172 protein-coding genes, 2 tRNA genes and 3 pseudogenes are annotated in these 188,948 nt (G+C 70.6%); 76 read left to right on the top strand and 101 right to left on the bottom strand.

The window, feature by feature from the left end; translation table 11 throughout:
• Positions 1–341: pseudogene (locus ABZS58_RS15805) on the top strand (hypothetical protein); the annotation flags it as partial.
• Between the two features lie 48 nt (positions 342–389).
• On the opposite strand, the gene ABZS58_RS15800 reads toward ABZS58_RS15805, so the two are convergent.
• Positions 390–971 (bottom strand): 50S ribosomal protein L11 methyltransferase, encoded by a 582-nt coding sequence (locus tag ABZS58_RS15800; protein ID WP_354781862.1) that lies wholly within the window; start codon positions 969–971, stop codon positions 390–392.
• The gene (locus ABZS58_RS15795) at positions 968–1,303 is read right to left on the bottom strand and encodes a helix-turn-helix domain-containing protein (protein WP_354781860.1); all 336 of its coding nucleotides are present in this window, start codon (positions 1,301–1,303) and stop codon (positions 968–970) included. The genes ABZS58_RS15800 and ABZS58_RS15795 overlap by 4 nt, the downstream gene beginning before the upstream one ends.
• 72 nt (positions 1,304–1,375) lie before the next feature.
• Between ABZS58_RS15795 and ABZS58_RS15790 the strand changes: the two genes are divergently transcribed.
• Together ABZS58_RS15790 and ABZS58_RS15785 are read left to right on the top strand one after the other, a co-directional pair.
• On the top strand, positions 1,376–2,338 hold the full coding sequence (locus ABZS58_RS15790; protein WP_354781858.1) for a zinc-binding alcohol dehydrogenase family protein: 963 nt from the start codon (positions 1,376–1,378) through the stop codon (positions 2,336–2,338).
• A gap of 39 nt (positions 2,339–2,377) precedes the next feature.
• Positions 2,378–3,247: a hypothetical protein gene (locus ABZS58_RS15785; protein ID WP_354781856.1), complete on the top strand. Its 870-nt coding sequence runs from the start codon at positions 2,378–2,380 to the stop codon at positions 3,245–3,247.
• A 367-nt stretch (positions 3,248–3,614) separates the two neighbouring features.
• Here ABZS58_RS15785 and rho read toward each other — a convergent pair whose 3' ends face one another.
• A complete protein-coding gene (rho, locus tag ABZS58_RS15780; protein ID WP_354781854.1) occupies positions 3,615–4,835 on the bottom strand; it encodes a transcription termination factor Rho in 1,221 nt (406 codons plus the stop codon).
• A 299-nt stretch (positions 4,836–5,134) separates the two neighbouring features.
• Here rho and ABZS58_RS15775 point away from each other — a divergent pair, with 299 nt between their 5' ends.
• The 4 genes from ABZS58_RS15775 (at position 5,135) to ABZS58_RS15760 (ending at position 6,467) form a co-directional block, all read left to right on the top strand.
• On the top strand, positions 5,135–5,398 hold the full coding sequence (locus tag ABZS58_RS15775; RefSeq protein ID WP_354781852.1) for a hypothetical protein: 264 nt from the start codon (positions 5,135–5,137) through the stop codon (positions 5,396–5,398).
• Between the two features lie 45 nt (positions 5,399–5,443).
• Positions 5,444–5,800, top strand: a complete 357-nt coding sequence (locus ABZS58_RS15770) for an ATP-binding protein (RefSeq protein WP_354781850.1) — start codon at positions 5,444–5,446, stop codon at positions 5,798–5,800.
• Complete coding sequence (locus ABZS58_RS15765) at positions 5,797–6,111, top strand: STAS domain-containing protein (protein WP_354781848.1); 315 nt, start codon at positions 5,797–5,799, stop codon at positions 6,109–6,111. The genes ABZS58_RS15770 and ABZS58_RS15765 overlap by 4 nt, the downstream gene beginning before the upstream one ends.
• Before the next feature lie 80 nt (positions 6,112–6,191).
• Positions 6,192–6,467 carry a hypothetical protein gene (locus ABZS58_RS15760; RefSeq protein WP_354781846.1) on the top strand — a complete coding sequence of 92 codons (276 nt, stop codon included), beginning with the start codon at positions 6,192–6,194 and terminating at the stop codon, positions 6,465–6,467.
• Between the two features lie 125 nt (positions 6,468–6,592).
• Here the strand turns inward: ABZS58_RS15760 and ABZS58_RS15755 are convergent, their stop codons facing one another.
• The gene (locus ABZS58_RS15755; RefSeq protein WP_033363591.1) at positions 6,593–6,796 is read right to left on the bottom strand and encodes a cold-shock protein; all 204 of its coding nucleotides are present in this window, start codon (positions 6,794–6,796) and stop codon (positions 6,593–6,595) included.
• A 522-nt stretch (positions 6,797–7,318) separates the two neighbouring features.
• Here ABZS58_RS15755 and ABZS58_RS15750 point away from each other — a divergent pair.
• Complete coding sequence (locus tag ABZS58_RS15750) at positions 7,319–8,179, top strand: RNA polymerase sigma factor SigF (protein WP_354781844.1); 861 nt, start codon at positions 7,319–7,321, stop codon at positions 8,177–8,179.
• A gap of 272 nt (positions 8,180–8,451) precedes the next feature.
• Here the strand turns inward: ABZS58_RS15750 and ABZS58_RS15745 are convergent, their stop codons facing one another.
• Entirely contained in the window at positions 8,452–9,546 is a 1,095-nt protein-coding gene (locus tag ABZS58_RS15745) for an LCP family protein (RefSeq protein WP_354781842.1), read from the bottom strand.
• Positions 9,547–9,758: 212 nt separating this feature from the next.
• Here ABZS58_RS15745 and ABZS58_RS15740 point away from each other — a divergent pair, with 212 nt between their 5' ends.
• Genes ABZS58_RS15740 through ABZS58_RS15730 form a run of 3 tightly spaced genes read left to right on the top strand, consistent with a single transcriptional unit; the run spans position 9,759 to position 14,216 of the window.
• A complete protein-coding gene (locus ABZS58_RS15740; RefSeq protein ID WP_354781840.1) occupies positions 9,759–11,687 on the top strand; it encodes a hypothetical protein in 1,929 nt (642 codons plus the stop codon).
• Between the two features lie 25 nt (positions 11,688–11,712).
• Positions 11,713–12,681, top strand: a complete 969-nt coding sequence (locus tag ABZS58_RS15735) for a glycosyltransferase family 2 protein (protein ID WP_354781838.1) — start codon at positions 11,713–11,715, stop codon at positions 12,679–12,681.
• Positions 12,678–14,216, top strand: a complete 1,539-nt coding sequence (locus ABZS58_RS15730; RefSeq protein WP_354781836.1) for a hypothetical protein — start codon at positions 12,678–12,680, stop codon at positions 14,214–14,216. The genes ABZS58_RS15735 and ABZS58_RS15730 overlap by 4 nt, the downstream gene beginning before the upstream one ends.
• Positions 14,217–14,254: 38 nt before the next feature.
• Here the strand turns inward: ABZS58_RS15730 and ABZS58_RS15725 are convergent, their stop codons facing one another.
• From ABZS58_RS15725 to ABZS58_RS15675, 11 genes are all read right to left on the bottom strand, one after another.
• Entirely contained in the window at positions 14,255–16,120 is a 1,866-nt protein-coding gene (locus ABZS58_RS15725; RefSeq protein WP_354781834.1) for a hypothetical protein, read from the bottom strand.
• Positions 16,121–16,168: 48 nt separating this feature from the next.
• A complete protein-coding gene (locus tag ABZS58_RS15720) occupies positions 16,169–17,431 on the bottom strand; it encodes a nucleotide sugar dehydrogenase (RefSeq protein ID WP_354781832.1) in 1,263 nt (420 codons plus the stop codon).
• 92 nt (positions 17,432–17,523) lie between these two features.
• Entirely contained in the window at positions 17,524–18,276 is a 753-nt protein-coding gene (locus tag ABZS58_RS15715) for a hypothetical protein (RefSeq protein WP_354781830.1), read from the bottom strand.
• A 46-nt stretch (positions 18,277–18,322) separates the two neighbouring features.
• A complete protein-coding gene (locus ABZS58_RS15710; protein WP_354781828.1) occupies positions 18,323–20,125 on the bottom strand; it encodes a DUF4012 domain-containing protein in 1,803 nt (600 codons plus the stop codon).
• Positions 20,106–21,326 (bottom strand): glycosyltransferase, encoded by a 1,221-nt coding sequence (locus ABZS58_RS15705; RefSeq protein ID WP_354781826.1) that lies wholly within the window; start codon positions 21,324–21,326, stop codon positions 20,106–20,108. The genes ABZS58_RS15710 and ABZS58_RS15705 overlap by 20 nt, the downstream gene beginning before the upstream one ends.
• A complete protein-coding gene (wzy, locus tag ABZS58_RS15700; RefSeq protein ID WP_354781824.1) occupies positions 21,311–22,534 on the bottom strand; it encodes an O-antigen polysaccharide polymerase Wzy in 1,224 nt (407 codons plus the stop codon). The genes ABZS58_RS15705 and wzy overlap by 16 nt, the downstream gene beginning before the upstream one ends.
• Positions 22,524–23,804, bottom strand: a complete 1,281-nt coding sequence (locus ABZS58_RS15695; RefSeq protein ID WP_354781822.1) for a lipopolysaccharide biosynthesis protein — start codon at positions 23,802–23,804, stop codon at positions 22,524–22,526. The genes wzy and ABZS58_RS15695 overlap by 11 nt, the downstream gene beginning before the upstream one ends.
• On the bottom strand, positions 23,801–25,048 hold the full coding sequence (locus ABZS58_RS15690; RefSeq protein ID WP_354781820.1) for a glycosyltransferase: 1,248 nt from the start codon (positions 25,046–25,048) through the stop codon (positions 23,801–23,803). Before ABZS58_RS15690 ends, ABZS58_RS15695 begins: the two co-directional genes overlap by 4 nt.
• On the bottom strand, positions 25,045–25,668 hold the full coding sequence (locus ABZS58_RS15685) for an acetyltransferase (protein ID WP_354781818.1): 624 nt from the start codon (positions 25,666–25,668) through the stop codon (positions 25,045–25,047). The genes ABZS58_RS15690 and ABZS58_RS15685 overlap by 4 nt, the downstream gene beginning before the upstream one ends.
• Positions 25,665–26,333 (bottom strand): sugar transferase, encoded by a 669-nt coding sequence (locus tag ABZS58_RS15680; protein WP_354781816.1) that lies wholly within the window; start codon positions 26,331–26,333, stop codon positions 25,665–25,667. Before ABZS58_RS15680 ends, ABZS58_RS15685 begins: the two co-directional genes overlap by 4 nt.
• A complete protein-coding gene (locus ABZS58_RS15675; protein WP_354781814.1) occupies positions 26,330–27,451 on the bottom strand; it encodes an aminotransferase class I/II-fold pyridoxal phosphate-dependent enzyme in 1,122 nt (373 codons plus the stop codon). The genes ABZS58_RS15680 and ABZS58_RS15675 overlap by 4 nt, the downstream gene beginning before the upstream one ends.
• A gap of 12 nt (positions 27,452–27,463) precedes the next feature.
• On the opposite strand from ABZS58_RS15675, the gene ABZS58_RS15670 reads away from it, so the two are divergent.
• Positions 27,464–27,973: a low molecular weight phosphatase family protein gene (locus ABZS58_RS15670; protein ID WP_354781812.1), complete on the top strand. Its 510-nt coding sequence runs from the start codon at positions 27,464–27,466 to the stop codon at positions 27,971–27,973.
• Here ABZS58_RS15670 and ABZS58_RS15665 read toward each other — a convergent pair.
• The gene (locus ABZS58_RS15665) at positions 27,933–29,354 is read right to left on the bottom strand and encodes a polysaccharide biosynthesis tyrosine autokinase (RefSeq protein ID WP_354781810.1); all 1,422 of its coding nucleotides are present in this window, start codon (positions 29,352–29,354) and stop codon (positions 27,933–27,935) included. The genes ABZS58_RS15670 and ABZS58_RS15665 overlap by 41 nt on opposite strands.
• Positions 29,355–29,502: 148 nt before the next feature.
• Here ABZS58_RS15665 and ABZS58_RS15660 point away from each other — a divergent pair, with 148 nt between their 5' ends.
• Positions 29,503–31,371, top strand: coding sequence for a polysaccharide biosynthesis protein (locus ABZS58_RS15660; protein WP_354781808.1), 1,869 nt, complete (start codon positions 29,503–29,505; stop codon positions 31,369–31,371).
• Here ABZS58_RS15660 and ABZS58_RS15655 read toward each other — a convergent pair.
• The gene (locus ABZS58_RS15655) at positions 31,331–32,275 is read right to left on the bottom strand and encodes an NAD-dependent epimerase/dehydratase family protein (RefSeq protein ID WP_354781806.1); all 945 of its coding nucleotides are present in this window, start codon (positions 32,273–32,275) and stop codon (positions 31,331–31,333) included. The genes ABZS58_RS15660 and ABZS58_RS15655 overlap by 41 nt on opposite strands.
• A gap of 103 nt (positions 32,276–32,378) precedes the next feature.
• Here ABZS58_RS15655 and ABZS58_RS15650 point away from each other — a divergent pair, with 103 nt between their 5' ends.
• Positions 32,379–33,104 carry an aminoglycoside phosphotransferase family protein gene (locus tag ABZS58_RS15650; RefSeq protein WP_354781804.1) on the top strand — a complete coding sequence of 242 codons (726 nt, stop codon included), beginning with the start codon at positions 32,379–32,381 and terminating at the stop codon, positions 33,102–33,104.
• On the opposite strand, the gene ABZS58_RS15645 is transcribed toward ABZS58_RS15650, so the two are convergent.
• Both ABZS58_RS15645 and ABZS58_RS15640 read right to left on the bottom strand, forming a co-directional pair.
• Positions 33,097–33,966: an LLM class F420-dependent oxidoreductase gene (locus ABZS58_RS15645; RefSeq protein WP_354781802.1), complete on the bottom strand. Its 870-nt coding sequence runs from the start codon at positions 33,964–33,966 to the stop codon at positions 33,097–33,099. The two genes, ABZS58_RS15650 and ABZS58_RS15645, sit on opposite strands and share 8 nt — an antisense overlap.
• A 20-nt stretch (positions 33,967–33,986) precedes the next feature.
• Positions 33,987–35,165, bottom strand: coding sequence for a GGDEF domain-containing protein (locus ABZS58_RS15640; RefSeq protein ID WP_354781800.1), 1,179 nt, complete (start codon positions 35,163–35,165; stop codon positions 33,987–33,989).
• Positions 35,166–35,274: 109 nt separating this feature from the next.
• Between ABZS58_RS15640 and ABZS58_RS15635 the strand changes: the two genes are divergently transcribed.
• From ABZS58_RS15635 to ABZS58_RS15615, 5 genes are all read left to right on the top strand, one after another.
• Positions 35,275–36,648 carry an extracellular solute-binding protein gene (locus ABZS58_RS15635; protein WP_354781798.1) on the top strand — a complete coding sequence of 458 codons (1,374 nt, stop codon included), beginning with the start codon at positions 35,275–35,277 and terminating at the stop codon, positions 36,646–36,648.
• 47 nt (positions 36,649–36,695) lie between these two features.
• Entirely contained in the window at positions 36,696–37,256 is a 561-nt protein-coding gene (locus ABZS58_RS15630) for a sugar O-acetyltransferase (RefSeq protein ID WP_354781796.1), read from the top strand.
• A 1-nt stretch (position 37,257) separates the two neighbouring features.
• Positions 37,258–37,812 (top strand): TetR family transcriptional regulator, encoded by a 555-nt coding sequence (locus ABZS58_RS15625; RefSeq protein ID WP_354781794.1) that lies wholly within the window; start codon positions 37,258–37,260, stop codon positions 37,810–37,812.
• Positions 37,809–39,026, top strand: coding sequence for an MFS transporter (locus ABZS58_RS15620; RefSeq protein ID WP_354781792.1), 1,218 nt, complete (start codon positions 37,809–37,811; stop codon positions 39,024–39,026). Before ABZS58_RS15625 ends, ABZS58_RS15620 begins: the two co-directional genes overlap by 4 nt.
• 87 nt (positions 39,027–39,113) lie before the next feature.
• Positions 39,114–39,392 carry a GlsB/YeaQ/YmgE family stress response membrane protein gene (locus tag ABZS58_RS15615; RefSeq protein WP_354781790.1) on the top strand — a complete coding sequence of 93 codons (279 nt, stop codon included), beginning with the start codon at positions 39,114–39,116 and terminating at the stop codon, positions 39,390–39,392.
• 147 nt (positions 39,393–39,539) lie between these two features.
• Here the strand turns inward: ABZS58_RS15615 and ABZS58_RS15610 are convergent, their stop codons facing one another.
• The 4 genes from ABZS58_RS15610 to ABZS58_RS15595 form a co-directional block, all read right to left on the bottom strand.
• Positions 39,540–40,946 (bottom strand): hypothetical protein, encoded by a 1,407-nt coding sequence (locus ABZS58_RS15610; protein ID WP_354781788.1) that lies wholly within the window; start codon positions 40,944–40,946, stop codon positions 39,540–39,542.
• Positions 40,947–40,962: 16 nt separating this feature from the next.
• On the bottom strand, positions 40,963–42,495 hold the full coding sequence (locus tag ABZS58_RS15605; protein ID WP_354781786.1) for an NAD(P)/FAD-dependent oxidoreductase: 1,533 nt from the start codon (positions 42,493–42,495) through the stop codon (positions 40,963–40,965).
• 192 nt (positions 42,496–42,687) lie between these two features.
• Complete coding sequence (locus ABZS58_RS15600; RefSeq protein ID WP_354781784.1) at positions 42,688–43,164, bottom strand: GtrA family protein; 477 nt, start codon at positions 43,162–43,164, stop codon at positions 42,688–42,690.
• 34 nt (positions 43,165–43,198) lie between these two features.
• Entirely contained in the window at positions 43,199–45,460 is a 2,262-nt protein-coding gene (locus ABZS58_RS15595) for a hypothetical protein (protein ID WP_354781782.1), read from the bottom strand.
• 175 nt (positions 45,461–45,635) lie between these two features.
• On the opposite strand from ABZS58_RS15595, the gene ABZS58_RS15590 reads away from it, so the two are divergent.
• Together ABZS58_RS15590 and ABZS58_RS15585 are read left to right on the top strand one after the other, a co-directional pair.
• Positions 45,636–46,646 (top strand): glycosyltransferase family 2 protein, encoded by a 1,011-nt coding sequence (locus ABZS58_RS15590; RefSeq protein ID WP_354781780.1) that lies wholly within the window; start codon positions 45,636–45,638, stop codon positions 46,644–46,646.
• On the top strand, positions 46,580–49,312 hold the full coding sequence (locus tag ABZS58_RS15585) for a TIM-barrel domain-containing protein (RefSeq protein WP_354781778.1): 2,733 nt from the start codon (positions 46,580–46,582) through the stop codon (positions 49,310–49,312). The genes ABZS58_RS15590 and ABZS58_RS15585 overlap by 67 nt, the downstream gene beginning before the upstream one ends.
• Here ABZS58_RS15585 and ABZS58_RS15580 read toward each other — a convergent pair.
• The 5 genes from ABZS58_RS15580 to ABZS58_RS15560 all read right to left on the bottom strand — a co-directional run bounded on the left by ABZS58_RS15580 (position 49,299) and on the right by ABZS58_RS15560 (position 58,551).
• Positions 49,299–51,197 (bottom strand): cell wall-binding repeat-containing protein, encoded by a 1,899-nt coding sequence (locus ABZS58_RS15580; RefSeq protein WP_354781776.1) that lies wholly within the window; start codon positions 51,195–51,197, stop codon positions 49,299–49,301. The two genes, ABZS58_RS15585 and ABZS58_RS15580, sit on opposite strands and share 14 nt — an antisense overlap.
• Positions 51,198–51,405: 208 nt before the next feature.
• Complete coding sequence (locus ABZS58_RS15575) at positions 51,406–53,310, bottom strand: cell wall-binding repeat-containing protein (protein ID WP_354781774.1); 1,905 nt, start codon at positions 53,308–53,310, stop codon at positions 51,406–51,408.
• 68 nt (positions 53,311–53,378) lie between these two features.
• Positions 53,379–55,310, bottom strand: coding sequence for a cell wall-binding repeat-containing protein (locus tag ABZS58_RS15570; RefSeq protein ID WP_354781772.1), 1,932 nt, complete (start codon positions 55,308–55,310; stop codon positions 53,379–53,381).
• A gap of 614 nt (positions 55,311–55,924) precedes the next feature.
• The gene (locus ABZS58_RS15565; RefSeq protein WP_354781770.1) at positions 55,925–57,547 is read right to left on the bottom strand and encodes a beta-1,3-glucanase family protein; all 1,623 of its coding nucleotides are present in this window, start codon (positions 57,545–57,547) and stop codon (positions 55,925–55,927) included.
• 149 nt (positions 57,548–57,696) lie between these two features.
• On the bottom strand, positions 57,697–58,551 hold the full coding sequence (locus ABZS58_RS15560) for a flagellin (RefSeq protein WP_354781768.1): 855 nt from the start codon (positions 58,549–58,551) through the stop codon (positions 57,697–57,699).
• 131 nt (positions 58,552–58,682) lie between these two features.
• Here ABZS58_RS15560 and ABZS58_RS15555 point away from each other — a divergent pair, with 131 nt between their 5' ends.
• The gene (locus ABZS58_RS15555) at positions 58,683–59,414 is read left to right on the top strand and encodes a DUF6086 family protein (RefSeq protein WP_354781766.1); all 732 of its coding nucleotides are present in this window, start codon (positions 58,683–58,685) and stop codon (positions 59,412–59,414) included.
• Between the two features lie 73 nt (positions 59,415–59,487).
• On the top strand, positions 59,488–60,609 hold the full coding sequence (locus ABZS58_RS15550) for an aromatic ring-hydroxylating dioxygenase subunit alpha (RefSeq protein WP_354781764.1): 1,122 nt from the start codon (positions 59,488–59,490) through the stop codon (positions 60,607–60,609).
• On the opposite strand, the gene ABZS58_RS15545 is transcribed toward ABZS58_RS15550, so the two are convergent.
• Positions 60,593–61,102 carry an N-acetyltransferase gene (locus ABZS58_RS15545; RefSeq protein WP_354781762.1) on the bottom strand — a complete coding sequence of 170 codons (510 nt, stop codon included), beginning with the start codon at positions 61,100–61,102 and terminating at the stop codon, positions 60,593–60,595. The genes ABZS58_RS15550 and ABZS58_RS15545 overlap by 17 nt on opposite strands.
• Before the next feature lie 76 nt (positions 61,103–61,178).
• On the opposite strand from ABZS58_RS15545, the gene ABZS58_RS15540 reads away from it, so the two are divergent.
• The 8 genes and pseudogenes from ABZS58_RS15540 (at position 61,179) to ABZS58_RS15505 (ending at position 66,906) form a co-directional block, all read left to right on the top strand.
• Positions 61,179–61,592: a helix-turn-helix domain-containing protein gene (locus ABZS58_RS15540; protein ID WP_354781760.1), complete on the top strand. Its 414-nt coding sequence runs from the start codon at positions 61,179–61,181 to the stop codon at positions 61,590–61,592.
• 5 nt (positions 61,593–61,597) lie between these two features.
• Positions 61,598–61,954 carry a hypothetical protein gene (locus tag ABZS58_RS15535; protein ID WP_354781758.1) on the top strand — a complete coding sequence of 119 codons (357 nt, stop codon included), beginning with the start codon at positions 61,598–61,600 and terminating at the stop codon, positions 61,952–61,954.
• A 1,251-nt stretch (positions 61,955–63,205) separates the two neighbouring features.
• Positions 63,206–63,583, top strand: coding sequence for a cyclic-phosphate processing receiver domain-containing protein (locus tag ABZS58_RS15530; protein ID WP_354781756.1), 378 nt, complete (start codon positions 63,206–63,208; stop codon positions 63,581–63,583).
• A 66-nt stretch (positions 63,584–63,649) separates the two neighbouring features.
• Positions 63,650–63,811: a hypothetical protein gene (locus ABZS58_RS15525; protein ID WP_354781754.1), complete on the top strand. Its 162-nt coding sequence runs from the start codon at positions 63,650–63,652 to the stop codon at positions 63,809–63,811.
• Positions 63,812–63,839: 28 nt separating this feature from the next.
• Complete coding sequence (locus ABZS58_RS15520) at positions 63,840–64,949, top strand: hypothetical protein (RefSeq protein WP_354781752.1); 1,110 nt, start codon at positions 63,840–63,842, stop codon at positions 64,947–64,949.
• Between the two features lie 109 nt (positions 64,950–65,058).
• A tRNA-Met gene (locus ABZS58_RS15515) sits at positions 65,059–65,132 on the top strand.
• A gap of 40 nt (positions 65,133–65,172) precedes the next feature.
• Positions 65,173–65,412 (top strand): annotated as a pseudogene (locus ABZS58_RS15510) (hypothetical protein); the annotation flags it as partial.
• A gap of 513 nt (positions 65,413–65,925) precedes the next feature.
• Positions 65,926–66,906, top strand: coding sequence for an ankyrin repeat domain-containing protein (locus ABZS58_RS15505; RefSeq protein WP_354781870.1), 981 nt, complete (start codon positions 65,926–65,928; stop codon positions 66,904–66,906).
• On the opposite strand, the gene ABZS58_RS15500 is transcribed toward ABZS58_RS15505, so the two are convergent.
• Complete coding sequence (locus ABZS58_RS15500; protein ID WP_354781750.1) at positions 66,897–67,535, bottom strand: response regulator transcription factor; 639 nt, start codon at positions 67,533–67,535, stop codon at positions 66,897–66,899. The genes ABZS58_RS15505 and ABZS58_RS15500 overlap by 10 nt on opposite strands.
• Positions 67,523–68,743 (bottom strand): sensor domain-containing protein, encoded by a 1,221-nt coding sequence (locus ABZS58_RS15495; protein ID WP_354781748.1) that lies wholly within the window; start codon positions 68,741–68,743, stop codon positions 67,523–67,525. Before ABZS58_RS15495 ends, ABZS58_RS15500 begins: the two co-directional genes overlap by 13 nt.
• A gap of 112 nt (positions 68,744–68,855) precedes the next feature.
• Between ABZS58_RS15495 and ABZS58_RS15490 the strand changes: the two genes are divergently transcribed.
• The 8 genes from ABZS58_RS15490 (at position 68,856) to ABZS58_RS15455 (ending at position 80,323) form a co-directional block, all read left to right on the top strand.
• Positions 68,856–70,133 (top strand): hypothetical protein, encoded by a 1,278-nt coding sequence (locus tag ABZS58_RS15490; RefSeq protein WP_354781746.1) that lies wholly within the window; start codon positions 68,856–68,858, stop codon positions 70,131–70,133.
• Positions 70,134–70,244: 111 nt separating this feature from the next.
• Complete coding sequence (locus ABZS58_RS15485; RefSeq protein ID WP_354781744.1) at positions 70,245–73,661, top strand: glycoside hydrolase family 2 TIM barrel-domain containing protein; 3,417 nt, start codon at positions 70,245–70,247, stop codon at positions 73,659–73,661.
• Positions 73,662–73,703: 42 nt separating this feature from the next.
• A complete protein-coding gene (locus ABZS58_RS15480) occupies positions 73,704–74,267 on the top strand; it encodes a GNAT family protein (RefSeq protein ID WP_354781742.1) in 564 nt (187 codons plus the stop codon).
• Positions 74,268–74,529: 262 nt separating this feature from the next.
• Positions 74,530–75,009 (top strand): ankyrin repeat domain-containing protein, encoded by a 480-nt coding sequence (locus ABZS58_RS15475; protein ID WP_354781740.1) that lies wholly within the window; start codon positions 74,530–74,532, stop codon positions 75,007–75,009.
• Positions 75,010–75,088: 79 nt separating this feature from the next.
• Complete coding sequence (locus ABZS58_RS15470; RefSeq protein WP_354781738.1) at positions 75,089–77,158, top strand: cellulose binding domain-containing protein; 2,070 nt, start codon at positions 75,089–75,091, stop codon at positions 77,156–77,158.
• Between the two features lie 223 nt (positions 77,159–77,381).
• Positions 77,382–78,983 carry a prolyl oligopeptidase family serine peptidase gene (locus ABZS58_RS15465; RefSeq protein ID WP_354781736.1) on the top strand — a complete coding sequence of 534 codons (1,602 nt, stop codon included), beginning with the start codon at positions 77,382–77,384 and terminating at the stop codon, positions 78,981–78,983.
• A 170-nt stretch (positions 78,984–79,153) separates the two neighbouring features.
• Complete coding sequence (locus tag ABZS58_RS15460) at positions 79,154–79,585, top strand: hypothetical protein (RefSeq protein WP_354781734.1); 432 nt, start codon at positions 79,154–79,156, stop codon at positions 79,583–79,585.
• Between the two features lie 69 nt (positions 79,586–79,654).
• Positions 79,655–80,323 carry an NAD(P)-binding domain-containing protein gene (locus ABZS58_RS15455; protein WP_354781732.1) on the top strand — a complete coding sequence of 223 codons (669 nt, stop codon included), beginning with the start codon at positions 79,655–79,657 and terminating at the stop codon, positions 80,321–80,323.
• Between the two features lie 218 nt (positions 80,324–80,541).
• Here the strand turns inward: ABZS58_RS15455 and ABZS58_RS15450 are convergent, their stop codons facing one another.
• Positions 80,542–81,336: a hypothetical protein gene (locus ABZS58_RS15450; protein WP_354781730.1), complete on the bottom strand. Its 795-nt coding sequence runs from the start codon at positions 81,334–81,336 to the stop codon at positions 80,542–80,544.
• A 327-nt stretch (positions 81,337–81,663) separates the two neighbouring features.
• On the opposite strand from ABZS58_RS15450, the gene ABZS58_RS15445 reads away from it, so the two are divergent.
• Together ABZS58_RS15445 and ABZS58_RS15440 are read left to right on the top strand one after the other, a co-directional pair.
• Entirely contained in the window at positions 81,664–83,265 is a 1,602-nt protein-coding gene (locus tag ABZS58_RS15445) for a DUF885 domain-containing protein (protein ID WP_354781728.1), read from the top strand.
• Between the two features lie 158 nt (positions 83,266–83,423).
• A complete protein-coding gene (locus ABZS58_RS15440) occupies positions 83,424–84,692 on the top strand; it encodes a cellulose-binding protein (protein WP_354781726.1) in 1,269 nt (422 codons plus the stop codon).
• Positions 84,693–84,833: 141 nt separating this feature from the next.
• Here ABZS58_RS15440 and ABZS58_RS15435 read toward each other — a convergent pair whose 3' ends face one another.
• Together ABZS58_RS15435 and ABZS58_RS15430 are read right to left on the bottom strand one after the other, a co-directional pair.
• On the bottom strand, positions 84,834–85,685 hold the full coding sequence (locus tag ABZS58_RS15435; protein ID WP_354781724.1) for an RNA polymerase sigma-70 factor: 852 nt from the start codon (positions 85,683–85,685) through the stop codon (positions 84,834–84,836).
• Between the two features lie 5 nt (positions 85,686–85,690).
• On the bottom strand, positions 85,691–86,017 hold the full coding sequence (locus tag ABZS58_RS15430; protein ID WP_354781722.1) for a DoxX family protein: 327 nt from the start codon (positions 86,015–86,017) through the stop codon (positions 85,691–85,693).
• A gap of 110 nt (positions 86,018–86,127) precedes the next feature.
• On the opposite strand from ABZS58_RS15430, the gene argG reads away from it, so the two are divergent.
• Positions 86,128–87,579 (top strand): argininosuccinate synthase, encoded by a 1,452-nt coding sequence (gene argG / locus ABZS58_RS15425; protein WP_354781720.1) that lies wholly within the window; start codon positions 86,128–86,130, stop codon positions 87,577–87,579.
• A 79-nt stretch (positions 87,580–87,658) separates the two neighbouring features.
• Here the strand turns inward: argG and ABZS58_RS15420 are convergent, their stop codons facing one another.
• From ABZS58_RS15420 to ABZS58_RS15405, 4 genes are all read right to left on the bottom strand, one after another.
• Entirely contained in the window at positions 87,659–88,276 is a 618-nt protein-coding gene (locus tag ABZS58_RS15420; protein ID WP_354781719.1) for a hypothetical protein, read from the bottom strand.
• A gap of 126 nt (positions 88,277–88,402) precedes the next feature.
• Positions 88,403–89,182 (bottom strand): hypothetical protein, encoded by a 780-nt coding sequence (locus tag ABZS58_RS15415; RefSeq protein WP_354781717.1) that lies wholly within the window; start codon positions 89,180–89,182, stop codon positions 88,403–88,405.
• On the bottom strand, positions 89,172–91,310 hold the full coding sequence (locus ABZS58_RS15410; protein ID WP_354781715.1) for a hypothetical protein: 2,139 nt from the start codon (positions 91,308–91,310) through the stop codon (positions 89,172–89,174). The genes ABZS58_RS15415 and ABZS58_RS15410 overlap by 11 nt, the downstream gene beginning before the upstream one ends.
• A complete protein-coding gene (locus ABZS58_RS15405; protein ID WP_354781713.1) occupies positions 91,307–92,080 on the bottom strand; it encodes a hypothetical protein in 774 nt (257 codons plus the stop codon). The genes ABZS58_RS15410 and ABZS58_RS15405 overlap by 4 nt, the downstream gene beginning before the upstream one ends.
• Positions 92,081–92,229: 149 nt before the next feature.
• Between ABZS58_RS15405 and ABZS58_RS15400 the strand changes: the two genes are divergently transcribed.
• Positions 92,230–92,760, top strand: a complete 531-nt coding sequence (locus ABZS58_RS15400; protein ID WP_354781711.1) for a hypothetical protein — start codon at positions 92,230–92,232, stop codon at positions 92,758–92,760.
• A 29-nt stretch (positions 92,761–92,789) separates the two neighbouring features.
• Positions 92,790–93,485 carry a Crp/Fnr family transcriptional regulator gene (locus tag ABZS58_RS15395; RefSeq protein WP_354781709.1) on the top strand — a complete coding sequence of 232 codons (696 nt, stop codon included), beginning with the start codon at positions 92,790–92,792 and terminating at the stop codon, positions 93,483–93,485.
• 72 nt (positions 93,486–93,557) lie between these two features.
• Here ABZS58_RS15395 and ABZS58_RS15390 read toward each other — a convergent pair whose 3' ends face one another.
• From ABZS58_RS15390 to ABZS58_RS15370, 5 genes are all read right to left on the bottom strand, one after another.
• Positions 93,558–95,270, bottom strand: coding sequence for a hypothetical protein (locus tag ABZS58_RS15390; protein WP_354781707.1), 1,713 nt, complete (start codon positions 95,268–95,270; stop codon positions 93,558–93,560).
• The gene (locus tag ABZS58_RS15385) at positions 95,255–96,010 is read right to left on the bottom strand and encodes an ABC transporter ATP-binding protein (protein WP_354781705.1); all 756 of its coding nucleotides are present in this window, start codon (positions 96,008–96,010) and stop codon (positions 95,255–95,257) included. Before ABZS58_RS15385 ends, ABZS58_RS15390 begins: the two co-directional genes overlap by 16 nt.
• Before the next feature lie 123 nt (positions 96,011–96,133).
• Entirely contained in the window at positions 96,134–96,625 is a 492-nt protein-coding gene (locus ABZS58_RS15380) for a hypothetical protein (RefSeq protein WP_354781703.1), read from the bottom strand.
• Between the two features lie 144 nt (positions 96,626–96,769).
• Positions 96,770–98,149 (bottom strand): hypothetical protein, encoded by a 1,380-nt coding sequence (locus tag ABZS58_RS15375; protein ID WP_354781701.1) that lies wholly within the window; start codon positions 98,147–98,149, stop codon positions 96,770–96,772.
• Positions 98,146–98,655, bottom strand: coding sequence for a SigE family RNA polymerase sigma factor (locus ABZS58_RS15370; protein ID WP_354781699.1), 510 nt, complete (start codon positions 98,653–98,655; stop codon positions 98,146–98,148). Before ABZS58_RS15370 ends, ABZS58_RS15375 begins: the two co-directional genes overlap by 4 nt.
• Positions 98,656–98,971: 316 nt before the next feature.
• Between ABZS58_RS15370 and ABZS58_RS15365 the strand changes: the two genes are divergently transcribed.
• Positions 98,972–99,478, top strand: a complete 507-nt coding sequence (locus ABZS58_RS15365) for a SigE family RNA polymerase sigma factor (RefSeq protein WP_354781697.1) — start codon at positions 98,972–98,974, stop codon at positions 99,476–99,478.
• A 3-nt stretch (positions 99,479–99,481) separates the two neighbouring features.
• Entirely contained in the window at positions 99,482–100,237 is a 756-nt protein-coding gene (locus tag ABZS58_RS15360; RefSeq protein ID WP_354781695.1) for a hypothetical protein, read from the top strand.
• 2 nt (positions 100,238–100,239) lie between these two features.
• On the opposite strand, the gene ABZS58_RS15355 is transcribed toward ABZS58_RS15360, so the two are convergent.
• Complete coding sequence (locus ABZS58_RS15355; protein WP_354781693.1) at positions 100,240–100,476, bottom strand: hypothetical protein; 237 nt, start codon at positions 100,474–100,476, stop codon at positions 100,240–100,242.
• Positions 100,473–100,943: an HNH endonuclease gene (locus ABZS58_RS15350; protein WP_354781691.1), complete on the bottom strand. Its 471-nt coding sequence runs from the start codon at positions 100,941–100,943 to the stop codon at positions 100,473–100,475. Before ABZS58_RS15350 ends, ABZS58_RS15355 begins: the two co-directional genes overlap by 4 nt.
• Before the next feature lie 384 nt (positions 100,944–101,327).
• On the opposite strand from ABZS58_RS15350, the gene ABZS58_RS15345 reads away from it, so the two are divergent.
• A complete protein-coding gene (locus tag ABZS58_RS15345) occupies positions 101,328–102,329 on the top strand; it encodes a hypothetical protein (RefSeq protein WP_354781689.1) in 1,002 nt (333 codons plus the stop codon).
• Positions 102,320–103,111 (top strand): hypothetical protein, encoded by a 792-nt coding sequence (locus tag ABZS58_RS15340; protein WP_354781687.1) that lies wholly within the window; start codon positions 102,320–102,322, stop codon positions 103,109–103,111. The genes ABZS58_RS15345 and ABZS58_RS15340 overlap by 10 nt, the downstream gene beginning before the upstream one ends.
• 24 nt (positions 103,112–103,135) lie before the next feature.
• Here ABZS58_RS15340 and ABZS58_RS15335 read toward each other — a convergent pair whose 3' ends face one another.
• The 4 genes from ABZS58_RS15335 to ABZS58_RS15320 form a co-directional block, all read right to left on the bottom strand.
• Positions 103,136–103,294 (bottom strand): hypothetical protein, encoded by a 159-nt coding sequence (locus tag ABZS58_RS15335; RefSeq protein WP_354781685.1) that lies wholly within the window; start codon positions 103,292–103,294, stop codon positions 103,136–103,138.
• A gap of 99 nt (positions 103,295–103,393) precedes the next feature.
• A complete protein-coding gene (locus tag ABZS58_RS15330) occupies positions 103,394–103,966 on the bottom strand; it encodes a hypothetical protein (RefSeq protein WP_354781683.1) in 573 nt (190 codons plus the stop codon).
• 81 nt (positions 103,967–104,047) lie between these two features.
• Positions 104,048–104,233 (bottom strand): hypothetical protein, encoded by a 186-nt coding sequence (locus ABZS58_RS15325; protein WP_354781681.1) that lies wholly within the window; start codon positions 104,231–104,233, stop codon positions 104,048–104,050.
• A 74-nt stretch (positions 104,234–104,307) separates the two neighbouring features.
• Entirely contained in the window at positions 104,308–105,816 is a 1,509-nt protein-coding gene (locus ABZS58_RS15320; protein ID WP_354781679.1) for a plasmid pRiA4b ORF-3 family protein, read from the bottom strand.
• Between the two features lie 142 nt (positions 105,817–105,958).
• Between ABZS58_RS15320 and ABZS58_RS15315 the strand changes: the two genes are divergently transcribed.
• Positions 105,959–109,054: a DUF3427 domain-containing protein gene (locus ABZS58_RS15315; protein WP_354781677.1), complete on the top strand. Its 3,096-nt coding sequence runs from the start codon at positions 105,959–105,961 to the stop codon at positions 109,052–109,054.
• 39 nt (positions 109,055–109,093) lie between these two features.
• Here ABZS58_RS15315 and ABZS58_RS15310 read toward each other — a convergent pair.
• Positions 109,094–109,166: transfer RNA gene (locus ABZS58_RS15310), tRNA-Thr, on the bottom strand.
• A 213-nt stretch (positions 109,167–109,379) separates the two neighbouring features.
• Here ABZS58_RS15310 and ugpC point away from each other — a divergent pair.
• Positions 109,380–110,471 (top strand): sn-glycerol-3-phosphate ABC transporter ATP-binding protein UgpC, encoded by a 1,092-nt coding sequence (ugpC, locus tag ABZS58_RS15305; RefSeq protein WP_354781675.1) that lies wholly within the window; start codon positions 109,380–109,382, stop codon positions 110,469–110,471.
• Between the two features lie 63 nt (positions 110,472–110,534).
• On the opposite strand, the gene ABZS58_RS15300 is transcribed toward ugpC, so the two are convergent.
• Together ABZS58_RS15300 and ABZS58_RS15295 are read right to left on the bottom strand one after the other, a co-directional pair.
• Positions 110,535–113,264, bottom strand: a complete 2,730-nt coding sequence (locus ABZS58_RS15300; protein WP_354781673.1) for an Hsp70 family protein — start codon at positions 113,262–113,264, stop codon at positions 110,535–110,537.
• A gap of 77 nt (positions 113,265–113,341) precedes the next feature.
• A complete protein-coding gene (locus ABZS58_RS15295) occupies positions 113,342–113,905 on the bottom strand; it encodes a helix-turn-helix domain-containing protein (RefSeq protein WP_354781671.1) in 564 nt (187 codons plus the stop codon).
• A gap of 87 nt (positions 113,906–113,992) precedes the next feature.
• Here ABZS58_RS15295 and ABZS58_RS15290 point away from each other — a divergent pair, with 87 nt between their 5' ends.
• On the top strand, positions 113,993–114,874 hold the full coding sequence (locus ABZS58_RS15290) for an SDR family oxidoreductase (protein WP_354781669.1): 882 nt from the start codon (positions 113,993–113,995) through the stop codon (positions 114,872–114,874).
• Between the two features lie 163 nt (positions 114,875–115,037).
• Positions 115,038–115,664: a hypothetical protein gene (locus ABZS58_RS15285; RefSeq protein ID WP_354781667.1), complete on the top strand. Its 627-nt coding sequence runs from the start codon at positions 115,038–115,040 to the stop codon at positions 115,662–115,664.
• A gap of 93 nt (positions 115,665–115,757) precedes the next feature.
• Here ABZS58_RS15285 and ABZS58_RS15280 read toward each other — a convergent pair whose 3' ends face one another.
• On the bottom strand, positions 115,758–116,360 hold the full coding sequence (locus ABZS58_RS15280) for a response regulator transcription factor (protein ID WP_354781664.1): 603 nt from the start codon (positions 116,358–116,360) through the stop codon (positions 115,758–115,760).
• 131 nt (positions 116,361–116,491) lie between these two features.
• On the opposite strand from ABZS58_RS15280, the gene ABZS58_RS15275 reads away from it, so the two are divergent.
• On the top strand, positions 116,492–117,103 hold the full coding sequence (locus tag ABZS58_RS15275) for a hypothetical protein (protein WP_354781662.1): 612 nt from the start codon (positions 116,492–116,494) through the stop codon (positions 117,101–117,103).
• A gap of 51 nt (positions 117,104–117,154) precedes the next feature.
• Here ABZS58_RS15275 and rlmB read toward each other — a convergent pair whose 3' ends face one another.
• Together rlmB and cysS are read right to left on the bottom strand one after the other, a co-directional pair.
• Positions 117,155–118,243 (bottom strand): 23S rRNA (guanosine(2251)-2'-O)-methyltransferase RlmB, encoded by a 1,089-nt coding sequence (rlmB, locus tag ABZS58_RS15270; protein ID WP_354781660.1) that lies wholly within the window; start codon positions 118,241–118,243, stop codon positions 117,155–117,157.
• Positions 118,244–118,249: 6 nt separating this feature from the next.
• Entirely contained in the window at positions 118,250–119,656 is a 1,407-nt protein-coding gene (cysS, locus tag ABZS58_RS15265; protein ID WP_354781658.1) for a cysteine--tRNA ligase, read from the bottom strand.
• Positions 119,657–119,696: 40 nt separating this feature from the next.
• On the opposite strand from cysS, the gene ABZS58_RS15260 reads away from it, so the two are divergent.
• Positions 119,697–120,329, top strand: a complete 633-nt coding sequence (locus ABZS58_RS15260) for a helix-turn-helix domain-containing protein (RefSeq protein ID WP_354781656.1) — start codon at positions 119,697–119,699, stop codon at positions 120,327–120,329.
• Between the two features lie 15 nt (positions 120,330–120,344).
• Here ABZS58_RS15260 and ABZS58_RS15255 read toward each other — a convergent pair whose 3' ends face one another.
• The 8 genes from ABZS58_RS15255 to ABZS58_RS15220 form a co-directional block, all read right to left on the bottom strand.
• A complete protein-coding gene (locus tag ABZS58_RS15255) occupies positions 120,345–120,989 on the bottom strand; it encodes a nucleotidyl transferase AbiEii/AbiGii toxin family protein (protein WP_354781654.1) in 645 nt (214 codons plus the stop codon).
• A gap of 2 nt (positions 120,990–120,991) precedes the next feature.
• Entirely contained in the window at positions 120,992–121,561 is a 570-nt protein-coding gene (locus tag ABZS58_RS15250) for a hypothetical protein (protein WP_354781652.1), read from the bottom strand.
• A gap of 71 nt (positions 121,562–121,632) precedes the next feature.
• Positions 121,633–122,157 carry a GNAT family protein gene (locus tag ABZS58_RS15245; RefSeq protein WP_354781650.1) on the bottom strand — a complete coding sequence of 175 codons (525 nt, stop codon included), beginning with the start codon at positions 122,155–122,157 and terminating at the stop codon, positions 121,633–121,635.
• Positions 122,154–123,155 carry a hypothetical protein gene (locus ABZS58_RS15240; protein ID WP_354781648.1) on the bottom strand — a complete coding sequence of 334 codons (1,002 nt, stop codon included), beginning with the start codon at positions 123,153–123,155 and terminating at the stop codon, positions 122,154–122,156. Before ABZS58_RS15240 ends, ABZS58_RS15245 begins: the two co-directional genes overlap by 4 nt.
• A 16-nt stretch (positions 123,156–123,171) precedes the next feature.
• A complete protein-coding gene (locus ABZS58_RS15235) occupies positions 123,172–124,077 on the bottom strand; it encodes a hypothetical protein (RefSeq protein WP_354781646.1) in 906 nt (301 codons plus the stop codon).
• Between the two features lie 55 nt (positions 124,078–124,132).
• Positions 124,133–125,515, bottom strand: a complete 1,383-nt coding sequence (locus tag ABZS58_RS15230) for a class II fumarate hydratase (protein WP_354781644.1) — start codon at positions 125,513–125,515, stop codon at positions 124,133–124,135.
• Positions 125,516–125,545: 30 nt separating this feature from the next.
• Positions 125,546–128,422 carry a BTAD domain-containing putative transcriptional regulator gene (locus ABZS58_RS15225; protein WP_354781642.1) on the bottom strand — a complete coding sequence of 959 codons (2,877 nt, stop codon included), beginning with the start codon at positions 128,420–128,422 and terminating at the stop codon, positions 125,546–125,548.
• A gap of 360 nt (positions 128,423–128,782) precedes the next feature.
• Positions 128,783–128,968: a hypothetical protein gene (locus ABZS58_RS15220; protein WP_354781640.1), complete on the bottom strand. Its 186-nt coding sequence runs from the start codon at positions 128,966–128,968 to the stop codon at positions 128,783–128,785.
• A gap of 216 nt (positions 128,969–129,184) precedes the next feature.
• Between ABZS58_RS15220 and ABZS58_RS15215 the strand changes: the two genes are divergently transcribed.
• A complete protein-coding gene (locus ABZS58_RS15215; protein ID WP_354781638.1) occupies positions 129,185–130,516 on the top strand; it encodes a PQQ-binding-like beta-propeller repeat protein in 1,332 nt (443 codons plus the stop codon).
• Here ABZS58_RS15215 and ABZS58_RS15210 read toward each other — a convergent pair.
• Positions 130,513–131,064 carry a helix-turn-helix domain-containing protein gene (locus ABZS58_RS15210; RefSeq protein WP_354781636.1) on the bottom strand — a complete coding sequence of 184 codons (552 nt, stop codon included), beginning with the start codon at positions 131,062–131,064 and terminating at the stop codon, positions 130,513–130,515. The genes ABZS58_RS15215 and ABZS58_RS15210 overlap by 4 nt on opposite strands.
• Before the next feature lie 87 nt (positions 131,065–131,151).
• Here ABZS58_RS15210 and ABZS58_RS15205 point away from each other — a divergent pair, with 87 nt between their 5' ends.
• From ABZS58_RS15205 to ABZS58_RS15195, 3 genes are read left to right on the top strand one after another with little or no spacing between them, the layout of a single operon-like run.
• Positions 131,152–131,850 carry an AzlC family ABC transporter permease gene (locus ABZS58_RS15205; protein WP_354781634.1) on the top strand — a complete coding sequence of 233 codons (699 nt, stop codon included), beginning with the start codon at positions 131,152–131,154 and terminating at the stop codon, positions 131,848–131,850.
• Positions 131,847–132,155, top strand: a complete 309-nt coding sequence (locus ABZS58_RS15200) for an AzlD domain-containing protein (RefSeq protein ID WP_354781632.1) — start codon at positions 131,847–131,849, stop codon at positions 132,153–132,155. The genes ABZS58_RS15205 and ABZS58_RS15200 overlap by 4 nt, the downstream gene beginning before the upstream one ends.
• Positions 132,156–132,169: 14 nt before the next feature.
• Positions 132,170–133,798 carry a fumarate hydratase gene (locus tag ABZS58_RS15195; RefSeq protein WP_354781630.1) on the top strand — a complete coding sequence of 543 codons (1,629 nt, stop codon included), beginning with the start codon at positions 132,170–132,172 and terminating at the stop codon, positions 133,796–133,798.
• A 73-nt stretch (positions 133,799–133,871) separates the two neighbouring features.
• On the opposite strand, the gene ABZS58_RS15190 is transcribed toward ABZS58_RS15195, so the two are convergent.
• A complete protein-coding gene (locus ABZS58_RS15190; protein ID WP_354781628.1) occupies positions 133,872–134,360 on the bottom strand; it encodes an Lrp/AsnC family transcriptional regulator in 489 nt (162 codons plus the stop codon).
• Positions 134,361–134,453: 93 nt separating this feature from the next.
• On the opposite strand from ABZS58_RS15190, the gene hppD reads away from it, so the two are divergent.
• From hppD to hisC, 4 genes are read left to right on the top strand one after another with little or no spacing between them, the layout of a single operon-like run.
• Positions 134,454–135,611 carry a 4-hydroxyphenylpyruvate dioxygenase gene (gene hppD, locus ABZS58_RS15185; protein ID WP_354781626.1) on the top strand — a complete coding sequence of 386 codons (1,158 nt, stop codon included), beginning with the start codon at positions 134,454–134,456 and terminating at the stop codon, positions 135,609–135,611.
• 10 nt (positions 135,612–135,621) lie between these two features.
• Positions 135,622–136,263, top strand: coding sequence for an RDD family protein (locus tag ABZS58_RS15180; RefSeq protein WP_354781624.1), 642 nt, complete (start codon positions 135,622–135,624; stop codon positions 136,261–136,263).
• Complete coding sequence (locus tag ABZS58_RS15175; RefSeq protein ID WP_354781623.1) at positions 136,260–137,210, top strand: RDD family protein; 951 nt, start codon at positions 136,260–136,262, stop codon at positions 137,208–137,210. The genes ABZS58_RS15180 and ABZS58_RS15175 overlap by 4 nt, the downstream gene beginning before the upstream one ends.
• Positions 137,207–138,244: a histidinol-phosphate transaminase gene (gene hisC / locus ABZS58_RS15170; RefSeq protein ID WP_354781621.1), complete on the top strand. Its 1,038-nt coding sequence runs from the start codon at positions 137,207–137,209 to the stop codon at positions 138,242–138,244. The genes ABZS58_RS15175 and hisC overlap by 4 nt, the downstream gene beginning before the upstream one ends.
• On the opposite strand, the gene ABZS58_RS15165 is transcribed toward hisC, so the two are convergent.
• The 4 genes from ABZS58_RS15165 to ABZS58_RS15150 form a co-directional block, all read right to left on the bottom strand.
• Positions 138,241–138,444 (bottom strand): DUF305 domain-containing protein, encoded by a 204-nt coding sequence (locus ABZS58_RS15165; protein ID WP_354781619.1) that lies wholly within the window; start codon positions 138,442–138,444, stop codon positions 138,241–138,243. The two genes, hisC and ABZS58_RS15165, sit on opposite strands and share 4 nt — an antisense overlap.
• The gene (locus tag ABZS58_RS15160) at positions 138,444–139,793 is read right to left on the bottom strand and encodes a PQQ-binding-like beta-propeller repeat protein (protein WP_354781617.1); all 1,350 of its coding nucleotides are present in this window, start codon (positions 139,791–139,793) and stop codon (positions 138,444–138,446) included. The genes ABZS58_RS15165 and ABZS58_RS15160 overlap by 1 nt, the downstream gene beginning before the upstream one ends.
• A gap of 106 nt (positions 139,794–139,899) precedes the next feature.
• The gene (gene fahA, locus ABZS58_RS15155; protein ID WP_354781615.1) at positions 139,900–141,090 is read right to left on the bottom strand and encodes a fumarylacetoacetase; all 1,191 of its coding nucleotides are present in this window, start codon (positions 141,088–141,090) and stop codon (positions 139,900–139,902) included.
• Positions 141,087–141,926, bottom strand: coding sequence for a hypothetical protein (locus ABZS58_RS15150; protein ID WP_354781613.1), 840 nt, complete (start codon positions 141,924–141,926; stop codon positions 141,087–141,089). Before ABZS58_RS15150 ends, fahA begins: the two co-directional genes overlap by 4 nt.
• Before the next feature lie 83 nt (positions 141,927–142,009).
• On the opposite strand from ABZS58_RS15150, the gene ABZS58_RS15145 reads away from it, so the two are divergent.
• Positions 142,010–143,176: a homogentisate 1,2-dioxygenase domain-containing protein gene (locus ABZS58_RS15145; RefSeq protein WP_354781611.1), complete on the top strand. Its 1,167-nt coding sequence runs from the start codon at positions 142,010–142,012 to the stop codon at positions 143,174–143,176.
• Here the strand turns inward: ABZS58_RS15145 and ABZS58_RS15140 are convergent.
• Together ABZS58_RS15140 and ispF are read right to left on the bottom strand one after the other, a co-directional pair.
• Positions 143,173–143,541 (bottom strand): PPOX class F420-dependent oxidoreductase, encoded by a 369-nt coding sequence (locus ABZS58_RS15140; RefSeq protein ID WP_354781868.1) that lies wholly within the window; start codon positions 143,539–143,541, stop codon positions 143,173–143,175. The genes ABZS58_RS15145 and ABZS58_RS15140 overlap by 4 nt on opposite strands.
• 11 nt (positions 143,542–143,552) lie before the next feature.
• Positions 143,553–144,029, bottom strand: coding sequence for a 2-C-methyl-D-erythritol 2,4-cyclodiphosphate synthase (ispF, locus tag ABZS58_RS15135; protein WP_354781610.1), 477 nt, complete (start codon positions 144,027–144,029; stop codon positions 143,553–143,555).
• A 110-nt stretch (positions 144,030–144,139) separates the two neighbouring features.
• Here ispF and ABZS58_RS15130 point away from each other — a divergent pair, with 110 nt between their 5' ends.
• Positions 144,140–144,871, top strand: coding sequence for a TVP38/TMEM64 family protein (locus ABZS58_RS15130; RefSeq protein ID WP_354781608.1), 732 nt, complete (start codon positions 144,140–144,142; stop codon positions 144,869–144,871).
• A gap of 123 nt (positions 144,872–144,994) precedes the next feature.
• On the opposite strand, the gene ABZS58_RS15125 is transcribed toward ABZS58_RS15130, so the two are convergent.
• The 3 genes from ABZS58_RS15125 to ABZS58_RS15115 are packed head-to-tail and all read right to left on the bottom strand — an operon-like array spanning position 144,995 to position 146,754.
• Positions 144,995–145,414, bottom strand: a complete 420-nt coding sequence (locus tag ABZS58_RS15125; protein ID WP_354781606.1) for a hypothetical protein — start codon at positions 145,412–145,414, stop codon at positions 144,995–144,997.
• Positions 145,415–145,467: 53 nt separating this feature from the next.
• Positions 145,468–146,229 (bottom strand): 2-C-methyl-D-erythritol 4-phosphate cytidylyltransferase, encoded by a 762-nt coding sequence (ispD, locus tag ABZS58_RS15120; protein WP_354781604.1) that lies wholly within the window; start codon positions 146,227–146,229, stop codon positions 145,468–145,470.
• Between the two features lie 39 nt (positions 146,230–146,268).
• Positions 146,269–146,754: a CarD family transcriptional regulator gene (locus tag ABZS58_RS15115; RefSeq protein WP_033363204.1), complete on the bottom strand. Its 486-nt coding sequence runs from the start codon at positions 146,752–146,754 to the stop codon at positions 146,269–146,271.
• Between the two features lie 365 nt (positions 146,755–147,119).
• Between ABZS58_RS15115 and ABZS58_RS15110 the strand changes: the two genes are divergently transcribed.
• The gene (locus tag ABZS58_RS15110) at positions 147,120–147,890 is read left to right on the top strand and encodes a hypothetical protein (protein ID WP_354781602.1); all 771 of its coding nucleotides are present in this window, start codon (positions 147,120–147,122) and stop codon (positions 147,888–147,890) included.
• On the opposite strand, the gene ABZS58_RS15105 is transcribed toward ABZS58_RS15110, so the two are convergent.
• Positions 147,887–148,915, bottom strand: a complete 1,029-nt coding sequence (locus ABZS58_RS15105; RefSeq protein ID WP_354781600.1) for a type III polyketide synthase — start codon at positions 148,913–148,915, stop codon at positions 147,887–147,889. The two genes, ABZS58_RS15110 and ABZS58_RS15105, sit on opposite strands and share 4 nt — an antisense overlap.
• A 20-nt stretch (positions 148,916–148,935) precedes the next feature.
• Positions 148,936–149,646, bottom strand: a complete 711-nt coding sequence (locus tag ABZS58_RS15100) for a class I SAM-dependent methyltransferase (protein ID WP_354781598.1) — start codon at positions 149,644–149,646, stop codon at positions 148,936–148,938.
• 45 nt (positions 149,647–149,691) lie between these two features.
• Between ABZS58_RS15100 and ABZS58_RS15095 the strand changes: the two genes are divergently transcribed.
• The 3 genes from ABZS58_RS15095 to radA all read left to right on the top strand — a co-directional run bounded on the left by ABZS58_RS15095 (position 149,692) and on the right by radA (position 152,742).
• Positions 149,692–150,513, top strand: coding sequence for a UbiA family prenyltransferase (locus ABZS58_RS15095; RefSeq protein ID WP_354781596.1), 822 nt, complete (start codon positions 149,692–149,694; stop codon positions 150,511–150,513).
• Between the two features lie 86 nt (positions 150,514–150,599).
• Positions 150,600–151,301, top strand: coding sequence for a hypothetical protein (locus ABZS58_RS15090; protein ID WP_354781594.1), 702 nt, complete (start codon positions 150,600–150,602; stop codon positions 151,299–151,301).
• Between the two features lie 31 nt (positions 151,302–151,332).
• Entirely contained in the window at positions 151,333–152,742 is a 1,410-nt protein-coding gene (gene radA / locus ABZS58_RS15085; protein WP_354781592.1) for a DNA repair protein RadA, read from the top strand.
• An 833-nt stretch (positions 152,743–153,575) separates the two neighbouring features.
• On the opposite strand, the gene ABZS58_RS15080 is transcribed toward radA, so the two are convergent.
• Positions 153,576–154,160 (bottom strand): hypothetical protein, encoded by a 585-nt coding sequence (locus ABZS58_RS15080; protein ID WP_354781590.1) that lies wholly within the window; start codon positions 154,158–154,160, stop codon positions 153,576–153,578.
• Between the two features lie 127 nt (positions 154,161–154,287).
• Between ABZS58_RS15080 and disA the strand changes: the two genes are divergently transcribed.
• Positions 154,288–155,406, top strand: a complete 1,119-nt coding sequence (disA, locus tag ABZS58_RS15075; RefSeq protein WP_354781588.1) for a DNA integrity scanning diadenylate cyclase DisA — start codon at positions 154,288–154,290, stop codon at positions 155,404–155,406.
• A 7-nt stretch (positions 155,407–155,413) separates the two neighbouring features.
• Here the strand turns inward: disA and ABZS58_RS15070 are convergent, their stop codons facing one another.
• From ABZS58_RS15070 to ABZS58_RS15060, 3 genes are read right to left on the bottom strand one after another with little or no spacing between them, the layout of a single operon-like run.
• Entirely contained in the window at positions 155,414–156,067 is a 654-nt protein-coding gene (locus ABZS58_RS15070) for an adhesin (protein ID WP_354781586.1), read from the bottom strand.
• A 60-nt stretch (positions 156,068–156,127) separates the two neighbouring features.
• On the bottom strand, positions 156,128–156,631 hold the full coding sequence (locus ABZS58_RS15065; RefSeq protein WP_354781584.1) for a peptide deformylase: 504 nt from the start codon (positions 156,629–156,631) through the stop codon (positions 156,128–156,130).
• The gene (locus tag ABZS58_RS15060) at positions 156,628–157,140 is read right to left on the bottom strand and encodes an ACT domain-containing protein (RefSeq protein WP_354781582.1); all 513 of its coding nucleotides are present in this window, start codon (positions 157,138–157,140) and stop codon (positions 156,628–156,630) included. Before ABZS58_RS15060 ends, ABZS58_RS15065 begins: the two co-directional genes overlap by 4 nt.
• Positions 157,141–157,253: 113 nt before the next feature.
• Here ABZS58_RS15060 and ABZS58_RS15055 point away from each other — a divergent pair, with 113 nt between their 5' ends.
• Both ABZS58_RS15055 and ABZS58_RS15050 read left to right on the top strand, forming a co-directional pair.
• Complete coding sequence (locus ABZS58_RS15055; protein WP_354781580.1) at positions 157,254–158,030, top strand: A/G-specific adenine glycosylase; 777 nt, start codon at positions 157,254–157,256, stop codon at positions 158,028–158,030.
• A gap of 84 nt (positions 158,031–158,114) precedes the next feature.
• Positions 158,115–159,014, top strand: coding sequence for a polysaccharide deacetylase family protein (locus ABZS58_RS15050; RefSeq protein WP_354781578.1), 900 nt, complete (start codon positions 158,115–158,117; stop codon positions 159,012–159,014).
• Here ABZS58_RS15050 and ABZS58_RS15045 read toward each other — a convergent pair.
• Positions 159,002–159,613 (bottom strand): hypothetical protein, encoded by a 612-nt coding sequence (locus tag ABZS58_RS15045; protein ID WP_354781576.1) that lies wholly within the window; start codon positions 159,611–159,613, stop codon positions 159,002–159,004. The two genes, ABZS58_RS15050 and ABZS58_RS15045, sit on opposite strands and share 13 nt — an antisense overlap.
• A 103-nt stretch (positions 159,614–159,716) precedes the next feature.
• On the opposite strand from ABZS58_RS15045, the gene ABZS58_RS15040 reads away from it, so the two are divergent.
• Positions 159,717–159,902, top strand: coding sequence for a hypothetical protein (locus tag ABZS58_RS15040; protein ID WP_354781574.1), 186 nt, complete (start codon positions 159,717–159,719; stop codon positions 159,900–159,902).
• A 1,208-nt stretch (positions 159,903–161,110) separates the two neighbouring features.
• Here the strand turns inward: ABZS58_RS15040 and ABZS58_RS15035 are convergent.
• Together ABZS58_RS15035 and ABZS58_RS15030 are read right to left on the bottom strand one after the other, a co-directional pair.
• Complete coding sequence (locus ABZS58_RS15035; protein WP_354781572.1) at positions 161,111–163,648, bottom strand: ATP-dependent Clp protease ATP-binding subunit; 2,538 nt, start codon at positions 163,646–163,648, stop codon at positions 161,111–161,113.
• Positions 163,649–164,046: 398 nt separating this feature from the next.
• Positions 164,047–164,403, bottom strand: a complete 357-nt coding sequence (locus tag ABZS58_RS15030; protein WP_354781570.1) for an Lsr2 family protein — start codon at positions 164,401–164,403, stop codon at positions 164,047–164,049.
• A gap of 424 nt (positions 164,404–164,827) precedes the next feature.
• On the opposite strand from ABZS58_RS15030, the gene ABZS58_RS15025 reads away from it, so the two are divergent.
• Positions 164,828–165,529, top strand: a complete 702-nt coding sequence (locus tag ABZS58_RS15025) for a class I SAM-dependent methyltransferase (RefSeq protein WP_354781568.1) — start codon at positions 164,828–164,830, stop codon at positions 165,527–165,529.
• On the opposite strand, the gene ABZS58_RS15020 is transcribed toward ABZS58_RS15025, so the two are convergent.
• Positions 165,526–166,290 carry a type III pantothenate kinase gene (locus ABZS58_RS15020; RefSeq protein ID WP_354781566.1) on the bottom strand — a complete coding sequence of 255 codons (765 nt, stop codon included), beginning with the start codon at positions 166,288–166,290 and terminating at the stop codon, positions 165,526–165,528. The genes ABZS58_RS15025 and ABZS58_RS15020 overlap by 4 nt on opposite strands.
• Before the next feature lie 65 nt (positions 166,291–166,355).
• On the opposite strand from ABZS58_RS15020, the gene ABZS58_RS15015 reads away from it, so the two are divergent.
• Complete coding sequence (locus ABZS58_RS15015) at positions 166,356–168,302, top strand: hypothetical protein (RefSeq protein ID WP_354781564.1); 1,947 nt, start codon at positions 166,356–166,358, stop codon at positions 168,300–168,302.
• A 5-nt stretch (positions 168,303–168,307) separates the two neighbouring features.
• On the opposite strand, the gene nadC is transcribed toward ABZS58_RS15015, so the two are convergent.
• From nadC to ABZS58_RS14965, 10 genes and pseudogenes are all read right to left on the bottom strand, one after another.
• Positions 168,308–169,186, bottom strand: coding sequence for a carboxylating nicotinate-nucleotide diphosphorylase (gene nadC / locus ABZS58_RS15010; protein ID WP_354781562.1), 879 nt, complete (start codon positions 169,184–169,186; stop codon positions 168,308–168,310).
• 284 nt (positions 169,187–169,470) lie between these two features.
• Positions 169,471–171,096 carry an L-aspartate oxidase gene (locus ABZS58_RS15005; protein WP_354781560.1) on the bottom strand — a complete coding sequence of 542 codons (1,626 nt, stop codon included), beginning with the start codon at positions 171,094–171,096 and terminating at the stop codon, positions 169,471–169,473.
• Positions 171,097–171,142: 46 nt separating this feature from the next.
• The gene (locus ABZS58_RS15000; protein ID WP_354781558.1) at positions 171,143–171,988 is read right to left on the bottom strand and encodes a septum formation family protein; all 846 of its coding nucleotides are present in this window, start codon (positions 171,986–171,988) and stop codon (positions 171,143–171,145) included.
• Between the two features lie 41 nt (positions 171,989–172,029).
• Positions 172,030–172,920 carry a septum formation family protein gene (locus tag ABZS58_RS14995; RefSeq protein WP_354781556.1) on the bottom strand — a complete coding sequence of 297 codons (891 nt, stop codon included), beginning with the start codon at positions 172,918–172,920 and terminating at the stop codon, positions 172,030–172,032.
• A gap of 50 nt (positions 172,921–172,970) precedes the next feature.
• Entirely contained in the window at positions 172,971–173,882 is a 912-nt protein-coding gene (locus tag ABZS58_RS14990) for a septum formation family protein (protein WP_354781554.1), read from the bottom strand.
• 97 nt (positions 173,883–173,979) lie between these two features.
• On the bottom strand, positions 173,980–174,897 hold the full coding sequence (locus ABZS58_RS14985; protein WP_354781552.1) for a septum formation family protein: 918 nt from the start codon (positions 174,895–174,897) through the stop codon (positions 173,980–173,982).
• Between the two features lie 18 nt (positions 174,898–174,915).
• On the bottom strand, positions 174,916–175,338 hold the full coding sequence (gene panD / locus ABZS58_RS14980; RefSeq protein ID WP_354781550.1) for an aspartate 1-decarboxylase: 423 nt from the start codon (positions 175,336–175,338) through the stop codon (positions 174,916–174,918).
• Positions 175,335–176,147 (bottom strand): pantoate--beta-alanine ligase, encoded by an 813-nt coding sequence (gene panC, locus ABZS58_RS14975; RefSeq protein WP_354781548.1) that lies wholly within the window; start codon positions 176,145–176,147, stop codon positions 175,335–175,337. Before panC ends, panD begins: the two co-directional genes overlap by 4 nt.
• A gap of 92 nt (positions 176,148–176,239) precedes the next feature.
• Positions 176,240–177,097, bottom strand: a pseudogene (locus ABZS58_RS14970) (DUF2520 domain-containing protein); the annotation flags it as partial.
• A 164-nt stretch (positions 177,098–177,261) separates the two neighbouring features.
• Entirely contained in the window at positions 177,262–177,807 is a 546-nt protein-coding gene (locus tag ABZS58_RS14965; RefSeq protein ID WP_354781546.1) for a TetR/AcrR family transcriptional regulator, read from the bottom strand.
• Between the two features lie 224 nt (positions 177,808–178,031).
• Here ABZS58_RS14965 and ABZS58_RS14960 point away from each other — a divergent pair, with 224 nt between their 5' ends.
• Positions 178,032–179,324 carry a D-arabinono-1,4-lactone oxidase gene (locus tag ABZS58_RS14960; RefSeq protein ID WP_354781544.1) on the top strand — a complete coding sequence of 431 codons (1,293 nt, stop codon included), beginning with the start codon at positions 178,032–178,034 and terminating at the stop codon, positions 179,322–179,324.
• Between the two features lie 45 nt (positions 179,325–179,369).
• Here the strand turns inward: ABZS58_RS14960 and topA are convergent, their stop codons facing one another.
• The 6 genes from topA to ABZS58_RS14930 form a co-directional block, all read right to left on the bottom strand.
• Positions 179,370–182,162, bottom strand: coding sequence for a type I DNA topoisomerase (gene topA / locus ABZS58_RS14955; RefSeq protein ID WP_354781542.1), 2,793 nt, complete (start codon positions 182,160–182,162; stop codon positions 179,370–179,372).
• A gap of 253 nt (positions 182,163–182,415) precedes the next feature.
• Positions 182,416–183,483, bottom strand: a complete 1,068-nt coding sequence (locus ABZS58_RS14950) for a hypothetical protein (protein ID WP_354781872.1) — start codon at positions 183,481–183,483, stop codon at positions 182,416–182,418.
• On the bottom strand, positions 183,474–184,016 hold the full coding sequence (locus ABZS58_RS14945; protein WP_354781540.1) for a hypothetical protein: 543 nt from the start codon (positions 184,014–184,016) through the stop codon (positions 183,474–183,476). The genes ABZS58_RS14950 and ABZS58_RS14945 overlap by 10 nt, the downstream gene beginning before the upstream one ends.
• Before the next feature lie 86 nt (positions 184,017–184,102).
• Positions 184,103–186,460 carry a sodium-translocating pyrophosphatase gene (locus tag ABZS58_RS14940; RefSeq protein WP_354781538.1) on the bottom strand — a complete coding sequence of 786 codons (2,358 nt, stop codon included), beginning with the start codon at positions 186,458–186,460 and terminating at the stop codon, positions 184,103–184,105.
• Positions 186,461–186,712: 252 nt separating this feature from the next.
• A complete protein-coding gene (locus tag ABZS58_RS14935) occupies positions 186,713–187,195 on the bottom strand; it encodes an ATP-binding protein (protein WP_354781536.1) in 483 nt (160 codons plus the stop codon).
• 4 nt (positions 187,196–187,199) lie between these two features.
• Positions 187,200–187,562: an STAS domain-containing protein gene (locus ABZS58_RS14930; RefSeq protein WP_354781534.1), complete on the bottom strand. Its 363-nt coding sequence runs from the start codon at positions 187,560–187,562 to the stop codon at positions 187,200–187,202.
• 180 nt (positions 187,563–187,742) lie between these two features.
• On the opposite strand from ABZS58_RS14930, the gene ABZS58_RS14925 reads away from it, so the two are divergent.
• Positions 187,743–188,948, top strand: a 1,206-nt coding sequence (locus ABZS58_RS14925) for a DEAD/DEAH box helicase (RefSeq protein ID WP_354781532.1), incomplete at its 3' end; no start/stop codon positions are given.

Here is a 188,948-nt window from a genome sequence, read left to right as displayed (position 1 = left end):
GCACCGTCCTACGCTCCCACCACCCCGACACCATCACCCAAGAAATCTGGGCCTACCTCTGCATCTACCAAACCCTCTGCCGCCTCGCCGCCACCACCGCCCACCACGCCGGCATCGACCCCGACCGGATCTCCTTCACCGTCACCCTCCGCGAATACCGCCGAACCCTCACCAACCCCACCGACCACCCACCCCACCAACTCCACACCCGCATCCTCGAACAAACCCTCCCCAACCGCCGCAACCGCATCAGCGACCGCACCACCAAACAACCCGGCCGCAAACAACGAAACTGGACAGCAACCTTCACAGTCACCATCCAGCCCCATCCATCACCCTGAACGCTTAACTCACCGGCATTGCGCCCTGGCGGCAAGAAGTCTTCCGGATCATGACTTTCCGCGGAGGCGCCAGATCGTGGTGCGCATCGTGCACTGGTCCTCGAGCTTGACGCGGACCGGGACCTCGTATGTGGCGAGCGCCTCGAACAGTCGCGTGGGCAGGTAGCCGCGGCCCGGGTCGCCGACGAGGACCTCGGCGCCGCTGCGGCGCAGGAAGCCCAGCACGCGCTCGGCGACCGGCCCGCTGTAGAAGATGTCGCCGGCGACGATGACCTCGGCGTCGACCGGGACCGACGAGGTCACGATGTCCACGCCGTTGGCCCGGGCGTTGCGGGCGCACGCGGCGAGGGCTTCGGGGTCGGTGTCCACGGCGGTGACGGTGCAGGCGCCCGCACGGGCAGCGGCGATCCCGACCAGCCCCGACCCCGCGCCCAGGTCCATGACGCTGCGGCCGGCCACGTACAGCGGCTGATCCAGCAGAAAACGACCCAGGGCCATGCCGCCCGGCCACGCGAAGGACCAGAACGGCGGTGGGACGTCGCTGCGATAGTCGCCACCGGTGGCGTCGAACAGGCCGGCGTCCTCGTCGGCCAGGTCCAGCGTGAGCTCGGGCAGCAGCGGCAGCGTCATGCGGACACCGGGAACCGGTGGATGTTGGACTCGACCCAGGTCCGCAGGTGGGCCAGGGGCGCGCAGGCATCCCGGCCGAGCGGGGTCAGCGCATACTCCACCCGCAGCGGCACCTCGGCGAACACCTTGCGGGTGATCAACCCGTGCTCCTCCAACTTGCGCAGGGTGACGGTCAGGACCTTCGGACTGATGCCCTGCAGCCGGGTCCGTAGGCTACCGAAACGCTGCGGCCCGTCCTCCAGGGCACCGAGGGCGAGCGCGCTCCACTTGTTGGCGAGCAGGTCAAGCATGTCACGGCACGGGCAGCACGCGGCGTAGACGTCGTCGGGCACGGCGCCAACAGTACCCAATGGAAACTCATCACCCTTGCGGGTAACTAGGGCGTCCTGAGTAGCGTCGCCCGTATGAGCTCTTCGGACAGCATGCCGGCCGTGATCAGCACGTCGCACGGCCTGAAGGACACCGAACTGCCGGTGCCGACTCCGGGTGCGCGGGATCTGCTGGTACGAGTGAAGGCCGTGTCCATCAATCCGGTGGATCACAAGGTCCGCCGCGGCGGCGGGGACAAGGTGCTCGGCTGGGACGCGGCCGGAGTGGTCGTGGCGACCGGCGACGAGGTGACCCTGTTCGCGCCGGGTGACGAGGTGTACTACGCGGGCAGCATCGACCGCCCCGGCACCAACTCCCGGCTGCACCTGGTCGACGAGCGGATCGTGGGCCGCAAACCGGCGACGCTGGACTTCGCCGCCGCGGCGGCCCTGCCGCTGACGACGATCACCGCCTGGGAGACGCTGTTCGACCGGTTCCGGCTTTCCTCGCAGTCCAGGGGCACGTTGCTGGTGCTCGGCGCCGCCGGCGGGGTCGGCTCGATGGTGATCCAGCTGGCGAGGGCACTGACAGGCCTGACGGTGATCGGCTCGGCGTCACGTGACGAGTCCCGCAAGTGGGCCCTGGACCTCGGCGCGCACGACGTCGTGGACCACCACGACCTTCCTTCAGGCGTTGACTACATCTTCTCGCCGAGCACGGCGGGGCGGATCGAACGGTTCGCGGAGATCCTCCGCCCGGGCGGCGCGATCACCGCGATCGACGAGCCGGAGGGGCTCGACCTGCTGCCGCTCAAGGCGAAGAGCATCACCTTCCACTGGGAGCTGATGTTCACCCGGCCGCTGTTCCAGACCCCGGACATGATCGCCCAGCACGAGCTGCTCGACCGGGTCTCCTCACTGATCGACGAGGGCACGGTCCGCTCCACACTGACCACCCGCCTGTCCCCCATCGATGCGGCAACGCTCACACGCGCTCACGAAATGGTTGAATCCGGACATATGGTTGGCAAGGTGGTGGTTGAGGAGCGGCTAGAGTGATTGCTCGAAGTCTCCCCATCCCCCGTGGGAAGGACCGCCGTGGACTGGCCTCCGTTCCTTGAGTTCAGCGTGCCCACCGCGCTGGCCGTCTGGGTCGCCGTGGTGGCGGTGAGCCTGTGGCGCTCCCGCCCCCGCCTGCCCGAGCCCGGGCCGACGCGCACCGACCTGCCTGGGCAGGAGCCGCCGGCGGTGGTCAGCCTCATGGTCAACCGGTGGCGCTCCGACGAGGACGCGATCGACAGCACCCTGCTCGACCTGGCCGCGCGCGGCTTCCTGGAGCTTCGCGAGACCGGCGACGAGCCGGCCCAGACGACCGCCCGCCTGCGTAAGGGCGACGGTCGCAGCCTGACGCCGTACGAGCAGCAGATCCTGGACCGCGTGCACCGCCTGTCGGTCAACGGCGAGACCTCGCTGACCCGTCTGGCGTTCGACAGCTGGACCGAGGCCCGCCGGTGGCGGCGCACCTTCTACCGTGCCGTCGTGGACGAGGCGCGCGCCCGCGGCCTCTCCCGGCCGCGGGTGGCCTCGAAGATGCGGCGCGGCCTGCTGCTGGGCGCGATCGTGCCGGCCCTGCTGATGTTCGTGACCTGGTGGTGGGTCGACGGCGAGCTCAGCGCCAAGGTCCCCGACCAGGTCACCGGCGCCATCATCGGCGCCGCCGCGGTCTACCTGGCGCAGTATTTCGTGGTCGACTTCGGCTGGGCCGACCAGACCACGCCCGAGGGCATGGCCGCGACGGAGAGCTGGCTCGGCCTGCGCGAGCACCTCATGACCATCGAGGGCGTCGCCGACCTCGCTCCGGCCGACATCGCCTCATGGGGGCGTGAGATGGCATACGCCTCAGCGCTGGGCGTCCTCTCGGCGGACGAGGCCCTGGTCCGCTTAGCCCCTAGGACCCGCTCCCGCTGACGTTCCTTGCCGAGTCCCCTGACCGCCGAGTCCCCTGACGCGCCGGAGTCCCCCGACGTTTTCCTTGCCGCGTCCTGAGTCCCCCGACGTTCCTTGCCGCGTCCTGTTGGACCCGGACTTGCTGAGTCCTCCTGGACCCGGACTTGCTGCGTCCTGTTGGACCCGGCGCGGTCCCGCTCCTGGTGAGCGTTCGTTGCTGAAGACCTGCTGGCGCCGCCCCGTGACGGCCACCTGCTCATTGGCACGGTAGCAAACGCGAAAAAATTGATCTCTTAGTCGTGTTTTCGGCATCACCTTCCGTGGCAGCGTTCCGCGAGTCGTCGTGCCGCGCCGTTTGGCGATGGCGCGGCAGGTCGCGGGGGCGAAGTCAGCCGGTGTTGCCTCGCAGGAGCATGGTCAGGAACTCGGCGTTCGACTGGGTCTTCGACAGCCGGTCCAGCAGCTGCTCGGTCGCCCCGCCGTTGCTGGCCGACAGTGCCTTGCGCAGGCGCGACACGGCGAGCAGCTCGTCGGGGTGCAGGATGACGTCGTCGCGGCGGGTGCTGGAGGCGTCGACGTCGATCGCCGGGAAGACCCGCCGGTCGGCGAGCCTGCGGTCCAGCTTGAGCTCGGCATTGCCGGTGCCCTTGAACTCCTCGAAGATGACCGTGTCACCGGTCGAGCCGGTCTCCACCAGCGCGGAGGCGATGATGGTGAGCGAGCCGCCGTTCTCGATGTTGCGGGCGGCGCCGAGCAGGCGCTTCGGCGGGTAGAGCGCGTTGGCGTCGATGCCACCGGTCAGGATGCGGCCGGAGGCGGGGGCCGAGTTGTTGTACGCGCGGCCGAGCCGAGTGATCGAGTCGAGCAGCAGGACCACGTCGTGGCCCAGTTCGACGAGGCGCTTGGCGCGCTCGGTGGCGAGCTCCGCGATGCCGGTGTGCTCCGACGGCGGCCGGTCGAACGTCGAGGCGATGACCTCGCCCTGCACGGACCGCTGCATCTCGGTGACCTCTTCGGGCCGCTCGTCGATGAGCAGGACCATGAGGTGGACCTCGGGGTTGTTCTGCGCGATCGCGTTGGCGATCGACTGCAGGACCATCGTCTTGCCGGCCTTCGGCGGCGACACGATGAGCGCCCGCTGGCCCTTGCCGATCGGCATGACCAGGTCGATGAGCCGGTTGGTGAGCTGCTTCGGGCCGGTCTCCAGGCGGAGCCGCTCCTGTGGGAACAGGGCGGTCAGCTTGCTGAACTCCGGCCGGTTGCGGGCCCACTCGGGGTCGTTGCCGTGCACGGTGTCGAGACGGGTGAGGGTCGACCCGTTCGCGCTGCCGGTGATCGCGTCGCCCTGGCGCAGCCCGTACCGCCGGACCATCGCGGCAGGGATGGCGACGTCCTCGGGGCTCGGGCTGTAGCTCTCGACCCTGAGGATCATCTTGTCGCGGAAGACGTCGGCGATGCCGGAGACGTCCCGCGCCTCGCCCGACTCCGGGGGCTGAGGCTGGTTGCCGGGGCGACTGTGGTCCCGGTTGCGCTGCGCGGATCTGGTGCGGCGAGGCTTCGCCGGGTGATTCTGCTTGGCGTTTCGATCCAACACTTCGGTTGGGGCCATGGGCGTCCTCCTCGGGACTGGCGTTTGAGGTGGCTTGTGTCCCTGAGAACACTGGCCGAAACGCGTGTGACCTTGGCTTCCTACGTGAGGGCGTGACACGCGTTTGAGAAAGGTGGTCCCCGGGCGACAGACTGCCGACTTCCGCGGGACTGGCTTGACCGTAGCTCGTCAAGCCCGCCAGGGCAAGTATCTGTCCGTAGTCGACACGCTACCTTCCGGCAACCGGGCGGCGGACCGGGCCGCACCATCCCGGCGGAACTCTGGTTCGTGTCAGGAAGCACACGAGCTCGGGGGTTGACATGAACAGCACGTTCGACACAGTCCGCGCCGAAGCGCTCTTCGCTTCCGCCCTACAGGCCTCGCAGGAGCCGTCGGCCGTGCAGGTCCGCTCCGCGGTGACCTCGACGCTGCGCCGTTTCGGAGTCAAGGGCTGCGCCGCCCGGGTCGCCGGCGAGTTCGGTGAGTACCCGGAGACGTCCGCCGCGCGCATGAACTGGGCCCTGAACATGATCGACTCCGCCTACCAGGAGCTTGCCGCCCGCGAGTTCGCCTACGCGGGCTGACCTGCGACGCGTTTCCGATCTCCAGTTTGCGGTAAGACACCGGGTGTGGACCTGCGCCTGACCGTCGACCTGCCGCGAGATCTCGATCGCATGAACACCCTCCGGCACGTCCTGGACGGCGCGCTCGCCGGCTTGGGTGTCGACGAGCGGAAACGCACCGACATCGGCCTGATCGTCTCGGAGACGTGGGCCAACGTGATCACCCACGTTCGGGTGGGCGTCGCCTTTCAAGTCCGCGCTACGGTCGATGAGAAGGCTTGCGTGATCGAAGTCACGTCCCCGCCGGACGCTCCGGACGCGCAGCTGCCGTCGGAGCCCTCCCTCCAGGTCGTCTCGACCCTCGCCGACACCGTCGACGTCGGTGGCGATGGCCTCCTGCTGAGGGTGGTGAAGCATCTGTGACCGCATTCGCCGCTCTGGCCTCCCCCGGACCTGATGACGGCACGGTGACCGTGACCGCCACCGGTGAGCTCGACATGACGAGCGCCCCGACCCTTATCGAGTCCCTGCGCGACGCCATCCACGCGTACGCGCCCTCCCGGGTCGATCTCGACCTCTCCGGCGTGCCCTTCATGGACTCGACCGGCATCCAGGTGCTCGTCGCCGCGCAGTCCGACGTGGGTGGCGACCTGCGCATCACCGGCACCAGCCCTGCGGTGCACCGGCTGCTGCAGCTCACCGGGCTGCTCGAGACGTTCGGGCTAACCGTTTAGCAACCGAACCGGGAACATCTCGGCACCCGGCCAGGGGTTAGCTGGTCCACAGCAGGGAGCAACGAGCAGGAGGTCACATCATGGAGTCGACGTTCGAAGCGGTCCGCGCTGAAGCACTCTTCGCCTCCACGTTGCAGATGTCGCAAGGCCCCGAGGATGCCGAGGTGCGCGCCGCGGTGACGGTCACGCTGCGGCGGATCGGGGTGCAGGGTTGCGTCGCGCGGCTCGCCACCGAGTTCGGCGACCACCCGGAGACGGCAACGAAGCGGATGAGCTGGGCGCTGCGGACGATCCGGCACGCCTACGCGCAGTCGTGCACGCCCGAGGTCTTCGCCCGTCCCGCCGCGCTTGCGTGAAACCCGTCCCGCCGCTTGCGTGAAACTTGCTCGTTCAACCGCAAAGCCCCCGCCGGAAACTCCGGACGGGGGCTTGCATACTCCTTCGGCCGTGAAGCGGGTCTCGGCCTACGACTAAGGGTGTGTCAGACCGGACGGATGTTGTCGGCCTGCGGACCCTTCTGGCCCTGAGTGATCTCGAACTCGACCTTCTGACCCTCGGTCAGCTCGCGGTAGCCGGTGGCCTGGATCGCCGAGTAGTGCGCGAACACATCGGGTCCACCGTTGTCCTGCGAGATGAAGCCGTAGCCCTTCTCCGAGTTGAACCACTTCACCGTGCCTGATGCCACGTGTAACTCCTTAGCGACGACACCCCGACCCGCACCTCACGGATCAATGTTGAATCAGGTGCACGCCACGGGTGAGACGGTAGCTTGCGCGCTGCAAAAACGCAGCCCCGGTATCGGCATGCGGACCCGATCGACTACCGAATTGAAATGCACAACCATTCCTTTCATGCACAGAGCGTATTGATGGACTCCACAGTCAGTGATGGATGGCTCCGCTGCAACCTCGTAGGGAGCGCTCATCTCGCATTTGGCGCATCGCTCTAGTACAGTCGGCCTCGGTCACCTCGTCCGAACGGACGATTTAGGGCTCCCGTCCAGCAGCGGCGGGCAGGTCCTCCGGTTGACCTCGCAGGTCTTGCACCGGCACTCAAACAACGGGTGTCGAGAGCGATTCCCGACCGGCGCCGGCTTCAGTGCGCTCTGCGCCAGGCCAGGCACGGTGACGTAAACCCTTCCAGCACGGCTCTTATGACCGTGCCGTCACCGCCGTTCCGGTCAAACGCACCAGAAGGGTCATTCCCGATGACGATCACTGTCTCCACCCCCGCTCCGGCCTCCCAGGACATCAGCCGCGCGATCGCCAGGAGCCACGAGACCCCGACCGAGAGCAGCAGCACGCGGGCCAACGACGCCCAGGCCAAGGCGTTGCTGTCCCTGCTCGGCGACCTTCCCGCGGGCGCTGACCGCGACCGCGTCCGGGCCCGCCTTATCGAGCTGTACATCCCCCTGGCCGAATACCTGGCCCGCCGCTTCCGCAACCGCGGCGAGCAGTTCGACGACCTCGTGCAGGTCGCGAACCTCGGCCTCATCAAGTCCGTCGACGGCTACGACCCGACCCGCGGCGCCGCGTTCACCAGCTACGCGATCCCGATGATCGTCGGCGAGCTCAAGCGGCACTTCCGCGACAAGGGCTGGGACGTCCGCGTCCCGCGCCGCCTGCAGGAGCTCCGCCTGGAGATCTCCAAGGTCTCCGGCGACCTCGCCCAGGACCTGGGCCGCTCACCGACCGTCGCCGACCTCGCCGCCCGCCTGGGCGTCAGCGAGGAGGAGATCATCGAGGGTCTGGACTGCGGCCAGGCATACCGGGCGCTCTCCCTGGACGCCCCCGCCGGCGACAGCGCCGAGCCGGGCGCCACCGGCCTGGGCGACCTGCTCGGCGGCGAGGACCCCGACATGGCCAACGTGGAGAACCGCGAGGCGCTCCGCCCGATCCTGGCCAAGCTGCCCGAGCGCGAGCAGAAGATCATCGCCATGCGCTTCCACGGCAACCTGACCCAGTCGCAGATCGCCGCGGCGCTCGGCATCTCCCAGATGCACGTGTCCCGGCTCCTCGCGGGCGCATTGCGCACCCTGCGTTCGGAGCTCTCCGCCATCGCCGAGTAGTCGTCACCGTACGCATTGCGCGACAGCCCGAAGAATGGCGCCGCCGTTCTCTCGGGTTGTCGCGCATCCCCCTCCTGTCAGCACCGATTGACACAGACCGCCGTCAATGCCCCGTGTTGCCCGATTCGCCGGATCGACGTCATGTGTCCCGCCATGACTGACGTAACGCACGGCCGCCCCACTGATACGCATTGCGGAAGCGCCCCACCCAGCATGACCCGACCTCGGGCATCGGGAACCGGCCGGGAGTGCGACCGCTGGAGATCCGCGGGTCAGCCGCTGGAGCTGACGATGCTCGGGTTGGAAGCGACGAACGTCGGCACGCTCTTCGTGCGCACGGCGCTCAGCAGGTCCAGCGTCGTCTGGTCCAGGGCCTCGGCGCCCGGGTTCTCAGGGGAGGCGTGGAAGCCGCCGTCGTTCGTCTTCAGGGTCAGCATGCGGTCGCCGTCGATGCCGCGCATCGCGAAGATCCAGTCGTCCAGGCCGATCTTGCCGGAGTCGATGGTCATGGCACGGCCGATGACTTCGAGGACCTTGCTGAGGGTGGCGGGGTTGCCGATGACCTCTTTGCTGGCGATCTTCTTGAGCAGGGCCTTGATGAACTGCTGCTGGTGGCGCTGGCGGTCGTAGTCGCTCTTGGGCAGGGTCTCGCGCTGGCGGACGAAGTCGAGGGCTTCCCAGGCGGCCAGGTGCTGGTGGCCGACCTCATACACCTTGGGTGTGACGCCCTTGATGGGGATGAGGATGGTGCCGCCGTTGGGGCCGTCCTTCTGCTCGAAGGGGACCTTCGTGTTGCCCTTCGAGTCATGGCCGATGTGGACCGAGATGGTGCGCTGGTCGACGTACATGTCGACGCCGCCCAGGACCCGCACGACGTCCTGGAACCCGACGAAGTCGACGATCGCCGCCGCGTCGAACGTGATGCCCCAGTTCTGCTTGATCGTGGCGGCCAGCAGGGTGGTGCCGTGCTTGCGCTGGTCCTTGCCGGTCAGGCCGTAGCCGCCCTCGGCGAACGCGCCGTTGATCTTGCCTTTGCCGCCGTTGTAGGTGCGCTTGCCGTTGCTGTACCTCGGGATCGCCACCCACGTGTCCCGGGGGATCGAGATGAGGAACGCCATGTCGTGGCTGGCGGGGATGTGCAGGATCAGGATCGAGTCGGAGCGGATCGCCTCGGTCGGGTCCTGGTTGGGGCGGGGGTCGATGCCGATCAGCAGGATGTTCTTCGCACCGCTGACCGTGGTGTGCTTCTCGCCCTGTCCGCCGAGCAGGTCCTCTTTGTTGACGCTGCGGGTCGCATAGCCGAAGACGGCGTCCTTGAGCACGAACGTCGTGCCGGACACGATCATCAGCAGTGCGCCCCCGATCACCAGGAGCCTCGCCCACAGTGGATCCCGCCGGCCGCGACCCTTTCGTCGCGCCACGCCCTTCGCCAACGCCCGCCACTCCCCGTATTCGGCAATCACCTTCCGTTATGAAGGCCGGCCCCGGAAGCCTTCTGCACCGTACCCGGACAACACGATATCGTCACGTCCCGGCGGCAACGTTGCATCGCCGGTGGCCCCGATCGATACGGAGCGTGATGGTGATCCGCAAAACGGCGGTGACGGTGGCGGCGCTGGCGCTGGCCTGGCTCGTGCCGCTGGCGACCCATCCGCTGCACCTCGACGCCGTCCTGCCGCTGCTGGTCCTCGCCGGCGCGGCGGCGATCCAGCGGGGCGCGACGAGCCTGGTGGACCGGATCGTGACGGCGGCCGGCCAGCTGTTCGGCGCCGCCTGCGTCTTCGGGCTCGCGATCACGTTGTGGCCCGGCCACCTCCACCCGACATTGATCGCCGGGATCGCGCTGTCGGCGTTGGTACTGATCGCCGCCGCCACCAACCGGATGCCCGAAATGCCCAGGATGCGCAAAGACGCGCTCCTCGCAACCGCCGTCGCCGTCACCTCGCTGGTGGCCCTCGTCCCGTACGCCGCCCGCGACCTCGGCGGCCGGCTCGGCCTCCCGCTCGCCGGCGAGGACATCTCCCGGCACTTCCTGCTGTTCGACGTCATCGGCCGCACCGGCGGCTACCTGTTCATGCGCCCCGAGGCGCTGCGCCCGTTCGTGCCCGACGCGGAGCTGACCGGCATCGCCAACTACCCCCAGGGCCTGCACTTCAGCTACGCCGTCCTGGACCGGTTCGTGCGCTCGTCGGGGCACAACGCCGCGCCCGCCACCGCCGTCGACGTCATGGTATGGCTGCTCGTCGGCACGTATCTGCTGCTCTGCCTCGCCATCCTGTGGGCCGCCCGGCGCATCGCCGGGCCCGGCGCGACCACCGCCCGCCTGGTCCCGGTGCTGGCCGTCGTCGCCGCCTGGCTGGTCCTCGGCGACCCGGTGACCGTGCTGTCCCGCGGCTACCCCAACGAGCTCGCCGGCCTCGCCTGCGCCGCCGTCCTGACCGGCCTGGTCGCCCGCCCGCTGACCCGCCGGGGCGAGCAGACGGCGACGGTCGCGCTGCTGCTCGTCGGCGTGTCGTTCACCTATGCGCTGTTCCTGCCGTACGCGGGGATCATCGCCGCCCTGTGGGCCGTCCGCGCGAGGCTGTGGCGGCACTGGTGGGCGTGGGTCACCGCGGTCGCCGTCGGTGCCCTCGCGGCGATCGGCCCGCTGACCGCCGCCACCGCGTCCAGCGGCGACCAGCTGCTGCTCAACGGGACCGCCAGGATCGTCGACCGTCCGGCGACAGCGCTGCTCGTCGCCCTGGCGGCGGCGGGACTCGTCGCCACCAGGAGCCCCCGGCTGAAGGCGGCCAGGTTCGCGCTCGCCACGGCCGGCGTGATGGCCGTCGGGCTCGGCGCCTACCAGATCGCCACCCTCGGCCGGCCCGTCTACTACTTCGACAAGCTGCTGCACCTGCTGATCGTGGTCGCGCTGTGCACCCTCGGCGCCGCGGCCAGGTTCCGGTTCAAAGCCACCGCCGCGGTCGCGGTGCCCGTCGCGCTGTTCATGCTGGTCGCCGGTGGCGAGTGGCACACCACGCCGGTCGCGCCCGGGGTGAAGCTCGCGCTCGGCAAGGACCGCGGCTCCCCGGAGGCGGCCCGCGACGCGCTGCTGATCGCCCGGATGTTCCCCGACGGCGGCAACGCGGTGAACGTCGACCTCATGGGCAGCCCGTGGCGTAACTGGTCCGGCACGCTCGGCGCCGCCGCGCTGCAGGGCCGGTACCGGCAGTTCCCGGGCTGGTCCGGACTGCTGTACCCCGGCGGCAAGGGCGGCACGATGGACGACCTGGATCGTTTGGTAGCGAACAGCCCGGTGACGGTGCGGTTCTTCCTGCACGACCCAGCGGCCAGCCTGCTCGTTGTGGATACGGATCACCCCAGCCGCCCCGCCGTGCGGCCCGGCCAGCCGCTGCCGGTAGCCTTCGGTGATCCGGCCGCACCGTCGAACATCGAGGCAGCCCGCGCGCTCGCTGCGAAGTATCCGACAAAAGTGCAGCTCGTGTACGCTACGCCAGCGAACCCGTAAGGATCGCCGAGACGGATTGGTCATCGTGCAAACACCCGTGGTGAGCGTCGTCATCCCGACGCGCAACCGGCCCGAGCTGGTGGTGCGTGCCGTGCGCAGCGCACTGGCCCAGACGCTGCAGGAGATCGAGGTCGTCGTCATCATTGACGGGCCCGACGCCGCGACGGTTGCAGCCCTCGGCGAGATCGGCGACAAGCGAGTCCGCTGGGTCGAGCGGGAGACGTCCGGCGGCGCGCCCGCCGCGCGCAACCACGGCGTCGACGTCGCCGAGGCCGAGTGGGTCGCGTTCCTCGACGACGACGACGAGTGGCTGCCGGAGAAGCTCGAGACCCAGCTGAGCCGGGCGAAGGCGTCTGGTGTGGCGCTGCCGATCGTGGGTAGCCGCCTCTACATGCGCACCCCGCGGGCCGAGCTGATCATGCCGCGCCGCGTGCCGGCGCCGGGCGAGCCGATCAGCGAATACCTGGCCGTGCGGCACGGGCTGTTCCACGGCGACGGGTTCATCCAGACCTCCACGATCATGGCGCCGACGGCGCTGCTGCGGAAGGTGCCGTTCGCCGACGGGCTGCGCCGGCTGCAGGAGCTCGACTGGACGCTGCGCAGCCTCCAGGAGGACGGCGTCGACCTGATCTACGCCGAGGAGCCCCTCGTCATCTGGTATGCGGACGAGAACCGTCCGCGGATCAGCTTCGACGCGCCGTGGAAGCAGTCGCTGGACTGGCTGAAGGAGACCCGGCCGCGGGTCACGCCCCGCGCCTACGCGGCGCTCGCGATGAGCGTGGTCGGCTCGATGGCCGCGGCCAGCCGCAGCCCCCGCGTCTTCTTCGACCTGCTCGGCGAGGCCCGCCGGCACGGCAAGCCCAGCGTGACCGACTATGTGACGTTCCTGCAGGTGTGGCTGGTCCCCGCCGGTCCGCGGCGGGTCGTGCGCGACTTCTTCCTGAGCCGCAACCGGCGCAAGGACAAGAAGCAGCTGTCGGCCAGCGCCCGATGAAAAAGATCACCGCAGGCGCCGCGGCAGCGATCCTGGCGGTCCTCGCGGCGGTCCTGGAGCACGGCCGCACCGGCAGTCTCAGCGAGTCGGCGGAGGCGTTCGCGGCGGCGGTCATCGCCCTCGGCGTCGTCGGTCTCGCGGTCAGCCTGCCCGGCGTCACGCTGCGCGGCGCGGTGGCCGGTGGGCTCTTCACGACCGCCGGCATCCTCACGTGGACGGCGACGCACCACCCGATCGTCATCTGGGCGGCGCTCTTCGTCGAGGTCGTCGTCTTCGCGATCTGGGGCCGGCCGTGGCTGCGCACCCTGCGTGGGCTGCCGGGGCTCGGCGGCGCCTGGCTCGGCCTGTCCTACTGGGTGTTCGGCGTGCTCGGCGCCCTGTTCGTCATGCGGGCCGGCCACTTCACCGTGGCCGCGCAACGGCTGGCGTATCTCGGCGTCTTCACCCTCGCCGTCCTCGCGGTCGTGGCCTCGACCAGGAAGGACCAGCGCAAGGACCTCAGCGTCGGCATGGCGGCGGCGATCCTCGTCGGCATCGGTGCGCTGCTCTACTTCGGCGCCGGCAGCCTCTTCGACGAGTTCCACGCGATCCCCGACAACGCGTCGGCCCGCGTGATGCGCAACCGCTTCTGGGGCGGTCCGGGGCTGTTCTACCACCCCAACTCGCTCGCCGGTCTGGTCGTCATAGCGGCGGTGCGGGTCGGGTTCGACCGGGCGTTCGCCGCCTGGCAGCGCCTCGGCGTCGCCGTGGTCGCCGCGCTGGTGCTGTCGATCAGCGACTCGCGGACCGGATTCGTGTTCGCGACGGCCGCCGCGTTCGCTCATGCGGCTGTGGTACTGCTGCGCCGGTGGACCGCACGCAGCGGCCGGGACGCGGTGGACGGCAGCGACGATCTCGACCGCCCCGGCCGGTCCGGCCTGGTCGCTGTCGCCATGCCGTTCGTCGTGCTCGCGGCCGTCTTCACGATCGGCGGCGGCAGCACGTTCCTCTTCCGCGACAGGTTCACCGACGGCGGCAACGACGTCACCAGCGGCCGCACCGACACGTGGCGGCAGGTGTGGGTCGACTGGGAGCACGCGGGCTGGGCGGAGAAGACGTTCGGCGACGCGCGCACCTCCCGGGCGGTCGTGCACCGCGACGACGACGGCGCCCCGAAGGAGGGCCCGCGCCGCGACCTCAACACCGACAACGCCGCGGTCGGCGCCTTCCGCCGCGGCGGCGTGCTCGGCGCCGTCGGCTTCCTGATCGGCGTGGCCCTGCTGCTCTGGCATGCCCTGCGCGCCCTGTGGCAGTCGGTTGTCCTGCGCCGGCCCGACGTCCGGCACCCGGCCGTGTGGTTCACCGTCGCCGCCGCGGCGGCCGTACCGACGATCATGACCGAGGACTGGGTCATCGGCGGCACCAACGGCGCCATCTGGCTGGTCCTCCTCGCCGGCGAGGTGCGCTCGAAGCAGCACGCCGGGTCGGCCGCGATCGTGCCCGGCCAGTCCCCCTCGACGGAGCCGGCCGAGGGCCGTCAGGGCGCCACCGCGTAAAGCGGCGCCACCGCGACGCCACCGCGGCGGGAGGAGCGTCAAGGCGCGACGGCGTAGGCCACGTCCCGCTGGCGGTGCACCTGCCAGGTCGGCGGGACGTAGAACTCGCACTGGTGCGGCGGCTTCACGCACACGACGGCGTCCACGTCGTTGATGGTCGCCGGCGGCAGCCCGGGCTGCAGCGACTGCATCGACACGATCTTCGTGCCGCGCAGCAGGATCCACCACGGGTACTCCCACGTGTTGTACCCCTGCACGAGCCCGACCCGGCGGGCCCCGGACGCGCGGACGGCCGCCGCGGCCCACTCGTAGTCGCCCCGCCACTGCGGCTCGCGGATGAAGCGCTGGTCCATCTGCGACGTCGTGAAGACCGAGCCGTGGCCGACGAGCCGCCGGGGCCAGCCGTACGCGACCGCGAACCCGCCGGCCGCGACCCCGACCGCGAGCGCCCCCGTCGTCGCCCACGTCGCGAACCGCCGCCCGTTGAGGCCCGCGATCCACAGCCCCGCGAGCGGCGCGCCGAGGACGATGAGGAAGACGAAGAGCCGGTTTCCCCACGGCTGCCACTTCACGGTGACGACGTACGCCAGGATCGCCAGCCAGAAGACGGCCGCATACAGGCGGGTGTCCTTGCGGAACACCAGCAGCAGGGCGCCGAGCAGGATCAGCGCGCCCTGCGCGGGCAGCGACACCCGGTCCTCGTCCGGCGGCCACGACTGGTAGGGGAAGGTCTCGTTCCAGTACGTGATGTCCCGCCCCTGCGGGTCGACGCCCAGGACGCCGGCGACGCCGATGATCCCGGCCTCGACCGCCCGGTTGACCGGCCCCACCGGTGTCTGCAGCGCCGTCTCCGCGATGCGCAGCGCGTTGACCAGCACCGACGCCGGGTCGTGCACCTGCATGGAGATCGAGTCACGCAGATGCGCCGGGCCGAGGGGGTTGTCGTAGGTCGCCTGGACCCGCAGCAGGTTCGGCCCGGCGAGGAGCAGCATCAGCACGCCGACCGCGGCGGCGCAGGCGAGGCCGCGCCACCGGGACCGCCGCAGCTGCGCGACCGCCCAGATCGCGAGCAGCAGCCCGGCGGCGAGCAACCCGGTCGCCTTCGTCAGCAGCGTCAACCCGGCGGCACCACCGATGAGCACCGTGTCGAAGAGGCCGGACCGGGCGCGCAGGCCGTCGAGCGCGAGGGTGGCGACGGCCGCGACCCACAGCGCGACGACCAGGTCGGTCTGGGTGCTGGTCGCCTCCAGCAGGATCATCGGGGTGGTGCCGGCGACCAGCGCGGTGAGCAGCTGCGCCCGTGTGCCGCCGCCGAGCTGCCCCGCGATGCGCGACGCCGCGAGGACCGCGCCCACCCCGGCCGCGAGCTGCACCAGGTTGTAGGAGCCGTCGCCGCCGGTGAGCAGCCGCAGGTGCAGCAGCAGATACTCCGCGCCCGGCGCCATCGCGAGCTGCCGGTCGATGACGGTCGGGTAGAACGTGACGTCGCCCTGCTGCACCCAGTGCTCGATCTTCGGCAGGTGGTAGGTCTGCGAGTCGTAGTTGTTGGGCGGGGCGACGATCGCGACGACGAGGTCGAGCAGGAACAGCCCGGCGAGCACGCCGGCCATGAGCCGCTCGACGGACGCCAGCCCGGCCCATCGTGACCGCAGGTCGGGCCGCACCCCGGACGAGCGGACGGCACGGATCGCGAAGAAGCCGGTCACCGCGAGCGCGACCAGCCACAGGACGGTGACCACGGTCCGGTTCAGCGCGTGCGCCGACGACAACGCCTCGACGGACAGGCATGCGGCACCGCCGACGAGGACCGCCGCGCGCAGCAGCGCGAGCCGGAAGCCGCCGCCGTCGCGGGGCAGGCAGAGACAGCAGACAGCGATAAACGTGAGCAGCGGCACCACGATCACGGGGCACAAGCTACCCGACGAACGTGATGCCGCCGCACGGCGAACGGGTTACAGGCGTTCGACGGCCTCGCCGTGGCACCGCGCCCGGGTGTCGAAGATGTAGCGGGCGTGCTTCTCGACCAGGTCGTAGTCGAAGTCGTCGTGGTCGGTGAGCAGGACGACGGCGTCGGCGGCGGCGAGCTCGGCCGGGGTCAGGTCGACGACCGTCACCCCGGCGACGTTGCCGGTGTCGCGCTGCGAGGCGTGCGGCTCGACGGCGTGCACGTCGGCGCCCTGTGCGACGAGGAGCTCGGCGACGACCCGGGCCGGCGACTCGCGCAGGTCGCCGACGTTGCTCTTGTACGCCAGGCCGAGCAGCAGGATGCGGCTGCCGCGGACCGGCTTGTAGCGGTCGTTGAGGCCGGAGGCGAGGCGCTGCACCACGTAGCGGGGCATGCCCTCGTTGACGTCGTTGGCCAGCTCGATGAACCGGAACCGCTGCCCGACCTCGCGCTTGACCTGCCAGGACAGGTATGACGGGTCGATCGGCAGGCAGTGCCCGCCGACGCCGGGGCCGGGGTCGAACGCCATGAACCCGAACGGTTTCGTGGCCGCCGCGCCGATGGCCTCGCGCACGTCGACGCCGAGCTGGTTGGCGACGATGGCGAGCTCGTTGACGAGGGCGATGTTGATGTGCCGGAACGTGTTCTCGAAGAGCTTCGTCAGCTCGGCGGTCCGCGGCGCGGACACCGGCACCAGACGGTCGACGAAACGCTGGTAGAAGCGCATCGTGGCGGCCAGGGACGTCTCGTCGATGCCGGAGACGAGCTTCGGTGTGTTGTCCAGGTGCCAGGTGGGGTTGCCCGGGTCGATGCGTTCGGGGCTGTACCCGAGGAAGAAGTCGTCCGGTGTGCTGAGCCCGGAGGCGTGCTCGAGCAGCGGCCGCAGGACGGTCTCCGTGGTGCCCGGGTAGGTCGTCGACTCGAGGATGACGGTGCAGCCGGCCCGCAGGTGCGGGGCGAGCTGGAGGGCGGCCTGTTCGATGTGGCTGATGTCGGGCACGCCGTCGGTCAGCGGGGTCGGCACGGTGATCGCGCACGTGTCGAAGCCCGCGGCGTCGGCGTAGTCCTCCGTCGGCCGGTACCGGCCGGTCTCCAGCGCCCAGGCGAGCCGCTCGTCGGGCACGTCCTCGACGAAGGAGATGCCGGCACCGAGGGACTTGACCCGGTCGGTGTCGACGTCGAGCCCGACGACGTCGTCGCCCGCCTCGACCGCTCGGATGGCGAGCGGCAGGCCGACGTAGCCCTGCCCGATGATGACTGTTCTACCCATGATCATCCTAAGGGTGGGAACACGCGACCCGCCGGCCGTGGAGCAGGCCGACGGGTCGAACGCGATGTGCAGATGGTGGTTGGTTGCGCGAGCTACGAGACGCGGCGGCGGCGCATGATCAGTCCGCTGCCGATGAGTGCGGTCAGGCCGAGCAGGCTCGCCACCACGTCGGCGCCGTGGGCGCCGCGGTGCTCCGTGCCGGCCGCTGCCAGGTCAGTGGCGTCGGCGGACTCGGTGCCGAGAGCGGTTTCGTTGGCCGACAGCTTGAACGGGCTCCAGCCGCCGAAGAACGGTCCGTAGAAGCCGGCCGGCCGGTCGCCGCCGTCCCAGTGGTCGCCGCCGCCGTTGTGCTTCACGGGGTTGCCGAGCGGCGTACCGGCGAAGAAGTCGTCGCCACCGAAGTCGTACGAGCCGCGCCAGGCGAGCACCCGCACGGTCACGGTTGCCGACTGTCCCGACTGCTTGCCGGTGACCTTGATGGTGGCGTAGCCGGGTGAGGTGAGCCGGACCTTCGCGGAGAACCTGCCGTCGTCGTCGGTGCGCCGGTCACCGCTCACCTGGGCCGGGAACGGGCTGTCGAAGCCGCCGGAGTGCCGGGTGATGCGGTACTTGACGCGGATCGAGATCGGCTCGCCGGGAAGGAACCGCTTCCCCTGGATGCGGACCGCGCCGCCGGTGCTCACCGACGCGGAGCTCACCCTCACGGCTGGTTCCGGCGCCGGATAGGCGGCCGAGGCCGCCGCTCCACCAGGTTCGGCGTGCGCGACGGTCGGTGCTCCCAGCACTGCCGCCGCGACAAGTGCCCCCGCGAGGGCGGTCAGTGCGGATCTTGTTCGGGGTCGCATGAATTTCACCGTAGACTTCGCATCACCCCGATATGGGCATTTTTCATCATTTGCCGCACCTCTCGGCGGATTGCAACCGAAGCGTCCACGGCGTGATGCCGGGCGTCGTCACCAGCCGCGGCGTGAAGCCCGCGGAGGGCACCGGGCCCGTGATGAGGTTCAGCGAAAGCGTGCTGCTCTTGCCGGGCGCCAGGTCGACGGTGAAGACGGCCACCGCGCGCCCCTTCTCGAAGCCGCTGCCGTAGTCGACCGGCGCGCCGTCCTGGGTGGCGTCCACGGGCGCACCGCCGCTCGGCAGGTACACCATGACGTTGGTGCGGATCGTGTAGTCGCCGGCCAGCCCCAGCCCGAGCACACTGCGGGGCAGCCCGGTCCTCGGCGCCGTCGAGGCCAGCTCCACCGTCAGCAGGAGGTGCCGGGAGCCGTCCTCCAGGCACTCCCCCGGGGTCAGCGACGCCTCACGGGTCATGTAGTAGCCGAGCTTCGCGCCGGTGCCGTCGTTGAGGAAGACCCCGACGGTCGGCCGGGCGCCGTCGTCGTCGGGCAGCGTGCCGGCGAAGACGGTGCCGGCGAGCTCGGCCTGCTCCTCCGGATGCGCGCTCCAGGCCAGGATCCGCCGCTCGTCCGCGGCCTTGCGCAGCGCCGGCATGAGTTTCGACGTCGACGGCATCACCCCGGTCAGCTTGTCGAAGACGGCTCTGGCGGCGTCGGCGAAGAACGCGTCCTGCGACTTCTGGTCCGCGATCGTCAGGTACACCTCGGACAGCAGCCGCCGGACCGCGGTCGGCCCGGTGAGCGCGGGGCCGCCGGCGACGTCGACCGGGCCGGTCGCCTGCAGCAGGTAGGCCAGCGCGACCGGGTCGGTGGCCAGGACGCCGTCGACGATGCGGCCGGAGCGCAGCCGGTACATCTCGCGGTACAGCGCCGCCGCGGTCGGGAAGTCGGGCGTGAGGTTCACGTCGGCGGGATAGCGGCCGAGCCGGTCGGTGTGCAGGTCCTCCATGTCGGGGTCCAGCGGCAGCACGGGCGTGGCGAACTCGGCGATGTCGGTGGCGGCGGCGCCCTGCTGGAGGATCGTGATCGCGCCCTTGTCGGCCTGCAGCACCACGAACGCGCCCGGCATCCCGCCGGTGGCCCGGACCTCGGCGAGGTTCTGGAAGAGCACCAGGTAGGTCCGCGGCGCGGTGGCGCCGAGCATCGCGGGCAGCAGCCCGGCGGCGCGGGCGATGGGCGCCAGCATCGGCGCGACCCGGCGCAGCGCGTCGTCGAGCCGTTCGACGGCGCCGCGGACCCGCGCGTCCAGCCCGCCGCGGTCGAGTCCTGCCAGTCTGCGTTGCGCCGCTCGTACCAGCGAATCCGCCGCAGCGAGCTCGGGGGCGGCGCTGGTGACCGCGGCGAGGCCGTCCCCGCCGGCGAGGGTGGACTGCAGCCCGCCGGCGGCGTCCAGCATCGGCGGCAGCACCCGGGTGGCGAGGTCGTCGACGATCCGCGCGACCGCGGCGACCGCCGTCAGGTCGTCGCCGGCCATCGGGGTGGACCGGCCCAAGCCCCACGTCACGCCGGAGGTGTCGGCCCGGGCCTCTGCGGTCTGGCGGCGCAGGTCGGCGGTGGTGCGGCGGGCCGCGGCGAGGTCACCGGCGCGCAGCGCGTCCTCCAGGGAGCCGACCAGGGTCGCCGCGCGCTGCAGATGCCCGGCGGCGGACCCGGCGACGGTCATCAGCCGCAGCCCGAACCCGGCGACCAGGACCAGCACCACCACGACGGCGAGCACCACCTTGCGCCGCCGGGTGCGCAGCAGCACCCGCAGATGGGACCGGACACCGGTGATCTCAGTCGAGCTGTCGGGCACCTCCGACGACCTCCTTGACCTTCTCTGGCTGGGTGATGACGCGCAGCGCGCGGTAGAAGTCGGTGCGCCGCCGGGCGAGGGTGTCGGCGGCGTAGTTACGGGCCCGGACGAGGTTGCGTGCCGACGCCGCGGCGAGCGCCGCCGGGTCGGCGACCAGGGCCGTGATGGCGTAGGCGAGCGCGACCGGGTCGTCGGGCGGCACCAGGTGCGGCTGGTCGAGCAGCTCCGGGGTGCCGCCGACGGTGGTGCCGACCGCGGGCAGCGCCCTGGCCATCGCCTCGATCAGCGCCCTGGGCAGCCCCTCGGTGCGCGACGGCAGCACGAACAGGTCGGCGTCGTCGAGGAACAGCCGCACGGCCGCGCCGGGCGGGACGGCGCCGGCGAACGCGACCCGCCCGCCGAGGCGCCGCTCCCGCACGAGCCGCTCCAGGTCGGGGCGGCACCGGCCGTCGCCGAGGTGCACGAGGTGTGCCTCCAGGCCGGCCCGCACCAGCATCGGCAGCGCCTCGATCAGCGTGTCGATCCCCTTGTACGGCAGCTCCAGCGACCCCACGGAGACGAGCCGGACCGCGACCTTGGGCGAGCGGGGGGCGCGCGGACCGTCCACGAACGCGGACCCGTCGAGCTGGATGCTGGAGTACGCGGCGGTCACCGCCCCGGGCGCGGCCGGGTAGCGGGCCTGCAGCGCGCGTTCGGTGACATAGGCGACGGCGACGGCACTGCGGCACTGCGCCCGCAGCCGGGCGGTGAACCAGGCACGCAGCAGCGGGCGCAGCGGGTGGCGGATCGCGCCCGGCGCGAACACGTCGTAGGGGTCGCCGACGACCTCCAGGCCGAACGGGCGGCCGCCCTTGCGAAGCGTGCGGTGCAGCAGCGTCCCGATCGGCGACGGCACCCGCAGCAGGACGGCGTCGCCGGGGTCGACGGCGGCGCGGACGGCCGCCCGCACGGCGCGCAGGCGGCGCAGGTACTGCAGCGGCCCCACGTAGTAGGGCACCGGGTGCACGGTGACGTGCTCGCCGTCGACGCGCTGGGCGTCCGGCGGGCGGCCCGCCCGGTCGGCGACCCTGGCCACGATCCGGACGTCGTCGAAGACGGTCAGGTAGCGCTGCCAGAAGTCGTACGCGGCACCGGTGGTGCTCCACACCCGCCCGTCCGGGGTGCGTACGTACCGCTGTTCGCAGCTCACGACGAGACGCATTGCCGCACCGCCCCCGGGTCCCCAGTCGGTGTTCCAGTCGGTGTTTCGGTCGGTGTCGCGGGGATGTCCGCCCGGATGGAGACCAGCCGGAGCGCGCCGTAGAAGAGCAGGCCGTAGACGCAGGTCTTGAGCAGGCTGCCGCTCTCGCCGCGGAAGCCGTACATCCAGGCGACGGTGAAGAGCAGGCTGCCGTAGGCGTAGATCGGTGCGCGGTCGATGCGGTTGATCAGCAGCCGGTGCACGACCGTGAGCCCGGCGAACAGCGCCGGGATGCCCCACAGCCCGAAGTTGAGATAGGCCTCGCCGGTGAGGGAGAAGCCGTAGCCGGAGGCGCTGCCGGGCGCGTACCGGTCGACGAGCCATTGCGCCAGCGCCGGCTGCGCGTGCCCGGGCAGCAGGTTGACCGCCGCGTGCAAGTAGGTGGCGCCGCGCGCGAACGGCTCGACCGACGGCACGTGCGTCATCACCCAGGTGTCGACGAACAGCACCGAGCCCTGGTTGAGCACCTGCGTGGCGTCGGCGGGCCCGTCGCCGCGGAGGCTGAAGATCAGGGTCGCGCCGAGCAGCAGCAGCACGCCGTAGCCGACCGGCCTGGTGAAGGAGCCGCCCCGGGTCAGCTCGCGGTGCAGGATCAGGCTGAACAGCACGAAGACGAAGTCGCGCTCGCCGGTGCTGAGGCAGTAGACGACGTAGACGGCGAAGTTCAGCCGGTACGTGAAGCGCCCGGCGGTGCTGCCGTCGGCCATGTAGTACAGCGCGCAGGCGAACATCTCGACCAGCAGGTAGTCGTAGTGGCCGGGGCCGGCCACGACGATGCGGTCGAGCTTGGTGCCGGCGAGGAAGCTGCTGCCGCCGAGGACCAGGACGGTCGTCGCGTACAGGGCGAGACCGGCGAGGACCACGGGCACCAGCGGGAAGCGGTGCGTCGCGACGGGTGCGGCGATGTCGTCGCGCTGGCGCACCAGCAGACCGGCGACGAGCACCCCGGCGAAGGCGAGCAGCAACCCCAGCGCGGCCCGGCCGATGAGGGCGGTGTTGGTCCCGAAATAGATCGCCCCGCCGAGCAGGTAGCTGACGACGGGTCCGAAGCCGAACAGGAAGAAGTACGCGGCGACGTAGGCGAGCACGTCGCGGACCCCGCCGACGAGCAGCAGCACCGGGATCGCCAGCCCGGCGAGCAGCACCGCGTACCAGGGATCAAAGGTCACGCCGCAGCAGCTCCCACTTCAGGCCGGCGTGGACGGCGGCGGCCGCGACGGTGGCCCACGCCGCGCCGCTGATGCCGTAACGGGGCACGAGCACCAGCGCGGCGAGGACGGCGGCGGCGCAGACCGCGGCGTTGACGGCGAGCTGCCCGGTGAAGCGGCGCACCGCGGACAGGGCCGCGTCGAGCACGAAGCAGGTCGCGGCGACGGCGGTGGCGACGGTGAGCACGGTGAGGGTGCCGGCGTCCTCCGCGTAGGACTCGCCGTAGACGGTCCGCAGCACCTTCGCGCCGAACAGCTCCGCCGCCCAGACGGCGAGCACGCCGGCGACGGCGATCCCGGCGAGCGCCTGCCGGACGAGTGCGGCGAAGCGGTCCTTGGCGCCGGACGCCCGCAGCTCGACCAGGCGGGGCAGGAGCGTCTGCGCGACCGCGGAGACGAGCACGTTGCCGGTGAGCACGAGGTACCCGGCGGCGGCGAACGCGCCGAGGGCGGCGGCGCCGAGCCGGTCCTGCAGCGCGTAACGGGGCACGTTCGCGGTGAGCGAGGTGATCGCCGAGGCGAGGCCGAGCGGCAGCGCCGTCCACACCAGCGCGCCGGGTCCGGGCGGGCTGAAGCGGTGCGTGTGCCGCTTGCGCGGGCCGGTCTTCGCGGTCGCGTCCAGCACCCGGGAGGCGAGCGGCGCGCAGAAGCCGAGCCACGCGATCAGCGAGCCCATCGCGGAGCCGGCGGCCGCCCAGGCGACGCTGCCGGTCGCGGACAGCAGCACGCCGGTGAGCGCGATGGTGAGAGCGCCGTTGGCGAGCTGGGCGATCGCGATGCCCCGCTGGTCGTGGTGGCGCTGGAGCAGGCCGAGGTAGATGTCGCCGACGCCGTCGAACGCCTTGGCCAGGCCGACGAGGACGACGACCGCGGCGGGCAGGTCGAAGACCCACACGGCGACGCAGACCGAGGCGGTGGCGGCGGCCATCCCGGCGAGCCGCACCCGCAGGTAGCGGCGGAACGGGTGCTCGTGGAACGTGTCGGTGACCAGGACGGTGCGCAGCGACAGGTTCGCCAGCAGCACCAGCGGGGCGCCGACGGCCAGGCCCAGGGCATAGTCGCCGACCATCGCCTCGGTGCCGAGCCGGGCCACGACGACGAGGACCAGCCACTGGCACAGCGCGTAGCCGGCGTTGCCGGCCACACCCCAGCCCACGTTGCCGGCGAACGAAGGTCGGCGCCGCGGTGCGGCGTGCCGGACGGGCGCCTTCGCCGATCGCAACTGCGTCATCTTCGGCCGTCCCTGCCGAAGGCGTCCCGCTTAAGGCCGTCCTGCTTAAGGCCGTCCCGGTCGAGGCCGTGCCGGTCGAAGGCGTCCCGGTCGAGGGCGACCAGCTCCAGCACGTCGGCGACCGCGGCGGCGGCCGGCCCTTCGGCGAAGCGGGTGACGATCAGCTCCCGGCTCAGCGCCCCGCGGTGGCGCAGCGTGCCGGCGAGGAACTCCGCGTGCGCCTCGTGCAGGGCCGCGACGAGCGCGTCGACGTCGTCGCGGGGCACCAGCCAGCCCGACGAGGGATCGACGGTCTCGGGCAGCGCGCCGGCGTCGGAGACGATGCTCGGCACGCCCATCGCGCCGGCCTCGCGGGCGGCGCCGTGGTTCTCCGACAGGGACGGGCTGACGCTGACGTCGGCGGCTGCGTAGCAGTCGCGGACGTCGAGCACCGAGTCCTGCCAGTCGACGCCCGGGTCGCCTGCGACGCCGAAGCGGGTCATCAGCTGCCGCTTGTAGGTCTCCCCGTCGGCGTTGAACCCGCCGCCGAGCAGGATCAGCCGGGAGTCGGGGACGTCGCGGCGGAAGCGGCGCCACGCGGTGAGCAGGATGTCGTGGCCCTTGATGCCCCGGCCGCGGTGGGTGAGCCGCTTCGGCGGGTACACGTAGGCGACCATGCAGGCGGTGAACGTGCCGTCGCCGACGCCGAACGCGTCCCGGCATGCGGCGCGGTAGGCGGGCGACGGCGGCGAGAAGTAGTCGCAGTCGGTGCCGTAAGGGATCGGGGCGACCCGCGCGGCGGGCATGCCGATGCCGCGGTAGAGCGCCGCGGTGTGGTCGCTGCCGCTGATGACGACCTCGTCGCGGCGGCACAGGACCCGCTCCACCGTCCGGATCAGCGGCGACTCCAGGAACAGCGGACCGGGGACCATGTGGACGCGCCGGGCGGGCAGGCCGAGGCTCGCGATCCGGACGGCGAGCGCGGAGGCGTAGAGGTGGTAGTGCAGCACGTCCGGGGCGAGCGCGCGGAGCTGCTCGCGCAGGCCGAGCAGCCCGGTCAGGGTGGCCGGCGTCGGGCGGAAGCGGAAGTCGAAGGCGGACTGCACGACGTCGATCCCCCGGTCGTGCAGGGCCTTGCGCAGCTGCCCCTCGCTGCCGGGTGGCAGCACGGCGACGACCTCGTGGCCGCGGTCGCGCAGCTCGTCGAGCTGCGACAGGGTCCACCGGCCGCCGTCGTCCGTCTTGATGATCATCGCGACCTTCACCGGGCCGGCACCCCCTTCACGGTCGTCTTCGGCTCGACGTCGCGGGTGACGCACGCCCCCGCGCCGACGGTGACGCCCTCGCCGACGTGCAGCCCCTGCAGCACGCAGGCGGTCGTGCCGATCAGCACCTCGGGGCCGATCCGGCAGTCTCCGGAGATCGCGGCGAGGGGGTTGACCTGCACGAAGTCGGACAGTTCGGTGTCGTGGCCGACGGTGCAGTTCTGGTTCAGGTGTACGTGCCGCCCGATGCGGACGTTCGTGGTGACGCGGGCGCCGGCGAACGCGACGAACCCCTCACCGACGCACGCGTCCGGTCCGATCGTCGCGGCCGGGTGGATCAGGGTCGCCGCCGCGAGGCCGTGCAGCCGCAGCTGCTCGTCGAGACGGGCCCGGATCCTCGGGTCGCCGATGCCGATCACGTAGCCGATCGAGGGCCGCTCGTCGCCGAGGCGGGTGGTCGGCCCGAGGAACGGCACGCCGAGCGCGGACACCCGGTCGAGGTTGCGCTGGCTGGGGCTGTCGTCGACGAAGCCGCGCACGGGCAGGCCGGCGGCCCGCGCGATGGTCAGCACCTCGCGACCGTGCCCGCCGATACCGACGATGACCAGTCCGTTCTTCATGCCCGCCACCCGTCCTCGACCGCGGCGGAGGCAGCGGGACCGGCGACCGCGGGGCCGGCAGCTGAGGGGCCGGCAGCGGCGGCGGCGCGCAGTTCGTGGTTGGTCGCGGAGCCGGTCGCGGTGACACCGTCGCGGCGCACGACCGTGCGGACCGTCTCGACGAGGATCCGCAGGTCCATCCGCAGCGTCCGGTGCCGCACGTAGTGCAGGTCGTGGGCGAACTTCTGCTCCCACGTGAGGTTGTTGCGGCCGAGGACCTGGGCCAGGCCGGTGATCCCGGGCCGCACGTCGTGCCGGTGCGCCTCCCGCTCGGTGTACCGGTCGAGGTACGCGGTCGGCAGCGGCCGCGGCCCGATCAGGCTCATGTCGCCGCGCAGGACGTTCCACAGCGCGGGCAGCTCGTCGAGGCTGGTCGAGCGCAGGAAGCGGCCGGCCGCGGTGAGGCGGTCCGCGTCGCTGCCCGGGTCGAAGCCGCTCGTCGCCGCGGGGCGCATGGTGCGGAACTTGACGAACGTGAAGGGTTCGCCGTGCCGGCCGGTCCGCTCCTGGCGGAACAGCACCGGCGTGCCCATCGTGACGCCGACGAAGACGGCGGTGGCCGCCATGACCGGGGCGAGGGCGGCCGCGGCGACCGCCGCGCCGGCGATGTCGAGGACGCGGTTCACAGGAACTCGCTGATCGCGTCGAAGATGCGCTGCTGCGCGGCGTCCTGCAGCTGCGAGCCGCTGGGCAGGGCCAGGCCGGTGGCGAAGAGCCGGTCGGCGGCGCCCGTCAGCCAGCTGCGGGCATCGCGGTACACCGGCTGCTGATGCATCGGTTTCCACACCGGGCGGCTCTCGATGTCGGCCTTGGCGAGGTGCGCGCCGAGGTCTGCGGCGCGCCAGCCGGACTCGCGCTCGTCGACGGCGATGACGGTGAGCCAGCAGTTGGAGCCGTGCCACGAGTCCGGGTCGGACTCGCCGACGATCCGCACGCCGGGCACGCCCGCGAAGGCCTTGGCGTAGCGCTCCCGCAGCTGCCGCCGCCGGGCGATCATGCCGTCGAGACGGGACAGCTGCCCGCGGCCGACCGCGGCGAGCAGGTTGCTGAGCCGGTAGTTGTAGCCGATGTCGGTGTGCTCGTAGTGCGCCACGGGCTGCCGGGCCTGGGTGGCGAGGTAGCGGCAGCGGTCGGCGAACGCCTGGTCGTCGGTGACGAGCATCCCGCCGCCCGACGTGGTGATGATCTTGTTGCCGTTGAACGACAGGGCCGCGGCCCGCCCGAACGATCCCGCCGGGCGCCCGTCCCGGGTCGCACCGAGGGCCTCCGCCGCGTCCTCCAGCAGTGGTACGTCCAGCGCCTCGAGCGCCTGGTTGTCGGCGCAGGCGCCGAAGAGGTCCACCGGGACGACCGCGCCGACGTGCCTGCCCTCGCGGCGCAGGTCGGCGACCGCCCGCTCGACGAGGGCGACGTCGACGTTGCCGGTGTCCGGCTCGCTGTCGACGAAGACGGGCTCGGCGCCGGTGTAGACGACGGCGTTGGCGGTGGCCGCGAACGTCAGCGTCGGCACGACGACCGCGTCGCCGGGCCCGACACCCATCGCGAGCAGGGCCAGGTGCAGCGCGGCGGTGCCGGAGCCGACCCCGACGGCGTGCGCGGTGCCGCACCGCCGGGCGATCTCCGCCTCGAACGCGTCAAGATCCGGGCCGACGGGCGCCACCCAACCGGAACGTAACGCGTTGACGAGGTAGCGCTCCTCTGTGCCCGACATATCGGGCGCCGAAAGGAAGATGCGAGTAGTCATCGGGGGCTTTCCATGCTGTTCGTCTGTCGGGCCAACCTGTGCCGCTCGGCCATGGCCGAGCGGCTGGCCCAGGCCGGTGGCCTGGACGCCGCGAGTGCGGGCACCCACGCGGTGCCGGACCTGGACATGCCGGCGTTCGCGAAGGACGTGCTGGTGGAGCGGGGCGCGGACCCGGCGGGGTTCGCCAGCCGGCGCGTCGACGCCGCGCTGCTGGCCGGCGCCGACCTGGTGCTGACCGCGACCCGGGCGGAGCGGGCGCACTGCGTGACCCTCGCCCCGGCCGCGACGGCGCGGACGTTCACGCTGCGGCAGTTCGGCCGGTACCTGCAGCAGCTGCCGCCGGGGCCGACGACGCTGCGGGACATCGCCCGGGTGCGGGGGCGGCTGCAGGCGGGCGCACCGCTCGACGACGACCTGCCCGACCCGTTCGGTGCTCCGATCGGCGAGTTCCGTGTCTGCGCCGCGACGATTGCGGACATCCTCACCCTCCTGGCCGACCGGCCGCGTCGAGATCCCGCCTGATCGGGGCGGCTCGCGCCGTGAGCATCGGCGCGCCGGTCCGGGTGCCGTAGTAGGCGTAGGAGTAGCCGTCGTCGCCGCCGGCCTTGGCGCCGTTGAGCACGCAGCCGAAGAGCCGGGCGGAGACCGCGTCGATCGCTATGACGGCGGAGCGCACCTGGGTGGTGGTGGTCTTGCCGGCCCGGGTGACGAGCACGGCGCCGTCGGCGCGGCTGGCCACGACCGCGGCGTCGGTGACGACGAGCAGCGGCGAGGTGTCCACGACGACGTAGTCGAAGTCCTCGCCGGCGGCGGCGAGCAGCCGGGCCATCTGCTGCGAGCCGAGCAGCTCGCTCGGGTTGGGCGGGATCGAGCCGCTGGCCAGGACCCACATGTCGCGGTCGCCCCACGGCTGCACGGCGGTGTCCAGGTCGACCTGGCCGACGAGCACGTTGGTGAGGCCGACCGCACCTTCGAGGTCGAGGTATTCGGCGAGCTTCGGGCGGCGCACGTCGGCGTCGATCAGCAGGACCCGGTGCCCGTTCTCGGCCAGGACGATCGCGAGGTTGCAGGCGATCGTCGACTTGCCCTCGTCGGGCAGCGCGCTGGTGACGACGATGCAGCGGGCCCGCCGGTCGGGGTCGACGAACTGCAGGTTGGTGCGCAGGTGCCGCATCGCCTCGCCGCGCGGTGACCAGGACGCGTCCTCCAGCAGCAGCGGCTCCTGCCGGGCCCTGGGGTCCATTGGCACGGTGGCGAGGACGGCCTTGCCGCCGGCCTGCCGCAGGGCGGTCGCGGAGCGGACGCTGCTGTCCAGGATCTCCCGCAGCACGGCACCCGCGGCACCGACGAGCAGGCCCATGACCAGCGCGACGGCGAAGTTGCGGGCCGGCTGCGGCGAGACGGGGTCGGTGCCGACGCGGGGGCCGGTGACCACGTCGACGCGCACGGTCGGGCTGTCGCCACCCGGTGGGGTCTCCAGCACCGCGACGAGCGCGGCGAACTTCGACGCGACGGCCTGGGCGATGCGCAGAGCGCGGTCGCTGCGGGTGTCCAGCACGGTGATGTCCAGCAGGACGGTGTCGGGCACGGTCCGGGCACTGATGCGCTCCTTGACCCCGTCGGCGTCGAGGCCGACCGCGGGGTCCGCGGCCACGGCGCGCGCGAGGCGGTCGCTGCCGACGAGGTTGACGTAGGACCTGGCGCGCTGCTGTGAGAACAGGCCGCCCTGGTAAGCGTCGGTCACGCCGCTGCTCGGGGTGCTCACGAAGAACGTGACCGAGGCCGCGTACATCGGCGCGGTGCGCGCGGTGACGAAGACCGCCGCGACCAGGGCCAGGCAGGCGGTCGTGGCCACCAGCCACCAGCGTTTCCGGACCGCGCCGACATAGTCGCGCAGCTCCATACGCCATGACCTCCCGTGTTTGCTTCTGTACGAAGAGTGACAGGATGTCATAGCGGAAGAGGTGAAACGGTCTAATTTCCCCGATCCGGTTTTACCGGGATCTCATACCGCAAATCGTGAACAATGGTCGCAGTCGAAGGGGGAACCGATGGACGACCACAGGCCTTCAGGGCCCGCGGACTGGCCCGCCGACCTCTGCGCCTGGGCCGGCGGCCTGGCCCTGGCGATCACCATCGCGCCCACCCGGCCGTCGCTGTTCGCCGTCGGCGCCGCGATCGTGCTCGCCGCCGGGGCGCACACGGCGATCGCCTGGCCGGTCCACCTGTACCGGCGCCGGTACGGCCGCGGGACCCTGCCGGAGCTGCGGGCGCTCGCGTTCACCGTCGCCGCGACCGGCCTGCTGCTGTGGGCGGCCGGCCCGTCGCTCTGGACGGCCGGCTCGACCACCACCGGCGCGACCCCAGGCGGCTCCGCGGCCCCGGTCGCGGTGGTCGGCGCGATGACCGCGCTGCTCGCGATGGTCACCGGACGGGCGGGCGGGCGGCTGCGCCGCGAGCGTCGCCTGCGGGTCGCCCCCACCCCCGAGGCCGTGCCGGTCGTCGTCTTCGGCGCGGGCGCCGCCGGTCACCGGCTGCTGCGCTCGATGGCGCACGACCCGCACTGCCGCTACCGGCCGGTCGGCATCGTCGACGACGACCCGGACAAGCGCAACCTGCGCATCGAGGGGGTCGCCGTGCTCGGCGGGCGGGCCTCGCTGCGCTCGGCGATCGTGCGCACCGGCGCCCAGGTCGTCATCTTCGCGATCCGGGCGGATGACGGCGCGCTGCTGCGCGAGGTCCGCGCGACGACCACCGCGGCGGGCCGGGACCTCAAGATCCTGCCGTCGATCAGCGAGAGCCTGCAAATGAGCGCAGGAGGGTCGATCGGGGTCGCCGAGGTCCGCGACGTGCAGCTGTCGGACCTGCTCGGCCGCCGCCAGATCGACACCGACCTGGCCGCGATCGGCGACTACCTGACCGGCCGCCGGGTCCTCGTCACCGGCGCCGGCGGCTCGATCGGCTCCGAGCTGTGCCGGCAGCTGCACCGGTTCGGCCCCGCCGAGCTGATGATGCTCGACCGCGACGAGTCGGCCCTGCACGCGGTGCAGCTGTCGATCCACGGCCGGGCGCTGCTGGACAGCCCCGAGCTGATCCTCGCCGACCTGCGCGACGCGGAGTCGATCGCCGCGATCTTCGCCGAGCGCCGCCCGGAGGTGGTGTTCCACGCCGCCGCGCTCAAGCACCTCACACTGCTGGAGCGGCACCCGGCCGAGGCGGTGCAGACCAACGTCCTCGGCACGCTCAACGTTCTGACGGCGGCCTCGGCGGCCGGCGTCGAGCGCTTCGTCAACATCTCCACCGACAAGGCCGCGAACCCGTGCAGCGTCCTGGGCTACTCGAAGCGGATCACCGAGCGGCTCACCGCGCACCGGTCGTCCGTCGCGGCGGGCACGTTCCTCAACGTCCGCTTCGGCAACGTGCTCGGCAGCCGCGGCTCCGTGGTCACCGCCTTCCAGGCGCAGATCGCGGCCGGCGGGCCGGTGACCGTCACCGACCCGGACGTCACCCGCTTCATGATGACCGTCCAGGAAGCGGTGCAGCTGGTCATCCAGGCGGCGGCCCTGGGCGCCGGCGGCGAGGCGCTCGTGCTCGACATGGGCACCCCCGTGCGGATCGACGACCTGGCGCACCAGCTCGCCGCGCAGTCCGAGCGGCCCGTGGACTTCGTCTACACCGGTCTACGGCACGGCGAGAAGCTGCACGAGGAGCTCTTCGGCGACGGCGAGATCGACCTCCGGCCGTTGCACCCGCTGATCTCGCACGTGTCGGTGCCGCCGCTGGATCCGGCACTCGCCCTCGCCCTGGACCTCCGGTCGTCCCCGGCGGCGCTGGTCGGGCAGCTCACGGACCTGTGCCTGGTGCCCGCTCTGGTGCCGCCTACAGAGGCGCCGAGGCTATCTGCCGCTCGTACCAGCTGACGGTCTCGGCCAGGCCCTCGTCCAGCGGGACGGGGCCGTGGCCGGGGAACAGCTCCCGCAGCCGGGACGACTCCGCCTGCGAGTCGCGCACGTCGCCGGGGCGGGCCGGGTCGAAGACCACCTCGACCGGCCGGTCGACCAGCACCCGGATCTTGTCGATCAGGTCGACCAGCGACGTGCGGGTGCCGAACGCCAGGTTGACCGGCGTCGGGCTGGTGACCCGGCGGACCGCCGCGTCGGTGAGCAGCCGCGCGACCGACCCGACGAAGGTGAAGTCCCGCGTCTGCCGGCCGTCGCCGTGCACGTGCACCGGCTGCCCCCGCAGCGCCGCGTCGGCGAACGTGGGGATGACGGCCGCATACGCGTGGCCGACGGACTGCAGCGGCCCGTACACGTTGAAGAACCGCAATGCGAGCACCGGCAGCCCATAGGTGGCGCCATATGCGAGCACCGACGACTCGGCCGCGAGCTTGCTCGCCGCATACGGGCTCTGCGGGCGGGTCGGCAGCTCCTCGTGCTTCGGCAGGACCTTCGTCGGCCCGTACACCGACGACGACGACGCCGTGATGATGGGTGTGCCACCGCGGCGGCAGGCCTCCAGCACGTGCATCGTGCCGGTGGCGTTGACCAGGTGGCTGCGCAGCGGGTCGGCGACGGACCGCGGCACCGACGGCCGCGCGGCCAGGTGGATCACGACGTCGGCCCCTTCGACCGCGTCGTCGATCGCCGGGCGGTCCAGGATGCTGCCGGTGACCAGCGTCGCGCCGACGCCGTCGAGGTTGCCCTCACTGCCGGTGCTCAGGTCGTCGAACGCGACGACCTCATCGACGGCAGGGTGGGTGACCAGCTCCCGGCACAGGTTTCCCCCGATGAACCCCGCGCCGCCGGTGACCAGAACTCTCATCGAACGGTGCAACGCCGACGATGGGCGACAGGTGACGCCACGCACGAGGTCGCCGGTTTTTCCGAGCGGGTCTGCCCTTTCGGACTGTGCGAAGCTGGCCCGTATGGCCGACGTCGAGGAAGAGCTCACCGGCGGCGGGGTCAACCGGGTCGTCCGGGTCGGGGCGACGGTCCGGCGCCCGCCGGGTGCCTGGAGCCCGCGGATCCACCAGCTCTTCGATCACCTGCAGACCCGCGGCTTCACCGGGGCGCCCCGCTCGTTCGGCACCGACCCCCTGGGCCGCGACGTCTTCAGCTTCCTTCCGGGTGAGGTCGGCCACGATCCGTGGGCTCCGGCGGTGGCCGGCGACGCCGCCCTGACCAGCGCCGGGCGGTTGCTGCGGGCGTATCACGACGCGACCGCCGACGTGGCGGCGAGCTGGCGCGACGGCTGGCAGCAACCGGCGCTGGACCCGGTCGAGGTCATCTGCCACAACGACGTCGCGCCGTACAACTGCGTCTACGACGGCTCGGCGGCGGTCGGCCTGATCGACTTCGACGTGGCGGCGCCGGGCCCGCGCTCCTGGGACCTGGCGTACGCGGTCTACCGGTTCGTCCCGCTCGGCTCCGCCGCCGGGCCGCGCACCCCGGAACGCCTCGGGCTGTTCTTCGACGCCTACGGCGCCGACGCCGCGCTGCGCGAGGCCGCCCTCGCCTCGGTGGCACCCCGCCTGCGCGACCTGGCCGAATACATGCGAGCCGCCGCGGACGCGGGCGACGAGGCCTTCGCCGCCCACATCGCCCGCGGCGACCTCGAGCACTACCTGCGCGACATCACCCTGCTCAGCTGAGATCCCGCAGCCTCGGCAGGATCTCCTTGGCCAGGCCGTCGGCGAACTCGACGGGGTGCCGGTCGGGGATGGTCATGATCTCGGTGGCGCCGAGCCGCCCGTACGCCTCGACGTCGCGCAGCCAGGCGTCCGGGTCGGCCAGAGGTGGGCGGTTGACCAGCACGGTCTTGATCAGCGAGTCGTAGTCGCGGCCCTCGGTGTCGCAGTGGCCGCGCAGGACGTCGAACTTCGCGGCGACCTCGTCAGGTGAGTCGCCGAAGACGTTGCAGGCGTCGGCGTACCTCGCGACCAGCCGCAGCGTCTTCTTCTCGCCACCGCCGCCGATCATGATCATGGGACGGTCCCGGCCCAGCGGCTGCGGGGAGTTGAGCGTCTCCGTCAGCTGGTAGTGGGTGCCCTGGTAGGGGCCGTTGTCGTCACTCCACATCTGCAGGCAGATCCGCAGCGTCTCCTCGAGCCGCTCGAACCGCTCCGCGACCGGCACGACGGGGACGCCCAGGCCGCGCTGCTCGCGCTCGTACCACGAGGCGCCGATGCCGAGGCGGGCGCGACCCGCGGACAGCACGTCCAGGGTGGTGACGATCTTCGCGAGGAGCCCCGGGTGGCGGTACATCACCCCGGTCACCAGCAGGCCGAGCGTCATCTTCTCCGTGAGCGCCGCGAGATAGCCCAGGGTGGTGTAGCCCTCCAGCATCGGCTCCTCGGCCGAGGCCAAGGCCTCCATCTGGAAGTAGTGGTCCATGACGGTGAAGGACGCCACGCCGGACTGCTCGGCGATGAGGGCGGTCTCCTTCAGCGTCGGTGCGATCGCCGCCGGATCGGCCGGCGTCGAGTAGTTCCAATAGTGCAGACCCAGCTTCATGGATCCATCATGACCCGGTCTCAGCGCACGGCCTGCTCGATGAGGCGGACCGTGGGCTCGCGATAGACGGCGAAGCCGCCCTTGTCACCCTGTTTCACCTGATACATCGCCATGTCGGCGTCGCGGAGGAGCTGGTTGCCGTCGCGGCCGCCGCCGCTGATGGCGACGCCGACGCTGGCGCCGACCCGGACCTCGGTGCCGGCGATCTCGAACGGCTCGCCGACGGTGGCGACGATGCGCTCGGCCACCCGCACCGCGACGCCGGCGTCGCCGCCGGAGATGACGATCGCGAACTCGTCGCCGCCGAGGCGGACCACGGTGTCTTCGCCGCGGACCGCGGCCAGCAGCCGGCTGGACACGCCGACCAGGAGGTCGTCGCCGGCGGCGTGGCCGAGCTGGTCGTTGACGGGCTTGAAGTTGTCCAGGTCGACCAGCAGCAGCGCCCGGTCGGCGCTGTCGGCGGCGGCGCCGCCCTCCAGCAGCTCGGTGAGCAGGCGCCGGTTGGGCAGCCCGGTCAGCGGGTCGTGCGAGGCCTGGTGCCGGATCAGCGCCTCGTGCTCGGCGAGGGTGTCCAGCGCGATCTGCTGCTGCTCCAGCATCTCCTCGTTGGCCTTGGTGGTGAGACGGTGCTCGCGCTCGAAGCGGTAGAGCAGCACGCCGATCGAGACGAGGGCGAGGGCCATGGCGACGGCGAGCGACAGGTCGGCGATCGTGTTGGCCAGCTCCGCGGCGTCGGCCTCCTGCTGCTCGAGGCTGCGCAGCTGGGTGTTGAGCCGGCCGAACTGCGGCTCGGTCTGCCGCTTCTCCAGCGCCCGCGCCTCCTTGATCTTGCCGACGCCGAGCATGCCGAGCTCGGTGTCCAGCACGGCGTGGTACGCGTTGACGCTGGCCTCCAGGCCTTCGACGGTCTTGGGGTCGAGGTCGCCGAGCGCGTCGATCAGGGCGCGCTCGCGGCTGCGGATCGCGCCGAGCTCGCGGGCGACCGTCACCGGCGTGTTGCGGTCGGCGACGGTCTTCCACTGCAGCGAGCTCTCCTCGTGCAGCAGCATGTTGAGCTCGCTCAGGTGCGACCGGGTGGCCTCGTGCGCCTGGCTGCGGCCGTGCAGGTACACATTGGCGAAGGTCACGCCGCCGAGCAGCACGATCGCGAGTGCCAGCACCCGCGGCCATCGCCACTTGACCTTCCCGACCTGTCGCATGGCACTGAGATCGGCACGCGCGGGCCGAGTTTCGGGTTTTGCGCTGGGGATTTGCTCTCAGCACGCGGGCGCTCGGGACGATTGGCCTGATGACTACAGGGGGTGCCCAGTGCAACGCAGCCTGAGCCGTCGCCGGCTGATCATGACCGCGGCCGCCGCCGCGGCGACGCTCCTGCCGGCCGCCGCGTGCGCCGGGAAGGGCGACGGGAAGTCCGGAGGCGTGGGGTACGCCGCCGACCAGCCGCCCGTCACGATCGACTTCTGGTACATGCCGTACGGCGGACCGGTGCAGGACCAGGCGGTCATCACCGAGACCGAGGAGTTCCACAAGGCGCACCCGAACATCACGGTCAACGCGGTCCGGGTGCCGTGGGACGAGGCGCTGACCCGGCTCAGCACCGCGTCGACCAGCGGCGAGGGCCCGGACGTGACGGTGCTCGGCACCACCTGGGTGGCCGGGTTCAGCTCGATCGGCGCGCTGCGGCCCTACAGCATCGAGGAGATCGCGGCGGTCGGCGGCGAGGCCGCGTTCGCCAAGGCGAGCTGGAGCTCCAGCCACCTGATCACCTCCGAGGAGATCACCGCGCTGCCGTGGCTGATCGACATCCGGGCGCTGTTCTACCGCACCGACGTGCTGAAGAACGTCGGCCTGGACCCGAAGGAGGCGTTCGCGACCTGGGACTCGTTCGAGGCCACCCTGCGGAAGATCAAGGCGGCGGACCTCGGGATCGCGCCGCTCGCCATCGGCCTGCAGAACAACTTCGGCATCATCCACAACGTGGCCCCGTTCATCTGGGGCGCCGGCGGCGACCTGATCAAGGAAGACGGCACGAAGTCGATGCTCGCCGAGCCCGCCGCGGTCGACGGCGTCACCTACTACCAGCGGCTCATCGGCCTGTACGACGACCCGAAGGCGATGGCCCTGTCCTCCAGCGACGTGCCGCGGGCGTTCGCCGAGGGTACCGGCGCGATCACCATCGACAACTCGCAGTCGGTCGCCGAGTTCGCCTCCGACACCTCCCGGGCCGGGCTGAAGGCGGGCTGGGCGACGGCGCCGATGCCGGCCGGCAAGGCGGGCAGGTTCGGTTTCCTGGGCGGCTCCAACCTGGGCATTCTCAAGGAGGCCAAGCATCCCGAGGCGGCGTTCGAGTTCGTCCGGTACCTGACGGGCAAGGCGAGCCAGCAGCGCTACAGCGTCAACTCCGGGCTGTGGCCGGCCCGCACCGAGGCGATCGAGGGCACGAAACTCGCCACCGAGCCGGAGTACGCCGCGTTCCGCGAGATGATCCCGCACGGCAAGATGTACCCCTCGGTCTCCGCCTGGATCATCGTCGAGTCGGTGATCGCGAAGGACCTCGTCGACCTGTGGAGCGCCCCGGGCGCCCTCGACCGCAGCCAGGTCCAGGCCATCATGACCACCACGACGACCGACATCGACGAGGCGCTGCAGGACCCGACGAACACGGGCATCACGCCCGACTGAAGACGTCACTGTGTACAGATGTACACATCATGTGTACGGTTGTACACATGACCGGGAAGACCATGCGCGAGCGGATGCTGGCCGGCGAGCTGTACATCGCAGACGACCCGCAACTGGCCGCCGACGACGCCCGCGCGCAGTCGCTCACCCATCGGTTCAACACGATGGACCCCACCGACCAGGCCGGTCGGCGGGAGGTGCTGACGTCGCTGCTCGGCCGCTACGGCGAGGGCGCCTACATCCGGCCGCCGCTGCGGTGCGACTACGGGTATCAGACGAGCTTCGGCGCCCGGGCGTTCGCCAACTGGGGCCTCGTGTGCAACGACGTCGCCACCATCACGGTCGGCGACGACGTGCAGATCGGCCCCGGCGTGCAGCTGCTGACGTCCACCCACCCGCTGGAGCCGGGGCCGCGGCGGGACAAGTGGGAGGCGGCGAAGCCGATCGTCATCGGCGACAACGTCTGGCTCGGCGGCGGCGTCATCGTCTGCCCCGGGGTCACGATCGGCGCCGACACGGTCGTCGGGGCCGGGTCGGTCGTGGTCCGCGACCTGCCCTCGGGCGTGCTCGCGGTCGGCAACCCGGCCCGGATCGTCCGGGCACTTTGAGATGGCCACCGGGACCCGGCGCCACGACCCCAACCGCAAGGACCGCATCGTCGACGCGGCCATCTCGGTCATCGCCGAGCACGGCGTCGCGGGCACCACACACCGGCTCATCGCGACGGCCGCCGACGTGCCGCTCGGCTCGCTGACGTACCACTTCAGCGGCCTCGACGACCTGCGCGCCCAGGCGTTCCAGCGGCACGCCGAGCGCATGTCGGCGGCCTACGAGTCGCATTTCCTGGACGTGCACACGCATGACGCGCTGATCGAGGCGCTCACCGACCTGATCCACGGCGACGCCGGCGCGGACACCGCCGACTGGGCCGTCGCCTATGAGCTGTACCTGGCCGCGCTGCGCGACCCCTCGCTGCGCACCATCACCGAGACCTGGATGCGCACCAGCCGCGCCGTGCTCGAACGCTTCGTCGACCCGACCACCGCACGGGGCGTCGACGCCCTGATCGAGGGCCTGGTCATGCACAAGACACTGTCAACGGCACCCGTATCACGCTCCGACATCCGCGTGATCGTGGCCCGCACCCTCGGAGACCCTCGATGACCCTGACCGCCGGGCCGGCGTCCACCACCTCGCTGCGCGCCGCGACCCGCGCCGTCTACGCCGCCTTCATCTGGTCCGGTTTCGCCATGGCGAGCTGGGCGACGCGCATCCCGCAGATCCGCGACGACCTGCGCCTCGGGCCTTCCCAGCTCGGACTGGTCCTCGTCGCCATCGCCGCCGGCTCGATCGTCTCGCTCGTGCTGTCGGGCCAGATCGTCGCGCGTCTCGGCTCGCGGGCCACCGTTGCCACGATGGCCGTGCTGCTCACCGTCGGTCTGGTGGTCGTCGCCACCGGGTATCACCTCGGCGTGCCGCCGGTCGTGCTCGGCCTCTTCGCGTTCGGCTTCGCCAACGGCGCCTGGGACGTCGCGATGAACGTGCAGGGCGCGCTGGTCGAACGCCACCTCGAACGGGCGATCATGCCGCGCTTCCATGCCGGATACAGCGTCGGCACCGTCGCGGGCGCCCTGATCGGCACGGCAATGGTCGCGTTGAAGGTCCCCGTCACCTTGCACCTGTCCGCGGTCGCGCTGCTGGCCGGCGCCAGCACGTTCTTCATGGTCCGGACGTTCCTGCCCGACGAGGCTCCCGCCTCGGCTTCGTCCGCCCCCTCCTCCGGCGGCATCCTGCGATTCTGGACCGAGCCGCGGACCCTGCTCGTCGGCGTGTTCGTGCTGGCCTTCGCCTTCACCGAGGGCGCGGGCATCGACTGGATCTCCGTCGCCGTCATCGACGGGTATCACACGCCCGCCGCGGTCGGCACGCTCGCCTTCACCGTGTTCCTGACGGCGATGACCGCCGGCCGGTGGTTCGGTCCCGCGCTGCTCGACCGGTACGGCCGCGTCCCGGTCGTGCGCACCCTGGCCGTCATCGCCCTGGCCGGCCTGGCGCTGTTCATCTTCGGCCCCAACACCGCCGTCGCCTACGCCGGCGCGCTCCTCTGGGGCACCGGCGCCTCCCTGGGCTTCCCCGTCGCGATGAGCGCCGCCTCCGACGACCCGGCCAAGGCAGCGGGGCGGGTCAGCGTGGTCGCGTCGATCGGCTACTGCGCCTTCCTGGGCGGCCCGCCGCTCATCGGCCTGCTCGGCGACCACATGTCGGTCCTCCGTGCGCTCATCGTGATCCCTGGCCTGCTGACCGTCGCCTTCCTGCTGGCCGGCGTCCTCCGCCCGCTTCCGGCGCCCGCATCGCCGGATCTCGTCGACGGTCGATGAGGTGTGCGTGTTTGACGGTCCCTGGGATCGGGCATCCCTGAATCAGCGGCAGATAGACGCCGTTACTTCGGGAAACAAGGAGGAACAGTGACCGTCACCGGAATCATCACTGCGCTGATCGTCGGTCTGATCGTGGGCGCGCTCGGCAGGCTGGTGGTCCCCGGCCGCCAGAACATTCCGATCTGGCTGACGATGGTCATCGGCGTGGTTGCCGCCCTGATCGGCACCTTCATCGCCAATGCCGTCGGCATCGCGACCGACACCCCCGGCGTCGACTGGGGCGAGCTCCTGGTCCAGGTGATCGTGGCCGCCATCGGTGTCGCGCTGGTCGCCGGCTTCGCAGGACGCGGCCGTCGGGCCCTCTAAGCCCCCGACCCGAACCCCAGGAAGACCCCCGGCCCACTTGGGTCCGGGGGTCTTCCCGTTTATCCACAGGCCCTGAGCAGGAACTTCCTCTTCGTACACACGTGCTATCCACAGGCTGTGGATGGAACGTGTGTACGAAGGTGCTGTCTAGGCTTCGACGGGTTTGCGGAAGCGGTGGATCGAGAGGGCGAGCGCGATCGGGGCCAGGGTCAGCAGCGGCATGATGTAGCGGATGTCGATCGCGGAGAGGGCGAGGGACATCATCACCAGGGCGACGGAGATCGTGGCCAGGAAGACGGCGTCGAGGTTCTCGTAGCCGCGCTGCTTGCGGGGGCGGCGGAGGGCTGCGGCGAGGATGAACAGCAGCATGAAGACGAACAGGAAGCCGGGGGTGGTGAAGACCGTGCCGTAGGCGTGCATGGTCTTGTTCTGCCAGTTGGCGGGTTCGCCGGCGACGGCCTCGGCGCCCGGCAGGAAGGGCTTGACCATCAGCGTCGCCGAGCAGGTGTCGCCCGAGCCGGCAGACGGCATGTTCCAGCGGTCGTGGACGCATTCGGTGCGCCAGGGGCCGTGCCAGCCGGGCTGGAACATGTGCAGGGTGTCGGCGAAGACGACCTCGATGTAGCCGCCCGGCTGGGCCAGGATGGCTTTGGTGGCGAAGGACTTGTAGATGTTGTCGTCCTTGTACCGCCTGACGAGGTCCGTCGGGTCGTCGTACCAGAGGTAGGAGTCCGGGCCGAGGCGCTGGCCGAGCGGCTCCAGCGGGCAGAGCTCGCGCTCCTCCGCCGTGAAGTCGACCTTGTCGCAGTCGACGAAGGTGGTGGTGCGGGACCACATGTAGCGGCCGGTGTACGTGTTGATGGCGTAGACGCCGTGCTCGTGGTGGAACCAGACCATGTAGCCGGCGAGCGGGATGGCCATCGCCACGCAGAAGGCCGCGAGCTGCTTCCAGCCGACGCGCCGCACGATGAGATACACGATGGCGATGGCGAGCAGGACCTGGCCGATGGTGCGGGTGAGGCTCGCGGCGGCGAAGAAGCCGCCGGACAGCGCGGCGACCCACAGCGGCAGGCGCTCCCTGGGCCACAGCAGGAGCACGACGGCGAGCAGCAGGAGCGTCGAGAAGACCGTGTCCGACAGGATGTGGTGCTCGACGACGAGCTCGCGGGCGTCGAGCAGGATCGGCACGGTCGCCAGGGCGGACCAGCCGCGGGCCAGGCCGCGGCGGCGCAGCAGCGCGTAGACCACGATGCCCATGCCCAGGCCGAGCAGATGCTGGCTGAGGGCGACGACCGAGGTGCGCTGGAAGGGCTCGTGCAGCCACAGGTAGAACGGGTAGCCGAACGGCCAGATGGGGTCGGTGTCCCAGCTCTTCGCCGACAGGATGTAGGCACGCGTGTCGATGAAGTAGCCGAAGGCCGGGTAGTAGGTGACCATCATGGCCACCCGGAGGAGGACCCCGGCGGCCAGCAGACCGGTGAAGAGCTTGTTCGCGCGGATCAGACCCCAGAAGCGGGACAGGCCCGAGGGGCCGGCGGTGACGGGTTCCGTCACCGCCGGCAGCGTGGCTTCATCGGTCGACATCGGCCGTGCTGGGTGCGTCGACGCGAGGCGTCTGGCGGGGGATCACGGGAGCGCTGCGACCGGTGCCGGCGGCCGCGGCGGGCTTGTCGCTGGTCGACTTCTCCTCGTGATACTCCTCCTCCACGTTGACCTCCCACACGTCGTGGGTGGTGCCGGAGGCGATGTTCTCGGCGGTGAGCAGCGCCGTCATCATCGAGTGGTCGGCGTTGTTGTAACGGTGCATGCCGTTACGGCCGACGGGGTGCGCGTTGGTGACATTCGCGTCGAGCCAGGCCCGCAGCACGTCGACGTTGCGCTGGTACGTCTCGTCGTAGGTCGGGTAGGCCTTGGGCATGCGCACGACGTAGCCGGTCTCGACGGCGCCTTCCTTGACCAGGCCGAGCCGCTCCAGCTCCGAGGTGGCGAACGCGACCAGGTCCTCGTCGGACTTGACCCACATCTCGTCGTTCTCGAAGACGAAGTACTCCATGCCGAGGCAGGTGCGGCCGTCCTTGACCATGTACGGCGACCAGGAGCCGAAGTTCTGGATCCGGCCGACCTTCACGTGCGGGTCGTGGATGTAGATCCAGTTGTCCGGGAAGGAGAACTCCTGCGGCACGACCAGCGCGACGGTGAGGAAGTCGCGGTAGTGCAGGTCCTTGGCGGCGAGGATGGCGTCGTGGTCGGCGGCCGGCTCCATCGCGAGGACCAGCTCGGACAGCGGCATCGAGGAGATCAGGTGGTCCAGCGGCACGCGCCGCTCGCCCATGGCGTCGGCGACGTCGACGGCGGTGACCTTCTTGGTCTCCGGGTCGCGGTGGATCGTCTTGACCCAGGTCTGCATCGTGACCGTGCCGCCGAGCTTCTCGACGTGCTCGGTGCACCGCTCCCACATCATGCCGGGGCCGAACTTCGGGTACTGGAACTCCTCGATGAGGCTCGCGATGTCCTTCTGGTTGCGCTTCGGCATGAGCGCGTTCATCACGGCGCTGGACAGCGAGAGGTTCTTGATGCGCTGGGCGGCCCAGTCGGCCTGCAGGGCCGTGGCGGGCATGCCCCACACCTTCTCGGTGTAGGTCTTGAAGAAGATCGAGTAGAGGCGCCACCCGAAGCGGGCGGAGACCCAGCCCTCGAAGTGCGACTGGTCCTTCGGCGGGCGGATGCGGGCCGCGGTGTAGGACGCGACACAGCGCACGGCCTCCCAGACGCCGAGGTTGCGCAGGGCGTTCATCGCCTTCAACGGGTAGTCGAAGAGCTTGCCGCGGTAGTAGATGCGGCTCATGCGGGGGCGCAGCAGGAAGTCCTCGTCGGGGAGGATCTCGTGCCACAGTGCCTCGACCTCGGGCACCTTGGTGAAGAACCGGTGGCCGCCGATGTCGAAGCGCCAGCCGTCGCGCTCGACGGTCTGGCTGATGCCCCCGACGACCTTGTCGGCCTCGAAGACCTGCACCGGCAGATTCTGCTTCGCCAGGGCGTAAGCGGCGGTGAGACCGGCCGGACCGGCCCCGATGACTACAGTGGTCGGCTTCTCGCCAGACACAATGGCACTCCCTGCCAGCTCGATTACACCCCGTGAAGCGCGCGACGGCCTGGCGGCCAGCACGAACGGCGACACTAAAGGACATGTCGGTGAACGGCAACCCGCCGGACACAAGTTCACTTGCCGGTTACAGTGCCGCCGACCGCGCTCCCGGGGCACTCGTCGGACGACCGTGCGTACTTTACAACCCGTTCAGCCGACCTCAGCCGGCGTCGCCGGTCGTCGATCTTTGAAGACCCATAACCGGTACAACATGTAGTTACTGCCTGTAGTCAAAACGAGGGCGATGGCCTTCGCGATGAGATAGTTCAGGCCCATCGCCGTGAACGCGGTCACGAGGATCGCGGTCAGCACCCAGTTGACGCAGCCGAGGAAGAAATACTTGCCGAACTGGCCGACGACCGGGGCCTGGCTCCGGAAGGACCAGATCCGGTTGAGGGCGAAGTTGCAGAAGAACGCGAGGGTGACCGCGATGAACGCGGCGATCCCCACCGGAACGCCCAGGCCGCCGTGCAGCCCGTAGAGCAGGCCGAAGTCGGCGGCGGCGCTCAGGACGCCGATCACGAGATAGCGGAAGGCGCTGTGCTCGACGACGGCGCCGATCCGCCCCCGCCGGACATCGACGGACCCCACCTCCACGCTCATGCCGCTGCGCTCCGGCCCGCTCATGCCGCCCAGGGTACGGGCTGACCGATCGGGCACTTCATCGGGCCGGAACGGCGCCACGCCGGCGAAGTCGCCGGACGCGAACCGTGTGGTAGGTGCAGTAGCCGGCGCCGATGAGCACGCCGACCGCGAGCAGCTCGACGCCGGTGCGCAGGCCGGCGGGGACGAACCAGAGCTTCAACGTCCCTTCGCCCGCCTGCGGCACGTCGACCTGGATCAGCCCGGCCGGGCCCCGGTCGACCGGCAGGTAGCGCCCGTCGACGGAGGCGTGCCAGCCCGGCCAGGCCAGCGCGGCCACGATGAGCCGCCCGCCGCCGGTGTACCGGATCTCCTCAGACGCATGAGCGGCCTGGTCGGCGGTGACCGTCAGGCCCGGCGAGGTCCACGAGACCCGGCCCGTCGGGTGCGGCAGGGCAGCGGTCCGGCGGATCACGGTGGCATACGCGCCGCGGTCGCCGGTCTCCCAGCCGGGCGGCGCCGCCGCGAGGTCGAACAGGTATGGCTGATCCCGTTGCAGCTCAGGGGTCTTCTGCAGGGTGCCGGGGACCTGGCTGTTGAGCAGCGTGACGGTCTGCAGCCGCAGCAGGTCCGCCAGGGGCACGCCGGTCGCGGGGTCGAGCGCGAACACCCGCCGGTAGGCGTCGTCGCAGACGCTGCCCTCGTATTCCATGCACAGCGCGGCGCCGAACTGCCGGTTGCCCATGCCGGTGTACGCGTTGAGTGCGGACATGCCGGCGACGTGGCTCACGTTGCCGAACAGGACCTCGCGCCAGGCCCGGTCCGGCTGTTTGTCGACGGCCCGGATCTTGTCGAAGGAGTTCGCGATGATCAGCGTGTTGCCGTCGGACCGGTCGGCGAAGTCGGCGCGCAGCTGGGCGACGTCGTGCGGGAACTGCCAGGGCGTGATGTCGCGGTTGCGCGGGAACCAGTTGAGCTGCAGGACCAGCAGCATCAGGGTCCCCGCGATCAGGGCGGGCGTGACCAGGCGGGCCCGGTGCCGGGCGGCCAGCACGACCGCCAGGACCAGCACGCCGACCACCAGCGCCGCCTCCGCGGCCCGCCGGGTCTGGTCGGGGCGGTCGGCCCAGACCAGGTAGGTGGACAGGAGGATCAGCCCGGCCGAGCCGAGGCCGCGCCGGACGGCGTTGTCGGTGCGCAGACCGGCGCTGAGCAGCAGCGCGACGACCAGGATGACGGCCAGGAACAGGTATTCGATCAGCCGGGCCGGCCAGCGGAACATCCACAGGTTGGACGGGGCCAGGGTCAGCGCCAGGTAGGCGACGCCGACGGCGGCGATGCCGGCCCGGGCGCGGAACTCCCGCAGCGCCGGCCAGGCGAACCACGGCAGCAGCGGCACGATGAACCACGCCAGGTAGGCGATCGGGGTGGTGGCGGGCCCGAAGGTGTAGAGGCGCGGCACATACGTCGGGGCGCTCAGGTTGAGCAGCTGGCCGAGGCCAGGCACGAGCTGGCCGGTGTTGAAGACGCCGCCGGCCTGGCGGGTGCCGACCGGCTGCATACCGAGCAGCGGCAGGAAGACGATCGCGGCCATCAGCCCGGCGGCGAGACCGATCACGGCCACCCCGACCGCGGCCCGCACCTGCCGGTTGACCAGGCGCTCGACGATCACCGCGGCGACGACGACCACGACGCCGAGCACGCTGTAGGGACTGCCCGACGTCGTCGTGAGGCCGGCGACGATCAGCGGCACGACCGGGTGCAGGCGGCCGCGCGCATACCGGCGCAGCGTCCACCACGTGTGGACGGTGAGGGTGAAGGCGATGAGGTTGGTGACCCAGGCCTGCGCGTCCCAGAACAGCGTGTAACCGCTGAACGGCATCGCGACCGCGACGACGGCGGCGGCCGAGCGGTTGGCGCCATACTCGCGGGCGAGCAGGTAGACGCCGGCGGCGAGCAGGACCAGGAACTCGGTCTTGATCAGGATGGCGGAGACCGCCAGGTCGGGCAGCAGCGCCACCAGCACGGCATTCGCCATGGTCAGCGGGTTGAACAGGCCGAACTGCGCTTCCCCGGCGAAGTTGCCGCCGAGCCAGGTGTCGACGTCCAGCATCGGCAGCCGACCCTGCAGCAGCTGCTCGCCGATCAGGCGCCAGCCCGGGATGATCACCGACGAGGTGTCGTCGTAATAGTAGAAAAGGTGCGTCTTGAGCACCGGCAGCTGCGCGGCGAACGCGACGATGACCGCCACGACGCCGAGGCCGACAAGGTCTGAGCGTCGGCGGGGGCCGGGGGCGGGAGCGGACTCGACGGCGGGCCGGTCCACGAGCAGGTCCTGCACGGTGCGGGCACTCCTTCGTCGGGGCGTCCCGGAGTCTAGTCAGAACCGGGGCGTCCCATCGCCCGCCGTTCGACCGGGGTCGAAAGGAGGGTGGCGAGACCGGCCGAGCGGGGGTCGCGGATGTCTCCGCCCCCGCGTTACTGTGTGTCCGCATTGCCAGACGAGAGGCCCTCACGTGTTGTCCGTGGTTGTTCCGTGCTTCAACGAAGCCGAGACACTTGTCCGACTGCACGACCGGATCACCGCCGAGGTCGCGGCGGCCGGTGAGACCTGCGAGCTGATCTACGTCGACGACGGCAGCTCCGATGACACGCTTGCCATCCTGCGCAAGCTCGCCGCCAACGACGACCGCGTCCGGTATGTCGCGTTCAGCCGGAACTTCGGCAAGGAAGCCGCGATGTATGCCGGGCTGCGGCACACCACCGGCGAGGCGATCATCATCATGGACGCCGACCTGCAGCACCCGCCGGAGCTGATCTCGCAGCTGGTGGCCATGTGGCGCACCGGCATCGACCAGGTCGTCGCCCGGCGCAACCGGGCCGGCGACCCGAGGACCAGGACGTTCCTGAGCAAGGCGTTCTACCGGCTGGTCAACCGCTGGATCGAGGTCCGGCTGGTCGACGGCGCCGGGGACTTCCGGCTCATCTCCCGCCCGGTCGTCGACGCGATCCTCGCGATGCCCGAATACAACCGCTTCTCCAAGGCGATGTTCGCCTGGGTCGGCTTCGACGTCGCCTACATCGAGTATCAGAACGTGTCCCGCCAGGGCGGCGCCACCTCGTGGACGTTCCCGAAGCTGGTCAACTACGCGATGGACGGCCTGCTGTCGTTCAACAACCGGCCGCTGCGGCTGGCGATCTACCTCGGCCTGTTCATGACGTCGATCGCCGTGGCCTACATGCTGTGGATCATCGGCGTGAGCGTCGCCAGCGGCATCGACTCCCCCGGCTACGTCACGCTGCTCACCGCGATCGTCGGCCTGGGCGGGCTGCAGATGATCGTCGTCGGCGTGATCGGCGAGTATGTCGGCCGCATCTACTACGAGGTGAAGCGCCGCCCGCACTTCCTGCTCAAGGAGGCGCACCTGCCTCGGATCGCGATGACCGAGGAGCGCGAGGCGTGGCCGGTGCTGAGCCCACTTCCAACCCAGCGTCAGTCCTCGGAGATCGTCGACCCGGCCCCTTAATCGCGCTCGGTGTCACCGCGGCGCTGCTGTTCGGTGGCGCGATCGTCGCGGCCGACGACGACGACCCGTCCCCGCCCGCGGCGGTGCACGACGGCCGGGCCAGGTTCCAGGTGCTGTCGCCGACGCTGATCCGGATGGAGTACGCGCCGGACGGCCGGTTCGAGGACCGGCCGACCTTCAACGCCGTCAACCGTGACCTTCCGGTGCCGGCGTACACGAGCGACATCGAGCACGGCGAGCGCGTCATCAGGACCGACCGGCTGACGCTGCGGTACAAGCTGAACTCCGGCCCGTTCTCCGACGGCAACGTGACCGTCGAGCCCCGCGACAGCGCCCCCGCGCACCCGGTGTGGCGGCTCGCGGGCGACTGCGACTACGGCGTCGCCTGCGAGGCGGAGCTGACGCGCCTGTCCGGCGGTGCCGGGCTCGCCGACGACCAGCGAGGCTTCACCGGGCCGGGGTTCGTCGACGGCATGCAGGGCACGGTCGCCTGGTCGGCAGCGCACGTGCCGGCCGCCGGCATGCACCGCGTCGGGTTCCGCTACGCCAACGGCGGCGACGGGACGCAGACGGCGCTGATCACCGCCGGCGACACGAAGGTGCGCCTCGACCTGCCACCGACCGGCGGCTGGGACGACTGGGCGGAGACGGCGGCGGTCATGGAGCTGCCCGCCGGGTCCAGCGGCGTGTCGGTCGGCTGCGCGGACGCCGCCGCAAAACGGTGTGCGTTCAACGTCGACAGCGTGGCGGTGACGGCGACCGGAGCGGCGTATCCGGCGATGGCCGACGCGGCGCACAGCGCGGCGAACCTGGGCGGCTGGCGGCGCAGCCTCGACTACGCCGACGGGCCGCGGCCGCTGTACGACGGCCTGCTGAGTCGCGACGGCTGGTTCCTGCTCAACGACTCCGCCACGGCACTGGCGACCGGGCAGCCGCGCACCGTGCAGGACACCTACCAGGACGGTTACCTGTTCGGGTACGGGCAGGACTACCGCCGGGCGTTGCAGGATCTGCGCGACCTGACGGGCCCGGCGGTGACGTTGCCGCGCTGGGCGTTCGGCACGTGGTTCTCGCGCTACTACCCGTACAAGGACGCCGACTACCGCGACGACATCCTGCCCGCGTTCCGCGAGAACGACGTCCCGCTGGACGTGCTGGTCGTCGACACCGACTTCAAGTCACCAGGGTTCTGGAACGGCTGGGACTGGAACCCGGCGCTGTTCCCCGACCCGAAGGGCTTCCTGGACTGGGCGACCGGCGAGGGGCTGCGGGTCGCGCTGAACATCCACCCGAGCATCCGCGCCGACGACCCGCACTACGCCGAGGTGGTCGAGACCGTCGGCCACGAGCTGCCGGTCGGCGCGTGCGAGGCGGGCAACCCGTGCCGGGTGTTCGACTTCAGCGACCCGGTGGAGCTGCGCGCATACTTCGACCTGCACCGCCCGTTCGACGCGCTCGCCCCGATCGTGTGGTGGCCGGACAGCTGCTGCGACTCCAGCGTCGCGACCACGCCCGGCATCTCCCCGGACAGCTGGCTCAACGCGCAGTACGCCGCGTACATCGACGGGCAGGGGCGGCGCGGCTTCTCGTGGAACCGCAGCGGCAGCGGCTTCACCGCCTACGCCGAGAGCGCCGTCTACCCGGCCGGGCCGTGGGCCGACCACCGGTACACCGTCGACACCAGCATGGACACGACCTCGACGTGGGAGCTGCTGGCGTTCGCGTCGCGCTACACCGTGCTGCGCGGCGCGATCGGCATGCCGTATGAGTCGCACGACATCGGCGGCCACAACTACCCGCGGGACGGCAACCGGCTCCCGCCGGACCTCTACGCGCGGTGGGTGCAGTTCGGCGCGTTCCAGCCGCTGCTGCGGCTGCACTCCAACCACGGCTTCCGGCTGCCGTGGGACTACCCGCAGCAGGCGCGGGACTCGGCGGCGAAGTTCCTGCGGCTGCGGGAGGCGCTGATCCCCTACACGTACACCCTGGCCCGCCAGGCACGGGACACCGGCCTGCCGATGGCGCGTGGCATGTTCCTCAACTATCCGGCGTTCCAGGAGGCGTACGACTTCACGTCGCAGTACCTGTTCGGCGACGACCTGCTGGTCGCCCCGGTGACCGGGGCCGGGACGGACGGCGTGCGGACCGACGTGTGGTTCCCGCCGGGGACGTGGACGGACTGGTTCACCGGCCGCTCGTACACCGGCCCGAAGGTCGAGACCGTCACCACCGACCTCGGCACGATGCCCGTCTTCCAGCGTGCGGGCGGGATCCTGCCGACGCGCACCGACGACGTGCCCAACGCGAGCGCCTCACCCATGGACAAGGTCACCCTCGACGTCGCGACCGGCGCGAACGGGGAGTTCCGCCTGTACGAGGACGCCGGCGAGGGCCACGGTGACCGGGCCGGCGAGCTCGCCTGGACGACCATCCGCTACGACGGAGCGGTGATCATCGAAGCCCGCGACGGCGCGTTCCCGGGCGCGGTGGACAAGCGCGCGTGGACCGTCCGCCTGCGCGCGGTGGCCGCGAAACCGGCTCGGGTGCTGCTCAACGGGGCCGAACTGGACGACGGGGCCTGGTCGTTCGACGCGGGCACCCGCACCGTGACGATCCGGACCCCGCCGCTGCCGACCGGGGTGGAGCAGCGGATCAGCGTCGCGTGAGCGGCTCGCCCTCCGGCACGAGGTTCGACGACGGTGCCGCACTGCTGGAGACGATGTAGGTGCCGGGGACGCCGATCGCGTTGCCGATCGGCGGGATGATCGCATCCGGCAGCGCCAGCTTCCCGCCGAGCACGACGCCGTACTGGATGTTGCCGGAGCCGTCGGACAGGTAGTCGGCCACCGGGCCGTAGAGGGCGCCGGGCTCGGTGAGCAGCAGGGGCCCGTAGGTCGCGCCGATCATCGCGCCGCCGGTGAGGGCGTCCTGCCAGTCGCGGTTGGTGGAGATCGCCACGTTGCGCGGCGCCATGAAGAAGTGCCGGGCCAGCGCGATCGCGGTGTCCTTCTCGTTGGTGCCGACCAGCGACGTGTAGGAGAAGTTGCCCCATGCCGGTAGCTGTCCGGTCGCGGCCGCCTTCCGCAGCGCCGCGTCGCCAGGGCCGCCGGCGGTGACGACGTCGATGTCCGGCCCGATGCTGTTCAGATAGGTCGCCGAGGCGGCAGGCATGGTGCCGCCGTCGGTGAGGACGATGACGGTGCCCGGGTTGGCGCCCGCGGCCGCGCCGGCGGCGAGGGCGTCGTAGTAGTTTGCGCCGGTGGTGACGATGGCCCTCGTCGGCGTCTGGGTGATCTCCTTGTTGATCGCGACGGCGGTCTCGTAGTGGTTCTGGCCCCAGATCCGCTTCACGTTGTAGCCGAGGCTCCTGAGCGTGTCCTCGATACCCTGCGGCAGCGCGAGGGTGCCGCCGAGCAGGTAGACGGTCCTGCGCCCGCCCAGCACCCGGTTCATCTCCTGGAGCACCCGCCCGTCGATGCTGTCGATCGGTCTGGTGATCAGCAGCGGGCCGCCCTTGTTGATCGCCAGCGCGGACCCGACCAGGGCGTCGAGGTAGGTGTCCCGGCGCGACAGCACGACCGCCTGGGCGGAGCCGTCGCTCCAGTTGCGCTTGGAGGTGGCGATCGCGGTCTCGGTGCCGTCGTTGCCCCAGACGCGCGGGACGATGTTGCTCTGGATCGACTGCCAGGCGACGACGCCGGAGCCGGTGACGACGTCCGCGACGGCCTTGGTCGTGACGTCGACGGACCGCACCTTCGCGCCGCTCGTGATCAGGATGGTCTTGCCGTCGGGCGACCAGGCGATCGACGTGCCGCCGGCCGCCGTCGACGCCGCGAACGTGACGAGCTTCTGCTTGCCGGAGCCGTCCAGGCCGGCGGTCCACAGCTCGGCGTCGTCGCCCGCCGGGGTGGTGGCCGGCACCACATAGGCGATCTTGGAGAAGTCGGGGTCGACGTCGGGCAGCGTCGCGTTGGAGATCAGCAGCGTGGGGGCGACGTCCACCGGCGTGAAGCGGTAGATCGACGGCGTACCGCCGTTCTGCCGCCGCACGAAGAACAGGATGTCGTGGTCGTTGCCGTCGCCCTCGCGGGTCATCGACACCGACGGCATCGTGTCCTGCAGCATCGCCGGGTCCGGGTTCTCGCCGATGGGCGCCTCGTAGCCCGAGCCGTCGGCGGAGGCGACGAACAGCTGGCCGTCGCGGCTGAAGTAGACGCCCTCGCCGGTCGGGTTCCAGACCGGGTCCTTGTCGGCGGCGTTCGTGGTGATGACGGTCTTCCTGCTGCCGTCCTGCCGGACGGCCCGGATGCCCGCCCCCGTGGTGAAGACCAGACGGGAGCCGTCCGGCGACCATTTCCCGCCCGGGCCCTGCGCGATGACCGTCGCCTTCGAGCCGTTGGGCTCGGCGACCGTGATGGCGCCGTTGACGTTGTACGAGATCTTGCCGGGCAGGCCCGTGTGGGTGGCCTCGGCGCCGACTGCCGTGGTGGCGACGATCGCGACGGTGACGGCACCGACGGTGTACCGCCGGAGGTGCCTCGGACGCTGCATGGCAGTCCTCACATGGGAAACCGGCCGCGGCTCGGAATCCCGGCGGCGCAGATGGAGATCTTCGCGGCAGTCTAGGGGCGAATCTTTGTCGCATCCCGCTCCGGAAATCGGCTCCGGCCGAACGGCCGATGACCAAACCGGTACAGGGTGGGCAGAACGCGGAGCGGGCCCCGGCGAAGATCCGCCGGGGCCCGCTCAGATGGTGCTGTCAGCGCTTGGTCCGCAGACCCGGCACCGTGTGCGGGACCAGCGACCGCGGCCTGGCTTTCGCCGCCAGGGACGGCGCGCCGGAGTAGTAGTCGAACGTGGCGCTGAACGACTCGCCGAACGGGTCGATGAGCGCGTCCGGCAGGGCCAGGTAGCCGCCGAGCATGACGCCGAGCCAGATGCACGCCGAGTTGTCCGACAGGTATTCCGCGACCGATCCGTCGAGGTGGTCCGGACCGGTGAGCAGCAGCGGGCCGTACGCCGCGCCGATCATCGCGCCGCCGGTGAGGGCGTCCTGCCAGCCGCGGTTGGTGGAGATCGCCACGTTGCTCGGGTTCGGGAAGAAGTACTTCGCCAGTTGCAGCGCGGTGCTGATCTCGTCCTGGCCGACCAGCCGGTGGGCGTCGTCGATGGTGAAGCCGGCCCAGTTGCCCAGCTGGCCGCGCGACAGCGCGTTGGCGAGCGCCGCGTCGCCCGGCCCGCCCGCGGTGACGACCTCGACCTTGGCCGGGTTGAGGCCGTTGAGGTACGCCGCCGAGGAGGCCGGCATGCTCGCACCGTTGGTGAGCACGATGGCGAGGTTGCCCGCCGTCGCGCCCGCGGCCGCGCCGGCGGCGAGGGCGTCGTAGTAGTTCGCGCCGGTGGTGACGATCGCGACCGACGGGTTCGGCGTGATCTGCTTGTTGATCTCGACCGCGGTGTCGTAGTGCGTGTTGCCCCAGATCCGCTTGACGGTGTATCCGAGGCCCTTGAGCTGGGTCTCGATGCCGGCCGGCAGGGCAAGGGTGCCGCCCAGCAGGTAGACGTCACCGGACGAACCCAGAACCCGCTTGATCTCGGCGAGGACGCGCGGCTCGACGGTGCCGCCCGGCTTGGTGATCAGCAGCGGCGCGCCCTTCTTGATGGCGAGCGCCGAGCCGACGAGGGCGTCGAGGTAGGTGTCGCTGCGGGACAGCACCACGGCTTCGGCCGGGAACCGGCCCGCGTCCTCGGGTCCGCTGTCGTTGTCCATGTAGTTCCACTGGGACGTGGCGATCGCGGTGCCGACGCCATCGGCACCCCAGACCCGCTCGACCCCGTTGGCGTTGACGGTCTGCCAGGCCGGTGCGGTCCCAGCGGCCTTGATCGTGGTCGGCCCACTGCCGTCGACCTTGATCTTCTTCAGCGCGCCCGCGGCGGAGAAGGCGATCTCGGTGCCGTCGGGCGAGTACGACGGGTCGCTGGCCGTGCCGTCGGTGGTCAGCTGCTTCTTGGCGCTGCCGTCGGCCGCGGCGGTCCACAGGTTGCCGCCGGCGATGTAGGCGAACCGTGCGCCGTCGGGCGCGAAGTCCGGGCTGGAACCCTCGACGAGCTTGGTGTCGGGGGCCGGGTGGCCCTGGCCGAACTCGTAGATCGACACCGGCTGGCCGGGCGCCGTCCGCTCGAAGATGATCTGGGAGTTGATCGAGATGGCCGGGTCGGTGTCCTGGTAGGCGCCGGCCGGGTCCGCGCCGAACGGCTCCTCCCAGGTGCCGTTGGCGCCGGCCTGGAAGAGCTGGCCGTTGCGGCTGAAGAGCAACCCGTAGCCGCCGGGCCACCACTCCGGATCGACGTCGGCGGCGTTGCCGGTGATCTGGACGGTCTGGCCGCCACCGGCGCGGACGGTGACGAGGCCGCCGAGCGACGAGTACGCGTAGCGGCTGCCGTCGTCGGACCAGCTCCCCGTGGTGCCGGGGATGGCCGAGCTCGACGACATGAGCGTGGCGCCGCTGCCGTCGGGGTTCGCGCGGTACAGCGCGCCGCCGACCCGGTAGGCGACCTGGCCGGGCGTCCCGGGGTGGGTGGCGTTCGCCGCGGTGACGGTCGCGGCGACCGTCGCCAGGGTCACGCCGCCGATGACGAGCCGGCGGATGTAAGGACGAGACAAGGAATTCCTCCCCGTGGGAAAACAGGCCCCGGCGGACATCCGCCGGGGCCTGTTCAGGTGAGCTGGAACTACTTGATGGTCTTCGGCTTGACCGTGGTCAGGCCGGGCACCTCGGTGGTCTTCGCGTCGACCGTCGCCTTGGGCGTGGCGGTCTGCGCGCGCAGCCCGCTCTTGGCCACCCCGGCCGAGAAGTCCACGAAGTCGTACTGACCCGCCACGCTGATCGGGTTGCCGATCTGCCCGGCGAGGCTGTCCGGAAGGGCGAGGTAGCCGCCGAGCATGACGCCGGCGGTGATGGAGCCCGAGCCCGCGTACAGGTAGTCCGCGACCGGGCCGTAGAGGCCGGTCGGGTCGGTGAGCAGCAGCGGACCGTAGGCCCCGCCGATCATCGCACCGCCGGTGAGGGCGTCCTGCCAGCCGCGGTTGGTCGACAGGGCCACGTTGACCGGCGCCGCGAAGAAGAACTCGGCCAGCTGGACCGCGGTGTCCTTCTCGTTGTTGCCGACCAGCGGGTAGTAGAGCCAGTCGTCGCCCCAGTTGTACAGCTGGTTGCGGTAGTACGCGTTGCCGAGTGCCGTGTTGCCCGGGCCACCGGCGGCGACGATGTCCGTGCCACCCTGCTCCGGGTAGGGGTTGAGGCTGTTGAGGTAGTTCGCCGACGCGGCCGGCATGTTGACACCGTCGGAGAGGACGATGACCGTTTCGCCGGTGGCGCCCGCGGCCGCACCGGCGGCGAGGGCGTCGTAGTAGTTCGCGCCGGTGGTGACGATCGCGACCTTCGGGTCCGACGTGATCTGCTTGTTGATCTCGACAGCGGTGTCGTAGTGCGTGTTGCCCCAGATCCGCTTGACGGTGTAGCCGAGGCCCTTGAGCTGGTTCTCGACGCCCACCGGCAGGGCGAGCGTGCCGCCCAGCAGGTAGATGTCGCCCGACGTGCCCAGGATCCGCTTGATCTCGGCGAGGACGCGCGGCTCGACCGTGTTGCCACGGGCGGTGATCAGCAGCGGCCCCTGCTTGTTGATGGCGAGCGCCGACCCGACCAGGGCGTCGAGGTAGGTGTCGCTGCGGGACAGCACGACCGCGTCGGCGGGGATCCGCCCGGTGTCGGTGCTGGTGTCGCCGTGGTCGAGGTAGTTCCACCGCGACGTCTGGATCGCCGTGTCGGTGCCGTCGGCACCCCAGACGCGCTGGACGACGTTGCGCCGCACACCCTGCGAACTGGGGGCGGTGCTGCTGGCCTTGACCGTCGAGGCCTGCTTGGTGGCGACGACGACCTTCTTCACCGCGCCGCCGGTGGAGTAGACCACGCTGGCGCCGTCGGCGGAGAACGCCGGGTCGGTGGCGCCGCCCTCGGTGGTCAGCTGGGTCTTGTTGCCGCCGGCGTTGTCGGCGATCCACAGGTTGCCGGCCGACACGTAGACGAACGTGGCGCCGCCCGGTGCGAAGTCCGGGCTGGTGGCCGCGTCGACCAGCTTGGTCGGGCTGGCGGGGCTGGCCGGGTTGTGCTTGTAGACCGCGCCGGACCGCTCGAAGATGACTTCGCTGGTGTCGGACACGGATGGGTTGACGTCGTAGTAGCTGCCGCCCGGGTTCTCACCCAGCGGCGTGACCCAGAAGCTGCCGTCGCTGGACGCGTAGAACAGCTGGCCGCTCCGGCTGAAGTACACGCGCTGGCCGTAGGCGCTCCACGACGGGTCGGTCGCGGTGCCTGCGGCGGGGTTGGTGAGCTGGACGTTGCGGCTGCCGTCGTAGCGGACCGTGTGGATGCTGCCGTCGGCCGAGGCGTACGCGTAGCGGCTGCCGTCCGGCGACCACGCGCCGTTGCCGACGACACCGGACGCGAGGATCGACTGGCCGGAGCCGTCCTGGTTGGCCACATAGGCCGTGGAGCCGACGTTGTAGGTGACCTTGCCGACCTCACCGGTGTGTGCTGCGTTGGCCGCCGTGGCGGTCGCGGCGACCGTCGCGAGGGTTACGCCGCCGACTGCGATTCGGCGCACGTAAGCACGAGACAAATTGATCCTCCCCGAAAAGGATTAGAACGGACCACCGCGATGGCCATGCTGCTCTCGCTGCCCGCGAGGCGCCGGGACGGGGTCCGACCGGGAGTTTAATCATAAATTGAGTTTCGTGTTGCCCCTGTTTTCCGGCCTCTGACTGAACGTCCGATGATCAAAATGGGCGATCGCGGAGGAGTCGGTCACGCCTCCGCTGAACGTCCGATGAACGCGCGGCGACATCGCGACAGGGCCGCCTCCGATCGTCCACGGTGAACGTCCTCCGGTTGGCACTGGCGCATGCGCGGAACGCGGCCTATTCTGGGATGCAGTAGACCGGCACCTTCCCCCGTGGGTGCCGGTCTCACTATTTCTCCGGACGGGCACCGACCAGCGCCGCGACGACCGCGAGCAGCCCGGTCCCCCCGATCACGGCACCCAGCGTGCCCCATGACACACGCACCGTCACCGATCCGGCGACCGTGAGCGGCGTCGTCGCCAGGGTGGTGCAGGCGAGCACGACCAGCCGGCCGGCCCGCCTCGACCTGACCGACTGAGGTCGCACGCGAAGGGCCGGGCCCTGGCGGGGACCCGGCCCTTCAGGCGTGGCCTGCGCGTCAGACGCGGTGCCACTTCTGGTTGGCGCCGCCCGTGCATTCCCACAGGTGCAGGACGGCGTCGTTGTTCGGGTTCCAGCCGGCGATGTCCACGCACTTGTTGGCCTGGGGGTTGACCAGGTCGCCGGCGGCGGACAGGACGAACTGCTGGGCGGGGTTGCCGCTGCAGGTGGCGATCTGGATGGCCGCGCCGTTGGCGGTGGAGCCCCAGGCGACGTCCATGCACTTGTTGTTCTCGGTGCGCAGGGTGCCGTTGACCCAGTTCCAGCGCTGGTTGGTGCCGCCGGTGCAGTTCCACACGATCAGGCGCTGGCCGTCGTTGAAGTTCCAGTTCGGCACGTCGATGCACTTGCCGTGCCAGTTGCTGGCGATGCCGGTGACGTTGCCGTTTCCGGTGGGCGGCGGCGTGGTGGTCGGCGGCGGGTTCGACCCTCCGACGAACGGGCTGAGCGTGATGCCGGCCGAGCGCGGGTCGCCGGAGTGCACCAGGGACTCCTGGTTCTGCACGTCGTCGAACGCGAACCCGTACGCCTTCCCGTCGGCCATGTTCGCGTGGATGATCCGCGAGTAGTGGTTGGTCAGCGAGCTCTTGTAGAAGTCCGCCGCCCCGCCGCCGGGCTGGGTGTCGATGGTGCCGAGCGTGCCGCGGTGCAGCGCCGCGCAGAGCGTGCGGGCGATCGGCCCGACGACCTGGTCGTTGGGTGCGCCGAGCGCGCCGTCGCAGCCCCAGACGTTGCTGGTGCTGGGCTTGTTGAACGACGCGACCTGCTGGCCGGAGCCGTTGGTGAAGGCCATGACGTTGCCGTTGGTGCGGCCGAAGTACTTGATGCCCGGCTGGTCGGTGAACGGCACCACCGTCAGCGTCTTGGACGTGTACGCGTTCCAGGCGTTGGTGATGTACGGGTCGAGGTACGTCGCGCTGAAGAGCCCGGCATCGGCGGCTTTGCCGGGAGCGAGAACGCGGAGGACCGTGCCGTCCGAGCGGGTGACGACCGTGTTGCCCCAGCCCGACTGGGCCTTGACCTGGTTGATCACGTTCTGCCGGCCGTTGGCGACGGGTGCGCCGGTCCGGGTCGTGACGCCATTGCTGCCCGTCACGGTGACCTCGTGCGGGACGGCGAACATGTCGACCTGCGAGCTGTTGAGCCACAGCCCGGCGTCGTTGTAGGTGAACTCGCTCCAGTCGAACAGGATGTCGTGGTTGGGGTCGCTGGCGGACCACGGCGCCGGCTGGACGAGCCCGTCGGGGGTGAGGAAGAACTTCAGCTTCTGGCCAAGGGACATGTAGACCCGGCCGGACATGTTCTTCGGCAGTTGGATGGTGGTGCTGCCGCCGTTGCCGGGTCCGCCGATCGCGACGTCCGGCGCCGGGGAGGGCGGGTTCTGGCCGGCCGGCCAGTTGGTGAAGGTGCCACCCGCGTTGGCGTAGCCGAGGCGGCCGGTGCTCAGGTTGACACCCAGCACATAGAGGTAGACCGCGTCGCCGCGGCCGGTGGTGTTCGTGACCGTGAAGGGCAGCAGGCTGGGCCCGACCGCCGACGCGTTCGGCATCGCGGCGATGCCCACGGGCACCGCCACGGCGAGCGCGGCGGCCGCACCGAGCAATTTTGTCCTGAGACGCACCGAGAGACTCCTTCGTGAGAGCGCTCTCAGCAGCCTTTGTTACCGATGGGGAACGTGTCAACGGAGATCGACAGAATCCACCGTTACTGAATACAAACTTAAGAAAGCGTTGAGCGGGGCCCAACGTAGGTCGGGCCCCGCCATCACGCCTAGCGCAGCAGGGACAGCACGTTCTGCGGCGCCTGGTTGGCCTGGGCCAGCATGCTGGTGCCGGCCTGGGTCAGGATCTGCGATCTGGTGAAGGAGACCATCTCCTGGGCCATGTCCGTGTCACGGATGCGCGACTCGGACGCGGACAGGTTCTCCACCGTGGTGTTGAGGTTGTTGATGGTGTGCTCGAAGCGGTTCTGGTACGCGCCGAGCGTCGCCCGAGCGGTCGAGACACCCTTGATCGCGGTGTCGATCGCGGTGATCGCGGCGGAGGCGCCGGCCACCAGATCGAGGCCCGCGGTGCCGAGGCCGGTCGAGTCGAAGCCGGTCACCGCGACGCTGCCGAAGGCGGCGGTGCCGAGGTTGACGGCGATCTGGTCCGCCGCCGCGGTGTTGGCGCCGACCTGGAAGGTGCCGGTGTAGGACGCCGAAGGGTCGAGCAGCTTCTGCCCGCCGAAGGACGTGGTGGTCGCGATCCGGTCCAGCTCGGCGTTGAGCTGGGTGAACTCGGTCTGTGCCGCCGTGCGGGCGTCGGTGTCCTGCGAACCGGTGGACGACGCCTGCACGGACAGGTCACGCATGCGCTGGAGGATCGAGTGGGTCTCGGTGAGCGCACCCTCAGCGGTCTGCACGACCGAGACGCCGTCCTGCGCGTTGCGCACCGCGACCTTCAGGCCGCCGATCTGCGAGCGCAGACCCTCACTGATGGACAGGCCGGCCGCGTCGTCCGCGGCGCGGTTGATCCGGTACCCCGAGGAGAGCCTCTCCAGCGACTTGCTCATCTGGCTGTCCGTCACCGACAGGTTCCGGTAGGCGTTCTGAGCGGCGATGTTGTTGTTGATACGAAGACCCATGGTGATTCCTCCTTGATGCGGGTCGTACTTACGGGCCGTCCGTGGCCCGCACGGGGATGTCATCGGCGCCACCGGCCCGGCCATGAGCCTTCGCCGGCACCTTTTTCCACCGAGGTGGCAAGGTCATGCGCATGGGCATGTTCGGGTACGTCGACGGGGTCTCCTTCTGGGAGCCGGGCAGGAGCACCGCGCGGATGTTCGCGGCGCAGGTGCGCGTCATGGAGGACCGGATCCAGCGCTCCAGCGGCATCCTCGGGCCCGAGAGCGACGAGCTGCACTTCGATCCGCTGAAGCTGCGGGAGTTCTTCGTGTTCCTGCTCAACGACTGGAACCGGCAGCATTCGCCGGCCGTGCGGGCCATGTCGCTCGGCACGATGCAGGTGCTCGCCGCGCTCGACCAGCACCTCAACGGGCCGCTGCGGGAGCTCGGCGGCAATCCCGAGATCCGCGACGGGATGCACGACGCGCTGCCGCCCGCCGGGCTGAAGCCGGTCACGTGGGGACCGCCGACCGCGCGGGACCTGCCGCCGTCGGTGCGCTTCGAGATCGCGGCGATCGTGTTGGATCTCGTGCGGGGCTGGTACCAGACGATCGACGCGCGGACCGACGGCCAGGGCTGGCAGGGTGACCGGCTGCGGGAGATGGTCGACGGCTATCCGGTGCCCCTGCTGCTGCCGCCGCACCGGATCCCGCCGGACCTGATGAGCACCGACGAGGGATATCGCCGGGTCAGCGTGATGTCGCTGTGGGACACCGTCTACGGCGTGTCGCGGCTACGGCTCGAGGTGGTGCACGACGGGCTCGGGCACCGGATCACCTGGCTCGGATTCGGCGATCCACCGAGCGTCCCACGCGATGTCTGAACATGACTCCAGTGACCGCTCGTCGAACGCGGTCCGGTCCGTCATGATGGCTTGCATGGTTGGCATGTCTGACATGTCCCGCGTGGAAGCCCCGCTGGACCGGGCCGCGGTCGAGGCCGCGCTGCTGCCGTTCGGGTCGTCGCGGATGCTGCCCGCCGCCGCGTACACGGACCCCGCGGTCCTGGCGTGGGAGCGGCGGCACCTGTTCGCCGCGTCGTGGACGTGCGTGGGACGGGTCTCCGAGCTGGGCGCGGACTGCACGCAGCGGGCCGTCACCGTCGGCGATGTCGGGGTCCTGCTGACGTTCAGCGGCGATGCCGTCCGCGCTTTCGCGAACGTGTGCCGGCACCGGGCGCACGAGCTGCTGCCCGACGGCGCTTCGAACGGGCGGCCGTCGGCGGTGTGCCCCTATCACGGCTGGGCGTTCCGCCTCGACGGCGCACTGGCCACGGCGCCCGGGATGGGTCCGCTCGATCCCGGCGAGCTCGGCCTCATCGAGCTGCCTGCCACAGTCTGGGAGGGATGGCTGTTCGTCAACGCAGGGGTCCCCGCCCAGCCCTTTTCCGCGTTCGTCGGCGACCTGGACCGTCTGCTCCGGCCGTACCAGATGGGCAGCCTCCAATTGGGTGCGCGCCATGAGTATCGGGTGGCCGCCAACTGGAAAGTCATGATCGACAACTACCACGAGTGCTACCACTGCCCGCTGATCCACCCGGAGCTGTGCAAGGTCTCGCCGCCGACGTCCGGCGACAACTGGTCCTTGCCCGGGGCGTGGGTCGGCGGCTCGATGGATCTGCGGCCGCACGCGACGACGATGTCGTTCGACGGCAGCGGACCCGGACATTTCATCCCCGACGCACCGCGCCGGACGGTGTTGTACGTGGGGCTGTTCCCCAACCTGCTGGTGTCCGCGCATCCGGACTACGTGATGACGCACCGGCTGACGCCGCTGGAGCCCGGCCTGACGTCGATCGAGTGCAGCTGGTTCTTCCCCGAGGGGTTCTCGGAGACGGCGTACGCGGTCGACTTCTGGGACCTGACGAACCGGCAGGACTGGGCCGCGTGCGAGTCCGTGCAGCGCGGCCTGTCCTCGCCCCATTTCATTCCCGGCCCCCTGTCGCCGAACGAGGACGCGGTCTACCAGTGGACGACACTCGTGGCCTCGGCCTATCTCGGCACTAGCCCAGCTGCTTGATCAGCGTTTCGAACGCCAGGTCGTCGCGGAGTGGCTTGCCGAAGCGCTCGTCGCCGTACGGGAACGGTGACAGCTCGCCGGTGCGTTTGAAGCCGCGCCGCTCGTACCAGGCGATGAGGTCCTCCCGCTGGACGATCACGGTCATCCGCAGCTCGCCGGCGCCCCACTCGTCCCGCGCCTTGCGCTCGGCTTCCTCGAGGACCTTGCGGCCGATGCTGTTGCCCTGCAGTTTCGGGTCGACGGCGAACATGCCGAAGTAGGCATACCCGTCGCGGCGCTCCAGCTGGCAGCACCCGACGACGCCGCCGTCCTGCTCCGCCACGATTGTCGTCCCGATCGCCGCCGTGACCATGTCCGGGTCGGCGCGCTGGCCCTCCAGCAGGTCCGCCTCGGTCGTCCACCCTTCACGGCTGCTGTCCCCGCGATAGGCGGCCTGCACCAGGCTGACCAGGGCCGGCACGTCATCGGGGTTCGCGTCTCGGAACGTCACCATGCCCCGCATTATGACCCCTTCCCGTTCAGGAACGTTCGTTCTTGACTGTTCGTTCCTTTACTCGTACCGTTGCCGTATGGGACGACCGAGAGGCTTCGACGAGCAGGCGGTGACCCGGGCGGCCGTGGCGCTGTTCTCCCGGCGGGCCTATGACGGGCTGTCCGTGGACGACCTGGTCAACGGCCTCGGCGTGCACCGCAACAGCCTGTACAAGACGTTCGGCAGCAAACGCGGCCTGTATCTGACCGCGCTGCGCTGGTATCTCGACCACGACCTCGCACCGCTGCTGACTTCCGGCGCTTCCCCCTTCCCCGACCCGGCGGCGCTCGACCTGCTGCTGCTGGCCGCCGTCGAGCAGGCCCCGTTCGACCCGGAGGTGGCTTCGCTGATCGGCGACGCGCTCGCTTCGCTGGACGCCGCCCTCGGCCCGGACGCCGCCACCGCACTGCTGGGCCTGCGCCTGCGGGCCCGCATCAACCTCAAGGAGTAGCAACCATGGCAACCGTCACCATCGACGGCGACACCCTCGTCGTGGAAATCGAAGGCATGGACAAGCTCTGGGCCCTCAAGAGCCGCCTGACCATCCCCCTGGACAAGGTCCGCGGCGCGACCGCCGACCCCGGCATGATCCACCAGCCGAAGGGCATCCGCGCCCCCGGCGCACACATCCCCAACGTCATCACCGCCGGCACCTTCCACCTCGCCGGCGAGAAGGTCTTCTGGGACGTCCGCGACCCGGCAAAGGCGATCGTCGTGGAGCTCGCCGACGCGCAGTACGCCCGCCTGGTCATCCAGGTCGAAGACCCCCGCACCACGGTCTCCCTGATCGAACACTCCGTCCGCCGGCCGTGACCGCCCGTCACGGCGCTGGACGTGGTGGTGTGCGACCTTGAGAATGGAGGCAGCGCCTACCGGGGGGAGGCGGCAGTCGTGCCACGACCTTACTTCTCTTTGTCAGCACCAGATTCGGCCTCGACTGAGCCTGTCGGCCCGGTCGATTGGAAGTCCCGCCTGGCCGCGCAGACTGTCGCGTTCGAGCGCCGGAGGGAGGAGCGGTCGCGGGTGCGGTCGGAGTTCGCCGCGGCCCGCGCGCACGGCCTGGCCGCCCGTCACGCCGCGAAGCTGACCCGGCTCCGCAACGCCCGGCTCTTGTCGACGACAGCCCAGCCTCCTACGCCTCGACCAACCGGCCCGCCTGGCTCCTCGGCCCCAACGGCGCCGGCAAGACCACCCTCGTCCGCCTCGACAGCGGCACCGCGACCGTCGCCGGGCACGATGTCGCCCGGCACCCCCTCTGCGAGCCGCCGGGAGACTCGGCCGACAGCCACAGCGACCACTCCGGCTCAACCGACGGTCACAGCCCTTCCGACCGCAACCCGTCCCGAGGTCCGGTCGGCGATCACTGCGACCACGACTCCGACTCAACCGACGGTCACAGCCCCTCCGACCACAGCCCGCCCCGAGGCCCAGCCGACAACCACGGCAACCACGACTCCGACTCAACCGACGGTCGCAACCCCTCCAACCACAACCCGGCCGGAAGCCCAGCCGACAACCACAGCAACTCCGACTCCGACTGTCGCGGCCCCTCCGGCCACAGCCCGCCCCGAGGCCCGGTCGGCGATCACCGCAGCCTCCACTGGGTGCGCCGAGCCGCGGCCGACGCTGTCTCGACGCGCCGTGCTGCCACGCCGACCCGCCCGCCACCCGGACCCGCACCGGCGATCGCGCGGTCCGCCGCCCTGCCAGCATCGCCACCTGACTTGTCCGGCCCCTGGACCTCCGCTCCAGCTGCCGCGCCCACATCACCGTTGTTCGCGCCCAGGTGAAGGCTGTTCGCGCCCCAGGTGAAGGCTGTCCGCGACCAGGCTGGTCCGTCTTCGCAACGCCCGGCTCGTCGTGTCGTCGACGGTCCGGGCTCCCGATCCTCAGCAAACCGGCAGGGCATTGTCCGTAGGGGGCACCTGGTGGCTCGGTCAGCGGTCGCTGCGACTCCGGTGCCGTTGGGAGATCGCCCGCTCGGCGGTCACGTTGCCACGCCGACCGGGAGGTCTGCCGCCTGGCTGCTCGGTCCCTGGACCCCGGAGGGTTAGGGTGCGGCAGGTGGGCACCGTCATTCTGGTCGATGATTTGCGGTCGTTCGCCGATGGGCGGGTCGCCGAGGTGGCGCGGAGCAGTGCGGCGGGGGTCGAGGCGTTGCGGCGGCTTCGGGGTGGCCGGATCGAAGCGTTGTGGCTGGATCATGACCTCGGCGGTGAGGACGCGATCTGGCCTGTGGTTGAGGTGCTGGAAGAGGCGGCGTTCGAGGGAGCGCCGTTCGACGTCGGCGTCGTTCTCATTCATTCCGCGAACCCGCCAGGGGCGGCCAAGATGCGGCAGGCCCTCCGCAGGTGGGGATATGCGGTGCGAGTCGTCACCGGGACGCCGGAGTTGGCGTACCTCGGCGAGATCCAGCAGGCCGATGGGCGGGAAGGCGGTTAGGGCGGTGGCTCAGGGGTAGTCGGCCGGCCGGTACATGACCGGACGACAAACTGCACGGGGCAACCGATGACGCTGAAGAAGACGCTGACCTACGCCGCCTGGGCGTTCATCATCTATTTCATAGCCTTCCGGCCGCAGCCCGCGGCGAACGTCGCCAAAGGGCTTCTGGGGCTGATCGGTGCGGTCGGCAAGGGGTTCGGGGACTTCTTCAGCAGCCTCGTCACCTGACGGAGGGCCGCTTGGATAGGGTCGGCGGATGGCGAACCGGTTGCGGCAGCGGCTCGTGGACGACTTCGCGGCCTGGGCGGGAGTGGACGACGCCGAAAAGGCGCGGGTCGGCGGGTTGTTGCGAGGGCGGGCCGATCCGACGCTGTGGCGCAGCGGGGACATCAACCAGCTGTTCATGCGGCAGGTCGCGGCGCGGGAGGAGGTTGAGCCCGGGCTGGCCGAGCACGGGCTCGACGACGTCCGCGGGTTCATCAGGTTCCTCGACGTCACGGACCAGATGCATCCGGGCAGTGCCCGGCCGGCCGCGTTGGTCAAGGAGCTGGACCGGCTCAGCGCGAAGTTCCCCGCGGCCATGACCGGCAAGCCCAGCAAAGCACCCGCACCGCCGGAGGAGCCGGCGCGGATCACCGCGGGGGACGAAAGTGCCCAGGTAGGGCAGAGCGCCCTGCTGCGGGACCTGGCCGCGCTGGCCGGCTGGGTCGGCGTGGAGGGCAGGCCGCGCGACGACCGCGGCGAGGTCCGCAAGGCCGACCGGCAAGGGCTGCGAAGCGCGCTCGGCCTCAGGGACGGGACCGACCCGGTGCTGACGGCGCTGTGGCTGGCGGCGGTCGAGTTCGACGTGATCAGGCTGCACCGGACCAGGGTGACCGCCGGGCCGGGCGCCGGCCTGGTCCGCGAGGTCCTGGCCGGCACGGCGCCGGAGCGGGAGGCCCTCGACCTGTGGATGGGCCTCGCCGACATGCTCATCCATCCCGTCACGCCGCTGCACTCGGAGAAGGGGGCCGAGCAGATCCGCGACTGGCTCGACCCTTGGACGCCGCTGTTCCTCGACCTGCTGAGTGAGCAGGACGGTCCCGCCGAGCTGGACGGGCTCATCGACCGGCTGCTGCGCGAGCAGGCCGGGCGTCTGCCGGTCGGGGATCCGCGGCTGTTCGCCGGGCTCGCCGCCACCTCGGTCCGCAACATCCTCGCCACCCTCGCCCGCCACGGCGCCGTCACCGTCGCCGGCTGCACGTCCGACCCGGCGCGCGAGGCCGAGGCCGCCGCGTGGGGCACCACCGTGTGGGCGATGTGGCCGGAATCCGGCACCACGATCGAGCTGACCGCGCTCGGCCGACACCTGGTCCGGCGCACGTAATCAAGCACCACGTAATCAAGCGCCGCTCCATCAAGCGCCGCTCCATCAAGCGCCGCTCCATCAAGCGCCGCTCCGAAACCGGACCGGCGCCGATACACTCGGCCGCGGCAGGGCCGTAGCGCAGAGGTTGTCGCGTCCGCCTCATAAGCGGGAAGGACGCCGGTTCGAATCCGGTCGGCACTGCCCTCGACGACATGGGGGCGCGGTGCGGGTGCCGGGGTGGATGATCGAGCTGGCCACCGCGCGGCGCGAGGCCGGCGACTGGCGCGGCGCCTGCGCGGCCGCCCGCGTCGACGTCGAGCTCGACCTGCGCGGCATCGCCCGCCTGCACGGCTCGGCGACCGCCGACGAGCTCGAGGACGACCTGCGCCACCTCGTGCCTGACCTGCTGCGGTGGTACGTGCCGCGGCGCCCCGCGGACGGTTTGCTGCGCACGGGACTGCGGCTGCCGCTGGCGCTGTTCCCCGACGCGCACGCGCTGGTCGTCCGGCCACCGGACCGCCTCGACCGGCCGCAGCGGATCGCCCTGCGGTTCGAGCGCCTCGGCGTCAGTGCGACGGGCAAGCGCGACGACTCGCTGCTGCTGGTCCGCGATCGCTGGGATTCCAGGTGTACGAACGAGCTCCTGACCCGCTGCGGCGGCACCGACCGGCTGCCGTTCTTCGAAGCCGACGGCACGCGCAAGGAAGGCGCGGAGACACGGACCGAGCGGGCCGTCCGGCTGGACGAGGACGGAAGGCACGCCGAGTCGTGGGCGGAGGCCGGGTTCGACCTCGAGGTGCTGCTGTTCGACCCGGGCTGGAGCCGGGAGCGGATAGACCCGGCGGCGTTCACCGATGGCGGCGAACGGGAAAGGCACGACGTCGTCGAGCGGTCGCTCGCCTGGCTGCGGCCGGTCCACACGGCCCTCGCCGGCGCCGCCCGGCGCGTCGTCGCGCACATCGGGGACCTGCGCCGCGCCGCGCCGGTGGAGCGGATGGTGGACGAGACCAGATGGACCGGCGGGACCAGGATCACGGTCCAGGTGCCGGGGCCGCGGGCCGAGCCGATGCCGCTGCACGTCGACGAGCGGGCCGGGCTCGTGCGGATCGACGTGCGCGGGCGCTGCATCGTGCTGGACCGGCTCGACACGCCGCGGCCGCGGGCCAGGCTGGTGGTGGGTGTGCCGTACGGCAAGGTCGACGACGCCAGGCGGCGGGCCGAGATCGCCGAGTTCGGCCTCGAACTGGACCGGGTGCCGAGGATGCCGCACGCGCTGGCCCGCCGGCCGGAGGAGCTCACCGCCCTGATCCGTGGCGACGCCGGCCCGGACGAGCTGCATCCGCTGGTTCACGGCACGCTGTTCCCCGCCAGTACCACACCCGAAGCGAAACCGGTGAACGTGCGGGACCGGGTGAGGGTCCACTGCGGCGAGCGGATCCACGAGGTGCTCCTGCGCGACGGGGCCATCCACATCCAGGACGCGCCCGCCGAGATCCAGCGGGAGCGCGCGATCAGGGCCTTCGGCGCGCCGCTGCGCGGTTGTGTCGCCGCGGTCGACGGCTGGCGGGACCACACGGTGCGGATGCCGGCCCAGATGCGGGGCCTGCGCCGCGAGCTGATGCTGCTCGTCCAGCACGGCGACGGCCCGGCGGTGACCGCCGCCCTGGACGCCGGGATCGATCCGCACGTCCGCGACGAGCGGGGCCGCACCCTGCTGCACCTGCTGCCGCGGCTCTTCGAGGCGGACCTCCTCGTGCGGCTGCTGGACGCCGGCCTCGACGTGCACGCCCGCGACGACGACGGCGAGACGCCCCTGCACGCGGCCGTCGATTTCGGCTCCCCCGCCCTGGTGCGTGGGCTGCTCGCCGCGGGCGCCGACCCGCAGGCCCGCTCGGAGCGCCCCTATCCGCGGGTCGCCATCTGGACCGGCCGCACCGACCTGGAGTTCCTGCGGGCGCTGAACCACTACCGGTGATCGAGGTACGACAGGACGGCGAGGACACGGCGATGGTGGTCGCCTGACGGCGGCAGGCCGAGCTTCGCGAAGAGCGAGTTGATGAGGTTGTTGACGGACTTCTCGGCGATGACGAGGCGCCCGGCGATCGCCGCGTTGGAGTGCCCCTCGGCCATGAGCCGCAGCACCTCACCCTCCCGCGCGGTGAGGTTGTCGAGCGTGTCAGGCCGGTGGATCAGCTGCGCGACGACCTCCGGGTCCATGACCGTGCCGCCGGCCGCGACCCGCCGCACGGCGTCGACGAACTCGCGCACCTCGCCGATCCGGTCCTTGAGCAGGTAGCCGACGGCGCCGGCCCGGTCGGCGAGGAGATCCCTCGCATAGAGGCGTTCGACGTACTGCGACAGCACGAGCACCGGCAGGCCGGGCACCGCGCGCCGGGCGGCGACGGCGGCGCGCAGACCCTCGTCGGTGAAGGTCGGCGGCAGCCGCACATCGACGACGGCGACGTCCGGCCGGGCCTCGACGAGCCGCTCGGCGAGCCCGCCGCCGTCGGCCGCCGTGACGGTAACGTCGAAGCCGTACGCGGTCAGCATCCTGGTCAGGCCGTCGCGGAGCAGCACCTGGTCCTCGACGATCAGGACGCGCACGGCAGCTCCATCTCCAGCAGCGTCGGTCCACCGGCCGGGCTGACGACGCGGAGGCTGCCGTCGAACGCGGACAACCGCCGCTGGATGCCGAGCAGGCCGGTGCCGTGGGACGGGTCGGCGCCGCCGCGACCGTCGTCGTGCACCGTGATGCGGACCGTGTCGCCGGCGTCGACGAGCGCGATACGGACCCGCTTCGCCCCGCTGTGCCTGATGGCGTTGCTGAGCGCCTCGGCCGTGGCGAAGTACGCGGCCGCCTCGACGGGCGCGGCCAGCCTCCGCTCCAGCCGCAGGTCGAGCTCGACGGTCATCGCGCTGCCCAGCACGAGCGCGTGCACGGCGGCGGCCAGGCCGCGGTCGGCGAGCACCGGCGGGTGGATGCCGCGGACCAGGCCGCGCAGCTCGGCCAGGGCGGCACCGGCGCCGGTCCGCGCCTCGGTCAGCAGCGCCTTCGCCACCGCGGGGTCGTCGTCGATGACGTCCTCCGCGACCCCGAGGTGCATGGCGAGGACGACCAGCCGCGCCTGTGCGCCGTCGTGCAGGTCGCGTTCGATGCGGCGCAGCTCGGCGGCGGACGCGTCGACCGCCGCGGCGCGGGTGGTGCTCAGCGTGTCGACCCGTGCCGCGAGGCGGGCCGCGGCCGTCGGCCGCAGCAGCGCCGCCGCCAGCCATGTCTGCGCCCTGATCAGGTGGCGTTGCAGATGGTATGCGACGACGGCCACGCCGAGCCCTACGGGCACCAGGATCCAGGTCAGTGGCCCGGACCGGCCGGTCCATTCGAGCACCGCCGGGTCGAAGCCGGTCGGCTCGGGCAGCAGCGCCTTCAGCGCCGGTGCCGTCATGCACTGCACGGCACCGAGCCACAGCGTGACCGGCACGATCAGGCCGGCGAGGCCGACCACGAACTGGCCCGGCAGCCACAGCAGGTCACGCCACGTGGCGGGGTCGCGGACCACCGTGCGCAGCCGTCCGACCGGTCCGCCGGTCAGCGGCCGGTACGGCGACGCGACAGCGACCCGGCGCCGTTGGACACCGGCCACCGCGCGGGACCCCCACACCGCGACCGCGAACAGGGCGACCCCGAGGCCGGCGGCCAGGCTTGCCGGCACCGACGCCGCGAACAGCGCCAGGAGCACCGGGGCCGGCAGGGCGACGGCGGCGCCCTCCGCGAGCCAGCGCAGCTCACCCAAACGATCACGAATGCGCTTCATGACGACGACGGTAGGCCGGGGCCCGGAGCGCCCGACAGGGTGCGGACACCTGCATGCGTCGAGGTGCGGCTGCCCTGGGCCGGGACGCCCCGCGGCGGACAGCCTGAGCGGCATGCGACGGATCATCACGGCACTGCTCATCGCGGCGGCGGTCACCGCCGGCCTGCCGGCCGCCCCAGCGCTCGCGGCCCCTTCCGGCTTCACCGCCACGGAGGTCACGTTCACCGGCAACGGCGGCGTCACCCTGCACGGCACCGTCCTCGCCCCGGCCCCTGCCCCGGCCGCCGGACCCGCGCCCATGCGGCTGCCCGGCATCGTCATGTTGGAGGGGGCGGGCAACCGGGGGCGAGGCTACCTGCGGGGGGAGGCAGAGGCGTACGCCCGGCACGGCGTCGCGACGCTCACCTACGACAAGCGCACCGACGGGTACTCGATGCTGCACCGCGACTTCTCGGTGCTCGCCGACGACGCGCTCGCCGGCCTCCGGCTGCTGCGGGACCGGCCGGACGTCGACCCGTCCCGGCTGGGGCTGTGGGGGCTGCCGGAAGGGGCGTGGGTCGCGCCGATCGCCGCGAACCGCTCGGCCGACGTCGCGTTCCTCATCACCGTCGGCGCGGTCGGCACCAACCCGGTGGATCAGACGGCGTGGGCGTACGGGCAGTACCTGCGGCACGCCGGCGTCCGCGGGTACCTGCCGCGGCTGATGCAGACCAGCGTGGTGCGGGCGACGATCGACTTCGGGCTCTTCGCCGAGGCGGGCTTCGACCCGGTGCCCGAGTGGGAGCGGGTGCGGCAGCCGGTCCTGGCGCAGTGGGGTGAGCTGGACCGCGACGCCGTGCCGCTGCGCAGCAGCCGTCTGATCGGCGACGCGCTCGACCGTGGCGGCAACGCGCGGCACACCGTGCGGGTGGTCGCCGGCACCAACCACAACCTGCACCGCACGGCGGACGACGGCTTCGACCGTCTCCCGGCGCTGCCGGACGACTACGCGGACTTCGAGACCGCCTGGATCGCCGACCCTTCGATGACCGCGCCCGCTGTCGCGCTGCGGCCGTCGTCGCTCGTCGACTCGGCGCCCGGCTGGGGCGACACCACCTGGGTGCGGCTCGGCGTGCTGCTGCTCCTGGTGGGCACGCTCGTCCGGTGCCGGGTCCGGTGGCTGCTGGTGCTCGCGCCGGTCACGATCGCCGGCACGCTCGTCTTCATGTTCTTCCTGCTCGCCACCGCGGGCAAGGTCGTCGGGCCCGTGCTGCTGGGCCGGCCCCCGGCCTGGCTCGCGCTGCAGTTGCTCGCCGTCGCGGTGGTTGCCGGCTTCGCCTGGCGCCGACGCTGGCTGCCCGGCGCGCTCTTCCTGGTCTGGGCCATCCAGTGGGGACTGTTGATTCCCTGACGGTTGACGGGTTGCGGAGGGTGCATTACCTTCTCGTCTACTGCAAGCCTCTTCCCGAATCGGATCCGCCCGTAGCCGATTCCGGGAGTCATCTCCCATCCGGAGGCCCGTGTGTCCACGCATCGTCGCGACGTCCTGAAGCTCATCGGTGCCGGCACGGCCGGCGCACTCCTGCCCTTGTCTCTCGGCACTCCGGCGCACGCGGCCGGGTCGGTCGTGGTCCCGCTCGACGGGGCGTGGCGCTTCGCGACCGACCCGGGCAACACCGGCGAGGCGGCCGGCTGGGCCACGCCCGGCTTCAACGACGCCGGCTGGGCGACGCTGCAGATCCCCGGCAACTGGGACGTCCACGACGCCTGGGCCGGCTACCGCGGCTGGGGCTGGCACCGGCGCACCGTCGCGGCACCCGCGATCACCGCGGGGCAGGTCGTCCGGCTGCGGTTCGAGGCCGTCTACTACCGGGCCAGGGTCTGGTTCAACGGCGTCTACCTCGGCGAGCACTCCGGTGGCTACACGCCGTTCGAGTTCGACGTGACCAGCCGTCTCGCCGCCACGAACACGATCGTCGTGGCGGCCAGCAACACGTATTCGATCGGCGCCTGGTGGCCGTGGGGCGGGATCAGCAGGTCGGTGTCGCTGACCGTCGACGCGCCCGTGCGGATCGAGCGGCAGCACGTCATCGCCACCCCGGACCTGACCAGCGGCACCGGCACCGTGGTCAACTGGGTGACGCTGTCCAACGCGGGCGCCACCGCCAGGACCGTGACCGTGCGTAGCACGTTCCCTTGGGGCGCGCCCTCGACGACGGTCACCGTCCCGGCCCGCGGGACCGTGGAGGCCCGCCTGGACAGCGGTGTCTCCGCAGGCGGGTATGCGTTGTGGGGGTTGGACAGGCCCACCCTGTACACCTGCGAAACCACCGTCGTCGAGGGCTCGGCGGTGCTGCACGGCAAGACCGACCGCTTCGGATTCCGCAAGGTCGAGGTGCGCGGCACGGCGATCCACCTCAACGGCGAGCCGATCCGGGCGAGCGGCTACAACCGGGTCGGCGACGACCGGGTCGCCGGCGCGACCGAGCCGACCTATCTGGTGCGGCGCGACCTCGACCGGATGAAGGCCGCGGGCGCCGGGCTGATGCGCATCCACCACGTGCCGCAGACGCCTGAGCTGCTCGACTACGCCGACGAGATCGGCATGCTCCTCATCGAGGAGATCCCCGTCTGGGGGACCGGCGCCAATCTCGACCCCGCCAACGAGGTCACCCGGGCAGAGCTGCGCGACATGATCCGCCGCGACTACAACCACCCGTCGATCGTCGCCTGGTCGGTGGCCAACGAGATCCGCGGCACCAGCGCCGAGGGCCTGACGTTCGTCCGCGAGATGATCGCCTACATCAAGTCCTCGCTGGACAGCACCCGCCTGTGCACCTACGTGAGCAACACCTACGCCGGGGCGTCCACGCCGACCGGGGAAGCGCTGCAGTACACCGACTTCGCGTGCCTCAACATGTACGGCGGCTTCGCCGGCAACGTCGACCACGTGCACGGCCTCTACCCGGACAAGCCGATCTTCGTGTCGGAGTACAGCGCCGACAGCTTCACGTTCCCCACCAGCCGCGAGGACGTCGACTTCCGCACCGCCAGCGACGCGTCCGCTTTTCTGAGCCGGCCGTGGGTGGTGGGCAGCTCGCTGTGGACCTTCAACGACTACCGCAGCAGCTTCGGCGGCACGTCCCCCGACCAGGTGCGCGGCTGGGGCATCCAGAACGTGTGGGGCCAGCGCAAACGTGCGTATGCGCAGCTGCAGACCACGAACAGCCCTGTTTCGGGGCTCGCTGTCACCACGTCGGGCGGGCTGAGCCTGCTTTCGTTGTCCGCCGGCACTTCCCGGATCCTTCGTGGGCACCGGCTCGCATGGCAGGTCACGGACGCTTCGGGGGCGGTGCTCGACGGGCGGATCGTGCCGCTGCCCGACATCGCGCCCGGCTCCGGCACGGTGCAGCGCGCGGTCCGGTGGACCGATCCCGGCACCGCCGTGCGGCAGCGGCTGTCGCTGCTCGCGCCCTCCGGTCACGAGGTCGCGGTGTCCACATCGGACCTGCGGGCGCCGGCCGCGCCGGTGATCCGGTCGGTCGTCGCCGCGGACGGCGCCGTGCGCGTGGTCTTCGACCGGGTCGCCGACGCCGACGGGTTCCGGGTGCTCACCTCGACGGGCGTCACCAGCGCCGACACGATCAACGGGTTCGCTGACGTGACCGGGCTGGCCAACGGGGTCGCGGTGCAGGTGCGGGTGGTGGCCTTCAACGGCTTCGGGGTGTCCGCCGCCTCCGCGCCGTCATCGGTGACCCCTTCGGGGACGCTCGCCCTGCCGCCCCGGATTCAGGACGTGGTGCCGGTCTCCGGCGGGCTGGTGCTCGGCTTCATCGTCGCGCCGGGCGCGACCGACCATCAGGTCGAGGTGCTCGACGGCCCGTCGTTCACCACGTCGTTGAAGGGCTCGGTCCGGATCGTGACCACCGGGACCTCGGTGCGGATCAAGGGCTCGAACACGGTGTGGAGCTCGTTCGCGGCTCCGGCCGGTGGGTTCGCCGTGCAGGGCGTGCTCGCCGCCGACGACCGGCTCGCGGTGCGGATCGCCCCTGACCCGTTCGCGGAGCGCTACGAGGTGACCGCCACCGGCGGCGGACGCACCGTGGTCCGGGTCGTGGAGTCCTCGGCCGTCGAGCTGCTGACCGTTACCGGGCTCGTCGCCGACGCCACGCATCAGGTCAGCGTGCGGTGCGGCACCGCCACCGGCTGGTCGGCCCCTGTCGTCGTGTCCGCCCGCACCACCGTCGTGCTGCCTACCGGCGCACCGGCCACGCCGACCGGTCTGAGCAGCTCCACCAGCGGGGGCGTGACCACGCTGGTGTGGTCCGCGGTTCCCGGCGCCGCCGGGTATCTCGTCTCGGCCTCCGACTGCGGCAGCGCGGCCACGTCCGTTGTCGTCACTGGCACCACGCTCGTGCTCGGCGCGCAGGGCAGCGTCGCCGGCGTCGCCTACCGGGTCACCGCCGTCGGCGAGGGCGGCACCAGCGCGGCGTCGCCGGGATACGTCGTGCCCGGCACACCCGGACCCCGGCAGGTCACCGTCACGCCACTGGACACCGCTGTCGACTGCGCCGGAGCTGTGCGGTTCCGCGAGACCGGCACCTGGCTGGCGAGCAGTCTCGCCGGCGTGGACGGCACCCCGAGCCGCTACAGCAACACCGCCGGCTCCACCGCCACCTGGGCCCCGACCCTGCGCGCCGCCGCGACCTACCGGGTCGAGATCTGGGTCCCGCCGAACGCGAACAGCGCCACGGCGGCGTCATACCAGGTCACCCACGCCGGCGGCACGGCGTCCTTCACCGTGGACCAGGTCGCGGTCGGCGGCACCTGGCACACCCTCGGCACGTGGTCCTTCGCCCAGGGCACCGCCGGCAAGGTCGTCCTGACCGCCGGCACGACCTTCGCCCGGGCCAACGCGGTCCGCTTCACACCCGCGTGAAAATGCCCGACGCTCGTTTCGCCGCGATGCCAGGATGACCCGATGCGGTACACCATCAGACCGGTTGTCGAAGCGGACTGGCCCTTGGCGAAGGAGCTGCGGCTCGCGGCCCTGCAGGACCCCGTCGCGCCGATAGCGTTCCTGGAGACCTACGACCAGGTCGCTTCGCAGCCCGACGAATTCTGGCAGGGCCGCACCGCGACCGCCGCCGAGGGCAGCACCGTCCGCCAGTTCATCGGCGCTTCCCCTTCCGGCCGCTGGCTCGGCACCGTCACCGTCCTCGTCGAGCCGCCCGGCTTCGAGGACTACTTCGGTTTCGTGGTGCCGACCGCCCAGACCCACCTCGTCGGCGTCTACGTCCGCCCGGAGGCCCGCGGCACCGGCCTGGCCGCCGCCCTGTTCGACGCGGCGCTCACCTGGTCGTGGTCCCTCCCGGCCCCTTCCCCACAACTCGCCCGCCTCTACGTCCACACCGCCAACACCCGCGCCCAGGCCATGTACAAGAAGGCCGGCTTCACCCCCACCGGCGCCACCGTCGAAGCCCCCACCGGCACCGAATACGAATACGCCATCTCGAGGGCGGACGCGGCCGTCGGTGCTCCCTGAAGCGACTGTCCGAGCGGCAGGCGCTTCAGGCGCCGTGTCGAGTAGCCTGGTGGTGGCGTGGCAGGGCGCCGGCGGTCCGCGCGGAGGGCGTAGCCCACCTGAGCAACGATTCGCGGCGCCGGTGTTGTCCCTCCTTTCCGGCCTGAGCTTGCGGGCGCCAGGCATCCGGACAAGGAGGCCATCGTGCCGATCCGCCGTCTTCCCGACCGGCCCAGCGTCGAGCATCTGCGAAACCAGGCCAGAGCGCTGCAGCGGGGCGAGGGTGCCGACCCTGCTGCGGCACGGCGCCGATCCGGACGGCGTCGGCACCGCGCACCCCGTTTTCGAGGGACTCAGTGCGCGGCAGTTGTCCACCATGTACGGCTATGCGGACCTGCCGCAGAGCGACGACCCGGTGCTGCGGTTCCTGGGCGAGTGCATGCGAGGCGGGCCCGTCGGCGACCCCGCGCTGGCCGAAACGGCGATCAGAAGGCGCCCGCACCACCTCGTCGCGGCCGCGAGCGACGGCCGGACGGCGGCGGTGCGGCTCATGGCGGACCTGGGGTTCCCGCTCAAGGGCACCGACGCGCTGCACGAGGCGGCGCACAACGGGCACCTCGAAACGGTGCGGGCGCTGATCGAGCTCGGCGCGGATCCGGACCGCCGCGAGCCGCGGTTCCATGCCACGCCGCGCGGCTGGGCGGAGCACAACGGCAAGCGGGACGTGGCCGAATACCTGGCGACCGTGGAACGTTCTCGATAGCCGCGTGGTCGGGACGCGACAACTGTCGAAGCGCTTGACATGTCCCGGGGGCGACAACAGCATGGGAGCGCTTCCATCCATGCTCTCCGATTGGACCGCCATGCAGATCGGAATTCGTCGCGGCGCCGTGGCCGTCGCGGCGTTGCTGCTCACGACAGGACTCCCCGCGGTAGCGGCCGCGGATCCGGCACCCACCACCGTCACCGTGAACGCCCGGGCGGGCCTCGCGACAGTCCCGGACACCGCGCTGGGCGTCAACGACGCGATCTGGGACGCCGAGCTCGGCACCACCGCGGTGTCCGACCTGCTCGGCGCCGCCGGTGCGCAGATGCTGCGGTACCCGGGCGGCTCGTACGCCGACATCTACCACTGGCGCGACCACACCGCGCCCGGCGGCTACGTGGCCCCGAACACCGACTTCGACACGTTCATGGGCTCGGTGCGCCGGATCAACGCCCAGCCGATGATCATCGCGAACTACGGCACCGGTACCGCCGAGGAAGCCGCGGACTGGGTCCGCTACGCCAACGTGACCAAGGGCTACGGGGCCAAGTACTGGACGATCGGCAACGAGAACTACGGCAACGGCCACTACGGCACCGCGTGGGAGGCCGACAACCACGCCGACAAGAGCCCGCGCGCCTACGCCGAGGGCGTGGTCGCGTTCGCCGCCGCGATGAAGGCGGTCGACCCCACCATCAAGATCGGCGCGGTCCTCACCACGCCCGGCAACTGGCCCGACGGCCTGGTCGGCTCCGGCGACGCCGGCACGTGGAACCAGGTCGTGCTGTCCGTGGCCGGCCCGGCCATCGATTTCGTCGATCTGCACTGGTACCCGGGTGGCGGCTCCGCCGCGGAGGCCCTGACGAAGACGAACCAGATCGACGACATCATGTACCTGACGCGCCAGCAGATCGCCCGGCACGCGGGTGCCGGAGCGAGCCGCATCAAGGTCAGTTTCACCGAGCTGAACGTCGGCGTCGGCCAGAACACCCAGCCCGGCGCGCTCTTCCTCGCCGACGCGTACAGCAGCCTCCTGGACAACGGGGTCTTCACCGTCCAGTGGTGGAACGTGCACAACGGCATCGGCACCGTCTCCACCGTGGCCGGGCAGACCGACTACGGCGACTTCGGCATGCTGTCCAGCGGCGGCTGCCAGACCGGTGGCACCGTCTGCGAGCCGCCGCTGAACACGCCGTTCGCGCCGTACCACGCGTTGAGCGTCATGAAGTCCTTCATCAAGCCGGGCGACCAGCTCGTCCGCGCCGCTACGGGCGACCCTCTGGTCGCCGCGCACGCCGCCCGCCGCCCGAACGGTGACCTGGCCGTCCTGCTCATCAACAAGGACCCGGACAACGCCCGGCCGGTGGCACTCCGGTATTCCGGCTACTCGCCCGCCACGGGTGCGCCTTCGGTGACCACGTTCACGAACGGTGCCGCCGCTCCTGTCAGCACCGCGGGTGGCACCTCGGCCGCGCAGACCCTGCCCCCGTATTCCTTGACGCTGCTGGTGCTGCACCCGACGGCCCCTGTGACCGGTGCTCCTCCGGCGCCCGGACAGCCCACGACGACGGCTGTCGGCGCGACCACGGCGACCATCGCGTGGCCGGCCGCACCGACCGGCGCCGGCGCCAAATACGAGGTGTACCGCCAGAACGGCGCCATCAGCGAGCAGCTCGGCGAGACGCCGGGGACGTCGCTGCAGGTGTCCAACCTGAACCCCGGCACCCGCTACACCGTCAACGTCATCACCCGCGACACCGCCGGCAAGGTCTCCTGGTCCTCGCCCCCGCTGACCTTCACCACGACGAGCCCCGCGACGAGCACCTGCACCATCCGCTTCACCGACGTCAACGACTGGGGCAACGGCTACGTCGGCAACATCGACATCACCAACACCGGCCCCAGCCCCATCAACGGCTGGACCCTCACCTTCACCTGGCCCACCCCCTGGCAGACCGTCTCCGGCAACTGGAACGGCAACTGGACCCAGACCGGCCGCGACGTGAGGATCACCAACATCGAGACCAACGGCACCCTCGCCGCCTCCGGCGGCGCCACCAGCACCGGCTTCGTCGGCGCCTACAACGGCCCCAACGTCCTGCCCTCGGCATTCCGCCTCAACGGCACCGTCTGCACGGTCGCCTGACCCCGGTCCGACCCGTTCCGCCGACCCGGGCAGGCGTCTCTGCCCGGGTCGGCGCGCCTGATCCGCCACGATCCGCAACGCACGGGCCGCCGGGCCCTCAAAAGCAGGTCCAGCCGCACGCCGAGCAGCCGGACCGGACGGTCCAGAGCGAACCTGGACAGCACCGCGTGTGCCGTGCAACACCCACCAGCTCACCCCACCAACGGTAATGGAGAATCGGGGCGTGTCTGGCCCTGATCTCGGTTCGCTGCGCGGCGACGGTGGTGCGCTGCACTGGTTGGACGGCGGGCGGTTGATGCGCCAGGACGCCGGCGACGTGACGCCGGAAGGGGTCCGGGTCGGGGGCGGCGTCCACACGTACGGTGGCGGCGACCATCTCGTCACCGCGGCTGCCGTCTGGTGTGCGACCCCGCAGGGCCTGTTCCGCGGCGGGACGCTTGTCGCCGAGGGAGCGTTCGGCGACCTGGTCCTCGGCGACGGTGAGCTGCTCGCGGTCCGGGAGGACGGGTCCGGCGACGCGCTCGTCGCGGTCCCGCTGGACGGCGGCGACGTCCGGGTGCTGGCGGAGGCGGCCGGGTTCTTCGGCGCGCCCCGACCCACAGACGGCATGCTGGCCTGGACGTGGTGGAGCGCGCGGGACATGCCGTGGGACGGGTGCGAGATGTGGGTCGCCGCGTACGAGCCGGGCGGGCAGATCGGTGACCCGATGCGGGTGGCGGGCGGCCCGGACGAGTCGGCGCTCGAGCCGCGCTGGGGTCCCGACGGGATGCTGTACTTCATGTCCGACCGGACCGGCTGGTGGAACCTGTACCGCCACGACGGCACGGCCATCGCCCCGCTCGAAGCGGACTGCGCGGCGCCGCCGTGGGAGCTGGGACAGTCGTCGTACTGCTTCCTCGACGACGGCCGCATCGCCATGATCGCCCGGGAGGGCCCGGCGCACCGGCTCGTGATCGCCGACGGTTCGGGGGCCGTCTCGCCTGTGCCGGTGCCGTACACCTCGATCAAGCCGTGCCTGACGGCGTGGGGCTCCTCGGTGGCGCTGATCGGATCGTCCCCGACGCTCGCCCAGCAGGTCGCGATCGTGCCTTCGCCTTCGCCTTCGCCTTCCGGTGGTCTTCCCGAGCGTCTCGACGTGTCGGTCGACGGCGATCGGCAGGTGGTCGCGCTGGTGTACCCGCCGGCCGGGGCCACCTCGGAGTGGTCCGCACCGCTCATCGTGCGTGCCCATCCCGGCCCGGCCGCGTCGGTGGAGCTCTTCACCAGCCACGGCTTCGCGGTCGCGGACGTTGACTCCACGGGCAGCGCAGGCTACGGCCGCGCGTTCCGGCAGGCGTTGTACGGCCGATGGGGCGTCCTCGACGTCGCCGATTGCCGTGCGGTGGCCGAACACCTGATCGCGGCGGGTCGCGCGGTGCCGGGCCAGGTGTTCGTCCGGGGCGCGGGCACCGGCGGCTACACGGCGCTCCAGGCGGTGTCCTCGGACGGGCCGTTCGCGGCAGCGACCGCGGTGTCGCCCGTCGTCGACCCCGAGCGGTGGGCCTCGACGGCGCCGCGCTTCCACCGCCCGTACGCCGTCCGCTTGGGCGGCGCCCCGGTCACCGCCGCCGCCATCCGCACCCCGGTCCTGCTGATCCACGGCGCCGACGACCCCGTGACATCGCCGGCCGGCACGGCGGCCCTGGCGGACGATCTGCGTTCGCGGGGCGCCCCGCACGAGCTGCTCCTCCTCGCCGGCACCGGTCACGACGTCCCTGCGTCCGACGAAGCACTGGAAGCCGAACTCCGCCTGTATCAGAGTTTCGAAGTCCCCGGGATTGCTTGACACCTCCGGCGTCACCCGCGCCATTGACGGACAGGTTCGCGATTGCGAAGCGATCCGGCCATGTGTGCTCGCGGCCCTGGACCTCGCTCATGATGCCCGCTTTCCGCCTGCGGGAAAGTGTCGTACCTGGTGGCTAGGGTCGGGGTACGTCGGTGGTTGGGAGGTGCGGCATGACCGGTGAGATCCATGGGGCGTCCTTCGAGGATCTCGTCGCGTTCTTCCGCCGGCCGGTGCCGGGTGGGTTTCCGGTCGATGTGGTGCGGGAGTGTGTCTGCCGGTCGTGTGACGGGCGGCGGTTCGAGGTGCGGGTGATGGACACGGCACAGGCGGCGCGGCGCACGTGTCTGGAGTGCCGGCGGCACGAGCTGATCGCCGACAGCGTCGAGTATTGGGACGACGACGAGGAGGTGCAGGTCCGCTGCGCGTGCCTGTGCGGGGAGGAGGAGTTCGCGGGGGCGGTCGGGTTTTCGCTGCGCGAGGAGAGCGACGACGTCCGCTGGATCGTGGTCGGGCTGCGCTGCCTGTCGTGCGGCCGCCTCGGGGTCTATGAGGCGTGGAAGATCGACTGGGGACCGAGCAACTACCTCCTGGACCTGGCATGAGTCTTTCCCATCACAATTCCCACCCCCGTGGCGGGGAATCGGTCGCGGGCTGAGGAAGTTGTCGGCGATATGACGACGATCGGGTTCATCGGTAGTGGGTTCATCGGCGGGACGGTGGCAAGGTTGGCGGTCGCTGCCGAGTATGACGTGGTGGTGAGCAACTCGCGCGGCCCCGAGACGCTGCAGGACCTCGTGGCCGAGCTCGGGCCGCGGGCCAGGGCGGCCACCGCGCAGGAGGCCGCCGAGGCCGGGGACATCGTGGTGGTGAGCGTGCCGTTCAAGGCGTATCAGGCGGTGCCGGCCGCCCCGCTGCAGGGCAAGGCGGTCATCGACACGAACAACTACTATCCGCAGCGCGACGGCACCTTCGCGGAGCTGGACGAGGGGAAGACGACCAGCAGCGAACTGCTGCAGCGCCACGTCGACGGCGCGAGCGTGGTCAAGCTGTTCAACAACATCTTCTACAAGCACCTGGGTTCGCTCCCCCGCCCGTCAGGCGCCGCCGATCGGACCGCGCTGCCCCTCGCCGGCGACGACGAGGCCGCGAAGCGGACGGTCACCGAGTTCCTGGACACCATCGGCTACGACGCCGTGGACGTGGGCACGCTGGCCGACGGGTGGCGTTTCCAGCCGGACACGCCGGCGTATGGCCCGCCGTATGGGACGTTCGACGACCCGGTCGGCCACGCCGCCGGCGCGGACGTCGTGCGGGCAGCGGTCGGCAAGGCCGCGCGCTAGTCATGCATCCGCAAACGTTGGCCGGGTCATGTCGCACCCGCGTGTTTGAGTGTCGGGGTGCGTCGACGTTGTGATCCGGATGCTGGCCGGGTGGTGCACCGCACCGCACCGCCCGGGTCGGGCTGCGTGTCACTCGGGGTGAGAGGTCGTGTCACTCGGGGTCAGAGGTCGTGTCACTCGGGGTCAGCGGTTAAGGACGAGGACGACAGGCCCGGCGGTCACGGGGCAGACGAACCGGCGTAGATCACGAAGGCGGTCAGCAGCACGATCGGGGCGAGGATGCCGGCGAGCACCTGCGGGCGGCGCAGCAGCGGCCGGCCGGCGTCCATCGGCTGGACGGGCGCGGCGCCCGGCTGCGCGGCCGGGGCCGCCAGCCCGGTCACCTTCGTCATGGCGGTCCAGTTGAGCAGCAGGGCGACGATCGCGACCACGGAGAAGATGCCGTACCAGCCGAACGTGAACATCTTCTGCTGGAGGGCCCGGAAGACGGCGGTGCCGCAGTCGCGGCAGAACGGGCCCGGGCTCCGGGTGTAGCTGATCCAGATCAGCACGGACTGGACGGCGCGGAACTTGGCGTCCGCGGCCGGCACCGCACCGCAGCAGCGGCACTGCAGGATCGGTGTCGACGGGCCCGGGTCTGCGCCGACTGCCGACGCGTAGGCGGTGAGGCTGCCGGCGGCGCCGGTGGCGAGGCGGTGCATCACCTGCTGCACGGGCCGGATCCGGGCGCCGCCGGGCAGGTCCAGGGCGGCGTGGTCGCCGTCGCGGACCCAGGCGCCGCCCAGCCGGCGGCGGATCACCTCGCCGACGTAGCCGCCCAGCATGGGCACCCGGGTGTTCAGGTCCTTGCCGAGCAGGCCGCGCGGGCGCGGGCGGCCGTCCGGTGCCTCGGTGCTCAGAAACCGCTCGATCTCCCACAGCGACGACGGCGAGAAGTCGGCGCGGTAACCGGTGGCCGTCAGCGCGGCCGCAGTCCAGTCCGCACCCGCGCGCATGTCGTTGTCGATGCCCACGGGCATGATCTTGGCACATCGAGCGCACATCGAGTGAGTACCGAGGTCGGATCGTCTTCCGTGCTTCGTCAAGTGGCCCGCGCCGGCACCGCCGCACCTCTCCGCCACCGTCATCGCCCGCCACCCGTTGACGCCCCCACCCGCCACCCCGCGCCACCCGCGCCACCCCCGCCGGGCGCGCCGGGCGCGCCGACGCGACGGGCAGGGAAGCAGCCGCTGGGGCGGTGCCGGGTCAGCGGGCGGTGCATGGCAGACGTCGGGTGGCGAGGGCATGAGGCCGGGTGCGGGAGAGGGACCGGGCGGCAGGAGGCGGGATACGGTGGGCCGATGGACACGCTGGGACGGTTGGGTGACGAGTATTTCCGGCTGCACTTCGACGCCGATCCGTTGCTGGCCAGCGTGTTCGGGGTGGAGGGGCGGGACTCCGAGGTGCCTGACCCGAGCCGGGAAGCGGCGCACGCGCAGCGGGGCAGGCTGGCGCGGGTCGAAGCGGAGCTGGGCACCGTCGCGCGGGAGGGCCTCAGCACGCAGGAGAAGATCAGCCATACGATCCTGGGCCGGCTGCTGCGCGACGAGCAGCGGATTCTGCACGACGGGGTCAGTGAGGTGGCGGTGACCGCGAGCATCGCCGGGCCGCTCGCGCAGGTCGTGTCGGCGGTGCCCATGACCAGGGACGCGGCGTATGTCGCCCGGCTCGGGAAGCTGGCCGGGTACTTCGACGGGCACGCCGAGCGGTATCAGCAGGCGGCAGCGGACGGGCGGTTCCCGACCGAGCTCGGCGTCCGGCAGGCGATCGCGCAGGTCGACGCGTACCTGAGCACGCCGGTCGAGCAGGACCCGCTCCTGAGAGACGCGGATCAGAAGAACATCATCAAGGAGTCGGTACGGCCGGCGTTGCAGCGGTTCAGGACGGCGCTGGACGAGCTGCCCGGCGCCCGGGGGGACGACAAGGTCGGGCTGTGCCATGTGCCGGGCGGACCGGACGCGTATCGCACGCTGATCGCGGCGTACACCACCACGGAGTTCGGGCCGGAGGAGATCCATCAGATCGGGCTGGACCTGGTGGCCGGGCTGCGGGAGGAGTTCAAGGAGCGGGGCGGGCGGGCGCTGAAGGCCAGAAGTGCCGAGGAGACGATCACCAGGCTGCGCGACGACAAGGAGCTGCGGTTCACCGAGAAGGGGCAGATCGTCGACGCGGTGACGGCGGCGCTGCGAAAGGCCGAGGAGGCGGTGCCGGACTGGTTCGCGAGGTACGACATCGCGCCGTGCGTCGTGAAGGAGATGGACCCGGCGGAGGCGGAGAACTCGGTGCTCGGGTATTACGTCGCGCCGGCGGCTGACGGGTCGCGGCCGGGGGCGCACGTGGTCAACACGTTCCGGCCGGAGTCGCGGGCCAGGTTCGAATACGAGGTGCTCGCGTTCCACGAGAGCGTGCCGGGGCATCACCTGCAGATCGCGGTCGCCCAGTCGCGGGACGATCTGCCGCGCTTCCGGCGGTTCACGTACTTCGACGCGCACGGCGAGGGCTGGGGCCTGTACACGGAGCGGCTCACCGACGAGATGGGCCTCTACACGTCGGAGCTGAGCCGGCTCGGGATGGTGTCGTTCGACGCGTGGCGGGCGTGCCGGCTGGTCGTGGACACCGGGATGCACCACTTCGGCTGGTCGCGGGAGCGGGCCATCTCGTACATGCGGGACAACACCGCGTTGACGGAGACCAACATCGCCAATGAGGTGGACCGCTACATCGCGATGCCGGGGCAGGCACTCGCGTACATGCTGGGCAGGCTGCGGATCCAGCAGCTGCGGGAGCGGGAGCGGGCGGCGCTGGGGCCGGCGTTCGACATCCGCGCGTTCCACCACGAGGTCCTCGCACACGGGCCGCTGCCGCTGGACACCCTCGAGGAGCTCGTCGCGTCCCGCTGGTGACGACACCGCGGCGAGCGACGCAGCCAAAAAGGTAACTTTCACGCCGAAAACATTTCGGTCAACGCGCGGGGCGCGGACAGATCGATGGGGCATTGACACGCGTCAGTTGCGACGCCACGTTGTCGAAAAGGATTTCGGCAACGGAAGGAATCAGGTCCATGCTCCGAAGAATCGTCGTGCCCCTCGCCGCCATCGCGATGCTCGCCGGCGGCGCCACGGTCGCCGAGGCCGCGCCCGGCCAGAGCGACAACCTCGCCCGCACGGCCACCGCGACCGCGTCGTACACCTCGTCATGGGAGAGCGTCGCCGCGGTCAACGACGGCATCGACCCCGCCACCTCCAACGACACCGTCAACCGGCGGTGGGGCACGTGGCCGAACACCGGCGAACAATGGGTCCTGCTGACGTGGTCCGCCGCACAGACACTCAAGGCCGCCGACGTCTACTTCTTCGACGACAACGGCGGTGTCCGCACCCCGGGTTCCTGGCGCCTGCAGTCGTGGAACGGTTCGTCCTATGTGGACGTGGCGGGGGCGACCGGCTATCCCACGGCCGCCAACCAGTACAACGCCGTGAATTTCACCGCCGTCAGCACCACCAGGTTGCGACTCGTCCTGCAGAGCGGCGCGGCCTCGGTCGGGGTGCTGGAACTGCGGGCGTACGCCACGGCGATCGGCCAGAGCAGCGGCAACTGGAACCCGCCGGCCGGCCTCGTCACCCCGCTCAACCAGGTCTGGCAGCACGTCGAGCAGACGTATCCGAACCTGTACGGATTCCGTAACTACGGCTGGGACCAGGTGTTCGCCAACCGGGGCAGCATCAACTACTGCGTCCGCTGGGACTCCAGCGCCCCGGTGAGCGCCGCATTGCGCGACCAGATCCACGCGTCGCTCGCGCGGCAGTTCAAGAAATGGATGGACGTGATGGCCGGGCACAACGGCTGGCCCTACCAGAATGTGCCGCTGAAGGTCGTCGGCTGGGCGGTGAGGGATCGGGCGACGCTGCAGTGGAGCGACAACTCGGTCGACGTCTACGTCAACAACATCCGTGAGAACGCGCCGCAGTGCTCGGAGCCGTGCGGCCGGTTCTTCAACGTGAGCGGCAACTACCCGAACTGCCCGGGCGGCGCCTCGCACCATTACGACATGTCACTGTGGCTGACCGCGGGAATGAACGGCGGCGCGGGCGGCGACTGGGGTCAGCGGGTCGGCAGCGAGTACTTCGTCGGCGCCGTCAACAACGACAACATCCATATTCTGCTGCATGAGATCGGCCATAGTTTCGGTCTCGACGACTTCTACGACTGGACGCCCACTGGCGTCGGCGGCTTCCTCATGAAGGCGGGCTCGGCGACGTCGATCACCGAGTTCGACGCCTGGATGCTGCGCGACTGGTGGCGGCATCTGAAGAGCCGATACGGCTACTGAACGGTGCCGTAGACCTTCAACAGGTGCGTGACGAATCGAGCGAGCCCTCGGGACATGCGGCGCACGGTAGGGCCGGCCGGAGACGGCGGGCAACGCCGCGGCGCCGCATGGCCCGAGCGCCTGCGGCCGGCCGGGAACGTTTCAGATCGCGCGGAGCTTGTCGGGGTTGGCGACGTTGTAGATGCCGGCGACGCGCCCTTGCTCGTCGATGTCGAGCGTCAGGGTGCCGATGACCCGCCCGGCGCCGCGGAACACGATCCCGGGTCCGCCGTTGAGCTCGACGAGGTCCACGGTCATGTCGGCGAGCTCGACCCCCTGGTACGGCTGCCGACCCAGCGTCGCGAACCACGCGGCGACACGCGACGCGCCGGTGATGGGGCGGGTCGCCTGGCGGACCTTGCCGCCGCCGTCGGTCCACACGGTGACGCCCGGCGCGAGCAGCTGCATGAGGGTGTTGATGTCGCCGCCGGTGGCCGCGGCGAAGAACCGCTCGGTGACCTCGCGCCGCTGCGCGAACCCGGCGTGGAATCTGGGCCGGCGGGCCTGCACGTGCTCGCGGGCGCGGTGTGCGGCCTGCCGGACGGCGTCCTCGGAGCGTTCGACGGCGGTGGCGATCTCCGCGTGCGTGAAGCCGAACGCCTCCTTGAGCACGAACACGGCGCGTTCGAGGGGGCTCAGCGTCTCCAGCACCACCAGCAGCGCCATCGACACCGAGTCGGCGTCCTCACCCGAGGTGGTGACGATCGGCTCGGGCAGCCACGGCCCGACGTAGACCTCCCGGCGGGACCGGGCCGCTCGGAGCCGGTCCATGGCCACGTTCGTCACGATTCGGATGATGTACGAGCGTGCGTCGACCACCTCGGACCGGTCCGCCGAGGACCACTTCACCCACGCGTCCTGCACCGCGTCCTCGGCGTCGGTCGCGCTGCCGAGGATCCGGTACGCCACGGAGAACAGCAGGCGCCGATGCTCGAAGAACACGTCGGTCGTCATGATCACTACAGTGCCAGCGCGATCGCGACCGGCGCCATGTACATGAGCGGGAACACGACGTGTGAGTACGACCGGGCGCGCAGGACGGTGATCACGGCGCCCGTGAAATAGAGCACGAGGCCGATCCCAGCGGCGACACCGATCGCGGGGACGACCAGTCCGGCGAGCAGACCCAGTGCGCCGGCGGCCTTGGCAGTGCCGAGCCACGGCCACCACGAGGTGGGGATGCCATAGGCCGCGAGCGGCTCGACGACCCACTTGGCGCGCATGAAGACGGAAACGGCCGAGAACCCGACCCAGAGCGCTGCGGCGATGGTGATCACAATGTTCATGCCCGCAGGACGGACGCCGGCGCGCCGAACGTGACATGTGAGTGGCGTCCGTCACACCTGCCGTTCTGCAAAGTTGCATCATCATGCAGTGGGATGCATATACTTTCGACATGTCCAAGGTGCTCACCTCCCTGCCCGTCGGTGAACGTGTCGGAATCGCCTTCTCCGGTGGCCTGGACACGTCGGTAGCTGTCGCGTGGATGCGCGAGAAGGGCGCGGTGCCCTGCACGTACACCGCTGACATCGGGCAGTACGACGAGCCCGACATCGCGTCGGTCCCCGGCCGCGCCGGCGCTTACGGCGCCGAGATCGCCCGCCTGGTCGACTGCCGCGCAGCGCTCGTCGAAGAGGGCCTCGCGGCCCTGGCCTGCGGCGCGTTCCACATCCGCTCCGGCGGCCGCGGGTATTTCAACACCACCCCGCTCGGCCGCGCCGTCACCGGCACCCTCCTCGTGCACGCGATGCTCGAGGACGGCGTGCAGGTGTGGGGCGACGGCTCGACGTTCAAGGGCAACGACATCGAGCGCTTCTATCGGTACGGGCTGCTGGCGAACCCCTCGCTGCGCATCTACAAGCCGTGGCTGGACGCCGCCTTCGTCACCGAGCTCGGTGGCCGCAAGGAGATGTCCGAGTGGCTGCTCGCGCACGGCCTGCCCTACCGGGACAGCACCGAGAAGGCGTATTCCACCGACGCCAACATCTGGGGCGCCACCCACGAGGCGAAGACCCTCGAACGCCTCGACACCGGCATCGAGATCGTCGACCCGATCATGGGCGTCCGCTTCTGGGACCCCGCGGTCGAGATCGTCACCGAGGACGTCACGATCGGCTTCGAGCAGGGCCGCCCCGTCACGATCAACGGTAAGGAGTTCGGCTCCGCCGTCGACCTCGTCCTCGAGGCCAACGCCGTCGGCGGCCGCCACGGCCTGGGCATGTCCGACCAGATCGAGAACCGCATCATCGAGGCCAAGAGCCGCGGCATCTACGAGGCGCCGGGCATGGCGCTGCTGCACACCGCCTATGAGCGGCTGGTCAACGCGATCCACAACGAGGACACCGTCGCGGCGTACCACAACGAGGGACGTCGTCTCGGCCGCCTGCTGTACGAGGGCCGCTGGCTGGACCCGCAGGCGCTCATGCTGCGCGAGTCCCTGCAGCGCTGGGTCGGCTCCGCGATCACCGGCGAGGTGACCCTGCGCCTGCGCCGGGGCGAGGACTACTCGGTCCTCAACACCTCGGGCCCCACGCTGAGCTACCACCCCGACAAGCTCTCGATGGAGCGCACCGAGGACTCCGCCTTCGGCCCGCTGGACCGCATCGGCCAGCTCACCATGCGCAACCTCGACATCGCCGACTCGCGGGCCAAACTGGAGCAGTACGCCCGCATCGGCATCGTCGGCAGCGGCCAGCACCGCCAGCTCGTCGCCGGCCCCGAGCAGTCCTCGACCCAGCTCATCGGCACCATGCCCGAAGGCGGCGCCGAGGCCATCGCCTCCCGCGGCCAGGCCGACACCGGAGACGAGCTCCTCGACAACGCCGCCATGGAGGCCGGCACCGACTGATCCAGTTTTTCCAGGGACCCCCGGCCTCCGCCGGGGGTCCCTGCTGTTTACGGCAGGGGCGCCTTCGGCAGCGGCCTGTTTACGGCAGGGGCGCCTTCGGCAGCGACGGCGCGGAGTTGAAGACCTGGGTGCCGGCCTCGTTGTCGCCGTCGAACGGGGTCACCGGCCCTTGCCCGGCGCCGAGGCAGAAGTCGTCGCCCGCCGGGTCGGCGAACCACATGCCGACGTGTCCGAGCTCCTTGCGGACCCGCTCCTTGCCGACCAGCGTCGAGGAGAACGCCTCTTCGACGATGAGCTTCATCTCGGTGCGCCCCTTGCCGTGCTTGTCGGTGAACACGTCCCCGACGTACTCCGCCGCCCCGAACGGCAACGCCGGCACCTCCAGCAGGAACACCGTGAACGCCGTGTTCGCCGGCCCGCCCGTGACGCTCACGTCGAAGACGTCGAACCCCTTCACGTCGGTCTCCAGCTTGACGCTCACGTCGACCTTGACCTTCGGCATGCACTTGGCGAGCTGCTCGGAGCTCGGCGCCAGCTTGAACTTGACCACTTCGGCCTTCCTGCCCCCGCCGGTCGACGTGTAGTCCGCGACCTTGTCCAGCGCGACGTCCCCGCTCACCGCCCCGAAGCCGACAAACGCCGCCGCCCCCGCGACCGCACCGACCGTCAGCAGCGCAAGACCCTTGATGATTCCCATGACTACCTCCCATGTGGGCTCCCCCGCGGCACGTCACCGCCGGACACCCCAAGGCACGTCCGTCACGGGACCCCCGTTCACCAGCGCCGATGTCATGACCGCGACACCCGCCCGGTGAACCGGCCGCTACTCGACCGCGTCGACCTCGGCGCGCTTGCGGTACTCGGCGAGCGCCGCGTCGAGCCCTTCGGCGTATTCGTACAGTCCGATCCCGTTGTAGCTGTGGCCGGCCTTCTCCAGCAGCTCGATGAGCTTGAGCAGCTCGTCCTTGCGACCCTGCGTCATGGCGGTGTAGACCTCCGCGAAGGCCTCGTGCTCGGCGAGCGACGCGGCGTGTCTGCTGCGCGGGTCGCGCTCCAGCGACTTCATGACCTTCGACCACGCCTCGGTACGTTCCCGGGTCAGCTCGGCCTGCCGCATCGCCAGCTCGTGGTCGGTCTGCATTTGGATGCGGCGCTGCCAGTACGGCTGCATGCTCTCGCGCACCCGTGGATCCGGCAGCACGAAGACCGTGGGGCGGCAGGTGATCCGCTCGCCGGACTCCCCCATGATCCAGTCCTTGGCCGCCAGTCGCTCGTTGAGCTGCTGCTCGAGGTGTTGTGAGCGGTGCGGCTCGAACGACCGCGCGATCCGTTCGGTGCGCAGGCGCAGCGCGTCGATCACGTCCGGCGTGTACGCGGCGATGAGCTGCTCGAACCGCGTGCGGGTCAGCTGCCTGGCGTACCAGGTGAGCGTCGGCCGCACGGAGAAGTCGAAGGCGTCACCCTTCGCGGTCAGGGCGATCGGCGCGACCGGCCGGCAGTCGGTCAGCTCGGGTTCGAAGCCGTGGGCGTCGACGGCGGTGGGCTGCCACCATTCCGCGAGCCGGCGTAGCCAAGTCTCTTTCGACAGCGCGTCAGTGCTCATGGTGTCGTCCCTCCAGCATGTCGTCGATGGTGTCGAGGAGCGGGTTGCCTGGCATGCTGCGCCGCCAGAAGTGCCGCAGGTAGAAGCGGGCACGAACGTTGATCGGGCCGCCGCGCAGGACGTGGCTGAGCAGGTCACAGAGCACGGCGGCGAGATCCTGGTCCGTGGCGGCGAGCCCGATCCACCGCTCGAAGACCGACCACGCCTGCCGGGCCGTCGCCGGGTTCAGCAACGCGCCGGGCCACAGGCCGGCGTGGTCGGCGGCGGACAGCTCGCCCTTGTCGGTCTGGCGCAGCAGCGCCGGCCAGGCGTTGCTGTCGACCTCCGCCAGCTGCACCAGGCAGCGGCCGGCCATGCTCCGCACGTTTGCGAACGGGGACTCGGGCCAGCGCACCAGCCGCCGCATCACCGCCGCACCGTTGGTCGTGTAGATGCCCCGGACGCCGACCGGGATGGCGTTACTGGTGCGCTGCATGTCGTCGAAGGCCGCGCGTTCCAGCACCAGCAGCGCGTCGAGCGGATACCGCCGGCGGAACGTGTTCGTGGCGTAGGTCCGGACCGCGGTGTCGCGACGGTTGCCCGGCTGCCCGACCCACCCTGCGACGCAGCCCAGGACCCGCGGGGCCAGCTGCGAGTTGTGCACCGCGAGCTCGCAGGCGAGGGCGGCGGCCTCACGCCGGGAACGGCTCTTGCTCGCCGCCCAGGTCTCCAGCAGGTTCCGCCGGATCTGGTCGAAGTCGTACTCGCACAGCAGGCCCGCGGCGGCGGCGACGGGCCGGGCATCGCCCGTCACGACGAGGTCGTCGAGCCAGTCCAGCAGCGGCTGCCGGGCCGTGTCGTACTCGTGCCAGGCGACGTCGAGCAGGCCACGGACCAGCTCGGGCTGGCGCAGTTCGGCGATCCTCGCAGCGCCCACGGTGCCGGCACCCTGGGCCGATGCGCGGATGTCGCCGAGCAGCTCGTCCAGGCTGTGCTCCAGGACGGTGGGGCCGGCGGGGTCACGACCGGCGGCCTCGTCCAGCCGCCGGATCAGCGCACCGGTCGCCTCGAAGACCCTGGTCAGCGGATATCCGTTGAACACGGCGAAGGCCAGCCGGGCGGCCCGCCGGTGCTGCGCGAGGCGTCGGTGATGAAACCCGTCGCGTGCCGGGGCCGCGTCGAGCAGACCCATCGCTTTGCCGCGCAGGGTCGCCCGGTCGGCCAAGAGGTCGGCGGCCACGTTGTCGTCCGGCACGAGATCGGCGAACTGCTGCGCGAACCGCACGGCGTCGGTCATGGTGTTCGCGGACAGGTGCCGCACGTGCTCGGCGCGACAGTGCTCGACGTACGACCGGACGCATCCTTGCTCGCAGGCCGGGCAGGCGTCGATGCAGCGGCCCTGGTCGCGCAGCCACCGCTCCAGCCAGGCGAGGAAGACCTCCTGCGGGTCGGGACGCGCGTGCTCGACGTGATATTCGACGAGCTGCCCACTGGAGGCGGGCCCGACGAACACGACCGCCGCCCGCGCGGCGCGCGCGAGGTTGGACAGCTGGGCCAGCTCGGACGGCTCCGGCTCGGGGGTGCGGGAGAGCTCGACGACGTGTCCGTACTCCGGCCTGAGCAGATCCCGGTCGGCGAGGAAGGCGTGGATCGGCTCGTCGCCGACGAGCTGGAGCTGGGTGATCCGGTCGGGCGCATGGGTGCGGGCGAGGCCGACCAGGGCGGCGGTGAACCGTCCGCTGCCGGCGGGTCCGCTGAGATACGCGACCGGTCGGCTGGCGAGCCGCTCGACCAGGCGGTCCGGGGTGCTCGTCGCGGCGTAGGTGTGGATCCGCTCCAGCACCACGGCGCCGTCCAGTGGCTGGTTGATGAACCTGCGACGGGCCTGACCGGCGCCGACGTTCAGGACGGCGCCGATCGACGTCGCGCCCGCACCGATCGCCGCCGGCCCGAAGAAGTCCGAGTCCAGGATGCCGTAGGACCTGATCATGTTCGCGGGCAGCGAGCGGACCTCGTCCTCCGTGTCCTCGGCGGCGTCGGTCTCCCCGGTGTCTTCGGGGTCCTCTGCCGGCTCCGCGACGGGTGGCTGCGGCTCCGGCGGCTCCGGCTGCGGCTGCTCCGTGGACGACGGCTGCTCGACCGTGGTCACCTCTCAGCCCTGCCGTCCCACGAGCCGTGCACGGTGCCGATCGCCGTGCCGCCCGGCCCGAATACCGCCGGTCCATGCGTGGTGACGCCGCTGATCTGGTACGACGCGGGCGCCGGCTCGACCTTCACCGGCGGCGGAGCGACCGGGGCGGTGGGCTCCGGTGGATTCCAGGCCACCGCGCTCGCGTCCTCGTCCGGCACGCAGATCCAGGCGTCCATCGTCAGCTGCTTGACCGTCACCCGCACCTCGGCGAACCGTTCGGGGCGCAGTCCGCGGTACCGCTGCCGCACAACGTCCTGGAAGATGCTCCGCGACACGATGAGCGCGACCGCCGCATGCGGAAACGCGTCGAGCGCCCGTCGCAGCGCGTCGGCGTCCAGCAGGCGGCTCACCTCGACCACGGCCTCGCCGGGGAAGCCGTTGGCGCCGGTGAGGTGGACCAGGCCCTGGTGGATCGCGACCCGCAGGCGGACCTTCGCCTCGGGCAGCAGGCTGCGGTTGTGTTCGCGCAGGATGCGGTCGAGCGCCGGCACGAAGTCCGCCACGACGGTGAGCTCCGACGTGTCCTCCGGCAGGATCGCCAGCTCGCCGTCGCCGCTCTGCTGCGTGGTCCAGCGCGCGCGGTCGAGCCCGACGCTCGTGACCGCCTCGTTCATGACCTCGCGGAACAGCTGCTGCGCCCGGTACTGCCGCAGGTTGTCCCGCGGGCTGTAGCGCTCCATGTCGACCGCGACGAGCACACAGCGTCTGGGATGAGCTGATTCGGACACCGCTGCCACCTTTTCACCGCCCGGCGCCGCACGGCGGTCACCGGCGACGGTTCCTGTATATCGATGAGCGCCGCTGGAGATTCCGTCGAAATACGGCATGGCCGTCTTCTGAGGCAATCTCCCGCGGCGGCATGAGCTTCGATGGATGCATGAGCGAAACGACCGGACCGCTGGAGCCACTGGAAGATCTGCGCATCGCCGTGTCGATGGGCGTCGCCGCGCAGGCCGCCATCCAGCACGCCGACACGAAGGCCGCGGTGCTGCTGACCGGGCTGGTCGGCGTGGCGGCCCTGTCGGCGAACCAGCCCGGGCTCGCCGCAGCGGCGGTACACGCCGGGACCGCCGCCACCGTCTGCATGATCATCCTGGCGGCGGCGATCGTGGTCGGCACCTCCGTCGCGGGCTGGCATCTGGGCCGGTGCATCCTGCCCCGACTGACCGGCCCTGACGGGGCGACCGGCAACCGCTTCGCCCTGCCGGATCTCGGGGCGCACCCGCGGCCGTCCACGCCCGCCCCGGTCGAGCGGCAACGCGACGACGCGTGGGCGGCCGCCGAGGTGCTCGCCGCGATCGCGGTGCAGAAGTACCAGGCGATCCGGGTCAGCCTGCCCTGGGTCGCCGGCACGGCGATCGGATCGGTCGGCTGGTGGTGTCTGGCCGCGACCATAGGCGGACAGTAGCCGGACGGTCGCGAATGGTATCGTCTGGAATGACTGCCGTCGATGTCGGAGCCGCCATGTGGCCGCCCGGCACCTACCTGCACCGGCTGACCACCCAGGCCCGCGACAGCCTCCGGGCCATGGCCCCGCGCCGGCGCGCCCAGCCGGGCGACGTGCTGATCAGCCAGGGCGCCGAGGAGCGTCACGTCCTGCTGCTGCAGGCGGGCGTCGCCAAGGTCACCGCCCTGACGGCCGAGGGTGTCGAGTCACTGCTGGCGATCCGCGTCGGCGGAGACCTCATCGGCGAGATGTCCGCCCTCAACGACCTGCCCCGTTCCGCCACGGTGACGGCGTGCACCCCGCTGGCGTTCAGCGTGATCCGCCGCCCTCAGCTGCGGGCGTTCCTGGAGCAGCAGCCCAGCGCGGCGCTCGCCCTGGCCGGCATGGTCGCCGACCGGCTGCGGTGGGCGAATCAGTTCCGGGTCGACTTCACCGCGTACTCCGCCAAGGTCCGCGTCGCCCGGGTCCTGGTGAAAATGGCACTCGCCTATGGCCGCCGCACCCCGACCGGCCTGGAGATCGGCTTCGAGCTGACCCAGTCCGAGCTGGCCGGCCTGTGCGGCGCGGCCGAGGTCACCGTCCAGAAGTCACTGCGCGACTTCCGCCGCGCCGGCTCGATCGTCACCGGCTACCGCACGGTGACGGTGATCGACCTGGATGCCCTGCAACGCGCCGCCGAGCTGTAGCTACCGCCAGCGTCGGGTGGTCACGCCGGGGAGGTCGGCGATCGCTGGACACCCTGACCACATCGAGCCGGCTCAGGCAGTAGCAGGCTTTGAGCGGGCGAGCCACACTCCGGTGCCGTACATCGCGAGGCCCGCGGCGATGAAGGCGGCCGCCACCGGGTACCGCAGGCCTGATGGCATGTAGGTGGCCAGGAACCAGCTGTGGCGCAGGGTGTCGTTGGCGACGAAGACGGCGGCGAGGATGCCCTGGGGGACGAGGGGGATGGCGCCGAGGCCGAAGCACCAGCCCGCGATCGCCTGCTGGGTCTTCGTCAGGTGGTCGAGCTGGAACGACTTCGAGGAGACCGGTTTGCGGCCGGTGCGCATCGTCTCCAGCAGCTCAGGGCCGTGCGACAGCAGGCGGCGCTCGGCGAGGAGGCCGAAGCCCCACCAGCACAACGCGCCCGTCAGTACACCGACGGCAACCCCCGCCCAGCCGAACCAGATCGCGACCAGGGCGGCGGGCAGGCCGGTGAGCACGACCAGAGCCAGCATCAGGTACGCCAGACCGGTGAGACCGCCGTCGTCCTCGCTGGTGCGCAAGGGGTTGCCGGCGCGGCGGTGCGGGTCGGTGCCGGGGACCAGGGCGTAGACCGCGAGGAGCGGGACCAGGCCCGCCGCGCCGCCGAGGAGCGCGGCCAGCAGCGCCAGCATCAGCGGCCACGGCCCGCCCACAATCACTGTGAAACTCACCGTCACCAGCACAGCGAGAGGGGCCTGCACGGACAGCCACGCGAGCTGGCGGCCGCGCACGTCCGGGGTGCCCGGGGTCATCAGGGTGAGCCAGAGGGCGGTGCCGTCCGAGCCGTACAGGTTGGAGGACATCGCGGCGGCCATGACGACGAAGATCGGGCCGGCGTACGGGAGCATGCCGTCCCAGCCGACGAGGAGCGGGCTGGCGGCGAAGCAGACGCCGTAGGACAGCGCGAACGCCATCTGGTGGTTGCGGACCAGGTCGCGCGACCAGGTGCGCAGCTCTTTCGCGACGATGGCACCGGCCGGGGTGCTCGCGGCCATCGGGCGACGACCTCCGCCGGACACCGATCGGCCCCGCCGGCCGAGCAGCGCCGCCCAGAGGGCGAGCAGCACCAGTACCGACGCCGCCAATGCCGCGAGTGCCCATGCGCGTCCTTGGGCGGCCTGCACGCCCCACGACGACGGGAGATAGAGGACGAACGTGGGGATGCCCGTCTGGCCGAACGCCACGAAGAACACCCAGACCTGGCCGAGCGCCGCGAGGATCGCGCCGTTGATGAGGCCTGACGCGACCGCCCCGGCCCGGGTCCGCAGCGCCAGCCCGACCAGGGCCACGCACACCTTGGACAGAAGAACGAAAACCGCCAACTGCAACAGCATCGCCGGTACTGCCAGGAGGAGGTTCCCACGGCCGATGATCACGATGCCGAGCAGCGCGGTGAGGCTCACCAGGGGCGCGACGCCGACGAACGCCGCGGTCAGCAGGCCCGTGGCCAGGCGCCGCCGGGGCAGGCCGAGCAGCGCGAAGTACTCCGGCCGCACCGTCTCGTCGCCGCCGCCCATGAAGACCGGGCCGAGCATCCAGCCGAGCAGCCAGACCGCGTACCCGGCGGCGAGCAGCTCAGGGCGCACGAACGCCAGGTACACGGTCCCGGCCGCGAGCACCACTCCGAGCACCGCGCCGGTGCCGGCGGTCTGCGCGCGCTGACCGCGATAGGAGTGCCGCAGGATCGCGAACTTCATCTGCGCCATGGTCAGCTCGACAGCCACGACAGCTCCTTGCTCTGCACCGACTCGCGACCGACCAGCCCGACGAACGCGTCCTCCAGCGTCCGCCCGCCCCGCACCTCGTCCAGCGGCCCGGCCGCCACGACGGTCCCCGCGTTCACCACGGCGACGTGGTCGCACAGCTGCTCGACCAGCGCCATCACGTGGCTGGACAGGACGATCGACCCACCGCCCGCGACGAACCCGCGCAGCATCGTCTTGATCGTCGCCGCGGAAACGGGGTCCACGGCCTCGAACGGCTCATCGAGCACCAGCAACCTCGGCGCGTGCAACAACGCCGTGGCCAGCCCGATCTTCTTGCGCATGCCGGTGGAGTACTCGATGACGAGCGCCTTCTCCGCGGCGTCGAGCTCGAGCACGGCAAGGAGCTCGCCGGCCCGCTGCGCCACGACATCCTTGCCCATGCCGCGCAGGAGTCCGATGTACGTGAGGACCTCCCGCCCCGTCAGCCGTTCCGGCATCGCGAGCCCGTCGGGCAGCACCCCGACGAGCGCCTTGGCCCGCTCAGGCGCACTCCAGACGTCTTCGCCGAAGATGCTCGCGGTCCCGCTGTCGGGCCGCAGCAACCCGACCGCCATGGACAGCGTCGTGGTCTTGCCCGCCCCGTTCTGCCCGACCAGCCCGTAGAACGACCCCCGCGGCACACTCAGGTCGATGCCGTCAACGGCCACCTTCTCCCCGAACCGCTTGCTCAACCCTCGAATCTCCAACGCTGTCCGCATGCGTTTCACGGTACGAACGGATCGAGGTCAGCAGATTGCCCCTGAGTACCTGACAGGGGTGGGGTTATCTACACCCCTGTCAGGTCACGCGGCGCGCTCTTGCACCGGCAATTCTGGTGGACGTCAGGAGCAGCGGGTGGTTTCGAAGGTCTGATGGCCGCGGCCCGTCTGGCAGCGGGTGGTGAGCTTGCCCTCGACGAACCGGAACCGGCCGTCGTCGGCGCGGCGCAGGACGATCCGGTAGCGCATCGCATTGACGGAGTCGTCGCCGAGTTTGGTGAGGGTCGCGGTCAGGACCGGGTTGTCGGCGCCGTTCTCGCGACGCAGCAGGACGCTGATGGGACCGTCGAACTGGCGGGTCAAGCCGAGCAGCTCCGCCAGCGTGCTGTCCGCCGACTCCGCCCAGGCCGGCGCGGTGGCGTCGATGTGCGTGTTGAAGCCCGGCGCCGCCACCGCACCACCATCACCCGTCGTGATCTTGTCCGCCCACCGGTCGCCGGGCGCCTGCGTCGTGGACGGGGCCCATGGCGTCGCCCCGGGCTGATCGACCGAGTCACTGCAGCCGGCGAAAAGCAGGATCAACGCCGCATGTACGACCATCTTCCAGATCTTCACGGGAAGAAGGACGCACACGGGGCGCACGAGGTTTACCCGGATCTATCACCGACCCGGCGCCGACACCAGCGACGCGCGCTGCCCGTCACTGACCTGGAGCGGCACGGCCGGCGCGGCGGCGTCGCCACGGTCTTCTTGTCCGGCTCACCAGCCGCGGATCTCCGGCTCGTAGCCGCCGCCGGAGGTAGGGACGCCGTCCCAGTCCTTGAACAGGCGCTCCGCGACGGTGTTGCCCTGGGCGTCGAGGGCGCGCACCCGCAGTTGCACCTCGCCGGGCAGGTCCAGCTTGCCGACGCCGTTCGTCAGGGGGACCGTATCCACGACCTCCTGGCCCTTCAGCAGGTCGACGCGGACGGCGGTCGGTGGGGCGATGATCTGCAGGGTGGCCGGCACGGTCTCGTCGAAGTGCGGCATGCGCATGGCGATCACCGACTGTTCGAGGCGGCCGGAGATGCCGGCGCCGGTCGGGTGGGTGCGGGCGTTGGGTTCCGGGTTCGTGTCCGTTGCGACAGTGATGTACGGGCCGCCGCCGCTCTCCGTCACCGCCATCACCGTCGCGATCTGGCCGAGGCCTGAGCCGCCGCCGTTCGGGTCGTTGACGACGAAGTCGTCGCTCCACAGCACGACGTACTGGATGCCGGGCCCGACGAGGCCGGTGCTGTAGGCGAGCGCGTCCGCCGCCGCCTGCGCCGCACGCGGTGCGGGTTTGCCCCGGCCGTACAGCGGAGTCGGGTCGATCTGCGCCGCCCGCACCGTGCCGGGTGACGCGACCGCCGATTCGAAGAACACGGTGTCGCCCTTGGTCATTCGGACCCGAAGGCCACGGGGCAGCGTCGCGGTGTCGCGAAGAATGTAACCGGCGGGCTCCGGGGTCCACGTGCGCTGGATGGTGCCGTCGCTCATGTACTGCGGCGCACTCGACACCGACACGTCATAGCCGGACGGACCGAGAATCAGCTCGTAGCCCTCGTTCTTGTCGCCGCGCCAACCGTCACGGACGACCGGCTCCTCGACATCGGACCAGCCGGTGAGGTCCAGGTCCTTCACCGGTGCCTTTCCCGATCCGGTGAGGTTGACCATTCGCGGTACACCGGTGATCCCAGCGATCAGCGCAATCCTTCGATTCCCGGGAACGTCACCGACGAACAGCACGCGCAGTTTCGTGCGGTCTCCGGGCAGTCCGAAATCCTCGGGTTCGTCGACGATCCGATCGAGCAGCGCACCGACATATCGAGCGTCGCCGGCCAGTGAACCTCGCGTCGGCGTGTCGAGCAGCGGCTGCACCAGCGTGGGCGGAACTCCGTCGAGCCTGCCCGGTCCGCCTTCCGGCCGCCCCGGCCCGCCGAAGAGGAACATCGGAAGCACCGTCACCATCACGACCAGCACCAGCACCATCGCCATCACCGCCGTCGTGGTCTTGCGCACCCGCCGGCGCCGCCGCGCCACCCGGACGGCCTTGTCGGTGACGTCGTACAACTTGGCATGCTCGGCGATGTCGTCGAGCACCTCCCCGAGCCGTGTCACGACCACACCTCCATCGCGTTTTCCAATTCCGGCGCAAGCACCCGCAACCGCCCCAGCGCATGGCTGGTCTGGCTCTTCACGGTCCCGATCGACGTCCCCATGACCTGTGCCGTGTCCGCTTCCGACAGGTCCTCGAAATACCGCAGCACCACAACGGCCCGCTGCCGCCGGGTGAGTTTCGCCAGCGCCTGCTCCAGCACCAGCCGCAGCTCCGCCCGGCCGGTCTCATCCCCGACCGCCGCCTTTTCCGGGACATCGGCCGTCGAATGCTCAAGAAACCTGCGCCGCCGCCAGGAGCGGATGTGCTCGTGATAGAGGATTTTCCGCACGTACGCCTCGGGATCGCCGGCCTTGGAAACCTTCCCCCAGTGGTCGGCCGCTTTGATCAGCGCGGACTGGAGCAGATCCTCGGCCTGAGCGTGCCCGCCGGCGAGGAGGTAGGCGGCACGGGACAGACGGGGCAGCCGCGCCCGCACGAACTCCCGGAAACCCTCTTCGTCGTCCACTCGGCCCCTCCCCGGATCTGCCTCATTGGAGTACATGCCTCCAGCGGCAGGCCGGGTTGGAACCCGCACATCCATCGCCTCGATGCGTGGGGCTGCCGGCTGGGTGCGGCCCCCCGTTTGCGCCGCACCCAGCCAACACCCCGCAGGTCGCGCCGCATGCGATGTGCCCCCGTTGAACGCATCGATTGCGGCGCGCATGACGGACACGCCGCCGGGGGCGGGGGGTTGCATCGCAGGAGAAGAAATTTTCGTAGGCCACAAAAACGGCACGATCCACTAGGCTGCAGCAGTTCACACGACCGGAGTGGTGCACCTGATGGCAGTCGCGCCGGACTTCGCCGAGTTCTACTCCGCGACGTACCCGCGTCTCCTCACGCAGCTGTACGCGTTCGTCGGCGACCGGGCCGAAGCGCAGGACCTGGTGCAGGAGGCGTTCACCCGCGCCTTCGCGCGGTGGTCGACGGTATCCACGTTCGAGGACCCCGTGGGTTGGGTGCGGCGGGTAGCCTGGAACCTGGCGATCAGCCGGTGGCGGCGGGCCAGGCGCATGCTGCACTTCCGTCGTGACCTGATCGCCGATGATGTACGAGGTCCCGACGGACTCTCGCTGGACCTCCTGCGTGCGCTCGGGCAGCTCACGCAGGTCAACCGGCAGGCGGCGGTCCTGCACTACCTCGCCGGGTTCTCCGTGCGCGAGATCGCTGATTTCGTCGACGCCCCCGAGGGCACGATCAAGGCAAGGTTGCACCGCGCGCGCACGACCCTGAGCCAACTGTTGAGCCTGGACGAAGCAGCGAACGCAGAGCGGACGACGAGTGGGTGAGCCATGACGGAGCGCGACCCCCTGCGGGCCCACTTCGACGCTTTCCGCGACCAGTCGTCGGACACCGCCGCCCCGCCCCCGGTCGAGGAGATACCGCGACGGCTTTCGAGGGCCCGCCGCCGCCGTACCGCCGCCGCTGTCCTCACCGCAGCGGCCTTGATCGCGCTGGCCGCCCTGCCGGCCTGGGGCCAGGGCGAGCCGACCCCGACACCCGCCACACCGGCGACGGCCGCGATCCCGTCCGCATCGTCCAACCAACGCCCGAGCGGCGTCCTCCCCCCGGACAGCCCGATCTGCAAAATCAGCGCCCGCGGCCTCCCGTTCCTGTCGGACGGCCACGGCGAGGTGATCCCGTCATTCGACGACGCCCAGACCAACGTGGTGCCATCGATAGCGACCCTCTTCGACACCTGCCCGTCCGCCCGCCTGCCGTTCCTGCACGTCACCTATGGCTGGGACTTCGAGGAAGACGCATACGTCCTGCGCTATTCCGACCCGTTCTTCCTGACGTACGCCGAGCCGACCGTGCCGCGCCCGGAACCACAGAGAGTGCAGGACAGCGCCTGCGGCAAAATCGAAGCCCTCGTCGCCACCAGCCACCCGCTGCCGCTGGCAATTCCGCGCGAGGTCCAGGACAGTCCCGGCCCGAACGCCGCGACCCTGGCATACCTGGACGCGATCGCCCCGACCCTGCCGTTCACCATCTCCGTCTACTCGTACAGCACCGTGAAATCCAGCAAGACCTGCAAGCCCTCGTAACGTCAGATTCCGGTGCGGAACTCCACGACGCCGGTGCGCTTTCCCTGCATGACGAGCACGGCGAGTTCCGCGATCGAGGCGAGCTGCCCGAGCAACCGCGCGGCCGTGGCGAGGTTCGCGACAGCCTTGTCCATCGCCGCCAGCGCGTCCTGTTCTTCGAGCAGTTTCGCGGCGGCCCGGACGACCCGGTCGGGGGCCGCGACCGCGTCAGGGCTCCAGCCAGCTCTAGCGGTCGTCATCCAGCCTGGAAGACGGAGTCCACGTGCCATTCCAGGAACTCGCGGTGCGGCCGGTCGGCGGCCCGCTCCGGCACGGCGATCGACTGGCCGTGCCGTGAGTAGAACTCCTCGCCGTTGCCGAAGTCCTCGCGCAGCCTCGGGCTGACCAGCAGCCGGTGCTTCGGGTCGACGCTGAGGTACCCGCGATCGAACATGATGTGCACGTCGGACCGCAGCAGCAGGCCGTTGTCGAGCCGGTGCTGGCCGCCGTTCGGCAGTGGGAGGATGTGCGCCGCCTGTAGCACCGGCCGGATCTTCGCGCCGGTGATCGCGCAGCGGTGGCGGTACGCGTCGAGGACGACGCCCTTGAACGCCTGCTGGCCGAGTCGCTGCGGCTGCAGGCGCGGGTCGCCGTAGACGGGTCCGGCGCGGTGCCAGGGTTCGCTGAGGTCCAGCTCAACGGCCGGGCCGGTGAGCTGGTGGATCACGTCGCGGAAGTAGCCGGCGTACGCGTCGTCGGCCAGGTCGTAGCCCTTGCCCTGAACGATGTTCGACGCGAAGTCCGGCGGCGGCCCGGCATCCGCGTCGGCCCCGAAGAACCGCGTGTCGCGGACGAAGAGGCAGCCGATGATCGGGTCCTCGCGCGGCGAGATCTATCGATGTCGAGGCCACGTGCCGACTCGCTCTGGCCGGCCCGGCTGAGCGTCGGCACCGTCCCTACCCATGCATGGCCCCAGTTGGGCTGGTTGACGCGTTCCGATCCGGTCGAGGAACCCAACCGGTTGGGGGCGCTGACCCGGTTGGCCAACGGTTGATCGCCGATGCACGTTGTAACCTACCTAGAAATTTTCTAGGTAGGTTACATTGAGCGAGTGAACAGTAGTGACGGCGTCGAGCTGCTGCTGGATGCCGGGTTGGATCGGCGGGTCACGAGCAGCACCGAGGTTGAGATCGGTGCTGGCGACGGCAGGTGGTCACGTCACCAGGTGATGCTTTTGCGCCACTCGCCGAGCCCGGGTGAGATCGACCGTGCCGTGGCGGCGCTCCGGCCGCACGTGGATGGGCTGCTCTTCGTGGTCGCGCGAGCGGGGCGTGCCTTGAGGCGAGCTGCTGAGCGGGATCACCGCGTCGCGTACGCAGCGGTTGAAGACGCGGTCGTCCACTTCCGGGGTGAGGTACACCGGTCCGGTGAGCAACGACCGACCGCTCCTGCGCATTCGGGGCGCTCCAGTTGGGCCCGGCTGGCGATGCTCCGGCTGTTCGCGCTGAGCGCTGCGGAGCCGTTGTCGCAGTCGGAGATAGCGCGCCGGCTCGGGATGTCGCATGTTGCGATCGGCAAGCAACTTCCGCTGCCCGACGAGTTGGTGGCACGCACCTCGGGCGGATGGCAGGTGACCGACCGGGCAGGGTGCTGGGACCGGTTCATGCTGGAGTACCCGGGGCCACGCGGCCTGACCACGTACTGGTCGGCGACCGGAGACGTCACGGCGCAGTTCGCACGGATCGAACAGGTCGCTCGGGACCGAGGCGACGCCCTACCAGGCGTGTCCGGTGATCTCGCCGCCGATCTGTACGCACCATGGCGACGTCCGGACCGCGTCATCGCCTATGTCGTCGATCAACCTCCCCTGGAGGAACACGGCTTCGCGACCGTACGGTCCGCGGATGCGACGGTCGAGTTGTGGACTCCCCGGGACCCGACCATCCTGACCATGTCCCGCGAATGGCCGTCAATGACGGGTGGGACGACCCAGCGCCGGTACACCGACCCACTGATCGCGGCCTGGGACCTACGCAGGTCACCCGGCAGCGATGTTGACGCGGCCGTCGAGCAACTTCGAGCGCGAGCACTCCGGGAGCGACTGTGGTCTTGAAGGTCCATGTCGAGCTCGTCGCCACCTCGTACGCCGACGAGCTGTCCATCCGATCGCTCGCCGAGATCAGTGCGATCACCGCTGACCAGAACGTGCGCATCATCGGTGGACAGATGGCTTCGCTGCTCCTGACCGCCTTCCCCATTCCTGGCGTCGCCATACGCCGCACCCGCGACGCCGATGCCGCGATCACGACCGAACTCGCCGGTTCAGGCGTCATCCACCAGCGCTTAGTCGAACACGGGTATGCCGCCACGAGCGGCAACAGTTACATGCGACCGGTTCCGGAGCTCGCCGTCGCAGGTGGTCCCATTCCGGAGCTTGCCGTCGACCTGCTCATACCTTCGCTGGACGGACGCTTCCGACCCCAGGAGCACGGAGGTCGCGCGTTCGATTCGGCCCCTGGACTCGCCCCCGCTCTGGCCGCCGAACCCATCGTGATCGACGCCGGGGCGCGAATGCTCGACGGCACCAGACTGGAATTCACCGTGCGAGTGCCCACAGTTGAGCTCGCGCTCGTCATCAAAGCGCTCGCGTACGGCTCCCGCCTGGAAGCCAGAGACGTCGAGGACATCTACCGCCTTCTTGAAATCCGCGACGGCCATCCACCCGACGAGATCGGGGGCTGGCGGCTTCACGAGGCCCCATTGCGAGGTTCGCGCCGCGATGCCGCAGCACACCTGCACGAACTGGCCCGACGCAGTCGACGCCGCTCCGACGTCGAAGTGCCGACTGCCCGGCTCGCAACGCTCATCGCCGCCGTGGTTGCTCGACCCGGCTGACCGCCCGAGCCTCTCGAACCGCGGTCACAGCGGTGGATTGAGCGCCCGCCTGGCGATGTTCTCGGCGTTGATCTGGCGAATCACGTCCTCGACGGCGTCCTTGTCGGTGAAGTCGATGCCGCGGGCCTGCAGCTCGGCCGACGACCTCGAGGATGAAGGCGTTTTCCCAAAGGGAGAGGGCACGCGTCATCGCGTTCAGGTCGACCGTGCCACCCGTGATCGAGCCGAGAAATCCGGCCAGCGCCGTCGCGGCGAGCGCCCGGTCGCTGGTGATGTCGGCGTTCACCCAGAAGCTCTGCGCGGCTCGGTTGAACACCCGCCGGTCCACGTCGCGACACCATCCGGCGGCAGCAATCCGATTGTCGCGGTGCCACCGGGTACCGGCGGATTCGTCAACGCGGCGGACGCCGTGGTCCGCAGCGAGGCCCAGACGCCGATGCCGGATTTGACGGTCGGCACGGTCCGGTCACCGTCGCACGGCGCTTTCGGGTCGGCGACCAGCCCGGTGACAAGGCCGTTGCCGCCGCTGTCGACCACGTCGATGCGGTATCCGACGGTGACCTGCCTGGTGACTGTCCGCCCGGTCCCGCCCTTCGTCGCGGTCATGGCGATCTCGTACGTCCCGGGCACGGGCGCGTCCCACACCACATCAGGCCCGGTCACCGCGAGGGGCCTGCCGTCGACGCTCCAGGTGTACGTGGTGGCGGCGTCCGGGCTGGGCACCGCGAACCGCCGTGCCAGCGCCCGCCCGGGGATCTCGGTCACGGTGAACTCCACCGGCGCGGCGATGGTGAACGTGCCCGTGGCGAAGCCGCAGCTCAGCGGCAGCGACAGGGTGCAGTAGCCGAGGCGCACCTCATATCGGCCGGGGGCAAGACCGTGGATCGTGACCTCGGCACCGTCCCGCTCCTCGACCGGGTCGGGACTGCCGTCCCGCTACACGTCCCAGCTGAAGAGGCCGGTGTTGGGTTTCGCGTCGACCGCCTTCAGCGTCACCGACGTGCCGTTGACGGTGATCGCCGCCGTCGCGCCGGGACCGCTGTCGCCCTTGATCGTGCCGGTGACCGATGCGGCCGGGTCGGCCAGGCCAGCGACACGACAGGACTCGTGACCGTCAGTCAAACCGCGAATTCAAACACGCCACGGAGTCAAGTGATTCCATCCAGTCAGCCATCAGGGTCCGCCGGTCCGGGGAATCACGCGAGGTAGGTCGCCAGTCGACGGTTGATCCCGTCGATGTCGAACGGCGTCGCGCCCGGACCACGCCCACCGACACATTCGAAGGCGATCTCCGCGACCGGGTCGATCCGCTCCAGGGTGATCCGATGCTCCCACCAGTCGCCCATGTCGAAGACGTACGTCATGGTGCCGCCGGCGGGAAGAGCCTTTATCAGCCGCACGTCGGACTCGTCGCCGCAGTCGTCGAGCTCGAAGTCCGGATCGGCGTAGCGACGCCGGTCGACCTCGAAGAAATGCAGATGGTCGTCGCCCCATCCGAAGGCCACCTGAATAGCGTCATGCAGCACGTCGAGATGAATCGTCGCCGGTACGCGCAGCCGACGCCACGCCGGCGGACTGATCCGCGACAGCGCAATCTTCAACTGGTACACCAGACATGGCGGTGGCCCGGCGGCGTTGAGCGCGTCGAGAAGCGCACCCGCGTCTGGATGCGAACTCTCCGCGACGACGTCCAGCCCGCCGAAGTCGTCCACGAGACGCCACGCCTCTTCGAGGTCCTCGACGGCAAGCGCGTATTCGACCGCCAGCCACCGGTGATCCGCCTCGCTCGGCGCCCGGTCCGCGTCTTCCCACGTCGCCAGCGCAGCGCGGGCGTGCGGTGCCAGCATCGGCCTGCGCAGCGCTGACCGCCACGCCGACCGCATCGCCACACCCAGCGCGCCGACCAGGTCGACCCCGGCGACCCGCTCGGCCGGCGTGGCGCTCTCGGCGACGGCCAGCACCTCGGCGACGGCCTTCTTCACGTCGCGGCCGGCGAGCCACTGCCGTGCCGCGTCCCGCACGCCCCGCTCGTCCCGCCCCGCGATCCGGGTCAGCAGGTCGGCGGCCGCCAGGTCCGCGGTCACGGGCTCGGGCACGAGCGCGGCGAAACGCTGATCCGCCCACCGCCCCAACGGCGTCAGCCGCAGCCCGGCGTCGACCGCGCCGAACTCGGCGAGCAGCTCCACGCCGGCGTCGACCGGCGTCATGCCCCGGCGGAACGCCTGATGGGCCGCGCCGACATACCAGCCCTCCGCCTCGGCGAGCAGGCTCCGATGGACACGGTTCTCGATCTCGCCGACCGTGGGCTCCTTGGCCAGCACCGCCAGCAGAGTCCGGCACAGCACGGACGCGCCCTCGCCCTCACGGTCGTGGGACTCCACCCGCAGCACCGCGGACAGCGCGGCCCACCAGGATTCGAGGGCGTCGGCAGGCGTACCGCCCGCCTGGGCCACGCCCGCATCGACCCTGATCAGTTCAATCGCCTGCGCGGCGACCCACGGGCGGTGCAGCGACTCCACGTCGGCAGCGGTACGGGCACGTCCGGGCGGTTGGAGGCCCATCGCCGCCATGGCGGCCGGAATGTCCACCGGCTTGAGCACGCCCTTCGCGGTCACCGGCCGCCCGCCGCCGACCCACCCGGCCAGCATCGCCGCCCGGCGCATGATCGGGCAGTCGCCGGCGGCCTCGAGCAGTACAGCGGTCACCGCGGGAGCATAGGCCGCCGTGGTCAGAGCGGAGATTCGAGGAGCCGCCTGGCAATGTTCCCGGCATTGAGCTGCCCGATCACCTCAGAAACAGGCTCCATAGCGGGCACGAATTCCGCCGATGGTCGGGCAGACTGTTGCGGTGGTAGATCAGCTGCCCAGGGGGCTGTACGAGGTTGTCGTCACCAGAGCGCTCGAAGCACGGCTCGCCAACGTTGACCAAAAGCTGATCGAACGCCAGGACCTCCGATCGGCCGACGCGGCCGACCGTATCGCGCAGCTCCTGGCCCGGCAGATTGAACGAGCACTTGAAGCGGTGCCGCCACGGGAACGAGTCGCAATCGGCATCGAAGTGGCGCAGCAACTGCTCGAATCGCTGGGCGCACAGCTGCCGAGGACGGAGCCTGCGCTCGAATCGCCGCTACCGCCGGGCACGATTCTGAGCGCGATCGGCAAGTATCGACCCGACGGCTCGGTGCACACGGCGGCTCGGCCGCTCATTCCGCTGCTCGACACGACGCTGCTGACCAACGCGCCCGGCGAACCCAGAGTGGGAAGCCAAATTCTCACTGAGATCGCCTCCGCCGAGGCAATCGACGTGGTGATGGCCTTCATCCGACTGAGCGGCATCCGGCCGATGCTCGACGCCCTGCGGGCGCATTGTGCCCGCGGACGGCCACTGCGGGTCTTGACGACGACCTACACCGGCTCGACCGAAGCCAAAGCGCTAGACAAGCTGGCCGAACTCGGCGCCGAGGTGCGCGTTTCATACGACCTGTCCACGACTCGCCTTCACGCCAAGGCGTGGCTGTTTCACCGGCACTCGGCGTTCAATACCGCATACGTCGGGTCGTCCAACCTCACGCACTCCGCACAGGTCGCTGGACTGGAGTGGAACGTTCGAGTGTCCGCCGCCCGCAACGTCGACGTCGTCAAGAAGATCGAGGCGGTGTTCGACAGCTACTGGCAAAGCGGTGATTTCATCCCGTACGACAGGGCCGAGTTTGACAAGGCGCTCGCCCACGACCGGAAGCAAAATGAGCGCGGCCTGACAGTCCTGAGCCCGCTCGAGGTCCGCCTGGAACCGTTTCAGGAGCGCATGCTTGAACTCATCGAGGTCGCCCGCTCGCGCGGGCACCACCGGAACCTCCTGGTGTCGGCGACTGGCACCGGCAAGACAGTCATGGCGGCGGTTGACTACGCACGGTTGCGCAGCAGGTTGCCCCGGGCACGCCTGCTGTTTGTCGCGCATCTCAAGGAGATCCTGGAGCAGGCTCTGGTTACGTTCCGTCAGGTCATGCGCGATCCCACGTTCGGCGAATTATGGGTGGGCGGGGCCCGACCGACGGCATTCGAACACGTATTTGCATCGGTCCAGAGCCTGAACGCGGCCGGGCTGGAGCATCTTCCCGCCCACCACTTCGACGTCGTCATCGTCGACGAGTTCCATCATGCAGCGGCAAGCTCATACCGGTTCCTCATGGACGAACTCACGCCCCAGGAACTGCTGGGCCTGACCGCCACACCCGAACGGGCCGACGGCGAGCCAATCCTGCACTGGTTTGGCGACCGTATCGCCGCCGAACTGCGGCTCTGGGACGCAATCGAACAGCACCGCCTCGTCCCGTTCGCCTATTACGGCATTCACGACAACGTCGACCTCCGCGATGTCCCTTGGCGCCGCGGCCACGGATACGACGGCAACGCCCTCACCAACGTCTACACCAGCAACGAGTCGTGGGTCCGTCTCGTCTACGCGAAGCTCGAAGCGCACGTCGACGACATCGCTACCATGCGCTGTCTTGGATTCTGTGTGAGCGTCGCGCACGCGCAGTACATGGCCGCCCAGTTCAGGAAGCTCGGCGTTGCAGCCGTGGCAGTGGTCGGAACGACGCCGGACACCGAACGCCGCACCGCTCTCAGAGCGCTTGAGGACGGAACTGTCCAGGTCGTCTTTTCCGTCGACCTGTTCAACGAGGGCGTCGACGTGCCGCAGGCCGACACACTGCTGATGCTGCGCCCCACCCAGAGCGCCACGCTGTTCCTACAACAGCTCGGCCGCGGACTCCGCACCGCCAAGGGCAAAACTATCTGCACCGTGCTCGACTTTGTCGGTATGCATCGGCGTGAGTTCCGGTTCGATTTGCGGTATCGAGCGCTGCTCGGCGGCAGTCGCGGCGACCTGGAGCGGGCGATCGAGGGCGGCTTCCCATTCCTGCCGGCAGGATGCCACATGGAGCTCGACCGGGTCGCACAGGAGATTGTCCTGCGCAGCGTCAAAGAAGCCGTCCCGTCACGCTGGCAGGCAAAGGTCGCGGAGCTACGCGCGCTCTCGCACACCCGCCCGACGATCACCATGGCGGAATACCTCACCGAAACCGGGCTTGAGGTCGCAGACGTCTACGCCGGCAAATACAGCTGGTCGGCGATGCGCGAAGCGGCCGGTCTTCCGGTAGCGGCTACCGGACCGCACGAGGTGGCGCTGCGTCGCGGCATCGGCCGCATGCAGCACCTTGACGACCCCCAGCGCCTGGATGGCTATCGCGGGCTGCTCGACAGGTCGCATGCTCCCGACGTCGGCGCGATGCCGATCGTCGAGCAGCGGCTCCTCCGGATGCTGCTCGCGAACGTCGCCGACCAGGTCGTGACGAAAGACGATTCGCTGCAGAAAGCAGCCGACCTGTTGTGGTCGCATCCTCAGGTGAGGGCCGAGCTGCAAGAACTCCTCCACGTCCTTGGCGATGTGCCCAATCACGTGCAGCAACAGGCGCTACCAGAGATCCCGTTGCAGGTGCATGGCCAGTACACCCGACTCGAGATTCTGGCGGCAGTCGGTGAGGGCGACGGGGTGAAGACGCCGCAGTGGCGCGAGGGGGTGTATGACGCCAAGAAGGCACGCGTTGACTTGCTCGCGTTCACGCTCGACAAGACGGACGGCGACTTTTCGCCGACCACCCGCTACCGCGACTACGCCATCAATCGCGAGCTCATCCACTGGGAGAGCCAGTCGACGACGCCGGCCAACAGTCCGACCGGCCAGCGGTACCAAACCCATGTGGCGATGGGCCGGGCGATCCTGCTCTTCGCACGTCCCCGAGTCGACGACCGAGCGTTTTGGTTCCTCGGCCCCGCAACGTATGTGAGCCACGAAGGCGAGCGGCCGATGGCCGTGACGTGGAAGCTCGACACACCCTTGTCCGGCGACCTATACGCAACTTTCGCGGCCGCCGTGGCGTAGGCATCGGCGGCGACCGCTCCCGACGGGGTGGAGCAAGAGAGCCGACAGCGGGACTTGAACCCGCAACCTTCCGATTACAAGTCGGGTGCGCTACCAATTGCGCCATGTCGGCCGACCCCACAATCCTACCGGGCGCGGCCCAGGCGCCGCCTCCGACATACCTGTTGGTCGAGTCGGTACGAAACGGGCCAAAGTGACGTACTGACCTTGGCAGGGGGGTGAACGGCGCCTACTGTTACGGGAACTCCGGGCGGCATCGCCGCCTCCCGGTGCTTCTACTCGGATCGTCCGGCACGTTCCTGCCGGTGGAAGGTGGCACCCTGTCATGGCTACGGTTACGTATTCCAAAGCCTCCCGGATCTACCCGGGGACCCCGCGCCCCGCGGTTGACCAGTTGAACCTTGAGATCGGGGACGGCGAGTTCCTGGTTCTCGTCGGGCCTTCCGGCTGCGGCAAGTCGACCTCGCTGCGCATGCTCGCCGGGCTCGAAGACGTCGACGCCGGCGACATCCTGATCAATGACCGCAACGTCACGCACCTTCCGCCGAAGGCGCGGGACATCGCGATGGTGTTCCAGAACTACGCGCTGTACCCGCACATGACGGTGTACGAGAACATGGCGTTCGCGCTGAAGCTGCGCAAGACGCCGAAGCACGAGATCGACCGGCGGGTCAAGGAAGCCGCTGCCATGCTGCAGCTGGAGGACTACCTGGGCCGGAAGCCGAAGGCGCTGTCCGGTGGTCAGCGGCAGCGTGTCGCCATGGGTCGCGCCATCGTGCGTGAGCCGCAGGTCTTCCTCATGGATGAGCCGCTGTCGAACCTCGACGCGAAGCTGCGTGTGCAGACGCGTTCGCAGATCGCGACGCTGCAGGCGAAGCTCGGCATCACCACGGTGTACGTCACGCACGACCAGGTCGAGGCCATGACCATGGGTCACCGTGTGGCCGTTCTGCTCGATGGTGTGCTGCAGCAGGTCGACAGCCCGCGGGAGCTGTACGACCGTCCGGCCAACGTGTTCGTCGCGGGCTTCATGGGCTCGCCGGCCATGAACATCAAGACGGTGCCGCTGACGGAGAAGGGCGGCCGGTTCGGTGACGTGACGCTGCCGCTGACCCGTGAGCAGCTCACCGCGGCGCAGGCCGACGGTGGCGGCAACCGCGTCACGGTCGGGTTCCGGCCCGAGGACACGGACCTGGTCGGCCCGAACGACGGTGGCATCCCGATCACCGTCGACCTGGTCGAGGAGCTCGGCTCCGACGCGTACGTCCACGGCACCGTCGCCCTCGAGGGCCAGGACGAGCGCTTCGTCGTGCGCGCCGACCCGCGCCGCACGCCGCGCCTGACGGAGATCGTGTACGTCCGGCCGCACGTGAACACGCACCACGCGTTCAACGCCGCGACCGGCCTGCGCATCTGATCCAAAGTAGCAAGCAGCAAAAAGGGCCCGGCGTACACAACGCCGGGCCCTTTCCTGTAGAGCTCAAGAAGCGGCGAACCGCCAGACCTGGAACTTGCCCTCGGTCGCGCACAGGATCACGGATTCGGTCCAGGAACAGCTCTGCCCGATGGTCTTCGTCAGCGGGCCCAGCGCGATCCGCTCCCCCGACGCCGCCGTCACGCCGATCAGGGTCACGTTGGAGGCGGACGAGGCGCTCAACGTGCCGGTGAAGAACATGAGACTGCCGGCCGTGACGCGGACGCCATACGAGTCCTTGTCCTCATTCCTCAACAGTTGTTTGCCCTCGAACGACAGCAGCACGCTGGCGGGAGTGACCGGGTCGGTGGCGAGGACCTGGCGCCCGGCCGGGACAAGGGTGGTGCTGCCGGGGGCGGCCGCTTCCCAGACCTGTTTCTTGTCGGCGACGGAAATGGCGCGGACGGTGTTGTCTTTGCCGTCGTACGTGCCGTCGATGAGGCACAACCGGTCGTCGGCGCACGGCGCCATGGCGATGACCTTGACCTTGTCGTTTCCGAAGCTGTAGATCTGGCTCGGCTGCCCGTCGCCGGTCAGGTCGTAGACGTTGACGGTGTACTTGGTGCTGCCGCTCGCGACGAACAGCTTGTCCTCGTGGGCGAGATAGGTGGCCCCGTATTCGCCGACATTGTTCCAGCTGCGGATGTCTTTGCCGTTGGTGGCGTCGACGAGGCGGATCTGGTCGTCGCCGTCGATGCTGATGAGGTCGTCGCGGGCCTTCATGTCGCGGTTGGTCGACTGGGCGGCGAAGTCGGCGGGGCCCCGGAGCTCGGCGCTTCTGGTCTGGCCGTAGAGGACCGAGCCTTTCGCATTGTCCGGCCGGGTCCAGGCGGTTTTACCGGCCCAGGTGACCGCTTCGGTCTTCTTGCCCGCTTCGCGGTGGATCGCCAGCACCGGGCCCAGGGCATACACGTCGTCGTAGGAGCTGTGGCTGCCCTGCCAGACCGTCTCGCCGTTCTTCCAGTCGAGGATGTACACGGCGCCGGTGGACGAGCCGGTGCCGGTCACGACGATGCCGCCCGAATACGCGGCGATGGCCCACTTGCTGAAGTCGCCGTCGAGGGTGATTTTCGGCCAGGACGTCTTCATGCCGTCGAGGTCGATGGCCTGGACGAAGTACTGCTTCCCGACCCGCCAGCCGATGACGGCACGATCGTTGAGCGTGGCGGAGTCGACGAGGTCGATCTTCGTCGGGTCGTCCATGTCGAACGTCTTCTCGGCCTTGAGCGTGGCGAAGTCGACGGTGGTGGACCTGTCCCGGAAGAACCAGAAATAGCCGCCGGCCACCAGGGCGAGCACGACGACCGCGGCGATCCCGGCGACGAGCAGGCCGCGCCGGGGGCGAGGGGCGGCAGGCGCGGCGGCGGCAGGCATGGAAGCCGGCGGGGCACTGTATTGACCTGGGGGAATGACCTGCGCGGCCGACATCGGATACCCGGGCGCACCGCCACCCGAAACCGGCGCGCCGAACCCGGGCGAAACAGGCGCGGTTGCCGGCCCGTTCCCGAAAGCGGCCGGCCCATTCCCGAAAGAAGCAGTCCTGTTCCCGAAAGCGGCAGGAGACCCCGTGGGCGACCCGGGGAAGCCTGTCGTCGGGCTGGCGCCGAAGCCGGTGGCCGAGGTCATCTCCCCGCCGCCGAAGCCGGCCATCGCTGGTGGCGGCGCCAGTTCGGCCAGGGCACCTTCCGCGACCGGGAGCTCGGGCTGCTCCAGTACCGTCGGCGCGATCCCCAACTCGGCGTGCAGCCTCCTGGCGGCGAGCGGCAGACGGGAGGACCCACCGACCAGGAACAGGCCGGCGAGCTGGTCGCCCCGCAACCCCGCGGAAGCGATGACCGAGCCCGTCTCCCAGACCGCGCGGTGGATCAGCGGGCCGACGACCCGGTCCAGTTCCTCGCGGGTGAGGTGGATCGCCTGCTCGGCGCCGGGCACGGTGATCGGCGCGACCGTCGTGCGGGACAGCATCTCCTTCGCGCCGCGGACGTCGTCCCAGAAGAGCCGCCGGTCGCGGCGCTGGGTCGTGGTCGACGGGTTACGCAGCGCCTCCCAGGTCGCCGGGGCGAAGCCGGCGATGACCTGCCCGAGGTGCTCGACGAGCGCGGCGTCGATGTCGAGACCGCCGAGGTCCTCGACGCCGCCGGAGCCGATGACCGTGAACCGGCCGTTGTCGTTGCGGACGACCGCGATGTCGAGCGTGCCTCCGCCGAAGTCGAAGACGGCGAGGGCGGAGCCCACGGGGACGGGGCGACGCAGCACATCGGCGAAATAGCGCGCGGCGGCAACCGGCTCGGGGACCAGCATGACCGGCGGCCATCCCGCGCGCCGGGCGGCGGTGGCGAGCGTGTCGCGGCGGAGGGTGCCCCACGCGGCCGGATAGGTCAGGACCGCCGTGGGCAGGAACCCCACCGCCTCGACGGCCGCGCGGGCGACGGCGGCGAGGATCGCGGCGAGCAGGTCGACGGTCGGGATCTCGCGGTCGCCGAGCAGGACGGTCGGCTCGTCGATGCGGCGCTTCGGGTTGGGCTCGAAGCGCGACGGGTCGAGCCCGGCGAGGCGCGCCGCGTCGCGGCCGACGTGCAGCCGGCCGTGCTCGTCGACGAAGACCCCGGACGGCATGATGGGCGCACCGTCGACGAGCAGCGGTCGCGTGCGCCCGTCGGGCCAGCGCACCACCGCTACCGTGTTGGACGTCCCGAGATCGACACCGATCGCGAAGCCCTGCTGAGGCTCAGTCACCGGCCCATCCTAGGTCGAGCGCAAAACCCGGGCAGTGATCCACCCGAGGGGATCGGAGCCGGTCGACGGGATACCGCTCAGGCGTTCGTCAGGGCCTTGGCCTGCTCGAGGGTCTCCTGGATGCGGTCGGCGAAGTCGACCGGCTGACGGTCGGCGATCCACTGCTCGAACGCCACCTTGAACACCGCGACCCCGATCTCCGCGGCCATGCCCGCGGCCGGCTCCCGCACGCCGCGCTCCCGCAGCGCCGCAGCCGCAGCCGCGCCCAACTTGGCAAGTTTCAGCAGCTCACGCTCCTGCAGACTCGGATTGGCGGCGATGGCGGCGGCGCGTTGACGGGCGAAGTCGCGCCGCTCCTGCAGCATTTGCGCCGCTCGTACCATCGCAGCGCCCACAACATCGATCGGCGTCTGCGACGCGGGAGCGGCCTCGATCGCGGCGACGACCGTCTCCTGCAGTGCGCCCGAGCCCTCGAAGAGCACCTCGCGCTTGTCGGTGAAGTGGCGGAAGAACGTGCGCTCGGTGACGCCGGCGCGCTGGGCGATGTCGGCGACGGTGGTCTGCTCGTAGCCGCGTTCGGTGTACAGCGCCAGCGCGGCCAGCATCAGGCGGCCGCGCGCGTCCGGCTCCCAGCGTCCCATGTCCCCGAGTCTAGTGATGGCAGCCCCTGACATCACGCGCTATGGTTCGTGATGTCAGTAGCTGACATCATGTTAGGGAGCACCGTCATGCGCGTCTTCGTCACAGGAGCCTCCGGCTGGATCGGCTCGGCCGTCGTCCCCTCGCTTCTTGAGGCGGGTCACCAGGTCGTCGGCCTCGCCCGCTCCGCACAGTCCGCCGAGGCACTGCAGCAGGCCGGTGCCGAGGCGCACCACGGCGGCCTCGACGATCTCGACAGCCTCCGCGCCGGCGCGTCCGGCGCCGACGCCGTCGTCCACCTCGCGTTCAAGCACGACTTCACCGACTACGCCGGCGCCGGCCTGACCGAACGCGCCGCCGTCACCACCCTCTGCGATGCCCTCACCGGGTCGGACCGGCCGTTCCTGTTCGCGTCCGGCGTCGGGCTCCTCACCCCCGGCCGCGTCGCGACCGAGGCCGACCCCTCGCTCGGCCGCGGCCCGGAAGCGCCCCGCGGCGGCGCCGAGCAGCTCGCCTTCGAATACACCGCACGCGGCGTCCGGCCTGTCGCCCTCCGCTTCGCGCCGACCGTTCACGGCGACGGCGATCACGGCTTCGTCGCCACCCTGGTGCGGATTGCGAGGGAGCGGGGCGTTTCGGCGTACATCGGCGACGGCGCCAACCGTTGGCCCGCGGTCCACCGTTTCGACGCCGCCGCTCTGGTACGACTGGCGCTCGACGCACCCGCCGGCACCGTCGTCCACGCCGTCGACGAGGAGGGCGTGCCGACCCGGGACATCGCCGCGGCGATCGGCCGTGGCCTGGACCTGCCGGTCGCTGGGGACGCCACGCCGGACGACTTCGCGTGGCTCGGCCGCTTCTTCGCCGCCGACATCCCCGCGTCCAGCACCCTCACCCGTTCGCTGCTGGACTGGAAGCCCACCCACCCCGGCCTGCTCGACGACCTCGCCGCCGGGCACTACTTCCGCTGACACCCGGGACAGACTCGGCTAGCAGATCAGCCCGCCGCCGTGCAAGATCATGCACGGGCGGCGGGCTGACGGTTTCCTGACTCGTCGGCGGCGAACAAAACCGCGGCTGAGTGCATCGAACCTTGCGACACCACAACCGAGTCAAGCCTTCCGGGAGTTCGCCATGCGCACCACGACCATGTTCACCGCCCTCGCCGCCGCCGCCGTCCTGCTGACCGCGTGCACCACGCAGTCGCCCGAGCGCCAGGCCGGGGACGCCCTCCCCGCCGGCTCGGCGGCCGCTCCTACGAGCGCCGCGGCTCCGCCGCCCGCCACCCCCTCCTCGCCCGCCTCTTCTTCGCCCGCCGCGTCCTCGTCCTCGTCCACTTCCGGCACGCCGGCGCTGGTGCTGGGCCCACAGGGGTACGGCACGCTCCGGCTCGGCATGACCAAGGAGCAAGCCTCCGCGACCGGCCTGATCACCCCGTTCGACAACTCCGGCTGCCCGCAGGCCTTCATCAAGGGCCTCCCGGCCGGCAAGGGCTGGGTGGTCGTCTCCCCGAACCTCGGCCTGGTCGCCATCGAGGGATGGGAGCAGCTGGCAACGCCTGAGGGGATGCGCATCGGCACGTCCGCCGACGAGATGCGCAGCAAGTACCCCACCTGGAAGGTCGCCGACAGCAACGGGTCATGGGCCCGCGGCTACGTGAAGGTCCCCGGCAACGACAAGGCCGAGTACCGAATCATCACGATGAACAACAAGGTGACCGAGGTGACCCTGCAGGCGGCGAACCAGAACTGCTACGAGTAGCCCGGACGTCGGCACCCTGGTCGGCGGCCAGCTCGTCGGGGCTGGCCGCTTCGCCAATCGGGGGCGACCAGGGTGCCGACGCCGACCCTGTTCTCAGCGAACCGATCCGCCGGCTCGCGCATCGCGCAGCTTGGCGGATATCGCTGTCATGTGGTCGGCGACAGTCCTGGTGGCGAGGCCGAGGCGGGCGGCGATGGTGGCGCTGGGCAGGCCGACGGCGATCAGGTCGAGCACTTCCCGCTCCCTGGGGCTGAGAGCCGCCGGCGTGAAGTAGGTCAGCATCCGCCGGGCGGCGCCGGGGCCGAAGACCGCGCCGCTGGCCCACACCGTCTGGATCGCATGCGACAGCTCGTCCGGTGAAGCACCCTTGACGACGTAGCCACGGGCGCCGGCCAGCATCGCCGACATGATCGCGGCGTCGTTCTCGTGCATGCTGAGCACGAGCACTCCGATGGCCGGCGCGGCCCTGGTGAGCTCGACGGTTGCGGCGACGCCGTCGAGGTCGGGCATGCGCAGATCCATGATGAGCACGTCGGGCCGCGTGGTGATCGCGGCCTGGACCGCCTCGGGCCCCGTGCCGGCCTCGGCGACCACATCGATGCCGGGCAACGACCCCAGCAGCGCGCGGAGCGTGTCGCGGACCGCCGGGTTGCCGTCGGCGATCACGACACGGATCCCGGTCAGGTTGTCGCGCACGATGCAAGCCTTGCAGCTGACCAGCCGGACTGCTACGAGTGCTGACAGCTTCACGACACGGCGGTGGCGAACAAACCGCTGGCGGGGGGCATCGAACCCTGCGACATCACCACCGAGCCAGGGAGTTCCCGATGCATGCCAAGACCCTCACCGCCACCGTCCTCGCCGCCGCCCTGCTGCTGGGCGGGTGCGCCGCGTCGCCCGAGCGCCGGGGCGGCGACGCCGAGCCGGCCGGCTCCGCGGCGGCCCCCACCACCTCGCCCGCCGCCCCGGCCACCCCGATCACGCCTTCGACCGCAGTTTCGACGGCAGCGACCACGAACAGTGCGACGCTGGTGCTCGGTCCGCGGGGGTACGGCGCGCTCCGGCTCGGCATGACCAAACAGCAGGCCGTCGCGACCGGGCTGCTGTCCGAGTTCGCCGACTACGCGTGCCCTGCGGCGTTCCTGAAGGGGCTGCCCTCCGGCGATGGCAGGGTCGTCGTATCCCCGGAGATCGGCGTGGTGTTCATCGCGGCGCCGGAGAAGGTCGCAACGCCTGAGGGAGTCCGCATCGGCACGTCCGGTGCCGTGATGCGCGGCAAGTACCCCACCTGGAAGGTCGTGCAGAGCGACGGGACGACATACGCCAGCGGCTTCGCGAAAGTGCCCGGCAACGACAAGGCCGAGTACTGGATGTGGACGAAGGACGACAAGGTCACAGCCCTGGCCCTGATGGCCACGGGCAACGTCTGCACCAGCTAGCGCGCGCCGCCCGGCCTTTCGGAAGAAAGGCCGGGCGGTTTTTCAACTGCGTCAGTGGGTGCGGCGGCGGTTGACCTCGGCGAGGGTGACCGCGGCGGCGACCGAAGCGTTCAGCGACTCCACGTCGGAGACCATCGGGATGCCGACCTTCAGGTCGCACGTCTGCCCGACCAGGCGGGACAGGCCGCGGCCCTCCGAGCCGACCACCACGACCAGGGGGCCGACCGCGGCCTCCAGGTCGTAGAGCGGCGTCTCGCCGTCGGCGTCGAGGCCGACGACGAAGAAGCCTTCGTCCTGGCACGCCTTGAGGGATCTCGTCAGGTTGACCACCTGGGAGACCTTGACCCTGGCCGCGGCTCCCGCGCTGGTGCGCCATGCGGTCGCCGTGATGGCGGCCGAGCGGCGCTCGGTGAGGAAGACGCCCTGGGCGCCGAACGCGGCGGCCGAGCGGATGATCGCGCCGAGGTTGCGGGGGTCGGTGATGCCGTCGAGGGCGATCAGCAGCGGCGCCGTGTGTTCCTTCGCGGCGGCGAGCAGGTCCTCGAACGGCTCGTACGCATACGGCGGCACCTGCAGGCCGAGGCCCTGGTGCAGGACGCCGCCGGTCATCCGGTCCAGCTCGGCGCGGGTGATCTCGAGGATCGCGATGCCCCGCTCGGCGGCGGTGCGGACCGCCTCCTTGACCCGCTCGTCCATGTCGATGCCGATGGCGACATACAGCGCGGTGGCCGGCACGTGGGTGCGCAGCGCCTCGACGACCGGGTTGCGGCCGACGAGCAGCTCAGGGCCGTCCTTCGGCTGCACCGACTTCCGTCCGGGCGACACCCGGGCCGTGGCCGTGCCACCGGCCTTCTTCCCGGCGCCGAACGGCCCCTTGCCCGCCGTGCGCTTGGTGCCCGGCTGGCCGATCTTCGGGGCCCGCCCCTGGGCCGCCGCGGCGCGCAGCTCGTTGGCCTGCTTGCGGGCGGTCTTCTGGGGAAGTTCCTCGTCGCCGCTGTATCCCTTGTGCCAGGGACGCTCGTCCGCGGGCAGGGTGCGACCGCGCCCCGCGAGGGACTGCCGGTTCTTGCCACCGGTGCCCTTGGCGGCGCCTTTCTTCGACACGACCCGCTTGCCGCGGCGTTCAGAGTTGCCTGGCATGTCTTCTCAGCTCTCCAACGTCCATCGTGGACCGGCCGGTGTGTCCTCCACCGCGATGCCGGCGTGTTTCAACTGGTCCCGTACCGCGTCGGCGGCGGCCCAGTCCTTGCGGCCGCGGGCCGCGGTGCGCTGCTCCAGTGCGAGCGCCACCAGCGAGTCGACCACCCGCGTGAGATCTCCTGACTGCGCGGACACCCACTGCGGGTCCAAGGGATCGAGCCCAAGGACGTCAAGCATGGCCCGGACGCTCGCCAGGGCACTCGTCACGCCCCCTAGCTCGCCGGCGGCCAAGATGGAGTTGGCATCTCGTACCACATCGTGAAGGACGGCAAGAGCACGTGACGTGTTCAGGTCGTCGTCCATCGCTTCGACGAATGCCTCGGGCAGGTCTCCGATTTCGCCCGGCCCGACGAGCTCGACGGCGCGGGTCACGAAGTTCTCGACGCGTCGGTACGCCGCCGCGGCCTCTTCCAACGCTTCCTGCGAATAGTCGATCACCGACCGGTAGTGCGGCCCGAGCAGGTAATAGCGCACCTCGATCGGCCGCAGACCGGACTCGACGAGCGATTCGAGATTGATGACGTTGCCGAGCGACTTGGCCATCTTCGATCCGCCGAGATTCAGCAGCGCGTGATGCACCCAATACCGCGCGAACGGATGCCCGGCGGCGTGCGACTGGGCGATCTCGTTCTCGTGGTGCGGGAACTTCAGGTCGAGTCCACCGCCGTGAATGTCGAACTCGGTGCCGAGATACCGCCAGCACATCGCGGAGCACTCGATGTGCCAGCCCGGCCGGCCGGTCCCCCACGGCGAAGGCCAGTTGGCCTCGGCGGGCTCCTCGGGCTTGGTGCCCTTCCACAGCGCGAAGTCCCGCGGGTCCTTCTTCGCCCTTTCGGGCCCGTCCGTCGCCGGCTCCATGTCGTCGGGCCGCTGCCCGGACAGCGCGCCGTATTCCGCGTGCGACCGCACGTCGAAATACACGTCGCCGCTGCCGTCCGTCGCCGCATACGCATGACCGCGGTCGATCAGCAGCTGGATCAGCGCATGCATTTCGGTGATGTGGCCGGTCGCCCGCGGCTCATAGGTCGGGGGCAGCACGCCGAGCTTGAGATAGGTCGCCGACAGCAGGCGCTCGTTCGCATATGCGACGGCCCAGAACGGCTTGCCCTGCTCGGTCGCCTTGACCAGCACCTTGTCGTCGATGTCCGTGATGTTCCGGATGAAGTTGACCGTGTATCCCGACCGCAGGAACCACCGGCGCAGCACGTCATAGTTCACCCCGGACCGCAGATGCCCGATGTGCGGCCCGCCCTGCACCGTCAGCCCACACAGGTAGATACCGACCTGCCCGGGCGTCATCGGGACAAAGTCCCGGACCGATCGGGTAGCGGTGTCATACAGGCGTAGGGTCACGGATGCAAGAGTAACGGTCGAACCGCACTAACCTTGCAGGGTGGCTACCGAGACCGCGCAGACCCTCGACCGTGGCCTGCGCCTTCTGCAGGTGGTCGCGGAGACGCCCGGCGGCCTGACCATGACCGAAGCCGCAGCACTCCTCGGCGTCGGCCGCGCCGTGGTGTATCGCCTGGTCGCCACCCTCTCCGACCACGGCATGGTCCGGCGTGACCGATCGGGCCGCCTCCGTCTGGGCGCGGGCATCCTGCAACTCGCCCGCCGCGCCCAGCCCCTGGTCGCCGACGCGGCCCTGCCCGCCCTGCGCCGCCTGGCCGAAACGGTCGGCGCCACGGCCCACCTGACCATCGCCGACGGCGGCGAGGCCTACGCCCTGGCCGTGGTCGAGCCGAGCTGGACCCAGTTCCACGTCGCCTACCGCACCGGCTCCCGCCACCCGCTGGACGTCGGCGCCGCCGGCAAAGCCATCCTCGCCGGCCGCCACGGCGACTACACCGCCGTCTCCACAGTCGGCGAGCTCCAGGCCGGCGCCTACGGCGTGGCCGCCGCCGTCGCCGGCGTCGAGGGCCTGGAAGCGAGCGTGGGCGTGGTCGCCCTGACCGCCCTCGACCCAGGCTCCGTGCCCGCGTATGTGACTACGGCCGCCTCCACGGTCGCAACCGCCCTGAGCTGACCCCCCGCCGCCGAGTCAGCGCTCATCACCGCGCAGATCTGAGCGCCACGCTGCGAATCGAGCCCGGAGGTCGTCCAATTCCTGGCCGCTCGTTCCGTACTCCCTGAAGTCGTCGGCATCGAGCAGACCGGCCTGTCCGATCGCGTCGGCGAAGATGGTCCGGTCGAAGCCGCTGTCCGCTCGCTCGGCAAGTCGCAGCACCGCTTCCCGGTCGTAATGACCGGACTGGAGCGCCGCGTCGACATCGATGAAGTCGCGGGCGAATGCCCGGCCATACAGCGCGGCCATCTTGTTGGCGACGGCGTCGTCGGGGTGCAACACCGGGCCGATGGCCATAAGAATCGGTTCGTTGGCGCGCCAGTCGACACCCAGTTCGACCTTGGACCTGTGCTGCCCGTCAGTCACGGTGAGACGGGCGAACGTGTCGTACTGCAGCTCGACGTGCACGTCGAGCTCGTCGGTGCGGTAGGCGGCGAGGACCGCAGCGACTGCGGCGCCGAACTCACCTCGGCGATCCCATGCGGTGAACAGATCGACATCTTCGCTTGGACGCTCCAGGAAGCCCGCCGCCTGAACGGCATAGCCGCCGGCGAGCGCGAAGCCGAACCGGTCTGCGGCGGAGAGTCCGACCCTCGCCAGTCGCTCATGGAACGCGTCCATGGTCAGGCCGCCGCGGCACGGGCTGCGGACAGCTCAGGGAACCGGCTCTCCCAGAGGTTGCGGAGCTGCGCCGGAAGCCAGAGCGTCGGCCAGCAGTCGACCAGCGATGTGCCGTCGAGCCAGCTCCGCAGGTCGTCCTTCGAGCCGGCCTCGGCAAGGACGGTCCTGTACATGGAGGCAAGGCGAGCAGGACGATCGAGGACGTATTCGGCGTTGCCTGACCAGTCCAGATGGTGGGGCAACACGACGGTGCCGCTCGTCGGGCCGCAGAGTTCGTCGAGCGTGTCTGCCACGACGTACTGCTTACGATCGCCGTACGAAACATAGTCAGCCGGTGGCCGTGCGACCGGCGTCTTGCGGCGGCTGTTGTTGGCGGCAAGTCGAGTCTCGGGTCGGAGCGCCTGCCTGATGGTCTCGCGGCTGTACCCGGTGACCCGCTGGAGATCCACGGCCCGCCACCCAGCGGCATGGAAGTCCCGCAGTTGAGCATCACGTCTGGCAAGCGCCGCATTTCTGGTCGCCTGATATTCGGAAATGACGCCACGGAGCTCGTCTTCGGTGTGCCCACCCATACCTCTAGCCTATCGCGATAGGCCCATCGCGCTTGGCCCATGACGCTAGACATCGAAGCAGGGTCAGTGTTCTACAGCGGCGGGGCCGGGTCGGTGCGGAGGCGGCTGTACAGATAGCCGTCGTGCCAGCGGCCGTTGCGGAACTCGGTGGCGCGGATGATGCCATCGAGGGTGAAGCCGGCCTTCTCCAGGGATTTCTGCTCGGCGATGTTCTCCGGGTGCGTGCCGGCCTGGATGCGCTGCACCGGAGTGTGGGCGAACAGGTGGTCGCACAGCATGGCCTGGGCGCGCCAGCCCAGGCCGCGGCCTCGCCACTGCGGCAGGAGGGCGATGCCGATCTCCCAGTAGCCGATGGGGCCGCTATACGTGCCGGCGACATAACTGACGAAACCGGCGGCAACCCCGTCCGGCTCGGCCTCGACCATCAGGCGCCCGTAGTCAGCGCCGAGGTAACCGTCGAGCGAGAACTGGCGCCCCGCGGCGTGTGGGTCCCGATAGCCCGCCCAGTCCAGCCCGACGAGGCCCGGCTCGGTGGCGAACCGGCGGAACATCGCCAGGTCGGCCTCCGCCACGGGCCGCAGGCGGATGTCGGTCACGCGACCGGCACCTCCTCGCGCACGGCGGGCCGGGCCAGCGCATGGCTGATCAGCGCGAACAACGCCCCCAGCAACACCGCCGCAACCGACAGCGAGAGATCGGTGTCCGCGGAGTTGATGGCCGGGTTTCCCGCGAGTGCCGTCATCGCGCCGCCGATGCTCGAGCCGATGAAGTACAACAACAGGTACGCAGGGATCAATGCGACGGCGCACGCGGCCGTGATGCCGAGCAGCCGGGGCAGTGACACGTCCCAGGCGGCGGCGACCGCCGCGGCGGCTGCGGCCGGCAACAGGACAAGGCCGAGCGCGCCGAGCCAGCCGTATGCCGCGGTCGCCGGCCACGCGGCCAGCGCGGCGATGCCCGCGAACGGCGCCATCCAGGCGACCCGGTCCAACGGCAACAGGGCCACGGCCCCGGCCGCCAGCATGACCACGAGTCCGACTTTCAACAACGTCAACGCATTCTCCACCCGCACATCAGCGGCATCCGTCACCGGCTCGTCCCAAGGCGTCGTGATCAGCACCGTCACCGCCGCCGCCACCGCGGCGATCGTCGCCAGGAGATGTCCCGCGAATGCGCTGCCTCCTTCCCCCGATCCCATTTTACGGGCGGCACCGACAATTCCCGCGAACGCGACAGCGCCCCCGACCGCCAGCCAGGCCGCCGCCGGACCGCTGTGCACATCGGCCCGGTCCAGCGCCAGATCGACCCCGGCCCAGGCCACGGCCCCGGCTGCGGCGACGAGGACGGCGCGGAGGCTCGCCCGGCAGACGATGACGACACCGACGAACGCCAGGAGGATCGCGAGCTGCCGGACGTCGCGCGGCCAGTACGTGTTGTTGCTCCCGATCTCCGGATACGTCTCGCCGGTCGCCGGGTCGGTCCAGAAGCCGTCGGGCTCCATGTACGGCTGGTAGACCGCCAGGCTCACCGCCCAGATCACTGCGGCGACGGCACCGCTCACCGCCCCGACCAGGACCCGCCAGCTCATCCCCATCGCTGCATCCTGATACCTACCCGCCCGCGGCGGAACCCCGCTCGAGGAGGTCGTTGAACTCCAGCCGGAGGTCGAGGAGCCCGATGCCGGACCGGCCGCTCGCCTGCTGGACCAGTTCGGTCAGCGGCCACTGAACGAGACACCCGAAGCGCGCCGCGTAGATGCCCGCCGAGTGCAGCGCGTACCGGTCGCTGAAGTCCATCAACGCGTAGCCGAGCAGCTGGTACACCTCGGTGCCGGCAAGCGAAGGCGACCGGCTGCCGTCCTTGCGCGCCTTCCCGCCGCGGCTCGACTTGACGTCGATGAGCAGCCCCGCGACGACCAGGTCGGCATCCGCCGCCAGATGCTCACTCCCGTCGAACGTCGGCCCACTGTGCACGGGCCCGCTGTCGAGATACGGCAGCAGCCCCTTCTTCGCGAGGTCCCGCATCGCGATCAGGTCGGCCACCTCGTCGTCATTGGCGAGCGCGAGCAGCTCCTCCACCCCGCTGCCCGGCGCGAGCGTGAACAGCCGCGACCCGTCGATCATCGGGTTCCGGAACCGCTCCACCAGCAATGCCAGCGCGTAGCAGGTCCGCGCCCACCACTCGTCCGAGCGATCCGCGTGCAGCGCGGGCTCGAGCACGGTGGGCCGGCGCGGGCAGAGCGCCTCGATCAGGTCCCGCCCGGCCCTGGGAAACCCGCCCCACAGTCCGCGGATCGGCAGTTCCAGCGACACCCGCTGGTCGACGAGGAATCGGATCCACCAGTCGATCGCCCCGCCCTGTGTACCGAGCGCGACAGCGTCCGGCGGAACGACCACGAGCGCGTCGGCCGCTTCCCGAACCGCCTGCTGCACCGCCCCCAGATGCGGAAACGTCTGCCGCATCCATTGCCCGACAGGACTGTCGGCCCGCTGCACCGCAGCAGTGAGGCTCGGCATCCATGCACCCTATGCCTGGTCGTACCGGATGTACGGGTTCAGGTTGTCAACATCGTCAGGGGTGGGTCATGGACAGCAGGTCGAGGGCCTCGTCGAGCTGGGCCCGGGTCAGGGCGCCGTTGTCGAGGTGGCCGCGGGAGATGACGACCTCGCGGATGGTGCGGCCGGTGGAGAGGGCTTCCTTGGCGATGGCGGCGGCTTCGTCGTAGCCGAGGTAGCGGTTCAGCGGAGTGACGATGGACGGGGAGCCCGCGGCGTACGAGTGCAGCACCTCCTCGTCGGCCTCCAGACCGTCGATGCATTTCGCGGCGAACAGGCGGGACACGTTGGTGATGAGGCGGATCGATTCGAGGAGGTTGCGGGCGATCACCGGGAGCATGACGTTGAGCTCGAAGTCGCCCTGGGAGCCGGCGAAGGCCACGGTCGCGTCGTTGCCGATCACCTGGGCGACGACCTGGCGGACGGCCTCCGGGACGACCGGGTTCACCTTGCCGGGCATGATGGAGGAGCCGGGCTGGAGGTCGGGCAGGCGCAGCTCACGCAGACCCGCCCGCGGGCCCGAGCCCATCCACCGGATGTCGTTGGCGATCTTGTACAGGCCGACGGCGATCGTCCGCAGCTGACCCGACGCCTCCACGAGCGCGTCGCGGGCGCCCTGGGCCTCGAAGTGGTTGCGCGCCTCGGTCAGCGGCAGGCCGGTCGACGAGGCCAGCGAGGCGATCACCGCCGAGGAGAACGACGGCGGGGTGTTGATGCCCGTCCCCACCGCCGTGCCGCCGAGGGGCAGCTCGCACACCCGCGGCAGGACGGACTCGATGCGCGAGATGCCGTAGCGGACCTGAGCGGCATACCCGGAGAATTCCTGGCCGAGCGTCACGGGCGTCGCATCCATCAGATGCGTCCGCCCGGCCTTCACCACATCGCTGAAAAGCTCCGATTTGCCGGACAGGGCCGACGCCAGCGTGTCGAGCGCCGGCAGCAGGCCGAACGACAGCGCCGAGGCCGCCGCGATGTGCATCGACGTGGGGAAGACGTCGTTCGAGGACTGCGACGCGTTCACGTGGTCGTTCGGGTGCACCGGCGAACCCAGCAGCCGGGAAGCCAGCGTCGCGATCACCTCGTTGGCGTTCATGTTCGACGACGTGCCCGAGCCCGTCTGGAACACGTCGATCGGGAAATGCTCGTCGTGGACGCCGCTCGCCACGTCCGCGGCGGCGGCCTCGATGGCGGCGGCGATATCGACGGGCAGCACGCCCAGGGAGGCGTTCACCGCGGCGGCCGCGCCCTTGATCTGGGCGAGCGCCTTGATGTGGGAGGACTCCAGCCGGCCGCCGGAGATCGGGAAGTTCTCCACCGCCCGCTGCGTCTGCGCGCGCCACAGCGCGTCGGCAGGAACGCGGACCTCGCCCATGGTGTCGTGCTCCACGCGGAATTCCATACGCTCTACAGTGCCCCGCCGAGGCCGCCGTCAACGATAAAGTGCGCTCAGATCACAGACGCCGAGCTCTTCGAAGAGCGAGACGGCCTGGTCGTGGCGGCCGAGGCCGGCCAGGGCGCGGGCCTGCTCGTAGCGGTCGCCGATGCGGACCGACTTGGCGAGCGCCTCCTCGTTGAGCTGCCGGGCCTCGTCGTCCAGGTCGAGGGCGCGCAGCGTGATCGCGAGGTCGTTGGCGGTGAGGCACTGCCCGGACACGTCGGCGACCTGCTCCATCAGTGAGCGGGCGGCGCGCTGGCAGGAGAGCGCGTCGGCGAGGCGGCCGAGCAGCCGGTGCGCGGTGCCGAGCTTGCTGAGCGTCTCCGCGGCGCCGAACTGGTTGACCGAGCGCCGCTTGAGCTCCAGCGCGCGGCGCAGCAGGGCCGTCGCGACGGTGAGATGGTGCAGGTGCAGGTGGTTGAGGCCGAGTTCGCCCATCATGATGCCGACGGCGCGCATCCCGCCGAGCCTGCGGGCCGCGGCCAGGCCCCGCCGGTTGGCCAGGAGCGCCTGGTCGTAGTTGCCGGCCTGGGTGTGGGCGATCCCGATCGTGCTATTGATCTTGAACTGGAGGTGCGCGGGGGCCTCGTCCATGTGCAGAGTGGCGGCGGCCTCGGCGGCGGCGATGGCGTCGGCGTACTGGCCGAGCCGGCTGTGCAGCATCGCCATGTTCGTCAGCGCGGTGCCCTTGAGCCTGGGGATGCCTTCGCGTTCCGCGATGGCGGTGACCAGCCGCAGCGTCGACAGGGCGTCGGACATCCGGCCCATCCGGAAGTACACGCCGGCCAGGTAGTTGCGGGCCTCCGCCTCCAGCTCCGGACTCGGCAGCGTTCTCGCGGCGGCGATGGCCCGCTCGTACAGCTCGAGCTGCGCCTCTCCGTAGCCGAACCCGAACAGGAACGGCGACACCGCACGGGTCATGAGGCAGATCTGCCAGTGCCTGCCGAGATCGGAGGCGAGGCGCGCGGCGCTGAGGACGTTGGGCAGCTCGCGCTCCATCCAGCGCCTCGCCTCGGCGACGCCGCTGAACGCCCGCGCGGCCTGCGGCGGGGTGTCGTCGGCGAGCTCCAGGAAGGTGTTGGCGCCGGCGACGCTGTGCAGATAGTGGTCCAGCAGCCGGTCGACCACCGCGTCGCCGTCGGTGGCGAGCTGCGCGGCGTAGTCCCGCAGCAGGTCGTGCAGGCGGTAGCGGCCCGCCGCGGGCGCCTCGACGAGGTGCACGTCGACGAGCTCCTCCAGCAGCTCCTCGGCGTCGGCCACCGACAGCCGCGCCATGGCGGCCGCGACGTCAGGCTCGAAGTCACCCGCGGGGTGCAGCCCGAGCAGTGCGAAGAACTGCTGCAGGTGCACCGGCAGCTGCTGGAACGACAGCGCGAACGCCGCCGCCACGGTGCGCCCGTCGACGGCGAGCTCGGGCAGCCGCCGGTCCACACCGCGCAGCCGGCGGGCCAGGTCCGCGATCGTCCAGCTCGGCCGGTGCTGCAGCCGCGCGCCGGCGAGCCGCACCGCGAGCGGCAGCCGCCCGCAGAGTTCGACGACCTCGACCGTGCAGGCGGGATCCGCGGCGGCGCGGGCTCCGACGGTACGTTGCAGCAGCTCCACCGCCTCGTCGAGGGGCAGCACGTCGAGCGAGACGGGTTGGGCACCGTCCAGCCCGCCGAGCCGCCGGCGGCTGGTGATGAGCACGCCGGTGTGTGCGGTGCCCGGGAGCAGGGGCAGCACCTGCGCGGAGTCCAGCGCGTTGTCGAGGAGCACGAGGACGCGGCGGTCGGCCAGTTCCGTCCGCCACAGGACCGCGCGTTCGTCGGAGACCGCTGGGACGCGCTCCGGTGGCACACCCAACTGCCGCAACAACGCGCCCAGCGCTTCTCCGGGATCGAGCGGCGCCCGGTCGCTGTGCCCGCGCAGGTCGAGATAGAGCTGCCCGTCGGGGAAGCGCGGCGACACGGCGTGCGCGGCGCGGACGGCGAGGGTGGTCTTGCCGGTGCCGGCCATCCCGTCGATGGCCAGCACGGCGTGCCGCTCGTCGCTGAGCGCGGCGACGATCCCGGCGAACGCGTCGGCCCGCCCGGCGAAGTCGGCGATGTCCCGCGGCAGGCAGCGCGCGGCGCGGCGCGGCGCGTCGAGCGGCTCGACCGGCGCGAGCAGCAGCGCTACGTCGCCGTTGAGGATCCGGCGGTGCAGCTCGACGAGCTCGGCGCCCGGCTCGATGCCGAGCTCCTCGGCGAGCATGGCCCGGCCGCGGCGGAACACGGCGAGCGCGTCCGCGCGCCGGCCGGTGCGGGCGAGCGCGGTCATCAGGTGGCCGCGGAACTGCTCGTGGTGCGGATACCGCTCGACCAGGTCGGCGACCTCGGCGAGGATCTCCTCGGCGGCGCCGAGCCGCAGCTCCAGGTCGAGGCAGAGCGACAAGGCGGCGGTCCACTGCTCCTCGAGGTGCGCCGCCGACGCACGGACCGCGTCGGAGTCGACGTCCGCGAGGGGTCTCCCCCGCCACAGCGCGAGCGCGGCCCGCATCTCGTCACGGGCGGTGGCCAGCTCGCCGTCGGCGGCGGCGGCGCGGCCGCGTTCGATCCTGGTGGCGAAGAGGACGGAGTCGAGCTCGTCGGCGCCGACCTTGATGCGGTACCCGGAAGGCTCGGTGATGACGAGCTCCTCGGGCAGTCCCGTGCGGCGCAGCAACTGCCGGAGCCGGGAGACGCAGCTGTGCACCTGAGCCCGCGCGGTCGGCGGCGGGTTGGTGTCCCACAGCGCGGAGATGACCTGCTGGACCGGCACCAGCTGCCCTTCGCGCAACAGCAGCAGTGCCAGGAGGATGCGCTCGCGGGGCGCGGCAACCGTGATCTCGGTAACCGGCGTGCGGATCTGCACCGGCCCCAAGATCGAAAACCTGGTCGAATTGCGCATAACCACCCTCTGTGCGGCGCTTGCCTCCCCTCGAAGCTGCACGCGGTATTGCCCGATGGTAGTCAAATGAGAGCGACGAAAGAGCAGCGCCGTGGAGTCTTTTTCACGGAACGACATGCGCGTGCCGGAATGCGTCCAGGTCTTGCAGCGGTTTTGCTCACTATCCACACAAGGGCTACTCAAGCCCTACCGCTGCATTGCTCTGGACGAACGGGGACATTTCGGCACAATCATCGTGACTAGGGGTCGCACCCAACGTTGTGTGCGACCCCGAAATGCGTTCCCGGCGAGTCCTGGACGATCACCGGCCGCCTGATCTCGCGTCTACTTCGACGGACCGCCCGTCGCGGGCGGCGCAGCGCTTTCAGCGTCGCCGAAGATCCCGGCCGCCGGCCCGACCCCGTCAGCCGACGCGGCAAGCACCACCCCGCCACTGATGAACACGACAACACCTGCGACAAGCAGCGCCACCCACAGAAACCGCATCCGCCGCGGCCGTAGTTCGGTCATGCCCCGCAGTGTTTCAGCGTCACGAATCGATCACCCTCCGCCAAATCGGGAACTCCACGGAACGAATCGCTCGTCCTGATGACCGAAACCGGCGCCGCTTCGGACCGGTCAGGAGAAGACCGGTCGCGGGCATCAGCACTGGTGGGTGAAATATCCGCGACACGGGCTTATCGGGCGATCCCACGCAGTACCATCCGGCGCCGTTACGGTGGGCGGGTGGCTAGGGGAGCGGTCCGGAACTTCGAGACGGCGCTCGGCGCGATCGGGGTGCTGGCGCTCATCATCACGGCGATTCTCGTCACCGGTTGGAACCCGCTGCCCAAGGTGTCTTGGGACCTCACCGACTGGTGGGAGAAGGTCGCGTCCAGTAGCGGGAAGCTGTCCGAGCCGGAGACCTCGTGGACGGACCGCGTCGGGGGGCAGCCTTCGGCGGCGGTGATCGCCGGCGACGCGGTCGTCGTGCAGATGCGGGGCACGATCGAGGCCCGTGGGCTGCGCAGCGGGACCAAGCTGTGGGACAAGGAAGCCGACTGGGCCGCCGCGGCGGGCGACGGGGCCGGCCTCGTGGTGATCGTGGGGCGGCGCGGGAAAGGGCTCGAGGCGGTCGACCCCGCCAACGGGGCGGTGAAGTGGAAGGACGGGGCGGCGGTCGGGGCGTGGACCTACCGGGAGTCGGTGCTCGCGCTGGGCTGTGACGGGCTGACCGACTGCACACTCACCGCACGGGCGCCGAAGGACGGGGCGCAGATCTGGAAGCTGGCGCTGCCCGGGATCGGGCGGGTGCTCGCCGGGGTCAACAGCGACCTGCTCGGCACGCGGCTGCTGTCGGACACCTACGACGACGCGGTCAAGGCGACGCCGGGCTCGGTGCCGCCGATGCTCGGCTTCCCGATCGACCAGCGGGTTCAGGTGGTCGACATGCTGACCGGCAAGCGGCTGCGCACCGAAGAACCCACGACGAGCAGCCGGATCGTGGTCGTCGGTGGGCGGGTGCTGGTCTCGACCGCGGCGCCGAAGGACGGCAACTGCCGCTACAGCCTGGAGGCGCGCGACGCCGCGACCGGCAAGACGGTGTGGAAGAAGGACGGGTACGACCTGCGCACGTCCTCCGGCGCCGGATGCGAGCAGCGCCGCGACCCGGCCGGGGCGGACACGGTGATCGCCGCGACCCGGGGCGACAACCGGGAGGTGTTCCTGGCCCCGCGCGACGGCCGTGAGCTGTTCGTCGGCGGTCCGGGGGACACGCTCGTCGCGGCCGACAGCCAGTACGGGCTGATCCGCGGCGCCGACAAGAAGACGCTGCAGGTGATCAACCTGACCACCGGCAAGACCGCGTGGAAGCAGGAGATCGGCGAGAAGGCCGACGTGGCGATCACCCGCTACGCGGTCCTGGTCACCGACCCGGGGGCGGGGACACTGAAGGCATACCGGCCGGACAACGGCACGCAACGCCTCGACGCGAAGACGACGTCCGACGTGCTCGGCGTCGGGCCCGACGGGCTGCTGATCTCCCGAGGGCGGAACCTTGGATTTCTTCCATATTCTTAGCGGTGCTCCATCACCAGCGTGAACGAGGTGCCGGGGGTCAGGGCCTCATAGACGTGCGGGACGTCGCCGGGGAACGAGCAGTAGTCGTGCGGATCCAGGTCGACGGTCGCGTCCGTCGGGCCGACCCGCAGGCGGCCGCTCATCAGGACCACGTGCTCGACGGTCCCGAGCAGATGCGCGTCGGCCTTGCGCGGCCCGCCCATTCCGACGTTCATCACGTACAGGTCCCGCTTCGCGCCCGGCGGGCAGGTGGCCAGCAGCGTGCCGCCGAAATCCGCCTGCTCGGCCTGGATGGAGGGCCCCTCGCCGGCGCGGATCACCCGCGGCGCGGTCGGTGCGGGTGGCTCGACCAGCCGGCTGAACGGCACGTTGAGCGCCACGGCGAGCGCCCACAACGTCTCGATGTTGGGGTTGCCGGCGCCGGCCTCCAGCTGGTGGAGCGTCGACTTGGCGATGCCCGCCCGCTTCGCGACCTCGCTCAGCGACAGCTTCTCCCGCTCCCGCTCGCGACGCAGTGCGGCAGCGATGAACTCCAGTGGCGCGCCCATGACCACGCTCCCGTTCGGTGTAGCGAACGAATAATTCGGCTTGACGAACACCCACGCAGGCGTCCAGCATATCGAACTATGCGTTCGATGCTCCGAACAAGCGACCCGATCGTTCGCGACGTGGGTGCCCTGTGCGCGGCCGCGGTCGTCGTCGGGCTGTCGTTCGGCGCGATCGCCACCGCCGCCGGCCTGCCGCTCAGCCAGATCGTGGTCATGTCCGCGTTCGTCTACGCCGGCGGCGCGCAGTTCCTCGCCGTCGGGCTCGTCTCCGCCGGCGGCACCGCTCTCGCGATCATCCTGGCCGGCCTGCTGCTCAACGCCAGGCACCTGCCGTTCGGCCTGGCGATCGGCAACGAGACGCTCGGCGACGCCCGCTGGCGGCGGGTCGTCGGCAGCCACATCCTCACCGATGAGTCGGTCGCGTTCGCCCTGGCGCAGGAGGACCCGGTCCGGCGCCGCCGCGCGTACTGGATGACCGGCGTCGCCCTCTTCCTGACCTGGAACGTCGCCTCCACCCTCGGCGCGATCATCGGCAGCACCCTCGGCGACCCCGACCGCTACGGCATCGACGCGGCGTTCCCGGCGGCGCTGCTCGCCCTGACCTTGCCCTCGTTGAAGGACGCGGCCGCGGTTCGGGTGGCGGTGGCCGGAGCTGCTGTCGCCCTGGCTACGACGCCGTTCCTGCCGGCCGGTCTGCCTGTCCTGCTCGCCCTGCTCGGACTGGTCTTCGCGCTGCCGGTCCCGCGTTCCTCAGGTCGTACCGACGCCGCAAAGGAGACCTCGTGAGCTGGATCGTGATCGTGGTGCTCGCCGCCGGCACCTACGCGCTGCGCTTCGCCGGACCGGTCCTGCGCAGCAGGATCACCGTCTCTCCCGCGGTGGGCCGCTACCTGACCCTGGCCGCGATCGCCCTGCTCGCCGCTCTCATCGGCACCGCCGCGCTGCTGGACGGCACGTCGTTCGTCGGCGTCGCACGCCCCGCGGGTGTCGTGGTCGGCGCCGTCCTCGCCTGGCGGAAGCTGCCGTTCGTCGTGGTCGTCGTCGCCGCGGCGCTCACTGCCGCCCTGCTCAGGCTGGCCGGAATCCAGTAACTACAGTCGAGGGCATGCCTGAGTTCGCGTTCTCGCCGCTGCTGCCGCTCGGCCCCGACACCACCGAATACCGGCTGATCACCAGCGACGGGATCGGGCGCGACGGGCGGTTCCTCACCGTCGCCCCCGAGGCGCTGACCCTCCTCACCGACGAGGCGATGCACGACATCGCGCACTTCCTTCGCCCCGCGCACCTCGCCCAGCTCCGCGCCATCATCGACGACCCGCTCGCCTCCCCGAACGACCGCTTCGTGGCGCTGGACCTGCTCCGCAACGCCAACATCGCCGCCGGCGGCGTCCTGCCCATGTGCCAGGACACCGGCACCGCGATCGTCATGGGCAAGCGCGGCCGCTTCGTCCTCACCGACGGCAACGACGAATCGTCGATCGCCCGCGGGGTTTTCGACGCCTACACGCGCCTCAACCTGCGCTACTCGCAGCTTGCCCCGCTGACCATGTGGGACGAGAAGAACACCGGCTCCAACCTGCCCGCGCAGATCGAGCTGTACGCCGAGGGCGACGACGCCTACAAGTTCCTCTTCATGGCGAAGGGCGGCGGCTCGGCGAACAAGAGCTACCTGTACCAGGAGACGAAAGCCCTGCTCAACCCCACCCGGATGATGCAGTTCCTGGAGGAGAAGCTCCGCCTGATCGGCACCGCGGCCTGCCCGCCGTATCACCTGGCGGTCGTCATCGGCGGCACCTCCGGCGAGCACGCCCTGAAGACCGCGAAGCTCGCCTCGGCGAAATACCTGGACACGCTGCCGACGTCGGGCTCCGCGACCGGGCACGGTTTCCGGGACCTCTCGCTGGAGGCCGAGGTGCTGCAGCTGACCCGCGAGTTCGGGATCGGCGCGCAGTTCGGCGGCCGGTATTTCTGCCACGACGTCCGCGTGGTCCGCCTCCCCCGCCATGGCGCCTCCTGCCCGGTCGCGATCGCGGTCTCCTGCTCCGCCGACCGCCAGGCCGTCGGGAAGATCACAGCCGAGGGCGTCTGGCTGGAGCAGCTGGAGCGCGACCCGGCCCGCTTCCTGCCCGACGTGACCGACGAGCACCTCGACGACGACGTGGTCGCCGTCGACCTCAACCGTCCGATGGCCGAGATCCGCGCCCAGCTCTCCGCCCTCCCGGTCAAGACCCGCCTGTCCCTGACCGGCCCCCTGGTCGTGGCCCGCGACATCGCCCACGCGAAGATCGCCGAACGCCTCGACGCCGGCGAGCCGATGCCCGCCTACCTCCGCGACCACGCCGTCTATTACGCCGGCCCGGCGAAGACCCCCGCCGGCTACGCGTCAGGCTCCTTCGGCCCCACGACGGCCGGCCGCATGGACGCCTACGTGCAGAAGTTCCAGGCCGCGGGCGGCTCCCTCGTCATGCTGGCCAAGGGCAACCGCTCCAAGCAGGTCACCGAGGCCTGCCACAGCTACGGCGGCTTCTACCTCGGCTCGATCGGCGGCCCGGCCGCCCGCCTCGCCCAGGACTGCATCAAACACGTCGAGGTCATCGAATACCCCGAGCTCGGCATGGAAGCAGTCTGGAAGATCGACGTCGTCGACTTCCCCGCCTTCATCGTCGTGGACGACAAGGGCAACGACTTCTTCGCCGAGGTCACCAAGCCGGTCCTCACCGTCGGCCGCCGCTGAACTTCCCGAACTCCGGGCATGTCGAGCCCTGGGCACCGGCCCCGGGCTCGACAACCAGGGTCCAAAGGCGACCTCAGGCCGTCCGGGCGGCGGCGACGACCAGGGGCAGGGTGCGGTGGGGGATCTGTTCCGCGAGGGCGATGATCGTCGAGGAGCGCTCGATGCCGGCGAAGCTCATGACGAGGTCGATGACGCGTTGGAGGTCGGTGTTGGAGCGGGCGACGATGCGGCACATCAGGTCGCCCGAGCCGGTGATGGTGTGGGCCTCCAGGACTTCAGGGATGCCGGCCAGGTGGGCGGCCACCGGGTCGTGGCCGGAGCGCTGGCGGATCTCCAGGGTGACGAAGGCCGTGACGCCGTAGCCGAGGGCGGCAGGGTCGATGTCGGGGCCGTAGCCGCGGATCACACCGCGGTCGGTGAGGCGGTCGAGGCGGGCCTGGATCGTGCCGCGGGCCACGTGCAGGCGGCGGGAGCACTCCAGGACGCCGATCCGCGGTTCGGCGGCGAGCAGCGCGATCAGCCGGGCGTCGAGTGCGTCGATCGGACTGGGCAACTTGTCCACCGGTTTCCCCGAATCCACCAGCAAAATGAACAACCTGACCATGCAGAATAGCGTTGGTTGCCCAGCTGCCGAACCAGCGGCGAGGCTGGGACCATGACCCGCGCTGTCGAAGACCTCAACGAGCTCATCGGTGCTGTCGAGCACGACGTGTCGCATGACCCGTTCCCGCTGACCGGTCTCGATCACGTCCGGTTCTACGTCGGCAACGCCAAACAGGCCGCTCACTACTACTCGACGGCGTTCGGGATGACGTTGGTCGCGTATCGGGGGCCTGAGCAGGGGCATCGGGATCACGCCGAGTACGTGTTGCGGTCCGGCTCGGCCGTGTTCGTGCTGGCGGGCGGGGTGCACCGGCAGGCTGAGGCGACGCGTCACTATGAGCGGCACGGTGACGGGATCGCCGACATCGCGCTCGAGGTGCCCGACGTCGACACGGCATATGCGCACGCGCTGCGGCAGGGCGCGACGGGGCTCGAGGCGCCGCACGACGAGCAGGATGAGCACGGGGTCATCAGGGTGGCGGCGATCGCGGCGTACGGGGAGACCCGGCACACGCTGATCGACCGGTCGCGGTACAGCGGCCCGTGGCGCCCCGGGTTCGTCGCACGGCAGCCGATCGTGGCGCCGCCGGCGAAGCGGTTCTTCCAGGCGGTCGACCACGTGGTCGGCAACGTCGAGCTGGGCCGGATGGACGAGTGGGTCGAGTTCTACAACCGGGTCATGGGCTTCACGAACATGGCCGAGTTCGTCGGTGACGACATCGCGACCGAGTACTCCGCGCTGATGAGCAAGGTCGTCGCCAGCGGTACCCGCAAGGTGAAGTTCCCGCTCAACGAGCCCGCCGTGTCGCGCAAGAAGTCGCAGATCGACGAGTATCTGGAGTTCTACGGCGGACCGGGCGCGCAGCACATCGCCCTGGCGACCGGGGACATCCTGCGCACCGTCGACCTGATGCGGGCCGCCGGGGTGGAGTTCCTGGTCACGCCCGACTCGTATTACGACGACCCCGAGCTGCGGGCGCGGATCGGGCGGGTGCGGGTGCCGATCGAGGACCTGAAGGCGCGCGGCATCCTGGTCGACCGGGACGAGGACGGCTACCTGTTGCAGATCTTCACGAAGCCGGTGCAGGACCGCCCGACGGTCTTCTTCGAGCTGATCGAGCGGCACGGCTCGCTCGGCTTCGGCAAGGGCAACTTCAAGGCGCTCTTCGAGGCGATCGAGCGAGAGCAGGAACGTCGCGGGAACCTGTAACACTGTCGGGGTGACGTACCCCCAGCAGCAGCCCCAGCAGAACCCTTATAACCAGGGATACCCGCAGGGCGCTTACGGTGTGCCGGCGCAGGCCTACTACGGCCCCGCGCCGGTGCCGGTGGCGCCGACCGGTCAGCCACTCGCCGGGTTCGGCGCACGGCTCGGCGCGTACCTCATCGACGCATGCGTCTTCCTCGTGCTGTCGATGGTGGTGCTCATCCCGGCCATGTTCGCGATCATCGCGTGGATCGGGACCCAGGCGTCGCAGTTCGAGACCGATCCGGTGACCGGTCAGCTGGTCAACGAGCCCGACGCCGCGCTGCTCGTCGGGCCGATCATCCTGATCTACATCGCGATCTTCGTCGTCATGATCGGGTTGAGCTATGTGTACTACGTCGAGCTGTTCCCGTCCCGGCGCGGTGTCACACTGGGTAAGCGGGCGCTCGGTCTGGCGCTCATCCGGCTCGACGACCCGTCGGCGCCGATCACCCGCGGCGTGGCGGGCAAGCGCTGGCTGATGCAATACGTGGTGGCGATCTTCGTCCCGTTCTTCTCGTGGATCGACGGCTTCTGGCAGCTCTGGGACAAGCCGTTCCAGCAGTGCCTGCACGACAAGGTGGCGCAGACGGTTGTGGTTAAGGTCAACAGGTGACAGCTCCAGGTTGGTACAAGGACCCCGTCGACCCGGCCGTTCAGCGGTACTGGGACGGTGAAGGCTGGATCGGTGAGCCCCTCCCGGCCGATGCCGTCCCGCCTGCGGGGCCGCCGGCCGTCGCGCCACCGCCGCCGCCCGTCGCGCCGGTCGTGCCACAGCTGGGGGCCGTGATCCTGCCTCCGGGCACGCCGGTGCCACCCGGCGGGTTCCCGCCCGGCCAACTGCCACCCGGCGCGATCGTGCTGGCGCCCGGCACGCCGCTGCCACCCGGCGTGCAGCCGCAGGGGACGCTGCCGCCCGGCGCGTATCCGACCGGCGCGGTGCAGGTGCTGCTCCCACCACAGGGGGTCGCCGGGGGCGGGCCCTTGACGGCGACGGCGCACGGCCGGCAGGTCGCCAACCTCGGCTCCCGGCTGGTGGCGCGGCTCGTCGACATCGCCGCGCTGCTGCTCATCAACGCGGCGGTGACCGGCTGGTTCGTCTACCAGTATCTGCACCTGATGATGCCGGTGTTCCGGGAGTCGTACGAACGCTTCAAGGCCAACGAGTCGACCAGTGACATCGTGCAGCCGGAGCGGGCCGGCACGCTGCAGATCGTGATCCTGATCCTGATCGCGGCGCTCTGGTTCGCCTACGAGGTGCCGGCGATCGCCAACACGGGCCAGACGTTCGGCAAGCGCCTGCTGAAGATCAAGGTCATGCGGATGGAGAGCGAGGACCGCATCGGCTACGGCCGCGCCATCCGCCGCTGGAATCCGCTCGGCCTGTCGGTGCTGCTGTGGACCTGCGGCGTCGGGTTCGTGCTGCAGTTCCTCGACAGCCTCTCCCCGGTGATCGACTGGCCGCTGCACCGCGCCTTCCACGACCGCTCGGCCGGCACCGTCGTGGTGCGGGACGCCGCGGTCCCGTCCCCGCCATCGAAGCCCACCGGAGACCCGTCATGACCCGCCTCACCCGCCCTGACCTCGACGCCCTGCCCGCCTACGTCGCCGGTCGCACCGTGCCCGGCGCGATCAAGCTGGCCAGCAACGAGGTCCCGTACGGTCCGCTGCCCGGCGTCGTCGACGCGGTCGCCTCGGCGATCGCCGGCGCGCACCGCTACCCGGACCCGGGCTCCACCGCGCTGCGCTCGATGCTCAGCGACCGGCTCGGCGTCGACACGGACCGCATCGCCACCGGCTGCGGTTCGGTCGCCCTGTTCGAGCACCTCTTCCGCGCGACCTGCCTGCCCGGCGACGAGGCCGTCTACGCGTGGCGGTCCTTCGAGGCGTATCCGATCATCGCCGCCGCCTCCGCGGCGACCAGCGTCCGCGTGCCGAACACGGCGGAGCACGCCCACGACCTGCCGGCGATGGCGGCCGCGATCACCGACAAGACCAGGCTCGTGATCGTCTGCAACCCGAACAACCCGACCGGCACGGCGAGCCGCAAGGCCGAGCTCGACGCGTTCCTCGACGCCGTGCCGCCGACGGTCCTGGTCGCCCTCGACGAGGCGTACCGCGAGTTCGTCACCGACCCCGACGTGCCCGACGGCCTGGTCACGTATGGCGACCGCCCGAACGTCGTGGTGCTGCGCACCCTGTCGAAGGCGTGGGGCCTGGCGGGCCTGCGCGTCGGCTACCTGATCGGCTCACCCGAGGTCGCGGCCACGGTGCGCAAGGTCGTCACGCCGTTCTCCACGTCCGCGACGGCCCAGGCCGCGGCCCTCGCGGCCCTGCAGGCGTCCGACGAGATGCAGCGCAGGGTCGACCTGATCACCGCCGAGCGGGAGCGGGTCGTCGCCGCGGTCCGCAAGGTGTATCCCGACGTCCCCGACACCGAAGCCAACTTCTTCTGGCTGCCGCTCGGCGACGCCGCCCTCGACTTCGCCCGGAAGTGCGAGGAGTCGGGCGTGATCGTCCGCGCCTTCGCCGGCGACGGGGTCCGCGTGACGATCAGCTCCCCCGGCGAGAACGACGCCTTCCTCGACTGCCTCTAAGACAGCTTGTCGAGCAGGGCCTTCATCTCGGTGATCTCGGCGGTCCGGCTCGCGACGACGGCACCCGCGAGCTGCTTGACCGCCGAGCCCTGAGCCTGAGCGGTCTGCGCGGTTTCGACGGCACCCTCGTGGTGAGCTCCACCGCCGCCGCACCCCGCCACGAGCCCGGCGGATACCGGAACCAGCGCAGCGGCCCGCATCAGCCGATGCCGACCAGCACGACGGTGTTCATGCTGAAGTAGTACTTGTCGTCGATCTCCGACGCGTTGGTGGTGTGCAGGCGCTCGACCACGAGGTAGCCGCCGTGCAGGTACAGCTCGCTGAACACGAACCGGTCCTCGGGACGGATCCGCAGCTCGGTGCTCGACGTGACCGCACCCGTGACCAGATTCAGCACCAGGAGCTGGTAGTCGCGGTTGATCAGGTAGACGTTGCGCTGGTCCGCGCCGATCAGCGCGCCGGACACCTCCGACATCCACAGCCGCTGGCCGGTGGTGCGGGAGAAGGCCCAGATGTAGCCGCCGACGACCTGCTCGGCGAGGACGTCGCCGATCACGACGACCTTGTCCTTGTCGGGCACGGTCTCGGGCTTGACGATGTTGTCGGCGCCGAGCGACCAGTACGTCGGGGTGATGCTGCCGACGCCCGACGCCGCGTCGGCGTAGCTGACCACGTCGCCGGTCGGGGCGGCCTTGAACAGGGCGCAGCCGGACCGGCCGAGCTGGCAGGACGTCGGCTCCAGGAACCAGTTCGTCACGTTGTCGGGGCCGATCGACGCGCCCGGCGGGCGCCACGTGGTGAGGAGGGTGCCGGTGCCGGCGTCGTACACCTCGAGGGTGGCGGGCTTCGCGCAGGTGTCCTTCACGAAGTACGCGTCGTCGCTGGTCCAGTCGACGGAGTGGCAGTTCGGGGTGGCGGCGAAGGAGTGCGTCCAGCGGATCTTGCCGTCGACCGGATCGATGGCCTGCACGACGTCCTTGCCGGTGGCGATGACGACCTGCTGGTGGTCCAGCGCCGAGGTGGTGACGAAGAGGTCCTCCGGGCTGTACAGCGCCTTCGCGCCGGTGCGGCGGCCCTTGAACGTCTCGCCGTCGGCGGGGTCGATGCGCACCTGCCAGACGATGTCGCCCTTCTCGGCGTCGAGGGCGACGATCTCGCCGTCGGACCACTTGGTCACCACGACGGACATGCCGACGCCGCTGGCGGGCTTCTCGACGGCGACGACCGAGACGACCTCCGCGGGCCAGCGCCGGTACGCCCAGTGCGGCGTCATCAGCCGCTGCGCGGTCACGGGCGTGTCGGCGAACACCCGGCGCTGCTCGGTGTAGACGCGCAGGCGGCCCTCGACGATCAGCGGCGCCGAGGGCAGCTCCGCATACTGGATCGACTTGATCGGCTCGGGCGACGGGACCGGCTTCTTGGCGCTGCTGACGGTCTCGGCGGGCTTCAAGGTCCGATACGCCGTGACGCCCATCGCCGCGATGACCACGATCGCGAAGAGCGCGGTGAGGACCCGGCGCAAGGACCGGGGCCAGTTTCGTGGACGCACGCTGAATCGCCGCCCCGCACCACCGGTCCCCATAACCACCTCCGCCGGGCACCATACCCGGCGATAGTCGCATTCTGCTCACGGTGACCGTCGATCGCCGGGCTTCTCACACTCGCGTCACCACCGTGCCGGTCACCTCACCGAAGCCAACCACGACGCCGTCGGAACACCACCCGGAGGCCGAAATCGTGACCGTGTCGCCGTCGAGCAGAAAGCTACGGGTCGTGCCGTCATCCAGGCGGACGGGATGTGCGCCGTTCCATGTCCGCTCGATGAACGATCCGGTCTGCTCGGGCGTGGCGCCGGAGATCGTGCCGGACGCGTAGAGGTCGCCGGTGCGCGCCCAGGCGCCGTTGGCGGTGAGATGGGCGAGCTGCTGCGCCGGCGTCCAGTAGATCCCCGCATATGGCGGCCGCGACACGAGGGTGCCGTTCCATCGGATTTCGCAGCGGATGTCGTACGAGTAGCGCTCCGCCTCCCGCAGATAGGGCAGGACGGGTGGGTCCTGGACGACGGCCGCCGCCTTGACCGGCTCGAGGGCGTCCAGGGGCACCACCCACGGCGAAACGGACGTGGCGAAGGACTTGCCCAGGAAGGGCCCGAGCGGCACGTACTCCCAGGCCTGGATGTCCCGGGCGGACCAGTCGTTGACCAGGACGGCGCCGAACACGTGCTCGCGGAAATCGTCGACGCCGATCACCCCTTCGGAGGACGCGCCGACGACGAACCCGAGCTCGGCCTCGACGTCGAGCCGCCGCGACGGGCCGTGGCTGGGCCGCTCCTCGTCGGGCGCCTTGCGCTGGCCGTGCGGGCGCGGGATGTCGGTGCCGGAGACGACGACGGTGCCGGCGCGTCCGTGATACCCGACGGGGAGGCTCTTCCAGTTGGGCAGCAGTGTCGGCGAGTCGGGCCGGAAGATCCTGCTGAGGTTGTTCGCGTGCTCTTCCGAGGAGTAGAAGTCGACGTAGTCGGCGACCTCGAAGGGCAGCGCGAGCGCGGTCCCGGCGACCGGGTGCAGCATTCCCTCGATCGTGGCCGTTTTCGCGCCGGTGAAGAGCTCGGTGAGCTGCTCGCGGACCCGCGTCCAGGTGGGGCGGCCGGTGGCGAGGAAGCGGTTGAGGGTCTTCGCGCCGGTGAACGTGCCGCCGGCGTCGACCAGCCCGGCCTCCTCGGCGGCGGCGAGGTTGAGGATGAGGTCGCCGGCGCGGACGCCGGTCCAGCCGGCGCGGGTCGCGCACAGCGGCAGGTTGTGCAGGCCGAAGGGGTCGTCGGCGGCCGGCTCGATCCAGGTCGTCACGCGGGCACCTCTCTGGGGAGCAGGCCGAGGTTGGTCAGGTCGGTGACGGGCTCGTCGACGCTGCAGCTGCCGAAGCCGACCCACAGCGGCCGCGGCTGGTCGAGGGCGTCGCGGACGGCCGCGGCCAGGGGGTGACCGTCGGTCGCCGCGAGCATGCCGGCGAGGTCGGCGGGACCGGCGCCGCGGGCCGCGGTGAGGGTCGCGGCGAGCACGTTGAGGAAGCCGTGGTGGACCAGGCCCGTGTCGGGGTCGGTGTGCCGGACCGCGTGGTGCAGGCCGGCGGTCAGCTTGAACGGCAGGTCCCGGTCCCGGCAGGCGCAGATCACCGCGGCCAGCTCGACCGGCGAAGGGAACAGCTCGGCGGCCAGTCCCCCGGTGCGGAACTTCGCGGCGGCCGGCAGCCCCTCGGCGCGCAGGTCGGCGAGCCGGTCGAGCGCCTGCATCAGCCCCCAGGCCAGCGGGATCTCGAAATACCAGCTCCACGGCCGGTCGCCGTGCTTGCGGGCCAGGTCGGCGAGCTGGTCGATGCCGGGTGCGGGGTCCTCGCCGCGCTTGGCGACCGGGGACTCGACCTGCCGGACGGTGAGGTGCGCCGGGATCGACTCGAGGGCGGGACCGACGGCGCCGGGCTCGCCGACCACGCCGACGGCGACGGTCGCGGCGATCCGGGGCAGGGCGGCGGCGGGGACCAGCAGCGGGCCGATCATCGCCGCCCACGGGCCGTCGCGGTGGCCGAGGTGGGCCGGGACGGCGTCGGGCAGCGGGAGGCTCCCCGGCGGGAAGACGGCGGCGTCGTCGACCAGGGCGGTCAGCAGAGGCGGTACTGCGTTTGACACAGCTTCCGAATCTAATGGACGCTATACAGGGCGGACAACTTCGTCCGATATCCGGACGGTTTCTTTCTTCCGGGAGGCATCAGATGCCGTATTACCGTCGCGTGGGCGAGGTCCCACCGAAGCGACACACCCAGTTTCGCCAGCCGGACGGCTCGCTGTTCGCGGAAGAGCTGATGGGGCAGGAGGGTTTTTCGAGCGACTCGTCCCTGCTGTACCACAAGCATCGACCGACAGCGATCCTGTCCGCCACCGCGGTCACGCCGTTCGCGACGACGCGCGCGCCGAACCTGCCGCTGCAGCCGCGGCACCTCCAGACGCACAAACTGTCCTTCTCGTCCTCTTCGGACGCCGTCCTCGGCCGGCAGCACCTGCTGGCCAACGACGACGTCCGGATGTCCTACGCGCTCGCCACGACGCCGTCCCCGCTGTACCGCAACGCGATCGGCGACGAATGCCTGTACGTCGAGTCCGGGACGCTGCTCGTCGAGTCGGTGTTCGGCGCGCTCGTGCTCGACCCCGGTGACTACGTGATCATCCCGACGTCGGTCATCCACCGCCTGGTGCCGGTGGACGGGCCGGTCCGGCTGCTGACGATCGAGGCGTCCGGGCACATCGGCCCACCCAAGCGGTATCTCTCCAAGCACGGCCAGTTCCTGGAGCACTCGCCGTACTGCGAGCGCGACCTCCGGGGCCCTTCAGAACCGCTGATCACGGAAGGGTCGGAGGTGCCGGTGCTCGTGCAGCACCGGCGCGGCTGGACCGAGCACGTCTACGTCAACCACCCGTTCGACGTCGCCGGCTGGGACGGCTGCGTCTACCCGTGGGCGTTCTCGATCCACGACTTCGAGCCGATCACCGGCCGCCTCCACCAGCCGCCGCCGGTCCACCAGACCTTCGAGGGCCCGAACTTCGTCATCTGCTCGTTCGTCCCGCGCAAGGTCGACTACCACCCGCTGGCCATCCCCGTCCCGTACAACCACCACAACGTCGACAGCGACGAGGTCCTCTTCTACACGGGCGGCAACTACGAGGCCCGGCGCGGGTCCGGCATCGTCCAGGGCTCGATCTCGCTGCACCCCAGCGGCTTCACCCACGGCCCCCAGCCCGGCGCCGTCGAACGCGCCATCGGCGCCGAGGCCTTCGACGAGCTGGCGGTCATGGTCGACACCTTCCGCCCCCTCGACCTGTGCGAGCCCGCCCTCGCCGTCGAGGACACCGCCTACGCCTGGACCTGGGCCCGGACCGTCTAGTGCTCGACCACCCTGGTGGCGGTGAGGCGGCAGACGACGCGGGTGACGCCGGGGACCTTCTCGGTCCAGGGTTTGCCGTCGTACGCGCGGCTGAGCTCGTCGATCAGCTCCGGCCCGCCGTCCTCGACCATGGCGACGGTGCCGCGGACCTCCACGTGACGGTAGGGGTTCGCGGGGTCGTACACGCAGATGGAGACGCGCGGGTCGCGCTCCATGTTGCGGGTCTTGCGGCGGCCGCGGATGGTCGAGAAGACGACGTCGCCGGCGTCGTGCTTGGCCCAGATCACGCTGGACTGCGGGGCGCCGTCGGGGTTGATCGTGCTGAGCACCAGGAAGGCCCGGCGGTCCAGCAGTTCGCGCAGCATGTCGTTCACGTCTACTCCTTCGGAACCGGATAGATCAGCGCCACGGCGGTGGCGGCGAGGCCCTCACCCCGGCCGGTGAAGCCGAGCCCGTCGGTCGTGGTGCCCGACAACCGGACGATCGCGCCGATCGCCGCCTTCAGCGTGTCCTCGGCCTCGGCGCGGCGCTTGCCGACCTTGGGGGCGACGCCGATCACCTGCACGGAGACGTTGCCGATCTCGTAACCCGCCTCGCGGACCAGCCTGGCGGCCTCGGCCAGCAGGGTCACCCCTTTGGCGGCGGCCCACTCCGGGCGGCCGGTGCCGAAGACCGCGCCGACGTCGCCGAGGCCGGCCGCGGACAGCAGCGCGTCGCAGATCGCGTGGGCGGCGACGTCGCCGTCGGAGTGCCCGGCGAGCCCGTCGACACCCTCCCATTTGAGGCCGGCGACCCAGCACTCACGTCCTTTTTCGAACGCGTGTACATCCGTCCCGTTGCCGATCAACATCATTTCTGGATCACTTTGGGAGGGTACGACGATCGGTGCACGATCGTGAACTTCTGGTTGCCGGGTCGTCATCGGGCTCGGCATCCTGGCATTCCGGGCCTAGGCTAGGTCGGGTGCGCAGCGACCAGACGACCCCGAAAGCCCCACAGCAGTGGTGGCGCACCGGAGCCGCCTTGCGCTTCGGGCTGCTCGCCCTGCTGGTCGCGACGTTGTCCGTGGTGATGCTGATCATCCACCCAGACAAATCGTCGCTGACCCATGCCGTGGGGCCTGACCACCCGTTCGCCCCGGCGATCGCCGTCATCGGCGCCGCCCTGCTGACCACCGCCCTGGTCCCCCGGACCCTGCTCGCCGGCGTCGGCGGCGTCCTGTTCGGCTTCGCCGGCGGCGTGCTGTACATCATGGCGGGCGTGATCCTGGGCGCCTTCCTCGCCTACCTGATCGGCCGCTTCCTCGGCCGCGACTTCATGGCCCGCCACCTGTCCGGCCGCTTCCTGGCCGTGGAGCAGGCGGTGGCCAATCGCGGCATCGTCGCGGTGATCATTTCGCGGATGATCCCGTTCGTGCCGTTCTGCGTCGCCAACTACGTGTTCGGCACCACCCGGGTCCGGCCGGCCACGTTCATCGCCGGCACCACCCTCGGCGCCCTGCCCGCCACGATCGCGTACGCGGCGCTCGGCTCGGCCACGGCCCGCGGCGACACACTCGGCATGTCGCTGGCCGGCGCGATGATCGCGACCCTGGGCATCGGCGGCTCGATCGGCACCTACTTCGTGTGGCGCCGCCGCCCCCGCAAGCAGCAGACAGCGGTCGCGGTGGCCCCGATCTCGGCCGCCCCCGCCTGACCCGCGCTCTCCCCGCTCCTCCGTCGGCCCCCGTGGCGTTCGTCGCCCCGGGGCCGGTCCGTTTCAGGGCCTGCACCGCACGCGGGCCGACATCGCGCGGCGAGCACCTCAGGCCCCAGCGGGTCAGGGGCGGCGGCGGAGGGCGAATGCCTCGATCCGGGTGAGATCCCTCGGGCGGAGGCCGCGGCGAGGGTGTGGGCGGATCAGCAGGGCCCGGCCACCCGCCGTCAGCCGCGTCGCCGGCACGGCGGTGTCATCCGTCCACACCAGCCGGCGGCCGGACGCGAGGACCCGCCGGGCGGCGGCAAACTTCAGGGCGTCGGTCACCTCCACCCCGGCCGGCAGGGCACGGCCGAACGCGGGCAGGTCGAACAGGCGCTCCAGCACGTCGGCGTCCGGGCACCACGTGGAGCACCAGCGGACCTCGACCAGCCCTGCGGCGGACAGCCCGCGGATCCGGGAGATGAGGGCCGGTGCCCAGCGGATGGGCCAGTCGACGCCTTCGGAGTGTGCGACGCCGCGGTGCAGGAGAGGGCCCCACAACGGGCGGCGGGTGTTGAGGACGCCGTCGACGTCGAGCAGCCAGACCGGCGGGGTCAGAGCAGCAGCTCGGCGATCGCGAGGTCGAACGGCCGGGTGATTTTCAGGGCGGCCTCGGCGCCTGGCACGGTGTGCACGGCGACGCCGAGCTTCTCGGCCATGCCGGCGTCGTCGGTGTGCTCGTCGACGGCGGCGGCGTGTGCGCTCGTCAGGACCGACCGGCGGAAGCCCTGGGGGGTCTGCACGGCGCGGAGGACGGAGCGGTCGACAGTACCGACGACCATGCCGGAATTGTCGACCTCCTTGATGGTGTCGACCACCGGAAGAACGGGTATGACGGCGCCGTGCCCCCCTCGCACCGCGTCCGCGACCGCCTCCACCAGCTCCGGTGGGGTCAGTGCCCGCGCCGCGTCGTGGACCAGCACGATGTCGAACGCCTCGGGGACGGCGGCCAGGGCGGCGGCGACCGACGCCTGCCGGCTCGCGCCACCGGCCACCACGATGAGCACCGGCGCGACGGATTCACCGGAAGCTCCCAGAGACGACTCAGGCGTCCCACAGGTCTCACCGGCAACAATGGATCTCGTGACCACGGGGCCGAGCAGGGCGGCGACGTCGTCGACGGCGTCCGCGGGAGCGGCCACGACGACGCAGCCGACGCTGGGAGCGGCCGCCACCCGGCGCACGGCATGCACGAGCAGCGGCTCCCCACGCAGGAGCCGCAGTGCCTTCGGGGCGCCGGGGCCGAGTCGGACCCCCATGCCCGCAGCAGGCACGAGGACCGCGACGTCACCACGCACCCTTGGATGCGCCGTCACGTCGCGGTCCTCGTCTTCAGGATTAGCCGGGCTGAAATGTCAGGCCTCGGTCAGCACCTTGTCCAGCAGCGTCTCGGCCTCATCCTTGGTGCTCTTCTCGGCAAGCGCCACCTCGCCGACCAGGATGTCCCGAGCCTTGGCCAGCATGCGCTTCTCGCCGGCCGACAAGCCACGCTCCCGGTCACGGCGCCACAGGTCACGCACGACCTCTGCGACCTTGAGCGGATTGCCGGAGGCCAACTTCTCCAGATTCGCCTTGTAACGCCGCGACCAGTTGGTCGGCTCCTCGGTGTGCGGAGCGCGGAGGACGTCGAAGACCTTGGTCAGGCCTTCCTCGCCAACCACCTCGCGCACGCCGACGATTTCGGCGTTTTCGGCGGGCACCCGCACCGTCAGGTCACCCTGAGCGACCCTGAGGACGAGATACTGCTTCTCCTCGCCCCTGACGACCCGAGTCTCGATTGCCTCGATGAGTGCGGCCCCGTGGTGGGGGTAGACAACGGTCTCGCCGACACTGAAAACCATAGGTTCGAAACCCCTTTCGCTGTGTCTAGGGTAACACGGTCACGCGCTGTCGTCCCACCTGAGAGAGCAGCATTCGCGCAGGTCAGAACACATGTGAGTCCCCTTTCTCCCGCTTGACATGAATCGTGGAACCTGCTGCGTAACGGATCAACAACCCTGGGCACGCGCAAATGCGCAGGCTGTAGGACATTTCCGATTGATTGTCGCGAGTGCGTACAGATCCGGCGGCGGGTGCCCCGAACACCACTCTCCGTGATGTAACCAGCGGCGGAGCGTGCGAAAATCTTCATACATCTCGATGGGTGCACCCCTGGTGTTGCGCGGCCCGGTGAGGGAAAGTTGAGGCAGGTGCGAGGAGAACAGCGATGGGCACGCTGCGGGGCGACAACGGCGGTGGTGATCGGCCACAGGATGGTGGCGGCATCCCCGACCTGCCCCCTGAGTGGGGCACGATCATCATCCCCGACGATGCGGGCGCACTCGACGATGAAGGCACATCGATCCGCCGTCAATTCCATCGCGCCGCAATCCGCCGTCGCTGGCGGCGCCGGCTGCATCTGAGCCCCGAGCCGATCAAGCGGACGGGCGACGATTCTCCGGGCCTGGCGGTGCCGCTGCTGATCATGTCGATCGCCGTCATCGCGACGCTGGTGAGTCTGTTCGCGGTCGCGTGGCCGCGGCGCAATCCCAATGGCACGCCGCAGCTCGCGCCGCCGTCCCCGGCCGCCGTGGTGAAGCTCTCCGGGCTCAGCCTCTTCGACGCGGAGGGCAGCACGGTGCGGGTCCGCGACCTCACCCCCGCGGTCATCCTGCTGGTCGAGGGGTGCACCTGCGAGCACCTCATCACCGGCACCGTCGAGGCCGTCGCCGCCGGCCGTGCGCCGTCCGCCATGGTCGTGGTGCTCGCCGTCCGCGTGCCGCCGCTGCCGCAGGGGCTCAACGACAAGGTGCGGGTGCGCGCGCTCGCCGACCCGAACAGCTCGGTCCGGGCGGCGGTGCCGTTCCTCGCGGCGAGCCGCACCACCGCCGCCCTCCTGGTCGCCGCCGACGGCACCGTGATCCGGGCGGTCAGCTCCGTGACGGAGGCCGCCGCGTTCGACTCCGAGCTGGGCAACCTCGCGGCCTCGCCCAGCTAGAGACCGCGCAGCAGCGTTCCGTACAACGTCAGCCCAGGGCCGAACGCGAGCGCCACGGTGTTCTTCGGCGGACCCGAGGCCCGCCGCCGCAACGCGTCGATGATCAGCAGAACCGTCGGGGACGAGCAGTTGCCGTGCTCGGCGAGGGTGCCGCGCGACTCGGCAAGGGCGGACTCCGGCAGCGCCAGGCGGTCGCGCACGACGTCGAGGATCCTCGGACCGCCCGGGTGGACCGCCCAGCCGTCGACGTCGGCGAGCGTCAGGCCGTGCCTGCCGAGGAGGTCACCGACCAGATCGGCGACGTAGATCGACAGGACGTCGGGCACCTTCGGCGACAGGCCCATCCGGAAGCCCAGGTCGGTCACGTCCCACGTCATGTGGTCCGCCGTGGCGGTGTCGGTCACCGCGGCGATCTCGGCAACCCCTTGGCCGGAGGCCTGGTCGGCGCGCGGGACCAGCACCACAGCGGCCGCCGCATCCGAGAAGAGCGCGTGCGCCACGATCTGCTGCGGGTCCTCGCTCGGCGGCTGGACGTGCAGGCTGGTCAGCTCGAGACAGAGCAGCACCGCCGGCAACCCGCGCGCCGACACGAAGTCCGTCGCGGCGCCGAGCCCGGGCAGCGCGGCGTAGCAGCCCATGTGCCCGATGAAGAGCCGCTGCGTCGTCGGCGCCATGCCCAGGTCGCGGGCGAGGAGGATGTCGAGGCCGGGGGTGGCGTATCCGGTGCAGGAGCACACCACGAACAGCCCGATCTCGTCCGGTCGCAGCCCGGCCGCGTCGAGCGCGCCGGTGACCGCGTCCTTGCCCAGCGGCAGCGCCTCGGTCAGATACCGGCCCATCCGCTTCGCCGTCGACCAGCCCGACGCGTCCTCGATCAGCGGGTTGACCGCGCCGTGCCTGGTGACCACACCGGAGTTCTCGAAGATCCGTTTCGCGAGCCCCCTGCGGGAGCCGTTGTAGTGCCGCTCGAAGAAGCCCGTCCACACCTCGTCCTGGCGCATCGGGCCCGGGAATGTCACACCCATGCCTGCGATCGCGGCACCTGTCACTGGGTCCCCTTTCTGCCGCGCCCCTGGTAGAGGATCGCGGTGGTGAACGTCGGCACGATCGGCACAGCGTTGCGGCGGGTGACCAGCCAGCGGGCGAGCGCGGGGAGCGTCGGTCGGATGCCCCGCACGTCGATCGGCACGCCGTTGCCCGCGCACGCCCTCTGCAGCGCGCGCGGGTCGACGAACATGGTGGGGTCGTGGATGCCGCGGACCGCGGGCATGATCGCCTCGGCCAGGCGGACCGCGACCAGACGCGACACGGCGGTGTCGGCGAGGGTGTCGAGGACCAGCCAGCCACCGGGGCGCAGGACGCGGCACGCCTCGGCGACCACCCCCGGCCAGTCCGGGACGTGTTCCAGGAGCTCACCTGCGCTGACGACGTCGACGGTGCCGTCGGCGAACGGCAACCGGCACGCGTCCGCCAGGACCGGGGTGACGCCGTGCGCCGCGGCCTGCTCCAGCCCGGAGACGATCAGGTCGACGCCGACGTGCCGGTAGCCCTTGTCGGCGACGTGCGGGGCGAGCAGGCCGCCGCCGCAGCCGAGGTCGAGCAGGACGGCGCCGTCGCGCTCCGCCGGCGGGATCAGTCGCGCGCGGGCGCGGGCGAGCCAGTACAGCATCGACAGCGGCGAACCGGGGCGCCACCACTCACCGGCCAGGTCGTCATACTGACCAGGGTCGTTACGCGCCCGGCGCGTCGATCGCATGGGTCGAGACTGACACGGAACCCCTCGGACAGCCACACTTGCCAGATGTCCGTTGCTCGCTCGATTATTCGTGCCAGCCATCCGGAGCCGGCGGTGGCGGTCACGGCCGTCGCCGCGCTGCTGTCGTTCGGACTCGGAAGACCCTGGCCCGGGGTGGTGTCGGCGGCGGCTTGCGTACTGGCGAGCCAACTGTCGATCGGATGGGTCAACGACGTTCTGGACGCTCCTCGGGACGCTTCGGTGGGGCGCACGGACAAACCGGTCGCCACCGGGGCCGTTTCCCGTCGGCTGATCCTGGTTCTCGGGGTGTCCGCGGCTTTTCTGGTCGCTCCGCTCGGTTTCCTGTCGGGCGTTCCCGCCGGACTCGTCGCCGTGCTCGGGCTGGTGTCCGCGCTGCTCTACGACTGGCCGCTGAAGTCGACGTTGGTGTCGGTGCTGCCGTACGCGGTGTCGTTCGCCTGCCTGCCGGCGTTCGTCGTGCTGGGCGCGGGTCTCGACCCGCCGGTGTGGCTGCTGGCCGCAGGTGCCCTGCTCGGGGCCGGCGCACACTTCGTCAACACGCTGCCCGACCTCGACGACGACATCAGCACCGGCGTGCGCGGCCTGCCGCATCTACTCGGCCGGCGCGGGTCGCTGCTCACCGCGGCCGTCCTGCTGTTGCTCGCCACGGTGTTCCTGGCGTTCGGGCCGCCCGGGCCGCCGCCGCTGCTGTTCTGGCCGACCCTGGCGGTCGCTCTGATCGTGCTGGGTCTGGGCGTGCGCGCCATGCGCCGCGACCCCACCTCGCGCACCCCATTCCTGGCGGTCATCGCCGTGGCGCTCATCGATGTGGTGTTTCTGCTGGTCAGCGGCTTGAACCTGGAATGACCGGGCCAGTGTCAGGGTGCGCGTTATCGGCCGATCAACGGCATCTAGGCTGTAGACGGCCGCCCGATCCAGATGGAGGACCCAAGGTGACGCGTACGATTCCGGCTGCCCGCCGCCGCTCGGGGCTGGGCGCCGCGCTGCTGGCCTCCGCCGCGCTCGGCGTCGGCCTGCTCTCCGGGTGCAGCGCCGGTCAGATCACCCAGACCGACACCCAGGTCGCCGCGGTGCCTGGCGTCAGCGCGCAGAGCGCCGACGGCCTGATCGCGCTGCGCGAGGGTGTTGTGGCGTATGCGAACGAGTACAAGGCCGGCAGCGTCGTGCCGATCGAGGTGCGGCTGTTCAACAACGCGAAGCAGTCGGTCAAGCTGACCGGGGTGACCGCCGGGTCCGCCGGCAGCGTGGTCCTGGTGGGCGGGCCTTCGGCCGCTCCTTCGGTTGCTGCTACCTCTGCCGCTGCGTCGCGTTCCCCGTCCGGCTCTCCGTCAGGCTCTCCGGCTGCTACCAAGTCGCCCGCCCCGGCGCCTACCGCGGTCGGCGCCTCTGCGATCGGTGTGGCGATCCCGGTCGGTGGGTTCGTGTCGCTGAGCGAGAGCACGAAGACCTACCTCGCCGTCGAGAAGCTCACGGGCGAGACCCTGCGGGCCGGTTCGGCGCTGGCGGACGTGATCTTCACCTTCACGTATGCGGACGGCAGCACCACCACGATCACCATTCCCGAGCTGCCGATGACGGTCCCGCTGAGCCCGCTGCCGAAGCCGAGCTCGGTCGTGGGGCACGAGGCTGAGTAGTTTTGTCGTACCCCTGGGCTAGTTTTCGGGGGTGACGAAGAGCAAGAGCGCTGCCTATCAGTGCGACGTGTGCGGGGCCCGTCCGGCCAAATGGATGGGGCGGTGCCCCGAGTGCGGTGAGTGGGGCTCGATCATCGAGTCCTCCCCATTGGCCGCGCTCGGCCCGGCCGCCCTGCGCGCCGTCCCGAGCCGCGCTCCGCTGGAGCCGGCCCGGCCCATCGCCGAGATCAGCGCCAAGCCCGCCCAGGCCCGCCCGACCGGCGTGGCCGAGTTCGACCGCGTCCTCGGCGGCGGCATCGTCCCCGGCGCCGTGGTCCTGCTGGCCGGCGAGCCCGGCGTCGGCAAGTCCACCCTTCTGCTCGACGTCGCCCAGCAGTGGGCGAAGCACGGCGACACCCCGTCCCTCGTGATCAGCGGCGAGGAGTCGGTGAGCCAGGTCCGCCTCCGCGCCGAGCGCATCGGGGCCCTGCACGAGCGGCTGTATCTCGCGGCCGAGAGCGACCTGTCCGCGGTCCTCGGCCACCTCGACGCCGTCAAGCCCGGCCTGCTCATCCTCGACTCGGTGCAGACCATCTCCGCCCCCGGCACCGACGGCGTGGCCGGCGGCGTCACCCAGGTCCGCGCCGTCACCGCCGCCCTGGTCGCCATCGCCAAGGACCGCGGCCTCGCCACCGTCCTCGTCGGCCACGTCACCAAGGACGGCAATGTCGCCGGACCCCGCGTCCTGGAGCACCTCGTCGACGTCGTGCTCAACTTCGAGGGCGACAAGCACTCCTCGCTGCGCATGGTCCGCGGCCTGAAAAACCGCTTCGGCGCCGCCGACGAGGTCGGCTGCTTCGAGATGCACGAGGGCGGCATCACCAGCCTCCCCGACCCGAGCGGCCTCTTCCTCACCCGCTATGCCGACGCCGTCTCCGGCACCTGCGTCTCCGTCGCCATGGAGGGCCGCCGCGCCCTCGTCGCCGAGGTCCAGACCCTGATCGGCGCCCAGACCCCGGGCTCACCCCGCCGCACCGTCTCCGGCCTCGACTCCGCCCGCCTAGCCATGATCATCGCTGTCCTCCAGCAGCGCGCCCAGATCCAGCTCCACGACCGCGAGGTCTATGCCGCCACCGTCGGCGGCCTCCGCGTCACCGAGCCCGCCGTCGACCTCGCCCTGGCCCTCGCCGCCGCCTCCGCCGCCCACGACCTCCCCATGCCCCCAGACCTCGTCGTCGTGGGTGAGGTCGGCCTGACCGGCGAGGTCCGCCGCGTCGGTGCCGTCCCCCGCCGCCTGGCCGAGGCCGCCCGCCTCGGCTTCCGCTTCGCCCTCGTCCCTCCGGGCTGCGGCCCCGCCGCCACCGGCGTCACCCCTCCAGGCATGCGCGTCCTGGAGGTCGGCGACGTCCGCACCGCCCTGCACTACGCGGTCAAGGCGTCCAGCGAAGCCGACCCCCGCTAGGTTTCCGTCCCGCCGATCACGGCTCTCGGGAAACCGCCCGTCGCCGGTCGCGCCGCTCGACCGGGTCGGGGTGCTTCGACATGACTGCCGACGCGGCGCGGCGGATTTCCGATCCGCACGAGTGTCTGCGCCGGTCGCAGCCGCCTTCGATGCGATTGCGGGAGCGCGGCCCGGAGGCCGGGCTAAGGTCTGCGGCTACGGCTACGGCCACGGCCACGGCCACGGCCACGGTCTGCGGCGCCGGTCTGCGGCTACGGTTTGCGGCGCCGGTCGAGTTTCGGTGGCCTGCCTGCCCCAGGTCCGGCCGCGCCGCTCCCGGTCGGCGATCCCGTCATCCGGCACGGTCGAGATCCAGCCACTCACCCCGGGTCCGGCCGCGCCACTTCAGCAACGCCGTCGCGGTGGCGTTCACGGCGATCGGCAGCGGCCGGTCGGCGGTCGTGTCCACGTTGGTGGTGTGCGAGTGGCGCCGTCCTCGCGCCCCGAATTCGTCATACGGTCGAGCCCCGCCGGTCCGAAGATCACCGCCCGAACCGTGGTACTCCTCGGTCCAGCCATCGACACTGACCTATTTCCCATGATCCGGAAGACTTTGTGTCGTCATAGAGCCTGTTGCGTTTTGGCGGAAAACTGTCTCGTCGACGGTCGTCGCGACCCTCGACGGCTACCGATCGGCCGCGACCGGCTCGCACAGCCGTGTTTTTCTCAGCACGGAACGTGAGACGGCCATTTCGCAACAGGCTCCATAGCGGCACAAACTCTTCCGGATCATCAAGAACCACACCGAAGCCGCTCCCGGGTGACGGGCGTACGCGATCAGCCGGCGGGGAGGGTCAGTGGGAGGTCAGGTGGTTGGCGATCAGGACCTGGTCAGGGGCGAAGGCGGCCAGCGCCGCGAGTTGTCCGTCGGGGCCGCCGGCGAAATCGCGGAGGCGGACGGCGACGTCGAAGCCGCGGGCCCGCTTCGACGGGGTCTTCGACAGTTCGCGGACGACGTTCTGGTCGAGCCAGGCAGGGTTGGTGCCGGTGCGGTCCAGGCCTGCCCTGAGCCTGACCAGTAGGTACCGCTCGCCACCCACCTCCATCAGAGTCACCTGCGCGACGCGGGACCAGGGCAGGACCAGGGTGCGGATCCAGCCGGGACGGACGGTGAGGGCGAAGTGGTTGGCGCCGACCCGGGGGCGGCGGGCGACGGCGAGGACGAACGGCGTGGCGCCCACGGCCGCCAGGAGCAGCGTCCACATCGCAAGGTCGGCGAGGGGGTTCGAGGCGCCGGAGGGGAGCACGGCGGGTTCGTCGGCGAAGAGGCCGCGGACCAGGCCGGTGGCGAGGGCGGCGGAGAGGATGTACCAGCCGAGCGTGACCAGCGAGCGGGACGGGAAACTGCGCCGCCATTCGATCCGCTCCGGACCGGCCACCGGTGGGACCTCACAGACTGCGGGCAGACATCAATTACGATCCATCGACTGATGGCGTCCGCCCACTCTACGGGCTGGGTCGATACCGCACCAGCACCTGATGTCCGACCATCCGTAGACTGTGCGGGTGCCGATCGACCGCGAGCCCAGCAGAGGCGCCGGCCTCAACGGGGGCTGGGTCGCCGCAGACCCGCTGCGCGCGACGCTCGCCCTGATGGCGCCTGGGACGGTGCTGCGTGACGGGCTGGAGCGCATTTTGAGGGGGCGCACCGGCGCCCTGATCGTGCTCGGCCACGACAAAGTGGTCGAGCAGATGTGCACCGGCGGTTTCCCGCTGGACGTCGAGTTCTCCGCGACCCGGCTGCGTGAGCTGTGCAAGATGGACGGTGCTGTCGTCCTGTCGAGTGACGGCACGAGAATTGTCCGGGCCGCCGTGCACCTCATGCCGGACCCGACGATCCCCTCGGAGGAGTCGGGGACGCGGCACCGGACGGCGGAGCGGGTCGCCAAGCAGGCCGGGTTCCCGGTCATCTCGGTGAGCCAGTCGATGCGGATCATCGGCCTGTATGTGAATGGCCAGCGGCACGTGCTGGACGACTCGGCCGCGATCCTGTCCAAGGCGAATCAGGCGTTGGCGACGCTGGAGCGGTACAAGCTGCGACTCGACGAAGTGAGCGGGACGCTTTCGGCGTTGGAGATCGAGGATCTCGTCACGGTCCGTGACGCGGTGGCGGTGGTGCAGCGGCTGGAGATGGTGCGGCGCATCGCGGACGAGATCGCCGGTTATGTGGTGGAGCTCGGCACTGACGGACGGTTGCTGGCGCTGCAGCTCGAGGAGCTGATGGCCGGGGTCGAGGCGGATCGCACGCTGGTGATCCGCGACTACCTGCCGTCGGGGCGGCGCACCCGTTCGTCGGACGACGCCCTCGAAGAGCTGAACGCGTTGACGGCGACGGAGCTGATCGACCTGGTCGCGGTCGCGAAGTCGCTCGGATATCCGGGGGCGAGCGACGCGCTGGACGCCGCGGTGTCGCCGCGCGGGTTCCGGTTGCTGGCCAAGGTGCCGCGGCTGCCTTCGCTGGTCGTCGACCGGCTGGTCGAGCACTTCGGCAGCCTGCAGCGGCTGCTCGGCGCGACCGTGGAGGACCTGCAGGCGGTCGACGGTGTCGGCGACGCAAGGGCGCGCGGCGTGCGGGAAGGATTGAGCCGCCTCGCGGAGGCGTCGATCCTGGAGCGGTACGTCTAGGAAGAAGCTAGGACAGCTGCACCTGAACAGGTGCGCTGAGCTTCGTGTCGAGGCGGCCGACCAGCTCATACTTGCCGGCCGGCGGGACCTCACGGTTGACGCAGCCGTCCTTGGTGGTCTTGCCGTTCCACGTGGTGGAGAACGAGACCTCGATCCCCGGCTTCAGCGTCGTCGGCTGGCTGCCCTTCGGCGCGTCACAGTGGTCCGAGGACCACATCTTGATGGCGCCGACCTGCAGGTACAACTCCTGGAAATCGGCGCCGAGGTCGCGCGTGCAGTCGCGGGCCGAGGTGTTCTTGATCTTCAGGAAGAACTTGAGATACGCCCCGCGGAACTGCAGCGTCTGCTCGGGCTGCGCGACCAGCGACAGGTCGCCGTCGGCGCAGACGGGCACGGTGGAGGCGACGGCCGGGGCCGACGAGGACGCCGTCGCGCTGGTGACGGGGTCGCCGGTGGTCGGCGTCTGCACCGTCGGGTCAGCTGAGGCAGGAGCCGAAGCGGGCGCGGAGGACGGACGCTGCGCCGAGGTGGGCGTACGCTTCGGGTCCGGCCCGGAACACTGCACCCAGAGCATGAGCACCACGATGAGCAGCGCCCCGCCGATGATGGCGCGACGCCGCCAGTAAACGCCAGCGGGAAGCGGGCCAACCGTCAGCTTCATGATGCACTCACCGTATCGAGGGAACGGATGGCGGGCGGGGCGGCGCGCCGTGTAGACCGCTCAGAGATAGACCTTGCGGGCGTAAACGGCGTGCGCGCCGGCAACACGATCAAGGAACAGTAACCCAGCGCAATGGTCGATCTCGTGCTGTAAAGCCCTCGCCTCGAACGCGTCGGTAGTGATCTCGATCTCTTCGCCGGTGCCGGGAAGCTGGCCGGCGACGACGAGCCGGCTGGCGCGCTTCACGTCGCCGGTGAGGTCGGGCACCGACATGCAGCCCTCGCGGCCCTTCTGCCACTGCGACGCCTCGACGACCCGTGCGTTGCACAGCACCAGCGTGCCGTGCACGGTGCGGGCCTTCGGGTGGCCGGTGACGTCGACCGCGAACACCTGCGCCCCGACGCCGACCTGCGGCGCGGCGAGCCCGACGCAGCCGGGCGACACCCGCATCGTGTCGACGAGGTCGGCCGCGAGCTGGACGATGTCCTCGGCACGCGGGTCCACGGTCACGCCGGCCGCGCCCAGCACCGCCGCAGGGGCCTGGACGACCTGCAGGACCGTCACATCAGGTCCGCTTCGCCGGCCCGCAGCGTGGCCTCGACCCCGAGCTCGCCGGCGACCCGGTCGATCGCGGCGGCGAGGTCGTCCATCGCCCCGGGCGCGTCGACCTCCGCCACGACGACATAGAGGTTGCCGGCCAGCCTGGTCGTCAGATCGGTGATGTTGCCACCGGCTGCTGCGACGGTACGGCTGAGCGCCGCGACGATCCCGAGCCGGTCAGCGCCGTGGACGGTCAGTACATAATGCGCGCCGACAACCGGGTCGACCAGGTCCTCGCCCACTTCGCGGACGGTGACCAGGAGCGTGCGGTCGGCGGTCAGCAGCGTGAGGGCCGACTCGACCTCCGCGGCGGACACGGGACCGGCGCAGACCAGCGTCATCGCGAAGTGCCCACGCAGCCGGGTCATGGTCGAGTCGGTGAGGTTGAGGCCAAGCCCGGCGAGGATCTCCGCGACGTCGGCGATGATGCCGGGACGGTCGTGGCCGATGACGGTGACGGCGTACTCGTTCACCTGGCTTATCCTTCCTTATCGTCTCCCACGCCCTTTCACAGACCGTCACCCGTTGGTATGACGCCAACGCCCGTGACCTCCCTTGGCGGCAACCCGACGCGACACCGTGGGGTGTGCTGGTCAGCGAGGTCATGCTCCAGCAGACCCAGGTGTCCAGAGTGGACCCCGCCTGGCGGCGCTGGATGGAGCGCTGGCCGACGCCCGCCCACCTGGCCGCGGACCCGCCCGGCGAGGCCATCCGCGCATGGGACCGGCTCGGCTATCCGCGGCGCGCCCTGCGGCTGCACGCGTGCGCGACCGCGATCGTGGAGCAGCATGCGGGTGTCGTACCGGACGACGTCGACGCCCTGCTCGCGCTGCCGGGCATCGGCATGTACACGGCGCGTGCGGTGGCCGCGTTCGCGTTCCGGCAGCGCCACCCCGTCGTGGACACCAACGTCCGCCGGGTCGTGGCCAGGATCGTCGACGGCGTGGCGGGCGGCGGCGCCGCGACCACCCCTGCGGACCTGCGGGCGGTCGAGGTCCTGCTGCCCGAGGACCACGAGGCGGCGGCGAAGGCCTCGGTCGCGTTCATGGAGCTCGGCGCGGTCATCTGCACCGCCCGCGCGCCACGCTGCGAGGAGTGCCCGATGCGTGGCGTCTGCGCCTGGCACATCGCCGGGGCGCCACCGTCCACCGGACCGGCCCGGCGCACCCAGCGGTACCACGGGACTGACCGCCACGTGCGCGGCCTTCTCCTCGCCGTGCTGCGCGCCAGCGACGACCCGGTGCCCGCGGCTCGCCTCGACCTGGTCTGGGACGACGAGGTCCAGCGCGACCGGGCGCTGCGCGGGCTGCTCGAGGACGGCCTCGTCAGGGAACGCGCCGGGACGTTCACGCTGCCGGGGTGAGCCCGAGGGTTGCAGCCGGTTCATCTAGTTTTTCCCACACTTTTCGGGCCTCCTTTCACGCCTGTCCGTAGATAGGCTCGCGACGTGCTCATCCCTCACACCAGGGCACGCCGGGCTGTTGCCGCGCTGCTCGCCGCCGCGACGCTCGCGGGCTGCGGTGCCCCTCGTAACGCCGACCACCCTCAGTGGACGGCGCCGCCGGCTGCGGCCGCCAGCGCGTCCGCTTCGTCGGCGGGCTCGTCGTCGCCGGTCGCGTCGACCTCGGCTCCGGCCTCGGCTTCGTCTTCCGCATCCGCCAAGCCCTCGAAGTCCCAGACCACCGCGGCCGCCCCGCCCGGCGTGAGCTACGGCGACCGGCTGCCGAAGTTCGACCGCGCGCCGACGGCCGACAAGGTCCACCTGCCGGAGGGCGCGTCCACGGCGTACTACTCCCGCATCCCGACCGATCAGGCCGTCGCGTTCATCACCATCGACGACGGCCAGGTGAAGCGCCCCGAGGCCCTCGACCTCATCAAACAGGCCGGCGTCCCCGTCACCCTGTTCCTGATGATCAACGCCATCCGCAACGACCCGGACTACTTCAAACGCCTCCAGGACGCCGGCGCCGTCATCGAGGCGCACACGGTCACCCACCAGAGCCTGCGCGGCAAGCCCTACGCCGTCCAGCGCAAGGAGATCTGCGACTCCGCGGACAAGCTCGGCACCTGGTACGGCCGCCGCCCCGTCCTGTTCCGCCCGCCGTACGGCGAGAAGGACGACACCACGCTGAAAGCCGCCCACGACTGCGGCATGCACGCCAGTTTCTTCTGGAAGGAAACCGTCGACAAGGGCATCGTCCGCTACCAGGAGGGCAACACGGTCCAGCGCGGCGACATCATCCTGATGCATTTCCGCGACCGTTTCGTCGACGATTTCATCGCAGCCCTCCAGGCCATCAAAGCCGCCGGCCTCACCCCGGCCCTCCTTGAGGACTACATTCCCTGAAACCGATCCAGCAGCGCCTGCCGTTCACGCTCATCGAGCGGCAGCCGCTGCTGGACCATTTCCCGCAGCGGCTCCGGCACCGCATAGAATCCGCGCCGCCCGATGACCGGCAGCACGATCGGCGGCAGCCCGCCGAGGTCCTCGGTCAGGTCCAGCGCATCCGCCGTCGCCGCGTCGACCGCCGGCAGATGGGCGAGCCGCCTGACGAGCTCCCGCTCCTCGACGTGCAGCACGGTGATCAGCGCCCCGACCAGGTGCTCCCGCAGCTCCTCGTCGACCCGCGCCAACTGCCGCAGACTGCCCGCCCGGTCCGCTGGTGGCAACCGCGCCAGCCACGCCGCCGCCAGCCCGACCAACGCCGGCCATCCCCCGGTCAACAGATGCAGGTCAGGCGCCAGCCCGTCCGCCCCCGCCGCGTCAGCGAGCGCCGCGGCCAGCACCTGATACGTCTCATCCTCCGCAAACGCCAGGTCCCCCGCCCCGAGCCGATCGTCTGCGCTCACCGGCACCGCCTCCCGCCCGCTGAGCACCAACGGCACCACCCCGACAAGCTCGACCACCCGCCCCCACGCTTCCCCGAGCCGCTCGACCCCGTCCACGACAACCACAGTCCCGCCCGGCACCTCCCCGACCCCCGGCACCGGCGTCTCTCCCGCTCGGACGACGACCGCGCGACGCCGCTCAGCCCACTGCGCCAGCAGGATGCTCTTCCCGGCCCCACTCCCCGCCGCAACCACCACGACCGGCTTCCTCCTAGCCACCCGCCCAGCGCCGCCCGCCTCCACGCCGCCCGCCTCCACGCCGCCCGCCTCCACGCCGCTGGACGCCTCGCCGCTGGACGCCTCGCCGCTGGACGCCTCGCCGCTGGACGCTCTATCGCTCGGCTGACGAGCGGGACCGGCCGGAGCTGGACCGCCCGGAGCTGGACCGCCCGAAGGCACCGTCGACGGATCGACGGCGGGCTCCCCGAACGCCCGGTCCAGCCGCGCCAGCAGCCCGGCCCTGACGATCGGCCGCGGTGCGACCGGCCGACCGAAGCGAGCCGCCCCGAAATCCCGCCACCACCCAGTCACGCCAGGCAACGTAACCCGGCAGCCCGCTCAGAGGGCGCCCGACGTGTCGTCCCTCGCCGCCAACCCCACCCGACCGCGTGACCCGCCATCCCCGGTCCGTCGAATGCCGCCCGATCCCCACGAAATGCCCCGCGACCACCCGGTTTGATTCGACGGGACCCCTGGAAGCAGCAGACGCGCTGCCGGCAACGGCGCGCGAGTGGAAGGAACGCGCCACACGCACCGAGGAGCGCACTCAGCCATGAGAAATCCCCGGCACACCGAACCGATATGCGGGCACGGAAGCGGATTCACACCCGGCACGGCACGGAATCGCACGGCCCCGGCAAGGAGCCGGCAGCGAATGCCTCTCGACGAGAAACCAGGGCGGAAACGGAAGCTGACGCAGACCCGGAAGCGAAAAGTGCACGGCCGGACCGGCCGACAACGAATGGCCCACGGCGCCGAACCAGGCCCGGGAAGCCACTCAGGCCCAGAAGCCGAACCCAGCGGAAGCGAAACCGGCGCGGAAACGGAAACAGGCACGGAAGCGGACGCGGGAACAGAAGCGGGCACGGGCCGGAAACACACACGGCCCCGACCAACCAGCGTCGAAGCAGGGTGACTCACGGCGCCGGAGCAGGCCCGGAAGTGGCATGGCTCACGACGCCGGAGCAGGCCCGGAAGTGGTATGGCTCACGACGCCGGAGCAGGCCCGGAAGTGGTATGGCTCACGACGCCGGAGCAGGCCCAGAAGGCGGACGCAACCAAGCCGAAGACGGCGCAGAACAAGAAGCCGACGCGGAAAGCAGCAACACACGGCCCCGACCAGCCCAGCGCAGAAGCGATATCGCTCACAGCGCCGCAGTAGGCCTGGAGAAAACAACACGAGCCAAGGGAGCCGACGCAAGCCGTAAAGGTGGCACAGCCAGCGCAAGGCGGAGAAGTGGCACAAGGCAAAAGGCCGGCACAAAGGCAGAGAGGCCGGGAATGGGAGAGGCCCCCGGCCGGTGGGGTCGGGGGCCTCTCGTCGTGCTTGCCTGGCTAGGCTGCGGACTCCTCGGCGGAGCCGCCCTTGGTCAGCTCGGCGGGGACGCCGTCCGGGACGTCGCCCGGGCGGTCGGCGCCGCTGAAGACCAGCTTGGCCTTCTCGAACTGGGCGGGGTCGCCTTCGCAGTCGATGACGACGATCTGGCCCGGGCGGAGCTCGTTGAACAGGATGCGCTCGGAGAGTGCGTCCTCGATCTCGCGCTGGATCGTGCGGCGCAGCGGCCGGGCGCCCAGGACCGGGTCATAGCCCTTGTTGGACAGGAACTTCTTGGCGTTGTCGGTCAGCTCGAGGCCCATGTCCTTGTTGCGGAGCTGGCCTTCGATGCGGGCGATCATCAGGTCGACGATGCCCAGGATCTGGTCCTGCATGAGCTGGTGGAAGACGATCGTGTCGTCGATGCGGTTGAGGAACTCCGGGCGGAAGTGCTGCTTCAGCTCGTCGTTGACCTTGATCTTCATGCGCTCGTAGTTGGACTCGTTGTCCTCCGACGCCTGGAAGCCCAGGGACACGGCCTTGGCCACGTCGCGGGTGCCCAGGTTGGTGGTCAGGATGATCACCGTGTTCTTGAAGTCCACGATGCGGCCCTGACCGTCGGTGAGACGGCCGTCTTCCAGGATCTGCAGGAGCGTGTTGAAGACGTCCGGGTGGGCCTTCTCGATCTCGTCGAAGAGGACCACCGAGAACGGCCGCCGGCGGACCTTCTCGGTCAGCTGGCCACCCTCGTCGTAGCCCACGTATCCGGGGGGCGCACCGACGAGGCGGGACACCGTATACCGGTCGTGGAACTCCGACATGTCGAGCTGGATCAGCGCGTCCTCGGAGCCGAAGAGGAACTCGGCCAGCGCCTTGGACAGCTCCGTCTTCCCGACGCCGGACGGGCCGGCGAAGATGAACGAGCCGGACGGGCGCTTCGGGTCCTTCAGGCCGGCCCGGGTGCGCCGGATGGCCTTCGAGACCGCCTTGACCGCGTCGTCCTGGCCGACGAGGCGCTTGTGCAGCTCGTCCTCCATGCGCAGGAGCCGAGCGGTCTCCTCCTCGGTCAGCTTGTAGACCGGGATGCCGGTCCAGTTCGCCAGGACCTCGGCGATCTGCTCGTCGTCGACCTCGGACACGACGTCGAGGTCGCCGGCCTTCCACTCCTTCTCGCGCTGCGCCTTCTGACCGAGCAGCTGCTTCTCCTTGTCGCGCAGCTGCGCGGCACGCTCGAAGTCCTGTGCGTCGATCGCGGACTCCTTGTCGCGGCGCACCTGGGCGATGCGCTCGTCGAAGTCACGCAGGTCTGGCGGCGCGGTCATCCGGCGGATGCGCATCCGCGCCCCGGCCTCGTCGATCAGGTCGATCGCCTTGTCCGGCAGGAAGCGGTCGGAGATGTAGCGGTCGGCCAGCGTCGCGGCGGCGACCAGGGCGGCGTCGGTGATCGTCACCCGGTGGTGCGCCTCATAACGGTCGCGCAGGCCCTTGAGGATCTCGATGGTGTGCGCCAGTGACGGCTCACCCACCTGGATCGGCTGGAAGCGGCGCTCGAGCGCGGCGTCCTTCTCGAGGTGCTTGCGGTATTCGTCGAGGGTGGTCGCACCGATGGTCTGGAGCTCGCCACGGGCCAGCATCGGCTTGAGGATCGACGCGGCGTCGATCGCGCCCTCGGCGGCACCCGCACCCACGAGAGTGTGGATCTCGTCGATGAACAGGATGATGTCGCCGCGGGTGCGGATCTCCTTGAGGACCTTCTTCAGCCGCTCCTCGAAGTCACCGCGGTAGCGCGAGCCGGCGACGAGGGCACCGAGGTCGAGCGTGTAGAGCTGCTTGTCCTTGAGCGTCTCGGGCACCTCGCCCTTGATGATCCGCTGGGACAGGCCCTCGACCACGGCCGTCTTGCCGACACCTGGCTCGCCGATGAGCACCGGGTTGTTCTTGGTGCGGCGGGACAGGACCTGCATGACCCGCTCGATTTCCTTCTCGCGCCCGATGACCGGGTCGAGCTTGCCCTCGCGGGCGGCCTGGGTGAGATTACGACCGAACTGGTCGAGCACCAGGCTGGTCGACGGAGCGGCCTCGCCGGGGGCACCGGTGCCGGCGGCGGCCGGCTCCTTGCCCTGGTAGCCGGAGAGCAGCTGGATGACCTGCTGGCGGACCCGGTTGAGGTCGGCGCCGAGCTTCACGAGGACCTGGGCGGCGACGCCCTCACCCTCGCGGATCAGACCCAGCAGGATGTGCTCCGTGCCGATGTAGTTGTGCCCGAGCTGCAGCGCCTCGCGCAGGGACAGCTCCAGCACCTTTTTGGCGCGTGGCGTGAACGGGATGTGCCCGCTCGGCGCCTGCTGGCCCTGGCCGATGATCTCCTCGACCTGCTGGCGGACACCCTCCAGCGAGATGCCGAGGCTCTCAAGCGCCTTGGCCGCCACGCCCTCACCCTCGTGGATGAGGCCGAGCAGGATGTGCTCGGTGCCGATGTAGTTGTGGTTGAGCATCCGGGCTTCTTCCTGCGCCAGGACGACCACCCGTCGTGCTCGGTCGGTGAACCGCTCGAACATCCCTGCTCCTTCACGTGCCGTGTCCGTCGCCGCCGCCCCTGCCGCGGAACCCCCCTCGGGGGGTCGCCACGCCGAAGCTCTGTCGGACGCCAACGTGACCGTGCCATCACTCTATCGCCGTAGGCCGACACATTGCGGGTGTGCGCCATTGCCGCACCCCACCATCGGACCATGTCGGAGTCGTTGCGTGGTACTTGTCTACCCGCCGGGAACGCGTGTACCCGGTGCTTTTGCCCAACGCGGGCGTCCCCCGCCTTGTTCCGCAGGACACACGCGTACGCCGAGAGCGAAATCGACGCTGGATGCAAGTCACCCACCGTAGTTAGTCGGCTACGGTGGGTGGGCAACGCTGAAAGAACCCCAAAACGACCGCTCAGGCAGAAAACGGTCAGCGAGCGCTAACGGCCGGCCTCGGCGTTGAAGCGGTCCACGATTTCCTGCTTGATGCGACCCCGGTCGGAGACCTTGATGCCCTTGTTCTGGGCCCATTCTCGAATCGCCTTGTTCTGCTCGCGGTCCGCGGCTGCCCCGCCCCGCCCACGGGCGCTGGCGGCACGCCCTCCGACCACGACACCACCCCGGCCGACCTTCGTGGCCGCGCCGAGGAACGGCCCGAACGCGTCACGCAGCTTCGTCGCGTTCTTCTTCGAGAGATCGATCTCATACTGAACGCCGTCCAGCGCGAACTTCACGGTCTCGTCGGCGTCCCCGCCGTCGATGTCGTCGACCAGCACGTGGATGGTCCGCTTGGCCACTGTCGTATTCCCTTCGAGGAAGTCCGCCCCGCGTTGTGCGAATGCAAAGATATCGCAATCAGGGACTACCTCGTCAACGGTACGCCGAAACTAGCGGGACCGCACCGGCGGAAACGGGCTGCGTTTCCCGAATGCCGGGCAGGCCCGGGCGCCGGCACAACGCGATCGATTCCCATCACATGCCCGGCACCGGTGGCATTGCGTGCCGCAACGCACGCGGATGGTCCCCAGCGCACGCGCAAACCCCGAGGCAGCGGCGGGGAAGCGCACCACCGCGAATGAGCGCGGCGATACGCCGACGCGAATCCGTGTCCGTCGCATTGCTATGCGTGACGATTGACCGGTACAGCAACACCTTCCACAACTGCAACATCTGCGATTTTCGTCGCAACGGGGCAACAGCACATTCGGTAGTTTCGGCGGTATGGATTTCGCAGCACACGCCGCCTCGTTCGGAGCGGCCGCCGACCTGTACGACCGCATCCGCCCCCGCTACCCACGCGCGGCACTGGAATGGGCGATACCCGAAAAGTCGGAAATCTGTGATCTCGGGGCGGGCACAGGCATCCTGACCAGGCAACTCCTCGACCTGGGCCACACTGTGACCGCGGTCGAACCCGACGCCAAGATGCGTGCCAAGATCCCCGGCGAAGCCCGCGAGGGCGACGCCGCCCACATCCCCCTGGAGGACCAGACCGTCGACGTCGTCACCGCGGGACAGGCCTACCACTGGTTCTACGGCGAGCCGGCCCACGAAGAAATCGCACGGGTCCTCAAGTCAAATGGGCGATTTGTCCCAATCTGGAATATCCGCGACGAACGGGTCCCCTGGGTGGCGGAGTGCTCCACACTCTTCGACGGCGCCCGCGAGCGCGACGCCTTCGACGAGACGAAGGTGGACACCTTCGGCCCGCTGTTCGGCGAGGTGGAACGCAAGACGTTCGAGTGGAGCACCACCCACACCGCCGAGTCGTTCCTCGAGCTGGTCAAGTCGCGCAGCTACTACCTGGTCGCCGACCCTGAGGCCCGCCAGAAGCTCGAAGGCCGACTCGAAAAACTCCTGCCCCGGACGGAGACGTTCGAACTGCCGTACGTGACATACGCGTACATCGGCCGCAGACGCTAACCGCGGTTGCGGTCGAAGATCAGCCGGAGCCCGATCAGGGTGAGCATCGGTTCGTGATGCGTGACCGTCGCGCATTCGCCGATCACGATCGGGGCAAGGCCGCCTGTCGCGACGACCGCCTTCACCGTGCCGCCCAGCTCCGCGGTCACCCCGCGCACGATGCCGTCGACCTGCCCGGCGAAGCCGTACACGACGCCGGACTGCAGGCACTCCACCGTGTTCTTGCCGATCACCCGCGGCGGCTTGACCAGCTCGACCTTGCGCAGCTGGGCGGCGCGGGCGGCCAGCGCGTCGACGGAGATCTCGATGCCGGGCGCGAGGACGCCGCCGAGGAACTCGCCGCGCGCGGACACGACGTCGAAGTTGGTCGACGTGCCGAAGTCCACGACGATCGACGGACCACCGAAGAGCGTGAAGGCCGCGAGCGTGTTGGCGACCCGGTCGGTGCCGACCTCCTTCGGATTGTCGATCGCCAGTTGCACCCCGGTGCGCACGCCGGGCTCGACGATGACGGTGGGCACGCCCGGGTAGTACCGCTGCAGCATCGTGCGCAGTGACCGCAGCGCCGCCGGCACCGTCGAGCAGGCCGCGATGCCCGTCAGCGACACGGCGTCCGTGGCGAGCAGCCCGCGGTAGAGCAGGCCGAGCTCGTCGGCGGTGGCCCGGGCGTCGGTCTTGATCCGCCACGAGTGGACCAGCTTCTCGCCCTCGAACGTGGCGAGCACCGTGTTGGTGTTTCCGATGTCGATGCACAGCAGCACGCGGTGAGCGTAACGAAAGGCCCGCCATCGGCGGGGTGAGCCTGGTCATCTACGATCCGGTTCCCATGATGCCGACGGCCCGCACGCTGCTCGCGCTGCTCCCGCTGGCGGCGCTGGTGTTCACCGCGTTCGCGATGCGTCCTGGCAGCCTGGACGCCCGCCAGGCGGTGATCCGGGCGACGGCCACCGTGGCGGGTGTCACGGTCGTCTTCGTCGAGCTGCTGTCCCTCGCAGGGTGGATCGCGACCTGGCCGGTGATCGTCTACTGGCTGGTGTTCGCGGGCGTGTCGGGCTTCTTCGCGAGGCATCACCTGCACCGCCCGAAAAGCTATGTCCTAAAAAATTGGGACAAAGTGATTCTTGCGTCGATTGCCGCGTTGGTACTGGCAGAGCTCGTCCTTGCGGCGGCGTCCTCCCCGAACAACTTCGACTCGAATCACTACCACCTGACGAAGATCGAGCACTGGATCGCCGACGGTGACCTCGACCCCTATCCCACGGTGCAGAACCAGCAGATCATCCTGGTCCCCGGCGCCGAATACCTGCTGCTCCAGGCCCGCCTGCTGACCGGCGACGACGCGCTGTTCAACCTGCTGCAGTGGGGTGCGGGGCTGCTCGGCGCGCTCGCCATCTCCCGCTGCGCCGCCCAGCTCGGCGCCGGCCGGCTCGGGCAGCTGATCGCCGCCGCCGTGTTCCTCACCGCTCCGGCGGTCGCCCTGGAGTCCACCAGCACCCAGAACGACCTGGTCGTCACCGCCTGGGTCGTCTGCGCCGCCACGCTCGCCCTCGACGGCGTCCGCCGCGTCTCGACGGTCGGCGACGTGCTGTCCCTCGCCGCGGTCGCCGGCCTCACCGCCGTCACCAAGTCGACCGGCCTCATGGCCCTCGCCCCGATCCTCATCTTCTGGGGGATCGCCCAGCTCCGCCAGAAGGCCCAGGCCGCGCAGGACGGCGATCCGGGACAGGAAAGGCAGGAAGGCCGGCTGCGAGTGAAGCGCCCGCTCCTGCGGACCGTCGGCGCGGGGCTGGCCGTCATCGCCGGGATGGTCGTCCTCGCCGGGCCGGCGCTGCTGCGGGTCAACGACGCGTTCGGTTCGCCGCTCGGCCCGCCCGGCTACAGCGCCGCCCTCTCCACCGAGCGCAAGGACCCGCCCGCCGTCCTCGTCAACGGTCTGCGACTGGCCGCCTCCACGCTCACCACCCCGATCCCCGCTGTCAACAACGTGGTCAGCGACGCGGTCATCGGCATCGCGCACCTGGTGGACGTGGACCCCAACGATCCGAAGATCACCCAGTGGCGGAGCGTCTTCCCCGGCACACGATGGAAGCCCGACGAAGACCGCTCGCCCTATCCGATCCAGGCCGCGCTGATCCTGACCGCCCTCGTCGCCGCGCTGGTCTGGCGCAGGCTGCCCCCACTGGTGCGGGCCTACGCGGTGACCGTGCTCGGCGCGTTCATCCTGACCGCCGCCGTCGTCAAGTGGCAGGACTGGGGCAACCGGCTGATCCTGCCCGCGTTCGCCGCCGGCGCGCCACTCACCGGCTACTGGGCCGAACGGCTGCGCACCCACAAGGCCACGGCCACCGCGATGGTGCTCGTGATGGCCGCGGCGTTCGCCGCCGGTGGGGTCTCCGTCGTGTACGGGCAGCCAAGACGCCTCATCGGCCAGGGCTCCGTCTTCACGCTCACGGACTGGGAAGAGCGCTTCGCCCGGCTGCCGGAGCAGGCCGTGCCCTACCAGCAGGCGATCGACGAGATCCGGGCCAGCGGCGTCCGGCGGGTCGGCCTGGTGATGGACGGCGACCTGTGGGAATACCAGTTCCAGATCTCGCTGCCGGACGTCGAGCTCGTCGCGGTCGAGTCGGTGATCCCGACCGCGCCGCCCGCACCGGTCTCGTCGGTGCAGGCGATCATCTGCGCCGCCACGGTCGAACGCTGCACCAAGATGGTCCCGCCGACGTGGCGGGTCCAGCGCTACAGCGCCTTCGTGGCGGTGGCCTTCCCGAGCTGAAAGCCTCAGTGCGTGCGGAGGTCCATGGCGATGTCCAGGATCGGCGAGGAGTGCGTCAGGCCGCCGACCGACAGGTAGTCGACCCCGGTCGCCGCGTATTGCGCCGCCGTCGCCAGGGTCAGCCCGCCGGTGGCCTCCAGCTCGGCCCGCCCGCCGACCGCCGCCACGACCTCCCGCAGCAGGTCCGGCGTCATGTTGTCCAGCAGCAGGAACGTCGCCCCGGCGGTGACCGCCTCGACGGCCTCGCCGACCGTGGTGACCTCGACCTGCACGGGCACGTCCGGGAACGCCGCGCGGACCCGCTCGTACGCCGCGGAGATGCCGCCGGCCGCCAGCTTGTGGTTGTCCTTGATCATGGCGACGTCGTAGAGGCCCATGCGCTTGTTGGTGCCGCCGCCGGCGCGGACCGCGTACTTCTCCAGGATGCGCAGGCCGGGCGTGGTCTTGCGGGTGTCCAGGACGAGGGCGTGGGTGCCGTCGAGCAGGTCGGCCCACTGGCGGGTGTGGGTGGCGACACCGGACATGCGGCACAGCAGGTTGAGCGCGGAACGCTCGGCCGTCAGCAGGTCCCGGGTCGGTCCGGTGACGGTGGCGAGGACGGTACCGCGGACGACGAACGAACCGTCGACGGCGTGGATCGACACGTCGACGGCCGGGGAGACGGCCTCGAACACGGCGGCGGCGACGGCCAGGCCGGCCACCACGCCGTCGGCGCGCGCGACCAGCTCCGCGGAGTCCGTCTGGGTGGCGGGGATGGTGGCCACGCTCGTCACGTCGAGGCGGTCTGGGCCGAGGTCCTCGGTCAGGGTCCGCTCGACGATCTCGCCGACGGCGACCGGGTCGAGCCCGACCTTCCGCAGCAATGCCTCCGTTTCGGGGGTCATGCCACCGCCTCCGCTTCGCTCCGGCGTCGGCCTGACCCGACACTGCCACACAGTTCACGGCCCGAGCCGCTCCGCTGGCCGCTCACGCCGCCACCTCCGCTTCGCTCCGGCGTCGGCCCGACCCGACACCGCCACATAGTTCACGGCCTGAGCCAAAACTGCCACATGGTTCACGGCCCGAGCCGCTCCGCTGGCCGCTCACGCCGCCACCTCCGCTTCGCTCCGGCGTCGGCCCGACCCGACACTGCCACACAGTTCACGGCCCGAGCCGCTCCGCTGGCCGCTCACGCGTCCTCCCAGGTCTCGGTCAAGGTGCCGGTGTCGGACAGGCCGGCCAGGAAGTGGCCGCGGAACACGTCGCTGGCGTCCGGGAAGTCCTCGCGCCAGTGGCAGCCGCGGGTCTCCTGGCGCAGGTCGGCGGCGCCGACGAGGGCGGTCGCGACGGTGAGCAGGTTGGTCGCCTCCCAGCCGGCCAGGCCGGGGGCGGCGCGGTCGAGGGCGAGCTTGGTGAGCGCCTGTGCCGCCTGGTCGAGCGACCCGGCGCTGCGCAGCACCGACGCGTGCGCCGACATGGCCGCCTGCAAGGGGGAGCGCAGCGCGGGGTCGGCGGTCCACGACGGCAGGTCGGCGGTGACGGGGTCGGCCTGCGCGGGCAGGTCGTGAGCGATGTCCTCGGCGATCCGGCGGGAGAAGACGAGCCCCTCCAGCAGAGAGTTGGAGGCGAGCCGGTTGGCGCCGTGGACGCCGGTACAGGCGACCTCACCGCAGGCGTAGAGACCCGGGATCGAGGTGCGGCCGAGCAGGTCGGTGCGGACCCCGCCGGAGGCGTAGTGGGCGGCCGGCGAGACGGGGATGAGGTCCGCGGCCGGGTCGACGCCGGCCGCCCGGCAGGACGCGACGATCGTGGGGAAGCGCCCCTCCAGGAACTCCCGGCCAAGGTGGCGGGCGTCGAGCCAGACGTTCTGCGTGCCCTCGGCCCGCATGACCCGGTAGATGCCCTTGGCGACCACGTCGCGGGGGGCGAGCTCGGCGAGGTCGTGCCGGCCGACCATGAAGCGGTTGCCGTCGCCGTCGCGCAGATAGGCCCCCTCGCCGCGCAACGCCTCGCTGACCAGCGGCTGCTGCGAGTCGCGGTTGTTGAGCGCGAGCGCGGTCGGGTGGAACTGCACGAACTCGATGTCGGTGACGGCGGCCCCGGCGCGCAGGGCGAGCGCGACCCCGTCGCCGGTGGAGACGACCGGGTTGGTGGTGGCCGAGTAGATCTGGCCCATGCCGCCGGTGGCGAGGACGACCGCGCGGGCGAGGACCGCGCCGACGCCGTCCTCCGCGCCCTCGCCGAGGACGTGCAGGGTGACCCCGCAGGCCCGGCCGGACGCGTCGGTCAGCAGGTCGAGGACCAGGGCGTGCTCGATGAGCCGGATCCACGGGTCGCGGTGCACCGCGGCGTGCAGGGCCCGCTGGACCTCGGCGCCGGTCGCGTCACCGCCGGCGTGGATGATCCGGTTGGCGTGGTGGCCGCCCTCCCGGGTCAGCATGAGGGAGCCGTCGTTGTTGCGGTCGAACTCCGCGCCCCAGCGGATCAGCTCGCGGACGCGGGTCGGGCCCTCGCGGACCAGGACCTCGACCGCGGCGGCGTCGCACAGGCCGACGCCGGCGACGAGCGTGTCCTGCGCGTGCGCCTCTGGCGTGTCGAGCGGGTCGAGGACCGCGGCGATGCCGCCTTGGGCCCAGCGCGTCGATCCGTCATCGATGTTGACCTTCGTCACGACGGTGACGTGCAGGCCGGCCTCGCGCAGGTGCAGGGCGGCGGTCAGCCCGGCGACGCCGGAGCCGATCACGACGACGTCGGTCGGCTCGGCCCACCCCGGCTGGGGTCCGGCGAGTCGGCGCGGCAGAACGGGCAGCTCCATCACTCCAGTCAACATCACAAGAAGGCATCGCGCGCCGTGCCGTGAATCACGCGAGCGGGAGAGGCCCGGCCCCGAGCTTCGCGATCGACGCCTTGAGGGGCTTGGCGCTCATCAGGTAGCACGCGAAGGTCTGGTCGCTGCCGAGCCAGTCGGAGCCCGTCTTCGGCCCGACGGCGGCCGAGGAGAGGTCGGCGCGGTCGCCGGTCTCCGACAGGCCCAGGTACCGCAGGCCAACGGTGGTGCAGCCCTTCGCCGACGCGTTGCGGACGGCGGTCTCGTCGTACGGCGCGTCCATCGGGGCGATCGAGTAGCTGCCGGAGTACTCGCCGTCGTGGGGGGCCGTGCATTCGACGTACTTCAGCGACGAGATGCAGGCGATCGGCAGCGTCGGCCCGGCCTTGGCCAGGCTGCCCTCGCGTGCCGTGAACTCGTCGCCTGCCGGGCCGGTGACGGGGGCGACCGCGCAGCCGAAGAAGCCGTCGGTGGCCGGGGCGATCCAGGAGGCGAGGATCTGGATCCGCGACTCGTGCCAGTTGCCGCCGAGGAACGCGGTGCCCTCCACGACGCAGGCACGGCGGGCCTGGGCGTACAGGAGGTTCTGGGTGATCTTGATGTCCTCGCCCTCGGCGTCGTCGAGGCGGTGCAGCAGGTCCTTGCCGGCCTGACCGACGTGGAAGACCTCGACGGTGTGCGCGGCGGCGCAGTCGACGGGCCCGCCGGCCCACGGGAACGCGGCCTTCACGCCGGCCGCGTCGACCTTCCAGCAGGAGCCGACCTTCGGCGCCGCGGCGGGCGCGGTGTCCGGGATCTTCCGGTCGCCGTCGCGCAGCAGCCAGTAGGCGCCGCCCCCGAGGAGGGCGAGCACGCCGACGATCAGAAGGACCCGCTTCATGAGGAAGCAGTGTGCCATTACCAGCCGGTAACGTCACCACCTCAGATCGGAACGTTACCGTTCGCGCGCAGTGAGCGGCTGACCGACAGCTTGCCCTCGAGCATGAGGTAGCAGCGGGCGGTGCGGTCGCCGTAGTTCCACCGGGCCGGGGTCGCGGTCGACCAGGCGAAGGAGATCTGCTTGTTGTCGTCGAACTGGGCGTCGGTGAGGCCGAGGAACCGCGCGACGATCGTCTTGCAGCCCGGCTGCAGCAGCGTCCGGCGGGCCGCCGCGTCGCTCGGGTAGGGCCGCGCGTCCGGCGAGTAGAACGTGCCGGTGTATTCGCCGTTGTGCAGGGTGTCGCACTTGGTCGGGACGAAGTCCTCGATGCCGCCGCCGCTGTCGGTCGCGACCTTGACGCAGCCGATCTCGACCGGCCGGTTGCCGCGCAGCGTGTCCTTCAGGCCGCTGGTGCGGGGCGAGATCGTGTACGTGTCGTCGGAGACCTCGATCAGGTCGCACCGGTAGTAGCGGGCGTCGCCGTTCCACTGCTTCGTCGACGGCGGCAGGATCCGCATCACCAGCTTGCCGTCGTGCCAGTCGCCGCCGAGGAAGTTGTTGGCCTCGGACTGGCAGGCGGCGAAGGCGTCGGTGAGGTCGGCGCCGGTGGGCACCGTCGTGCGGCCGCCCACTGGCCCGGTGAACTCGCCGACGTGGAAGGTCTCGCTGGCGTGCGGCTGGCTGCACTCGACCTCGACGAGGTCGGGCCCGACGGCGAGCTTGTCGGCGTCACCCGAATAGGTCCAGCACTCCCCGGCGGCCGGCTTCGGCACGGTCGGCGCGGCCATCGCGGCCCAGCCGTTGACCAGGTCGCCGTCCGTGTCCGCCGGATCAGCACAGCCGGCGACGAACAGCACCAGCGACACGGACAGCCCGACGGTCCACCGCTTCATCCGAGCACACCCTCACCTCGTAGCACGGGTCCACAGTGTCGCAGAAGGGGTCAAATCTTCCCCGTGCCGAGGCCCTTCAGCGAGCGGATGGTGCTCTTCTTGTCGTAGAGCATCGCGTAGCAGCGGGCGGAGCGGTTGCCACGCAGCCAGTTCTCCTCGTCGACCGTCCAGAAGCCGATGCCGACCTCCTGGTGGTTGTCCAGGGTGGACTGGGTCATGCCGAGGAACTTGGCGCCGAGGGCCTCGCAGCCGGTGCGCATCGCGGCGCGGCGCTCGTCGGCGTTCTTCGGGAAGGCCCGTTCGCCGGCGGTGTACGTGCCGACGTATTCCATGTTGTGCGTGGCCGTGCACGCGGTGGGCTCGTAGTCCTTCCACGTCTTGCCGTCGGCCTCGTAGGTCTCCTGGGCGCAGGTCAGCGCGATCGGCTTGTCGCCGGTGAGGCCACCCTTGAGGCTGCTGGTGCGGCTGACGGGCCTGCCGGCGTCGCTCTGGATCTCGGCCAGGTCGCAGCGGAAGTAGCGCCCGCCACCGGTCCACTGCGTCGAGGACGGCGGCAGCACGATCAGCTCGAGGCGGGCGTCGTGGTAGTCACCGCCGAGGAAGGTCTCCGCCTCGGTGTTGCACTTGGCCCAGGCGTCCTTCAGGTCCGCGCCCTTCGGCGGCGAGGACTCGCCGGCCGCGGAGCCGCTGACCTCGCCGACATAGAACGTCTCGCTGATGTGCGCGGTCGTGCACGAGGCGACGGGCTTGAAGGAGAAGATCGTGAGGGTGTCCGTCTCGAACAACGACACGGAGCTGTCATAGCACGACCCGACGGGCGGCACGGGGACCTTCGGCGCGGCGAGCATGGCCCAGTCGTCGACGAGGTTCTTGTCGACACCGGCGGGCGTCGTGCACCCGGCCAGCAGCGCGATCGCGGCAACGGGAGCCACCGCCATCATGAGCCGTCGGAAACGCACCATGGTCCAACCCCTCCCCCGGCGCACACAGCGCGGGTGCAGTGTGCCAATGATCAATGTGGTTGGCAACCCGGTCCAACTGCCAGATCTAGGACATCATCTAGGCGATCGTGATCGGTAGACCTTTTGTACCCGCGCCCCGCAAGGAGGACTTCACCGGCTTCGGTGGCCACGCGAAACACCGGACCCCGCGGTTGCCGAGCTCCCACGCCGTCTTGTCGTAGGGCATCGTCACCTGCCCGGTGCGGGAGCGGAAGTTCACGTCGTCGGGCACGTCGACGTACCGGGCCACGACAGGGCGGCATCCGGCCAGGTTGGCGGCGCTTCGCGCCTCGCTGTCGGCCGGATACTCCCCGTCCGGCGGCTCGTAGATCCCGGCGAACTCGCCCTCGTGCGGGACGGTGCACTGGGCGGCGAAGATCCGGTCGATGGCGTCGGTGGCGCCGCCGGGCTTGGTGGTGACTTTCACACAACCGATGAGCAGCTCGCCGCCGTCGGGTTTGAGCGCGCCGCGCATCGACGCGGTCCGGGTCGCGACGCTGAAGCGGTCGACGTCCTGCAGCGCCTGCAGGTCGCAGCGGAACCAGCGGGCCCCGGCGTCCCACAGCAGCGGGCTCGGCACGTCGACGCTCAGCGATACCCGGCCGGTGCGCCAGTCCGCGCCGAGCAGGGTCTTCGCGTCCGCGGCGCAGCGGGTGTACGCCCCGCGCATGGCCGGACTGCCGGCGATCGGCGGCGTGGGCCGCTCGGCGTCGGCACCGGTGAACCTGCCGACGGTGATCAGCTCGACCTCGTGCGGCTCGGTGCAGGCGACCGGCGCCGGCCATCTGGTGACGTCGGCGCTGGCGGTGCCGGCGGGCAGCGGATAGCAGGCGGGGGCGGTCGGCTCGATCATCACCACGGCCGGCAGCATCGGCCAGCCGTTGACCAGATCACGGTCGGCGCCCGCCGGTGTCGGCGGCGTGCAGGCGCTGAGCAGCGCCGCCACCGCCACGACCAGCACGACCGCGCGCCGCACCGCACCTCCCCAGGAGCACTACGCCCGGAGAAGGTCTCCCCTCACGGGTTCGCCCACCATACCCGGTATGGCATAGGCCGGATCGTGACCGAGTTCGATGATTGCGTTGGCGGCGTCGACGTGCACGACCCGCGGCTGGTAGGTCCTGGCGGTCGCGTCGTCGAGCTGCGCATAGGAGATCAGGATGACGAGGTCACCGGGGTGTACCAGGTGCGCGGCGGCGCCGTTGATCCCGATCACGCCGCTGCCGCGGGGCCCGGCGATCACGTAGGTCTCCAGCCGGGCGCCGTTCGTGACGTCCACGATCGCGACCTGTTCGCCGGCGAGGAGGTCCGCGGCGTCCATCAGATCCTCGTCAACCGTTACCGAACCGACGTAGTGCAGATCCGCCTGCGTGACCGTGGCACGGTGGATCTTGGACTTGAGCATCGTGCGGATCACGGCAGTTCCAATGCGATGTTGTCGATGAGGCGGGTGCCGCCGACCCAGGCCGCGGTGAGCAGCCGGGCCGGACCGTGCGCGGGCGCGGGGCCGAGCATCGGGTCGGTGAGGACGAAGTAGTCGAGCTTGACCTCGGGCTCGGTGGCGAACTCGGCGAGCCCCGCCTCGACCGGGCTTTCCGCTGCCGCTCCGGCACGCAGCGCCCTGGACAGCACCAGCGCCGCGCGCCGCTCCGCCGGGGCGAGATAGCGGTTGCGGCTGGAAAGGGCGAGGCCGTCGGGCTCCCGCACCGTCGGCACGCCCCGCACGTCGATGGGCAGGTCGAAGTCGCGGACCATCGCCCGGATCATGCCGAGCTGCTGGTAGTCCTTCTCCCCGAAGTACGCGACGTCGGGGCGGGTCAGTTGGAACAGCTTGTTGACCACGGTCAGCACGCCGTGGAAGAACCCGGGGCGGCTGGCGCCCTCCAGCTCGTTGCCGGCGGGGCCCGGGTCCACCCGGACGGACGGCTTGCCCTGCGGGTACATCACCTCGCGGGTGGGCGTGAACGCGATGTCCACGCCGGCCGTCCCGGCGATCGCGAGATCGGCCTCCAGGGTGCGCGGGTAGCGGTCGAAGTCCTCGCCCGGCGCGAACTGCAGGGGATTCACGAAGATCGTCAACAGGACCGTGTCCGCTGCTGCGCGTGCGGCACGAAGGAGCTCCGCATGCCCGTCGTGCAGGGCGCCCATGGTCATGACCACGGCGACGGTGCCGCGGGCCGCGGCGCGCGCCTCGGCGAGCTGCTCGCGGGTCTCGACGACGTTCACGGCTTGCCTCCGGTGCCCTTGGCCTTCCGGCGCCCGCTGCGCTGTGCCGCGACCACCGGTGCGGCCGGCTCGCTGGGCGCCCCGGCGGTGCCCAGGACGTCGAGCAGCGGCTCGGCGTCGATCGGGCGGAGGCGGCCGGCGGCGATGACCCGGTCGGCGGTGCGCCGGGCGAGCGCCAGGTAGGGCGGCACCGACTCGGGCGCGACCTCGTCGAGGGCCTTGAGGTGCTTGGCGACCGTGCCGGCGTCGCCGCGGACCACGGGACCGGTGATGGCGGCGTCGCCGAGGCGCAGCGAGTTGTCCAGCGAGGCGCCCAGCAGCGGGGCGAGGACCTGCTCCGGGTGCCGGACCCCGGCGTCGCGGAGCCGGTCGAGCGCCTCGTTGACCAGCGTGGCGAGGTGGTTGGCGCCGTGTGCCAGGGCCGCGTGGTAGAGCGGGCGGCGCTCCTCGGCGATCCACTCGACCTGGCCGCCGAGGTCGGCGACGAGGGAGGCGGCGAGGTCGCGCAGGTCGTCGGGGGCGGTGACGCCGAACGAGACACCGCCGGCGAGCCGGTCCAGGTCCACGGCGGTGCCGGTGAACGTCATCGCCGGGTGCAGGGCCAGGGGACGCGCTCCGGCGGCCATGACGGGCGCGAGGACGGCGAGGCCGTGGGCGCCGGAGGTGTGCGCGACGATCTGGCCGGGGCGCAGCGCGCCGGTCTCGACCAGGCCGTTGACCAGGCCGGCGAGCACGTCGTCGGGGACCGCCAGCAGCACGAGGTCGGCGGAGGCTGCGACCTGGTCGGCGGGGAGGAGCGCGACGCCCGGGAGCAGCTGCTCCGCGCGGGACTTGGAGGCGGTCGAGACGCCGACCGCGGCGACCACCCGGTGGCCGGCTCGCACGAGCGCGGCGCCGAGCACGGCACCTACTCGCCCGGCACCGATGATGCCGATGTTTTGCCTGCTCATGGCGCTTTGCATCGTGACGGATCCAGTCCTCGAAGTGGGGTACCGGTCGATCACGAGTATGCGCCGTGGTGGGCAAAGCGGACAGGTCGTGTGGGATTGTCAACACGAGGTTTCAGGCCCTTTACCGGCCCTGTGAACAGCCGATAAAGGGCCTGAAGACGTCGTCAGAGGCGGTGGTGGAGGTAGTCCCTGATCAGGGCCTTCGCCTCGCCGAGCACGGCCGCGTCGCCGTCCGGCGAGCGCCGGAACGCCATCTTGATCAACGCGTCGGCGGCCTCGACCGCGATCGCCAGCACGAACTGGAGCCGGTCGGCGTCCACGATGCCGAAGCGGCCGATGAGCAGCGCCGCGAGCTGCGACACGATGACGTCGTTGTTGTCCCGCTCGTCGTCGAGCAGGTGGATGTCCACGACGTCACCGAAGTGCAGCGTCCGGAAGCCCGGCACCGTGCGGTGCATGTCGATGTACTCGTCGATGGCCGCGTCGACCGCGTCCCACCAGTGCGAGATGTCTTCCTCGGCCAGCCGGGCGCCGAGGCGCTCCAGATAGCCCTCCAGGCTGCGGAGCGTGAGCGCCTGCACGATGGCGCGCTTGTCGGGGAAGAACTGGTAGACCGATCCGATCGCCACCCCCGCCCGCTCCGCGAGCAGTGTCGTGGTCAGCCCGTCGTAGCCCACCTCATCGACGAGCTCGGCGCATGCGTCGAGCATCCGCCCGACCCGTGCCACACTGCGCCCCTGCACCGGAACCCGGCGCAGTGGCTTCGTCCCGGCACTGGCCACTGTCTGCGTCGCCACCCGGCAGTCCCCCTCAAGCTCGTCCCTCTGAAACCTACTCACGTCAACGAGCGGGCACGATCGGCGGATAGCCCATTTCACTCTTGGGATTCATCGGGTCATTGACGGCGGGCATACGTGAAGGGTACTCAGGTTTCGTGACTTCTCCGTGGGCCAACTGGGCCGGCAACCAGACCGCTCGGGCGGCGCGTGTCGCGCACCCCTCGACCACCGCTGAGCTGGCCTTCGTGCTCAGCGGCGCGGCCTCGGAGGGGCTCAAGGTCAAGGCCGTCGGCGCCGGGCACTCCTTCACGCCCACCGCTCTGACGGACGGGGTCCGGGTCGAGCTCGACCGGATGGCGTCACTCGTCCGGGTCGAGGGTGATCTCGTGACCGTCCAGGCGGGCATGAAACTGGCCACGCTCAACGCGACCCTCGCGGCGCACGGCCTGGCGATGCCCAACCTCGGCGACATCGACGCGCAGACGATCTCCGGGGCGCTCTCCACCGGTACACACGGAACCGGCGCCGCTTATGGATGTCTTTCGACCTTCGTCGAGGCCCTCGAGCTCGTCACCGCCGACGGGACGGTCGTGCGCTGCTCCGCGGACTCGCGGCCGGACCTGTTCGCCGCCGCCCGGGTCAACATCGGCGCGCTCGGCGTGCTCACCGAGGTGACACTGCGCTGCGTGCCGGCCTTCACGCTGCGGGCCGACGAGCGCCCGGCGCCGCTGGCCGACGTGTGGTCGGGCCTCGATGACCACATCGCTTCGAACGATCACTTCGAGTTCTACTGGTTTCCCTACACCGACCGGGTCCAGATGAAGCGCAACAACATCGTGCCGCTGTCGGACCGTCCCCTGGCCGGCTGGCGGCGCTGGCTCGACGACGACTTCCTGTCCAACACGGTGTTCGGCGGCGCGTGCCGGCTCGGCCGGGCGATGCCGTCCGCGGTCCCGGCGATCAGCCGCGTCTCGGCCCGGGCGTTGTCGGCGCGCACCTACACGGCCTCGTCCCACGAGGTGTTCTGCACGCCGCGCCGGGTCCGGTTCGTGGAGATGGAGTACGGGCTGCCCCGCGAGGCGCTCCGGGAGGCGTTCGACGGGCTGCGGTCGGTGATCGCCGGCCTGCCGTACAAGATCCAGTTCCCGGTGGAGGTGCGGTTCACCGCCGCCGACGACATCTGGCTCTCGCACGGGCACGGCCGGGACAGCGCCTACATCGCGATCCACCAGTACGTCGGCGCGCCGTTCGAGGAGTACTTCCGGCGCTTCGAGGCCATCACCACGCCGCTGGGCGGCCGGCCGCACTGGGGCAAGATGAACTTCCGCGACGCCGGGTCCCTGGCGACGGCCTACCCGCGCTTCGGCGACTTCACCGCGCTGCGCGACAAGCTCGACCCTGGCCGCCTCTTCGCCAACGCCTACACCGATCGCGTCCTCGGCCTCTAGCGTGCGTTGACCTTGGACGATCGGATCGTCCAAGGTCAACCTGCGTCACTCCCCGGGCGGGGTCGCCTTCTTCGCCGAGGTGGCCTTCTTCGGCGCCGCCTTCTTGGCCGGGGTCGCCTTCTTCGCCGCCGTCGTGGTCTTCTTCGCCGCGGTGGTCTTCTTGGCCGTCGTGGTCTTCTTCGCCGCGCCCTCGGCCGCCTTCTTCGCGGGCCTGGCCTTCTTCGGCGCCGGTCCCTTGGCCCGCTTCTCGGCCAGCATCTCGCTCGCCTCGGCGACGGTCAGTTCCTCGACCGTCTGGTTGCGACGCAGCGACGCGTTGAACTCGCCGTCCGTCACGTACGGACCGAAGCGCCCGTCCTTGATGACCAGGGGCTTCTCGGTCGCCGGGTCGGCGCCCATCTCCCGCAGCGGTGGCTTCGCCGCGGCCCGCCCACGCGTCTTCGGCTGCTCCAGCAGCCGCAGCGCCTCTTCGAGGGTGACCGTGAAGAGCTGATCCTCGTTCTCCAGCGACCTCGTGTCGGCGCCGCGCTTGATGTACGGGCCGTACCGGCCGGGCGACGCGATGATGTCCGCGCCCTCGGCGTCCTTGCCGACGATCCTCGGCAGGGTCAGCAGCTGCAGCGCCTCTTCAAGGGTCAGGAGCTCCGGCGACTGCGTGGACAGCAGCGAGGAGTTCTTCTCGCCCGTGGACACGTAGGGCCCGTAGCGGCCGGACTTCAGCACGATCGGCTCGCCGGTCTCCGGGTGCTCGCCGAGCTTGCGCTCGCCGCTGGCGCCGCCGACGAACAGCTCGGCGACCTTCTCCGGGGTCAGCTCGTCCGGCGCGAGACCGTCCGGGACCGTCGCCCGGTCGCCTTCGTCGCCCTCGGGCTGGTCGGCGAGGAAGCGCTGCAGATACGGCCCGTACCGCCCGACGCGCACGACGACGTCGCGGTTGGCCTCGTCACGGAACAGCGAGATCGAGTTGATCCCACGCGCGTCGATCTCGCCCAGCCGCTCGGTGACCATGCGCTTCAGCCCGCCCTGGCGGGGCACCGACCCTTCGTCGCCCGTGTCGCCACCGAAGTAGAACGGGCGCAGGAAGTCCACGGCGCTCTCGTCGCCGTTGGCGATCTCGTCGAGGACGTTCTCCATCGACGCGGTGAAGTCGTAGTCGACCAGGCGCGGGAAGTGCTTCTCCAGCAGCCCCACGACGGCGAACGCCAGGAACGACGGGATCAGCGCCTGGCCACGCTTGAACACATAGCCACGGTTGTTGATCGTCTCCATGATCGAGGCGTAGGTGGAGGGGCGGCCGATGCCGAGCTCCTCCATCGCCTTGACCAGCGACGCCTCCGTGTAGCGGGCCGGCGGCTGGGTGGTGTGGCCGGTCGGGGTGAGCCCCTTCTCGGTCAGCGACTGGCCCTTGACCAGCACCGGCAGGCGCCGCTCGGCGTCCTCGGCCTCGGCGTTCTCGTCGTCGGAGGATTCGACGTACGCGCGCAGGAAGCCGGGATCGGTGATCGTCTTGCCGCTCGCGCTGAAGTCGACCGACTCGTTCGCCGGGGTCACCGCATTGATCCGGACGGAGGTGCTGTTGCCGACCGCGTCAGTCATCTGCGACGCGATCGTGCGCTGCCAGATCAACTCGTACAGTCGCAGCTCCTCGGCGCTGAGCTCTTTGGCCACGTCGCCCGGGGTGCGGAAGCTGTCGCCGGCCGGGCGGATCGCCTCGTGCGCCTCCTGCGCGTTCTTGACCTTGCTGGTGTACCGGCGGGGCTGCGGCGGCACGGCGCTCGGCCCGTACAGGTCGAGGATCTGCTGGCGGGCGGCGGCGATCGCGGCCTCGGACAGGTTCACCGAGTCCGTTCGCATGTAGGTGATGTAGCCGTTCTCATACAGCCGCTGGGCGATCCGCATGGTCTGCGCGCTGGACAGCCGCAGCTTGCGGGAGCCCTCCTGCTGCAGCGTCGAGGTAATGAACGGTGCGGCGGGCTTGCGCCGGTAGGGCTTCTCCTCAACCCGGGTGACCGTGAACGGCCGGCCCGCAAGACGCGCGGCGAGACCGCGGGCGCCCTGCTCGTCGAGGTGGATGACGCCGGCGTTGGGCCGGACCTTGCCGGTCTCCGGGTCGAAGTCGCGGCCGGTGGCGACCCGGTCGCCGTCGATCGCGAGCAGCGTCGCGTTGAACGTGCGCTCGTCGCCGGACGGCAGGAGCTTGGCCAGGATGTCCCAGTAGTCGGCGGAGCGGAACTTCATCCGCTGCCGCTCCCGCTCGACCACGATGCGGGTCGCGACCGACTGCACGCGGCCGGCGGACAGGCCGCCCTGGACCTTCTTCCACAGCACGGTGGACAGGTCGTAGCCATAGAGCCGGTCGAGGATGCGGCGGGTCTCCTGCGCGTCGACCAGCGAGCGGTTGATCTCCCGCGGGTTGGCGACGGCGGCCTGGATCGCCGGCTTGGTGATCTCGTGGAAGACCATCCGCTTGACCGGGACCTTCGGCTTCAAGGTCTCGAAGAGGTGCCAGGCGATGGCCTCGCCCTCGCGGTCCTCATCTGTGGCGAGGTAGACCTCGCTGGCGGTCTTCAGCAGCTCTTTGAGCCTGGTGATCTGCTTGCGCCGGTCGGCCGAGATGACATAGACCGGGGTGAAATCGTTGTCGACGTCGACGCCGAGATAGGCCCAGGGCTTGCTCTTCAGGTCCTCGGGCATGTCTTTCTTGCCCACGGGCAGGTCACGGACGTGGCCGAAGCTCGCCTCCACGACGTAATTCGGGCCCAGATAGCCCGAAATCGTCTTGGCCTTCGCCGGCGACTCGACGATCACCAGCCGCTTCGTGTTGGCGGAGTTCGGCACAGCTCTCCCCGGTGCGGACGGACATGTGTCAAACGTAACGCGCGCCTACGCGCCGAGTTGCGCGATGCGGCACCCGGCGGTCGGCTTGCGACACGCCGATCGGCGCCACGCTACACCCAAGCAGAAGCGCTACCTGCCCGATCTTGCGATCGTGTCGCATCGGCTGCCGTATTTGTCACGCTTTGTCGACTGCCGGTGACCCGCCAGGCGGGCGGGATCACACTGCGCGTCGTAGGGTCAGCCTACCCGGCGTTCACCTCGGCCAACTCGCGTGCGGCGCACCGGCGGGCGGCTCGCCGACGAGTTCCGCGAGACGGGTCACACGGCGGAGTCCCACGATGCGGTACGCGGGTCCGCCCGCCTTCGGACCGACGAACACGGCGATCAGCCCGGCGGCGGCCAGGGCGTCCCCGACCGCAACCCAGTTGTCGGCAACCTGACGGTCGATGGCGTTTTCATCGGTTTCGTCGGTTTCCGCTTGTACGGTTTCGCCCTCGCTGACCGGTTCGGTAACCTGGTCGAGCGTGACGGTCGGCAGGTCGGCGACGCCCGAATCGGGCCACTCGTCGCGAGCGTCGTCGATCCAGTCCTCGACCTCGACACCCAGGTCGACGGGGCCCGGATCGAACGCGGAGATCAATGGGGTGGCCTTCTTCTTCGGCTTCCCCCGGGGCTTCGCCGCCGCGTCCTCTTCCCCGCCTTCGCCCTGCTCCCCGACCTCGTCCGGCTCTTCGCTCCTGACGGATATTTTCGAAATGTCGCCCGGCTCAGGATCGGCGGCAGGCTGCTGCCCGGCTTCCCCGTCGCTGCCCGGCCCGCCGGCGCCCTCGTCGCTGCCCGGCCCGCCGGCGTCCCCGTCGCTGCCCGGCCCGCTGGCGTCCTCATCTTCTGGCGGGCAGGGGCGGCTCGGGGCGAGGCGGAGCAGGTAGGCCCGCTGGCCGTCCCACGAGCCCGCCGCCGCCACCCACAGCCGCAGCCGCCGGCCGTCGAGGACCAGGTCCGGTGGGGAAACTTTCGCGGTGCCGGCCAGCCAGCGGGCCGCGAGAGGGGCCAGCAGCGCCGCATACGCCGTGCGGACCATCCACCGGTCCTCGACCCCGGTCGGCTCACTCGCCACAACCAGGCCCCGCTGCTCACACTCGGCGCGCAGCACGTCGGCCCGCCACGCGTCCTCGACCTCGATCGACACCTTCGCGGTGCCGCCCATCCGGCCGACCTCGCCCGCACCCGCGAGCAGACCCTCCAGGTCCATGGGGGTCGGCGGGCGCGCCTCGACCCCGAATATCGACAGTTGCCGGCTCCGGGCCGGCGTCACCGACACTCGGGCACCTCGCCGAAGGCCTTCTGCAGATCCTTCTGGCCGACGTGCTTCGGGTCGATGGCGCTCTGCTCGTATTCCTCCTTGAGGACCGCGAACGCCGTCCCGACCGAGCCGTAGAATGCCTTCGCGTCGGCGGTCGGCAGACCCTCGACCGAGCGCTTCGCGTTGCCATACGCGTCGCGGGCCTTCGACAGCGAGGCGGTGAACTGCTGGGCGACCTTGTCGCCGCCGGAGACGTCCGGCACACCGGCGCCGCTGATGCCGACCCTGGCCTTCTCGCTGGCGGTCTCGGCACCGGCGAGCAGGTCCACGATGTTGGTCTTCGTCTGCGCGGCGGTCTTCGCCGCCTGGAGCTGCTGCTGAGCCTTCGTCGTCAGGTCGGAGATCTCGGCCCGCCAGGGAGCCAGCGCCGTGCACACCTGCTGCGCCCACACCTTCGGCGCCACGTCGCCGGCACCGTCAGCGCCGCAGCCACCCGTTCCCGCCGAAACGAGGACGAAAAGGAGGCCGGTGGCGACGAGGCGGATGTGCATGAAAGGAAGCCTAGAACCGATCGTCTGTTCGACAAATACGACGCCCCGGCCGGATCATTCCGGCCGGGGCGTCTGGGTATCGCGGGTCAGGCGGTGACCCGCTCCGGGGCCGCCTCCTGCGAGGGGGTGTCGTCGCCGTTACCGGCGTCGACCGAAACCGGCTTGCGCTTGTTGATGACCACGGCGGCGGCGATGATCAACGCCGCACCGATCGCGATGGAGAACCGGATCCCCGGGTTGCCGTCGCCGGTGGTGTAGACGACCACGGCAGGTGCGATGAGCAGCGCGACCAGGTTCATCACCTTGATCAGCGGGTTGATCGCCGGGCCGGCGGTGTCCTTGAACGGGTCACCGACGGTGTCACCGATGATCGTCGCCTCGTGCGCCGGTGAGCCCTTGCCGCCGTGCGTGCCGTCCTCGACGAGCTTCTTCGCGTTGTCCCATGCCCCACCGGAGTTGGACAGGAAGACCGCCATGAGCGTGCCCGTGCCGATCGCACCGGCGAGGTAGGCCGCGAGCGGGCCGACACCGAGGCCGAAGCCGACCGCGATCGGCGCCAACACCGCGAGCAGACCCGGCGTGATGAGCTCACGCTGGGCGTCACGGGTGCAGATGTCGACGACCTTGCCGTACTCCGGGCGCTGGGAGTAGTCCATGATGCCCGGGAACTCGCGGAACTGACGGCGTACCTCGATCACGACCGAACCGGCCGAGCGGGCGACGGCGTTGACCGCCAGGCCCGAGAAGAGGAACACGACCGCGGCACCGATGAGCAGGCCGACCAGGTTGCCCGGGTTGGCCACGTTCAGGAACTTGTCCACCTCGACCTGGGTGAACTCCTTCAGGATCGAGTCGGTGTAGGACCCGAACAGCGCCGTCGCGGCGAGGACCGCCGTGGCGATCGCAATGCCCTTGGTGATCGCCTTGGTGGTGTTGCCGACCGCGTCGAGCTCGGTCAGCGTGCGGGCGCCGCGCTCGTCGATGTCACCGGACATCTCGGCGATGCCCTGCGCGTTGTCGCTGATCGGGCCGAACGTGTCCATCGCGACGATGACGCCGACGGTGGTGAGCAGGCCGGTGCCGGCCATGGCGACCGCGAACAGCGACAGCGTGATCGAGCCGCCGCCGAGCAGGAACGCGCCGAACACGCCGGCGCCGATGACGAGCGCGGAGTAGACGGCCGACTCGAAGCCGACGCTGATGCCGGCGAGCACCACGGTGGCGGGACCGGTGAGCGCGCTCTTGCCGATGTCCCGGACAGGGCGCCGCTCGGTCTCGGTGAAGTACCCGGTCAGCGCCAGGACGACGGCGGCCAGCACGATGCCGATGGCGCAGGCGATGATCGCGGTGACGTTCGGGCCGAACGGCGGGGCGTCGCCACCGGCAAGCGCCTTGATCGCCTTCAGGCTGTCGCTTTCGCCGGTCAGGCCGGACCACTTGGACGGCAGGTAGAACAGGGCGGCACCGGCGACCATCACGATGGAGATGACGGCGGAGATGTAGAACGCCCGGTTGATGGCGACCAGGCCGTTGCGGTCGGAGGGGCGCAGGCGGGTGAGCGCCACCCCGAGGATCGCGACGATGACGCCGATCGTGGAGACGATGAGCGGGAAGACCAGGCCCTGCTCGCCGAACGCGGCGCGACCGAGGATCAGCGCGGCGACCAGGGTCACGGCGTAGGACTCGAAGAGGTCCGCGGCCATGCCGGCGCAGTCACCCACGTTGTCCCCGACGTTGTCGGCGATGGTGGCGGCGTTGCGCGGGTCGTCCTCGGGGATGCCCTTCTCGATCTTGCCGACCAGGTCGGCGCCGACGTCGGCGGCCTTGGTGAAGATGCCGCCGCCAACCCGCATGAACATCGCGAGCAGCGCGGCACCGAAGCCGAAGCCCTCCAGGACCGTCGGGGCGTCACTCTTGAAGATCAGCACGACCAGCGCCGCACCGAACAGGCCGAGGCCCACGGTGAGGAAGCCGACGACGCCACCGGTGCGGAAGGCGATCTGCATCGCCTTCTCCCGGCCGCCGTCTTCCCGGGCTGCCGCCGCGACGCGCAGGTTGGCGCGGGTTGCCAGCGCCATACCGGCGCCGCCGATGAAGGCCGAGAAGACCGCGCCGACGATGAAGAACGCCGACCTGCCGATCTTGATCATGGTCTCGTTGTCCCCGGCGTCACTCACGGGGAGCAGGAACAGCACCACCACGGCGATGACGACGAAGATGCCGAGGGTCTTGAACTGGCGCGTGAGGTACGCGGTCGCGCCCTCCTGCACCGCCCCGGCGATCTCCTGCATCTTCGGGGTGCCCCGACCGGTCGCGAGGACAGCCTTGACCAGCGCGGCCGCGAAGCCCAGCGCCACGAAGGCGATGACGAGCGCGACGACGACATAGGTCAGGTTGTTCCCGCTGAGGGAAATCTCGTCGGCTGCGACGAGTGTTGCGGACATTCGTTGTCCTCCTGTACCGACACATGACAGCGCCGCGAGCGGTCAGGCCGGCGGCGGGTTCTCCCCTGGGGGAGTCGTGGTGGACGGTCGAGGTACCCAATGACCAGGCCCGTCATACACGATCGCCGTACTCTAGCCGCAGAGCGTGTCTGTGGTCACACCGACTTGCGCGTTTCCGGAGATCGCTTTTCGTCGATGGACCACCGTCGGTCCTGCTTTGGTGCCCCTTTGTCGGCCCGTGCGCCGCTCGTCCTACTCGGCCGGACGCTCCAACGGCCACGACATCCGGACCTGCGTGCCGACGCCTTCGGCCAGCTCGGACACGTTGAGATCATCGACGAGCCCCGCGAGCAGGGCCAACCCCATTCTCGCCGCGACCGCCTCCTCCGCCAGCAGGTCGGGCGGGGTGGTCAGCGGCAACGCCGGATCCGACAGCACGAGAACTTCATCACCGGTTTCACCCTCGGTCCGGGCCACCATCGCCCCGTTCGCCGCGCGGTCCACCACCAGGACGGTGAAGCGGTCGCCGTCTGCCATGGCGACATCGACCAGGTCGTCCAAGCCGTGCGACCGGTGCAGGGCCACGGCACGGGAGCAGGCCTCGCCGATCGCGAGCCTGACCTCTTCCAGCAGCTCCTCGGCGACCCCGGCACGCCGCGCGACAGCCACACCGACCAGGCGGGCGGTGCGGACGTGTGCGGCCGCCGGCGAGAACGACAGCCTGACTGTGGGCATGAACCTACGCCGTGGGTTCGGTGTCCGAGCCGGCCGCGGCGGTCGCGGCGGCCACGGAGTCGTACAGGGAGAACACCCGATCCAAGGCGGTGATCCGGAAGATCTTCAGGAGCCGCTCGTGCGCGCACACCAGCCCGAACGTGCCATTGACACCCCGCAGCCGCTTCAAGGCGCCGACGAGCACACCGAGCCCGGTCGAGTCGAGGAACTCCACCCGGCTCAAATCGACCACGACGTGACGGGCACCCGTCTCGACGAGCTCGACCAGCTTCTCGCGAAGCCGCGGAGCGGTGTACACATCCACCTCACCGCCGACTTCGAGCACTGTGTGGTCGCCGGAGTCGTACGTCGACAACGACAGCTCCATGCGGACCTCCTCTTCTGGCGGTTCGGGGCTTCACTGCTCTTCAGCGGACGCTGCCCGCATTGAGCCTCTCGGGCATCTAACCATCGACGCCCCCACAAGGCGACGCGTCCACCCTGTTTCCCACAATTGCCACACGTGTACCGCGCCATCTCTTCGAACATCTGTCTTAGAGTGCTGGACGTGACGGCCGTTCTTCCGCTCTCCTTCCTACCGTCCCGCCGCGCCGAGTCGCTCACCCATGTCGAGCACGTGCCGCCCCGCGCCGGGTCGACCGCTCCATGGCCCTCGTGGGCCCCGCCCGCGCTCATCGCCGCGTCCGGCATCGCTCTCCCGTGGACCCACCAGGCGCTTGCGGCCTCCCTGGCCTGGTCCGGCACCCACACCGTCATCGCCACCGGCACGGGGTCCGGCAAGTCCCTCGCCTACCAACTGCCGACCCTCGCTGCCCTGTTGCGCGACGACAGGGCGACCGTGCTCTACATCTCACCGACGAAGGCCCTGGCCGCCGACCAGCTTCGCTCGCTGACCGCCCTCGACCTGCCCGGCATCCGCCCGGCCACGTATGACGGCGACACCTCCCGCGAGGAACGCGACTGGGTCCGCCAGCACGCCCGCTTCGTCCTCACCAACCCCGACATGCTCCACCACGGCATCCTGCCCAACCACGCCTCGTGGACCCGTTTCCTGCGCGGCCTACGCTTCGTGGTCGTCGACGAGTGCCACACGTACCGCGGCGTCTTCGGCTCCCACGTCGCCCACGTCCTGCGCCGCCTCCGCCGGGTGACTGCTCGCTACACGCCACGCGGCCTGCCCGCCCCGTGCTTCGTCCTGGCCTCGGCGACCTCGGGCGACCCCCAGGCTTCCGGGTCCAGGCTGGTCGGCCTGCCGATGACCGCTGTGACGGAGGACGCTTCGCCGCGGGGCGGGGTGACGTTCGCGCTGTGGGAGCCACCACTGCTGCCCCCGTCGCCTTCCTCGTTGCCTTCCCCGGCGCATTCCTCGTCGCTTTCCTCGTTCGAGGACACTTTTCCGGGCGTTGCCGACCCCGGCTTCTCCGGAAGCCCTGTCTTCGCCGCTGTCGCGGACTCGGTCGCCGCCTTCGCCGCAGGCATCACCCCCGCCGCCGGCACACGTGACGCAGCCCTCACCACACTCCCCGGCGCCGGCCTCACTACCACCGCCACCAGCGAAGCCGCCCTCACCGCACATCCCAGCGCTGCCGTCCGCAAAGCCACCCCTGAAGCAGCCCCCGGAGCCGCCCTCACCGCACATGCCAGCGCCGCCGTCCCTGGCGCCGCCGTCCCTGGCGCCGCCGTCCCTGGCGCCGCCGTCCCTGGCGCCGCCGTCCCTGGCGCCGCCGTCCCTGGCGCCGCCGTCCCTGGCGCC

It is taken from the genome of Dactylosporangium sp. NPDC005555, from assembly GCF_040605635.1.
Taxonomy (GTDB): Bacteria; Actinomycetota; Actinomycetes; order Mycobacteriales; family Micromonosporaceae; genus Dactylosporangium.
Note: the sequence above shows the minus strand (reverse complement) of the source record. Positions and strands in the feature narration are given on the sequence as shown.

Coding starts and splice junctions, on each gene's coding strand:
- ABZS58_RS15140 (WP_354781868.1), bottom strand. CDS start 143,541: ATGCTGCGCGAACTGCTGGACCGCCGGGCCTTCCTGGTGCTCAGCACG.
- ABZS58_RS15360 (WP_354781695.1), top strand. CDS start 99,482: ATGACGGAGCGCGACCCCCTGCGGGCCCACTTCGACGCTTTCCGCGAC.
- ABZS58_RS14930 (WP_354781534.1), bottom strand. CDS start 187,562: ATGGAGCTGTCGTTGTCGACGTACGACTCCGGCGACCACACAGTGCTC.
- ABZS58_RS15095 (WP_354781596.1), top strand. CDS start 149,692: ATGTCCGTTGCTCGCTCGATTATTCGTGCCAGCCATCCGGAGCCGGCG.
- rlmB (WP_354781660.1), bottom strand. CDS start 118,243: ATGCCAGGCAACTCTGAACGCCGCGGCAAGCGGGTCGTGTCGAAGAAA.
- ABZS58_RS15665 (WP_354781810.1), bottom strand. CDS start 29,354: ATGGAGCTGCGCGACTATGTCGGCGCGGTCCGGAAACGCTGGTGGCTG.
- ABZS58_RS15750 (WP_354781844.1), top strand. CDS start 7,319: ATGACGATCACTGTCTCCACCCCCGCTCCGGCCTCCCAGGACATCAGC.
- ABZS58_RS15005 (WP_354781560.1), bottom strand. CDS start 171,096: ATGGAGCTGCCCGTTCTGCCGCGCCGACTCGCCGGACCCCAGCCGGGG.
- ABZS58_RS15105 (WP_354781600.1), bottom strand. CDS start 148,915: ATGGGTGTGACATTCCCGGGCCCGATGCGCCAGGACGAGGTGTGGACG.
- ABZS58_RS15015 (WP_354781564.1), top strand. CDS start 166,356: ATGATGCCGACGGCCCGCACGCTGCTCGCGCTGCTCCCGCTGGCGGCG.
- ABZS58_RS15620 (WP_354781792.1), top strand. CDS start 37,809: ATGACCCTGACCGCCGGGCCGGCGTCCACCACCTCGCTGCGCGCCGCG.
- nadC (WP_354781562.1), bottom strand. CDS start 169,186: ATGACCCCCGAAACGGAGGCATTGCTGCGGAAGGTCGGGCTCGACCCG.
- ABZS58_RS15655 (WP_354781806.1), bottom strand. CDS start 32,275: ATGAGAGTTCTGGTCACCGGCGGCGCGGGGTTCATCGGGGGAAACCTG.
- ABZS58_RS15545 (WP_354781762.1), bottom strand. CDS start 61,102: ATGGTGACGTTCCGAGACGCGAACCCCGATGACGTGCCGGCCCTGGTC.
- ABZS58_RS15800 (WP_354781862.1), bottom strand. CDS start 971: ATGACGCTGCCGCTGCTGCCCGAGCTCACGCTGGACCTGGCCGACGAG.
- ABZS58_RS14940 (WP_354781538.1), bottom strand. CDS start 186,460: ATGTCCGCAACACTCGTCGCAGCCGACGAGATTTCCCTCAGCGGGAAC.
- ABZS58_RS15685 (WP_354781818.1), bottom strand. CDS start 25,668: ATGAAGAACGGACTGGTCATCGTCGGTATCGGCGGGCACGGTCGCGAG.
- ABZS58_RS15695 (WP_354781822.1), bottom strand. CDS start 23,804: ATGACGCAGTTGCGATCGGCGAAGGCGCCCGTCCGGCACGCCGCACCG.
- ABZS58_RS15165 (WP_354781619.1), bottom strand. CDS start 138,444: ATGCGGGCCGCTGCGCTGGTTCCGGTATCCGCCGGGCTCGTGGCGGGG.
- ABZS58_RS15220 (WP_354781640.1), bottom strand. CDS start 128,968: ATGACCGAACTACGGCCGCGGCGGATGCGGTTTCTGTGGGTGGCGCTG.
- ABZS58_RS15640 (WP_354781800.1), bottom strand. CDS start 35,165: ATGCGACAGGTCGGGAAGGTCAAGTGGCGATGGCCGCGGGTGCTGGCA.
- ABZS58_RS15400 (WP_354781711.1), top strand. CDS start 92,230: ATGAGCGAAACGACCGGACCGCTGGAGCCACTGGAAGATCTGCGCATC.
- ABZS58_RS15420 (WP_354781719.1), bottom strand. CDS start 88,276: ATGGGAATCATCAAGGGTCTTGCGCTGCTGACGGTCGGTGCGGTCGCG.
- ABZS58_RS14945 (WP_354781540.1), bottom strand. CDS start 184,016: ATGCACATCCGCCTCGTCGCCACCGGCCTCCTTTTCGTCCTCGTTTCG.
- ABZS58_RS15675 (WP_354781814.1), bottom strand. CDS start 27,451: ATGACTACTCGCATCTTCCTTTCGGCGCCCGATATGTCGGGCACAGAG.
- ABZS58_RS15235 (WP_354781646.1), bottom strand. CDS start 124,077: ATGCCGAGCCTCACTGCTGCGGTGCAGCGGGCCGACAGTCCTGTCGGG.
- ABZS58_RS15365 (WP_354781697.1), top strand. CDS start 98,972: ATGGCAGTCGCGCCGGACTTCGCCGAGTTCTACTCCGCGACGTACCCG.
- ABZS58_RS15715 (WP_354781830.1), bottom strand. CDS start 18,276: ATGCGACCCCGAACAAGATCCGCACTGACCGCCCTCGCGGGGGCACTT.
- ABZS58_RS15525 (WP_354781754.1), top strand. CDS start 63,650: ATGACGCTGAAGAAGACGCTGACCTACGCCGCCTGGGCGTTCATCATC.
- ABZS58_RS15555 (WP_354781766.1), top strand. CDS start 58,683: ATGGGCATGTTCGGGTACGTCGACGGGGTCTCCTTCTGGGAGCCGGGC.
- ABZS58_RS15705 (WP_354781826.1), bottom strand. CDS start 21,326: ATGCGTCTCGTCGTGAGCTGCGAACAGCGGTACGTACGCACCCCGGAC.
- ABZS58_RS15535 (WP_354781758.1), top strand. CDS start 61,598: ATGGCAACCGTCACCATCGACGGCGACACCCTCGTCGTGGAAATCGAA.
- ABZS58_RS15415 (WP_354781717.1), bottom strand. CDS start 89,182: ATGAGCACTGACGCGCTGTCGAAAGAGACTTGGCTACGCCGGCTCGCG.
- ABZS58_RS15630 (WP_354781796.1), top strand. CDS start 36,696: ATGACCGGGAAGACCATGCGCGAGCGGATGCTGGCCGGCGAGCTGTAC.
- ABZS58_RS15520 (WP_354781752.1), top strand. CDS start 63,840: ATGGCGAACCGGTTGCGGCAGCGGCTCGTGGACGACTTCGCGGCCTGG.
- ABZS58_RS15100 (WP_354781598.1), bottom strand. CDS start 149,646: ATGCGATCGACGCGCCGGGCGCGTAACGACCCTGGTCAGTATGACGAC.
- ABZS58_RS15205 (WP_354781634.1), top strand. CDS start 131,152: ATGCTCCGAACAAGCGACCCGATCGTTCGCGACGTGGGTGCCCTGTGC.
- ispF (WP_354781610.1), bottom strand. CDS start 144,029: ATGATGTTGATCGGCAACGGGACGGATGTACACGCGTTCGAAAAAGGA.
- ABZS58_RS14935 (WP_354781536.1), bottom strand. CDS start 187,195: ATGCCCACAGTCAGGCTGTCGTTCTCGCCGGCGGCCGCACACGTCCGC.
- ABZS58_RS15395 (WP_354781709.1), top strand. CDS start 92,790: ATGACTGCCGTCGATGTCGGAGCCGCCATGTGGCCGCCCGGCACCTAC.
- ABZS58_RS15505 (WP_354781870.1), top strand. CDS start 65,926: ATGGTGGACGAGACCAGATGGACCGGCGGGACCAGGATCACGGTCCAG.
- ABZS58_RS15070 (WP_354781586.1), bottom strand. CDS start 156,067: ATGAAGCTGACGGTTGGCCCGCTTCCCGCTGGCGTTTACTGGCGGCGT.
- ABZS58_RS15490 (WP_354781746.1), top strand. CDS start 68,856: ATGCGACGGATCATCACGGCACTGCTCATCGCGGCGGCGGTCACCGCC.
- ABZS58_RS15790 (WP_354781858.1), top strand. CDS start 1,376: ATGAGCTCTTCGGACAGCATGCCGGCCGTGATCAGCACGTCGCACGGC.
- ABZS58_RS15040 (WP_354781574.1), top strand. CDS start 159,717: ATGCTCTTCCCGGCCCCACTCCCCGCCGCAACCACCACGACCGGCTTC.
- ABZS58_RS15440 (WP_354781726.1), top strand. CDS start 83,424: ATGCTCCGAAGAATCGTCGTGCCCCTCGCCGCCATCGCGATGCTCGCC.
- ABZS58_RS15285 (WP_354781667.1), top strand. CDS start 115,038: ATGCGCACCACGACCATGTTCACCGCCCTCGCCGCCGCCGCCGTCCTG.
- ABZS58_RS15035 (WP_354781572.1), bottom strand. CDS start 163,648: ATGTTCGAGCGGTTCACCGACCGAGCACGACGGGTGGTCGTCCTGGCG.
- ABZS58_RS14990 (WP_354781554.1), bottom strand. CDS start 173,882: ATGGTGCGTTTCCGACGGCTCATGATGGCGGTGGCTCCCGTTGCCGCG.
- ABZS58_RS15650 (WP_354781804.1), top strand. CDS start 32,379: ATGGCCGACGTCGAGGAAGAGCTCACCGGCGGCGGGGTCAACCGGGTC.
- argG (WP_354781720.1), top strand. CDS start 86,128: ATGTCCAAGGTGCTCACCTCCCTGCCCGTCGGTGAACGTGTCGGAATC.
- ABZS58_RS15550 (WP_354781764.1), top strand. CDS start 59,488: ATGTCCCGCGTGGAAGCCCCGCTGGACCGGGCCGCGGTCGAGGCCGCG.
- ABZS58_RS15385 (WP_354781705.1), bottom strand. CDS start 96,010: ATGCGGACAGCGTTGGAGATTCGAGGGTTGAGCAAGCGGTTCGGGGAG.
- hisC (WP_354781621.1), top strand. CDS start 137,207: ATGACCCGCCTCACCCGCCCTGACCTCGACGCCCTGCCCGCCTACGTC.
- ABZS58_RS15480 (WP_354781742.1), top strand. CDS start 73,704: ATGCGGTACACCATCAGACCGGTTGTCGAAGCGGACTGGCCCTTGGCG.
- ABZS58_RS15495 (WP_354781748.1), bottom strand. CDS start 68,743: ATGAAGCGCATTCGTGATCGTTTGGGTGAGCTGCGCTGGCTCGCGGAG.
- hppD (WP_354781626.1), top strand. CDS start 134,454: ATGACCCGCGCTGTCGAAGACCTCAACGAGCTCATCGGTGCTGTCGAG.
- ABZS58_RS14995 (WP_354781556.1), bottom strand. CDS start 172,920: ATGAAGCGGTGGACCGTCGGGCTGTCCGTGTCGCTGGTGCTGTTCGTC.
- ABZS58_RS15025 (WP_354781568.1), top strand. CDS start 164,828: ATGGATTTCGCAGCACACGCCGCCTCGTTCGGAGCGGCCGCCGACCTG.
- ABZS58_RS15290 (WP_354781669.1), top strand. CDS start 113,993: ATGCGCGTCTTCGTCACAGGAGCCTCCGGCTGGATCGGCTCGGCCGTC.
- ABZS58_RS15670 (WP_354781812.1), top strand. CDS start 27,464: ATGCTGTTCGTCTGTCGGGCCAACCTGTGCCGCTCGGCCATGGCCGAG.
- ABZS58_RS15115 (WP_033363204.1), bottom strand. CDS start 146,754: ATGGTTTTCAGTGTCGGCGAGACCGTTGTCTACCCCCACCACGGGGCC.
- ABZS58_RS15210 (WP_354781636.1), bottom strand. CDS start 131,064: ATGGGCGCGCCACTGGAGTTCATCGCTGCCGCACTGCGTCGCGAGCGG.
- ABZS58_RS15355 (WP_354781693.1), bottom strand. CDS start 100,476: ATGACGACCGCTAGAGCTGGCTGGAGCCCTGACGCGGTCGCGGCCCCC.
- ABZS58_RS15430 (WP_354781722.1), bottom strand. CDS start 86,017: ATGAACATTGTGATCACCATCGCCGCAGCGCTCTGGGTCGGGTTCTCG.
- ABZS58_RS15230 (WP_354781644.1), bottom strand. CDS start 125,515: ATGGAATTCCGCGTGGAGCACGACACCATGGGCGAGGTCCGCGTTCCT.
- ABZS58_RS15660 (WP_354781808.1), top strand. CDS start 29,503: ATGGACGACCACAGGCCTTCAGGGCCCGCGGACTGGCCCGCCGACCTC.
- ABZS58_RS15540 (WP_354781760.1), top strand. CDS start 61,179: ATGGGACGACCGAGAGGCTTCGACGAGCAGGCGGTGACCCGGGCGGCC.
- ABZS58_RS15145 (WP_354781611.1), top strand. CDS start 142,010: ATGCCGTATTACCGTCGCGTGGGCGAGGTCCCACCGAAGCGACACACC.
- ABZS58_RS15295 (WP_354781671.1), bottom strand. CDS start 113,905: ATGGGACGCTGGGAGCCGGACGCGCGCGGCCGCCTGATGCTGGCCGCG.
- ABZS58_RS15255 (WP_354781654.1), bottom strand. CDS start 120,989: ATGGACGCGTTCCATGAGCGACTGGCGAGGGTCGGACTCTCCGCCGCA.
- ABZS58_RS15435 (WP_354781724.1), bottom strand. CDS start 85,685: ATGACGACCGACGTGTTCTTCGAGCATCGGCGCCTGCTGTTCTCCGTG.
- ABZS58_RS15470 (WP_354781738.1), top strand. CDS start 75,089: ATGCTCTCCGATTGGACCGCCATGCAGATCGGAATTCGTCGCGGCGCC.
- ugpC (WP_354781675.1), top strand. CDS start 109,380: ATGGCTACGGTTACGTATTCCAAAGCCTCCCGGATCTACCCGGGGACC.
- ABZS58_RS15645 (WP_354781802.1), bottom strand. CDS start 33,966: ATGAAGCTGGGTCTGCACTATTGGAACTACTCGACGCCGGCCGATCCG.
- ABZS58_RS15560 (WP_354781768.1), bottom strand. CDS start 58,551: ATGGGTCTTCGTATCAACAACAACATCGCCGCTCAGAACGCCTACCGG.
- ABZS58_RS15600 (WP_354781784.1), bottom strand. CDS start 43,164: ATGAGCGGGCCGGAGCGCAGCGGCATGAGCGTGGAGGTGGGGTCCGTC.
- ABZS58_RS15460 (WP_354781734.1), top strand. CDS start 79,154: ATGACCGGTGAGATCCATGGGGCGTCCTTCGAGGATCTCGTCGCGTTC.
- ABZS58_RS15195 (WP_354781630.1), top strand. CDS start 132,170: ATGCCTGAGTTCGCGTTCTCGCCGCTGCTGCCGCTCGGCCCCGACACC.
- ABZS58_RS15110 (WP_354781602.1), top strand. CDS start 147,120: ATGGGCACGCTGCGGGGCGACAACGGCGGTGGTGATCGGCCACAGGAT.
- ABZS58_RS15775 (WP_354781852.1), top strand. CDS start 5,135: ATGAACAGCACGTTCGACACAGTCCGCGCCGAAGCGCTCTTCGCTTCC.
- ABZS58_RS15240 (WP_354781648.1), bottom strand. CDS start 123,155: ATGGGGATGAGCTGGCGGGTCCTGGTCGGGGCGGTGAGCGGTGCCGTC.
- ABZS58_RS15730 (WP_354781836.1), top strand. CDS start 12,678: ATGAAAAAGATCACCGCAGGCGCCGCGGCAGCGATCCTGGCGGTCCTC.
- ABZS58_RS15275 (WP_354781662.1), top strand. CDS start 116,492: ATGCATGCCAAGACCCTCACCGCCACCGTCCTCGCCGCCGCCCTGCTG.
- ABZS58_RS15455 (WP_354781732.1), top strand. CDS start 79,655: ATGACGACGATCGGGTTCATCGGTAGTGGGTTCATCGGCGGGACGGTG.
- ABZS58_RS14965 (WP_354781546.1), bottom strand. CDS start 177,807: ATGCTCGACGCATGCGCCGAGCTCGTCGATGAGGTGGGCTACGACGGG.
- ABZS58_RS15760 (WP_354781846.1), top strand. CDS start 6,192: ATGGAGTCGACGTTCGAAGCGGTCCGCGCTGAAGCACTCTTCGCCTCC.
- ABZS58_RS15580 (WP_354781776.1), bottom strand. CDS start 51,197: ATGCAGCGTCCGAGGCACCTCCGGCGGTACACCGTCGGTGCCGTCACC.
- ABZS58_RS15625 (WP_354781794.1), top strand. CDS start 37,258: ATGGCCACCGGGACCCGGCGCCACGACCCCAACCGCAAGGACCGCATC.
- ABZS58_RS15250 (WP_354781652.1), bottom strand. CDS start 121,561: ATGGGTGGGCACACCGAAGACGAGCTCCGTGGCGTCATTTCCGAATAT.
- ABZS58_RS15445 (WP_354781728.1), top strand. CDS start 81,664: ATGGACACGCTGGGACGGTTGGGTGACGAGTATTTCCGGCTGCACTTC.
- rho (WP_354781854.1), bottom strand. CDS start 4,835: ATGGCCCCAACCGAAGTGTTGGATCGAAACGCCAAGCAGAATCACCCG.
- ABZS58_RS15720 (WP_354781832.1), bottom strand. CDS start 17,431: ATGGGTAGAACAGTCATCATCGGGCAGGGCTACGTCGGCCTGCCGCTC.
- ABZS58_RS15000 (WP_354781558.1), bottom strand. CDS start 171,988: ATGAAGCGGGTCCTTCTGATCGTCGGCGTGCTCGCCCTCCTCGGGGGC.
- ABZS58_RS15740 (WP_354781840.1), top strand. CDS start 9,759: ATGGTGATCCGCAAAACGGCGGTGACGGTGGCGGCGCTGGCGCTGGCC.